Raw genomic sequence first — 230686 nt, 5'->3', positions numbered from 1 at the left:
GTCGCGTAATGCGGCAGGGGAAACTCGTGGCCCAGGCGCCGGTCGAGTATCTTAAGCTGAATCTTTTGCATCGATGCGTATCACCCTGTTGCCCGAATCGTTGTAACGCTCGGTGACGAGCGTCAGCAGCTGCCGCGCCAGCCGGTGCTTGCCGGCGAGGGGCAGTTCGCGTTCGCCGCCGGCCCAGATCACCCGGAGGGCGTTGTCCTCGCAGCCGAAGCCCTGGCCGGGGCCGACCTGGTTCGCCGCGATCATGTCGACGCCCTTGGCCGCGAGTTTGGCATGCGCGTGCGCGGCCAGTGACTCGGTCTCGGCCGCGAACCCCACCGTGAAGGGCGGCTGCGGGAGCGCGGCCACCTCGGCCAGGATGTCGGGATTCCGTACCAGATGCAGCGTCAGCCGCGCAGCGGTCTTCTTGAGCTTGTGCCCAGCTGGCTGCTCCACCCGGTAATCGGCCACCGCCGCGACGGCGATGAAAATATCACAATTCGCCACCTGATCGAGCACGGCACGCTGCATGTCGAGCGCACTGACCACATCGATGCGGCGCACGCGCGCCGGTGTCTCCAGGTTGACCGGCCCGCTCACCAGGGTTACCTCGGCACCGGCCTCGGCGGCGGCCTGCGCCACGGCGTAACCCATACGGCCGGAACTGTGATTGCTGAGGTAACGCACCGGGTCGATACCCTCGCGGGTCGGCCCCGCCGTGACCAGCACACGGCGGCCGGTCAGCGCGCGCGTCTCGAACAGTCCGGCAACCGCCGCGACCAGTGCGGCCGGCTCCAGCAGGCGGCCCGGCCCGGTCTCGCCGCAGGCCTGCTCACCCGGCGCCGGACCGAAGACATGCACACCGCGGCTGCGCAGGGTGTCGACATTGGCGCGGGTGGCCGGATGCTCCCACATGGCGCGGTTCATGGCCGGCGCGACCGCCACCGGTGCCTCGCAGGCCAGCGCCACGGCAGCGAGCAGATCATCCGCCCGGCCCTGGCTCAGCCGGGCGATGCAATCGGCAGTCGCCGGCGCGATCAGCAGGACATCGGCCCAGCGCGCCAGTGCGATGTGACCGATGGTGGATTCCGCTGTGGCATCAAGCAGTTCGGTATGTACCGGCTGCCCGGAGAGGGTCTGCAGCGTCAGCGGGGTGATGAAAGCCTGGGCTCCCGCCGTCATCACCACCCGCACCTCCGCACCTTGCGCACGCAGCTGGCGGACGAGTTCCGCGCTCTTGTAGGCAGCAATCCCGCCGGTCACGCCCAGCAGCAGGCGTTTACCTAATAAGGTATTCATACGACTGGAGTTTAACAGAAGATGGTCAGGCACGAACCCAAAACGCGTCGCGCAACGCCGCCGCATCCTACACCGCATCGTGTGCTTGCCCGATGTCATCACGACGGCGCAGCCCGGATACTGGGACATGCACCGCATTCGGGACTGGCCGGCCCGCGAACGGCCGCGCGAAAGACTGCTCCTGCATGGACCCGGCAACCTCTCGGACGCCGAGCTGCTGGCGATCCTCCTGCAGACCGGACTGCGCGGCAAGACGGCGGTCGACCTGGCGCGCGAGTTGCTCACCGCCTTTGGCGGACTGCGCGCCCTGCTGGATGCCGACCGTACCGCCTTTTGTGCCCATGCCGGGCTCGGCCCTGCCCGGTTCGCCCTGCTGCAGGCTGTGCTGGAAATGGCGCGCCGCCACCTGCAGGAAGCGCTGCAGCGCTCAGACACGCTGGAAAATCCGGAGGCCACACGCCGCTACCTGACCAGCCGGCTGCGCCATCTGCCGTACGAGGTGTTCGCCTGCCTCTTCCTCGACAACCGCCATCGCGTCATCACGTACGAGGAACTCTTCCGCGGCACCATCGACGGCGCCAGCGTGCACCCGCGCGAGGTGGTGCGGCGCGTGCTCGAGATCAATGCCGCCGCCGTGATCCTGGCCCACAACCATCCCTCCGGGGTGGCAGAACCGAGCCGGGCCGATATCGCGCTCACGCGCCGGCTGGTGGATGCACTCGCGCTGATCGATGTGCGTGTGCTGGACCACGTCGTCGTGGGTGAAGGCGGCGGCAGCTCCTTCGCCGAACGCGGGCTCATTTGACAAGCAACTGAAAATAATGGAAATTACCACCAGACGCCGCAATGGACCGGGTTGTATAGCGACATGCTTTCTGGTATAAAATGCGCCCTTCCCGCTGATGGCGGGCTTTTTTTCAGAGGTTCACAGCAATGTCCAGAGTATGCCAGGTCACGGGAAAGCGCCCGATCAGCGGCAACAACGTTTCCCATGCCAACAACAAGACCCGTCGCCGCTTCCTCCCCAACCTGCACGAGCATCGCTTCTGGGTCGAGGGTGAAAAGCGTTTCGTGAAGCTGCGCGTATCCAACAAGGGCATGCGTATCATCGACAAGAAGGGCATCGACAGCGTGCTGGCAGAGATCCGTGCCCGCGGCGAAAAGGTTTAAGGAGTACTTACCATGCGCGACAAGATCAAGCTCGTCTCCAGCGCCGGCACCGGCCACTTCTACACCACCACCAAGAATAAGCGCAACATGCCGGAGAAGATGGAAATCAAGAAATTCGATCCGGTGGTGCGCAAGCACGTGATGTACAAGGAAGCCAAGATCAAGTAATCCCGGTCATCATCATTGCACCGCCAGAAAACCCGGCCCCGCCGGGTTTTTTGTTGCCAGCGGTTCGCTTTACCGGGTCATGCCGCGCACAGCCGCAAGGTCTGTCTTGCCAGCGCAGCAGCGCGCGACGATGTTCACTCCCGTTCGAGCAGCAGGTTGCCGACCGCGTCTACCGTGCACGACCAACCGGCCGGCAGCCAGGTAGTGGCCACCGTCTCGGTGACCAGCGCGGGACCGTCGAGGCACTGCCCGGCGCACAATTCGCCCCGCGCGTAGACCGGCACCGGGCGGCTGTAACCGGCCAGCGCGGTATACCGGGGGCTGGCGGCACGGCCGCGCGCCAGCGCTGGCAGCGGGATGTCCAGTGCCGGCCCGTGCAATCCACAGCGCAACGTGACCAGTTCGACCGGACTGTCCAGGCGATGCCCGTAACGCCTGGCGTGCAGGCTCTCGAACGCAGCGCGGGTCGCCGCGCGCCCCTGCCAGGGCAGATTGAGTGACCAGGACTGGCCCTGGTAGCGCAGATCGAGACTGAATGCAGACGAAATCGCGGTGGCCGGAAGCCCTTCGGCGACGAGTTCGGCGCGCCCCTGCGTGGCCAGGGCCTGCAACCCGTCCTCGATAACGGACTCCTCGATCTCCGCCAGCACCCCGGTCAGCGTACGCGACAGCTGGCGCCCGGGCGGCGCCACCAGCATGCCCAGCGCCGACAGCACGCCGGCATGCACCGGGACCAGCGCACGGGCCATGCCCAGTTCCGCCGCCAGCGCGCAGACATGCAGTCCACCCGCGCCGCCGAACGAAGCCAGCACGAAGTTACGCGGATCGACGCCACGCTGCACCGAGATCACGCGCAGCGCCTGCGCCATGTGCTCGTTGGCGACGGCAATCACACCGGCAGCCGCCTCCGCAACGTCGACCCGCATGCCCGACGCCAGCTGTCCCAGCGCGCGCCGCGCGGCCTCGACATCGAGCCGCAACGCGCCGCCGAGAAAGGCGTCCGGCAGCAGCCGGCCCAGCACCAGGTTGGCGTCGGTCACGGTCGCCTGCAGCCCGCCGCGCCCGTAGCAGGCGGGCCCGGGATCGGCGCCGGCCGACTCCGGGCCGACCGCAAGCAGACCGCCGCTGTCGAGACGCGCGATCGACCCGCCGCCGGCACCGATGGTGTGCAGGTCGACCATGGGCACGGCCACCGGCCACGGCCCGATGCGCCCTTCCGCGGTCAGCCGGATATCACCGTCGATCAGCGCGACATCGGTCGAGGTACCGCCCATGTCGAAGGTGAGCAGCCGCGCATGCCCCGCCTGGCGTCCAACGGCACGCGCGCCCATCAGGCCGCCGGCCGGTCCCGACAGCAGCAGCTGGACCGCCTTGCGTCCCGCCTGTGCCGCACTGACGGTGCCACCGCTGCTCTGCATGACCGCCACCGGGGCCGGGTCCAGCGCGGCATGCAGCCGCCCGAGATAGCCGGCGACACGCGGTCCGACCCAGGCATTCAGCCAGGTCGCGATACCGCGTTCATATTCCCTGCATTCCGGCAGCACCTCTGCGGAACGCGTGACGAACAGCTCCGGCGGCAACCAGGCGGCGATCGCGCGCTCGTCGCTGTCATCAAGAAAGGAAAACAGCAGGTTGATTGCCACCGCCTTGGGTTGGTGCCGCTGCAGCAACTGCTGCAGCGCAGCGCGGTCCGCAGCCGTCAATGCCGCCACGCGAGCGCCATCCGCCCCCAGGCGCGCGTCCACTTCCCAGCACAGCGCGGGCGGCACCGGTGGCGGCTCGGGACGGGGTTGCAGCGCGTACAGTTCGCGACGCGCCTGGCGCCCGATGGTCAGGACATCGGCCAGCCCGCGGTTGGTGATGTAGGCGGTCCGCACGCCCTTGCGTTCCAGCACCGCGTTGGTGGCAACGGTGGATCCGTGCAGCACGCGCAGCCCAAGCATATCCAGTCCGAGCTCGGCTATGCCCTGCAGGATGGCCCGCTCCGGGGCTGCGGGTGTCGACAGCACCTTGTGCACGCGCAACCGTACCCCGTCGAACAGGACGAAATCGGTGAACGTGCCGCCGGTGTCGATGCCGAGCCAGCGACGCGGATGCGTGGAGCCGGAATCCGTCATAGGGAACGTATTGTAGCGTGACGCCAGTGCGGACCGCGCAAAGAATCCGCGCGCAGAGACGCGGCGCAGGTAAAGATAGCGAAGAAAATCATTGACTCGCGCCAAGACATGCCGATGCGGGATATGATCCTAGCGAATAGTCTCTGAAAACCAGCGGTTATCCCTGCCTGGCCTGGACATGCGCCCGCACCGGACCGGCTCAAACCGGAAGAACGGACGTTAGCGGCAGGTCGCGACAGCCGCTGTGACATCCGGATGCTGCAGTAATTTAATTTGCGCCGTTGCGACTTGGCGCGACATGTCGCTGTACAGCGCATGCTGCATCCGTGCGCGCGCAGGGCCGACACGGCACGCCGAACTTGAATTCGGCGAACGGACGGCAATAATAGGCGCCATGTCGAATGATCCCCTGGTGCATGCCGCCAACCTGTACCGCTACTACAGCCAAAGCTGTGCGGTCAGCGACGTCAGCTTCGACCTCGCGCGCGGCGACGTGCTCGGCTTCCTCGGCCCGAACGGTGCCGGCAAGTCCACCACCATGCAGATGCTCACCGGCAACCTGGCCCCCAGCGCCGGCGAGATCGAGATCCTCGGCATCGATCTGCTCGACGCGCCCAAGCGCGCCAAGCGCGAGATCGGGTACCTGCCGGAACAACCGCCGGTATATCGCGAACTGACGGTAGATGAATACCTCGCCTATTGCGCGCGGCTGCACCGTATCGAGCGCAGCCGCCGCCGCAGCGCCATCGGCACCGCCAAGGACCGCTGCGGCCTGACCGCGGTCGGCCGGCGCCTGATCGGCAACCTGTCCAAGGGCTACCAGCAGCGCGTGGGCATCGCCCAGGCGATCATCCATACCCCGGCGGTCGTGATCCTCGACGAGCCCACGGTCGGCCTGGACCCGCTGCAGATCCGCGAGATCCGCACGCTCATACGCGAACTCGGCCGGGAGCACGGCATCATCCTGTCCACGCATATCCTGCCGGAGGTGCAGGCCACGTGTAATCGCGTGCAGATCATCCACCGCGGCCGGCTGGTGTTCTCGGAAAGCATCGCCAGCCTGGATGCACGCCTGCACGCGACGTCGCTGCTGGCACGCTTCAACACGACCCCTGACATCGCCGCCCTGCAACGGCTGCCCGGCGTGACCCGGGTCGATTATCTGGACGACGACCGTGTCCGTATCCAGCATGGCGGTGACGACCCGTCCGAGGCCCTGATCGAACAGTCCGTGGCATCCGGCTGGCGCCTGGCGGAGCTGGCCCCCGAGCGGAGTTCGCTGGAGCAGATATTCATCGACCTGACCACGGCCGATGTCGCGGTGCAGGACAGCGAAGAGGCCGCCTGATGATACTCACCATCGCCGCGCGCGAGCTGCGCAGCCTGTTCCTGTCGCCGCTGGCCTGGGCCATTCTCGCGGTAACCCAGGCGATCCTCGCCTTCCAGTTCCTGTCCTATATCGAGCAGTACGTGCTGATCCAGCCGCAGCTGGCCGCCATCGAGGGCGCCCCCGGAATCGCCGACCTGATCATCGCCCCCCTATATGCCGACGCGGCCATCGTGCTACTGCTGATCACACCGCTGATCACCATGCGCGTATTGAGCGAGGAGCGTCGCAACCGCACGCTCACCCTGCTGTTTTCCGCACCGGTCTCGATGTCCGAGATCGTGCTGGGCAAGTATCTCGGCGTGCTCGGCTTCTTCCTGGTGATGATGGCCATGCTCACGTTCATGCCGCTGTCGCTGCTGGCCGGCACCGACCTGGATCTCGGCAAGCTGGCAGCCTGCATCCTGGCGCTGGCGCTGGTGCTGGCTGCGTTCGCTGCCATCGGGGTGTACATGTCGGCGCTCACCCAGCAGCCCACGGTGGCCGCCGTTACCACCTTCGGCCTGCTGCTGCTGTTGTGGATCATCGACAAAGGCGCCACGACCACCGACAGTGACAGCGGCGTACTGGCCTACCTGTCGATGCTTACGCACTACGACCCGCTGCTCAAGGGCCTGTTCAACAGCATGGACGTCAGCTACTACCTGCTGGTGATCGTCCTGTTCGTCGGCTTCACGATCCGCCGTCTCGACAGTATGCGGCTGCAGAACTAGCCGCTACTGCAGCGGGTGACGGCGGCACGGCTTAACGGGCAGTACACATGAAGGCAATGCGATTGCGAAAACTCCACGCGGGCACTGCGGCAGCGCAGGTGTCGGCATCTGGCACCAGTGGCACATGAAGATCACCCAGCACATCCGCACCCTGATGCGCCTGCAGAGCATGCTGTTCGCGCTGCTGTTTATCGGCGTGATCGGCATGCTCGCCTGGCTCAGCACCCAGTACGTCTACCAGGCGGACTGGACCGCCGGCGCGCGCAACACCGTGTCCGCCGACACCCGCAAGCTGCTCGCCAACCTGGACGCACCGGTCAACATCACCGCCTACGTCGGCCAGGATGCGCTGCTGCGGCAGCAGATCCGCGACCTGGTCGGCAGTTACCAGCGTTTCAAGCCCGGCATCACGCTGGAATTCATCAATCCCGACACCGTGCCGGAACAGGTGCGCGAGCTCGGCATCACCAGCGGAGGCGCCATCGTCGTCAGCTACAAGGGGGCGAGTGAGAACATCAAGACGCTGGGGGAACAGCATCTCAGCAACGCCCTGCTGCGCCTGTCGCGCCAGCAGGAGCGCTGGATCGTATTCGTCACCGGCCATGGCGAACGTCCGCCGAGCGGCGATACCAACTATGGTATGGGGCTGTTCGGCGCGGAACTGGAGCGCAAGGGCCTCAGGGTGGAAACCGTCAACCTCGCCGAACACGCGATCCCGTCCAACACCACCGTGCTGGTGCTGGCCAGCCCGCGCGTGGAACTGCTCCCCGGCGAGGTCGCCGCACTGCAGGACTACGTCACGCGCGGCGGCAACCTGCTGTGGCTGACCGAACCCGACGGTCCGCGCAGCCTGGCGCCGCTGGCGGATACGCTCGGGGTGCTCGCACTGCCCGGGCGCGTGGTGGATGCCACGGGCGCCATGTTCGGGGTGGACAACCCGAGCTTCGTGGTCGTCACCGGTTATCCGAATCATCCGGTCACACGCGAGATGACCATGGTCAGCGTGTACCCGGAAGCGGTAGCACTGGAAATCAACGACACCACGCACTGGCATGCGGTCCCGCTGCTCACGACGCTGGAGCGTTCCTGGACGGAGCTCGGCGCACTGGAGGGCGAGATCAAGTATGACCCGAACACCGATGAACGCGCCGGCCCGCTCGACATCGGCATTGCCCTGGTGCGCAGCCGGCCGGACGGCGGGGATGGCGCGGAACAGCGCGTGGTCGTGGCCGGCGATGGTGATTTCCTGTCCAACACCTATCTGGGCAATGCCGGCAACCTCGATCTCGGTCTCAACCTGATCACCTGGCTGAGCCACGACGATGCCTTCATGGACATCCGCGTGCGCGGAGCGCCCGATACCGCGCTGGTGCTGGACCGCAAGACGACCGCCGCGATCGGTCTCGGTTTCCTCGCCGGCCTGCCGCTGCTGCTGCTGGTGACGGGACTGGCCATCTGGCTGCGCCGGCGGCGCCGTTGATGTCAACCCGCACCCTGCTCAACCTGGCGCTGGCCGCGCTCGCCCTGGGCCTGGGGGCATTGATCTGGTACCGCCCCGGCCTGGAGCAGCATGCGGGCGTGCAAACGGTCACCGGCATCGACCCGCAAACGGTCAGCGCAATCGACCTGAGCCGTAGCGGCGCCGAGCCGCTCCTGTTCCGCAAGCAGGCCGGACACTGGCTGATTCAGGGTGCCACTGCCATCCCGGCCGATGACTTCCAGGTCCATACCGTGCTGGCATTGCTGCAGGCCACTGTCGTGCGCAGCTACCCCGCGCGCACGCTCGCGCTGGCAGGCCTGGGCCTGGATCCGCCGCAGGCGAGTGTGCGTTTCGATGCGACCCAGCTCGATCTCGGCACGACCGAGGCCATCGACGGACTGCGCTACGTCAGGCTTGGCGCGCAAGTCTACCTGGTCGGGGACAGCTACCAGCACCTGCCCAATGCGGGACTGGCCAGCTTTGCCAGTCGCCGGCTGCTGCCGGAAGCCGCCAAGGTCACGGCACTGCAACTGCCCGGGCTGTCGCTGAGCCTTAGCGACGGGGTGCACTGGCGCCTCACCCCGGAACTGCCCGGCGTCTCCGCCGATGCCATCGAGACGCTGGTCCAGGACTGGCAGCACGCCAGCGCCCTGTATGTGCGCCGTTACGAACCCGGTGAATTTCCCGAGACCGTACGCGTGACGCTGCAGGGCGTTACGGACCCGGTCGTGTTTCACATCGCAGCACGCGAACCGGATCTGGTGCTCGCCCGGCCGGACTGGGGTATTCAGTATCATCTGGCGGGAGACGTGGGCACGGGTTTGCTGGCTTTGCCGCAAGCACCAGAGGAACCGTTGCAGGAATAACCCGTCATGCAATCTTTCGCCCTGTCGGGCGCGCCCCTTTTTTTTGCGCCGCCATAGAAAAGGGGCGAAAAGAAAGGCGGCCCCGCAGGCTTGCCCGGTACGTCATCTGCGCTGACGTACCGGGTGCCCTTCTCATTGGGGACTTTCTCTTGCGCACGCAAGAGAAAGTCCCTCGACCGACAGGGTGAAAATTCATTGAACGCATCAGAACGCTGCAAACTTCCTATAGTCGCCCGAACAGAAACATACAATATAGAAGACCTATCATGCCCGAACTACCGGAAGTCGAGACCACCCGCCGCGGTATCGCGCCGCACATCCAGGGCCGGCGCGTTGCGCGTGTCATCGTCCGCAACCGCGACCTGCGCTGGCGGGTGACGCCGAGGCTGGAGGGGGCGCTCGCCGGACTGACCATCCGCCATGTCGATCGCCGCGCCAAGTACCTGCTGCTCGCAACGGACAACGGCACCCTCATCCTGCATCTCGGGATGTCCGGCAGTCTGCGCATCATCGCGGCCGGCACCGCGGCGGGCCGGCATGATCACGTCGACATCGAGTTCGAAAACGGCACGGTGCTGCGCTACACCGACCCGCGCCGCTTCGGCAGCCTGCACTGGACCACGCGCGCGCCGGACAGGCACCGGCTGCTGCGCGATCTCGGCGTCGAACCCCTGGGGGACGAACTGACCGGGGATTATCTCTATCGCGCATCACGCGGACGCAAAGCCGCCATCAAGCAGCTGCTCATGGACAGCCATATCGTGGTCGGTATCGGCAATATCTACGCATCCGAGGCGTTGTACATGGCGGGTATCAACCCGCGTCGCGCCGCCGGCCGCATCAACCGGCAGCAATACGACCTGCTCGCCGAGGTCATCCAGGAAGTGCTCACCGACTCCATCGCCGCCGGCGGCACCACGCTGCGCGACTTCGTCAACGGCGAGGGCAAGCCCGGCTACTTCCGGATGCACCTCAACGTCTACGGCAAGGCCGGCGAACCCTGCATCAGCTGCAGGGTTCCGATTCGCATGATCCGCCAGGGCCAGCGCGCCACGTTCTACTGCCCGCAGTGCCAGAAATAGGCTAGAACCCACCTCATAATCCCATGCGGTCCGCGGGAATACCCTGCTCTCCCGCATGAATTTTCCCGTAACCGGCAGGCACCGCCCGTCTGTGCAAAGCATGTACAATAAGGGCCTGACCTTACGGAGACAGTGCTGATGCGAATGCGAATACTACCGGCCCTGGTGCTGCTCGGCTGCAGCACGAAGTTACCGGCCGTGCAATTTCCGGTCGAAGTGATCGAGTTCATGGACAATGCCCGGGTCGTCGCCTCGATCGAGGCCGTCGACATCGACGCATCCGCGCAATGGCAACCCTTCAGCGGCGCACCGCCGTTGTCACTGACCGCGGCGCTGGATGCAGTGCACAAGCACCTCGCCGCAGACCCGGCGCTGGCGGATGCCACGCTCTCGGGCATCGAGCTGAAACAGATCCCGCACCACGAGAATCACTGGCACTATCTGGTCAAGCTGCAAGCGCACAATGCCGACAATCCGCGCCCGCACTATTTCATCGTACTCATGAACGGCAAGGTCATCGCCGGACTGCGCGAGCCGCAGGCGGTCAAATAGGCTGACAGGCGCAGCCGACTGGACCGGACACGCCACAACAACTAGACTTCATCCAGATGCACGCAGCAGTACCGGGTAGGGGGTGCCGCAGATGAAAAGAATAACGCTTGTCGCGATCGCTGTCGCGTTCACGCTCTGCAGCAGGTTGGCGCCGGCAGCGCTGCTGCAGTACACCTTCGAAGGCTTGGTAACCGGCTTCCAGTCGTATCACCAGGATTACACCCTCACCGACTTTGACATTGTCGTTGGCGAGACACCGCTGACCTACGTCTTCGTCGTGGATTTTGCCGCGAACCAGTCGAGCTTCAGCAATGGTGCCGGCACCTGGAACTATTTCTACACCGACCTGGTATCGGGCTCGATCATCAACGGCGGTCTGAGCATCGGCAATTATTCCGGGTTCAACTGGTACAGCACGACCGTGCCCAATATCGGCGAGATAACCAGCAATATCACAGATGTCAGAATCCTCGCCTCGGCAGCGACCAGTCCGGACTGGCGGGTACAGGACTGGCAGGTTGGCCAGGCCTTCAGCTCGATTGACGGTGCCTGTTACCCGGGCGGTATCGGCGGCTGCGCCGTCTATGCATTCGGCGACGTCACCCTCACCTCGATCGTGCCGGTACCGGTGCCAGGTGCACTGGTACTGCTGCTCTCCGGAATCACCGGCCTGTTGCTGACGGCACGCGTGCAAGCGCCTGCCCGACGCGGCTGACAACTCGCTCGCCGGCACATCCCGCGCCACCGGCGCCATTACTCCGGCACCCCACGCTCTCCTCACGCCGGACGTATTCAAGGTAGAATACGCCGCTACGAACCCAGCCCGCGAGGATCCTGTATGAGCGCCCTGGAGCTTAACCTGCCACCCCACCTGTACGTCGAAACGAAGGATCAGGAAGGCAAGGTAACCGGCCTGGAACTGGACGCGGACAAACTGCTGACCTGGGCCGGGCATGGCCACGGCAACGCCATTGCCAACTACTGCCGCGAACAGCTCGAACGCGAGTACCAGGTTATCGAAAACTGGCAGGAACGGCACCTGCTGCGGCTCGACGAGCAGTGGCTCGAAGCGGAGAACGGCGAGGACGACGACGTGGCCGAGACGCGGTACGCGCTGGCATGCGAGCGTGTACTGGGTGAGGCGGAACGCCGCCGCGAACTGGCGGCCGCGCACCTGGCACAGCGCCAGTCCGCCATCGAGCAGCTGGTGCAGGAAGCGGAGGCGCACCTCGAGGAATTCCGCCCGCAGGAGGACGATAATGCCTCGATGGGATTGATGTTCTTCCTGCTGGCTGCCGGCGCCGCGATCTTCATCCTCTACACCTGAGCCCGGTCGATCGGGTAACGCACGGAAAGCTCGCGTCATGCCCGACCTGACCCTGATCATCGGCAACAAGAATTATTCATCCTGGTCGCTGCGGCCATGGCTGTTCATGCGGCATTTCGGCCTGGACTTCACGGAACGGCGCGTCGCCCTGTTCACCGACACCACTGAGCGGGAATTGGCGCCCTGGTTTTCCGACGGCAAGGTTCCCATCCTGCTCGATGGCGATCTGGTCGTCTGGGATTCCCTGGCGATCCTCGAATATCTCTCCGAACGCCACCTCAACGGGCGGGGCTGGCCGACCGACAGCGGCGCCCGCGCCATGGCGCGCGCGATCAGCGCGGAGATGCATTCCAGCTTCGGGCAGGTGCGCAGCGAACTGCCCATGAACTGCCGCAGGCGTTTCCGCGACGTCCCGCTGTCGGCCGCGGCACTGCGCGAGATCGAGCGGGTCAAGGCAATCTGGTGCCGCTGCCGCACCGACCACGGCCGGGATGGTGACTGGCTGTGCGGGCAATTCTCGATCGCGGATGCCATGTATGCACCGGTCGCACTGCGTTTTTTCGGCTACACTGTGGCACTGGACGGCATTGCAGCAGCGTATGTCGATACCGTGCTCGCGGATCCTCACGTCCGCGCGTGGATGGCCGCAGGCGAAACGGAGGCGGAAGTCATCGCGGAGGACGAGCTCGATCACCCGTCCTACCGGAGCGGCGACTGAGCCGGACCAGGACCGGCAACGGAGCGCATGAAACATGGCACGCGGCAAGTTCAGACCCTACATCACCACCTGGGACCTGTTCGATCTGGACGGCACCGCGACCGACCCGTTCTTCTATGAGAACCTGATTCTTGCCGAGGGTGACTCCTGGTTCACCATCGGCGGCCTGTTCGCGCCGAACCTGCTGATGTCGCTGCGTTTCCACAAGGACACCCTGATACTCAACTGCGCCTCGCCCGGCGATACCATCGTGCACATGTCGGCACTGGCACACAATCACGTCTACAAACAGGCGCTGCAACACGGCTACGCCTGGGATGCCATCCTGCTCAGCGGCGGCGGCAACGACCTCATCGACCGCGCCGACGAGATCATCCTCGACCGTACCCAGCGCCAGGGCACGACCGTTCACGGGCCGGCCGACTACTGCGACGAGCAACAGCTCGACAAGCTGATCGACGACGTGCAGCAGGGTTATCGCGCCCTGGTGGCGGTGCGGGATGCGGCGCCCGCGCCAATTGCCGGCATACCGATCTTCGCCCATACCTATGATTACGCCACCGCACGCGATGCCCCGGCACATTTCATCGTCGCCACCGCCGGCCCCTGGATCTACCGGGCGCTGTCGCGCGCCGAGGTGCCGGAGCACGACTGGCCGGTATTGACCGATTACCTGTTCGACCAGCTCGCGGAGGGCATACTGGAGCTGACCCGGCCGCCGCATACCCTGCCCAATTTCCATGTCATCGACACGCGCAACACCATCATACGCGCCGAACCCGGTGCGGTAGGCAACAGCGGCGACTGGCTCAACGAGATTCATCCGAATGAGGACGGCTACAAGAAACTCGCGAAACGGATAGAGAAAAAGCTCATTCCGTATCTCTAGCGCCCGCACCCATGCCTGCAGCCACCCGCACCCCCGGTATCTCCCGCAGCGAGCGACTCTCGTCCGCGGGCCTGGAACGCCTGGAGCGCCAGCTCGCACGCGGCGGCCAGATCAGCGACGCGGTGCTGTCCCAGTGGATCCGACGCTACGGCGATGCGGCGCGCGCAATCATCGCCCGTTACGGCCGTATGCCCGGGACCGACGGCAACTGAACCGCCGGCTGTACCGGCCCGCCTGGACTCCAGTCATGCCGCGGCCTATACGTTCGGTCCTGCCCGGACGGTAGGCTGGTGCGGGCGGATTGCCTATAATCCGCCTGACCAACCGCGACGGAGCAGGAAAATGCAGGCAGAACTGACCCACGTGAAACTCGGCCTGGCGCTGGTGCTGGCCGGCCTGCTGTTCGGCATTGCCCTGGGTGTTGCATTCGGTATCAACGAAGACAGCTTCAAGGACTACATTGCCGCTCAGGTCGACGCACATCCGGAACTCCACGACGACTGGAGCAAGGAGAAGATCTGGCGTTATGCCCAGCGCGCGCACTTTCATGCCACCGGTATCGCTGCTTTCTCGCTCGGCCTGATCCTGCTGGTCGCCGCCTCCAGCCTGAAGCAGAAGCTGAAAACCATGGCCGCGCTGCTGGTCGGCCTGGGCAGCTGTTATCCGCTGGCCTGGTTCACCATGTACCGGCTGGCACCGGCTATCGGCCGCGGTCCCGCGCACGACCACCTGCTCACCGAGCTGTTCACCTACGTCGGGGTCGGCGGCCTGATCGCGGGCCTGTTCATCCTGATGGCGAACCTGTTTCTCGGCCTGTTCCGCGAATAGTCGGTCACCCGTAAACCAGGCCGCATATGACCGATACCAGCGCGGTCGCGCGCCACTACACGCACGGCAGCCTGCTGGAACAGTTGCAGCGCGCGCTTGCAGCGAGCGGCATATCCCCCGCGGCGGTCAGCATAGAGGACCTTGCACCCGTCGACGAGTTTCACATCGGCGGCCGCGCGGCTTCGCTGGATTTCCTCGAGCGGCTGGCATTGTCCGCGGAGCAGCACGTGCTCGATATCGGTTGCGGTATCGGCGGCACCGCGCGCCTGCTGGCCGCGCACTGTGGCTGCCGTGTCAGCGGGATCGATATCACGCCCGAGTTCGTCGAGACCGGACGCGTGCTGTGCGACTGGGTCGGTCTCGGCACCCGCGTCGAGCTCCACCATGGCAGCGCGCTCGAACTGCCGTTCGACGCCGGCGTCTTCGATGCCGCCATCATGCTGCATGTCGGCATGAACATCGCGGACAAGCGGCGCCTGTGTCGCGAGGCACACCGCGTGCTCCGCCCCGGCGGGGCATTCGGCATCTACGACGTGATGCAGACCGGCAGTGCACCGATCGACTTTCCAGTGCCCTGGTCCGGCAGCCCGGAGACCAGCGCCCTGGCGCCGCCACGGGCCTACCTCGATGCACTCGCGCAGGCCGGCTTTAGCGTACTGGATATTCGTGACCGGCGCGGGTTTGCGCTGGAATTCTTCACCGCGGCTCAGCGCCGCCTGCAGGCCGCCGGCGGCGCGCCCGTCCTGGGCGTGCATATCACCATGGGCAGGGACGCGGCACTCAAGATCGCCAACATGGTCCAGAACATCGCGGCCGGCCGCATCGCGCCGGTGGAGATCATCGCGCGGCGCGACTAGCGGGAACGCTCCGTCGGGAACAGTTTCGCGGACGCGGTCCGCTCCCACAACACCAGCCGGCCGCGACTACCTGCCCGACTTCTCGACCCAGGCTGCGCCGCCCCCGCGCGGGTCGCTGGCCGCCTGGACCCGGTTGATGCGCTTGTCCAGGTAGATCGCCTGCATATTGCCCCACCCGGCCTGCTCTTCCAGTGCGTGACCCTTAGCCTTCAGGGTCTGCAGCATCTTCGCGTCGAAGGCGCCGCGTTCGTACTGCACGACATCGGGAAAGTACTGGTGGTGGAAGCGCGGCAGGCTCACCCAGGACGCCGGCATGTTGCCGTCCGCGAAATCCAGAATGCCGAGCAGCACCATGGTGATGATACGGCTGCCGCCAGGCGTCCCGAGTATACCGATTGCCTGCTCGTTCTCGACGAAGGTCGGCGACATGCTGGAGAGCGGACGCTTGCCGGGCTCGATCGCATTGGCCTCGGCGCCGATCAGACCGTACAGATTGGGTACGCCCGGCTTGATGGAAAAATCGTCCATCTCGTTGTTCAGCAGCACGCCGGTGCCCGGCGGAATCGCGCAGGCGCCGAACGGATAGTTGATGCTGAGCGTGCCTGCCACGCGGTTACCGTCATTGTCCAGCACCGAGAAATGCGTGGTGTCGTCGCCGCCCTGTGCCGCCACCGGGCCGGGCAGTGACGCGCTCGGCGTGGCCGCGTTCATGTTGATGCCGGCCGCCAGCTTGACTGCATGATCCTTGCTGGTGAGCTGCTCGACCGGCACCTCCACGAAGCCCGGATCACCGAGGAATTCCGCGCGATCCCGGTAGGCGCGCCGCATCGCCTCGACGATGACGTGCACGCGGTCCGCAGCGGCCATGCCGGCAAGATCGTAGCCGGAAAGAATATTCAGCATCTCGAGCAGCGCCACACCACCCGATGACGGCGGCGCCACCGCGGTCACGGTGATGCCGCGATACTCGCCCTGCAGCGGTTCGCGCTCCACCACCTTGTAGGTGGCGAGGTCGTCCAGCGACCAGATGCCGCCGGCGGCATTGACGCCATCCACCAGCTGCTCGGCGATCCGGCCGGCGTAGAAGCCGTTGTTGCCGCGTTCCGCGATGGCATGCAGGGTATTGGCCAGATCCAGCTGCACGATGCGCTGCCCGACCTCGGGCACGGCACCATCGACCAGAAACATGCGCGCCGCCTCGGCATTGCCGCGCAAGGCCTCGAGCCGGAATTGCGCCATCCTGCGGTATTGCTCGTCGACGACGAATCCCTCGCGCGCCAGCCGGATCGCGGGCTCCAGCGACTGCTTGAGCGAGAGCCGCCCGTACAGGCGGGCCATGTGCACCAGCGCAGCGGGCGCGCCCGGGATGCCGGCCGCCAGCGGACCGTTGACCGAGGCATCGGGTATGACGTCGCCCTTGCGATCGAGGAACATATCGCGTCGCGCCGCCAGCGGCGCCTTCTCTCGGCCATCGATCATGACCTGGCGCTTGTCCCGCGCCCGGTACAGCAGCCAGAAGCCGCCGCCGCCGAGTCCGGAACTGTACGGCTCGACCACGGCCAGCGCGGCACTCACCGCAACCGCGGCGTCGAAGGCATTGCCACCTGCCGCAAGAATCTCGACACCGGCCTGGGTGGCCAGCGGGTGCGCGCTGACGACGGCGGCACCATGTTGTTTGCCGGGGCTGTTGGGATCGAGGCAGGCGACGCAGATCAGTGACAGCAGCAGCGCCCCGAACAGGGGTCGCACCGCGGCAAAGACCGGACCGAATCTCACCCGGCCTCCTTCTTGGCCATCAACGACTCGTATTTCAGGGTCAGCTCCGCACGGCTTTCCTCGTGCGCCGGGTTCACCACGATGCATTCCACCGGGCAGACCTCGACACACTGCGAGGTGTCGAAGTGGCCGACACACTCGGTACACAGCAACGGGTCGATCTCATAGATCTCGTCGCCCTGATAAATGGCATCGTTGGGGCATTCCGGTTCGCACACGTCGCAGTTGATGCACTCGTCTGTAATCATCAAGGCCATAGGGGGAACCTGCAGGATACACCGGAAATCAGCCGAAAGCGCTGAAATTCTAATAGATACGCGCGCTCAATGCAGCCACCACGTTGCGGTGCACAAAGGGTGTGACATCACCGCCGAGACTGGAGATCTCGCGCACCAGGCTGGACGAGATATAGGCATACTGCTCGGCCGGGGTCAGGAACAGGGTCTCGACCTCAGGCGCCAGGCGCCGGTTCATACTGGCGAGCTGGAATTCGTATTCGAAATCGGACACCGCGCGCAGCCCGCGCAGGATGACCCGGGCCTTGCGCTGGCGCACGAAGTCGGCGAGCAGGATGTCGAAGCTGCACACCTCGACATTGGCGATATGCCCGAGCACCTCGCGGGCGAGCGTAACGCGTGTTTCGACCGGGAATGCCGTGCCCTTGCCCGGATTGACCGCAACCGCGACGATCACCCGCTCGAACAGACGCGCCGCGCGCTCCACCAGGTCGGTATGCCCGTTCGTAATGGGATCGAAGGTGCCGGGATAGACGACGGTTTCCATGCCAGGATTATGGCTGATGTGCGAGCCCCCACACAAATGGCAAATCCCGTGACCGCGGCGCGTTCGCGCCACCAGTGCAGGCCGCGCACAGGCATGCGCCACGGGCTGCGCAGCGCTGCCTGGCAACGCCAATCGCGCCCGGGGCATGCATCCCGGGCGTCCCTTGCTGAATCCGCGCACGGCGGGGAACCCGGCGCCGCGGCGCAGTCCGTGCTGCCGCGACCTGCTATTCGGACAAAAAAAGGCCCCGCTGCTGCCAGCGGGGCCTCGGTTTGACGCCGAACGGCAGCGTGGCTTACATCATGCCGCCCATGCCGCCCATGCCGCCCATGCCGCCCATGTCCGGGGCACCGTGGGCATGCTCTTCCTTCGGCGCTTCGGCGACCATGGCCTCGGTGGTGATGATCAGACCGGCGACGGAGGCCGCGTTCTGCAGCGCGGAGCGCGTGACCTTGGTGGGGTCGAGAATACCCATCTCGATCATGTCACCGTATTCACCGGTACCGGCATTGAAGCCGAAGTTGCCCTTGTTGCTGGCCACGGCATTCAGGACCACCGAGGATTCCTCACCGGCGTTCTTGCAGATCTGGCGCAGCGGTTCTTCCATCGCGCGCATGGCCAGCTGGATGCCGACATCCTGGTCGTGGTTGGCACCCTTGAGTTCGCCTACCACGGCCTTGGCCCGGATCAGGGCGACACCGCCGCCCGGCACCACGCCTTCCTCGACGGCGGCACGGGTCGAATGCAGTGCATCTTCCACGCGCGCCTTCTTCTCCTTCATCTCGACTTCGGTCGCGGCGCCGACCTTGATCACCGCCACGCCGCCGGCCAGCTTGGCCATGCGCTCCTGCAGCTTTTCCTTGTCGTAGTCGGAGGTGGATTCTTCCATCTGGGCGCGGATCTGCGTCACGCGGGCCTCGATGTCCTGCTTGCGGCCGGCACCGTCGATCACGGTGGTGTTTTCCTTGGTTACCACGATGCGCTTGGCGGTACCCATGTCGTCCAGCGTGGCCTTCTCCAGCGCCAGCCCGACCTCCTCGGAGATCACCTGGCCGCCGGTCAGCACGGCCAGATCCTGCAGCATGGCCTTGCGACGGTCACCGAAGCCCGGCGCCTTCACGGCGCAGACCTTGACGATGCCGCGGATGGTATTGACCACCAGCGTCGCCAGCGCCTCGCCTTCCACGTCCTCGGCGACGATCAGCAGCGGCTTGCCGGCCTTGGCCACGCCTTCCAGCACCGGCAGCAACTCGCGGATGTTGGAGATCTTCTTGTCGTGGATCAGGATGTAGGGGTCTTCCAGCTCGGCGGACATGTTCTGCTGGTTGTTGACGAAGTACGGGGACAGGTAGCCACGGTCGAACTGCATACCCTCGACCACGTCCAGCTCGTTCTCCAGCGAGGTGCCTTCCTCGACCGTGATCACGCCTTCCTTGCCGACCTTCTCCATGGCCTCGGCGATGATGTTGCCGACCGACTCGTCGGAGTTCGCCGAAATCGTACCGACCTGGGCGATGGACTTGCTGTCCGAACACGGGGCGGACAGGGTCTGCAGCTTGTCGACCACGGCGGTGACCGCCTTGTCGATGCCGCGCTTCAGGTCCATCGGATTCATACCGGCAGCGACGGCCTTCATGCCCTCGCGCACCATGGCCTGGGCCAGCACGGTCGCGGTCGTGGTACCGTCACCGGCGACGTCTGAGGTCTGGGAGGCGACCTCCTTGACCATTTGGGCGCCCATGTTCTCGAACTTGTCCTCAAGCTCGATCTCCTTGGCTACGGACACGCCGTCCTTGGTTACCGTCGGCGCGCCAAAGGCCTTGTCGAGCACCACGTTACGACCCTTCGGACCCAGGGTAACCTTGACCGCGTTGGCCAGAATGTTCACACCCGCCACGATGCGTGCGCGAGCGTCATCACCGAATTTCACATCTTTTGCCGTCATGACAAATCCTCTATTTAATCAATCAGTTGACTTTATGCAGCGTGGTCTGGGGCCTCAGGCCTCGACCACCCCCATGATGTCTTCCTCGCGCATGACCAGCATGCCCTCACCGAGTTCCTTGACCTCGGTACCCGAGTACTTACCGAACAGGACGGTGTCGCCGACCTTGACGTCAAGAGGGACAATCTCCCCACTCTCAAGTCGCTTTCCCTTTCCTGCAGCGACAATTTCACCACGCATCGGCTTTTCTGCCGCTGATCCCGGGATGACAATACCACCTGCCGAGGTTGTCTCTTCCTCCATGCGCTTCACGAGGACGCGGTCGTACAACGGACGAATGTTCATCAACTCTTCTCCTTTTGAAGGATTACCTGAATTCAATGGTCCGGTAGGGCGAGCGGATACTTGTTAGCACTCGCCTCCAGTGAGTGCTAATAATAGGGGCGAAGCGGGTGAAGTCAAGGTCTCGCAGCACCGCGCGGGGCAGCGCCGATCACCCTGCCGGCACGCGGCGGTTGTGCTGCGGCCGCGGAAACCGATCGCGGCAGATTCCCCGGATGCGCCCTAGCGGCCGCGATCCTCGTTTTCCTCCCGACGGAATTCGCCCTCGATGGTCGTCGGCTGGTGGCTGCCGTCGCGTGCCGGGTTCGGGCCCGCCGGCGTGACCACGGTGATGCGGCGCAGCAGCCACAGCGCGAGCCCACGGCGTACGGCGGGTACGAGGCAGGCAAAGCCGAGGGCATCGGTAAAGAAGCCGGGTGTCAGCAACAGCAGGGCGCCCACCAGCAGCAACACCCCCTCGAGCAGCTCGATGGCCGGTGTCTCACCCCGACCCAGGGCCGCCTGCAGGCGCTGCAGGGTCGCCAGGCCCTGCGCCCGGGCGAGCGCGGCCCCGATCACGGCCGTGAGGACCACCAGTGCCACGGTGGGCAGCGCGCCGATGACGCCGCCGACCTTGATCAGCAGCCAGATCTCGACCAGCGGGACGGCCAGGAACAGCAGGAAGACGAACGGCAGCGGCAGCATGGGCCCAACATACCGGATTCGGCTGCATGACGATACACGCCGGCTTGCCTGCCCACGGCAGGCTCCGGTATGTTCAGCTTGCGGCCATGGGCCGAGACCGTGTCAGCGTCGCCTGCCGTTCCCGCCTGCCGGCGCCACGAACCGCGGGCACGGCCGCCGGCAGGTATATAGAAAAGAGCAAAACTGACGACTCTGACCCCATGGAAGCGCGAGATCAGGCCTGCATCGCACTGTGTACCGTGCCCGATACCGACCATGCCGACCGCATCGCCGGCATCCTGGTGGAGGAGCGGCTGGCGGCCTGTGTCAACATCATCCCCGGTCTGGTCTCGGTGTACCGCTGGCAGGACGGCCTGCAGCGCGATGCCGAGGCGCTGCTGCTGATCAAGACAGTGCCGGACGCGTTTCCCCGGCTCCAGGAGCGGATCCGGGCGCTGCACCCCTACGAACTTCCCGAAATCATCTCGGTCCCAATCCAGACCGGACAGGCGGAGTACCTGCAATGGCTTCAAGACAACGTGGCAATACCGTAACGCTGCATCGCTGGCTGATCGTCCTGCTGCTGCTCGCCGCCCCCCTGGCGACCCGCGCCGTGGACAATCCCGGCATCAGCGACGACGATCTGCTCGATCCGGACCAGGCCTTCGCCATCAGCACAGCGCTCGAAGGCGACAGCGCGCGGGTGACCTGGAAGATAGCGCCCGGTTATTACCTATACCGCGACCGCATCCGGTTCAGCACCGACACCCCCGGGATCGAACTCGGCGATCCGGAACTGCCGGCAGGCACCATCAAGGAAGACGAGTTCTTCGGCAAGCTCGCGATCTTCCGCGACTCGGTCAGCGCCAGCATACCGATCAGGCGCAAGGCCGACGCGCCGGCGCGATTCCAACTCCAGGCCGTCTCCCAGGGCTGCGCCGACATCGGCGTGTGCTATCCGCCGCACACCCAGACCGCCACCCTGACCCTGGCCGGCGTCTCCCCGCCGGCCGCGACAGCGGCCCCGGGCGCGCTGGATTCCCTGGGCAGCAGCCTGGGCCTGCTGCCGGGGGAAGAGGATTTTCTCGATCCCGACCAGGCCTTCCAGATCGACGTCTACGCGGAAAATCCCGAACGCGTGCGCCTGCACTGGGTCATTGCGGACGGCTACTACCTGTATCGCGACAAGCTCAGCATCGCCCTGGCCGCAGGCGACGGCGTGACACTGGGCAGCGTCGACATCCCGGCCGGGGAAACCAAACACGACGAATTTTTCGGCGACGTGCAGGTTTTCCACCACGAGATCGTCGCCACAGCGACGCTCGTGCGCGACCGGCCGGAGGCCACCGACATCACCCTGGCCATCGGCTATCAGGGCTGTGCCGAGGCCGGGGTGTGCTATCCGCCGATCAAGAAGGAACTGCCCGTTGCGCTAGCCGCGGTCGACGCGGACGCAGTGGCCGCTGCCGTGACGACGGATGATAGTGAAGGTTCGGAACCGGCAACAAAAGCGCCTGCAACCACGTCCCCGCAGATCAGCGAACAGGACCGGATCGCCAGCGCGCTCAAGAGCGGTGACACCTGGTTCACTATCGCCGCGTTCTTCGCTGCCGGCCTGCTGCTGGCATTCACGCCCTGCGTTTTCCCCATGATCCCCATCCTTTCCGGCATCATCGTCGGCCAGGGCAAGACCATCACGACGCGCAAGGCACTGGGGCTGTCACTGGTGTACGTACTGTCGATGGCGCTGACCTATACCATCGTCGGCGTGATCGTCGGCCTCTCCGGCGAGAACATCCAGGCGGTGTTCCAGAACGTCTGGATCATCAGTGCCTTCGCGCTCATCTTCGTCGCACTCTCGCTGTCGATGTTCGGCTTCTACGAACTGCAGATGCCCAACTCCATCCAGAGCAGGCTCACGGAGATCAGCAACAGCCAGGAGAGCGGCAACCTCATCGGTGTCGCCATCATGGGTTTCCTGTCGGCACTCATTGTAGGGCCCTGCGTCACGGCACCGCTAATCGGTGCGCTCATCTATATAGCCGACACGGGCGATGCCGTGCTCGGCGGCATGGCGCTGTTCTCGCTGAGCATGGGTATGGGCGCACCGCTGCTGCTCATCGGCGCCTCGGCAGGCAAGCTGCTGCCACGCGCCGGCGCCTGGATGGATACGGTCAAAGCCGTATTCGGTGTGCTGTTGCTGGGTCTCGCCATCTGGCTGCTGGAGCGCGTTGCCCCGGCGACACTGACCATGGCGCTCTGGGGCGCACTGCTGGTGGTGTCCTCGATCTACACCGGCGCGATAGACAGGCTGCCCGATGGCGCCAGCGGCTGGCGCAAGCTGTGGAAAGGTTTCGGCCTGCTGCTACTGGCCTGGGGCCTGGCCATCATCATCGGACTGGCCGCCGGCAACCGCAACGTGTTCCAGCCGCTCGCGGGTATCGGCGGCTTTGGCGCCGCAGGTGTAAGCACGCAACAAGAGCAGAAAGGCCTGGCGTTCCAGCACATCAAGGGCATCGACGGCCTCAACGCCGCGCTGGCCGCAGCGCAGGGCAAGACCGTGATGCTCGACTTCTATGCCGACTGGTGTGTGTCCTGCAAGGAGATGGAGCATTTTACCTTCAGTAACCCGGAGGTTCAGGCCGCACTGGCTGACACGGTATTGCTGCAGGCCGACGTCACTCCCAATGACGACCTGGACAAGGCGCTGTACAAGCACTTCGGCATCTTCGGACCGCCAGCGATCATGTTCTTCGACGACTCGGGCAAGGAAATCGGCAACTCGCGACTGGTGGGCTTCAAGGATGCGGATGCTTTTCTCAAGCACCTGGAGGTGACATTCGGCAAATAAGTCACGCGCCAGGACGCAAGGAAAAGCAACGCCACAGAGAACACAGAGGAAATAAATGGTGCCACAGGGCCACGCACCAGACATGTAGGTCGGAACGCAACGCGGTTCCGTCATTCCCGGCCTGGTCCTAAACGGCTCTTACGCCGGCGCAGTGGATTCATCCCGCCGGTGGAACCCGCTACGCGGCTGCACCCTATGGCACTGGTTATTTCCGGGCGCCTTCACGTCCTGGCGCAATACCGGTTTTATTTCGGCTTGAGGTTGAACTTGCGCAGCAGGTCGTACATGGTCGGCCGGCTGATGCCGAGCAGGTCAGCCGCCTGCGAGACCTTGCCGCCGACGTGATTGAGCGCACGCACGATCGCCTGGCGATCACAGCGGTCGCGGATCTCGCGCAGGTTGAATGTCGCCAGCTCGTCCGGCGAGCCGCCGCCGAGTTCCAGATCCTGCGCCGTGATCTGCTTGTTCTCAGCCATGATCACAGCGCGCTTGACCCGGTTCTCCAGCTCCCGGACATTACCGGGCCAGCCGTAGTTCTCGATCGCGGCCATGGCGTCGGGGCTGAACCGGTAGCCCTTCTTGCCCTGCTGCCTGCTGATGCGCTCGAGAAACACCCGTGCCAGCAGCAGCGCATCCCCCTCGCGGTCCTTCAGCGAGGGTATGGAGATAGTGACCTCGCTGATCCGGTAGTACAGGTCTTCGCGAAACTGGTTGGCGCGAATCAGCTCGTGCAGGTCCTTGTGCGTTGCGCAGATGACGCGCACGTCGACCGGTATCTCCTTGCGGCCGCCGACCCGTTCGATCACGCGCTCCTGCAGGAAGCGTAGCAGCTTGGCCTGCAGCGGCGGCGGCATGTCGCCGATCTCGTCGAGGAACAGGGTACCGCCGGATGCCGTCTCGATCTTGCCCGGCGTCTGCTTGGCGGCGCCGGTGAAGGCGCCTTTCTCGTAACCGAACAACTCGCTTTCCAGCAGATTTTCGGGGATTGCAGCGCAGTTGATCGCGACAAAGCGGTTCTCGTGCCGCGCGCTCAGGCCGTGCAGGGAACGCGCCAGGAGTTCCTTGCCGGTGCCGGATTCGCCGAGGATCAACACCGTGGTATCGGTCGGTGCGACCTTCTCGACGGTGCGGCAGGCCTGCAGCATGCTGTCGCTGCCCGTGATCACGCCTTCCAGCGGCGATTCGGCGTGCCGGGTACTCAGGCGGCGGTTCTCCTCCTCGAGCTCGAAGACCCGGTAGGCACGGTTGACGATCAACTCCAGCATGTCAGCATCGATGGGCTTATAGAAGAAGTCGTACGCACCCATCGCCACCGAACGGGTGGCGTGTTCACGATCATTGTTGCCCGTCACCACGATGATCTTGGAATGCGGCGCCTTGAGCAGGATGTCGCCGAGCAGGGCAAATCCCTCGGCGGTGCCCTCCGCATCCGGCGGCAGACCGAGGTCGAGCGTGATGACCGGGGGCTGGTGCTGCTGCAACGCCGTGAGCGCGCTGTCGCGGTCTCCGGCGATGACCACGTCAAAATTCTCGAAACACCAGCGCAGCTGCGTCTGCAGCCCCGGATCGTCCTCGATTACCAGCAGTTTTCGGGCAGGTGCGTCCATCGTGGATATATCGTCTTGTAATCACACCACTTTACGATATTTCAGCCAGCTTCGCTAATGGGCAGCCGAATCCTGAACGTGGAGCCCTCGCCGACACGGCTGAGCACCTCGAGATCCCCCCCCATCTTGTGGATGTAGTCGCGCGCCTCGTAGACGCCTATCCCCATCCCGGCCTTTCCCTTCGTACTCTCGAAGGGACGGAACAGACGTTCCTTGATGAAGCTTTCGTCCATCCCGGTTCCCGTATCCTGCACCTCTATGATGGCGCGATCGGCGCGTTTGAACAACCGCACGATGACCTGTCCGTCTTCCGGGGTCGCATCCTGGGCATTTCTGATGAGGTGTCCGATGATAGCCGCGCAACGATCCTGGTTGGCAATGATATGGATGCCGGTGGCCTGGCAATCGAGGCTGGGGACAGGGCGGTTTGCGGACATGGTCTTCACGACCTCGCCCAGCAGGGCGCAGACCTCGACCAGAGCGGATTCCTGGGCCTGGATCGCGTCGCTGCGTAAATGTTCCAGCAGGCGGTTCATCTTCTGCACCGAGTTGTTCACCGTGGTGATGGCGTCCTCCATGAACAGGGGATTGCCCTTGTGCTTGGCGGCATTGGTAACCACCAGCGAGAGCTGGGCGATCAGGTTCTTCAGATCATGCATGACGTAGGAGGTCAGCCGGTTGCAGGCCTCGAATTGCTTGGCCTCGGCCAGGGCCTGGGACGCCTCGAGCTGGGCGAGGTGCACGGCGACCTGGCGGCCGGCCGTCTTGACCAGATCGGAGTCCTCCCAGTTGAAGTGATGCTGGGCGGGCGAGCGCGCCAGCACGATGAAGCCGAGCATCCTGTCATGCACGATCAGCGGCACGACCAGCCAGGCGCCCGGCATCGACTGCAGCCATCCGGGCAGGGCCAGCCCGGCATACAGTTCCGGATCGCGTTCGAATTCGTCGATGTCGATGAGCCACTCACGCGCCAGCATGAACTTGATCAGAGGATGATCGGCATCGACCGTATCGCCGGAGGAAACCTTCATCTGCCAGTTCGCCACCGGTTCGAAACGGTTCATCTGGCGCATCCAGAGCACGCCGCCCGGGCTTTCGATGATCTCGGCGATCGAGTGGATGGCGCGCTCCCGCAACCGGTCGTCCGGCTGGCCCGATGACAGGGTCCGGATGAAGCGCAACCATTCATCGCGGTAATCGTACTTGTAATGGAAGAAGTGCTTGTTGATCAGCACCCGCATGCTGGCCCGCACCCGCCCCGAGAAGACCAGCACCAGCAGAATGAGCCCGGCGCCCGACAGGAACAGTATCTGTAATACCGTCCCCCACTCCCCGCCGTGGTTGCGGATATAGTAGCCGCCACCGCCCATCGCCAGCAGGTAGATACCCGTGGCCAGCAGCGCCGTGGTGTGAAAGACCATGCGGCGCGAAACGAAGATATCGAGCGACAGCCGCGGATCGCGCGCGATGGCGACCGCGAGCACCGGCACGGCCATGCCGTTGACGAAGCCGCGCACCTCCCAGACCGCGAGATCCAGGCCCTGGAACATCAGCGCGGTGGAATACAGGTAGAAATCGAAGATGAAAATGAGACCCAGGCCGATGCAGAGATACTTTACAGCGCGGCGCGATTCCACATGGGCATTGCGCATGATCTGCTCGACCAGCACGAGACCGCCGACAGCCATGAGCAGCAGGCAGGCGTAGAGTATGTCGAAGCCCAGCAGACTGGTTGGGACCGGCCAGGCGAACAGGCGGTACAGCACGATACCGAGCACCAGCAAGGTGTAGCCTGCAGCCAGCGCGGTCATGTTACGGAAGCGCCGGTGCGCGAGCCTGGTATCGGTGACGGATGACATCAGGATATGCCCGAGGAACAACAGCAGCGAGAAACTGCGCACGGGCTCGACCAGGTAGGAAACGAATGCCGCCTGCTGCTGTATGGCCAGGGCGGTGAATCCCAGCCAGACCGTGGTGGCGACCGCGGCAAACTTGAAGGCGTTCTTGTGCGACCTGCCCTGTTGCCCGGTAAGTAGCACCAGGGTCAGCACCAGAAACAGCACCGCCCCGCTGCCATAGCTGATCACGCCGAGATTATTCACGCATTGACACCTGCTGCACCTGTCGAAAGGGACTGGAGTTGCCTGGCACCTATCTCACACTCCCGCGCGAGCCGCGGCCACGGGGGAATATGCGATAGGCTCTAGTGACAATCATACTTGGTGCGAACCGGGACAAGCCAGATGCCGGGTCGTGCGCGGCGGGCGGGTATGCCGGTCCTGCGGCAATGCCGCAGGACCGGCGGGGGTCAGGTCTTGTTGCGGATCTCCGCGTACACCCGGCGTGCCTCCTCTACGCCGTCATAGCGCTCGTCTTGCCCAACGGCCTTGGAGAGGATCTCACGCGCCGCGCGCAGGTCACCCTGGCGGTAGTAGGTCATACCCAGGTGGTAACGGAAAATGGCCACGTCGGGGGCCTGTTCGACCACGCTGGCCAGCACCTCGGCCGCCTTGTCGTAATTACCCACGCGGTAATAGATCCAGCCCAGCGTATCCAGCAGCGTCGGCTGCTTGCTCTCCGCCAGTCGCTGCGCCAGTTCCAGCGCACGCCGGTTGCTCGCCTCGTCCGTCCTGCGTTCGGACAACAGCACCGCCAGGTTGTTTATCGTGATCAGGTTATCCGGGGCCTGCTGGAGTATCTCCTCGTAGAGTGCAATCGCATCCTCGAATTTCCCTTGGCGTTCATAGATCGTGGCCAGACCGAGCTGGAAGCGGATGTCCTTCGGCGCCGCACTGATGCCCTCCTTGTAGACATTTGCAGCCGCGTCGAGATCCCCGCTCTCGGAGTAGACGGAGACGAGGTTCAGCAGCAGGCCAACGTCAGCGGGCACTTCCCGCAATCCCTCGCGCAGGACCGAGATCGCGCCGGCCCGATCACCCCGGCCCAGACGGGCGGCCGCGATCTGACGATACACCATGGCGCTGGCGCGGTTCTGCTCAAGCTGCAGGCCGAATTCCTTTTCCGCGGCGGTAAAATCCCGTTGTGCGAGATAGGCGTTTCCCAGCAGGTAGTGCACCACAGGATGGTCGGGTTTCGCGGCCAGGATGGCCTGGAGTCGCTGGACCGCCTCCTCGACCTTGCCGGTCTCGATCTCGGTACTGACCAGCTCCGTCAGCGCCAGCACGGAATCGGGCTCGCGCGCCAGGGCGTCCTCGTAGGCTGCCAGGGCCTCCGGGTATTTCTTCTGCTGCTTGTACAGGCGCGCTTTACCGATGGCGCCCAGACCGCTCTCCGGCGAGGCCTGCTCCAGCTTGGTGAGGGTCTCTTCCACCTCCCCGATACGCCCGAGCCGCGCCAGCAGCTCGGCCTTGCCTTTCAGGGCCATGGTATTGTCGGGCTGCACCTTCAACGCGGTGTTGATATGCTCCAGCGCCCGTTCCAGGTCGCCGCTGTCGGCCACGAACTTGGCCAGTCGCAGCCAGGCATCGACGTTCTGGGGGTGAACTTCGACGGCACGGGACAGGTTTTCCAGCGCCAGCCCGTCCTCGCCATTGGCCTTGTGGGCCGTGGCCAGCAAGGTCAGCGCGTCCACGGAATCGGGCTGATCCTTCAGTACGGAACGGAAGGTGACGATCGCGTCGGCGTACTGCTCGTCCTGCAGCTGCATGCGGCCTTTCAGCATGAGCGCCCCGCTGTCCTGCGGATTCTCGGTGAGTACCTGTTCGAGCAGGGTCCTGGCCTCGTCGTTCCTGCCCGCCTGCACCCGTAATACCGCCAGTGCCAAGCGCGCCTTGAGCCCCTGCGGCTCGGTCCCGTACTTGTCGATCAGTGCCCGGTAGACCGCTTCCGTCTCTTCGGTGCGGCCGGCAGCCGCATACAACCCAGCCAGGGCGAACTGCAGTTGCGCCATGTCGGGTTTCGACTTGACCAGTGACTCGAGCTCCGTGATGGCCCGGTCCTGGCCCTGGGTGTTCTTGAGGAAGTCGACCAGCAGCAGGTAGTTCTGCGGATCCTCCGGCTTGTCCGCGATCGCCTTGCGCAGGATGGCCTCCGCTTTGTCGTTCTGGTTGTTCTTGGTATAGAAGGACGCGAGGTTCACTATGTACTGTAATTCGCCGGGATGTTCTTTTGCGAGGGCCAGCATCAACGCCTCCGCCTTGTCATTCTCTTCCCGCTTGATATAGACCTTGATCAGATTCATGCGCAGCACGACGCTGGACGGGTTGCTCCCGACCGCGGTTTCCAGGATGCCGGTGGCCTCGTCTTCCTTGCCCTGCCTGTCGTAGATACCGGATAGCAGCCCGGCCGCACCCTCGTCGCCCGGGGCCCGGGCCAGAATCTGCTGCAATAACGCCACAGCCTCCTCAACCTGGTCGTGCCGGTAGAGGATGGAGGCGCGCAGCGTCAAGGCGTCCGTGTTGCCCGCGTCCTGCGCGATGACCTCGTCAGCCTGCGCCCCGGCCTCATCCAGTTCGCCAGCCAGCAGGTAAAAGCGGCCGAGACGAATGCGCGCATCGAGCAATTCGGGGCCGAGATTGACGGCCTTGCTGTAGTACTCATAAGCCTTGCGCCACTCCTGCTCCTGTTCGGCCATGCGTCCCAGGTAGTAGTAGGGCGCTGCGGTCTTCGGATCGATCTGCAGGACATTCTTGAATTCCACGCCGGCCTTGTCGTAGTTCTGCTGCTCGAAATAGACCTTGCCGCGCTCGAGGTACTTCGCCTTGCGTTCTTCGGCGCCGCCACAGCCGGCGAGGACTGCCGCGACCAACAGCATCGCAACCAGTCCGTTGCGCTTGTTCAGGAATAACATGCGTGCCTCCATGGGAATGCGTTTCGGGATGCCGATCATTCTGCGCGCCCGGCGCCGGCCGGGGGCTGTCACATCAGCGGACAGTTTTCAACTCGTTGATTATTTTTGATTATATTCAAGTCTACCGTCAGACGGATAGTCAAACCAGCCGGCAAATTTGTAGGATTCCGTATCCTACCAATCTTGCCGACACTTGAAAGCAGTATTTCCCGCAGCCGCCGCCCAGTGCGGGTCTGCGTACGGGCACGGCGGCGGCGCTGCGCTTCAGTGCCCGGCGACGTGATCCAGAAACCACTGATACGTGGAGGCGACGCCTGCGGCCAGCGGAATGCGCGCGTGCCAGCCAAGCGCGTTGAGACGGCTGACGTCCACGAGCTTGCGCGGCGTCCCGTCAGGCTTGTCGGTGTCGTAATGGATCTCGCCCGGATACCCGACCACCCGCCGCAGCAGGTCCGCCAGTTCGGCGATGGACAGGTCGGAACCGACGCCGATATTGACGATCTCCTCGCCGTCATAATGCTGCATGAGGAACAGACAGGCATCCGCGCAATCGTCGACATGCAGGAACTCGCGCCTGGGCCTGCCGCTGCCCCAGACCGTCACCGCAGGCATGTTGCCGACCCTGGCCTCGTGGAATTTCCGGATCAGCGCCGGCATGACGTGGGACGTCTCGAGGTTGAAGTTGTCCTCCGGGCCGTACAGATTGGTCGGCATGGCCGAGATAAAACTGCATCCATACTGACGCTGGTAGGCCTGGCACAGCTTGATGCCGGCGATCTTGGCGACGGCATACCACTCGTTGGTCGTCTCGAGCGGCCCGGTCAGCAGGTACTCCTCCTTCAGGGGCTGCGGCGCCATACGCGGGTAGATGCAGGTGCTGCCCAGACAGAGCAGCTTGCGCACACCGTTGACCCGGGACGCCTCGATGACATTCGCCTCGATCATGAGATTCTGGTAGATGAAATCCGCGGGGTAAGTGTCATTGGCCAGGATGCCGCCGACCTTTGCCGCGGCAAGAACCACGTAGTCCGGCCTTTCGGCGGCAAAGAATTCGCGCACCGCCGCCTGTTCGCGCAGGTCCAGTTCCCTGCTGGTTCGCACTACCAGGTTATCGTAGCCGTGGCTGCGCAGACAGCGCACGATGGCGGATCCCACCAGCCCGCGATGCCCGGCGACATAGATCTTTGCGTTCTTCTCCATAGCTCACCCGGTAGCCGACAGCTCAATATCCGCGCGCAGCAGGCCGGAGGTCAGTGTCCTGGAGACGCGCGGACCGCGCGCGCGTCCATGCACATCCCGCCGCACCCTGCGCGCAGGTACGGATGTCATTCATGATAATCGAAGGTCTGGAAACCTTCCCGCTTGCACAACTCATCCCGCTCGGCGATCTTCAGATCCTCGCGCACCATCTCGGCAACCATCTCGTCCAGGGTGATCTCCGGCACCCAGCCCAAGCGCTCGCGCGCCTTGGTGGAATCGCCCAGCAGCGTCTCGACCTCGGTCGGGCGGAAGTAGCGCGGGTCGACCTCGACCAGCACCCGGCCGCTGTGCACATCGATTCCCTGCTCCTCCACACCACGCCCTTCCCAGCGCAGCTCGATGCCGACCTCCCGGCACGCCGCGTTGACGAAGTCACGCACCGAATATTGCACCCCGGTCGATATGCAGTAATCGTCCGGCTCGTCCTGTTGCAGCATCAGCCACTGCATCCTGACGTAATCCTTGGCATGCCCCCAGTCGCGCAACGAATCCAGATTACCCAGGAAGAGCTTGTCCTGCAGGCCGAGCTTGATGCGTGCGATCGCGCGTGTGATCTTGCGCGTGACGAAGGTCTCGCCGCGTACCGGCGACTCGTGGTTGAAGAGGATGCCGTTGCAGGCATAGATGCCGTAGGCCTCGCGGTAGTTCACGCAGATCCAGTAGGAATACAGCTTGGCCACGGCATACGGACTGCGCGGATAGAAGGGAGTGGTTTCCTTCTGCGGAATCTCCTGCACCTTGCCGAACAGCTCGCTGGTGGATGCCTGGTAGAAGCGCGTCTTGCGCTCGAGCCCGAGTATCCTGATCGCCTCGAGCAGACGCAGGGTTCCGAGTGCATCCGCATTGGCCGTGTATTCCGGCGTCTCGAACGAAACCGCGACGTGACTCTGTGCCGCCAGATTGTAGATCTCGTCCGGCTGCACCTCCTGGATGATCCGGATCAGGTTGGTCGAATCGGTCAGGTCCCCGTAGTGCAGGACGAACCGGACATTCTTCTCGTGCAGATCACGGTAGAGATGATCGATGCGATCGGTATTGAACGACGACGCCCGGCGCTTGATGCCGTGTACCAAATACCCTTTTTCCAGGAGGAATTCCGCCAGATAGGAGCCGTCTTGTCCGGTGATGCCGGTGATCAGCGCTACTTTTGACTTGTTCATAAGATGCCCGTTGACAGCCATTAGATGTGTAGAGACAGCAAACCCATGCCACGCAGGCTGATCACGACCAACGCCAGCAGGGCGGAGATGGTGAAGACATTCCAGCGGTAGCGGATCCTGTTCAGTACCAGTTCACAGCCATAGAACAGGATAATGGACTTCAGTGTGATGGCGGTGATGGCACTGTCGACGATACCCCGACCGGACAGGATCGCGAGCGAGGCGATCGCGATGATGACCAGGAAATCCGTCGGCGTGAGCCTGAAGCTCCCCCGTTCCACGAAGCGTATCGAGAATGCGATCGCCGCCACCATGAGACCGAAGAAGATATAGGTGACGGGATCCGCGCCCGACAGGTATGGCGGCTGGTACGTATTGACCAGGTAGACGACGAAGGCGATCGCCATATAGCAGATTGCGCGCAACGGCAAAAACCTCGCCATGCTGGCGACACTCAGCCGCACCAGCATCAAGCCGGTCATGACCATGGCCAGCAGGGTGAAATCGGGCGGAATCTCTGTCGCGATCAGCGCACCGGATACCAGGAACAGCGACAGGCCGAGCACGAGTGTCCAGTAGGATACCCTGGCAGGCAGCGAACCCAGCCAGCCGGACTGCAGCGGTTCAGTGGCCGCCAGCCCCCCCGCCATCCTGTGGACACGCCAGCCACCGCGCTCCGCCAGCACCAGCAACACAAAAATCATTGCCACAATGCCCAGATACAAGCCGAGCACCACGCTATCGGCCTCGTACGGCAGCAGCACGGCACAGACAACCAGCAGCGTCTGGATGGAATAAATGATGACCACGGACTCGTAGTGGTAAAAGCCGAGATCCAGCAGGCGGTGGTGTATGTGGTTCCTGGTCGCCCGGAACCAGTTCATCTTCTGGTAGATACGCTGGGCGAACACGGCGATGATGTCGGCGATCGGCAGGCCGAGTATCAGTGCCGGCAAGGCCGGGCTCAGTGCCGGGTTGACCTGCTGGGTCAGCAGCACGGCCAGAAATCCCAGTGTGAAACCCAGGTACTGGCTCCCGCTGTCGCCCATGAAGATGATCGCCGGATAGGTGTTGTAGCGCATGAAGCCGAGCACGCCACCGACCAGCGCCAGGGCAATCAGCGCAACGGAGGCGCCATCCGCAAGGTAGGACAGCCAGGCGATGCAGCAGAGGCTGAGCAGCGCCTCGCCACCGGCAAGACCATCCAGACCGTCAGAGTGGTTGATCGCATTGATCATGCCGACCATCGCGAAGACGGTGAACAGCCTGCCCGCGGTTTCACCGAGCAGTTCATTCTGCAGGAAGGGCAGCCGGGTGACGTAGGCATCGCCCCAATACACCACGATGATCACCGCCAGAAACTGCCCGATGAACTTGACGTAATGTCCGAGCTCCAGGCTGTCATCCATCACCCCGAACATGAACAGGATGATGGAACCGGTGATGTAGGCAGCCAGCGTCTGGTCGATCGGGAGCAACAGCACGACGGGCAGGATCGATCCCAGGAAGATGCCGAAACCGCCGACCCTGGGTACCGGCTGCACGTGCACCTTGCGCGGGTCCGGCTCGTCGATCAGCCCCAGCCTGGGCGCCAGGCGCACCATGACCGGTATCACGACCATGCTGATGACCAGCGCCGCGATCATGGGCAGAATCAGGGTGATCGGATTGACCAGCACGGCGGATTCGGCCAGCGCCGTGATATCGCCGTAGAAATCGACCACCGGGTGGCTTGCAGTTTCAAACAGCATCGTGATTCGGCTTCAGCTTGGCTGTCCTACCCATGACACGCAGCGATCCTGCCTGCTTCCCCTGTTACAGATTGTCCGAGCCAACGGTTGTCGCTGCCTGTCGCCATGGGCCGTCAATCCGGAATATATTCCGCCAGTTGCGGAACCACCGCAGCGGCAAACGTGACCAGCCGCTGGTCCGCCCGGGCCAGGTCCTCGCCGGGTGCGACCAGTGCCGTCAACCGCACCAGCGCACCATCGGTCCGGTTGCGGGTAAGCGCGTCCCAGAACAGAAACCATTTCACCATCCACTCGTTGGTGATATCGCGCCCGCGCTGCTGGAACCAGTAATAGACGAGCTGGGTGTAATCGCCTTTCTTGATGACCAGGCGGTTCACCCGGAGCGGACGGCCGTTCACGCGTACGCTGTCGACAGTGCGCTGCGAGAGATCCTTGATCAGCCACCCGCCCCCGGGTATGCAGGCGCGCGGCGAATGCGCGGCGGAACCCGCGGCCTGATCGGCATAGTAGGCGATCCACAGGTTGATGTTCTCGTTGCGATCATTGCGGTAATCCGACATCAGCTGGTCTTCGGTCTTCAGGGACGCCAGGATATTTTCCTCGACCTGCGAGGTGGTGCCGGACCACTCTGCGATACGCAAGGGGAATTCGGCGAAGATCCGACGCTCGGGGATGATATTCACACGCCCCTGCACATAGAAACTGGCTGCCGCAATCACTGCAACCAGCACCGGCACGAACCAGGAAGACCGCGTAATGCCGCGCACCTGTTTCCCGACTGCCGCCGGCAACGGCTCGGGAAAGTCTATGGCAAAGGTCTCCGCGAGGCTCTGCCGCTGCGAACCGACCTTGGCCAGCAAGGCCATTTCAAGGATCAGGATCGCGATGCATGCCATGAAGACGATCCAGCCCTCGAAGTCATGCAGAAAGCCTTCCGCCTGCTCCGGCCCGCCATATTCGACCAGGACGCCGATGACCCCGATGCGGAAACTGTTCATCAGCACGGTTATCGGGATGCTGGACAGGAAGATAACCGCCTTCTTCCAGAACGCCCCCCTGTAGATGTACGCCGTGATGAAGGACAGCGAGACCAGGGGAAACAGGTAGCGCAGGCCGCTGCAGGCCTCGACCACCTGCAGCTTGTAGGACCCGAGATCGATGACGTTACCCTCGAGGTAGACGCTGATACCGAACAGCCGTATCACGGCAACACCGATCTCGGACGAGAGCAACTGCAGCTTGGTCGACAGCGTGTTGTAGATGAACGGCGGCAGCGGCACCATGAAAAACAGCAACGCCAGCGGCACCATGACGATCTTGAACGCTTCCCAGCCGAGCAGCGCCAGTGCCGCGCCGAGCACCGTCACCACCAGGCCGTATTGCGACAGGGTATGCGTGGTGGCGACCGCACCCAGGAAAAACAGCACCCCGCCAAGCGCGACCAGCACCAGCCCTGCCCACGACGCGGAAAACCGCATGGCAGCAAGCTGGTTCTTGCGCTGCCAGATGAGAAACAGCGTGATCACCGGAATCAGATAGCCGTAGCCGTATTCTTCCTTGGTATTCCAGCGGTAGACCATGTCCGCGATGGTGTCGTAGAAGGCATAGCCACCCAAAGCGACGACGACACCGAGCAACAGCCAGAAGGTTGCCGGGGATTTCCATAACGTTTGCTGTTGTGCGTGTTGTTCCATCGCCACTTACCTCGCATCAGCCGGCGAACAGGGCCGCGTAAGCCGCCAGCAGCTTGGGCTCCTCGTGTCGCCATTCCAGCACGTCTTCCACGCGCTGCTTGCCATACCTGCCCATCCGCTCGCGGTCTTCCGGCCGGTCCAGCAGATACAGGATCTTGTCGGCCAGATCGACGACATCGTTCCTGCGGGCATACAGCGATGCCTCCTGCGCCGAAAAGCGCCCTTCGGTCAGGTCGAACTGCACGATGGGCTTGCCGAGGGCCATGTATTCCATGATCTTGTTCATCGTGGATTTGTCGTTCATCTCGTTGGCGACATCCGGGTTGACGCAGACATCCGCGGTATTCAGCATGGCCAGCATCTCCGCGTCGGGGACACGCCCCGTGAACGTCACGTAATCGTCGACTCCCAGTTCTGCAGCCAGCGCCTTCATTTCCTCCAGTGACGTGCCACCCCCCACCAGGCCCAGGTGCACATCCGTGCGCTTGCGGTCTTGGACGATGACCCGCAAGGCCTGCAGCAGGTAGTCGATACCTTCCTGCCGGCCCATCACGCCGACGTAGCCGACCAGGTATTTCCTGCCCCGCTTCAGTTCCGGCGATGGCGGCAGTATGCGCAGGCGTTCCAGTTTCGGCCCGCTACGCACCACGAAAACCCGCTCCGGGTCCATGCGGCCGCGCTCGATCGCGATCTTCCTATAGGACTCGTTGGTCGCGATGGAAACATCCGCAAGGCGGAATGTCCAGCGTTCCCAGGCCAGCATCACCCGGTAGAAGAAGTCGCGGCGACCGAACTTCGCCTCGTACAGCTCGGGATTGATGTCATGGTGGTCGAACAGGAACTTCTTGCCGAGCAGCTTGAAGAAACCGCCGATGAGAAAGATGTTGTCGGGCGGATTACAGGCGTGAATGGCATCGAAACCATGCCGCAAGAGCACTTTCCACGCCAGCACGAACTCCCAGAACAACGCCGTCGAGTACTCCAGCAGATAGCCCAGGGCGCCCTCGGCTTCCAGCGGCAGGCCGTGCCGATAGATGTGGATGCCGTCGATTTCCTCATATTTCTTCTCATAACCCTTGCCGACCGGGCAGATGATGGCGACACCGTAGCCATGCTGCCGCAGGGTGGTCGCCTCCTGCCACACGCGCCGGTCGAACGGGGATGGCAGATTTTCGACGATAATCAGGACACGTCGCTGCCTGTTGCTGCCTGCTGCCATGGCGATACCCGCGACTACCAGCAGATTCCGTCGTAACCTTCCTCGGACGAGGAGCGCCGGCCGGTTATCCTGACCAGATCGACAATGCTCTTGCCGGCAGGCACCTGCTCCGCCACGGCGCGAAATTCATCCGCGCCGTTGCCGATCACGATGGTGTCGGCATGCGCCAGCACCTCATCGATACTGTCGACCATCAGCTTCGAGATGTGCGGTATGTGATTCAGGATGTAATCCCGGTTGGCGCCAACCAGGCTCGCGATCCTGACATTCCGGTCGTACAGCCGGATGTCATAGCCCTTGCCGATCAGCCGCTCGATCACCTCGACCAGCGGACTCTCGCGCAGGTCGTCGGTCCCCGCCTTGAAACTGAATCCCAGGATGCCGACCTTCCGGCTGTTCCTGGCGGTGATCATGGCCAGGCCCTTCTCGATCTGCTTCTGGTTGCTGGGAAGTATGGCATTGAGGATCGGCACATCGAGATCGCTCGCCCGCGCCTTGTAGGTCAGGGCGCGCACGTCCTTGGGCAGACAGGAACCGCCGAATGCGAAACCCGGCTTCATATAATAAGGTGACAGGTTGAGCTTGGTGTCCTTGCAGAAGATCTCCATGACCTCATGCCCGTCGATCCCCACCGCCTTGCAGATATTGCCGATCTCGTTGGCAAAGCCGACCTTGAGGGCGTGCCAGACGTTGTCGGTGTACTTCACCATCTCGGCCGTCTCCACCGACGTGCGCACCAGCGGCGCATCAAGTCCGGCGTAGATGCTCGCCAGCCGGTCACCGGCTGCCGTGTCGGTTTCCCCGATCACGGTCTTGGGTGGGTTGTAGTAATCGAAGACCGCCGTGCTCTCGCGCAGGAACTCCGGGTTGTTACAGACTCCGAAGTCCGTGCCGGCGCGTTTGCCCGAGGCCTCTTCCAGCGCGGGTATGACGACCGAGCGCATGCTGCCGGGCAGCATGGTGCTGCGCGCCACGACGACATGGAACTCCGGCTTCGCGCGCAGCGCGGCACCGATCTCCGCGCAGACCTTGCGCACGTACTTGAGGTCGAGGCTGCCATTGGCCTGACTCGGCGTACCGACGCAGATCAGTGATATGTCCGATTCCAGTACCGCCCGGTGCACGTCCTGCGTGGCGCTGAGCAGGCCGTCGGCCACGGCGCGCTCGATGATTTCACCGATGTCGCGTTCGATCACCGGGGTCTTGCCGGCGTTGATCAGGTCTACCTTGGGCTGGTAGGGATCGACACCGATGACCGTATGTCCGTCCCGCGCCAGGCAACCGGCCGAGACCGCGCCCACGTAGCCCAGCCCGAAGATACTGATTCTCATAATATTTCCTTGATTATTTCCACTATTTGAAAGACCTGCGCCACATTCAGCCGCGGATGGTCATGCGCGTCACGCAGCGGCGCGCCGACGCGCCCGCAGCCTGCCCCCGCAGTGTCGTGGCCGGCACTTTTTCCTCCAGCGCCGGAGAATACCATCCCGATATCGGGTCTGTACTGCCGCGCAAGCCCGCGAACTGCCATGCGGGATCAGTGTACAGCACCAGTTCCCGCGCGCCGCCTTCCCGCCTGGCTGTCCAGGCATTGTCGGCAGATCCACGCTGTACGTGAACGTCCGGGGCGAAATGGAAGTAGATCTCGGCCACCTCCGGCAGCGCGCCCGCAAGGGTATCGATCACCTCGATCTCACCCGTTGCGGGCTGGCAGACCAGTTCGCGCACATGGGTGATACCGATTGCACCATAGCCGTCGTGGCTCGCCTTAACATACTGTTTATCATTTACTTTACTGCAATCCAGCAGGGTGGCCTCCGCCTTCTGCAACCACAGGAAGGCGCCGCCGATGCGTGACTGGTCGGCACCATTGACCCGCACGGTGTTATGCGCCGCCGTACCGCGGAAATAACTGCGCCAGGCTGGCGCGCTGTGATAGGCGTAGGTACCCGGATCGACCAGCCACCAGGCGCCGTCGAGGGCGAGACAGAAACTCAGCGCATCGGCATGGCCATGCGCCGCGATCCCGAGATAGCCGAGCGGACCGGCATCGAATACCAGATGCATACCCGACCCGCCCAGGATGACATAGCCGCCCTGCGGGTAAACCACCGGGTAGCTGCGCGTCCGCGTCGGCGCCGCGATTGCCGGCGCGCCGGCCGGCAGCATGGCCCGGTACCAGAACGCCTTCGCGCAGCCGGCCGTCGGCGCGCCGCCGAAGACCGCGTGCTGCGCCGCGAGCATCTCCCGGTACGGCTGCGCGCTCCACGCCGGCACGAACCGCGCCACGCTGCCGTCATCGGCATCGCCCAGCTGCGGCGGGGCGGCGCCGTCCGGACTGATATCCTCGAGAAACCGCGCCATCGCCTGCACGGTCGCGGCGAAATCGGCCGAGAACGCCTGCCCGCTGCGCTGGCCCACGAGCCAGCAGAACAGCAGGTATTCCAGGACCCAGAGGTGGTAGTAGCTGGCCTGTTCCCGATCGACCCCGTCCGGATGCACCTGCGCGCGCGCCTCGCGCTCCAGTTCCCGCTGCGCCAGGCTGCCCCAGTCCGCGCCGGCCGCACCCAGATCGAAGGTCCGGCACGCCACCCACAGCCCGCACAGTTCCCCGATCAGGTGATTGTTGGCGGAAGAATGGCGCGACAGGAAATGCCGGACGAAATAGGCCTGCTGGTAGAGCGCCACCCCCAGCCGGTGCGGATCGGACACCGCCCCGAAGAGGCCGGCCGTGCCGTCGCGCAGCGCCAGCAGGCTGTGCACCAGCGCCCAGGACACCAGCCGCAGCGACACCTCCAGCGCACTGCACCAGTGGATGCCGATCGCATAGGGATTGTCCGCGATCCAGCCTTCGATCTGGCCGACGAGCGCGGCGCGGTAACGCGCATCGCCGCTGACGGCATAGGCCACCGCCAGCGGTACCAGGTGCTGATGGCGTCCGAGCTCCCAGGTGAACTTGATATTGCCCACCAAGCGGTCGTCACGGTAGTTGATCGACTTGCCGAAACTGCGCGGCGCCTCGATACGCGTGACGGGATCGCGCTGCCATGCCACGGGCGTGCCGATGTCCAGCGGGGCGTGGCCGAAGAAACCTATCCGGCCGTCCAGGTAATCCTGCAGCCCGTCCGCATCGAGACGGAACGCCGCACGCCACTGCTGCAGCAGGGCGGCATCTTCCCCGAACAGCGCCAGCCGCGGTGCGACGGCGGCTGCCGGCAGCGGCTGCCATCCGGTTCCGACCCGGTAACGTTCCAGCGTCTGCAGCACGGCCCGTTGCAGGCGAAACAGCACCTCGCGCAGCGACATCACGCGCAGGCGGTTGACCAGCCAGCCGAGCCGGTTCACGCGTCGATCCGGTATTCGCGGTGCCAGAGTTCGAGGTTCAGCAGGCACCACAGCAGCTTCTCGTGATTCTGGCGTCCGCCGACATGCTCGGAGAGGATGCGCTCGAGTTCGGTACGGTGGTAATAGCCCGCCGTCCGGGAATCGGTCCCGGTGAGATGATCGTAGAGATAATGCTTCATGGGACCGCGCAACCATTCATTCACCGGTACGCGGAAACCGACCTTGGGGCGCTCGAGTATCTGCGCCGGCAGCAACCGCTTCATGGCCTCGCGCAGCAGCCACTTGGTCGTGCGGCCGCGTACGCGCATGCGATCCGGCAGTGCCGAGACAAAGGTGGCCAGCTCGTGATCCATGAACGGCATGCGTGCCTCCAGCGAGGCGGCCATGGTCATGCGGTCGCCGCGCTCGAGCAGGTTGTCCGGCAGCCAGCTGCACTGGTCGAAGCAGAGGATCCGGCGCAGGGCCGTGTTGCCGGCGTCCGGCGCTGGCAGGGCGCGGCCGACAGCGGCATCCGGACCGGGACGCAGCGCCACCAGTGCCGCCCGCTCCCGCGGCGAAAGCGCACCGAACCAGCGCGCCATACGCGCATGCCAGTCCTGCAGGCCGAGGTTGACGATCGCCGTTTTCGCCCGCCGGAAGCGGTAGGGCAGGTTTCGTACCAGCGGCTCCAGCAGGCCGCCGCGCACGACGGCGGGCAGCAGCTGGTAGGCGGCCGCATAGCGCTCGAAGACGTGCTTGGGATAGCCGCCGAGAAACTCGTCGCTGCCCTCGCCGGTCAGCACCATCTTGACCGTCCTGCGCGCCTCCCGGGCAAGCAGATAGATCGGGATATCGGATGGCTCCGCCACCGGCGCATCGCGGTAGCGCACCAGCGCCGGCAGCTCGTCCATCAGGTGGTCCTGGGAGACGACCAGCTCATGGTGGTCGGTGTGGAACTGATCGGCGATCGTACGGGCATAGCGCAGCTCGCTGTATTCCGATTCCGCGAAACCGACCGAGAAGGTCTTTACCGGGTGGTCGCTGTGACGGCTCATCAGCCCGACCACGGCCGAGGAATCGATACCGCCCGACAGGAACGCGCCGAAGGGCACGTCGCTGATCATGCGGATGCTGACCGCCTCCTCGAGCTGTTCCAGGAAGCTGCCCACCGGATCGGACGGCAGCAGCGCCGCCACGCGCGGCGTGCAGTCGGGCGGCCGGTACCAGCTCCATTCCCTGACCTCGCCCCGCTCCCACACGGCGCAAGCGCCGGGCGCGAGCTTGCGGACATTGCGGAACAGGGTGCGGGGTCCCGGCACGTATCGGTAGGCGAGATAGTCCCATACCGCAGCGGTATCCACCTGCGGCACGCAGGCCGGATAGCGCAGTAGCGACTTGATCTCGGAGGCGAACAGCAGCGTGTCGCCATCCTGGTACAGGTACAGCGGCTTTTTGCCGAAACGGTCGCGCGCCAACAGCAGGCGTTCACGCCCGGCGTCCCAGATCGCGAAGGCGAACATGCCGCGAAAATGCGCAACGCAGTCGTCGCCGTATTCCTCGTAGGCATGCACGATGGTCTCGGTATCTGACGCCGTCCGGAAGCGGTGTCCGCGTGCCAGCAGTTCCTGGCGCAGCTGCTGGAAGTTGTAGATCTCGCCGTTGAACACGATCTGCACGCTGCCGTCTTCGTTGCCGAGCGGCTGGTGGCCGCTGCCCAGGTCGATGATCGACAGGCGTCGGTGCGCCAGCCCGACCCGGCGGGTGCCGGTCGATGTCTGGGTCTCGAAAAATCCCTCGTCATCGGGTCCGCGATGCGCGATGGCAGCCGCCATGCCGCGCAACAGGCCCGCACTGTCGCCCGCTGCACTGGTCACGAATCCGGCGATGCCGCACATGCCTAGGACTGCCTATTGCCGGAGGTGCGATACAGGCTGAGGACCAGCATGACACCCTGCAACAGGCCCCGCTCGTGCACGTGAAAGCGGAACAGATTGAGGGCATCCGCCGCCTGGTAGGCGCCCATCTGCAGTTTGCCGATGCGCCGGACCGGCCCCTGGTACTCGCATGCGTAACCGAATTGCTCCAGCAGCGGCCGGCAGATCGATTCGATCCGCTGGCGCGTGGCCGGGCTCATATCCTGCAGGTATTTGAACTTGTTGCCCTGCTTGATGCCGCTGGCATTCCGCGCGGCGCCGAGATTCTCGACCGAGCCCTGCAATTCGCTCATGTTCTCGGCATACTCGGTGCCGAGAAAGCGGCAGACACGCCGCAATTCCCGCTCCGCGTCATCCAGCAGATCCTCGTAGCGCAAGGTCATGAAGGCAGCGCCCAGCTCGGCACCGGCGGCAACCGCGCAGCCCACGCCGTCGGACCAGCGCTGGGCTGCGCGCAGCATGTTCTTGCCCCAGGCCTGGCGCATGGACAGGCAGTAATCGCGCACGTCGCGCACGATATGGATGAAACGGGCCTGCGGGAAATGCGACTTCAGCAGGGCGACATGGCCGATATAGGACGGGCTCTTGTCGCCCCAGATGCGCCCGCTGCCCGGCGCCACCGCGGTGTCGTACCGCAACAGTGTCTCGAACAGATCCGCCGGTGTGAAGGTGCTGCAGGAGCGGTACCACGCCTCCTCGGGAATGCCGCCGCCGAGTTCGCGCATGCGCTGGAAATAGTGGATGTCGCCCATTTCGACATAGAAACGGTGGAAGGCATCCTGCCCGCCGAGATCGCCGAAACGCGCCCGCTGGCTGACGAGCCACGGGAAAAACTCGGTCTCCGACGGCGGGATCCCGATCTGCGGGTGCTGGTTCAGCAGCCCCCGCAGCAGCTTGGTCCCGGAGCGGGGCATCCCGATGATGAACAAAGGCCCCTGGAAATTCATGGCATTCATGCGCTGCAGACGGATGTCGCGGTTGCCAGCATGGCCCGGTACTGCTGACGCAGCATAGCAGCCGCACCGGAGGCGAGAAAATGCGCCCGTGCATAATTGTGATTGTAGCGGGACATATCCGCCAGCCGGGAGCGGTCGGCGATGACCGCTGCAATCGCGCGTGCAACCGTAGCCGGACGGTTACCGTCCAGTAACGCGCCCATGCGCCCGTCCTCGAAAAAATCACTGATGCCGCCGACCGGACAGGTAATGACCGGCATGCCGAATGCCATTGCCTCCAGCACCGAATTTGGCATGCCCTCGCCGTATTGCGTGGGAAAGCAGTAGACATGATGCGAGCGCAGCACTTCCGCCTTCTGTTCACCGCGCACGTACCCGGCGATCCGCAGCCGGTCGTGAAAGCGGTCGTGCGCCGCGACACGCGCCCGCACCTGCTCCATCGCGGCGCCGTCGCCCGCGATCGTCAACGTGATATCAGCCCCGCCCTGCAGCAGGGAGACGACAGCATCGATCAGCTCGAGCACACCCTTGTCAGGCTCGAGCCGCGCCAGGTACAGCAATCGCACCGGTCCCGCCGCGAGCAACTGCTCCGCCTTGGCCGCCGCTGACAGGTCCTGCAGCATATCGTCCGCCACCGCGGTCGTTCCCAGCACGATAGGCGCGGCCACTCCCCAGTCGCGCAGTTTGCGCGCGAATGCCGAAGCCAGCACGATAAAGCGATCGGCCCGCAGGTAGGTGATGCGGAAGAAACGGCGGAAGCGCCCCTCCACCTGGCGTTCGAACGGCTCCTGCCAGCCACGGAAGAACACCAGCACGGGCTTCCGGCGCAGTTTCGCGAGCAGGACAAACAGGCCGTCACGCAGAAAGCTCTTGAGATCCAGCGAGGGATTCAGGTGCACGATATCAGGACGGAAACTGCCCAGCTTGCGCCAGAACCGGTACTGGTCGGCGAGCACGTGGAAGCCGCTCCGCCGCCCGTGTGTGCTGCCGATCTGCAGGTAGTCGATATCCAGCCCCGGCATCCCGAGCCGGGGATAGACGGCGTTGTAGTAGTTCGCGACGCCGCCCTGGTCCTGCAGGGAGGGCCCTACCAGCAGAATCCTGCCAGTGATCGTATCTGCAACCGCCGCACCGTCTGCCACGCGCTTACCCCATGCCCTCGAGCCACTGCCCGAGCAGCAGCAGCATCCAGATAAAATTACCGTTGTCGCGTCTGCCAAGCCTGTTTTCGGTGACGATATCCCTGACCACATCCGTCCGCAGTCCAGACCCTCCCTGCTCCAGCCGGGCCAGGCGGAGATCGAACTCGCCCGCCTTGAACCATTCGCGCAATGGCGCGACAAAGCCCTTTTTCGGCGCCTTGGTCAGGCTGTCCGGCAAGCCCTTCGCCACCGTCTGTTTCAGTACGTGCTTGCGGTCGTACCCGGGCATCTTGACGTTTTTGTCGACGCCGGCCATGAACTCGATGAGACGGTGATCGAGAAACGGCACCCGTGTCTCCAGCGAGTAGGCCATACTCATCCTGTCCACCTTGGTCAGCATCCGGTCCGGCAGCGATACCATGAAATGAAAATACATCAACCGGTAAAACGGGTCATCGTAGCTGCAGCCACGCATCACCTCAGCCAGGAAATCCCGCGCCCGCCAGGCGTCGCCCGGCCGCTCGAGCAAGCGTCCGATCGTTGCCGGCGCGACATAGGCGAGCTTGCTCTCCAGGCGTTCGAGGAACCCCATGCCTGCCGTACTGCAGACACCACCGATGCGGTTCAGCCGGTAGCGCAGCCGGCCCGAAAACGGCCGTGCGAACAGGTTGATCGCGCCGGGCAGCAGCGCCTGCAGCGTGGCCGGTATGCGCCGGTAGCGTGCCGCAAGTTTCTCGCTCTGGTAGGCGGGATAGCCGGACAGCACCTCGTCCCCCCCGTCGCCGGTCAGCACCATCTTCACATGCTGCGCTGCCAGCCGGCAAACATAGCTCGTCGGCAAGGCCGAGGAATCGCCGAAGGGTTCGTCATAGCAGCGCAGGGTGTTGTTGAGCGACTCGTCGAACTCGTCCGGGTTTACCACGTATTCGTGGTGCGAGGTATGGAACGCAGCCGCGACATCGCGGGCCAGCGCCCGCTCGTCGAAGGCCGGGTCGTCAAAGCCGATGGTGAATGTCTCGACCGGGTATTCCGTGTGGTCGGCCATCAGTGACACGACGCTGGCGGAGTCGAGACCGCCGCTGAGAAAGGCCCCGAACGGCACGTCACAGCGCATGCGCAGCCGGACCGAGTCATCCAGCAATGCCGCGAACTCCTCATATACTTCGCGGCTGGACGTACGCATGCCATGCTCGTCCGGCTGCGGCAACGTCCAGTAGCTGTGCTCGGTCAGCCTGCCATCCCTGGCCAGCAGGTAATGCCCCGGCCGCAGCCTGACGATGTCCTGGTAGAAGGTATGCGGCGCGGGTATGTAGCCCAGCGTCAGGTAGATCTCGAACAGCTCCGCCCGCGGCCGTGCCGGGATACCGTATTCCAGCAGGCTCTTTATCTCCGAGGCGAACACGAAGGCCCCGCCATGCACGGCATAGTGCAGCGGTTTCTCGCCGACCCGGTCCCGTGACACGAACAGCTGGCGTTCCCGCCGGTCCCAGATGGCGAAGGCCCACATGCCGTTGAACCGTTGCTGGCAGGCGATGCCCCATGCCGCATAAGCCTGCAGGATGACCTCGGTATCCGAATCCGTGACAAATTCCGCACCGGCCTGCTCCAGCTCGGCGCGCAGCTCGCGGTAGTTGTAGATCTCGCCGTTGAACGAGATCACCAGCGTGCCGTCGCCGCTCTGCATCGGCTGCTGGCCGGTGGAGAGGTCGATAATCGACAGGCGCCGGTGCCCCAGGCCGACATTGCCGTCGACATACACGCCCTCCGCGTCGGGGCCGCGATGCCGGACGACACGCGCCATCGACTGCAGGACCTGCCGGTCGACAGGCCGGTCATCGAAATGCAGGATTCCGGCTATCCCGCACACGGGCACACTCCCGCTTCCGCAGCGCCTGCGCGGCTGCGTGTCCACAGGGCCGGCACGGCTGCAGCGCAGCTTCCGGTCTCAGACATCATGGCGTATCCGGCGCCTGACAAAATCGGCCACCGCCTCCACGTGGCTGGCATAATCGAAATGCTGCCGCGCCACCTCCCGCCCCCGGTTACCGACCGCTCCCGCCCTGGCCTTGTCCGAGAGCAGCAGGCGTACGGCGCGGGCGATGCTCTCCACGTTCTCAGGTTCCGCGATGAACGCGGAATTCTCGTCGAGATATTCACGCGTGTCGCCCACGTCGGTGACGATCACGGGCGTACCCGAGGCAAGGTATTCCGCGAGCTTGGTCGGGAACCCGTAGTTGGCATACGCGCTGTTCGAGCGGCAGCTCAGCAGCCCGGCCGCGTGCTTGTAGCACCAGATGAGCGCTTCGCGCGACAGGAAGCCGGTAAACACAATCCACTGTTCCGCATCCGCCCCGGCATGGGCGTAGACGCTGGCGCGCGCTGCCGGACTTGCCTGGCCGGTAAACACCAGCTTCAGGCCGGGATGGTCCCGGCGCACCTCGCGTAGCGCCCGGATCACGAATTCCAGTCCGTCCTTTTCCTTGAAGGCGCCCGAATTGAGCAGGAACTCGGTCCCCTCCAGCCCGCCGACCGCTTCGGTGCCGCCCGCCTGGTACTGGGCGTAATCGATGAGCACCGGCAGCAACAGCATGTCGGCGGCAGGCATGCCGAGTCGCGCGTAATACTGCCGGATCCGCGTCGAGATCACGACCGCGCCGACGGTGAGCCGGGGCAGCAGCCACTCCATCAGCGACTCGCCGCTGTTGACCCAGCGCCTGAGTCCCCAGCCGCCCGGGGCGCCGGTCGCCTGGCTGTTGATCTCGCAGATCTCCGCGATGACGGGCACCCGGAACAGGCGCGCAGCCAGCAGCGGGAGAATGAACTTGAACAACCGCGGGGTGTACACCACAAGCACGTCGGGGCGCCTGCTGCGGGGCGCCGCAATCGCCCCGATACTCGCCAGGATCCCGGTTGCCGTGTCCACCAGTGCGCCACCGAGTCCCGCCGGCCTCACCGTCCTGCCGCTGAGATAGCGGAATCTGATGTCTGCAGCGACCCCTGCCAGCGCGTGATTATCCGCAATGGGCTGCTTGCTGGTCGGGTGCAGCAGCCACAGCGCTGCCTCGCCCAGCCCCGTGTCGAGTATCCGGGTCAGCAGACGCAGTCGTTGCGACGCCGCGCCGCCTTCCGGAAAGTCACCGACTGCAAGTACCGCGCAGCGCAGCGGCGTGCCGTTCATGGCCTGCGTCCCTGCCGGCTCGCAGCGCCGGACACCGGCAACCGGCGGCCGGGCACGGCAACTCCGGCACTGCCGGTCAGTACATCCCGCAACCGCGCGGGGAAATTGCTCCCGGAATTCATCGCCTGCAACCTATGACATATTGTTGCCGGAACGCGTGCGCAGCCGACTGTATAGCAAGCGGACGAGATCGCTCGGCACCGTACGCCAGGAACCCGGTCCCGCAGCCAGCTGACCGGCCAGTTCCGCCAGGTCGTATCCCATGGTTTGCAGCCGCCGCTCGCCGATCCAGTTCAGATAGCGCCGGCACCAGGCCCTGCGCACCGGCGATGCCAGCGTGGTGAGCCATTTCTCCAGCGGCGCCCGGTCCACTGCATGGTATTCCCCCGCACCGGTCTTATCGCCCAGTCGGCCCTGCAGGGAAACGCTGGTAAACGCTCGGATGTAGTCGGGATCGAAATCGAGCCCGATGTATTCGAACACCTGCCTGAACACCCGCTCCGGCTGCGACACCATGTCCTCGAATCGCATGACGTGCAACCTGTCAGCATACTGCTCCTGTACCCGCACCAGGTTGGCCAGGCCATCGAACAGGTCCACCTCGTAGTTCTGCAGGCGCCACACCCCGCCGAAACTGTGGATGCGCGAGCCCAGTGTGGCCAGCGGGTTGCGCCACAGCAGGATGAAGCGGGCAGCGGGGAAGGCTTCGACCAGATGATGGGCAATCAGGTGATAGCGCGGGGTCTTGTCCAGAAAGTAGCGCGCCCCCTGCTGTTCGGCGAGCCCACCGTAGAGCGCTGCGGCATAGGCGCGCACGGCGGCATGGTAGCCCGCGACCCCGTCCGGCAGGGCCCGGCAGAAATCCGCGACCGCCTGTACCAGCGTATCCTGCGAATAACGCGCCCGGCACAGCCCCGGCTCCAGCGCCGCATACGGCGGCAACAGCACCCAGGGTTCCGACGCCGTGGCGATCTGGGGATGCGCAGCAAGTACCCGCTGCGCCAGCGTCGAGCCCGAACGCGGCAGCGACAGCAGGAACACGGGGGTTACCGCACTCATGCCGCGGGCGCCTCCGCCGCGCGCGTGCGGCGCACCCAGTTGAAACTGAGCAGCGTCCCCAGCATGACCCACATCATGTCGCTCAGCCCCGGGTAGAACTCCACCGCGATGAAAACGGCCGCTGTACTCGCCACCACCAGCGCGGGTTCGACCGGCAGCAGTGGCGGGCGCGCCGGGCGACTGCCGCCACGGTAAGCCGTCCAGAACAGCGCCAGTACGGCAAACATACTGATGATGCCGCCGTTCAGCAGCAACTTCAGCCACATGTTGTGGACGTGGTAGATCAGGCCGCCCCAGACGGCGTACTCCTGGTAACTTACCCCGAACGGATATCTGGCGATCAGGCTGATCGCCTGGGCATAGCTTTCCAGCCGGCCGGTGGCCGTATGCTCGGCCTTGGCACCGCCCAGGGTGCTGACACCCTCCACCAGCGCGCCGCCGAACACCGCCACCATACCCGGCAGGGCGATGATGACTGCCAGAAACACACCGATAAACGCGACACGCTGAGGGCCACGTATGTCCTGCAGCCGGCGCCAGACCCAGTACACGCCGATGGCGAGCAGCGTACCGAACAGCATGTTACGCGATTGCGCCCCGACCAGCCCCAGCAACAGCACCGACCACAGCGCCACCTTGCCGATGGGGGTACCCAAGCCGAAACCGAGTTCGCCGCGATTGTGCGATACCAGCAGCACCGCGACGAAACCGTACAGGATGGACAGGTCGCCGTAATTGCTGAACAGGCCGACCGACTTGGGCAGCCAGTCCACGCCGATCCTGCTCTCGGCGAAGCGCTCCACCTCCAGGTGCACGACGCCGATTGCAACCAGGAAGACCGATACGGCACCCAGCACGGTAATGACCACCAGCAGCCGCTTCATGACACGGAAGGACCACAGGTCGCGGATATACAGGGCCGGCACGAGGAAGTAAAAGCCGTTGCGCAGTACCGCCCAGGCCTCGTGCCAGAACACATCCGGCACCCCCAGGACCGGGATGATCTGCGACACCCCGTGCATGAGATAGACCACCACCACGAACAGCAGCGCCCGGATCCGGTGGATGGCCACCACCCGGTCGCGCAATCGCGGCAGGAAAACCGCCGCCAGGAACAGGAACGGTGCCAACAGGTTGTCGATCGAATAGGTTGCCACGATCGAGAAACGGTGGAACGGCAAGGACAGCACCCAGATCGAGAACAGCAGGAACAGGATTCCATGGCGCTGCCGGTACAGGAGCTGATCGTGCTTCTGAGAAACTGAAACTGTATTGTCCATTTAGCGATCTCGGCATCAACCTGCGCTTGACCCTGCTCGCGGCAGCTGCGCTCAGCACGCGGCCTGCAGGCATGATCCCTGCCATCCTGTCCGGCACCGGGCACAGCGGCGGACGGGAGTCATATCGGGTACGGCCGCAGGCTTATCTATATTCCTTGTGCAGTTTCCTTCTAAGTCTGCCAATCGGCCTCTCGATGGCAAAGTACATCAACGAGGAAAAGACCAGCGTCATTACGAATCCGAGCAACGCCAGCACAATCCCCCGGGCATTCAGGTACTGGCTCGCAAGGTTCAGCATCGTGACATGTGAAAGATAAAAAGTATACGAAACCGTCCCCAGGAACCGTATCGGGGACCAGTTCAGCCAGCGGAACACCCACCATTCGGGATAGCGCACGGCGAGCCAGAACAGGGGAAAGAGCGCAATACCCTGGATCGAGTAGCGCAGCGTCTCCCTGAACACCTCCTCCCGGTACAGCAGGGTAAACAGGAACGCACCGAGCGCCGTGCACAAGATCAGCCATTTGCGTCGTGTGGACAGCCGCCAGTCCGGATCCAGGACCGGATTCTGCCACACACCCAGGATGCAGCCATACATAAGGGAATCGAAGCGGGAATCGGTCGCCCGATAGGTGTAGATCTCTGTTGCATCGAGTCCGAGTACGAGCCAGTAACGCCAGGCCAGTCCGGCCAGGCAGATCAATCCGAAGATCATGGCAGCGCCGCGCAACGAGCGATGACGGACGGCTGCCAGAAAGAGCATCGGGAAGACGAAATAGAAATGTTCCTCGACAGCCAGGGACCAGTACATGCTGGTGTGCGGCACGAAGTAGGCGTTGCCATAGGCAGCGAAATAGTAATTCGTCCAGTACAGCACCTGCGCCAGCACCGCACCCGGACGCATGTCATGCTCGAAGACACCGGTGGTCGCCAGCACGAACCCGATCAGAAGCACGATGTAGAGAGGCGGAAAGATTCGGTATACGCGACGCAGATAAAAATTCTTGAAATTCACGTCCCCGGTGAGCTCGTACTCGCGACGCAGCAGGGTGGTAATGAGATAACCGCTCAGAAAGAAAAACACCGTAACACCGAAACCACCCGGAACGATCTCGTGCCAGCCGGCATGCGCCACGAAGACCAGCATGGCCGCTACAGCCCTGATCCCGTCGAGCGAAGGAATATAGAAACCGCTACTGGCTTTCATCACCGATCGACCGTGCATGTTCCGGGACATGCCTGAACCCGGCAATCGTTTCCGCACCCCGCCCGAGGTACGTGACCGCTGCTTCCCGCATCCGTCCCGTGGACATCGGACTACACCCGCAACATCCCGGCAAACGGTGTACCACGCAGGGTGGCCTGCACCTCCTCCAGGTTCCCGATCAGGTCGGCATGACTCCTCGGGTTGAGCTTGGTCAGCCCGGAACCCAGCGGCGCGGGCGCGCAGCCCAGGAACCGCACACAGTCATCGAGCCGAGCCGGTTCAGCCACGATGTCCTCGTAGACCAGTTCTGCACAGGGCACACCGAGACGGGGCAGCAGCCGCCCGAACCAGCGCTGGTCGCGCCAGCGCCTGGACAGCTGGCGCAGCAGCCAGGCGGTGTCCACCTGCAGCCGCACCTGTTCGACACTGGCACCGGCCTGCGCATGCGCGACCTTGCGGGAGCTTTTCGCCAAGCCGGACAGCACGACATCCAGCACGTTGCGCCGCACCAGGTGAATGATCCGTACCTGCCGTCGCCGCAGGTAGAGCAGCGTTTCCGGAAAGTGGACGATCTGGCTGTACATCAGCTTCAGACCCACCGCCTGCCGGTCGGCATGGCGCGACAGGGCCTCGTCCAGATAGCGGAACAACCCGAGCGGGCGCACGTACCGCGCCGTACCGCGCAGATCCTCACGCCAGGTCTGCCAATAGGTCATATCCTTGTAGCGGCCCCAGTCGGGAATGCCGCGGCCCTGGAGCAGCAGCAGTTCAGTGTAGCTGGCGATGTCGGGGTGACTGTTCAGGAGATCCGTCAGCCAGGTGGACCCGCTGCGCTGCGTGGAAACGGTGACGAACCGCACCGGCTGCTGCTCCGCCTGCCTCATGTCGCACTCCCCTTGGGACGGTTGGCGCCGTGCAGCCAGTCGCGGAACCCGCCACCCTCGAGCAGCTCGCACAGCGCGAGACATAATGCTTCATAATCAACAACTTCTTCAGCCCCCGCGGCATGGCCGGCGGTGCCGTTGGGGGCATTCGCCCGCTCGGCCAGGCTCGCATCCAGGTCGATCAGGTAGACACCGTTGTGCGCTGCCCATTGACGCAGCGTATCGTTGCCAAGGCCGCCCGACACACAGCCTGCCGGCGCGAGGGCACGCCCGGCGGATCGCTCCGGCAAGGTCATCAGCGCCATAGTGTAACCCCTGGCAAGCAGTGATTTCAGGAAGGCAAGGTAGCCGCTTGCTAGCTCATCGTCCGCAGGCGCCGCTGACTGTACCGCCCCCGCGGCTGTTGGCACGAACAACAGGGCGCGGTCCGGCGGAATCCGGTCCGGCACGCCGGTGCAGCGCGCGAGTGTTGCACCGGTGGTGTCCGGCCCCGGCGCTACCAGCGTAGCGCGGAAATAGACGCCCCGGAGACAGCCGCGGCGGTTGAGTGCGCAGAGCAGCCGCAGCACACCGACGTCGCCGAAGCCCTCGACGATCCGGGTCCGCGCCAGGGCACAGAACAGGTTCTCCAGCGGGCGCAGCAGCCGTTCGGCGGCAGCGGGCGGACCGCCCCGGACCGCACGGCGCGCGAGCTCGCCGCGCAGCCAGTACCAGGCATCCCGCAGGTGTCCGGGTCCGGCATAGGTCCGGATACCCAGCCGGCGCCGGGCAATCCATGCCATCGCGACATTCTGCAGCGCCAGTCCGCCGGCATAGCCGATCGCCACGCCGGTCGCGCCGAAGTCCCGTGCCAGCGCCAGTGTGATGACCAGCCCGACCATGCCGCCGCCGACGCTGGCCCGCATCAGCATGCCCTGCTGATCCGACATGGAGAGCAGCACACCCGGTGATCCTGTCCACACATTGATGGCCTGGCCGACGGCCAGTATCGCCAGCACCGGTGCCGCGGCGCGATAGAAATCACCGTATACGAGCGTCAGGATGCCGCCCGCGAACACGAGCAGCAGCGCCAGCAGCAGCAACGCAGGCAGGGCGATCATCGATGCCGTGGTACGCATCAACCGCTCGAGCTCGTTGCGGCGCTGCGTGGTAAACAACTCCGCGACCATGGGCGGGATGACGTTGTTGACCAGCGTCAGCGGCAGGCTCACCAGCAACACCAGCCGGTAGCCGGCGCCGTAGAGTGCTACCTGGTCCGGCGCCGAGCGCGCACCCAGGATCCACAGATGCATCTCACCCAGCGCCAGCAGCGCGGCGCTGGACACGAACAGCGGCGCGCTCAGGCGCAGGGCCGGACCCAGCGCGAGGCCCTGGGCGGGTGCGAGCCGGGACCAGTGCCGGCGCCACAACAGCCAGGCCCCGCTCAGCAGCGTGATCAGTAGGGCGGCAAGCGTGGCCTGCACCGCGCGCGCCAGCGTGGTGGTGTCCAAAGCCAGCCAGAGCGCGAGCAGCGCGAGCACGGTCAGGAGCTGCGTTTGCGCGCCTTCGTACATCGCCGCATGTCGCAGGTCGTGGAAACCGCGGAACACCTTCGACAGCAGCATCTGTCCGGTGCGCAGCACGATCCATACGGCCGTCAGGCCGGTCAGCAACGCGACGCTGTCCGACCTGAAAACGTGCACGGCGAGCCAGCGCCCCGCCCCGGCGAGATAGCCGCCGGCGATGATCGCGCAACCGCAGATTACGATCAGCAGAACGGAACGCAATGCCCGCCGCACGCCCGCCTCATCACCCTGCGCCAGGCCGCCGGCCACGAGCTTGACGACGGAATGGTGCGTACCGAACTGCGCCAGCGTCGACCCGAGCAGCGCGATACTGGCGAGGATGAAATAGGTACCGAGATCCGCCGGCGTCAGCAGCCGCGCCAGCAGCATCGACACCAGCATGCCGCATGTGGCCTGGATGCCGCGACTTCCCAGCATCCAGATTCCGCCGGACAGCACCCGCACCCCCAGCGAACCGCGCGTGCCGCTGCCGCCGTTGCGGTTCTCTGGATGCTGGCGGGGGGATTCGCTATTCATCGGCCAGGGTCCGGCAATCGGACCAGGCAGCTTGTGCGCGTCCGCAGCAACACCGGCAGGTTCGGTTACCAGAAGACATACAGCGGATCGGTATATCCCGCGCCGATATCAGACCGGCGCAGCAGCTTACCCTCGATGTCGCGCAGCTCGCGCGCACCATCGAGCATGCCATCCAGCTCCCCGAATTCGCTCCACAGCAGCGAGACGTCGGTCGGGCCGGTGAAGCGGAATTCCCGCAGCCCGGCCCGGGCGGGGACACGGGCAGGCGCCGGGTGCGCGCCGCCCAGCGTGCGGCTGAGCATGCGAAAGGCGCGGTTGACCCGGTTGGCTTCGAACCGCTGCGGATCCGTCGTCGCCGGAAACAGCCGCACCACAGTGCCATTGTCGTCCACATCGCGCATGTTCCAGTACAGCGCCCGCTCCACGCCGTTGCCCAGCAGGGTCGCGAACACCCGCACCATGTCATTGGCGTGATCCTGCTCGGAATAGTAGCGCCAGTCGATGAACTTCCTGGTCTTGCCGTCGCTGTCGCGCCGGCTGAGTGGCCGCACATGGTAGCCTACCTCCGCGGCGATGATGGGACGCAGCACACCGGCACTGCGCATCTCGTCCCGGAGCCAGTCCAGCATCGGCTGCAGCCCCTGCCAGTTGCGGTAATAATGCAGCTGAAACAGGTCACTGCCCTCCGGTTCGCGCAGGGCGCGGCGCACGAACTCGATCTTGCGCCGGGTCTCCGGTTGCCGCAGCAAGCGGTACAGACCGACCCAGCCCTCGGCCCTGACCCCGGCCCGATCCTTCCATGACTCCCAGTACGACTGCGCCGGCACCAGGCCCGCACGGTCGTAGAGATCCTGCACCATGGCAAGCGCGACCGAGTTGTCGCTGAAGCCTGAATTGGCCACCTGCAGGCCGGGATCAAGCGCCTTGATCGCCTTGACCGCTGTGCGCAGCAGCCGGGCGTACTGGTCATAGTCCACCAGCATGGGCCAGGACAGATCCGGCGCGCCGCCGTGGCTCCGGGTCAGATCGACGTCCGCCTCGTTGCCGATGAGAAAGTCGCGCACCTTGCCGTCACAGGCGCGGACCACGGACTGCACCCACTGGTAATAGGCCTGGTCGTGGCCGTACTCGGCGGATTGGGTTGCCTGCATGCGTCCGTAGACGGACGGCTCCTCCAGCAGCCGCAGCACGACCTGCACGCCACGCCTTTCGTGTTCGGCGAGGATGCGGCGCAGCCTGGCGAAGCCATCCGGGCCGTCGCGCCACTGCCGCGCGATGACGATATTCCACTCGCCGCCCCAGGCCCGCATCTGGTCCAGGTTGGCCGCCTGGAACTGCCATACCAGGCGCTGCTTGTCATCCAGCTTCATCTCGCCGGCAGACTTGCCATCCTGCCACATGAACTCCCGCATGGGTACACGCATGCCGAGACTGATGGACTGCGCGTGCACGAATGACAGCGGCGCCAGCAACAGCAGAACCAGGCAGACAGCACGGACATGTGTAGATGGCATATGCTCTCGCTTCCTCGGCAGCATCGCGGCGGCTCGCTGCACCCGCAGCACGAACCTCGCGCCCGACGCGCGCAATGCGCTGGCTAGCGTGACCCGGCCGCCGTCAGAACAGGGTGTAGATGAACGGCGCCACCGCAGATCCCTGCGACAGCACGATCAGCGCACCGAGCAGCAGCAGCACGATCACGATCGGTGCCAGCCAGAATTTCTTCCGCACCTTGAGGAAGTCCCACAGATCTTTCAGCAAATCCAACATCAGAACGGTTTCTCCATGCGGTCAGGCGGCAGCTGCTCGCTGGGCTGGCGATAGCTAGCTGCGGCGGGGTCCAGCCGGCGCTCCATCGGATCACGGCCGGTCAGCCTGAACAGCAGCGCAACCGGCATGAACACCAGGAAAAATATGATGCCAAGGATGATGCGGGTGTTGATCCAGCCCAGGACATGGCCGAGTTTCATCCAGAACAGATAGACCGGCTTCAGCAATCTCGGCTGGACTATCCCGACGCCGGCAAAGACCGCGGCGGCGACCCAGGGCCAGCGTGCCCCGCCGGTCTGCCACACCCAGGGCCGGTCGAGCAGCCAGGGTATCAGCAGCCCGAAGCACACGATCAGGCCGCCGGCGAAGACGAGGCCGAATTCGCGCAAGGTCCTGCTGTCCGCTGTCAGGGGGGGATGGTCCATGCTCAGTCCAGCGCGAACTCCTGGCGCCAGGATTCATCCCGCTCGACCACCGGCTGGTCCGGCTTGGCGAGCAAAAAATCCTCGACCGCCAGATAGTCCATCCCGGTGCGCATGAAGCAGCGGTAGGCGTCTTCCGGCGTGCACACGATCGGTTCGCCGCGCACGTTGAACGAGGTGTTCACCAGCACTGCGCAACCGGTTTGCGCCCGAAACCGTTCCAGCAAGGCGTGGAATCCCGGGTTGGTGTCGGCGTGCACGGTCTGCACCCGGGCCGAATAATCGACATGGGTGATGGCCGGCAGCTCGGAACGTTTCACGTTGAGCTTCTCGATACCGAACAGGCCCTGCTGCTCGGCGGTCATTGGAATGCGCAGGCGCTCGCGCACCGGCGCCACGATCAGCATGTAGGGGCTGGGTCGGTCCAACTCGAAATACTTGTCGACATCCTCTGCCAGCACCGCCGGCGCGAACGGACGGAACGACTCGCGGTACTTGATCTTCAGATTCATCACCGACTGCATCTTTTCGCTGCGCGGGTCGCCGATGATGGAGCGCCCGCCGAGCGCGCGCGGCCCGAATTCCATGCGACCCCGGAACCAGCCCACCACTTTTCCGTCAGCCAGGATGGTGCTGAGACGGTCGGTCAGCTGTTCCTCGTCGAGTTCCTCATACACCGCGCCCTGGTCATCGAGCTGCGCCTTGATCTGGGCGCGGCTGTATCGCGGCCCCAGGTAGGAACCGGCCATCGTGTCGCACCCGTTCACGCTGCGCGGCTTGTCGTGGTATTCGTGCCAGGCAACCAGCGCGGCGCCCAGGGCGCCGCCGGCGTCGCCCGCGGCCGGCTGGATCCAGATATCCCGGAACGGCCCCTCGCGCAGGATGCGGCCGTTGGCCACGCAGTTGAGCGCCACGCCACCGGCCATGCACAGGTAATCGGCCTGCAACTCGCGCTGCACGGTGTGGGCCAGGCGCAGCACCACCTCCTCGGTCACCGCCTGGATGGACCTTGCGATATCCATCTCCCGCTGCGTGATCCCCGTCTCCGGCGTGCGTGCCGGCGCACCGAACAGCGCGGCGAAGCGCCGGTTGGTCATGGTCAGGCCGGTGGCGTAGTTGAAGTAGTCCATGTTGAGGCGGAACGTCCCGTCCGCCTTCAGGTCGATCAGGTGCTCGAGGATGAGATCCACGTACTTCGGCTCGCCGTAAGGCGCCAGTCCCATCAGCTTGTACTCACCGGAATTGACCTTGAAGCCGGTGTAATAGGTGAAGGCCGAATACAGCATGCCCAGCGAATGCGGGAAATCGAGCTCCCACTGCGGCGTCAGCCTGTTGCCCTCGCCCAGCCACACCGAGGTGGTCGCCCATTCACCCACCCCGTCCAGGCACAGCACGGCCGCGCGCTCGAACGGACCCGGATAGAATGCCGAGGCCGCGTGCGACTGGTGATGTCCGGCGAACAGCAACTTCGGCAGCGCCTTTTCCCTGAGCCCGCCCAGCGTGGCGAGTTCCTTCTTGAGCGTGGACTTGAGATAAAGCTTTTCCTTCATCCACACCGGCATCGCCGCGACGAACGAGCGAAAGCCCCGCGGCGCGTAGGTGAGATAGGTTTCGAGCAGACGCTCGAATTTCACCAACGGCTTGTCATAGAACACAACCTCGTCGACATCCCCGAGCGTGATGCCCCCCTGGGCGAGACAGTCCGCGATCGCGCCGGCGGGAAAGCGCGCATCGTGCTTCCTGCGCGAGTAGCGTTCCTCCTGGGATGCCGCGACGATCGTGCCGTCACGCACCAGCGCCGCGGCACTGTCATGGTAATACGCCGAGATGCCGAGTATGTTCAACCCCGGCCGCTCCTGCCGACGCAGGTGTATTCGAAGCCGTACTCCTGCATGGTCTCTTGTTCGTAGACGTTGCGCAGATCGACAAACACGTTGCCTCTCATCAAGGACTTGACGCGCTCGATATCGAGCCCGCGGTATTCGTTCCACTCGGTCATCAGCACACAGGCATCCGCACCCTCGACCATGGCATAGACATCCTCGAAATACCGCACCTTCTCCGGCAGCAGTTTCTTCGCCTCCGTCACGCCCTGCGGATCGTGGGCGCGCACCTCGGCACCCTTGTCGATCAGGTTCGGAATGATCGCCAGCGCGGGGGCATCGCGCATGTCATCGGTCTCGGGCTTGAAGGTCAGGCCGAGCACGGCGATGGTCTTGCCGGCCTCGCTGCCGCCAAACGCCTCGCGGATCTTCTTCACCATGCGCGCCTTCTGCGCCGCGTTCACTTCCACTGCGGCCTCGACGATGCGGCAGGAGGCGCCATGCTCCTGGGCGATCCGGATCAGGGCCGTGGTGTCCTTGGGGAAACAGGAACCGCCGTAGCCGGGACCGGGATGGAGGAATTTGCCGCCGATGCGCTTGTCCATACCCATGCCCTTCGCCACCGCATGCACATCGGCACCGACCTGTTCGCAGAGCGTGGAGATCTCGTTGATGAAACTGATCTTGGTCGCAAGGAAGGCATTGGAAGCATACTTTACCAGCTCGGCGCTCTCGCGGTTCGTCACCATGATCGGCGCCTCGATCAGGTTGATCGGGCGGTACAGCTCGCGCAGCAATTTCTCGGCGCGCGCGCTTTCCACGCCCAGCACCACCCGGTCCGGACGCATGAAGTCACCAATCGCCGCACCCTCGCGCAGGAATTCCGGGTTCGAGGCCACGTCGAAATCGGCCGTCGGATTCTCCTCGCGGACGATGCGCTCGACCTGGCGCGCGGTGCCGACCGGCACGGTCGACTTGTCGACGATGACGGTATAACCGGACAGGTGCGTGGCGATCTGGCGGGCCGCGTCATAGACATACACCAGGTCGGCATGGCCGTCGCCGCGCCGGGTCGGGGTGCCCACGGCAATGAAGACCAGATCGGCCTCGCTCACGGCCGGCGTGTAGCTGGTGGTGAATTTCAGGCGCCCGGCGGCGACGTTGCGCGCCACCAGGTCATCCAGCCCGGGCTCATAGATCGGCATGATGCCCTGATTCAGGCGGTCGATCTTGCCCTGGTCGACGTCGATGCAGGTGACATCGGCGCCGAACTCGGCGAAACAGGCGCCGGACACCAGGCCGACGTATCCGGAACCAATCATGACAACATTCATAGTTTGCTCGCAGTATTTCCAGTTTGTAGATGGCCACGGAAACCGTGGCCGTTGCAGAAGTCTTCAATAACCAGCGGCGCGCGGCCGCGCCGGATCCGCGTCCGGTCGTGCACGCGGCACCGCATGCATGATTCGGTGTAACTGACTAGCGCTCGTCGTCGCACGGGTTGTCCGAGCTGTCGATATAGCCCTCGCGCAGCAGGTAGAGCATGATCTCCTGGGCTGCCTGCATCGGGGTCTTGCCGGTGGTGTCGATCCTCAACTCCGGACGCTCGGGCACCTCGTACGGATCGCTGATGCCGGTAAATTCCGGAATTATGCCCTGCCGCGCCTTGGCATATAAGCCCTTCCGGTCACGTGCCTCGCATTCTGCCAGCGGCGTCGCCACGTGGATCTCGATGAAGGCGCCGTACTGCTCGATGGTATCGCGCACGTCGCGCCGCATCGCGGTGTAGGGTGCGATCGGCGCGCAGATCGCGATGCCGCCGTTCTTGGTGATCTCACTGGCAACAAAACCGATACGGCGCACGTTGATATTGCGATGTTCGCGCGAAAAGCCCAGTTCGCTGGACAGGTTGAGCCGCACCACGTCGCCGTCGAGCAGGGTCACCGGACGCCGGCCGTCCTCGATGAATTTCGCATACAGGATCTTCGCCAGCGTCGATTTGCCGGAACCCGACAGGCCGGTGAAGAACAGCGTGATGCCCCGGCGGCTGCGCGGCGGGTATACCTTGCGCAGCGCCGCCAGTACGTCCGGATAGGAGAACCAGGTCGGCACATCCTGGCCACGTTCCAGGTGCACCCGCAGGTCGGTGTCGGTGAAGCGCACACACTCCCGGCCCTGTTCGGCATGCGCGTCCTGCTCGACGAACCGATCCAGGTCCGGCGCATAGCAAAGCTCTTGCACCGGCACCATGCGGATGGCCAGTTCGTCCTGGTACTGCTCCATCGTCTGCTGAGCGGCGTAGCGCGGATAGTAGCGCGGGGCATCGTCGCGGACGCCCGGTGGCGCGGCGTGCTCGGGTCCGACGATCATGTGGGTGCAGCCGTAGTTCTGGCGGATGATGGCATTGTGCAGCACCTCGCGCGGCCCGGCCATGCGCACGGCCGACGGCAACAGCGACAGTACCGCCATATTGTGCGGATAGTGCCGGCGCAGCGCCTGGTAGCAGTGTACCCGTGCGTAATAGTGCAGATCGCCCGGCTTGGTCAGGCCGACAGAGGGATGCAGCAGGATATTCGCCTGTGCCTGGCGTGCGGCCTGCAGGGTGATCTCGCGGTGCAGGCGGTGCATCGGCTTACAGGTATGAAACGCCACCACATTGCGCCAGCCCAGCTTGACGAACAGGTGGCGCAATTCCTCCGGGGTGTCGCGCAGGGTCTCGAAATCGTAGTGGATCGGCAGCTGCACCCCTTCGACCCTGCCGCCGAGGCAGGTCGGATGCATGCGTTCCAGCAGGTAGCGCACGCCCGGATGCTCGTTGGAGGTCGTGCCGTACACCCGTTCGGCCTCGTGCCGGCGATCCGGCTGCCACTTGTCGCTGACATGCAGTACTGCCAGCATGAAGCCTTCATTGTCACGCAGCGCCACCTGCTGGCCGGGCTCGATCTTCTGCGCCAGCCGGTCGGGCACATCCAGCGTCACCGGCAACGACCAGAGCGTCCCGTCCGGCAGGCGCATGTCTGCGACCACCGCCGCGTAGGTCGCCTGATCCATGAAGCCCTGCAGCGGCGAGAAGCCACCGTTCATCAGCAGCTCGATATCGCAGATCTGGCGTTCGCTCAGCGTGATGGAAGCGGCGTCGCCGGATCCGGTCTTGAGTGCCTCGGCACGAGTTTCGTCTACGATCAGGTTACACAGCTTACCGCCGTGCGGCGTAATCAGGTGGTCCATGACGCGCTGGGTTCCTTAATAATGGCATGCAACAAGGCTGAGATAATCTACGTGTATTTCAGTCGCTTATAAATAGCACCACTCTCAATAGCGGCGGCCGGACGATTGAGTTGAGGGGCAGCGACCACGCGCGAGGCTAGTCCTGTGGCTATTCCCCGCTGGGCGGCGGTGGGCGGTACGACCGTACCGGGGGTGCGTGGCCGGGTCGAGCCTGCGCCACGGTCCGGCGGGGCGCAGGCACCCCGGCGTTCAGCGATGGAACTCGTACACCCTTTGTCCCTGATCCTGCATGGGCGGCACGTAATTCGCCGGGTTGCCGGCGGGTGAGAAATTGGTGTCCGAATTTGCATCCGGCTGCTGCTGCACAGGAGCCGGACTGCCTGCCGGCGCTGCCGCCTGCCGCTGCGGGACAGCGGGCGCGGCCAGGGGCGCGCCTTCCACGGCACTGACTTCCTCATCCGGCCGCATGGGCGGGAATTCCGGTGTCGGTCCGTACGGTGAATAGACCGGATAATCGTGCCTGCCCGACGGCGCAGGCGGCGGCGCTGCAGCAGCCGGGGCCGCCGCCCCCGTGTCGGGGAAGCGATATTCCTTGTCATAGGGATGCGGCGCCGGTGCCGCGCTGGAGCCGGTCGATGCCTCGAGTTCGCTGAGGCGACGCTTGAGACGGGCGATCTCATCGGTCTCCTTGGCGGCAGGCGCCGGCTTGCTGGCCGCGGGTGCAGCCGGGGCGGGCGCCGCCGCGGGAGCGGGCGCCGGTGCCTGCGGGGCATATCCGTAGGCGGGTGCGGCATAGCCGCCGGGAACCGCGTAACCCGGGGCGGCATACCCCGGGGCGCCGTATCCGGGGGCGGCATAGCCCGGTGCAGGATAGTAGCCGTAGGGTGGCGCGCCGTAGTAATCATCATCGTAGCGGTCGCGGTCACGGTCGCCGCCCCACCAGCGGGAAGGATTCATCATGTTGCCGAAATTGAATGCCTGGGCCGCATCGATCACGAGCACGCCCAGGGCGAGGCCCAGCAGGATTCTGGTAAACAGCGGGTTCTGCATGCTTCACTCCTCAGCCGGCAGCACGGTCACGGGCTGCCGGTTACCTAATTATTGTGTCCATATCCGGCAATTATAGACATGCCTGCACCGCCCCCGTCCACAGCACCGCCGTTCAAGCCCCTGCCCGGATCCGGTCGGCTGCGCGCAGGCCCAGCGCCGCGATGGTCAGCGAAGGCGACTCGCCGCCGCCCGAACTGGGAAACACGCTGCCGTCGACGACGTAGAGGTTGCGCCAGCGGTGACTGCGACAGCCGGCGTCGACCACGGACTGTTCCGGGTCACGCCCCATGCGGCAGGTACCGAACACATGCGTCGCGCTGAACAGGTCATAACTGCCGAATTCCTCGATCAGCGTATCCACTCCGCTGGCGATGAGCAACTCGCGGCAGCGACCTGCCATGAAATCGAGGCGGTGTACCGCCATGTCACCGAGATGGCTGTGGATACGCGCCAGCGGCATCCCGGCGGCGTCCTGCCGATAGGGATCGAGATCAACGTAACTACCTGTATCCGGTAAACATTCCCCGATCGCGCCCACCCCGAGCGCGCGCCCGAAGCAGGCACGCATCCGCTGCCTGTGGCGCAGCCCCCAGCCGCCGGCAACGCGCGTGGCATAGTTGAGCGGCCCCGCCAGGTCGGCCTCCCCGACAGCAGGTGTCAGGCGCAGGCCGCCGACTACCCCGGGTATGGCATCCGGCGCATTGAAATCCCAGCAGATGCTGTCCGCGGGCAGGCCACGGTGGCTGCCGAGCGCCTCCGGGTGCAGACCGATGCTGGTCCAGCTCAGGGTTTCCAGGAAGTTGCGACCGACCTGCCCGCTGTCGTTGCCGAGACCGTCGGAGGCCAGCAGCAGGCGCGGGCTTTCGACACTGCCGGCGCTCAGGACGATCACCGGGGTGTCGATGCGCCGTTCACTCCCCTCCTCAACGCATACCAGCCCGTTCACCCGGTCATCGGCGCCAGCGAGCAGGCGGGTGACCTGCACCCCGGGACGGATCGTGCAACGCCCGGTGGCCACGGCAGCGCGCAGGAAGGTGACATCCGCGCTGCCCTTGTCGCCGCGCGGACAGCCGCGATTGCATTGCAGGCAGTAATTGCAGGCGGGCCGTCCCGCGTGCGGACGCGGCAGCACCGCCAGCGTGTTCGGTTCCCAGTTCCAGCCCAGCGCCGCTGCGCCGGCTGCCAGCTTGCGGCTGGCATACGACGCGGGATGCGCCGGGAACGGACAGGGCGTGCGGCGCGGCCGCTGCGCGGTACGCTCGGGACCGGCGACGCCGGCGACCTGCTCCGCCAGCTCGTACCAGGGCTCGAGTTCGGCATATTCCAGCGGCCAGTCGGCACCGACGCCGTAGTCGCTGTACAACTGCATGGCGCGGGGATTCAGGCGGTGCGCCTCGCCGGTGAAGTGCAGGGTACTGCCGCCGACACCGCGCACATGGTGATAGCCATAGGCATGACGCCGTTCACCCGGCACCATGCGGCCGTTGTGAATGTTGTAGGAGCGCAGGTGCTGACGCTGCGGATCCAGCGGCTGCAGCTCGGCGTAACTGTAGCTGCCGCGCGAATCCGGCCGGTGCGGGAAACGCTGCAGCTCCCAGTCCGGCAGATCGAGACGGAAGTCGCTGGCCGGATCGAACCGCGGCCCGGCCTCGAGCACCAGCACCCGCACGCCGGCCCGCGCCAAACCATAGGCGACACTGCCGCCGCCGGCACCGGCACCCACGATCACCACCTCATGCGCGCGCTCAACCATGCACGACGGGTGGCTGCGTGTAATCCATGAAGCCGGCCGGCTGCGGCGCGCCGTCCAGGCCGAGCGCCTGCCAGGACGCCGGATTGCTGTAGTAGAACATCATGGCGTGATGCAGACTCTTGTGGAAAAAACGCGCCAGCACTGCGTCCTGATCCAGACTGAGCCGCTGCACCAGCGCATCGCGCGCGTCCAGCGCAAGCGCCGGGAAATGCCGGCCGTGCCGGACCCGGGCCTGTTCTGCGAGCCACGCCAGCCCGTGGTTGTAGACCGGCACCAGGGCGCGCTTGGAGCGAATCAGGAAGCGGACCTGTGCCGGCACGCCGAGCGCCAGCGCCCCGGGCGCGCTGTCCGCCGGCAGCAGGGTGTCGAGATAGCTGTCCAGCACCCCGGCCGTCGGCCCGGCTTCCAGCAGCTGCGGTCCGGCACAGCCCAGCGGTGCTGCGGCCAGGCCGGCAGCGGTCAGCTCGAGGAAGCGGCGGCGGGAAAACTTCATGGTCGGCAGCTCGGCGGATCCCGGACCGAAATGTTAGCACGCCCCCGCTGGCGCCTGATACGCGCGCACTGCCGCCGCTTGCAAGCCCATGGGCAGCGGCATATCTTGTCGCCTCACAACAAGGAGGTCTGACGCAGGTGAGCGAAAAGAACGAAACCCGCAACATGGCGCTGTTCTGTGATTTCGAGAACGTGGCACTGGGCGTGCGTGATGCCAAGTATGCTGCCTTCGATATCCAGAAGGTGCTGGAACGGCTGCTGCTGAAAGGCAGCATCGTCGTGAAGAAGGCCTATTGCGACTGGGACCGCTACAAGGAATTCAAGGCGGCCATGCACGAGGCTGCCTTCGAGTTGATCGAGATACCGCATGTGCGCCAGTCGGGCAAGAACTCCGCCGATATCCGCATGGTCGTCGACGCCCTCGACCTGTGCTACACCAAGTCGCACGTGGACACCTTCGTCATCCTCAGCGGCGATTCCGACTTCTCGCCTCTGGTCAGCAAGCTGCGCGAGAACGACAAGGTGGTGATCGGGGTCGGGGTGAAGAACGCCACGTCCGACCTGCTGATCGCCAACTGCGACGAGTTCATCTTCTACGACGACCTGGTGCGCGAATCCGAAAAGCCGCGCCGCGGACGCCGCAAGGCGGCCGCGAAGAAAGCCGGCAAGCACGGTGCGCACAAGACCGAGGCCGACAAGCAGCAGGAGGCGCTCGACCTGGTGCTGGAAACGGTCGAGGCGCTGTTCAAGGAACGCGGCGAACAGGAAAAGGTCTGGGGCTCGATGGTCAAACAGACACTGAAGCGCCGCAAGCCCGGCTTCGACGAGACCTACCACGGCTTCCGCACCTTCGGACAGCTGCTGGAAGAGGCCCAGGAACGCAAGCTGCTCAATCTGCAGCTGGACGAGAAATCGGGCGGCTATATCATCACCCTGCCCAGCCGCGAGGAATAGCACGCGAGCCCGGCCGTACGCGCTGACAGCCCGGTGCCGGCACCCCGCGGCGCATGGCGATGCGATGCCGCTGGCGGTCGTGCTGACGCCGGACCTCAGCCGTGCGGCGGCGCGACCGGGTGCGGATACAGCGGCGCCAGGACGGTGTCGTCCCGGCCGCTGCGCGCCGGCGGCACCGGCAGCTGCTGCAGGCGTGCCGCCAGCCGCGCACCATCCCAGGCGGTGCCGGCTCGATAGACGGCACGATCGAGTTCAGCCAGCGCACTCCGCGTAGCGGGATCGTCCAGTCGCTCCGCCAGCGCCTGCAAGCCGGATGGCGGGTCGTCCCGCCAGTGCGCGGCCGCCCAGTCGAGCAGGTTGCGGCGCGCCGCGGCCGCGTCACCCGCGGCACAGGCGGCCCGGAAACGCCGACGCAGCGTCGTCACCCGGTCGTGGCCGCCCGGCGCCGGCCGTGGTGGCGCCGCCGTGCGGCGGCGCCGTGCCTGCCAGCCCCAGACCAGCAGGGTCAGCAGCCAGCCACCGGCGAGCAGCGCACTCACCCATGGCCACGGTCCGGCCGCGACCGGTACCGGTGCGGTGGCGGCCAGTGCCGGGATGGGCGCGGCAGCGGCAATCTCCTGCGCAGACATCGGCGGTGGCTGTGCCGCCGGCTGCGCTCCCGGGAGTATCTGCACTACCCGCTCCGGGAGGGTGGCAACCCGCTCGCGATCCGCCCCGGTATCCCACCAGTGCAGCGTCAGCGCCGGCAGGGTGAAGGTGCCGGCCCGGCGCGGGATGAAGGCGATCTTCTGTTGCAGGTGACCGGTCACGCCGCTCTCCTGCGCGTCGGTTTCACGCTGGGCCTGGTCGGGATAAATATCGAAACCCGCCACGGCCGCCGGCGCGAGCCCCGGCAGCTGCCCGCCGGTCAGTCCCTGCGCGGTAACCTCGAGCTGCAGGGTGAGCGGCTCGCCGACCCGGGCGTCACCGGCGGCAGGTTCCCAGTGGCCGGTGAGTTGCAGCTGCCTTGCCGGCAGCCAGTCGCTGCCGGTCGCTGCATCCGGTCGTGGCTGCACGTCGAGCCGGACGGCATCGCCGCGCACGCGCACCCGGCGCGTCGGTGTCAGCAGGTCATCGAAGGGGGCGCGGCCGAAGAAGGGATCGTTGCCGAAGAACTTCGACAGCGGACTCGCCCGGCGCCGCCCGGTGTCGGGCACCTCGCCGTCGAATACCGGTGCCGGCAGATCGAGCCCGCCGCTTGCCTGCGGGAACAGGGCGTAGCGTCGCTCGATCACCTCGTAGCGCCGGCCGTTGCGCGTCGTGGCGTAGCTGCGGTCCTCGCCCAGCCGCTGCACCAGCACCGTGTCCGCGGCGGGTTCACTGAGCTGACCGGAGCGCAGGGGGACGGCGTGCAGCAGGCGTACCGTGTAGTGCACCTCGCCCTGCACGTAAGGACGCGCCGGTGCCTGCTCGGTCTCGATGAAGATGTCGGCGTCGGTGTCAGTTCCGGTGCCGGTGCCGGCGGTCGCCGGGGCGGCATCCACCAGCAGTGTCAGTGCCGCGCTCTGGGCAGCGCCGACCCGCAGGGCAGGCACGGTCAGCGTGCCCGTATGACGCGGACTCAGGGTGATCGTCCAGCTGGTACGCGCGTCGCTGCGGCCGTTGATGATGGTCACGCGGCTGCCACTGGAAACACCGAGCACGTCGAAGTCGTGTTCCAGCGGCGCGGTGTCGGGCCGGTCATTGACCTGCCCCGGCAGCTCCAGCGTGAGCTGCACCGACTCGCCCGCGGCGATGCGGGTACGGTCGAGCCACGCATCCATCCCTGCCGCTGCGGCCAGGGCGCAGTGCAGGATCAGCCAGGTCAACAACAAATGTGTCAGTCCAGTCTTCATGGTGTGCTTTGTCCCTGTTGTCGGAGCAGGTGCTCGACCATGAACTTGCGCCGCAACAGCCCGGCTGGATCGTCCGGGATCTGGCGCAGCCATTGTTCCATGGCAATGTCCTGTTCGGTGTCGGGCGTCTCCGTTGCGGCACCCGCCGCACGGCCCGGTGCTGCACCCGCCCCGCTCACATCCGCGCGGGCACGCTGTGCCGAATCCGGGGGTCGCTCCGCCGGCGGGGTCGACGCGGCGGGCTGTTCCGGTTGGCCGGTTGGTGCGCCGGAGCCGGCCGGCTCCGGCGCGGCCGCCTCGTGGGCATCATCCCCACCGGCACGGTCCGGCGCCGTGTTGTCATGCGCCTGCGCCGTGGCCTGCGGTTCACCCCCGTCCTTGCCGGCGTTCTGCTGCTCGTCCGCCCCGGGCGCGCCGCCGGTCTGTGGTACAGCGGCGGCGTCCTGACCCTGCGCCCCCGGTTGCGCTGACGGTTGCTGCGACGCTGATTCGCTCTGCGGTTCCGGCGGACCGGTCTGCGCCGCGGACGCCTGCCGCTCCTGCGCGCCGGCGCCGCCCGCCTGCCGGTCTGCGCCTGACTGAGTCGCAACCTGGGATCCGGACGTGCCCGTATTGTCCGATTGTCCCGACTGACCTGACTGCTGCCCCTGACCGGAATCCGGTTGATCCTGGCCGCTCCCATGCTGCTGACCGGCTGACTGCTGCTGATCTTGCAGCAAGCGGGCTACCAGTTCGCGGTTGTGGCGCGCATCCGTGTGTCCGGCATCGCGCTGCAGCACCGTGTCGTAGGCCGTCAGCGCCTCCTGCAGGCGGCCGGCGCGGGCGAGCGCGGTCGCACGGTTGTAGAGACTGTCCGGTGCAGTGCCGGTGAAGCCGTCGGCCGCGGCCGCGTAGTCACCGGCCCGGTATCTGGCCATGGCGCGCCAGTCCGGATTCTCGAACCGCGCGGCGGCCGCACCCGCGTCGCCCCGGGCCAGCAGGCGTGCGGCCTGCTGATCGGGCCGCAGCCACAGGTCCTGCCAGCCGAAGGCCTGGGCCGGCGGCGGCGGCAACACCAGGATCAGCAGCAGACCCAGCCAGCCGCGACGATAGCCGGCCGCGGCCAGCAGCAGCAGCGGCAGCAACAGCCAGGGTCCGCGCTCCACCCAGCGTTCCACGCCCTGCGCAGTCCCCGCAGCCTGCGCGGGATCGCGTGCAACTGCCGTGGCGAGCAGGGTCACGGGCATGCCGTCGCCGAGGCGCTGATAGTGTCCGCCGCCGGCGGACGCCAGTGCCGCGAGACCGGTCTCGTCGAGCCGCGCGAGTTCCAGGCCGCCATCAGCAGCCGTGGCAAAACCGCCGGCTGCCGGAACCGGCGCGCCGTTCGTGGTGCCGATGCCCAGCACCGATACCCGCACACCGGCGCGGCGCAGATCCCGCACGGCCTGCAGGCTGTCGGCGGTGTCCGCCACGCCGTCGCTCACCAGCAGCACGGTGCCCTGGGTACTGTGCACGCGCTGCAGCAGGGCGCCGGCCAGCCGCAGTGCCGGGCCAGCCTGATCGCCGGCGACCGGCAGGATGTCGACGGACAGTGCCGGCAGCAGGGCTTCGATCGTGGCCACGTCGTCGGTCAGCGGCGCCACCACGTGCGGTTCGGCGCCGAACACCACCAGTGCGGTGCGTCCTTCCCGCAGTTGCGACAACAGGCCGCGCAGCGCCAGGCGTGCACGCGACAACCGGTCGGGCTGCAGGTCAGCGCTCGCCATGGACGGCGACATGTCGAGCACGATGACGCGGTCCGCCGGTGCCCGGTAGAGCGTTGCCGGCTGACGCTCCCAGACCGGCCCGGCCAGGGCGACCACGGCCAGCAGCCAGCCCGCGCCGAGCAGCAGCAGCGGCAACCGGTGCAGCGGGCGGTCCGCATCCAGCAGCAGGTGCGCCAGCAGCGCGGGTGCGACGCAAGTCCGCCAGCCGGCGCCGTCAGCGCGGCGCCGCCACAGCAGCGTCAACAGCACCACAGCCGGGACGAGCGCGAGCAGCCAGGCGGGGCGCAGGAAGTGGAATTCACTCATGCAGCCGGCCTCCGCCAGAGCGCCGCCGTGGCCAGGGCGAGACTGAGCAGCAGCGCCAGACCCAGCGGCCAGGGATAGAGCGCGGTGACCGGACGCACCTGGCGGTCGGTGCCCGCAACCGGCTCGAGTTGGTCGAGCGTTGCATACACCGATGCGAGCTCGGCACGGTCACGGGCACGAAAATAGCGACCGCCGGTTGTCGCAGCGATGGCCTTGAGCGTGGCCTCGTCGAGATCGGCGGACGGATTCACCACCTGGGTCCCGAACAGTCCCTGCACCCGCACCCGGTCCGCGCCTACCCCGATGGTGTAGATGCGCAGCCCGTTCTGCGCCGCGAGCTGCGCGGCCTGGCGCGGCGCCACCGCACCTGCGGTGTTCTGGCCATCGGTCAGCAGCACCAGCACGGCCGCTCCGCCTGGCGCGGCACGCAGGCGCTTGACGGCGAGCCCGATGGCATCGCCGATGGCGGTCTCGCGCCCTGCGACACCGATCACCGCTTCGTCCAGGAAATGGCGCACCGTAACATGGTCGAAGGTCAGCGGCGATTGCAGGTAGGCCTGGCTGCCGAACAGGATCAGCCCGACACGATCGCCGCTGCGGCGCGCGATGAACTCGCCGGCCACCTGCTTGACGACATCGAGGCGGGTGGCCTGGCTGCCATCGGCCCCGAGGTCCGGGGTCTCCATGCTGCCGGATACATCGATCGCCAGCAGCAGATTGCGCCCGCTCTGCGGCAGGCTCAGGGGCGCGCCGAGCCACTCGGGGCGTGCCGCGGCAAGTAACAGCCCGAGCCACGCGAGCACGACCAGCCAACGCCGCCACTGCCGGCGCGTGTGCACGCGCTGCGCGGCAGCGTCGCCACCGAGCCCGAGCGCGAACGGCGCGAACAGCGCGCCACCCTGCGCCAGCGCCGGCGGCAGCCAGCGCTGCAGCAGCCACGGCAGGGGCAGCAGCGCCAGCACCCACGGCCAGGCCAGGTGGATCATGGCCGCCCTCCACAGGCCGTGCGTATCCACTGCCGTGCCAGACCCACCAGCGCCGCACGCTCGAGCGCGCACTCGGGGGCATATGGCGCAACGCCCAGCACCCGGCCCGGACCGCTGGCAAAACCGCTGACCCGGCTGTCGAGAAAGCGCAGCCAGTCATCGCCGGCGAGCGCCGCCACGCGGGTGCGCGGAAAGCGGGCCAGTGCCACACGCCGCAACAGCCGGTTCAGCGCGATGGCGAGCTGGGTGTCATCCGTTGCGGTGCGTTCCAGCTGCCGCAGTTCCGCCAGGGCCGCGCGTCGCAGACGCGTACGCCGGTGCCGCCACCACAGCAGTACCACGCCCAGCAAGGCCAGTCCCGCCAGCAGCCACCATCCGGGCGCCGGCGGCCACCAGTCGATGGCCGCCGGCGGGTGCGGCGGACGCAGGGCAGCCAGCGGATCCTGGCCGACCGCGTTCATGCCGCCCTGCCGCGCCGCTGCAGCCCCCGGGTCAGCACCTGCACGGGGTTTGCCGCCGAGGACAGCACGAGCAGCGGGCTGCCGAGGCGATGGGCCAGCCGCTGCAGCCGTTGCTGCCGGTCACTGAAGCGCGCGCGCCAGTTCGCGGCGGCGCTGGCACTGTCCAGCTCGACCAGCCGCCCGGGCAGGCCCAGCCGGTACCGGCCCGGCGGCGGCGGCTCGGCTTCGAGCGGATCGAATATCCAGATCAGGACGACGTCGTTGTGACGGCACAGCCGGCCCAGTGCGCGCTCTCCCGCCTCTGTCAGATCTGCGAAATCGCTCAGCACGGGCAACAGACTGCCCGGATGCGCGATATGCTCCAGCCGTGCCAGAGCGTTATCCAGCAGACTCGGCGACAGCGGGCCGGGCCGGCGCGGCTGCAGCTCCACCAGTGTCCGGAGCAGCCGCAGCACGGCCTCACGCCGCGGCTGTGGCGGCTGCACCGCCGCGCCCGCAACCGCCGCCACGACCGCACCGACCCGATCGCCTGCCCGTTCCGCGGCCCATGCCAGTATGGCGCCGGTGTGCAGCACCTGCGCCGATTTCAGGCGCCGGCTGCCAAACAGCATCCCGGGACCGAGATCGGCGAGCAGCAGCACCGGACGCTCGCGTTCCTCGCGGTATAGCCGCGTGTGCACGCGGCCCCGGCGCGCGGTCACACGCCAGTCGATGGCGCGGACCTCGTCACCGGGCTGATACGTGCGCACCTCGTCGAATTCGAGACCGCGGCCGCGGTAGACCGAGCGGTAGCCACCGGCCTGTGCCGACAGGCTGAGGCGGCGCGCGCCGAGTTCCAGCGTCCGCGCCGCAGCCCGTAGCGTGATCAGCTCGGCCAGCGCGGGAAAGACGCTCGCGTGTTCAGGGCGCGGGGACACGGGCGAGGAGCTCCTCGACGAAGCGCTGGGGCGTGATGCCCTCCGCCTCGGCCTCGTATTCGAGCAGGATCCGGTGGCGCAGGATATCCGGGGCGATGACCTGCACGTCCTCGGGCGTCACGAAATCGCGCCCAGCAAGCCAGGCATGCGCACGAGCCGCGCTTTCCAGGCCGATGGCACCGCGCGGACTGGCGCCCCAGCGCACCCAGTCGGCGAGCTCCGCGCCATAGGCGGCGGGCGCCCGGCTGGCCTCGACCAGCGCCACGATATAGTCCTCGACCGGCTCGGCCAGGTGCAGGCGCAGCACCGCGTCACGCGCGGCGAATACCTGTGCCTGCGCCAGCAGCGTCGCGCCGGCGCTGCGCGCCGACGTCGGCGCGAGAGCCTCGGCGCGCACCAGCCGCAGGATCTCGCGGCTGGCAGCCGGCGCGGGATAATCCACCCGTACGTGGAACAGGAAACGGTCGAGCTGCGCCTCGGGCAGCGGGTAGGTTCCCTCCTGCTCGATCGGATTCTGGGTCGCCATCACCAGGAACAGGCGCGGCAGGGCGTAGCTCTTCGCACCGACGGTGACCTGTCCCTCGCCCATCGCCTCCAGCAGCGCCGACTGCACCTTGGCCGGCGCACGGTTGATCTCGTCGGCCAGCAGCAGGTTGTGAAAAATCGGTCCCGCCTGAAAGCGGAAGCTGCCGTCCTCGGGACGGAACACATCCGAACCGGTGAGATCCGCGGGCAGCAGGTCGGGCGTGAACTGGACGCGGTGGAAGTCGGCCTCCAGCCCGGCGGCCAGCGCCTTGATGGCACGGGTCTTGGCCAATCCCGGCGCGCCTTCCACCAGGACATGTCCGCCGGCGAGCAGGGCGATCAGCAGGCGCTCGACCAGGGTCTGCTGCCCGATCACCAGCGTTTCGAGTTGTGCACGCAGATCACGGAACGCCTGCAGCGCGCCGGCCGCTGCCGCCACCTCCCCACCGCTCGGAAGCGCGCGCGTCATGCAGCTGTCCCCCACTTGCGTAACCGTTGCCGTAGCGCCGCCACAGGCCGTGGCTCTGTCTCGTACATCACTGCCTCCTGTCTGGAATTGAAACCGCAAGAACCGGTACCTGCTCGGCAATACTGCACGGCAGCGTCCGCGCGCCACGCCGTCAACAGACCAGGCACGCGCGGGCCTGCGAGTGCAGATCGCCCGTAAGCAGCGGGATGTGCGCAATAGATTGCACTGCCGGTGGAAAAGTTCCCGGACGGCGTACCGGGTACCGGCTGTTACACGATTGCAACAGCCCGTTCACACCCGGCCGCTGCAGGCACGGGGTTCAGCGCTGCGCGAACCGGGGAAACGGCCCGGCGCAGTTCACGCCGGGCCGCGCGAAGTTTATGAAATCGCCGCTAGTCCGCGCGCACCTCGATCTTGCGGGGACGCACCTCGGCGCGCTTGGGAATGTGCACGGTGAGCACGCCGTCCCGCAGGCTCGCCTGGATGGCGTCGGCATCCAGTTCGCTGCTCAGCACGAAACTGCGCCGGTATCGCCGTGCCCGCACGTCCGCGTACAGCGCCTCCATTCCAGCGGGCATCTCGATTTGCGCCTCGCCCTCGATGGTCAGCGCATCATTGTCCACATGCAGATTGAGACGCTCCCGATCCACGCCGGGCATGTCCGCCAGCAGGGTAATCCCCGCGGCCGTCTCGTGGATGTCGACCGCCGGGCGCAGCACGTGCTCGGTCGTCTGCTGGCCGCCGGCCGCGGCGGTCCTGCCTTCGGTTGCGGATTTCGTCATCTGTCACCTCCGATTCGCCGGCTGGGGAAGCCCGCCGACACTGGGTTCGTCTATTTCACCTCGATCTGCCGCGGCCGCGCCGCCGCACGCCGCCGCACCTGGATCTGCAGCACACCGTCGCGGTAACGCGCCTCCACCTGCTCGGGATCGACATCGTCCGGCAGCGTGATCACGCGGCGAAAGGCGCCGTCGTAGCGCTCCTTGCGGTAATAGCTGGCATCCTGCTCGGCCGGCGCCTTGCGTTCACCGGCCACCGTCAGCAGGTTCTGCTGTATGGAGATATCGAGCGTCTGCGGATCCATACCGGCTGCGAACAGGTACACGTCCACCTGCTCGGGCGTGGCGCCCACGTTGATGGGCGGATAGCTGCCGCGCGACACGGAACGGATCCCGGCCGGCCACGGCGCACGGCCGAACAGCTCGCTCATCTCGTCCTGCATACGCCGGAACTCGTCGAACAGGCTGTCACCGTAATTGGTCAGACTGCCAAACATGTCAGCACCTCCTGTGAAGTCGATGGGTGTCGCCTAACCATCGATATAGGGCCGCGCGCGGCGGTTTCAACCGCCGTCCGGGCAGTGGCAACACCTATTTTTCACCCCGGGGGTAACCGGACCGCCCGGGTCAGCCGTGCCCGGTCCCGGCGAGATAGCGGTCTGCCGCAAGCGCCGCTTTGGCCCCGGCACCGGCGGCGATGACGATCTGTTTGTCCGGCTCGTCGGTCACGTCACCCGCGGCGAACAGCCCCGCCACGGCGGTTCCCTGGTCGCGATCCACCGGGACCTCGCCTCGCGCGTTGAGTGCCACTAGCGTCGCCAGCGGGGCGCTGTTGGGTTCCAGGCCGATCTCGAGAAACACGCCGTCCACTGCGAGATCATGGTCCGCCTTGCCGTCGGCAGCGGCCAGGCGGATGCCCTCCAGGTGATCGCGTCCGAGATACTCGCGCACCTGGCTGTTGAGATGGAATGACACCCGCCCGGCCGCCTGCGCCTGGCTGATCTCGTCGATGAGCACGGGATCGGCATTGAAGCTATCGTGGACATGTACGAGGTGCACCTCGCTGGCGTAACGCAGCAGGTCGCGCACTGCCGTGAAGGCCGAGTTGCCGCCGCCGATCACGGCCACGCGCTGGTCGCGGAACAGCGGCGCGTCGCAGGTGGCGCACCAGGCCACGCCGCGACCGATGAAGCGCTCCTCGCCGGGAACGTTCAGCCGGCGGTAGCGCTTGCCGGCACAGTAGATCAGGCTGCGGCCGCGATAGCGCTGGCCATCCTCGGTGCGGACTGAGAACAGCGCGTCCTCCCGCTCGATCTGCTCGACCTGCGTATGGCAGCGTTCGGCGACCGGATAGGCCTCGACGTGCTGGCGCAGCAGTTGCGCCAGATCGGACCCGCCGATCTGCACCAGGCCCGGGTAGTTCTCCACCGTGGCCGTGTCATTGATCTGGCCGCCAGCCTGCTTGCCGATCAGTGCCGTCGTGCGGCCCTTGCGCTGTGCATACAGGGCCGCGGTCAGCCCGGCCGGTCCCGCACCCACCACGATGACGTCGTAGATCTCGGCGCTCTCGGCCTGGCGCGCCTTGCGCAGGCCGCGCGCCTCCCGCAACTGCGCCTCGATCTGCTCATAGGCCCCGGGATCGGCCACCTTGAGGATCTCCAGCATGGCCTGCTCGGCCGGCAGTGCGCCCTCGAAGCCGCGCCGGCCGTTGACCACCGTGAGCGGCACGCCATGCACGTCATAGCGGTTGACCAGTTGCGGGAACTCGGCGGCATCCACCATGTCCGCGCGCACCTGCGCGCTGGCCACGGCCAGCTGGTGCGCGAGATGCACCATCTTCGGACAGTAGGGACATGCCAGGGTGACGAGGATCTCGAGATGGATCGGTGTCTGGATGGCGGCAGCCAGCTTCGCGACGGCCGGGTCGAGCGCTGCCGTCCCGAGCGAGACCAGCCGGATCGCCTCGAGCAGCGAGCCGAATTCATAACCGCCGGTCAGACCGTAGAAGCGGATGCCGGGGTCGCGCGCGCCGCGCACCACCGTCGCCGGCGCCTTGTCGATACCGTGGCCGGTGGCGGCCGCGCTGTCGAGCGGATGCACCTCGAGCGACAACTGTACGCTCAGCGCGGTCAGCGCTTCCAGCAGCTCGCGTTGCTCGGCGCAGGCGCCGCAGGCGTGCGGCTGGGTGAAGAACAGCAGGCGTACCGGTTCCCGCAGCTGCGCGAACAGCTCGCGGGCCTGCTGCGTAACTGCAGCGGTCATCAGTTGGCTCATGGTCTACCTCTGGCCGGGTGCTGTCCCCCAAAGGGGTCGGATACATTTTTCCGTGAAAAATGTATCCGACCCCGATCTGTCTTTTTATTCAAACCGGCGCAGACGCGCGCGCATGGCCTGGAGTTCCTCGAGCAGATCCAGCACCAGGGCGGCACCGGCGGCATTCACCCCGAGGTCGTGTTCCAGGCGCAGCGCGCAACGTACCCGCTGTACGCTGACCCCGTGAAAACGCCATTGCGCCGGCTCGCGCCCGCGCGGTTCGATAACGCCCTCCTCGACCAGCATGATCACGCGCTCGGCCGGCAACCGGCAGCTGCGGCACAACTGGGCCAGGGTCAGCTCCACGTCATCTTCCAGGATCTCGCCGCTCAGCAGTGACATCAGCTCGTCGCCCATGATCGATCACACCCCCAGCCGTGCCCGTGGATTGAACTGTAACTGCCGCTCCAGTGCGCGCCAGGCGGCGCGTGCGGCATCCGACTCTGCGGGCGGCAGGGCGATCTGCAACACCACGTACAGGTCGCCAGGCGGCTGCCCGGGTATGCCGCGCCCCTTGAGGCGCAGCCTGCGGCCGCCCGCGGAACCGGCCGGAATTTTCAGGTCCACCGCGCCCGTGGGCGTCGGGGCCTTGACCGTGGCGCCCAGTGCCGCCTCCCAGGGCGCCACCGGCAGATCCAGATACACGTCCCGGCCCTCGACATGAAAGTAGGCATGCGGCCGGAATTCGACCTCGAGATAGAGATCGCCCGCCTCGCCCTTGCCGATACCTGCCCCGCCCTGGCCGGCCAGGCGGATATGCTGGTGCTGAGCGACGCCTTTCGGTATGCGTACGTTGAGCATCCGCTCCCGCAGTCGCGGCCGGCCGTCGCCGCCGAGCTCGGTATGTTTCAGGGTCAGGGTGCGGGTCGCACCGTGGTAGGCATCCTCCAGGTCGATCAGCACCCGGGCGTGGGTATCCTCGCCGCGCGCATGGAAGCCCGCGTGGGCCCTTCCGCCGGGTGTGAAACCGTGGCCGAACAGGCTCTCGAAGAAATCGCTGAAGCCGGCGGCATCGGCGCCGGTGAAGCCACCGCCATGGAATTCGAAGCCCTGGTCCCAACCCGGCGGCGGCCGGAATTCCTCGCCGGCCTTCCAGTTGGCGCCCAGCTGGTCATAGGCGGCGCGCTTCTCCGGGTCCTTGAGCACCTCGTACGCCTCGCCGACCTCCTTGAAGCGCGCCTCCGCATCCACTTCCTTGCTGACGTCCGGATGGTACTTGCGGGCCAGCTTGCGATAGGCGCGCTTGATCTCGTCCTGGGTGGCGTCACGCGCGACGCCCATGATCTGGTAGTAATCCCTGAATTCCATTCCCGTATCGTTTACCCGTTCCGCCGTTACCAGCGCAGTGCGACATAGCGCTGCATGTCCCCCTTGCGCACCAGGAACAGGACACGCCGCGCGGCTTCGCTCTCCCGCAGTGCCGCGCTGAATTCGTCGACACTGTGCACGTCCGCGCGGTTCACGCGCAGGATCACACTGCCGGCCTCGATGCCGACCCGGGCCGCCAGCGAACCGGATTGTACCTCCGTCACCAGCACGCCTTCACCTGGTTCTGCACCGACCTGGCCGGCCAGCTGCGGCGTCAGGGTCTGCACGCTGAGGCCGAGCCGCTGCGCGGTCTGCACGGCCGGTTCCGCGGTTGCAGCCGCCTGCTGCTCCGTCAGCGTGCCGATGGTCACCGCGAGTGTCTCCTGCCTGCCGTTGCGCAGCACGGTCAGCTCCCCGCGGCTGCCCGGTGGCGTGAGCGAGATGCGGTTACGGAAGCTGCCCACATCGTTCACCGGCGCGGCATTATAGGCCACGATCACGTCACCCTGGCGCAGCCCGGCCCTGCCTGCCGGCGCATCCGCGGTCACCTCGGCCACCAGCACGCCCTTGCCGGGCGCGATGCCGAAGGACTCGGCCAGGTCGGGTGTCAATTGCTGGATCGCGACACCCAGGTAACCGCGCGTCACCGCGCCAGTGTCGATGAGCTGGTTCGCGATCGCGCCGGCCAGGTTGGCCGGGATGGCGAAGCCCACGCCCATGTAGCCCCCGCTGCGGCTGAAGATGGCGGTATTCATGCCCACCACCTCGCCATCGAGGTTGACCAACGGTCCGCCCGAGTTGCCCGGATTGATGGCGGCGTCGGTCTGGATGAAATCCTCGTAGTCGCTGATGCCCACGCTGGTACGGCCGGTGGCACTGACGACGCCGACCGTCAGGGTATTGCTCAGGCCGAACGGATTGCCGATGGCGAGCACCCATTCGCCGACCTCCAGGCGGGAGGAATCGCCCAGCTTCAGCGCCGGGACGCCGCCGGCCCTGATCGCGATCACGGCCACGTCGGACTGCGGGTCGCGCCCCTTGACCGTGGCGTCGAATTCACGCCCGTCCAGCAGTTTCACGCGGATGCTGTCGGTGTCGTCGACCACGTGGTTGTTGGTCATGATGTAGGTGGTGTCGCCGCCCGCATCACGTCCGGTGGCGAACACGAAGCCGGAACCCTGGCCGATGGTGTGCTGTTCCGCACGCGGCTGGCCGGAGCGGGGTACGCCGTGGTATTGGTCGCCGAAGAAATGCTGGAACAGATCATCGCCGAAGGGCCACTGCTCGCCGCCGAACGGCGTCGCGCCCGCGCTGGACTGCGTCTGCTTCTCGACCTGGATGAAGACCACCGACGGCGCGACCTCGCGCGCAACCGCGGCAAAGGCCTTGCTCGTTTCGCGCAGGTGCTCGACCGAACCGTCCAGGGCCAGCACCGGCGCCTGCCAGCTGCACAGCAACGCCAGTGACAGCAATACACGCATTAGCGGACTTCTCATGACAGCTCACTCCTTCTCTTCAGGTTCTGCCTGGCCGGTACAGTGCCGGCCGGGCGCTTCGACATGCAGGCGGTGGCGCGAACGCCGTGCTGCGTCCTGCCGCCAGCGGGCGCAATGACCTGCCCCAGCGCACGTATGCGTGCACCCATGCCTGCTGCTTTCCATTGATCGCGGAAACCGCCAACAGTTCAATCGCGGCGGCAGATCGGTAGCAACGCAGCGAACAGCGGTGCGTTCGGGGCCGGGCGCGGCAGGCCCGCACGCCATCCCGCGGCGCGCACCTTTGCGTGCTGCCGCGGCCCGTGACGACCATGCTCAGCAGCATCCAGAACAACCACATAGCGGCCCCTTCGGCTCCTCCGGGTGCGCCGCCGCCAGAGCATCAGGACTCGATGCGCGACCGGTACAGGCGCAGTGCATTGCTGATGACCGAGACCGAACTGAAACTCATCGCGGCGGCGGCGATCATCGGGGAGAGCAGCACACCGCAGGCGGGGTAGAGCACGCCCGCCGCTAGCGGGACACCCAGCGCGTTGTACACGAAGGCGAAGAACAGGTTCTGGCGGATGTTACGCATGACCTGCCGGGAGAGCCGGCGCGCCCGCACGATGCCGCGCAGGTCGCCCCTGACCAGCGTGATAGCGGCGCTTTCCATGGCGACGTCCGTGCCCGTGCCCATCGCGATGCCCACTTGCGCACGCGCCAGCGCCGGCGCGTCGTTGATGCCGTCGCCCGCCATGGCCACGATCCGGCCCTCGGCCTGCAGCCGCGCGACGACCGCCGCCTTCTGGTCCGGGAGCACCTCGGCCTCGAAACGGTCGATGCCGAGTGCACGCGCCACCGCCGCGGCGGTGACACGGCTGTCTCCCGTGAGCATGACCACGTCCACGCCGTCGTCGTGCAGCTGACGGATCGCTGCGGGTGCGGATGCCTTCACGGGATCGGCCACACCGATAAGACCGGCGGCCCGGCCGTCGATGGTCACGTAGAGCACGGTCCGGCCCTGGGCGCGTTCCGCCTCGGCGCACTCGGGCAATTCGCCCGCATCGATGCCCAGGGCCGCGAGCAGCGCGGCATTGCCCAGCGCGACATCACGCCCGTCGACGGTGCCGGTCACACCCTGGCCGGTGACCGAATTGAAGTCACCGGCCCGGTGCAGGTGAACGGACTGCGCCAGCGCGCCGCGCACGATTGCCGCGGCCAGCGGGTGCTCACTCGCGCGTTCCAGGCTGGCAGCCATGCTCAGCACCTCTGTCTCCTCGTAGCCGTTCGCGGTCGTCACGTCGACCAGCTGCGGCCGGCCCACGGTGAGCGTGCCGGTCTTGTCGACAACGAGGGTATCCACGCGCTCCATGAGCTCCAGCGCCTCGGCGTGTTTTACCAGGACGCCAAGCGTCGCGCCCCGCCCGGTGCCGACCATGATGGACACGGGTGTGGCCAGACCCAGCGCGCAGGGGCAGGCGATGATCAGCACCGCCACGGCATTGACCACCGCGTGCGCCAGGCGCGGCTCTGGCCCCCAGCCTGCCCAGACGGCGAAGGTGAGCAGCGCAACCAGTACCACGGCCGGTACGAACCAGCCCGCGACGACGTCCGCCAGCCGCTGGATCGGGGCGCGCGAACGCTGCGCCACACCCACCATCCGCACGATCTGCGCGAGCAGCGTGTCCTGGCCCACCCGTTCCGCGCGCATGAGCAGGCTCCCGGTGCCGTTCACGGTCGCGCCGATCAGATGCGCGCCGGTGCGCTTCTCGACCGGCACCGGCTCGCCGCTCACCATGGATTCGTCGACCGCGCTGCTGCCCTCGATTACCACGCCATCGACGGGCACCTTCTCGCCCGGACGCACACGCAGCACGTCACCGGGCGTTAGCGCTGCGAGCGGGACATCCTGCTCGCTGCCGTCGGCGTGCACGCGGCGGGCGGTGTTCGGCGCCAGCCCCAGCAGCTGCCTGATGGCCGCGCCGGTGCGGCTGCGGGCGCGCAGCTCAAGCACCTGGCCGAGCAGCACCAAAGCGGTGATGACGGCAGCCGCCTCGAAATAGACAGGCACCCGGCCCGCGGCCGTCTGCATGGCGGGAGGGAAGAGACCGGGGAACAGCAGCGCCACCGTGCTGTAACCCCAGGCCACCGCCACGCCGAGGCCGATCAGGGTAAACATGTTGAGGTTCAGGGTCGTCAGCGAGCGCCAGCCGCGCAGCAGGAGCGGCCAGCCGCACCACCACACCACCGGGGTCGCGAGCAGGAACTCGATCCATTGGAGCCGGGGCAAGGTCAGCAGCTGCGGCAGCCGGCCGGGGACAAGGTCGGCCGTCATGGCCAGCAGGAGGACCGGCAGGGCCAGCACCACGCTGACACCGAAGCGCCGCGTCATGTCATCCCGCTCGCTGGTATCCTCCGGCGTCGTAACGGTGCGCGGCTCCAGCGCCATACCACACTTCGGGCACGACCCGGGGCGGTCGCGGACGATCTCCGGGTGCATCGGACAGGTGTACTCGGTGCGCTGGCCCGTGCCTGCCGCAACCAAGGGTTCGAGCGCCATGCCGCATTTCGGGCAGTCGCCGGGACCGGCCTGCCGCACCTCCGGGTGCATGGGGCAGGTATAGGTCAGGATATCGAGGCGGCAACTGTCATCGGCGCAGGTACCGGCGGCGACTGGCGCCGCCGTGGGCGGCTGGAGGTAACGGTCGGGATCGGCCCGGAAGCGGTCCCGGCAACCCGCGCTGCAAAATAGATATTCCCTGCCGTCATGCGTGTGCCGGTGCGGGCTGTCCGCAGCAACCGTCATGCCGCAGACGGGGTCGGTCGCAACGACACCCGGGCTCGCCTGCAGATACCGCGCAGGGTCTGCGCTGAATTGCTCGCGGCAGCCGGCGCTGCAGAACAGATACTCCGTGCCGTCATGCCTGTGCCGGTGCGGACTGTCCGTACCGACCCGCATACCGCAGACGGGATCGATTGCTGTCGTCACTGGCATCCCCCGCATCTACGACGCGCCTGCAGGAGCGGACCGTGTCCGCGAATCCTTACAGGCTGTACGATCGATCGCGGACACGGCCTGCTCCTACAACTATAGTCGCTCAGGCGGACATCGTATCCGGTGGCGGATCAGGCGCGTTCCCGCCACTGCAGCACCAGGGCATACACCACCGGCAGCACCAGCAGGCTAAGGATGGTCACCGTCACCATGCCGCCCACCATGGGCGCGGCAATGCGCCGCATCACCTCAGAACCGGTACCGCTGCCCCACATGATCGGGAGCAGGCCACCGATGATCGCCGTCGCGGTCATGGCGATGGGGCGCACCCGCTCCGCGGTGCCGCGGTGCACGGCCTCCATGATGTCGGCCGGCACAAGTGCCGCACCGTCGCGTGCCGCGCGCAGCCGCGCGACCTCGTGATCGATGAAGGTCAGCACGAGCACGCCGATCTCGGCGGCGACGCCGGCCAACGCGATGAAACCCACCGCCACCGCCACCGAAAGGTTGTAGCCGAGCCAGTAGACCAACCAGAAGCCGCCGATCAGGCCGAGCGGGATCGACAGCATCACCACCAGCGGCGCAGTCACGTTGCGGAAGTTGAAATACAGCAGCAGGAAGATGATCAGCAGCGTCACCGGCACGACGAGCTGCAGGCGCTGCATGGCCCGCGCCATGTACTCGTACTGGCCGGACCAGGCCAGGGTGTAGCCTGGCGGCAACGCCACATGGGCGGCGACCGCCTGCCGGGCACGCGCCACGTAACCCCCGATGTCCCCGCCGGTGATATCGACGTAGACCCAGGCATTGGGCCTGGCATTCTCGGTCTTGATGGCGGGCGGCCCGCGGCGCAGGTGCAGATCGGCCACCAGTGACAGCGGGATCTGGGTGCCGGTCGGCGTGCTGATCAGCGCGCGCCTGAGCTCGTCGAGACTGTCGCGCAGGTCGCGCGGGTAGCGCAGATTCACCGGATAACGTTCCAGTCCTTCCACCGTCCAGGTGATGTTCATGCCGCCGATCGCGGTCTGGATGACATCCTGGACGTCGCCGATCGTCAGGCCGTAGCGCGCCGCGTCCTCGCGCCGGATGTCGAAATCGAGGTAATACCCGCCGGCAGCCTTGTCGCCGAAGGCCGAGAGCGTATCGGGCAGCTGCTGCAAGGTGCGCTCGATGTCACCGGCAATGCGTTCCAGCTCCTTGAGATCAGGCCCGCTCACCTTGATGCCCACCGGGGTCTTGATCCCCGTCGACAGCATGTCGATGCGGGTCTTGATCGGCATGGTCCAGGCATTGGCCAACCCCGGGAACCGGATTGCCCGATCCATCTCGGACATGAGTTCGCGCGTGGTCTTGCCCGGATCGGGCCACTCCGGTTTCGGTTTCAGCCGGATCGTGGTCTCCAGCATGGACAGCGGCGCCGGATCGGTGGCCGTCTCGGCACGGCCGACCTTGCCGAACACGGAGCTGACCTCGGGAAAGGTCCGCAGGATCCGGTCGGTCTGCTGCAACAGCTCGCGCGCCTTGGTAATCGACAGCCCCGGATAGGTGGTAGGCATGTACAGGATGTCGCCCTCGTCCAGCGGGGGCATGAATTCGCTGCCCAGCCGCAGCACGGGGTAAACGCTCGCCGCCAGCAGCAGCAGCGCAAACGACAGCATGAACCCGCGCCGGCGCAGGGCGAGATCCAGCAGCGGTGCATGCAGGCAGTGCAGCAGGCGGTTCACGGGGTTGCTGGCCTCGGGCCGGATCCTACCGCGGATGAAATATCCCATCAGCACCGGCACCAGCGTGATCGCCAGCAGCGCGGCGCCGGCCATCGCCCAGGTCTTGGTGAAGGCCAGCGGGGTGAACAGGCGCCCTTCCTGCGCCTGCAGGGTGAACACGGGCAGGAAGGACACGGTGATGATCAGCAGCGAGAAGAACAGGGCCGGCCCGACCTCCCGCGCGGCCGCACCGACCGCCGCCCAGCGCTCGCCCGGTGCGAGCATGCCGCCCGCGGACTGTGCATACCGCTCGAGCTGCTTGTGGGCATTCTCGATCATGACGATCGCGCCGTCGACCATGGCACCGATGGCGATGGCGATCCCGCCCAGGGACATGATGTTGGCGTTGATGCCCTGCCAGTACATGATGACGAACGCGACGAGGATGCCGACCGGCAGTGACACGATCGCCACCAGCGCGGAACGCACGTGTAGCAGAAACAGCATGGTGATCAGACTCACCACGACGGATTCCTCGATCAGCTTGTGCCTGAGGTTGTGCACTGCGCGCTCGATGAGATGGCCGCGGTCATAGACCGTGACGATCTCCACGCCCGCCGGCAGGCCCTGCGCCAGTTGCGCGAGTTTCGCACGCACGCCCGCGATGGTCGCGAGCGCGTTTTCACCGTAGCGCATGACCACCACGCCGCCGGCCACCTCGCCCTCACCGTCGAGTTCCACCACACCGCGCCGCAGCTCCGGCCCGAGGTGAACGTTGGCGACGTCCACCAGCCGGACCGGCGTGCCCCTGGCATCCACGCCGACCGGCACCTGCTTGAGATCCTCGATGCCCTGGATATAGCCCAGGCCGCGCACCATGTACTCGGTCTCGGCCATTTCCACCAGGCGGCCGCCGACGTCCTGGTTGGAGCGCTGGATGGCCTGCTTCACCTTCGCGAGCGGAATGTCGTAGGCCAGCAGCACGTTCGGATCCACCTCGACCTGGTACTGCTTGACGAACCCGCCCACGGAGGCGACCTCGGCCACGCCCGGCACGGTCTGCAGCGGATAGCGCAGGTACCAGTCCTGGAGTGAACGCAGCTCGGCCAGGTCATGCCGGCCGGAACGGTCGACCAGGGCATATTCGTAGATCCAGCCCACGCCGGTGGCATCCGGTCCGAGCGTCGGCATCACGCCCGCCGGCAGGCGACTGCGTACGTAGTTGAGATATTCGAGCACGCGTGAACGCGCCCAGTACATATCGGTGCCATCCTCGAAAATGATGTAGACGAAGGAGAAGCCGAAGAAGGAATAGCCGCGCACGACCTTGGCGCCCGGCACCGCCAGCATGGCGGTGGTCAGCGGATAGGTCACCTGGTCCTCTACCACCTGCGGCGCCTGACCGGCATACTCGGTAAAGACGATCACCTGCACGTCCGACAGGTCCGGGATGGCATCGAGCGGAATGTGCCGGAGCGCCCAGACCCCTGCCCCCACGATGATCAGCGTGGCGAGGATGACCTGGAAGCGGTCACGCAGCGACGCGTCAATGATGCGCGTGATCATGCTCGCCGCCTTTCTGCACACCTGCCGGTTCCAGCATTTTCGCCGCCGCCTCGCGCAGCGAGGATTCGGAATCGATCAGGAACTGGCTGGAAGTCACCACCTGTTCGCCATCCTCCAGCCCCTCCAGCACCTGCACCAGCCCCCGCGAGCTCACGCCCGTGTGCACGGCGCGCGGCTCGAACTTGCCGGGCGCCCGCACCACGAAGACCTGTTCGCGCTCACCGGAACGCACCACGGCCTCCACCGGTATAACCAGGGCGTCGACCGTGCGCTGCGCGTGGATGGTGACGTCGGCGAACATGTCGGGCTTGAGCAACAGGTCCGGGTTGTCGAATTCCACGCGGACCTTGATGGTGCGCGTCTTCACCTCGGCATAGGGGTAGATGTAGCCCACGCGTCCGCTGAAGACCTTGCCGGGTATGGCGGCGAGCTTCATGTCGGCCGGATCCCCGACCCGGATCCACGGCACCTCGTTTTCGTAGACGTCCGCGATGACCCAGATCCGGGACAGGTCGGCGATCTTGTAGAGCTCGGTCGACGGGGTCACGTACTGACCTTCGCGTGCACCGATGTTCATGATCACCCCGTCGAAGGGCGAGTGGATGTGCAGACTCTTCTTCGCCGCGCGCGTCTGCTCCAGCTCGCGGATCTGATGTTCCGGCACGTCGAGCAACTCGAGCCGCTCGCGTGCACTGGCAACCAGCTGTTCCGCGCCATGGCGGATCTCGTCGTAGGGGCTCTCGCCCAGCGCATGGAGACTGTCCAGTGCCAGCAGGTATTCCTGCTGGCTGGTGACGAGCTGCGGCGAATAGATGCTGAGCAGGATGGCATCCCTGCCGATCTGTTCGCCGGTCTTGTCGATGTAGAGTTCCTCGATCCAGCCTTCGGTCTTGGGATGCAGGCTGGAGAGGCGCTCCTCGTCGAAGTCGACGCGACCCACACTGCGGATGCGCCGGCTGAGCGACTGCCGCTCGACCGTTGCCGTGCGCACCCCGATGTTCTGCTCGACGACCGGGTCGATCGTGACCGTGCCAGCCGGTTCCGCACCGGCGCCAGCACTGTCCGCGTAGACCGGAATGTAGTCCATGCCCATCTCGTCCTGCGCCGGCACTGGCGAGGTGATTGCCGGGTTCATCGGATTGCGGTAGAACAGCACCGCGCGCGGCTGTTTGGCCCCGTCCGCGGTGCCGCTGTCCCGGTCACCGGAATGCAATGCGAACCAATAACCGCCGGCAGCGCCCAGGACCAGCGCGAGCAGTACCCCTGCCACCCCCTGCGTGTTCATAGGGTCACCTCCCCGCCGACGGCGGCAGCCAGGCGCACCAGCGCCTGCCTGGCTTCCATGAACGACTTCCAGTACTGGATCTCGTAGTCGTACAGCGTGATCTGGGCACGCACGAGATTAAGGAAGTCGACCTTGTTCACCTGATAGCCGGCGAGCATCGATGCCACCGACTGGCGGGCCTGGGGAATGATGCCGGTGCGAAACAGCTGCACCTGCTCGCTGGCGCGCCGGTAATCGGCCAGGGCGGCGGCGATATCCGCCCGCACCTTGAGCCGTTCATCCTGCAACGCATACTGCTGCTGCAGGAACTCGCTGGCACGCTGCTCGACCGCCCGGTCCTGTTTGCTGCCGGCATAGAGCGGCAGGCTCATGCCCAGCATGATTGAGGCGAAATCGGGGCGCGCGCTGCCATCGGGATTGGTGCCGTTCCTGAATCCGTAGGCCGCACCCAGCTTGAAATCGGGATAGCGGTCGCGCCGGGCCAGATCCTGGCGCGTGCGCGCCTCCTCGACCTCCTCGCGCCGCTGCGCCAGCAGTGGCCGGGCGGACTCCATGCGGGTGTAGAGTTCCTGCTCCGGCAGGACCGCGGGCAGGCTCTCCTCCACCGCCGCCGGCAGCAGCACCGGGGCGTCCATGTCGCGATCCAGCAGGGCGTTGAGGCGAGCGGCCTGCCGCGCCCGCTCCCCTGCCAGCGCGATGCGACGATCCAGCAGCCTGGACAGTTCCACCTGTGCCAGCAGCACCTCCTGCTGCAGACCCTCGCCCACGCTGTACTTGGTCTGCGCGATCTCCACGAACTGGCGCAGGAGTTCGCGGTTGCGCGCCACGATCTCCAGCGCCCGGTCCTGGTAGAACAGTTCCCACCAGATCTCGCGCACCTTGCGGTCCAGATTCAGGCTTGCCTCCTCGGCGCTGCTGGCAGCCGCATCGGCAGCGAATGTCGCGGCACGCTGGCGCAGCTCGCGTTTGCCGGGATACGGCAGTGCCTGCTCGATCCCGACCTGCAGCTGGGTCATCGGTTCCTGGTCACGCGCAAAGGTATCCGTGGGCAGGTTCATGGCATTCAGGTTGAGCATGGGATCGGGCAGCGACCCGGCTTGCGCGGGAATGGCGGCCATCGCCGCTGCACGCGCCTGCATGGCGGCGAGACCGGGGTTGCCGGCGACCGCCTGCGCGATTGCGGCTTCCAGCGTCAATTCCGGCACCGCCGCGTCGGCCGCCGGCGCCGGTAGTGGCGTGGCGATCAGCAACAGGCCGGCGATGACCGTAGTACAGCAGATATGCCGCTTACGGCACCCGCTGTTCCCAGCAACGTGCCGGCTGCCCGGCGGCAGTGCAGGTATGCGCATGCATGGCATGAGGTATCTCCCGATGAGACTGACGTACAGACACGGCACGCATAACTGACAGAGCAGCAGCGTGCCGGGTGGTCGCTCGACTCAGGAGAGATTGATGGGAGGTCGGAACGGCGGATTGACCGTACGCCCGCTACAGACCAACGTCGGCTGAGGCGGCGGCGGCATCACGGCGGGGATCGTGGCAATCGTAGCGGCCGCGGGCAAGGCGAGCACGACATGCGCGCAGGCCGGGCAGGCACCGTGGCAGCAGCCACCCCCACAGCCGCCTTTGCAGCCACGTGCCGGCACGCCGCCGTCGCTGTCCAGCGCGGCCTGCTGTTCGTCAGCACGCGGCAGGTTGACTTGCATGTGCGGACAATGCTGCAGCGCTGACGCGGCGGCAGGCTGCAAGCGGGCGAATGTGGGCTGCAGCGGCGCCACTGCGAGCGCGCAGCAGACCAGGATCAGCAGATATCGTTCCAGTCGTGTACGCATTCTTCTGTCAGCATAGACCCTGCAGCGCCGGTCCAGCAAGGTGGCGATGCCCAGCGCAAGCGGTGGCGCGGCATGCCTGGCTCCGCCCTTGGGTCGACTGCGCGCGCCGCCTGCGGGAACCATGACCCATGACAGGTCATTGGAATTGCTCGAGATAATCGCCGCCGTGCGGACAGTGTAGGCTCAGGTGGAGAGGAACGATACCGCTCCCGCCCCGTAGCCGGGAATGGACACGCTGAAATCACCGCGGCCCTTGCTGGCACCGAGCATGGTACGGACCGCCTCGGGTACGGTATCCGGGCTGGCGTAGACCTGATCGAGCCGGAGATGCGGACTGGTGTTGTACATGAACAGTCGCGAGCAGATGTTCATGACCTCGCGCAGGTTGCCCAGCATCATGTCCGAGAAATCACCTGTCTTGGCGGCGTCCTCCGCCCCGCCCCGCGGAATCTTGGTCAGGGCGGAACCGGCGAATGCCGCGAAGCTGTGATCGCAGACGCAGGCCGTCACCGGGGCGTCTTCGTCGTTGACGTAGACGGCAACCACGCTCTTGCTGCCGTTGTCGGCGGCCACCGGCTTGCCGGCATCCAGCTCCAGCTGATCACCGTACAGCATGGTCAGCATCTGCCGCAGCTCGCCCTTGGTGGGTATGTGATGAATGGTTGTCATGCCTGGCTCCTGTAAGCTGATAATCCTTATGCGCGCTCACCGCCCCGCGTTACGCAATCGCCGTGTTGCGGCAACTACTTGATGAAGGGTGTAAGCGTTTCCTTGAACGAATCCGGCGTAAAGGGCTTGGCGATGAGAAACCGGGCGCCCATCTCGGTTGCCCTGTTCTTCATCTCGGGCGTTGCCTCGGTGGTGACGAAGCCGAACTTGACCTTGATACCTTCGTCGTTCAGTGCCTGCAGCAGTTCCGGACCGGTCATGTTCGGCATGTTCCAGTCGCACAGCACCAGGTCAGGCTCGCTCGACTTGATCGCCGCCAGCGCCTTCGCGCCGTCCTCCGCCTGAGTGAAGTCGTGACCGTTGAAGCCGGCCTCGCGCAGTGTCTTCATTACGATCAGCCGCATCGCCAGACTGTCGTCAACGACCATGATGTTCATTCCGCTCTCCTTGCGTCAGCTCCAGATCCATTGGTTCGGCGGCATTCAGCGGGCCTGCAGGTCAGCGCACAAGCCGTGCCGGTGCCCGGAGGCACTGCGCTGGTGATCCGTCCGCCCGGAGCATATCGGCCGCTGCGCGGGATACTGCAGTGACGGGCAACCACGCATCGGTTGGGCGCCTTAGAAGAGGTCGATATCGCCGACGACCGGCCGTTCCTCGAGCGAATGCATGTATTCGTACTCCTGCCTGGCCAGTTCGGTGGTGTGGTTGTTCTGCATGCGTTTCATCAGTACACGACCACTGAGCGGGAAGTAATTCACCTTCCGGGGCCAGGGCCCGCCCAGGTCCTCGGCAACCACCCGCAGCATTTCTGTATGCAGGAACTCCTTCACGAAAGCGATATTCCTGCTCCCGACATCGGTCATCGCCGCCAGCACCTTGCCCCCGCCGAACAGCTTGATTTCCAACCGCCCACGGCGGCCGCCGTGCTTGAGGATATCGTTGATGAGATGCTCCATGGCGAAGACCCCATAGCGGGTCGCCGCATTGTTACCCTCGGTCGCGCCGACACCGGTTCCGCTGGGCAACATGAAATGATTCATGCCGCCGACGGCGGCGACCGGGTCACGAATGCAGGCGGACACGCACGAGCCAAGGACAGTACTGATCATCTCGTCGTGGGTGCTAACGTAATACTCACCGGGCAGGACGCGGGCCGTCAGTTGGTTGGTAGCCTTGTCCCAGTAGCGCTTGATATGCCCGAAGCCGGGCAGCGTGGCTGGCATACGCTGACCGGCACCCGGCCGTATGGATCCGGATCCCCGCATTATGCGCGCTCCCCGCGGACAGCCGCGCCATCGTGACAGCGGCCTGCATCACCCCGCGATCTGTCGGTCATTCTGGTCGTCATTGGTTTCTTCCACTGCCTATGCATCGTTTTCAGAACAGTTCGATATCGGACTTGATGTCCTGGCCGCCGCCAGTATCGGTCTCGATGACATCGGCAGCCGAGAGCCCGCTGATTAGTGCGTTGTACATCTGCCTTTCCTGCTCCAGGCTATAGACGGAACGGGCGCGCTGCTGCAGCTGCTCCCACAGCTTCGGGTGTTCCGGTGACGGCGACCGGATCACCTTGACCAGCGATTCGAGGTTCTCGCGCACGTGCGAGATACGCTGCGTCAGGCGGTCATAGAACTGGAAGGCCACCACCGCTTTTTGCATGTTCTGCTCCGCCTGCTGGCAGGCTTCCCTGAGATACGGCCCGGCGGGGCATGTCACGCCCCGGTGTTCGTCCTGGTCCAGCTGCTGCGTCATACCCTTGATGCCGGCAACCATCGCCGTGATCGCGCCGATCATCTCCTCGATCGCCATATCGGATTCTCGCAACGTCGTTTCTATCTGGACTGCCGCGATCTCCAGCACCCGTGCCGTCTCACGCGTGTCATCGGCTGGCATCGTGGTGCCGGATGCTGCCGGTCTGCCGCTCTCGGTCATCATCTGCCCCGTATCGTTACCTGCGCCAGTGGCACTCAGCCGGCGACCTCAAGCCCGAGCAACGCCGACAGTCCGGTCAAGCGCGCCGTGTTGACGAGAACGCTGGAGGGCGAAACCCATACCAGCCTGTGACCCTGCTCACGCACCTGCCGCGACAATGCCGCCAACAGTTGCAGGCCGGAGGTATCGATCAGCGTCACCCTGGACCCGTCCAGGGTGACGTCCCGTCCGCTACTGATCGCACGCAGCCGCGCATGGAACTTGCCCGCCTCGTCAACGCACAGACTCTCGTCCAGCACGATAGTACCGCTGCCTGTATCCGGTTCATGTTGCATGGCTGTCTCCAGTTCGTCCTTGAATGTCCTATCCGGCGGCCTGCCGCCAGCCGCTCGCAGCGGCGGCACCGGCCACCCCGTGATCTTCCGGCGTCTGCGACCCGGATCCTTCCCGTGACGACGGCGCGGCCTGCCCTGCGGTCGTGAAGTAATCGACCAGCAGATTCAGATTCTGCGCCTGCTCGTCCATGACCTCGCTGGCCGCGGCCGCCTGTTCCACCAACGCGGCATTCTGCTGCGTCATCTCGCCCATCTGGACGACCATCCGGCCGATACTGGCGATGCTTTCGGCCTGCTCGCCGCTGCCTGCGGCGATATCGTCGATGATGTCACCGACCTGCTTCACCGCGCCGATGATCCTGTCGAGCGCGGCGCCGGCCTCGCCCACCAGCCTGGCGCCCTCGTCTACCCGGCGCACGCTGTCCTCGATTAGTTCCTTTATTTCACGTGCCGCGCTCGCACTGCGGCCCGCCAGGTTGCGTACCTCGCTGGCGACCACGGCAAAGCCGCGGCCCTGGTCACCGGCACGCGCCGCCTCCACCGCCGCATTGAGGGCCAACAGGTTCGTCTGGAAAGCGATATCGTCGATGACACCGACGATGGCGGCCATTTCCTGGCTCGAAGCGCTGATGTCGGACATGGCGCCGATTGCCCGCGCCGAGACGGCACCGCTGGCTTCGGCCTGGGTACGGACCTCGCTGGATACCAGGCTGGCCTGCTGGGCGCTGGCCGTATTCCGGTTCACCGTCCGGGTGATGACATCCATGCTTGCCGTCGTCTGCTGCAGGGTGGCGGCCTGCTCCTCGGTACGGTGCGACAGGTTGTTGTTACCATGCGCAATTTCCCTGGAAGCCCGTGATACCAGCTGCGCACTGTCCTTAATCCTGCCTAATATATCGGTAATCCTGTCGATACTTGTATTGGTATTGTCCCGCAGCTCGCCGAAGGTACCCCGGCAATCGGACTCGATCCGGACAGACAGGTCCCCGCGCGACATGGCGCCGATCGCACGGACGGTATCCTGAATGACGCATTCGCTGACCGTGACCAGACTGTTGACCGTGGCGCTCAGACTCGCGAAGAAACCGTCCTTGCCTGCAAGCGATATGCGACGGCCGAGATCACCCGCCATCGCCGCGGCGACCACGGCCTGCACCTCCTCCTCCGTGGCGACCGACTGGGTACGATCCACGATTTCTATCGCGGTACCCATGCGCCCACCGTGTTCGTCGCGCACCGGATTGTAGGTAAGGCGTAACGACATTCCGCCAACGGCGATATCCTCCGTATGGCTGGTGGTCAGTCCATCGATCAGGCGGCGATAGGAGGCACCGTCAGCATTCAGCAGATCGCTGCGGTTACCGACCAGGTTGGCGGCGCGGAATTCCGGGAATTCGCGGCGGATGGCGGCCTCGGCACCCCGCAGCAGCGCCGCGGCAGCTGCATTCATATAGATCACCCGATGCTCGGGATTCACGATGATCACATTGCCGCTGACGTTGTCGAGCGCCGCACGGATGCGGGCATTGACTGCCGCCGCTTCGCGCTCCGATGCGAGCATCCCGCGCAGGTTGTCCTGCATGAGCCGGATACTGGAATAGACCCCCGTTACTGTTTTGCCGGCATGCTCCCTGTCATTGTCCAGATTGCCGCTCGCGATACCCTCGGCAATGGCTTCAAGCCGACTGGGATCCGCTCCCAGCTGCCGCAGTACATTCCTGATCAGTGCCCAGCCCAGCAGGCAAGAGACTCCAAGGGCGGCGAAGCTGCTGAGCAAGACAACGTTGCGCTCGCTGTGATAGATGGCCTGCACTTCCCGGTTGGACTGCCGTCCGGCCGCTTCCAGCTGCTCCACCAGTGCATCGACCCGGCCGCTGATCGCATCCAGGATCGGGTTGATCTGGTTGCGGATCATCCATGCATCCATGCGCCATTTGTCGCTCTCATGCAGTCCGATGAGCGCATCCAGATGTTTGTCGAAGTCGGCGAATCTTGCCTCGACCTGCGCGAGCGCATCTGCCTGCTCGAATGACAGCGCCTCCCCCCATGCCTGCACCTTGATCAGCTGACCCTGCACGCTGCCCTGGTACAACGCCATGTTCTCCCGCGCCGCAGGCGCACGGAATGCCAGGAACAACCGCATCTCGTTCATGAGATTCGACCATGCATAGCGCAGATTGTTGAGATCCGCCAGGATCCGCTTGCGCTCGACGGTGGCCGCCTGATCCTCTTCATCGAGGATCATCTGGGTCAACAGCTGCGAAATCTCCCTGGCCAGCGGATTGACGTTGCGACTGGCGTATTCCATGGCCGGTATATTCCTGCCTTCCACCTCGACCAGTTCCACCAGCCGCTCACGGTAACTGGCGAAGCGTTCCAGCTCGGCGCCGATTTCGTGCAACAGCTGCATACTGTCTTGCCGGGCGCGCATGACCGGCAGCCGTTCGAGACTCGCAACCGTACCCGCGATTTTCTGCAACCCGGCCTGGTAGGCATCTTTGTGCATGTCCTCCTTGCTCAACAGATAGAAACCGAGCGCTGCCGAAGCCTGCTTCAGCTCCTCCGACAGCTTGCGCGCGGTCAGCAGCGCGGGTTGCAACTCACCCACGACACTCTCGATCTTGCCGTTGATCACGGCGAGCTTGCCCAGCGAATTGATGCCCTGCGCGACCATCAGCAGCACGACAAAGGCAAAGCTGCCCAGCAGCTTGCTGCGCAGGGACATACCCGCAAGCAGATTGCCCGGCCTCCGCATCACCGTCCCCCACTCCATACACTCCCGCAGCCGCATGCACCGCGACACCGGTTCACGCACCAAGCCGTGGCATGCCCGGCACTGCTCATGTCACAGGCTCCCCGCCATTCCGGCCAGCAGTTCAACCAGTGTCGCTGCGACTGCCGGTACGGTCTGTGCTTCATCAAGACGCGTCAGCACCGCAGCGTCGTCCGCACCGCTGTGCGCCGCGACCGGATCCCTAGCCGCGTTGTCCACGGGTGGATCCTGCCTTAGAATTCCTGCCATTCGTCACCCTCCGCACCGACTGCCCCATGGGTCCCGGTCGCCTGACGCGGCAGCGGCCGCCGCACTGCCGGCGCTGCCTGCGGCCGGCTCCACGGCCGGTCCGCAGCACGACGCTCACTCGCCACGGCGCCTGCAGCGCCGGTCTGGAAGAAACCCACCAGCTTGTTCAGGCTCTCCGCCTGTTCACCCATCGCCTCGCTGGCGGCCGCCGCCTCCTCGACCAGTGCCGCATTCTGCTGCGTCATCTCGTCCATTTGCGCGATCGCCTTGTTCACCTGCTCGATGCCATCCGACTGCTCCTCGCTTGCCGCCGCTATTTCGGCGATGATGTCACTCACTTCCTTCACCGAGCGCACGATCTCGCCCAGCATCTCGCCCGAGGCGTTCACGAGCTGCGAACCCTCGTCGACCTTGACCACGCTGTCCTCGATCAGCTCCTTGATCTCCTTCGCTGCCGTCGCACTGCGGCCCGCCAGGTTACGCACCTCGCTCGCCACCACGGCGAAACCGCGGCCCTGGTCGCCCGCACGCGCCGCCTCCACCGCCGCGTTCAGTGCCAGCAGGTTGGTCTGGAAGGCGATCTCGTCGATCACGCCGATGATGTCCGCGATCTTGCGCGACGCGCCGGTGATTTCACCCATTGCCGTGACGGCATTGCCGACCACGCCGCCACCCTGCTCGGCCTGATCGCGGGCGCCACTTGCCAATTGGCTGGCCCGCCGCGCGTTTTCCGCGTTCTGCCGCACCGTGGAGGTCATCTCTTCCATGCTCGATGCGGTCTGCTCGAGGCTCGAGGCCTGCGCCTCGGTGCGCTGACTCAGATTGCTGTTGCCCTGCGCAATCTCGTGTGACACATGCAGCACCGTGTCCGCGCTTGCACGGATCTCGCCGAGCACCTCGGTCAGCTTGGAGATCGTCGCGTTCGCATCGTCCTTCAACTGGCCGAACGTACCCTGGTATCCCGTGGTAATGGTGTGCGTCAGATCGCCGCGCGACATTGCGCCGAGCACACCGACAGTGTCGTTGATGACCTGCTCGCTGACCTGCAGCAGGTTATTGATGCCTTCACTCAGCCCCAGGATGAAGCCGTCCTTGCCGGCGACGTCGATACGCTGACTGAGGTCGCCGCGCTGCGCGGCCTGCACGATACCCTGCATCTCGTTACCGACGACCACCTCCTGGTAACGGTCACGCCATTCGGCCACGGTGCCGACGCGCCTGCCGCTGCCGTCGACGATCGGGTTGGCGGATATTTGCATGTGACAATCACCAATCTCGACCTCCGCCTCGACGGTAGCCGTCATGCCGTCGAGCAGCGCACGCTGGTGCGCCGGATCCTTGTGGAAAATATCCATGCTGCTGCCCTGGATCGAATCGACGCTGAACTCCGGCAGCACCGTGCGGATATCTGCTTCATAGTGACGCAACAGTTTGGTGAGCGAATCGTTGATGTAGATGATGTTGTAATCCTGGTCCGCTATCATCACGTTCGCGCCCGCGGTATCGAGCGCCCGCTTGATGCGGCCGACCTCGGTGGCCACGATATGCGTCTCGTTCACGTTGCAGCCCAGCCGTATCTGTGCGGACTTGAGGTTCTGCAGCATGAGACCTGCCTCATCATCCCGCCCGGTCGCCACCCAGTCGGAAAAGTGACTTTCCGCCATCTGGCCGAGTGCGCGGCTGGCTGTCCGGATCGGTCGCACCAGGTGTCGCCCCAGCAGGTGGGCACCGACGACCACCGAGCATGCCGCTGCGGCAAAGGCCATGGCCATCAGCTCGAAGCGGGTCTGCGCCCAGGCCAGGTACAGGCCGGAGCCCATCATCGCCAGCGCCAGGCCGGCAAAGCCGTACATCCAGTTCATGATGCCGAAGTTGTTCAGGAAACCGACGACCCTGGCAGCCGGAGATGGCGCCAGCTTTGCCTTCCCGGTATTGATCTGCCGGTAGAGCGCCGCGGCGGCCTCGATCTCCTCGCGCGCGGGCCGGGTTCGCACCGACATGTAGCCGGTCGTCCGCCCACCCTCGCGGATCGGCGTCACATTGGCGTTGACCCAGTAGAAATCACCGTTCTTACAGCGATTCTTAACGTATCCCGACCAGGGCTTGTCCGCCTTGACCGTATCCCACAGGTTCTGGAACGCCGCCGCCGGCATATCCGGATGCCTGACGATGTTGTGGTTCCTGCCCAGCAGCTCAGCCTCGGTGAATCCGCTGATCTCGACGAAGGTTCGATTGACGCTGGTTATGATGCCTTTGAGATCCGTCGTCGAGACAATGAACTCGCCGTCCTTCATGTGAACTTCATTGTCCGTAACCGGTAGATTTCTCTTCATCGCTGTTCCTCCTGAACAGTACTGCACTTCCCTGTCTGTACGCGCCGTCCGGGCCCGCGTTTCACTCGCAGCTAGAATTCCGCCCACATCTCGCCGTTACCGCCGGAATCCGTGTGCGCACCTGTGGACTTTGGCTGGTTCGATTCGCCTTCCACATGGTCCTCGACCCGGTGCAACAGGTCGACGATCCGCCCCGAGAGCTGTTCCAGGCGGGTGTACTCTTGCTCTGCCGCAGCGAGCTTGCCGGCCTGTTTCAGCCTGATCGCGTTCTTGACCGTGGCATGCAGGGCGCAGTGTTCCGCCTCCAGCGCACTCATCTCCGGCAAATGGCCGTAGTGACCCAGCCCGGACGAGTACAGCCATTTGCCCAGGTCACAGTCACGCTCGGACACCGCCTCAGCCACGGTCATGGATTTCTTGCCGTCGAGGAAGGATCTGAGCTGGGATTTCCAGTTCAGGTGCTTGAGCCTGGCCGCTGAAAAATCCATCTTTTCATCGAGCGCGGACAGCCTGTTGCCTGACTGGGCCCAGGGGCGCGTGCCCGAACGCCGTTCAGCAACGTCCTTGCCACCGGCCGAATCATCCGTGACGAAGAAGCTGACCAGCTGGTGCAATCCTTCGGCTTCTTCACCCATCACACCGCTCGCGTTCGCGGCCTCCTCGACCAGTGCTGCGCTCTGCTGGGTCATCTGGTCCATCTGGGTCACGGCCCGATTGACCTGCTCTATGCCGATGGACTGTTCCGCGCTGGCTGCGGCGATTTCCGCGATAATGTCGCTGACCTTTTTTACCGCCACCACGATCTCGCCCAGGGTCTTCCCGGACGCGTTCACCAGTTGCGATCCTTCATCGACCTTGGCCACGCTGTCCTCGATCAGCGCCTTGATCTCCTGTGCCGCCGTCGCGCTGCGGCCCGCCAGGTTGCGCACCTCGCTCGCCACCACGGCGAAACCACGCCCCTGGTCGCCAGCCCGCGCCGCCTCCACCGCCGCGTTCAGCGCCAGTAGGTTGGTCTGGAAGGCGATCTCGTCGATCACGCCGATGATGTCCGCAATCTTGCGAGAGGCGGTCGTAATCTCGCCCATTGCCGTGACGGCATTGCCGACCACGTCACCGCCCTGCTCGGCCTGGTCGCGCGCGCTGGCCGCGAGCTCGTTCGCACACTGAGCGTTGTGTGCGTTCTGACGCACGGTGGTCGTCATCGTCTCCATGCTCGCTGCCGTCTCGCGCAGGCTTGCGGTCTGCTCCTGGCTGCGCGACAGCAGGTTGTTGTTACCGCGCGCGATCTCCTGGGATCCGCTCTTGACCGTGTCGGCACTGATCCTGATCTTGCCGAGCACCTCCGTCAGCTTGACGATGGTTGCATTGGCATTGTCCTTTAGTTGTCCGAAGGTACCTTGATAGTCGCCCTGGATGGAGCGGGTCAGGTCGCCGCGCGCCATGGCGCCGAGTACCGCGACGGTTGCATTGATAACATTCTCGCTGATCCGCACGAGGTTGTTGATGCCGTCGCTGAGTGTCGCGAAAAAGCCTTCCTTGTCCTCCATCCTGATGCGCCGGCTCAGGTCGCCGGACATGGCACAGGCAACGATGTCCCCGATTTCCTGGCGAATGGCATTCTCCTGCGTCTGGTCGAGCAATTCAGCCATGGCGCCGATACGCCTGCCCTGGTCATCGAACACCGGCGTTGCAATCACGCGGATATGGCGGCCTCCCACCCTGAACTCTGCGGTGACCGCGTCGTTCACGCTCGACAGCAGCTTGCGTACGTGCGCCGGATTGCGGTGGAAGGCGTCGATGCTGGCGCCCAGCAGACGGTCCGCCCTGAAGTCGCGGATACTCGAACGGAAGTCCTGCTCTGCAGTCCGCGCGAATTCGCGCATCGCGTTGTTCACATATATGATGTCGTAGTTCTCGTCCACCAGCAGGATGTTGTTGGTGGCATTGTCCAGCGCCTGCCTGATCCGGTTGCTTGCAGCGGCGGTTGTACGTTCGTTCTCGAGGCTCTCCCGCAGCCTCGTCTGCATGGTGTCGAGCGACTGCAGGAGCATGCCCGCCTCGTCCCGCCGCCCGGTCCCGATCCGGCCGGACAGGTTGCCGCCGGCGATCGCGTCCGCTGCCCGTACCGCCCGCATGAGCGAGCCCGACAGGTTGCGCGCCAGAATCCAACCCACGGCGATCATGACCAGCAGGGTGACCAGCGTACTGTGCAGAATCGCCCGCTGCCCGGTGAAGTGAGCCTGACTGACGCTGGCAGCCGAATGCTCGATCAGGTGTTCCAAATCCTGCACGAGCGCGCTGATCTCGTGAGTGAGCAACTGCAGCAACGGCGCCAGCTCGGTCCTTATCATCACCGCCCCGACACGCCACCGCTCGTCCGCGTGAATGGTTACGAGTTCCGCCAGGTAATCCCTGTAGACCGGGAGCTTCTCCCGGATTTGTTCCAGCGTGTGCTGCTCCTCGAAGGTGAGCAACCGCTGCTGCGCGGCGACCCGCTCGAATGCGGCATCGAGCGCCTCCCGATACAGCACCATGTTTTCCCTGGCCTCCGACGCCTGGAACGCCAGGAACAGGCGCAGCTCGTTATTAAGGCTCGTCCAGGCATGGCGCAGTCCGCCGAAATCGGCCAGCAACTGCTTGCGCTCCGGACCGGCGGACTGTTCCGCGGCCTCGTCGAACACCAGCTGGCTCATGAGCTCCGATATTTCCCGTACCAGGGGATTCATGCTGTCCGTGGCGTACTGCTGCGAGGTCTTGCCGCTATCCCTGGCCATACCGGCCACCTCGGATTCGTAGGCTGCGAAACGGGCCAGATTGCTGGCCACATCTTCCAGCTGCCTGCGCCGCTCAGGGTCGGCAACCAGCGCCCGCGAACCGCGCAGGTTCTCGAGTATGGATAGACTCGTGCGCACGTCATCCCGGTAGGTCTTTAGATAGCCCTCGTCCCGGCTCATCAGGTAGTAGCCCAGCGCCATCGCGCCCTGATTGAGCTTCTCGCTGAGACTGCTGGCATAGAGCAGCGCCGGCTGCAGCTCCGTCACTATCACGGACGAATGCCGGTTGACACCGGCCAGCCTGTGCTGAAACTGATAGCCCTGTATGCAGATGACAACCGCGCAGATCCCGATGCCTATGAAGATCTTCGCGCCCAGCTTCAGGTCGCACAGCGCCGACATGATTTTGCGTAGCGGACTAATCATGGTGCCGCACCCCTATTTCGCGCCCAGACGGGGCGCCCGCCCGCATCGATGTCGCAGCCGCAGCGGCGGCCCGCAGCGAGCAATGCATTGCGCAGCCTGACAGCTTGATTCCGACCACACGCATCAGGCGCTCGCCTCGCTCAGGATTTTCAGTACATGGTTGTTCATGAGGTGATCGATATCCAGCAGGATGATCATCCGCTCATTCACGGTCGCGAGCCCCCGGATCGAGTCGGTGCTGATACTGCCGCCGAAATCCGGGGCCGGCTTGAGCTCGGAGTCCGAGATGTTGTGGACCTCGGAGACGGCATCCACCACCATGCCCATGGTGCGCTCGCCCTGCTCGGCAGCCCTGATCCTGACCACGATCACGACCGTGGTCTTGCCATAGGGCACTGGCTCCAGCCCGAAGTGCCTGCGCAGGTCGACGATCGGCACGACCGTGCCGCGCAGGTTGATCACGCCGAGAATGAATTCCGGCATGTTCGGCAGCGGCGTCACGCCATCCCAGCCCTTGATCTCTTGCACCCGCAGGATATCCACGCCGTATTCCTCGCCGTCGAGCATGAAGGTGAGATACTGGTCCATGTCATCCTCGACCTGGATGGTGGAATCTGCCGCCTGTGTATGAGCTGAACTCATTTACTGTTCTCCCGCTTAGGCAACGTCTGCAATTGCAGTGCTGGTTTGCCTGCACATTGTGTAAAAGCGCTGGATCAGCCCCGGCACATCCAGGATCAGGGCAACCGTACCGTCACCGAGAATGGTGGCGCCCGCCACGCCCTGTATCTGCCGGAAATTGGTCTCGAGGCTCTTGATGACGACCTGCTGCTGTCCCATGAGATCATCCACGAACAGGCCGACTCGCTGACCATCGGCCTCGACTACGACCAGCAGACCCTGCTGCAGATCGTCGGTGCCGGACCGCATACCGAACAGACGGTTGAGCCTGACAATGGGTATGTATTCGTCACGCAATTTGTAGAGTTCCGCCTGCCCGGTGATGCTGTTGAGGTTTTCCGGATGGACCTGGATGGACTCCACGATACTGATCAATGACAGGATGTAGGTTTCGTGCCCGACGGTCATGAGCTGGCCGTCGAGGATCGCTAGCGTGAGTGGCAACCGGATCGTAACGGTGCTGCCGCACCCGGATGCCGAATTGATGGTGACATTGCCACCGAGATCCCGAATGTTACGGCGCACGACATCCATGCCGACCCCGCGCCCGGAAACATCGCTGACCTGCTCGGCCGTGGAGAAGCCAGGCTGGAATATCAGGTTGTAGATGCGCTCATCCGACAATTCGTCATCTCTGGATATCAGACCGCGCTCGAGCGCCTTGGCACGGATCCTGTCGCGATCGAGGCCGGCGCCGTCGTCGATCACCTTTATGATGATGTCGCCGCTTTCATGATACGCACACAGTTCCAGCCGCCCGGTCGCCGGCTTGCCGGCCGACCGGCGCACGGCCGGGGTCTCCAGTCCGTGATCGAGCGCGTTGCGCACCAGGTGCACCAGCGGATCGCCGATCTTTTCCAGCACCGTCTTGTCGACCTCGGTCTTTTCACCGACCAGCACCAGCTCGACCTGCTTGCCGAGTTTGCCGCTGAGATCCCGCACCAGACGCGGGAAACGGCTGAAGGTGAAGCTGATCGGGAGCATGCGGATCTGCAGCACGTTCTGCTGCAGTTCGCGGGTATTGCGTTCCAGCTGCGAGAGACCGTCCCGCAACTTGTCCAGCATGCCGTTGTCCTTGCATTGCATATTGCCGCCGATCTGGCTGAGCATGGACTGGGTAATGACAAGCTCACCGACCAGATTGATGAGGTCGTCGACCTTGTCGATGGCGACCCGAATAGAACCGTTGTCCTTGCCGGCGGCTGCGGGCTTCTGCGCGGTTTTGCCTGCCGCGGCAGGCGCGGTATCCGGCACCCCGTCGGATTGCGGCGACTCCGCCTGATCGGGTTCCGCCACTGCCGGCTCCGGCTGTGGCGGCACTGCCGACGCGGCTGGCTGCTCCAGCGGCGCGAGCTCCAGCTCGCATTCGTCGACGATCCAGCTGAACAGCTCCTCGATATCCGCGCGCTCCACCGCACCGTACAGCGTGAGATTCCAGCCTAGGTAGCACTGTTCCGGCTTGATCCCGTCCAGCCCGGGCAGCGCGGCCAGGTCCGCCTCGATGTCGAGCTCGCCCAACGCCTGCAATTCGCGGAAGATGCGTGCCGGCTCATTGCCGCCCTTGAGAACATCGACATGGGGGCGGAACCTGATCTGCCATACGGCTGCTCCGGCAGGCGTGGCAACGGCACCAGCACTGTCAGTTGCCGGCACCACCACAGCCCCCGCTGCCGACCCCGGCACCATCGGGCTCGTGCCTGCCACCGCCGCGGCGTCGGCCGCTGCGGTGCCGGTGTCGGCGAGCATGGCCTCGAGTTTGCGCTGCACCTCGCCAGCACGCGCCGCATCGGATGCCGTGCCATCGCGCACGGCATCGACCATGCCGCGCAAAACATCCACCGACTCCAGTAACAGATCCACCGCCGCCCGCACCACGGGTCTGCGGCCGTCCCGCATCTCGTCGAGCAGGGTTTCCATGACATGGGTAAAGGCGGAGATATCCATGAATCCGAACGTGGCGCTGCCGCCCTTGATGGAATGGGCGGCGCGGAAAATCGAATTGATTTCCTCGATATCCGTACCCTGGTCCAGATTGAGCAGACCGGACTCCATGACGTTCAGTCCCTCGAGGCATTCCTCGAAGAACACGCCATGAATTTCGGACAGGTCTATGCTCATTATCCCTCCCTGGAAATGAACGGTTTTTACTGCACGCGGAGCGCTAGTCCATCAGTCGAGCACCCGGCGCAGGGTATTCAGCAGTTGGGTCGGATCGAAGGGCTTGACGATCCAGCCCGTGGCCCCTGCCGCCTTGCCCTGCATCTTCTTGTCGATGCCCGATTCGGTGGTAAGAATCAGGATAGGCTTGTAACGGTAGGTACCCAGCTTGCGCAGCTCCCTGACCAGGGTGATTCCGTCCATGTTGGGCATGTTCACATCGGTGAGCACCAGGTTGACCTCGGTTTCAGTTGCGATCCTGAGCGCCTCGACACCATCGTCGGCCAGCAGCACGTCATAGCCGGCGCTTTGCAGCGTGTAGGACACCATTTGTCGCATGGACGGGGAATCGTCGACTGCGAGAATGCTTGCCATCCTTGTCACTCCTTTGCTTGTGTCCCGCCAGCGTCAGGACATGTGAACCCTGTACGCAGACAGGACCTTTATTACGTACGACACGCAATGTCCGTCGGCATCTGATGACGCATGGGTAGAGACGATGCCACCGACCCGAACCGGTCCTGATTCACCCGTCGCTATTCGCGCAGACGCCAGGAACTCGCGACACCATCTGTCGCCCGGCCCCCTTCCGATTGCGCGAACCGGACGGCAACCCGGCACCAGTTCTTTCGGCAAGCACGCCGGCGGGTTTACCGCAGCGCACTGTGGTGGCGCACAGACACTGTGCCGACCCGCTGCCTGTCCCCGCACACGCAGCCCCGTGGGAAAACATATCGGATCAGCCAGATATCCTATGAATAGCTCTTATGTACTAACACTTATCACCTAAGGAACCACTGATGAATTGTCATTGCGAGGAACGTAGCGACGCAGCAATCTCCAACCGGCCAATTCCATCGGGAGCGATCGCTTCGCTCCGCTCGCAGTGCCGGAAGTGACCCAATTTTCAGTTGTTCCCCCGGCACCATGCCCACTGCTGCAATACAGCGCCCCCGCACCGGCTACCGGGCATGCGCACCAGCACCCGGGTCGTGTACTTGCGCCAGCACACAGGCGCGCAGCGAGCGGCAACGGCGGGCCGCACCGCGGGACCTGACGGTGCGGATTGGTGCAGAGCAGCACCCGCGCCCCTCGCTCAATCCTGTCCCGAGAGTCTGCTTTGCAGGCGGTTGGCCGGAGCTAGACCGCAAAAAATCCGGCGGCGCCCGTGGGCGCCGCCGCGACCTGCCTAGTTTTCCAACTCCGCCTCATCCGCGATGCCGTTACCAGGCTGGTCATCCCGCACCTTCACGTACAGGCTGCTGCCGTTGACTGCAGCGCAGAATGCCGCCGCGTTGGCAATCGGGCTGTTATTCTGGTCCTGGTAGGATGTCGTCCCATCCAGCAGTGAGAAACCGACACCGAGCACCGTCACGTCCGTCCCGGTACAGTTGTCCGCCGGGCCCTGCAGGATATCGTCACCGACATTGGCAGCACGGCGTACTTCATCGGCCGTGATGATGCTGTTGCCATTGATGGAAGCACGTATCTCGAGGTAATCGGGCGCGGTGATATCGCCAAGTCCGATGCTGCCGGTGTCATCCCGCAGGCTGGTCTGGCTGTCGACCGTGACCTCCACGGTACCGCCATTGAACTGCAGGCTCAGGGAATTCGCACCCACGCCCTGGACGCGCGCTGCGAGCTTGATGTTTCCGCCACGCGCCTCGACCTTGCTGGCGACCAGCACACCGTTGACGACCGGGCCCTCGACTTCGATCTCGACCCCGTTTGCCAGCACCAGGTTCTGCGGCGAGAAGGTGGCGTTCGCGGCATTGATCTGCTGGCCTGAGATACTGAAGTCAGCGTCGCTGACGTAATTGGTACAGGCCCTCAGACTCGCCTTGTCGACGTTGCTGCCGAACAGATCGTCATCCTGGCTGACGCGGGTTGCCGCGATCTGGTTACCGGTCAGTGTGCCTTTCACCTCGACCTCCATGCCGTTGGTCACCACGCCACCCGGGACACCGGAGAGGTCGGCGCCCGCGGTTTCGATCGTGAAGCCACCGAGATCGAAGACCGTGCCGGCGACATTGCCGGCAACGCCCTTGAGTTCGATCTCGCTCACCCCCTGGGTAAAGGCACCCTTGCCCTGGATACGGGTGGCGTTCAGCACGCCGCCCTGACCGACGAAGCCGCTGACCTCGATGTAGTCGTTCAGCGCCAGCGTGTCGAAACTCACCCCGTCGTCGAATACCGTCGCGGTACGGTCGGCCACCACCGTGATACCCAGCACCGTGAACTGTTGCTGCAGGCCATCGCCGGTCGGATCCACCGGGGTCGTTGCCACCGGTCCCTGCACCTCGTCATCGAACGCCACAGCCTGGGCCGTACCGGTCCGGCCGTCGGCGTTTACGGTACCGCTGACCCTCACCACCATGCCGAGGCGCAGATCGCTCTCGATACCGGGATTGTCATCGAGCGTGATACTGGAAGAACCAGTTTCGAATTCGATGCCATTGACGAAGATGCTGCCGAATCCCGTGATCGTTCCGGCGGCCGTAATCGAGGAGGCGCTGGTCGCGCCACCCCCGCCGCCGCCACCACAGGCCACCAGCATCGTGACAACCGCGGCTAACATGGTATTTCTCAGTAATTTCATAAACATAGTCTTTCTCCGATCGTGTGAGTTACTGCGCCATCCACCTTGGCAGGCCCCTGGCCTGCCCCCCGCCGCGCGTCGCGCCGGCCCCGTCCGCACCGAATGACAGAATTTAATGATCAGATACAGATACTTAACAACTTCGCACTGATCAGCCGGGTAAAGCCTTTGGCGTTGTAACGCCGCGTCGTATTTGGGACAGTAGTACCAAATTCTAGGAATTGCAATGCCGCAGCTGTAATTTCGTGACCTTGCCGGCAGTAGGTTGGGCGCGGCCAGCCTGCAGCACCGCGTCCCGGCGTCACAGCAACCATATGATTCAAAATGAAATAAGTCAGACGCCAGGAAAGACGCCAGACACCGGGTTCGGGAGGGGGCTGCGGCAACTGCGTGTGACAGAGCGGGTGTGGAGGCTGCCGCCCCGATCAGCAGCAGCCCCGGACGGTTAGCGGTGACGCCACCGCGCAGGCCAGCGCTGCAGGCACCCACTTGCGGGCGGCCTTACCTGGGGCGATAACTGTCGTGTTGTGGGGGTTCCCGGATGACCGCGCTACCGCCCCAAAGTCGGGAGCGGCCGGTTACAGTTCGAGTGCCGCTTTGTCAGCCCCGCTGCGCAACGACCGGGCCAAGGCCTCGAGTAGATCGGCGATATGGTCATGCTCATGCGCGAGCAGTGTGCGGATCGCCTGCTCCAGGTCGGCCAGGTGGGCGGGCGCGATCTGCGCACGTACCGCCGGGCCGAGCGCTTGCGTGAACTGCTCCACGACCTGCCGCGCCAGTGCCTCGTGATGATTTGACATAGCCGCCCCCCCCCCCGCGCTGCTACCGACCTGCCACGAGGATGATAGCAGCTCACCGCGGCTGCAGACAGGAACCCATACCCCGGCCGGAACACCGTCCCGCCAGAAGTCACGGTAGCGGGTGCACGGGATTATGAGATAGGTTCTAATACAGGCACTGGTACGCCTCGGTGCCGTTGTTCGGATAAACTCAGGCGTTACTGCCGTAGCCGCCAATAACGAACCATGACCGGACAGACAGAAAACAGCGTCGGCCTTGACGACCGCCAGGCCATACTCGACGAAATCGATTCCCTGCTGGCGTCCCGGCAGTACATCGACGAAACCCGCGCCAAGCGGGTACGCAAGGCGGTGGATGCCCTGCGCGGCGCCGGCGCAGAAGTTGACCCCGCTGCCGAGGCACCCGCGCACGATCCGCAGCTCGACCGGCAGATCGTCAACCGCCTGGAAAAACTGCGCACGCGCATCCACCGGCAGGTGGAACGCCGCAAACGCAACCATGACCGGGCACGCGCCCTGATGGAAGAGCTGGAACACGCACTCGGAACCAACGAACTGCAGAAGGCGGTGCAGGCCGAGAAAACGCTGCAGTCCATCATGGGAAACATGCAGGGTCAGCCTGAGGAACGCTGGTCGGATATCGAAAGCCGGTTGCAACAGGCCCGTCCGCAGCTGCGCAAGCTGGAGTCCTGGCGCCACTGGGGCACGACCCAGGCCCGGGAGGAACTCATCGAACAGGTGCGGCAGCTGATCGGTTCGGACCAGCCGCCGAACGTGATCGCCCGCACCATCCAGACGGCACGTGAGCAATGGCAGTCCTGGGACCAGGCCGGCGACCAGCCCGGCAAGGAGCTCTGGAACAAGTTCGACCAGGTCTGCGAGCAGGCCTACAAACCCTGCATCGCGCACTTCGAACAGCTCAGGGCACAGCGCTCGGACAATCTGAAGCGGCGCCAGGCAATCATCGACCGGCTACAAGAACGCTACGCCGCGACCGACTGGAAGCATCCCGACTGGCGCGAGCTCGACCGCTTCGTCAGCCAGGCTCACCGCGACTTCCGCCGCATCGGAAATGTTGATTTCAAACAGCGCAAGCCGATCCAGAAGTCGCTGGAAACGGTACTGGAGCAGTTCGAAAACCATCTCGCCCGCGAGCGTACCCGTTCCTACCACATGCGCGAGAAACTCGTCACCGAGATCGAGGCGTTGGGAAGCGTAGAGAATCTGCGCGACGCCCTGGATACACTCGACCGACTGAAAGCACAGTGGGTGATCACCGTGGTCGAGGCGCGCAAGCTCGAAAACAGGCTGTGGAAGCGTTTCCAGGCGGCTTGCGACGGCGTGTACCGGCGCCGTGACGCCGCGCGCCAGGAACAGCAGGCCGGGCGCAACGAGAACCTGCAGCAGAAACAGGCGCTCATCGCGGAGCTTACCGGGCTTGCCGACGCGACCGATGCGCAATTGCTGGAACACGGTGCGCGGCTCACCCAGTTGCAGGAACGCTGGCAGGGCATCGGTCAGGTCCCGCGCGAACAGGACAAGAAGCTCGAGAACGGATGGCGCGAGGCGCAGCGCAAGTACCAGGCCGCACTCGCCGCAGCGCGGTCCCGCGCCCGAACCATGGAACTCGAACGACTCGCACAGCGGGCCGCCCTGTGCAGCCGCTGGGAACAGGCCGCGCTGGCCGGTACGGTCATCGATACGGCTGCGGCCACGTCGGAATGGCAGGCGCTGCCGGCCCTCTCCGGCCCGGCCGCCGAGGCCATGGAGCAGCGCTTTCACCAGGCACACGGCCGCGCGGATGACGCCACCCTGGCGGACAATCTCGCCGTCAAGCAGCAGGCCTGCCTCAAGCTCGAGGTCCTGCTCGAACTGGCATCGCCGGCGGAATGCCAGGCCGAACGCATGGCCTACCAGGTTGCCCGACTCAACGCGACGCTGCAGAAAGACACCGGCGCGCTGGAAGCGCCCGTGGACCTGATAACGGCCCTGCTGACGACGGGTGCAATCGACCCCGTGGCCGCCGCCTCGCTCGAACAGCGTATCGCGGCCTGTATCGCCGGCTATATCGCGCGTAACTGACGCACCGCCCCGTTCCCGCCGCTGGCTACAGCCGGCCGGTCGGGTGCTGACCCCGGCTCGACCCGCCCGCGCTCCGGAACGGCGGGCTGCGCACGGCCACGGCGGCAAAGCTGCCGCACCTGTACATCCAAGCGCCATCCCGCCACGCTGCGCATGCATCCGCGGCGCGGAAATATTTCACGCGCGCAGTAACTTTCCCCCGGCCGCCCGGTCGAAATGCCCGCACCGATCTCCCGGCCGGCATGACCGCGACGGCAGGGGGTGCCAGTCCGGCACAACCTGCGGTGCGGTTGTGCGACTGGCAGCGCCGGAAGCTTCCGCCGCTGCGCCGCCGCCACGTCAGGCGGCCAATGCAAACTGCGAGCATACATATGGAATTCTTCAAAACCGGAACGCAAATCGATTTCATGGGCAGGCGCAGGCTGATGGCCGCGCTGCTGGTGGTAATGATCGCCGTCAGCCTTGGTTCGCTGCTGACCCAGGGGCTGGCGCTCGGGCTGGATTTCAGCGGCGGCACCATCATCGAAGTCAGCTACGCGACACCCGTCAAGCTGGCGGACGTGCGCAGCGCGCTGGGCAAGGGCGGATTTGCCGATGCCGTGGTGCAGGAATACGGATCCGCACGCGACATCATGGTGCGGATCGCCCCACGCGCAGGCGAGGACAGCGCCGGCCTGAGCACGCACGTACTGGAAGCGTTGCAGCAGGCCGGCACCGGCAAGGTCGAGATGCGCAAGGTCGAATACGTGGGTGCGCAGATCGGCAGTGAGCTCACCGAACAGGGCGGACTGGCAATGCTGTTCGCGCTGATCGGCATCTTCATCTACGTGATGCTGCGTTTCGAATGGCGTTTTTCCCTGGGTGCCGTGCTTGCCACCGTGCATGACACGATCTTCACGCTGGGTATTTTCTCGCTGTTCCGGATCGAGTTCGATCTCACCGTGCTGGCCGCGGTGCTCGCCGTCATCGGCTATTCGCTGAACGACACCATCGTGGTATTCGACCGTATCCGCGAGAACTTCCGGCGCATGCGCACCGGCGGCGTGATCGAGGTAATGAACGCCTCGATCAACCAGACCCTATCCAGGACCATCATGACCAGCGGCACGACCCTGCTCGTGGTGCTGGCGCTGTATTTCTTTGGCGGTCCCGTCATCCACGGCTTCGCGCTGGCGCTGATCGTCGGCATCCTGATCGGCACCGTGTCCTCGATCTACGTCGCCAGCCCGCTGGCGTTGTGGCTGGGCGTTACGCGCGCCAACCTGATGCCGGTAAAGCGTCCGGACGTGCAGGATGCGCAGGAACCCTGAACCGGCCCTTCGGAACTATCACATAGTTATCGTCGGCCAGGCGTCGCCGTCTGGATATGCTGGGCATTAGCGCCGCGCCTGTCCCGTTTTGCTGCACGCGACGAGAAAATCCACGAGCAGCCGCACGCGCTCAGGCAGCAGTCTGCGTTCCGGATATAGCAGGTAGAACTGCGCCGCTGGACCGCGCCAGTCGGGCAACACCCGCTCCAGCTCCCCGGCCTGCAATGCCTCGTGACAGACGAAACCCGGAATCAGCGCGATACCGGCGCCGCCGCGACATACCTGCAGGATGGTGGCCATGTCATCGCAACGCAGTATGGGCTGGAAACGCACCTGCCGCACCCGCCGCCCCCGCTGCAACGACCAGGTTCCGATACCGCTGTTCTGTTCCCCAAAGCCGATGCAGGGCAGGCCTTCCAGCTGCGCCGGTGCTGCGGGCCGATCATGGCGCGCGAATACATCTGGAGCCGCTACCAGCATTCTTTCGCTGCTGCCCAGCGACCTGGCGACGAGCGTGGAGTCCGCCAGCGGTCCGACCCGCAGCGCCAAGTCGTAACCCTGTTCGTGCAGGCTGACCACACGATCGTTCAGATCCAGCTCGATGCGGATATCAGGATACTCCGCCAGGAAATGCGCCAACCAGGCACCCAGAAAGCGCCCGCCCGGCGTCTTGGGCGCGGTCATCCGGATCGTGCCACCTGCACGCCCCGTACCCACCGCCAGGCGCTCGCGCGCGCCTGCCACCTGCTCGGACAGCCGCTGCGACTCCGCATAAAGCAGACGTCCGGCAGCGGTCAGCTCGAATGTGCGGCCGCGACGGTTGATGAGCCGGGCGCCGAATTGCTGTTCCAGTCGGGCCAGCCGTCGGCTCAGGGTGGACTTGGGCAGGCCCATGCGTCGGCTGGCTGCGCTCAGGCCGCCGGAATCCGCGATCCGGGTGAATAGCAGCCAGTCGTTCAAATCCAGATTTGACATTTGTTTCGTTCCATTAATGGAACTCATTGTTCGACTATACCCCGTTTTCACGGCCCGACAACGTCCCTAATATGTCCGTGCAGTCGGTGCGTGCTGCAGGCCCGGCCGGTTGCCGAACCGGCGGTGCTGCAGCCCGGCCATGTTTGAACCACCTGCGCAAACGGCAAGGAGAAGATAAGCATGTGCAGAATATGCTGGATACTCGTGCTGCTGCTGGTCTTGCTGGCGGGCGGCGTGATCTACCGCTTCGTGATTCAGGGCAGCGTGGAATCAGCCGGCGACGGCCGCACCGCCATCCTGCTGGATCCGGCCGAACGCGATCTGGTACTGGCCGAGATGCGCGTCTTCCTCGAAAGCGTGCAGCAGGTCACTGCCGCCATTGCGGCGAACGACCCCGCGCGCGCGGCGGCGCCCGCCCGCCGCGCCGGTCGCGCGGCCCAGCAGGCAGTGCCCGGCGCGCTGATGGGCAAGCTGCCGCTGCCCTTCAAGCAGTTGGGATACGACACCCATAGCCGCTTCGACGAACTCGCGTTGGATGCCGAACAGCTGGGTGATCGCGAGCACACGCTGGGCCAACTCGAAATCCTGCTGCAGAACTGCACGGGGTGTCATGCGACGTATCGCATCGCACCGCCACGCTAGGGGCCGGTGCGGGATAACGGTCTAGCGGATCTCGACCAGGAACCGCAGCTGGAAGGATGGATCCCCGCCGCCACTGTTACCCGCCATGCCGCCCCGCGGCCGGATCCTGATATAACGGACGCCCGCATCCACCCCGCCGGCATCGGCGGTCGGGACGTAGCTCCAGTCCGCGCCATCCACGGAGAACTCCAGGTCATCCGTCGGGCTGGCCAGTGCGCTGTAGGTATAACCCAGACCGCTCGCCGGACTGCCGTCGAGGAACAGCACCGGCCCGGAACCGGGCACGCCGAGGTCGCCGACCAGCAGCGCGGTGCCGGGCGGGATCAGGTCGCTGACCACCACCGTGTCGGTATCCGTGCCGCCAGCGCCGCTGTTGCTGACCTGGATGGTGTAGAGCAGCCGCGCGCCGGGTATGTTGTACGGGTCGAACGTGCCGTGCAGCGGATCGGACAATGTCTGCACGGACTTGACCAGGGTAAGCTCGGCCACCCCGGCAGTCACAGTGAATGTGGCCGTACGCTGGTGCGCGATCGTGCCCTCGCTGCCCTCGTGCGCCGTCACCCGCGCGGACCAGGTCCCGCCGCCCGCGGCGGCGGGCAGGGTGTAGGCGTACTCGTAGACCTTCGTCGCGGCGCCGGAGTCCGCCACCTGGGTCATGGGCACCGCGGCGAGGAGCAAGGCACCGGCGGGATCGGCGAGGTCGAGCACGGCCGAGGTGATGTCGAAACTCCCGAAGGGATCGCTCACCACTGCCCGGATATACACCGTCGCACCCGGCTGTAGGTTAGTGAGCGCGGCACCGCCGGGATAGGCTGCGTCATGGAGCTGCACGCTGTCGACGTTGATCACCGTTTTCGACGGCAGGCTCACGGAGGAACCGTTCGGCTCGACGCGGATCGCCCGGTTGCCGTTACCGGTCGTGCGATTCTCCACGGTCAGGGTGAGACTGGAACCTGCCGGCAGCACCCGGTCGCCGGGACTCGTCAGCACCAGGTTGTAGGTGGCGGTGACCGCAGGGTTCAGGTCCACGTTCGCGAGCGCCAGGGTTGCCAGCGGACCCAGCGCCGATGAGGACAGCGTGATGACATAGTCACGCGCCTGCCCCGGACCGGTCTCGTCCAGCACCAGTGTCACCGGGATCACGCCGCTACTGCCATCGATGGTGAGCGCCGTGGCCAGGGCCGGATCCAGGGTCCAGCTGGCCGTGTCGCCCTTGCTGATCCGGATGCTGCCGAGTGCACCGGGCAGCCTGCGCGACAGGGTCGTTTGCTGCAGATACAGCGCCTTGTCGCCGCTGGCGGCGAGCTGCGATGCCGACACCGTCAGGGTCGGCGCAGCCGGGCTGGCACCGGGACCGGCCGGATTGGCGACCGACGCGGTATTGGCGATGCTGTCACCGGCGCTGGCGCCGCCGCTGACGGTCACCTCGAACACGATGCTGTCGGTCGCGCCCGGCGGCAGCGTGATACCGGCGATGTCCAGCAGCGTGGCGGTCGAATCGTTGCCGGCACCGTTCGGCCAGGACACCACCGTCAGATTCGTGGTGTGCGCGGGCAACGGATCGGTGACGCGCACCCCGGACACCGCCGTGCCGTTGCGTTCGATCAGCGTGATCGTATAGCGCAAGATGTCACCCAGCTCCACGTCTCCACCGTTGACATCGATGACCGTCTTGGTCGAGTCGGACAGATCCGGCTGCAGGACGTCGGCGCTGTCGCTGGCACTGTTGTTCCCTGGCTGATTGTCGTAACGGGTACCGGTGACCGTCGCCGTATTGGTGACAGCGGGCACCGCCGCAGCGCCCACGTCCACCGTCAGGGTGATGCCCGGCAGGCTCGCACCGCCGGCCAGCGGCCCGGGATGGACACAGCTCACGTCCTGCCCCGATGCCGTACAGTTCCAACCCGTACCGGTCGCGGCCGCGAATCCCAGCCCGGCCGGCAGGGTGTCGTGCACGGTCACGGGACCAGGCTCGTCAGCCGGACCGTTGTTGCTGACAGCGAGGTTATAGACGCCCGGCTGCCCGACCGCGAAATCGCCCGCGTGGGTCTTGCTGATGGCGAGATCCGCTGCCAGCGCATGCGTGACGCTCAGCACCTCCATGCTCAGCAGCACCAGGTCGGCGCCGGAGCTGTAGACCGACGTGGCCGATGTGGCGCCGGGTACGAGCAGGCTGCTGATATCGTAGTTATCGAGATCCACGCCATAACTGGTGTTGCTGCCGAGGACGTTGATAGTCGAGTTGAACTGGTTGCTCGGCGGGTTGAGGCCGTCGGTCAGGGCCGTGCCGTTGAACGTCAGCGCCTCGGTGTAGCCGCCCATGGCGCTCGAGTTCTCGACATCACCCTCCCAGGTCAGTACGCCGTGCTTGCCGTCGATGCCCGTTGCGGGGATGACGAAATTGCCTGCGGTCAGCGACAGGGTGCCGCCGCGGAAATACTGGAAACCATCGTACACGTTGACGGCGCGCAACGGCTCGGATGCGTGCTCGTAAACGACCAGCAGGCTCCAGCCGGCCATGACCGCGGACACGTTGCAGTACGGCGCACCGTTGTCGACGCGCAGGCCGGCGAAGGTATAGGTGCCGTTGCCCTTGGCGGCGACGTGGGCGGTGACGTCCTCGAAGCCGCTGAAATAGTCGTAGTCCGTGCCGCCGGTGCGGAAGGTCTCGGTGAAGGTGCGGTCGGCACTGACCTGCATGCCGTCGAGTGTGACGTTGTAATCCGGCGCCGCACCGGAGCCGGCCCAGTACAGATAGGCCGCGGTGACCGTGGCACCGGCCGGGATGCCGCCGAGCACGGCACTGCTGCGGCCGTTGGCGACGAGCGCGCAGGGATTGACGCTGTTCGACGCGGCACGCAGGGAACCGCCGGTGGCGGTGTAGTCCATGTTGCCGACGAAACTGCGATACAAGGTGACGGGAACCCCGGCCACGGCCGCCTGCCAGGGCGCCAGTACGCAGCAGGCCAGCAGGCTCCCTACCAGCAGCAGGCGCCGGAACGCGGCGCTGGCGCCGCCGTCGGCACGCCCCGTGCGCGGCCTGATCGCAGTGTCTGACGTGTGCCGTACCTGTCCCATCCGCAGCCTCAGTCCCGGTTGAACCAGTCGGCGGTTGCGCGCACCGACTCCTGGTCGAACTTGAAGCGCAGGCTCAGATACGGCCCGCTTGCCGTGTAGCCGGCCAGCGCAAAATCATCGTCGCGGTAACCGCGCCAGTTGTAACCGGCGCTCACCCAGACGTTGGTCGCGGGGTTGTAGCCGACGGACACGCCGTAGGAATAGTGCTGTTGATCCGCATGCCAGCTGCGCAGCGTGCTGGCGCGCGCGCCCACGTCCCAGCGCCGGCCGAGATCGCGCCGCGCCTCGAGCCCGATGGCGTCGGTGTAGCCGTCATAACCGATGCCGTCGATCGTGTCACGACCATACTTGGCGCCGTAGAAGGTGCTCAGCTGGTTTCCGGCGCTGCGGTAGTTCGCCAGCGTGTTGTTGACCGCCTTCCAGCCATGCAGCGTCCCGGCATCCCCGTCCCGGCTGTCCACGGTCAGGTCGGTCCGGTTCAGCAGCGTCCAGCGCCGCCCGAACGGACGGCGCACGATGCCGAGCCGCAACTCGCCCTGCCGGCTGTCGGCACCGCTCGCGCTGTCCGTCGCGAACAGCTGCAGGCGCGCCGACAGCCCCAGACCCGCGCGCGGCGTGCCGGCCGCGCCGCTGGTGAAGCTCCACTTGTCCTCCGTCTCGGCGCTGCGGCGCTCGATGCGCGAGGTCCACGACCAGTCCTCGTCCTGGCGGGTGGCACCAAGCGACACGGCGGTGAAATCCTCGGTCGCGCCGAATGCCGGCGGCAGCGCCGCGCTGAGCGGCTGCGCGCCCGGCTCGCGCAGGGTCGTGCTGCTGTCCAGCCCGGCATCCACGCTCCAGTGCGCGTCGACCTGCCAGGTCTGCTGCACACCGGCATTGGCCAGCAGGCGCGGCCCGTAATCGCTCGCGCGCTGCTCCAGCGAGGTGTGCACGGTCGTACCCGCCCAGGGCCGGGTCTGCATGCCGACGCGGGTACCGCGGGTGTCCTGCTGCGCGCCGAAACTCAGTTCCTGCTCCACGAACAGGGCGGTCGAGGGATTGAGCAGGTAGTCTGCGCCCAGCAGGGTGCGAGTCGGGTAGTCGGGGTTGCTGTTGTCCTGCAGCGACTGGTCGTGGTCGATGCGCAGGTTCAGCCGGCTGTCGAGCAGGCTGCGGTGCGCGCCGAGCGTGAGCTGGCGCGAGATATCGTCGGGTCCCGTGGCACGGCGGTCACGGGCCTGGCGCAGACCCGCATGCATGCCCTGGTCGGTGGTGTCGTACACCATGCCGGCTTCGAGCACGTCGCGCTGGGCGGCGGTTTCCAGGTCGTGCTGACGGAAGGCCTGTGCCGTGAAATCGAAGCGATCGGTCAGCCGGTAGCGGCCGTCGAAACCGTAGCTGCGGATACCGTCGCCGCTGCGGCTTTGCTGGCCCAGACCGAACCCGGTTTCCTGCTCGCGGTAATAGATGCTGCCGTCGGCCCTGCCCGCACTCTGGCGCAGCTCCGCGAAGTAGGCGTCGCGGTCGCTGCCGGTATGTTCCCGGCTGTTCGCGTATTCCAGCTTCATCTGCAGGCTGGCGGTGATATCGACGGTCGCATCGACGCCCCGCAGCCGGTCGTCGCCGCCGCTGCCGCCCTGGCTGATATAGGTGGCACCGAGCTCGACCTGCTCCCCTGCCAGCGTCACGGCACCGCGCCCGCCATAGGTCAGGTGTTCCGTGCTGCCGGCCCCGCTCTCGTAGTCGATGACGATGAATACCGGATCCAGGCTGCCGTCCTGGCTCGGCACCGGTTGCCGGAAGAACAGGGTACCGGCGGCATAATCGATGTTGTAATCGATATTGCGCGTCAGCGGCCGGGAGGAGAGCACGTGCTGCGGGCGGAACCGGTCACGCGTCTCCAGCCGCACCTGCTCGGACCCGTACACCAGGTCTGGCTGGCTCAGCCGGTACAACCCCGACGTGCCTTCCCCGCGCAACTCGTCGCGCACGAAGTCCTGGGCGGTGTCGCTGGCAAACGCATTCAGGTTGTAGCGTCCGCTGCGCAGCTCGGACTTGAACCCGGTCAGGGAGCGGTCGTAGCGGGCCAGCTCGGTCACGGTCAGCCCGGTCTGGTAATCGCCGAACAGGGCGTAGTACTGGCGGCGTTCGAGCCGGACGTAGAGCTTGTCCCGGCTGGAGGCATCATAGCCCTGAACCATGCGATCGCCGTACACGGGATAGTAGGCGTCGGGATCGATTTCCTGGAACAGGGTGTCGCGCTCCTGCCGGTCCTTGGCCGAATCGTAGGCCAGTGTCAGCAGCCACTCGCCCTTGATGCCGCCGCGGGCGAAGAACGACAGCTTGCCATCGGTGTAGGTATCCGCCTCGAGGCCGGCGTCCGCGAGCGATGTCAGGTTGCCGCTGACGGTGCCATGCGCGACGCTCCCCTCTGCCAGCCCCACGAGGATCCAGTCGCGTGGCGCCGGCTGCAGCCAGGGTCGCAGCGTGGCGGCACGGTTCGCCAGCGGGATCACCAGTGTGGCCACGCCGCTCCGGGTCGTCGGCTCGAGCTCGATCAGTGCGATCCCGTCCGCGCCGACGCGATAGCGCGGGCGGCCGCGATCCAGCCCCGCCAGCGGCTGGCGCTGCAGGTCATCGATGTTCTGCTGCGCCACGTGCGGGGGCTCGACGCTGAATTCACCGATCAGGCCGGCGCGGATGGGTCGGTCGTCGCGATCGTACAGACGTACCGCGATCACCGGTGTCTGCCTGCCGTCGGCGACCAGGCGAGACTGCGCCTCGACCAGTTCCGCGCGCACCGGCAGGGTCGACATGCGCACGGCGCGCTCGATGCGCTCCAGTAGCCGGCCGTCGGCCGCGCGCGTTTCCACCACCAGGGTATTGTTGCCCTGTTCGATATCGACGCCGGCCCACTGGCTGACCGCGACCGTGCCGGCACCGTTGCTGACACGGCTGTCGAAGTTCAGCGCGCCGAGCGGCCGGCCATTGAGCAGCACCGTCAATTCCTGCGCGGGATCGTGCTTGACCGCGATGCGGATACTGGGGATCGGCGGGTTGTGGTCCTCCGGCGGCCACAGCAGTTGCAGTCCGGGCTGCGCCGACTCCACCCAGGCCCGGTCGTAGACCGGCATGGTGAGCTGGCGCACCTCCGCGGATGAGGTCTTGCGGTCCGGGATCAGCGGACCCTGCCAGGCACCTGCCACCTCGACCGTGATATTGCCCGGCCGCCCGAGTTCACCCAACCGGGCGGCATCCAGCATGGTCTCGGTCACGATATGCAATTCGACGCGGCGGTTGCTGGCCCGCCCGTGGTCCGAACTGTTCAGCTGGTACGGCCGGGTCGCCCCCTGTCCCCGGATCACCAGCGCACCGTCCGGCAGCCCGAGCAGCCCGGCCAGGTAATCGCCCACCGCCTGCGCGCGGGCGATCGACAGCGCCAGGTTGTCGGCGAACTGATCGCGCGCGCGCGGATTGATGCGGACATTGTCGGTATGGCCGATCGCCTCGATGTGCAGCACGCGGTGGCCGCGCAGCTCCGCCGCGATGCGATCCAGCACGGCCTTGTCGGGATCGCTCAGCTGGGCGCTGAAGGTGGCGAAATGGGTGCCGGCCTCGCCCTCGAGACGATGCTCGTGCAACACGCGCTGCAACACGGTCTCGACCACCGGTGTCCGTTGTCCGGCCTGGCCGGGACCGTCGAACATCAGGAAGGCCCGGGCGGGCAGCGTGGCGGTCTCGCCGTTCGCATCCACCGCGGCCAGGAAATTGAGTTCGCGGGTCCAGGCGCCCGTTGCCTCACCCAGCGGATAGATCAGGACCGAGCCGCGGCTTTCCGGATCGGCAACACTGGCATTGTCGAGCACACTGCTGCCGGACAGGTAGTGCACGCTGGCAGGCAGGTTGATCATGAGGCGCAGGTTTCCGAGCGGCAGGTCACCGCCCTGCAGCGCCAGGTGATAGGTGGCGACATGATCGTCCACGCTGCTTGCGAACGTCAGCCCGACTTCCGCATGCGGCGGTGGCAGTGCGCGCACGTGGAAGTCGGTCCGCCACAGGGTCCCGCCCTGGAGGTCCACGAAGCGCGAGAAGGCGCGCCCGGCGAACTGCGTGTGCTCGTCGCAGATCACCGGTTCATAGCCCGGCCCGAGGGTATCGAGGTCCAGTTGCACGACATGGCTGCCGGGCCGCACGCCCTCGACGTGGAACATGCCCTGGGCATCGGTCACTGCATAGGTGCCGTTTTCCAGGTAGACGCGCACGCCGGCCACGGCGCCGGACGCCGGACTGTCCGGCGCATCGCAGTCACCCGCGATGACCCGCCCCATGAGGACGTTGCGGTCACGCAGCAGGTCCTGCCGGATCTCCACGCTGGCCACGGCCTGGTTCGATACCAGCGTGCCGTTGCCGGCACTGGCGGTGGCACGGTTGACCGCGACACCGGCCGGTGCGCCGGCGGCGACCTCCACCACGTAACGCAGCTCGACGACCGCGCCGTCGGCCAGATCGCCCAGGTTGAAATTCAGCAGCCGGCCGTCCGCACTGATGGCCGGCTCCGCGAGCGGGCTGTCGCCACGGCTGGCCGAGCCGTGCCGGTAGCGTAGCCCGGGCGGCAGGGTATCGGTGATCTGCGCGGCCGATGCGGCGACACCGGTTTCGTTGCTCAGCCGCAGCCGGTACTGCAGGAAGTCGCCGGCCGCCGCCACCCGTTCGCTGGCCGCCTTGCTCAGGAAAAAGCCGGTCGTGCCGGGATCCAGCGGGATATCCACCTGGATCGCCGGACCGAGCGCAACGCTGAAGGGCGCACCGCGCGATCCCTGCTCATCGAGTGCGAACGGCGCCCCTGGCAGGGCCTGGAGTACGGCGGTCGGCACGACGCTGGGTGCGATATAGCCCGGGGGCGGCGTCACCACGATGCGGTAACTGCCCGGCGCGACGAAGGGGAAGCGGTAGGTGCCCGGTGCGAAGGCGTACACCGTGCCGCTGCTGTCGGTGGCACTGCCGCCACTGGTGAGCGTGGACGGAAATGCGCTCACACCGTCGTCACCGAACACCGCCGCCGGCGCCCCGGTGGCGGCATCGACGAGCGTGAGCGTGACACCGTCGACGAGCTGCCCGGTACTGCTCGCGAACACACGCCCGTACGGATCGACGAACGTGGATGTGATCGACGTATCCGTGTTGTCGGAGACATCGACATAACTGGCCACGATCTCCGCCGCATCGCGCAGGCCGAGCTGGCCGTTGGCCGCGGTCGCGGCAGCCGGTGCCAGGGCGGCGACGTAGGACTGGATGTAGCCGGTGAAGATGCCGGTATCCGGACCGGTCTCGGTCAGACGCAGCAACTCGGTGTCGCCGGTCGCGCCCACGCCGATGCTGACCGTAACGGTCTCGGCCCGCGCCGGATCGGTATTCTGGTCGAGGTCGGTCAGGCGCACGAAGACCGGCTCCCCCTGGTGAAACATTGTGGCCGGCGCCAGCGGCACGGGGCTGCCGAGGTCGATCGGCGTGGCGCTAGCCGCCGGGAGCGGCGCCGGCAGCGGCAGAAACGGTCCCGTCACCGTCCCGCCGCTGCTGTAGTCGGTAACCGCGACCGGTACCGGTAGCGCCGCTGCGCTGCCGGGCGCGTATTTCAGGAACTCGAGCGAGGACGGCACCCGCGGCCACGTCGTTACCGTCGTGACGGTGTTGGAAACACTGGCAAGGCCGCCGTTGAAGGTTGCCAGCGCGGTGTTGTGGATGAGCGTGCCTGCCGGCACCGCGGCGGCGACGCCCGGCAACAGCAGCAGGCCGGCCAGCAGCCACCCGCAACAGGCAGGCAGGCCGTGGTACCGCCGGGTGCTGGCCACGCGCATCCGCACCTAGGCGTCACGCGTTACGGACCCGCAAACGCGACAGTGCCGCAGGTCGCGAGACCTGCGGCACTGGCGCCATGCAGTACCTGTCGTGGAGATCAATAACGGTGCTCCGGCAACCCGGGTTACTGGATACCGACCGTGATCCGGACATCGAAGAAACCGCCGGAGCCGCTCATGCTGCCCGTCGGTCGCTGCCGTACACAGGTAACGGTCGCGTCGTAGCCGTCCGCATCCGCCGTCGGTGTCGACCCCGTGAAGCTGGCGTTGTCGCATGCCGTGGGACCGCTGACGAAGGAGTACTCGAACGCCGCCACGCTGAGACCGCTGCTGGGCGTGCCGTCGACGAACGCCGGCGCCGTGCAGTTGCCCACGGTCGCAACGCACAGCCGCGTGCTGGCCGGGATCTGGTCCATCACCGCAACGGTATTGGCATCCACGGTGGCCGCGCCGCCATTGGTCACGCGGATCTGGTAGACCACGTTGGCGCCCGGAATCGCGAAGCCGCTGCCGAACTCGTCCGTGGTGGACAGCACGGTCTTGGCCGCCGTGAGCGCGGCGCTCAGCACGGTGTAACTCGCCGCCGCCGAGTGCTGGCCGTCACGGTTGGCGTCGCTGGTCGTGCCCGCCGCATCGGCGAACACCACGTCCACACCGGCCGTCGGTGTCACGGCCGCCGTCGTCGCGGTCGCGGTACCGGCGTTGGTGGCCTGCGCCACCAGGCGCACATCGTCCACGGCCGCATCGAGCGCACCGGCCGGGGTGTCGGCCACGACCAGCACCTGCATGACATCGTCGGTGCCGAGCACGCCGTTCGGGTTCAGGTCGCCCGCGTTGGTGCCGGCAGTGTACAGCTCGCCGGCATCGGGTATGCCGTCATTGTTGGCATCCACGTAGATGCGGATGTTGCCCATGGGAATGGCGGCACTCGGCACGTCCACCGACAGCAGATAGCCCTGGGTGGTGTTACCGGTGTTGGTCACGGTAAAGGTCAGCACCCGGTCGACCTGCCCGGGATTGACGTTTACGTTGTTGCCGGCATCGGTGTTGGTCACCGTCATGTCGACGCGGTTGTCCACCAGGATGTCCGGCGCCGCACCGGTGGCACTGCGCGGATCGGTCCCGACCTGGTAGTCGACCGTGGCCGTGTTGCTGATGGTGGCGCCGGATTGCGTTCCGACCGCGAACGTGCTCTGCGCGCCAGCGCTGAGTAACGCCAGTGCCAGCAGGCGACTGACGGGCTTGCGTATGAACAAGTGCTGCATGCTACATCTCCTGGGGTTGGTATTGCCTGACGAAATCCCGCGGCACCGCCGCGGTTAGATAAACCGTGCATCCCGTACGCGCCCGTCGCCGCCGCGCGCCAGTGACGGCCTGCGGGACGGCAAGGCGGGACGCCTCACTTGACCCGTGCGCGGTACCACACCGGCGCCTCCTGGACGGGGCCGAGGCTGGACTGGAAGGTCCAGCGCACGTGGGTATAGTCCGCTGCCGTGGCGGGCCGGGTCTTGCCCGCGGCGTCGACGACGCTCAGCTTCGTCGCGGTGGCGTAGGTCTTGCCGCCATCGACCGAGAAGGTGATGGCGACGCCGGGACCCGCCGCACTGCCGGCGACGTAGACGGTCTGTTCCGGCACGCGGTTGGTGACCACGACACGGTCGGCCGGCTCGGTGCCGGTATTCTTGGCGGTGATGGTGTAGATCACCTCGGTGCCTGGGACCACGGTGGTGGCCGGGACGCGCCGGACGATCTGCTCACCCTGCGCGTTGACCTCCTTCACCTCGATCTCGGCACTGGTGGAGACCTCGATGTGGGCCAGGAGCCGGGCACTGAACAGCGCGAAGCACAGGCCAAACATGACTTTCAGTAATGTGTTCATACGTTTCCTCCAGTGGATTAGTTGATGGTCACTTCGAACGAGATGGTCTGGACGGGCGTTGCCTGCGACAGGTCGCCCAGGTACACGGCAACGGTCGCGGGCGCGGTAGCACCCACGTCGCCGGTATCGGTATCCGCGGCATCGGTAAGCGGTGCCGCATTGAGCGTCAGCGTGCCCGGCCGGTAGGTGGTATTCGCCGGCAGCGGATCGGTCACCAGCACGCCGGCGGCGGCGCCGGTCGCGCTGACGTCGATGCTGTAGGTCAGCGTGGCACCGGTGACCGGCTGGCTGCCGCCTTGCGGATCCCTGACTGTCACCGACTTGAGCAGCACCACGGTCACGTTGCTGACCTCGTAGACACCGGTGGCCGCGTCGATGCCACCGGAGCTGCCGACGACCGCCGCGGTGTTGTTGTCGCCCGCGTTCACGATGGCGGTCCCGGGCCGGCCGGCGCCGGTCGCGGACGTCGCGACCAGGCGGTTGCTGCCGAGGTCGCCGCTCTCGAGGCTGCCGGGAATATCGCAGCGCACGAACACCACCTGCGCGGCGTCCGCGGCGAGCACGGGATCGTTCACGCCGGCGACGTAGAGCACATCCACGCCGGGACTGAAGACACCGTCGCCGTTGGCGTCCAGGTAGATGTCCGCCAAGACCGGATCGAACTGGTCGGTTCCGGCGCTGTTCTGCACGCTGAGACTGTAGCTGTCCGTGCCATTGCCGGTGTTGGTCAGCAGATAGGTGAGCACCCGCGCGGTGTCCGGCGTGGCGACAGCGACATTGCCGGCGTCCTGCCAGGTGAGATCCAGATCGAGTATCTCGTCCACGCGCAGCGTGACCGTGTTGCTGACGGCCCTGGCAAGGGCGCCCGCGATCTCGTAATCCATGGTGGCACTGTTGCTGATCAGCGTACCCGCGCCGGCACCGAGCGCGTGGACAGGGCCGTGCAGCAGCAGGCCGAGCAGCAGCGTCAGCGCCTGCCACAGCCGGCGCGGCGGCTGGCATGCAGCGATATCAGGAGGTAGGCGCAGGCGCAGCGGCGGCCGGCACCGCGTCGGGCCGGCGGGTGGGGATGCAGCTGCTGTCGTGTGGACGCACCAGTCTGTCGCCATGCGCATCAGGGTTCTCGCACCACCGGGCCATGGACCGACCGCTGTCTGCGTCAGTCCAAACATCCCTGTGGAGCACTTGCAACCTGTGCGTGCGCAACCTGCTGCGCGAGTGACTACTTGACCCGGTGCGGTTAATCAGCACCAAAACAAGTATCCTTACTTGCAGGCATGTCTATCGACCAAGTGACTGTTTTCCTTACAAGTACCCGAACAGGGATGGCACGGCAAAAGAAATTCCATTAGAAAATAACGAGATACAGCCCCACCGCCGGGCGGCACGGCGGCGGGCCGCGGCGTACAGCGCCACGGTCACGGCCGCGGGGAAGTATGAGATAGGTACTCGCCATGACCCTGCCAGGCAGGGTTCCATGCCCTACTATGTAGAGACCGAGGCGAGCAACGCGCACATAACGGGGGATGCAACGACCGTGTCTATCAGCAGCTACTTCATGGCGCGGTTCTACGATGCCACCATGCAGCAGATGGAGGCGGCCACGCTGGCCGCCTGGCGCGCGGAGTTGCTCGGTCGGATCAGCGGCGATGTGATCGAGATCGGCAGCGGCACCGGTGCCAACCTCGCTTATTACTCCGACCGGGTTGCCTCACTGACGCTCACCGAGCCGGACCGGCACATGTGCACCATGCTCGGGAATCGCCTGCGCGCGGCACCAGACTGCTGGCACACGCTGGTGCAGGCGGCTGCCGCCGACCTGCCATTCGGGGACAACCGCTTCGATGCCGCGGTCATCACGCTGGTGCTCTGCAGCGTGGACGACCAACGCAGGACGCTGGCGGAGATCAGGCGCGTGCTGAAACCGGGTGGGCGCATCTATTTCATCGAACACGTACTGGCCAGGCAGGAACCGCGGTTGATCAAATGGCAGCGCCTGCTGCAGCCCGTCTGGGTATGTGCGTGCGGCAACTGCCATCTCACCCGCGACACCGAGCGCAGCCTGGTCGAGGCGGGATTCGATTTCGAATCGATCACCCGGCAGACAGCCGCCGGCTGCCCCGCCGTCGTCGCGCATTGCATCCGCGGTGTCGCGGTCGCCGCAGCATGAAGTGAACGGACGGATCGACCGCTCCCGGGCGGCCGGCGCCGCTCTCACTGCGATGCGGTCAGCGCCCTGACGAAGGCATCATCGGCAGTGCCGAGCAGTCCCAGGTACTTGTCTTCCCACACCACACCGTAACACTGGCTGAAGCGTTGCCTGAATGTCTCGGCGAAGAGCTGACCGTCGGATTGCACGATTTGTGCGTGCAGTGCCTGGTTCGTGGCATCGGCATCCGGCTTCCTGGCGAGGAGATCCTCGCTCCTTCTGAACCGGCGCTCCCGGGTCATCCAGCTGAGACCGGTCAGGCGCCGGAAATCCTCGCAGCTGAGCCAGGGTTCCTCGATGGTGACGCGCCGGCAGACCTGGGCATTGTCATAGGGCATTACGCACTTGTCGACATAGGCAGACTGGCGTCCGACGCCGCCGGTGAGATAGGCCGGCAACCGGATGATGTACCGACCGCGTGCCGCCTCGTCGAACAGTGCCGGATTCTCGAGGGTTGGAATCGTCTTGGCACCCGGGAGATTTAGCGTTGCCCCCTGCACCGTGATGCGGTGCGCGGCCAGGAAGCGCGCGGTTTCCTGGTCCGACCGATCGATGATGACGGGCTGGGACGGCGTTCTGCAGACCAGCCCGGCGGGCCGCGTACCGGCTTCGAAATAGCGGAACGGATCGCTGCTGAAATAGACGCCGAGGCCGCCCTTGATCGACGACTCGCGCAAGCTGCCTGCGGCGGCACCGGATCCCTCGATCATCCGCACGGCGGCCAGCCTGCCCGCTGCGGCCGATTTGTTCGGACCGGGATTACGCGCCTCCAGCTGCTGCGCCTGGCGCTCGATCTCGCGGTATCTTTGCGCTTGCGGCATGCCCAGGTCGCGCAGGCCGGCGAGCGCGAACTGCACCGAACGTCCCTTGAGTTCCGCCTGCGGTAGCGGCGGCTCGGCTTCCCAGCGTTCGGCATCTGCCCAGAGGCCGGCATCCGGCGCCGTCTCGACCGGCTCGTCGAGGTAAGGTCCGCTGGCAGCGGGTGCAGGTTCCGGCGGCGCCCCGTCTTCCCAGAGACCGGCATCCGGCGCCTGCTCCACCGCTTCCTCGCGGTACGGCTCCGGGAACAGTGGCGCCGTGTCATTGGCGGCATTCGCCAGGGCTGCGAGCTGCGACATGGAGCGCAACCAGGGACGGTCGCCCCAGTACGGCATACTGGTCGGGAGCTCGAGGTATTGCCGGTATTCGAACTCGACCTGGCGCGCGTATTCGTAATCGCAGAAGTACGGATCATCCAGCATGCGCCGGATCTTGATCTCCGGCCCCCAGGTATACAGCAGGCGCTCCGCATGCCCGCCCGGCACCGGGACCTCGACCGGCCGCGCGGCGATCTCATGCAGGCAGTCCCGGATCCGGTTCACCTCGCGCGTCATCGCGTCGGCGATGTCAACGTCGCACGCCGCCGGCGCCGGTGCGACGAGCACGCCCCATAACACCGCCGCGTGCAAGGCGGCGCGCACCACCGGCAGCGCGGGTGTCGTGTTCATCCTGGCGTGCCGGGCCGCTTGCGCCGGTAGCGTAGCGAAATCACTGTCCCGGTGTCGCGGCAAGCGTGGCCGTGACGGCCTGTTCCTGCGCCGCCGTGAGCCACGCGGCACCGGTCTTGGCGTCGATGCCGGCACCGGCTAGTGTGACCGCGGCGCGTTCCTGGTCCGTACGGACCAGCCGCAGGCGCTTGCCGACCTGGGACTGCCAGTGACGCACCTCGGCATTGGTCAGGCAGCCCAAATCGAGCAGATCGAAGCGGCAGCGGCCCTGGGATTTCGGGATGATCCATTGCTCTGCGGCCAGGCGGTCCAGCGGTCTCGGCAGTGTCGACAGCCGCTTCGTCACCGCCTCGGCATACGCCTTGAGGCAGTCGCTACGCGCAGGCTCACTGGTGAGAGCGTCAGGACATTTTTCCGGTGTCTTCAAGGTAGTGTCGCGCGCATCGACCGGCAGCTGCGACCAGAAGGCATAGCTGCTCAGATAACGCGTCTCGTCGAAACTGCAATCGCCGCCCTCGTCGATCTGCGTCTCCTCCGTGCTCACGCAGACGCGCGCCACGTCCTCGAGCTCGCGCAAGGACTGGTGGACATAATCCTGCAACCGTTCCAGGTACTCGATCCGGTCCTTGCCCGCATCCGTGTTCGGACGCAGCAGTTCCAGGGCGTAGCCACCGTCCGCCTGCAGGGTGACCGCGGCATATAAAGCCGGGTTGTCGAGGATGTATTCGATTTCGTCGTATACCGTGTTGTAGTCGCCCCACAGTCCGGCGAGCTGCTCGAACTCGGTGACCTCGCCGCGCAGTTGCTGCGTCTGCGGCCAGTTCGGCAGGATCTCGTAGGGTGTTACCGCCATGCGGAAGTCCTTGGGTGCCTCGTAGGCCGCATACGACAGGGTCTCCAGCCGCGCCTCGAGTTGTGCCTGGTCCTTGGGTATCGCGTCGCCGCGCCCGCCCACCAGGAACACCGACATCGACTTGTCGGCGCTGGACGCCGTGGTGGAGGTGCCTTCATGCATGCTGCCGGACACCGTCGCGCCGAATCCCTTCGCCGACACCTCGGCCCTGACATCCTGCTTCTCGCTCTGGTTGCGCGTGTGTATCGTGATCACCGCCGTCAGGCGGGCACCCGAGTAGATCGCGGAGACGAAGCCGTTTCCGCACTCGCGCAGGAACTCCTCGGGCCGCGCCGCCAGCCGTTCCGCGGCGGCTGTCAGACGGATAGCGGGCTGTGGCCGGTTACGGGCATTCTTCGCCTCCTCGGGCGGATCGTAGGGCCCCGCGTAACGCACGCCGTTGTCGACGCTGGCATCGAGGACGAAGCTGGTGCTGGTCCCGCTGAGGTTCAGGCTCTTCGCAAAACTCGCCTTGCCGCTCCCCTCGTAGCCCATCACGCTGACGCTGGCCTCGGCGGTCATGCCCATACTGCGCATCACCTCGTAGGTGTCGTTGACCTCCCGCATCGACATGGTGCGGGTCTGCGCCGGCTCCTCGGCCGGCGTGAACTCGATGCACTTGTTCGGCAGCGGTGTCGAGTCGTAGAGATTGTAGCCCCAGCCGAGGTTGATCCCCGTCTCCGGCACGTCGATGATCTCGGTCTTGGTCTGATGCGTGCTGACCTGCAGACCGGCCGTATCCTTGCGGCCGTCAGCACCCGTGCCGTTGCCGCCGCTGCCTGCCGGCGGCGGCTGGCATGCCGCGAGCAGCAGCGTGAACAGGACGGTGGTGGCGAACAGTCGGCTCTGGCGCATGACGCATCCTTGAGGTTGTGAAGTGAGGGCGTTCAGGTTAGTGGCTTGCTACCGGCACGGCAAGCAAAAACGCCCGCCTGCAGACACACGTGAACGGATTCGTCGCGGCAGCGGGGAATGATGAGACGGGTTCCGGCAACGCGCGCAATCGACACCGCCGAGTCGCACGCTGCGCGCAAGGGCGACGTGTTCGCACCGGTCAACACGCGGTTCGACGCCGGCGCTGCAGGCTAGACACAATCGCGCCGGACCAGCCTGCGTGGCGAGCGTGTTCAGCGCGAGCCGGTCATTTCACGGTCGAGGGAAGACGGCCGTAGTCACCTGCGCGACCGCACGCACGTGCGGGACGGCCCGTGCAGGCGCCGCCCCGCCGTCGGCATCAGGACGCCGGCGCGGCCGTTTCGGTTTGATCGGCGGGTTCGGCGGGCGCCGGTTCGGCCGGCGCGGCGGCCTCCTCGGTCCGGTGCTGCAGCGCATCCCACCACTGGGTGATATAGCCCTTCTGCCACAGCACGCCGCCGGCGGCCAGCAGCACCAGCAGGAAGAGGTAGAACTTCCACGGCCGCTTCTTCTCGGCGAACGGATCCCGCAGCGAGCGTTGCGCGCCGCGCGGCAGCTCCGCGGTACCGGTGAGGGTGGCGCCGAACGGGATGTTGATCTTCGCCTGGGTGTTCACCGCCCAGCCGTTGGCGTCCAGCATCGGACCGAGGTTGCGCTGGCGCAGCTTCATATAGGCCATGAGCATCGAGGGCCCCGAGATCACGAGGACCAGGCCGACGAGCGCCAGCGGCATCTGCCACCAGGTGAGACCGAGGAACCCGGTCAGCACCGACGCCAGCGCGGTGCCGATGGCGCCGACGGCCAGACCGATGGCGGCGAAGATACCGGCGAACTTGCCGATGTCGAACGGCGCCGCCGGTCCCTTGCCCGCCTGGGCCGACGCCGAGGCATCCGCCACGCCCTTCGCGGTGCCTGCCTCGACCGCCTTGTCGCGCTCGCCGGCGAACTTCTCGATCTGCTCGGAGATCATGCGGGCGATGCGCTTGTAGGGTGACCAGAACGCCTGCGACACACTGATCGGGTGCTCGATGATCTTGACGATGGAGGCATCCCAGTCGTCACCGTGGCGGTCGTAGAACACACCGTTGCGGCCGACACGCAGGTTGTCGGCATCACCGCCGGTGAAGGCCGCGGCAATGGTCATCTTCTCGTCGCCGCCGCGGCGGCGGCATTCGCAGTACGCCAGGAAGGTCCGGCTCAGGGTGGCAAGGTTGCTGTGCGCCGCGATGTCGTTGACGTTGATGCACAGCTCGCAGCTGCGGCCGTCGAGATACAGCGTGCCGGCCTGGAAGATCGCCTTCTTGCCGGGCGTGTAGAAATCACGCAATGACACGAAGTTGTGCAGCAGCTGGTCGAGGTGCTGGTAGTAATGCACCAGGCGGTCGACCGATGCGATGGCGTTGGCCTCCGCTTCCAGCTCCTTGTCCTGCGCGATCAATGTATCGATCGCGGCCTTGGTCCCGCCATCGAGCAGTTCCTGTACGCGTGCCACACCCAGCGGTGCGACCACGCTGCCGCGCATGGCGGCATGCCAGGCGGAGTGCGCGGCGAAACGGGCGCTGATGTCCGACCACTGCGACTCGGTGAGTTTGCTGACCTCGCCCAGCAGCGGCTGCACCACCTGCTCGCGCAACGCCGCCAGCGCACCCGACCAGCCGGGGTTCACACCCTGGTCCAGCGGCAGGGGACGGTCCGCTTCCACGCGTGCCACCGGGAAGTCCGCCAGTTCCGCCGTCGTGGCCGACGGGGTCTTCAGCGCCAGTGCCGTGTAGTCGGCCTCCGCGGGGTTGAGCGGTGCGGCGGCACGCGCGTCGAAGCCGGCCAGCCGCGTGCGGGTGAAATAATCGTCGACCTTGGCCTTGACCGCCTCGAACACCGCTGCCGCCTGCTCGGTATCCGCGCCCAGCGGCAGCAGGTTGGCGGCATCGGCCTCGCCTTCCTTCCACCAGGCCAGGTGTTCCGCCGCCGCGGCGAAGAACGCATCGCTCAGTTCCTGGTTGATGCCCTCGGCACCGCTGCGGTCCGGTACCGCGCCCATGCAGGCCATGATGTCGGTGATGGCCTGTGACACCGGCGCGGCGTCGGCCGCAGCGGGCGGCACCACGCCGTCGCCGTTGAAGCGCGTCTCGGCGAAGATCTTGCTGGTATCGGCCGTTTCCGCCGGCGTGATCACGCTGGCGTCCGCCTTGTCGAGATTCGCCAGGATGCGCCTGGCCGATGCCAGCACCTGGCGGCCCTCTTCCGTGCTGTCATCGATCGCGGCCAGCGGCAGCCCCGCGGACGACTGCAACAGTTCGCCCGGTTCCTTCAGGATGCCGCACGCCCAGGTGACCGCCGCCAGGACCTCGGGCACCCGGATCCGGCCGTCGCCGTCGCCGTCCAGCAGGTTGAGCGTGTGCTGATCGAACTCGACACCCCGCGTCGGACAGCTGAGCGCCGCCCACAATTTCTGATCCAGCCCCGGAAGATGACAGATGTCGTCGCTTTCGATCACGACCTGATCGAAACCGCCGAGCCGGTTGAACCGCCAACGGTGTTCCTGGTTCCCTGAAGCACGCGTCATTGCCAAGACCTCCGAATGATTTGTTGGTTGATTGTTCGTCGGGGACGCGCTTGCGCCGCTGCGGCACCGGCAGGGTGCGGAAACAGAATGCCCGCCTGTATGCCGCCGGCCCCTTGGAGCGCTGTGGATTATCGCTTGAATGGAGACGCCAAACCAGCCTCGCGGGCAAGCCAGAAACTGACCGGATGCAGCGGACCGCGATAATGGTAAACAGTGTCCGCCGTTCCCGTGCTGCCGCCGGGCGCGCCTCGCCAAGGACACGCACCATGCGCGTTACCGCCGCGCCGTGGTGCCCGATGCATGCTGAAATTGCAAGTGAAATGCCCCATTAACAATTGTTAATCCGGCATCCATCTCGGCGTTAGCCGCTCGAGCGGATCATGTTACCCAGGCTCGGGCTTGTGCCAATGTGACAGGCCCGGCCGGTTAACCGAATCACTCGACAAGGAGTATGACCATGAACAAGAAATATCTTCTGACGGCCATCAGCGCCGCCCTGCTGTCCACCGGCATGATCACAACGAACCTGAGCCCGGCCTTCGCGGCGAGCGAGAGCGCGGGCACACCGGCGCCGGCCGCGGCCCAGGTCAGTAACGAGCGGCAGGACAAGCAGGCGCAGACAGCCGAGCGCGACCTGTTCAAGGTATCGGACGACGCGCTGCTCAGCATGCGCGACATGCACAGCGCCCGGCTTGCCATCTTCAACGGCGATACGGCACAGGCCCGGACCTACGTGGATGCGGCCGTGACCCGGATCGATGCCGCGATCAAGGATGCGGACAAGTACGCGCTTGATATCAAGGCGCCGAAGGCGGAGGATACGTATATCCCCTTCAACGCCAGTCTAACGGTGCTCGACACCTTGGAACCGAACGATGCCAAGGCCAAGCATATCGCCAAGGCCAACGAGCACCTGCACCGGGGCGAGCAGAAGCAGGCCCTGGAGACGTTGAAGCTCGGCGAGGTCGATGTCGCCGTCACGACCGAGCTGCTGCCGGTCAAGTTCGCCAGGACGCAGATCGCGCAGGCGGCGAGTCTGATCGGCGCGGGCAAGTACTATGAGGCCAACCTGGCGCTGAAGGCGGTCGACGATGCCGCACTGGTTCAGACCTATGCGGTCGACGCCACACCCAAGGCAAAGCACGACAGCGCGCCATCGGCGCAGGAGTGAGCGGCGGATGTCGACGGCAGCACAGCGGCACCCGGCTGCACGACGCCTGTCCTGCACAGTGTGAGCGTCCGGATCCCTGCCCATGCGTGCACTCCTGATCGAAGACGATGACCAGCTCGCCGGCTACCTGCAAAAGGCCCTGAACGAGGTGGGAATGGTCGTCGATCGGTCCGCGGACGGCAGGGACGGCCTCTTCCTGGCTGCCGGGGAGCCCTATGATGTGCTGATCGTCGACCGCATGCTGCCCAGCCTCGACGGCCTGTCCATCCTGCGCACCCTGCGGGCCTCCGGCAACCACACACCGGTGCTGATCCTGAGCGCCATGGGCGAGGTGGACGACCGCGTCCAGGGGCTGCGCGCCGGCGGCGACGACTATCTCGTCAAGCCCTTCGCCTTCGCCGAACTCCATGCCCGGCTGGAGGCGCTGCTGCGCCGCGGCAGCATCGAGGCACCGCAGACCCGGCTGCACGTCTGCGACCTGGAAATGGACCTGCTGACGCACGCGGTAACCCGCGCCGGCAAAACGATCGAACTGCAGCCGCGCGAGTTCCGTCTCCTGGAATACCTGCTGCGGCATGCGGGACAGGTCGTCACCCGCACGATGCTGCTGGAACACGTGTGGGATTATCATTTCGATCCCCAGACCAACGTGATCGACGTCCACATCAGCCGCCTGCGCGCGAAGATCGACCGGGACTTCGACCCGCCGCTCCTGCACACCGTCCGCGGCGCCGGATACATGCTCCGTGATACCCGCTAGGCTGCTGCGCAGCTTTACCTTCCGCCTGGCGCTGCTCTACACGACCCTGACCCTGGGGTCCATGGTGGCCCTGCTCGGATTCATCTACTGGGCGACCGCGGGATACATGGACCGCCAACTCGATGCGACCATCGAGGAAGAGATCCTCGGCCTGACCGAGCAATACGAGAGCCGCGGCCTGGCGGGGCTGTCCGAGGTTCTCGGCGAGCGGGTGGCGCACGATCCGCAGCGGGCCGCGGTCTACCTGCTGGCCGACGCGGGCCACAGACCGTTGATCGGCAATCTCGCCGCCTGGCCGGGCACACCGATCGACGCCGAGGGCTGGACCCGCTTCCGACTGCAGGACTGGGGCAGCGATCGGTCACAGGAGCACGAGGCACGCGCCCGCACCTTTCACCTGCACGACAACCTGCACCTGCTGGTGGGGCGCGATGTCCGCGACCTCCAGGCCACGCGCCAGCTCATCCTCGATGCCCTGGCCTGGGGACTGGCCATCACCGTCGCGCTCGCGCTCGGCGTCGGACTGCTCATGAGCTGGCGGGTCATGCGCCGCATCGAAGCCATCAACCAGACCAGCCGCGAGATCATGGAAGGCGATCTGTCGCGGCGGGTACCCACCGTGGGCAGCGGCGACGACTTCGACCAGCTGGCCGGGAATCTCAACCGCATGCTCGAGCGCATCGAGGCGCTGATGGCCGCCGTGCGCCAGGTGTCGGACAACATCGCGCATGACCTGCGCACGCCCCTGACCCGCCTGCGCACGCGTCTGGAGCAGGCCCGCGGCGGGGCGGCGGCCAACATTCCGTACGTGATCGACCAGGCCATAGACGATACCGACGAGCTGCTCGTCACCTTCAATGCGCTGTTACGCATCGCCCGCATCGAATCCGGCAGCAGCGCACCCGCCTTTACCGCCCTGGACCTTGCCGGCCTGGTCCGGGACATCGCCGAACTCTACGAGCCGGTCGCCGCAGAACAGGGACAGACGCTGCGCGTGGAGGGGCAAGGCCCCGTGCGCACGCTGGGCGACCGGGACCTCCTGTTTCAGGCGCTCGCGAACCTGGTGGACAATGCCATCAAGTACACGCCACAGGGCAGCACCATAACGCTCGCGGCCATGGCGACACCCGCCGGCGCCGAATTGCGGGTGGCCGATACGGGTCCCGGCATCCCGTCCGAGCTGCACGAGAAGGTGTTCCAGCGTTTCTACCGCCACGATGCCAGCCGCACCACGCCGGGCAGCGGTCTCGGGCTGAGCCTGGTCCGCGCCGTGGCCGACATGCACCACGCGCGCATCGTGCTCGCGGACAACGCCCCGGGATTGCGGGTGACCCTGGTGTTCAGAAATGTCGCGCCATGACCGCCGGAGCACAGATCACGCCGGGAGATCCGGCATCGGCCGCAACGGTGTACAGGCCGGCAGACACGGGCCTTCCATAAGATGACGTTGCGGTGATGAACCAGCGGGATGAACGTCATCCTGCCAGCAGCCTGCCGCCAGCATGGCCCGGTGATGCGGTCGGCTCACGCCTGAGCTCCCGCTCCGCCACGACCCTGCGCCTTGCAGGGTCATAGCGGAGCGCACCGCTGCTGTGCGGATCATGCCCGATTCCGGGTCATGACCAACCACTGAAACGCGCTCCTCCGCCCCCCCAGCGGGTGGAAATCGCCCGTTCCTGCCCTTACGAGCGCATCCGCCGGCAAGTGGTACGGTTTTTGCTGATATTCTAATACTGTGATATTCCCAGCCTGACCTGCCGGTGCCCGCCCGCTATGACTGCACAATCGATCATGGATCCGGATCCGACGGTCCTGCGGCCGTCGGATACGATCGATACCGCAATGTGCTACATCATGAAACACCGTTACCGCAACCTGCCGGTTGTCGATGACGATTTCCACTTCCTCGGCGTGGTCGGCATCAACTGCATCCTGCGCCTCGCACTGCCCAAAGCGGTGATCATGGAATTCGGGTTGAACAATGCGGCGTTCATCCGCGAGACGCTGGAGGACCTGCACCGGCGCTTCAATGCCGTCAGGGAACAGACCATCGATCTCTGCACCTACGGCGAGGTCAGCGTGGTGCGGCCCGATACGCCGCTGGTCGAAACGCTCATGATCCTGTACCGCACCCAGTCCAGCCTGCCGGTGGTCCACCCGGACAGCCATCGCCTGGTCGGGGTGATTTCGTACTGGGATGCATGCAGCCGGATCCTGTCCACAGAGGTCTGAATGGACGCTGCTGCCGTACTCTACCCCATCGTGTGGGGCATCGATGCCCGCTGGTTTGTCGGCACGGTGTTCGTCGCCACGTACCTGCTGATCATGAGCGAACGCGTGAACCGCGTAGTTGTCGCGACCATTGCCGGTGGACTGATGGTCCTGGGCGGTGTGCTTGACCAGCAAAGCGCCGTCCAGGGCGTGGACTTCAACACGATCGGCCTGCTGATCGGCATGATGATCATCGTCGGCGTGGTCAAGCAGTCCGGCGTCTTCCAGTATCTCGCGGTCGGTTCGGCGAAGCTTGTCCGCGCGAACCCCTGGGGCATACTCGTCATGCTCACGCTGGTCACGGCAGTGTTGTCGGCATTCCTGAACAACGTGACCACGGTTCTGCTCATCGTCCCGGTGACGCTCCTGATCACCGACGCGCTGAAGATCAGCGCCTACCCGTACCTGTTCGCCGAGATCTTCGCGACCAACATCGGCGGCACCGCCACGCTGATCGGCGATCCACCGAACATCATGATCAGTTCCGCCATCGGCTTCACGTTCAACCAATTCCTGAGCAACCTGGGCCCGATTGCAGTGATCCTGCTGGCGCTGACGCTGATCCCGATCATGCTGATCTGGAAGCGGGATATGCAGACGACGCCAGAGCGGCGCCAGCGCATCATGGCTTACGTGGAACGGGAGGCCATCACCGATCGTTACCTGCTGTGGATGTCGGTGTCGGTTCTGCTGTGTGTCATCCTCGGCTTTGTCATCTCCGCGCACATCCATCGTCAGCCTGCCACCATCGCGCTGTTCGGTGCCGCGGTGATGCTGCTGCTGTACACCCTGAATTCCCCGTCCAGCGAACAGTCGCGCCGCATAACCGCGGTACTCGCGGATATCGAATGGACGACGATCTTTTTCTTCATCGGGCTGTTCATCCTGGTTTACGGGGTCGAATCCACCGGCCTCCTGGAAGTACTGGCCCGGCAGGCCGTGAAACTGACGGCCGGCGATACCACCGCGACCGCCATGGCCGTGTTGTGGATATCGGCAGTGACTTCGGCGATGGTCGACAACATCCCGTTCGTTGCAGCGATGATCCCGCTGCTGCAGAAAATGGGGACACTCGCGGATGGCAACGCGATGAATGCGATCTGGTGGTCGCTGGCACTCGGTTCCTGCCTGGGCGGGAGCGGCACACTGGTTGGCGCCAGTTCGAACCTGATAATCGCCGGCTTTGCCGAAAGCTCAGGGCAGCCGATACGCTTCCTGCGGTTCATGCTGCTGGCCTTCCCGCTGATGCTGGGATCGATCGCGGTCAGTACCGTGTATGTGTACCTGCGCTATCTATGACAGGTGCCGGGTCACTATCACGCAGGCGGTGGTGTTCGCACGGCATCGGGAGGCCGCTACTGACGACGCCCGGCATGGCGCCAGTCATTCCGGACATACGCGGATGGAGATTCGGGTAATCCTGCAACGCATGGCAGCTGGCGTCAAAGCTGCAAGCGCAAGACCCCAGGATGATTTTTAATTGGTGGCCAGGGACAGAATCGAACTGCCGACACGGGGATTTTCAGTCCCCTGCTCTACCAACTGAGCTACCTGGCCGTGCGTGAGGCGAGCGGCGTATTAAAGCCGCTCGCCCGTCCGGAGTCAAGCCATCCCTCGCCAAGCCCCTGTTTACCGGGGAAATGCTGTACGCCGGACCGGTTCAGCCGGTGCCGTACTGGCGGTCGTAATACTCGCGGTAGGCGCCGCTGCGTACCCGGCCGCACCAGTCGCGGTGCGCCAGGTACCAGCGGATGGTGGCCTCGATACCCGACTCGAAATCGTGCGCCGGCGCCCAGCCCAGCCGCGTGCGCATGCGCGTGGCGTCGATGGCGTAGCGGCGGTCGTGTCCCGGGCGGTCCTGCACGAAGGCGATCTGCTCACGGTAGGGCCGCTGGCCCGGGGCGAGCACGTCGAGCCGGTCGCAGATGAGCCGCACGATGTCGATGTTGCGCCACTCGTTGATGCCGCCGATGTTGAACACCTCGCCCGGCGCGGCGCCGTCCAGCACCGCCTCGATGCCGCTGCAGTGGTCCTCGACATAGAGCCAGTCGCGCACGTTCTTGCCGTCGCCGTACACCGGGATGGGCTTGCCTTCGAGCGCGTTGAGAATGACGAGCGGGATGAGCTTCTCGGGGAACTGGTACGGCCCGTAGTTGTTGGAGCAGTTGGTGATCAGCACCGGCAGGCCGTAGGTCTTGTGGTAGGCGCGCACCAGGTGGTCGGACGCGGCCTTCGAGGCGGAATACGGGCTGTTCGGCGCGTAGCGGTGGCGCTCGTCGAATGGCGCCTCGTCCGGACCGAGACTGCCGTAGACCTCGTCGGTCGAGACATGCAGGAAGCGCCGCCGCGCGGTGTCGTCGCCCCACACCCGCTTCGCCGCCTCCAGCAGCGCGAAGGTGCCGACGATGTTGGTCGCGATGAAGGCATCCGGGCCGAGGATGGAACGGTCGACATGCGATTCGGCGGCGAAGTTGACCAGGGTGTCGATGCGCTCCTCGGCCAGCAGCGACTCGACCAGCGTCTGGTCGCCGATGTCGCCCTGCACGAAGCGGTAGTCCGGCCTCGCCTCGACATCCGCCAGGTTTTCCGGGTTGCCGGCATAGGTGAGCAGGTCCAGGTTGACGACGCGGTCGCCCGCGTGCCGCGCCAGCCAGTAGCGGATGAAGTTCGAGCCGATGAATCCCGCACCACCGGTTACCAGCAGTCTGCGCATGTCCTGAGCTCCTTCAGCATGTTCTCGAGGCTGTCCTGCCATGCCGGCACGACCACCCCGGGGATGCCTGCAATCTTACCCGTATCGAGCACGGAATAGGCGGGGCGCACCGCCGCGGTCGGATAATCCGCGGTCGTTATCGGTTCGACCGTCCGCGTCGCGAGATCGAACCCGCAGGCGACGGCACGGTCGAGGATGGCTTGCGCGAAACCGTGCCAGGAGGTCTGGCCGGCACCGGCGAAGTGATAGACGCCGTGCGCCTGCGCCGCCAGCAGCCGCAACAGCGCGGCGGCGATGTCCGCGGCCCAGGTGGGTGAACCGATCTGGTCGGCGACCACACGCAGCGGCTTGCCCTGGCCGGCCACGCGCAGCATGGTCTTGACGAAATTGTGCCCGTGCACGCCATAGACCCAGGCTGTGCGCACGATCGCCGCATCCGGCAGCGCGGCGACCACGGCCGCCTCGCCCTCGAGCTTGCTGCGCCCGTACACGCCGAGCGGGTCCGGCGCATCGGTCTCGCGGTAGGGCCGCGTCTGCCGCCCGTTGAAGACGAAATCCGTCGAGACGTGCAGCAGGCGCGCGCCGCGCGCCACAGCCGCCTGCGCCAGCCGGCCGGCCGCATCCCGGTTCACCGCGAACGCGGTCTCCGGCTCGGACTCGGCGCGGTCGACCTGGGTGTAGGCGGCGCAATTGACGATCCAGTCCGGGCGCAGTCGCGCGATGCACGTGGCGATGCTGTCCGGCAGCAGGAAATCCAGTTCGTCGCGGGCCGGGGCCAGCGCCGTCATGCCCGCGTCCTGCAGGCTGCGCACGACCTCGCTGCCGAGCTGCCCGCGGGCGCCTGTCACCAGCACCCGCATGGTCAGCCGGGATACACGGGCAGGTGCGCGCTCTCGCGCAGGCACGGGTAGTGCCGGTCCTTGTCGGACAGCAGCACGTCGGTGCAGGGCCAGGCGATGGCCAGCTCCGGGTCGTCCCAGGCGATGCCGTACTCGTCGCCAGGCGTGTAGAAGTCCGTGCACTTGTAGAGGAAATCGGTGCGCTCGCTCAGCACGCAGAAGCCGTGCGCGAAGCCGGGCGGGATATAGAGCTGGCGCTGGTTCGCGGCGGACAGTTCCACGCCCACCCACTGGCCGAAGCGCGGCGAGCCCCTGCGGATGTCGACCGCGACATCGAACACGCTGCCGCTCGCGACGCGCAACAGCTTGCCCTGCGGATGCTCGAGCTGATAGTGCAGCCCGCGCAGCACACCGGCGACCGAGTGCGAGTGATTGTCCTGCACGAAGTGCTCCGGCAGCCCGGCCGCCGCGTAGCGGGTCGCGTTGAAGGTTTCCAGAAAGAAGCCGCGCGCGTCGCGGAAGACATCCGGCTCGACGAGCAGCACCTCGGGATGTGCGGTGGGCGTGACCTTCATGACAGCGACTGCTCCCTGAGTATCTCGAGCAGGTACTGGCCGTAACCGTTGACCGCCAGCGGCTGCGCCAGCGCCTCCAGCGCGGCCGCGGAGATGTAACCCATGCGGTAGGCGATCTCCTCGACGCACGCGACCTTGAGGCCCTGGCGCTGCTCGATCGCCTCGATGTAGGTGGCAGCCTGCAGCAGGGCCTCGTGCGTACCGGTATCCAGCCAGGCCGTACCGCGCCCGAGCCGCTCCACGTCGAGCCGCCCCTGTGCCAGGTACGCACGGTTGACGTCGGTGATCTCGAGTTCGCCGCGCGGCGAGGGCGCCAGTCCCGCGGCGATGTCGACCACCTGCGCATCGTAGAAATAGAGCCCGGTGACCGCGTAGCGCGAGCGCGGCCGCACCGGCTTCTCCTCGATCCCCAGCACCTTGCCCGCACGGTCGAACTCGACCACGCCGTAGCGCTCGGGATCGCGCACCTGGTAGGCGAACACGGTCGCGCCCTGCCTGCGCATGGCTGCCTGCTGCAGCGTCTTGCCCAGGCCGTGACCGTAGAAGATGTTGTCGCCCAGGATCAGGCAGACCGGTGCGGCGTTGATGAACTCGCGCCCGATCAGGAACGCCTCGGCCAGCCCGCCGGGACGCGGCTGCTCGGCGTAGCTGAACTGCAGCCCGAGCTGGCTGCCGTCGCCGAGCAGTTGCCGGAACATCGGCAGGTCGTGCGGCGTGGAGATCACCAGGATCTCGCGGATCCCGGCCAGCATCAGCGTGGACAGCGGATAGTAGATCAGGGGCTTGTCGTACACCGGCATGAGCTGCTTGCTGACCGCGCGGGTCAGGGGATAGAGGCGCGAGCCGCTGCCACCGGCGAGGATGATGCCTTTCATCGGCTGTGGTTCCGGGCCGGCACGGCGGTCAGTGTTTGTCCGGCATGACGAAGCCGCCCGGCAGCGTGGAGCCGCCGCCGAAGAAGAACTTTTCCATCTCCTGCTCGAGAAACTTGCGTGCCGCGGGATCGATGGGCGAGATACGGTGTTCGTTGATCAGGATGGTCTGCTGGCGCAGCCACAGCTGCCAGGCCTCCTTGGAGACGTTGTCGTAGATGCGCTGCCCGAGCGCGCCCGGGTAGGGGGGACGGTCCAGCCCCTCGGCATCCTTATTCAGTTTCACGCAGTGCACGGTGCGTGTCATCGGCAGTTCTCCCGTGTTCGCCCTCGAAATAGCGCGCGACCAGCCGGCCGACCGGCGCGGCCAGCCCGCGCTCGTCCGCCAGCCCCGGTTTATACCAGACCCGCCGGTCATCATCCACGCGCACGGCGGCCCGCCCCGTCACCGGCACCAGCAGCGGCGTGATATCGAGATGGAAATGGGTGAAGGTGTGGCGCAGCACCGGCCAGCGCACGGGACGCCCGATCCGCAGGCCGAGTTTGCGCGCGCACCAGGGGCCGGCCTCGGCTTCCGCCGCCAGCTCGGGAAAGCTCCACAGCCCGCCCCAGATACCGGCAGGCGGACGCCGCTCCAGCAGCAGGCCGCCCTCCCGGTCGCCAAGCAGCAGCATGGTGACCGCGCGCACCGGCAGCGCACGCGCCGGACGCGCGGCGGGAAAGTCCGCCTGCCGCCCGCTGCGGCAGGCGGCGCAGGCCGCCTGCAGCGGGCACTGCGTACACGCGGGCCGACCGCGCGTGCACAGCGTGGCGCCGAGGTCCATGATCGCCTGCGTGTAGTGCGCCACGCGTGCATGCGGCGTGTAGCGTTCCGCCAGCGCCCAGAGCTGCTGCTGCACCGCGGCCTGCCCCGGCCAGCCCGCAACGGCATGGAATCGCGCCAGCACGCGCTTGACGTTGCCGTCGAGGATCGGCTGGCGCTGCCCGCAGGCCAGCGCCAGGATCGCGCCGGCCGTGGAACGGCCCACGCCGGGCAGGGCCAGCGCCGCCTCCAGCGTGTCCGGGAAGCGGCCGTCGCGCTGCTCCACCAGCATGCGCGCGGCGGCGTGCAGGTGCCGCGCCCGGGCGTAATAGCCCAGCCCGGACCAGTGATGCAGCACCTGGTCCGGGTCCGCCGCCGCCAGCGCCGCGACATCCGGGAAGCGCTGCAGGAAGCGCTCATAGTAGGGTATGACGGTGGCCACCTGGGTCTGCTGCAGCATGATCTCCGAGACCCACACCCGGTAGGGCGTGGGGTCGCGCTGCCAGGGCAGGTCCTTGCGGCCGGCGCGGTCGTACCAAGCCAGCAGCGCCGCACCGAACTGCCGCGGCGTCACGGGGTAAGCCCCGCGCGCCAGTCGCGCTCGATCACCGCGGCACTCTCCAGCAGCTCGCTGACGATCTTGCGCTCGAACAGCCAGGGGCCGATCAGGGGCGGCACCCAGAACGCCGGCTCCAGCTGTGCGCGGAAATGCATCAGCGTATCCGTGCCCGCGGGTTCCAGACGCCAGAGTGCATGGCCGGCATGGAAATCACTCTGCTGCGGCAGGATATGGGCCTCGATCCGCGAGCCCTCGTCCTGGGTCATGTCCTGGACCTGGTGCACGCGCCGGCAGAAGAACAGGACGCAGGCCTTGATCACGGACCTGACGCGATGGCGGGTCGGACTGTCCGTGCGCAGCACATGGCTGGTCTCGATCGCATGGTTGATGCGGGAGAGGTGATCGTAATCGGTGATTCGCGCATACACCGTCGCCACCGGGGCAGCGATGCGTGCGTCCACCGCGATGCGGTAGACGCCTTGCGCCAGGGTGACAGACGAGTCCAGGATCGCGCCGGCCCGGGCGCCGCCGGCGGCCAGCATGCAGCACAGCATCAAACCCGCCGCCGCGGTGCGCAATTACTTGAACAGGCCCTTGAGCAGCTTGTCGCCGAGCTTGTCCTGGATCTTCTCCTGGAGCTTCTGCTTCTGCTCGTCGACCTTCTCGTCAACCTTTTCCTTGACCTTCGCCTTGGCGGACTCGCTGAGCGCGGCCGCGACATCCGGGGCATAGGTCGGCTTGCTCCAGCTGCCCCCCACTTTCACCGGGATCGAGACCCCCTTGAGGTCCTCCAGGCCCTTGCCGCCCTGCCCTTCGAGCGAGCCGACCAGCTTGGCGGTCAGGGTATAGTCGATGGACTCGTCGACGAGGCTGGTCTGCCCGGCGCCGGCGATGCGCAGCAGCGGCGACTGCAGCAGCAGGTCGTCGTTGCGCGCCAGCCCGTCGGTCACGTTCACCGTGCCGGTCAGTTCGGTGAAATCGGTCTGGTTCGGGCCGCTTTCCGCCGGGATGGCCTGACCCTTGAGCCGCGCCCGCGCCGCGCGGATGAGCGCGGCGACGTTGACGCCCTTCACGGCGCCGTTGGTGAACGCGAAGGAGGCATTGCCGTTCACGTTGCGCCGCAGCGCCTCCGGCGTCATGCCGCTGCCGGTGAATTTCGCCGTCATGCTGGCCGTTCCCAGCACCCGCTCCTCGCCCAGCAGGTCCTTGAGCAGCGGCCCGGCCTGCACGCCGTTGATGTTTTCATTCACCGAGATGCGCGGGGTCTTCTTGCTCGCATCGAGCGTGATATCGCCCTGGTAACTGCCACCGTAGAGCTTCGCACCGAGCGGATGCAGGCGCAGGACACCGTCACGCGACTTCACCTGCAGCTCGGCGTCGCGGTATTCCAGATTGAAGGCGCGCATCTCGGCCACCGTGATCTTGCCGTTGAGGTTGAGCTGGCGCAGCCCCTCCAGCGGCGGCGGACCGGCAGCCGCGCCGCTGTCCGGCGCGGCCGGGGCGGCGTCCGCCGCTGGCGGCGGAGGCAGGTAGCGGTCGAGGTCGAAGGTGTCGACGGCCAGCGTGAAGGCAATGGCCGGCGCCGCGAAGGAGTCGATGCGCGCGTTGCCGGTCACGGTGGTGTCGTCCAGGTGCAGCGTGAGCGCCTTGACCGCGAAATGCTTCGTGGAGGCATCCCAGTCGAGCGCCGCATCGGCCCTGCCGAGCGCCGACTGATCCGTGGTGACCGGCACCGGCTGGCCCAGGTTGCGGATCAGGTCACGCGGCCTGAAGCCCGCGATCTTGAGGCCGCCGTCGAACTGGGGTGCCGCACCGCCGATCCCGCTGCCGTCGATGTCGCCGGTGATATTCAGACCCAGGGCCTCGAGCGCCAGGTTGGGTACGCGCAGGGTCTGTGCGGTCAGGTCCATGGCCAGGTCTGTCTTCAGCGAGACGCGGGCCTGCCCGCCGGGTACCGCGTCGCCCTGGGCGTGGAGATTGAGCATGACCTGCTTGATATCGACCGCCTTCAGGTTCGGCGCGACGAACACGTTGCCGGTGAGCTCGACCTGGCTCGCCAGCGCCGGCGCCTTCGACACCACCTTGAAACGCAGGTCGAGGTCGAAGGACTGACCCGCGGCGATCGCGCCGGTCGTGAACGAGAGGTCATCGATCACGTAACGGGCGCCGCTGGCGCGGTCCTCCCAGGTGATGCTCGCGTCGGTCACCTCGACGCCGCCGACCGCCAGGCTGCCGAGCCCGGCCGGCTCATGCGCGCCGGCTGTCGTCTCGGGCGCGGCCTCGGGGGCGGTTTCGGTGTGCAGGTCCGCCCAGTTGGTGCGGCCCTGCTCGTCCTGTTCCAGGCTGAGCCGGAGCCCGGCCAGCTTCACGGTATCCACCTCGAGCTGCTTCTTCAGCAACGGCAGCAGCTTCACCCTGATCTGCGCCGCGGTCATGCTGACCATGTAGGGGTCGCTGAACCCCTGCGCATTGCCAAGCCGCACGGCCCCGAGTTCCAGACCGAGCCACGGAAACACCGACAGTCCGATGTCGCCGTCGATTTCCAGCTTGCGCCCGGTCTTGTCTTCAGCCGCCTTGATGATCTGCGGCTTGTAATCGTTCGGGTCGATGACCATGGGCAGCACAATGGCTGCGACCACGATCAGGGCGACCAGGAGCGCTGCGACCGAGAGAAGGATTTTCAGAATCTTGCCCATGCATCCATCCTGAACGTCATGTGGTTACGGGGAGTTGACAGCCGGGGCTACAGTATAGTGATTCAGCATCGCCTGTACACGCCGCGGATCCGGAATGCAGGTCGCAAAAACAAAACGGGGTGTGTGGAATCCACACACCCCGCAGTGTCCGACCGGCGGCAACCCGCCGGCGCGGTGCGAGTCGCGCTCAGGCGCCCTGCTTGGCCTCGACCCGGTTGGCGCGCTCCTGCAGGCGTGCCTTGTAGGCTTCCTCGGCGGCCTTGCGACGCTCTTCGGAGGCCTTGCGGAACTCTTCCATGCGCGCGTCCATTTCCTTCACCCGGGCATCGCGCTCGGCGTCGAGCTGGGCACGGTAGTCGTCACGCGGGAAGGCCTGGTCGGCGAAGGCGTCAGCAGCCTTGCGCATTTCCTCCATCTGGGCGTCCATCGCCTTGATGCGTGCATCGTGCTCGGCGTCCATCTGGGCGCGGATCGCATCACCCTGGGCAAAGATGGCATCGCCCGGGTTCGGCTGGCTGGCGTAGTACTCGGCGGCCTGCTGCTGGGCCTTCTGGTAGTACTCGGCCGCCTGCTGCTGGGCCTGCTGCATGTCTGCCATCATCTTCGCCTGCTGATCGGCGAACGCCTGCTTCTGCTCCTCGGTCGGCGCTACCGCCGGCTGCACGGGGTAACCATAGCCGTACGGGGCATAGCCATACGGACCGTAACCATCATAGAAGCGGTTATAGCCGCGCCCATAGCCATGACCGTGACCGCTCGCGCTCATGTTGAAGCTGAAACCGCCGTCGGCCCAGCCATCGCCCCAGCCGTCGCCCCAGCCATTGTCACCCCAACCCCAGGCCGAAGCGGAGGCGGAAGCTACCGCCAGCGAGGCGGCGGAAATCATCATAGCAATCGTTTTCATGGTACAAATCTCCAGAGTAAGGATAAAAAATTCTGTATTCTTTTCAGGACTCTTCCCGAAGCGCACAATTAGTATATAACTATTTTCTTATATTACAACCGGAATTGACAAATATTAGTATTAATTAATTTTATGGTTCTCTGGATGAGGATGAGAGGTTGGAGCGGGTGATGGGAATCGAACCCACGTTTGAAGCTTGGGAAGCTCCAGTTCTACCATTGAACTACACCCGCCTGCCCATGCCCCGCGCGTGGCAGCGGCAACCCTGGGCGTGCGCCGCCGGGGACAGGGTAGCGGCATTGTACTGTCGTCCCGCCCCGGGTGCCATCACCCGGCGTTCGACGGCGCGGGCGCTGCCGGCAGAACCAAGCTGCCGTTACCCCGTCATACTTGAGACATGGTTTGGAACCGGCCAGAGGAGCAGTCCATGAAACGAGCCACACCCGTCAGCCGTGCACGCCGCCTGGTGCTGAAGACACTGGGCCTGTTCGGCGGCTTGCTCGCTGCCGGCAAGTCGCAGGCGCATCACACCGACACCCATTTCGAGGACAGCTCCGCGCACAATATCGTCTACCAGTGCAACAAGGCGGATACCGAGTACCTGCAGCATATCCTGTTTTCCGCGGGGGAACTGCTGCGCCGCTACGAGGACGACGTGCAGATCGTGATCGTGGCGTTCGGCCCGGGACTGCACCTGCTGGGCAAGCGCCCCGAGCGCCCGATCCCGCAGGAACTCCAGCAGAAGGCCAGCTCGCTGGCCCAGTACGGCGTGGCCTTCCATGCCTGCGGCAATACCATGCTCACGCTCAACTGGACCGACGACGACCTGCTGCCGTTCGCGAAAATGGTACCGATCGGCGCCGAGGACATCATGCTGCTGCAGGAACAGGGGTTCGCCTATATCAGCTGGTAGCGCGGCCGGTCCGGGCATCGCCGGCGCGGTCCGCGGGGACACCGCGCCGGGCGCTCAGTAGACCCCGGAAAGCGTGGCAACGAGGTTGATCGCCAGCAGCACCAGGGACAGCAGCATCAGCAGGCGCAGCCTGCTCCTGAAAGACGAATCCATCGCACCGACCTCCTGTGGGACGCCGTACAGGCTAGCAAGCCCGCGTGACAGGGATATGAAGCGCTGCGGTGGTGACGCGCCGGCATCGGCGCCCGTCCGGCGCCGTCATAAAAATTTCATATCGCCGTCACATTCGCGACACGGGGTACGGCGAGCATGGGTGTGTCAACAAGGGTGGGAATCAGGAGACAACCATGCAGGTCATCATCAAGGAATGGCCGAACAAGACCGCATCGCTGATCAGCGAGAGCGGCCAGCTCATCTGGACCTTTTCGACTGTACAGGAAGCGCGCCAGGCCTGCAGCGACTGGCACAACCTGGTCGACTGCGAGCCGGTGTTCGTACACGAAGCGCCGGGCAACGACCCCGACCCGCTGCCGAGCGCCGCGTAAGCGGCGGTTCAGAGCCGCTCGCTGTAGAGCGCCGCGATCTCCGCGGCAAAGCGCTCCAGCACCCTGGCGCGCTTTACCTTCAGTGTCGGTGTGATCAGGCCGTTGTCCACCGTCCACGGCGCGCGCGTCAGGATGACGCGACGAATCTTCGCGTAGCCGGGAAAATCCTTCAGCGTCCCCTTGATGCCCTTCAGCAGCTCGTTGTGCACCTTCTGGTCCTGCAGGCTGGCGGCGGCGTCCGGATCCAGCCCCAGGCGCTTCGCGAGCCGCGGCCATTCCTCCGGGTTCAGCACCAGGATGGCGGAGAGATAGGACTCGCCCTCGCCGATTACCAGCGCCTGGTCCACCACCGGCAGCAGGCAGATGGCCAGTTCCATGTCCATGGGCGGGATCTTCTCGCCGTTGGACATCACCAGGATGTCCTTGATGCGCCCGGTGATGTAGATATGCCCGTGCTCGATGCGCGCCTGATCCCCGGTGTGCAGCCAGCCGTCGTTGTCGATGATCTCCGCGGTCGCCACGTGGTTGTTCCAGTAGCCCAGCATCCGCCCCGGCGATTTCACCAGCAGTTCGTCGCTCTCGCCGATCCGCACCGTGACACCGTTGAGCGGGATTCCGACGCTCGCCGGCTCGTTGTCCTCGGGCACGTTCACGCTGATCACCGGGCTGGTCTCGGTCAGCCCGTAACCCTGCAGGATGGGCACACCCAGCCCGATGAAGGTCTTCGCCACCGCGACGGACAGCGGCGCGCCGCCGCTGACCGCCAGGCGCAGGCGCCCGCCGAGCTTTGCCGTGACCTTGCCCGCGACCAGGCGGTTGAGCAGCGGCCACACCAGCAGCGCGGGATGCCAGTGCGCGCGCCGCTGCAGACGCTCGAAGCGCCGCCACCCGACCTCGGTGGTCAGCTGGAACAGGTTGCGCTTGAGCGGATGCTGCTTCTCCAGCTGGCCCTGGATGCGCGCGAACACGCGCTCGAAGATGCGCGGCACGGCGATCAGCACGGTGGGACGGATGTTTTTCAGGTCCTCGGCCAGCTGCATGATGGAGCGCGCATAGGCCACGCCGGAACCGGACATCACCGGCAGGTAGTAGCCACCGGTGCGCTCGAGCGTATGTGACAGTGGCAGGAACGACAGGAACAGGTCTTCCTGGTAGACATCGATCATGGTCAGCGCGGCGTGCGCGATCGACATCATGTTGTAATGCGACAGCATCACGCCCTTGGGTCGCCCGGTGGTGCCGGAGGTGTAAACGATCGAAGCCAGCGCATGCGGATCGCCGTCGCGCTGCGTGAGGGACGGGGCTGACCGCGGCAGCCAGTCCGGAACGTAGCGCACGCGCGGGTCCGCGAGCAGGGTTTCCGGCCGGTCGCTGCGCGATGGCGTCAGCAGCAGTACCCGCAGCAGGTGCTCCTGTCCGGCCAGCGCGGGTGCCAGCCGGTTCCAGGTGGCGGCATCCTGCACCAGCAGCACCCGGACGGCCGAATCCTCCATGATGTAGGCGATGTTGTCCGGACGATCATCGGTGTACAGCGGTACCACCACCAGCCCGCAGGCGAGTGCCGCCTGGTCGAAGTAGACCCATTCCTTGCTGTTGCGCAGATGCACCGCAACCCGCTCGCCGGGCTCGAGATTTTCCGCTGCGAGCGCAGAGCGCCAGCGCGCGATGTGCGCGCCCACCTCGCGCCAGCTGGTGTCGTGCCAGTGCTTCGCCTCGCTGTCGTAGCTGCGATAGGCCAGGGCGTCCGGCGTGCGTCGGACGCGCTGGAACATCAGGCCATCGAGCGTACCCGCCGCCTCGATGGAGATGATGTCTTCCGTCATCAGCGTCATACGCTATTATGTCTCCTGCAGCCGGCAGCCAGCGGCCCGGGGCCGGCGGAATGCGGTAGAATGCCCACTCGGAACCTGCACTCACGAACCATGGAAATCATACTCAACGGTACCACGCGGGATATTCCGGACCAGACCAGTGCCGCGGAACTGCTGCTGTGGCTGGGCCTGGCCGGCAAGCGCCTGGCACTGGAAGTCAACCGGGAAATCGTCCCGCGCAGCCGCTTCGAACGGCACGTGATCCGGCCGGGTGACCGGATCGAGATCGTCCACGCCATCGGCGGCGGCTGAAAAACCCCTGAACCGTTATTGTCTTTCGTTACAAGTATTCAAGAGTTAACCGCCCATGTCCACTGTCCTGCAATCACGTCCCGCCGGCGCCGTTGACGATCCACTGATCATCGCCGGCACCAGCTACCGCTCGCGCCTGCTGGTCGGCAGCGGTAAGTACCGCGATCTGGCGGAAACCCGGGCCGCCACCGAGGCCAGCGGCGCGGAGATCGTGACGGTAGCCATCCGCCGCACCAACATCGGCCAGGATCCCAACGAGCCCAACCTGCTGGACGTGCTGCCCCCGGACCGCTACACCCTGCTGCCGAACACCGCCGGCTGCTATACCGCGGAGGATGCCGTGCGCACCTGCCGGCTGGCACGCGAACTGCTCGACGGGCACGACCTCGTCAAGCTCGAGGTGCTGGGCGACGAAAAGACCCTGTTTCCAGACATCGTGCAGACCCTGGCCGCGACCGAAATCCTGATCAAGGACGGCTTCAAGGTCATGGTCTATACCAACGACGATCCGATCGTCGCGAAGCGCTTCGAGGAAATGGGCTGCGTCGCGGTGATGCCGCTGGCGGCGCCGATCGGCTCGGGCCTGGGTATCCGCAATCCGTACAACATCCTCACCATCGTGGAGAATGCCACGGTACCGATCCTGGTCGATGCCGGCGTCGGCACGGCCTCGGATGCCGCGCTGGCCATGGAGCTCGGCTGCGACGGCGTGCTCATGAACACTGCCATCGCCGGTGCCAGGGATCCGGTGCTCATGGCTTCCGCCATGAAAAAGGGCATCGAGGCCGGCCGCGAGGCCTACCGCGCCGGCCGTATTCCGCGCAAGCGCTTCGCCAGCGCATCCTCGCCGATAGACGGGACCTTTTTCTGAACGTCCTGTCTCGCGCACGTTCGCGCGGGACAGGCCCATTCGGTCCTAGTGGCACTCCTGGAAGATCTGCGACGGGCAGGTCTTGCAGATCTCGCGGTCGAGACGCTGGTAGATGCTGTGGATGGCATCGGTCTTGCCGTCGAAGAAACGGTCCTTGCCGACGCGCTTGATGAAACCGGAGCGCGCCGCGAATTCGTAGACCGACGACTTCAGCCCCACGAAATACAGGCCACCGCCCATCTTCGCGAGCTTGGTGTTTTCCGCCACCAGGCCTTCCGCGCCGGCCAGATCGATGAAATTCACCCCGGTGCCCACGATCAGGATGTGGTAGATGCGTTCGTTATCCATGATCTGGCTGATACGGTTCTGGATGTGGTTGATGGAACCGAAATAGATCGACATGTCGACGCGGATGATCTTCAGCTGCGGACACTGCTTCAGTGGTTTCGTCTGGATGTTGACCAGCTTGCGCTGCGGCGAGTCGTCCACGGTGAGGGTGGGGATCTGCGGCGTGGACGTCTTGGCCAGGAAAAAGATCAACGAGAGCAGCACGCCGATGTAGATGGCGAATTCCAGCTCCAGGAACAGGGTGGCGATGAAGGTGATCAGCAGGATGCTCGTCTCCGACTTGCTCAGCGTCACGATACTCTTGATGTGATGGAAATCGATCAGGTTCCAGGCCACCAGCAGGATGACACCGCCCATGGCCGCCACCGGCAGATAGGCGGTCAGCGGTGCGATCAGGAGCACGATCACCATCAGGATCAGCGCGGCGAAGATGGCGGACAGCGGTGTCCGCGCGCCGGCCTCGTAGTTGATGCCCGACCGCGTGAACGATCCCGAACCGGCGTAGCTGGAAAAGAAGCTGCCCAACACGTTCGACAGGCCCTGGCCGATGAACTCCTGGTTGGCGTTGATGCGCTGGCTCGACTTGGTCGCGACGGCCCGGCTGATCGACACCGCCTCGATCAGTCCGAGCAGCGCCACCGCGAAGGCGTCAGGCGCCAGGGTCTTGATGGTGGACGAGGTGAACTGCGGATGCGACAGCGGCGGCAGGTGGGCTGGCAGTTCGCCGACCAGCGTGATGCTGTCGGTGAAGTGCTTGAAGACCAGCGCGATCACGCTGCCGACGACCATGCCGACCAGCAGGTTCGGCAGCTTGCGCGAATAGCGCCGGACCAGGACGGAAACCAGCAGCGTGACCAGCGCGATCACGACCAGGTAGTAGTTGACCTGACCCAGTTCCCGAAAGATATCCACCCAGGTATGCAGGAACGATTCGCCCTTGGGAATCGGCACGCCCAGGATGTGTTTCATCTGGCTGGTCGCGATCAGGATGGCCGCACCCGCGGTGAAACCGATGACCACCGTGTGCGAAACGAAGTTGACCAGCACGCCCAGCCTGGCCAGGCCGAAGGCGAGCTGATAGACACCGGCCAGGAAGGTGAGCGTCAGCGCCAGCGCGACGAATTCCGGCGATCCGGGTGTGGCGTGATGGCTCACGGCCGAGAATACGACGATGGAGATCGCCGTAGTCGGTCCGGAAACCAGGTGATGGGACGAACCGAACAGGGCGGCGATGATCGGCGTCACCATCGCGGTATACAGGCCGTACTCCGGCGGCAGCCCCGCGATGGTCGCGAAGGCGACACCCTGGGGCAGCACGATCACCGCACCGGTGAGCCCGGCCATCAGGTCGGCCTTCAGCGATTCTTTCGATACCAGCCGGAGCCAGTTGAGGAAGGGGAAGATTACACGTGCATTCATCGGTCGTCCTGTGTGAATACTGCTGCATGCGCACTAGCGTGCAATAGACCGCGCAGGGCACACCCTGTACCGGCTGCCCGGCGCACGGCCCGCGCACGCGCACGCGCTGCCTGAAACCGGAGAAAGCGGCCTGCCAGGTTTCACCTGAGCGGTTACAGCGGCTGGATAGATGCTGGATGCCGCCAGGTGCGCGAACATCCGGGGAGGAAGTCTGCTGCTGCTAGACGCCTTCTGGAATATGCGTTCATTAAACGACAACACCCGGATGGAGGCAAGGGGAAAACACGCGTCGGCTGCATCGATCGCATGTTGGCGCTGACAGCCGCGCACGCAGCTAAATAAATCATTTAGCCCGGCATTAAAACGTTTTATCGAATGCGCCCAGGTTGCGCAGTGCCAATGTCGGCGGCAAGCAGCACCGGCGCGGAAGCGTTAGGCGTCCACGGTATTAGCACCTAGAATAATTCCACCCTGGCCGACCGGTACCCGCGCAACCGTGGACAACGCTTCGACACACCGCACCATACGCTCCTTCATCAGGCGCGAGGGCCGCATGACGGCCGGGCAACGGCGCGCACTGCGGGACCTGTGGCCGCGATACGGTCTCGACCCCGCGCTCCCGCTGCAGCCGGCTGCGCTGTTCGGACGAGACGCACCGCTCACGCTCGAAATCGGCTTCGGCAACGGCGAGGCCCTGCTCGCCATGGCGCGCGCGACACCGCAGGAGGATTTCATCGGTATCGAGGTGCACCGTCCGGGCGTCGGGCACCTGCTGCTGGAACTGGAACGGTATGACCTGCATAACGTCAGGATCTACAACGTGGACGCGACGGCGGTCTTGCAGTCGGCACTGCCGGATGCCTGCCTCGACCGGGTGCTGCTGTTCTATCCCGACCCCTGGCACAAGCAACGCCATCACAAACGCCGCCTGGTGCAGCCCGCCTTCGTGGAACTGCTGGCGCACAAATTGCGGCCCGGCGGCATCCTCCACATGGCGACGGACTGGGCGGATTACGCCCAGCAGATGCTGGCCACGGTGGAAGCCTCGGGGCTGTTTTCGAACCGCGCGGGCCAGGGACACTACGCCGCACGACCCGGGTACCGGCCGGCAACTCGGTTCGAGCGGCGCGGGCAGCGCCTGGGGCACACGTCACAGGACCTGGTATTCGAACGGCGCTGACCGGCGGGGCCGACCGGGTTCACGCCCCCGGATCGGTCCGATAGGCACACAGGCCGGGGCACAGCCCTCCGCCTCCGCCAAACCATTGAGATATATAAGGGAATACATTGCCACCGGCAGGCACCTTGAGTTGCAGCCGGGAAAAATGGTTCAATACGCGGCTCTGCGGATCACGCGCGCCTGCCATAATGCAGGCGGATTTCGACGGCTTGCCTTGTCCGCCCGCGCCGCCGCGAACCAATAATCAGCCATGCACAGGGCCAGGAGCCACCATGTCCAAGAAACATCCGATCATCGCCGTCACCGGTTCATCCGGCGCCGGCACGACGACCGTAAAAGTCGCCTTTGAGCACATCTTCCTGCGCGAGGGTGTCAATCCGGTGGTCATCGAGGGCGACAGCTATCACCGTTACGACCGTGCCGCGATGAAAGAGGCCATGAAGACCGCCGAGGCCAGCGGTAACAACCACTTCAGCCATTTCGGACCCGAGGCGAATGTGTTCGACAAGCTCGAGGAGACCTTTCGCAGCTACGGCGATACCGGCTCCTGCGAGCGCCGCTACTACCTGCACAGCGAAGAGGAAGCCAAGCCGTTCGGGCAGAAGCCCGGCGAGTTCACGCCCTGGGAAACGGTTGGTTCAGGTACCGACCTGCTGTTCTATGAAGGTCTGCACGGCGGCGTGGTCACCGACAACGTCGACGTCGCGCGCCACGTCGACCTGCTGATCGGCGTGGTGCCGATCGTCAACCTCGAATGGATCCAGAAGATCTTCCGCGACTGCGAGCAGCGCGGTTACTCGGCGGAAGCCGTCACCGATACCATCCTGCGCCGCATGCATGACTACGTGCACTACATCACGCCGCAGTTCTCGCGCACTGACATCAACTTCCAGCGTGTCCCGACCGTGGACACCTCGAACCCGTTCATCGCACGCGACATCCCGACGCCTGACGAGAGCTTCGTCGTCATCCGCTTCAAGGATCCGCGTGCCCTGGATATCGATTTCAATTATCTGCTTGCGATGATGAAGGATTCCTTCATGTCACGGCGCAACACCATCGTGGTGCCGGCCGGCAAGATGGGTTTCGCCATGGAGATCATCCTGGCGCCGATCATCGAACGCATCCTGAGCAGGCGCAACGCGTAAGACCCCGTGCCGGGGCGGACCGGCCGGTCCGCCCCGGCACGTCTCCCCGCAGGTGATCACTGCGCGCCTTGCGCGGTGACCAGAACCCCGCCCTAGAAGTAGACGTAACCTTCGCGCTGCAGCCGCTCGATCTCGGCACCCCCGTCCGGGACCTGGTCGATGAAGGCGGGTATGTCATCACGGGCCACGCCCCTGACATTCATCATGCCCTGGCAGATCTTCACGTCCACGATATCGAAGGCATCCAGACGCGCCGCCTGATCCACGATATCGCGGTAGCGCGCGTAATTCTTGGTGGAAAAGAACTCGACCTCGGGTCCGTGCAGGACGAGCACCACGCTGGCACCGGTCCGTCCCTGGTCCAGCAGCCGGTTGGACAGCTGCTCGGCCCGATCCAGCAATACACGCAGTTCATCCAGCGTGTGCACCGAGATATCCAGCACGGCCTGTTCCGGCAGCAGCTCGTCGGCAGTCACCGCACCGGGTACGGATGTCGGGTCCCGTTTCACGGGCAGGTTGGCATCCACCGCGGCGTGTTGTGTCGACAGCGCCAGATAGAGGCCAGCTGCCGCCACGGCCACCACTGCCAGTATGCTGAACGGCTGCTTCATACGCTCCCCCGGAGCGGCACCGGCCTGCCACCAGGCACCCGGACGCATCCCGAATCCGCGGCAGGCCGGGCTTTTCGGTTACAATGCCCTGCCCGATCCTGATCCTACTCTAGCCACTGGCCGCCAGAAACACCATGCCCGAAACCAGCCCGCGCGCCGCCGCGCTGAACCGAGACCGACCCGTTGCCGTCTGGCTGCTGGTTTGTTGCCTGATGATCTATGCCATGGTCGTCCTTGGCGGCGTCACACGGCTGACCGGCTCCGGCCTGTCCATGGTGGAATGGGACCCGATTTTCGGGATCGTACCGCCGCTGGACCAGGCCAGCTGGGAGGAAACCTTTGCGCTGTATCGCCAGTCGCCCGAATATCGCCATATCAATGCCGGCATGGATCTGGCGGGATTCAAGCGCATCTACTGGTTCGAGTTTTCGCACCGCCTGCTCGGGCGCACCATCGGTACGGTGTTCCTGCTGCCGTTTCTGTATTTCCTGGTACGCGGCCGGTTAGGTCGTCCACTGGCGCCCCGCCTCGCCGCGCTGTTCGTACTGGGCGGCCTGCAGGGCCTGCTGGGCTGGTACATGGTCAAGAGTGGACTGGTCGACGATCCGCATGTCAGCCAGTACCGGCTGAGCGCGCATCTGGGACTGGCGCTCCTGATCTACGCTTGGATGCTGCACGTCGCCCTGGGGTTATGGCACGGAGCGGAACAAGCCTTGCCCGCGGGTGCCCGCCTGCGCAGGGCCGTGCGCAGTCTGCTCGCCCTGGTATTCATCACTATCCTGTCGGGCGGATTCGTCGCCGGCCTCAAGGCCGGCCATGCCTACAACACCTTTCCGCTGATGGACGGCCACTGGATACCACAGGTGATATTCATGCTGGAACCGTGGTGGCACAATTTCTTTGAAAACATCGCCACCGTGCAGTTCGATCATCGCCTGCTGGCGACGCTGGTATTCTGCAGCGTCTGCCTGCTCTGGTTCTTCGGTCTGCGCGGCACCACCGCGCCGCCGCTGCGCCGCGGCCTGCACCTGCTGCTGGCTGCCGTCCTGCTGCAGGTCGCCCTCGGCATCTCGACCCTGCTGCTGTACGTACCGGTGCCGCTGGCTGCCACGCATCAGGCCGGTGCCGTACTGCTGCTCAGCGTACTGGTCTATCTCAACCAGCGCATGACGGGGAGCGGGGATCGGCCGGCAGTCGTTGCATGATATCGCGCGGGTTACAGAATTCGCCCTGCGCAGAGTCTGCGGGCAGACCGCTGCGGTCTGCCCGCGCCAGCGCTCAGAGACTGCTGAAGTACGCCGCGAGGTTATCGATATCCTCGTCCGAGAGCGGCTTGGCCATGGGGGACATCATGGGATCGGTGCGGGTGCCGTCACGGAAGGCCTTCAACTGCTTCACCAGGTAGCCCTCTTTTTGCCCGGCGAGGTTCGGCCACATGGGATTGCTGCTGACCCCCTCGGGGCCGTGGCAACCGGCGCAGGCTGCAGCCTTGGTCTTGCCGGCCTCGGCATCACCGGCCAACGCAGCACCCTGTATACCCAGCAAAACACCCGCGATCACCACGCTTGCTACTTTATTCATTGGATAACACTCCGTTGACTATTCATCCGTTGCTCAACCGCTGCCGCACCGTCCGACTTGGCTGGCAGGTTTCACCCCAGCCCGTATGATACAGCATGCCGTGATTTAAACCCCATTGATTAACATCAACTTATAATCAGTGATGCAGAAAACGCTGCCACCAGCGCCGGCGGTTGCCCGGCAGCACCACCGTCTGACTCATGTCGGCCGGCGGAAGTTTCGAGAGAATCCAGCCGGGCAAGGGGGGATTGTCGCTGTAGCCGCAGGAAACACCCAGATTGTGCGGATCGAAGATCTTCACGAAGGTCGGGGCATCCCGCGAATCGGTAAAGACGATCCCGCAATAATCCTCGTCATGCTCGAGCCGCAGTAACTGGAAGATTTCGGACAGAAATCTCCTGAACTGCGCATCACTGGCGGGCGCCGACGGCGGCGGCTCTCCGACGGCGTAGATATACCAGCCCCCGTCGGCATCCGCCCCCAGCGTGTCCCACAGCAGATCCAGCTGTTCCCAGCGCAGGATGTTCTCGAATCGCCCCCTGAATGCGATCCGGAAGGGATCGGGAATCTGTTCTGCCATTACCGCCTCGACCGTCAAGCAGACATACATACACTATATACTAGCGTCACTAGCGCGAGATACCGCCTTCGCCAACCGGAACTGACCGCACATGGACCCTGAATTCTGGCACGCACGCTGGACGGCCAACCAGATCGGCTTCCACCAGCAGACCGTCAATGCGCACCTCCAGCTGCACTGGCATGGACTCAGCCTGCGCCCGGGAAGCCGCGTCCTGGTACCACTTTGCGGCAAGAGTCTCGACATGATCTGGCTCAGGGAACAGGGCCACAGGGTCATCGGCATCGAGATCAGTCCATTGGCCGTGTCCGCCTTTTTCAGCGAAAACAGCCTGCCCGCCCAGGTCAGGGAGGATGCCGGATACCCGGTCTGGTCGTGTGACGGCATCGAGATTCACTGCAGCGACTTCTTCACCCTGACTACAGGACAGCTTGGCATCCTCGATGGCTGCTATGACCGGGCCGCGCTGATCGCGTTGCCAGAGGATTTGCGACAGCGTTATGCCGACCATCTCGCGCGCTTGCTACCGCCTGACAGCCGCAGCTTGCTGGTGACGATGGAATACCCGCAGCAGGAGATGAACGGCCCGCCGTTTGCGGTCGCGGCTCTGGAGGTGACCCGCCTGTTCAGCACGCACTTCGCGCTGCAACACCTGGAAGCATTCGATGCGCTGGCGGCCAACCCGGAGCTTGCAACGCGCGGCGCCAGCCAGCTGGTCGAGCACATCTGGCGGCTGCAGCGCAGCTGACCGCGGCCGGCAGGCATCAGTTACCGAGCTCAACCTCGTCGGCGACACCGTCGACCGGCAGCCCGTCTTCCAGCTCGACCATGGCACCGGGTAAAACCGTCGCGTAGAAATCATCACCGCCGCCCTGGAACTGCCCGTCGTCGCCGTCCTCAAACTCCGTGTTACGATCGGTCAACATGGTCACGCCCAGAATGGTGATGCTGCCGCCGGCAGCAGTGCCGGTTGCCGCGGTCACCGGCCCGGCCAGGACATGGCCTTCCAGCGACCTGCGCCTGATCCTCGCTGCGACGACACCGCCCGCAGCGTCCAGGAATCCCTGCACCGTTACCGGATCGCCGGGACTGAGCTGAGCCAGCGTGAATGGCGCGACCTGCGCCAGCTCGTCCTCCAACTGTGTCTGCAGATCAACCGTCACGGCGACGGACTCCTGCCCCGGGACGACATCCACACTCAACATGCCGCGCGCCGCATCGCTGCCAGCGACCACGCCGGCAAGCTTGACATCCCCGCCACGCTGCTCGATCCGTATGGCCGTGATCCTGCCGGCCGCGATCAGGCCGTCCACCTCGATCAATTGGTTGTCGCCCAGCGTCGCCGCCAGACCTGCCGGACTGTATGTCGCGCCTGTGGCATCCACGGGTACGCCGTTGACTGAAAAATTTCCGGGATCGGCGTAGCCACTCACCAGTCCCTCGATGCTGATCGCACCGCTGTAATATTCAACCTCGCTGTCATCATGCTGGATCCGGGTTGCGACGAGAACAGCAGCGCCCTGCAACAGCCCGTTGACTTCCACATACTGGCCGTTCGCGACGCTGCCCGGCAAGCCCTCGAACACGGTCGCCCCGTCGAAGGTGACGGCAAGAGTTCCGATGGTGAACGTAGCGATTCCGTCGAAATCCTCTACCTCACCCCTGACTTCCACGATCGTATCCCGGTCGTATGTACCGGCACCGACGATGCGCGTAGCCTGCAGAATACCGGCGGTATCGTAATAGCCGCTGACTTCGACGACGTCTTGCATCTGCAGGGACTGATAATCGGTAGCGACGAATACGGTGGCATTCCTGTCAACCCGTACTGCGGTACCGAGCACGTCGAAGACCTTGAACACCGCGTCGGCATCCTCCACCGGCGGCGTGGCGATCGGCCCACGGATGGCAACGTCGTAGCTGATTTCGGTTGCCACGCCGCTCACCCCGTCCGGGTTGACGGTGCCGCGCACCGTCACCACCATGCCGGCATCCAGGTATGCGGCATCGTCCGTCCCGCTGCTTTGAGTTTGCACGTCGTCGACCACGCGGATGGCTCCTGCGGTTTCGAACTCGATGCCGTTGACGAACACGCTGCCGAATCCGGTGATCGTGCCGGAGGTGATGCCAGTGCCACCGATACCACCACCCGCCATCTGCCCGGGGTCCGGGTAGCACGAAGCCAGGGTGACACATAGCGCGGCCACCGGTAACGGCAGCCATCTCTTGATGTAACCCAGTAAATGCATGATCCCGGTCTTCAGGAATCCTGCTCGTAGAAGTAGATGCCGAGACTGATGTATCTGCCGTCTGACCCGCCGTCTTCGACCTCGTGGCTGGCGAACTCGCGATCGAGCTGTTCCAGCAGCGTCTGCGCCATGCTCGCCGACATCCTGCGCAATCCGTCGACGGCCTCGGGTGCGATATCGTCGTAGGCGACCTTGCGCTGGAAACGCAGGTCATCGAATTCCGATACCAGGTTATGGTCGATCGTGGCGATCAGTTCATGCACGTCGACACCTAGGATCTCGATCTTGTCGGTTGCATCCTTGGCTGGCACATAGGCATTGCGCACCAGCTTGACCTGCTGCCCGGACACACTCACGCTGCCCGCTTCCTGCAGCATGGTGAGCATCGCCATGGTCGGGATATCGCCGCTGTAGTTCTTGACCAGACTGGCAAAGGACGTTCCGTCCCCTTCCAGCGGCAAAATGGCCGGCTTGCCGGATGCATCCAGGTAGGCAGCATCGTTTCGCCAGCCGCTGATGACCCTGATGGCACGGTTATAGCGCGCCTGCTCGAGCTTGATGTCTGCCGCACCGGATTCCTGCAGACGCCTGACTTCCTTGCGGGTGAGCCCGGTCAGCACAGAGACGCGTGACACCGTCTGCTTCTTGCCGCGCGGGGCGAAGTCACGATACGCGACGTCGACATAGGTCTTGCGCACCAGCTCTGCGAACGTGCCATAGGCCACGCCGTTGCGCAGCAGTATGCGAACCAGCGGCTGCAGCAGCTTCTGCACCGCCAGGGACATCGTCTTGTCAAAACTCTTGCTCATTCCCGGCACACGCCCATGCACTGCATCAAACCAACCACACCGGGCCGGGCACTAACGCGCAGCGACTGCCGCTGTCTGATCGGCCACCTGACCCGCATCCTTCCTCGCACGCGACGGTGGTCAGAAGTCTGCCCGATAGCCGAGATTGACGAACCAGCTCTTCGATTTGGACGATCCCGCCACGATCTCGCGGTCTGACCATTCGCCGCCCAGCTCGCCTTCCAGCCTGAAACGGCGCTTGATGCTGTAGGTGAGCCGTGCCGAGGGGCGATAGATGAACTGCTCCGTGTTGTCATCGTTCTTGCGGAAGTCGACCCTGAAGCGCGGGTTGACCCGGAAGTCGCGGGTCACGGGATAGCGAGTATTGAGAGACAGCGAGGTGGTATCCGAGGTGGTCGCATCGATAAAGCGCAGCCCGATGATCGTGACATCGCCTTCCTTCAGCAGGTTGCTGCCGATCAGCTGCAGGTTGTAATAGAACTCGTTGTCGGTGCCGGGCACAACCGCGACACCGCCCGATGACACGGTATCGGATAGCTTGGACAGCGTGACATCGCCGCTGACCTGCAGTTTCTCGGTTATCGGCCTGGAGACACCCAGCGTTCCGAGCCTGGCGGTGGCTGTCCGATCCTGGGCGAACTGGAACAGTTCATCCTGGGTGAAGAACACCAGCATTTCCTCGATGGTGGTGAGCGGCGTGATGTTGTCGTTCGGATTCAGCGCGCCCTGCAGAGCGTTACTGGTCGTCAGGATCGGGCTGTTGCGGTAATCGAGCACGATGTTGAATGTGGTCTTGCTTGCGGTGGTCCAGTTACCGAGCAGCTGGGCCGTGTTCACGATCTGATAGAAGATATCGTAGTCGACCAGGGTGAAGAACGAGCGATTGACATCGAAGTAGCGCAGTTCACCGCCGACGGCGCGCCGGTCGAGTATGGTGTCCGCCTTCTGCTCGATATAGAACGCGCTGGCGTCCCAGCCCTCCAGGAAATCCTCAAGTTCGAAGTTGACGCCGTAGAAGTACTGACTGCTGTCGAACCCGTCACGCGAGGAGTCGACCGGAAAACCGGTCGTGGCAGCCATGCTCAGCTTGCGGGTCAGCGGCACATCCAGCAGCAGACCATCGAAGCGCCCGAGCACGCCACCGGTGCTGCGCGACTGGCGGCCAAGCCGCATGGCCAGCCGGTTGTTTCTGTTGGTCGCATCGAAGTATAGCGAGCTCACCGTTGTCTCGCTGTCTTCGCCGCTATTTAGAAAATCGTACAGATAACCGCCGGCGAAACGGGTGCGCAGCTCGTAATCGCCGGTTTTCAGACGCCCGGTAATATCGAGATCGGACGACAGCGACGATTGGGTCACGGTCGTCAGTTTTTCGTCTTCATTGAGCTGCGAGGTGTTCTCGTCGCGACGATAGAACTGCGAAAAGCCGCCGAACACATCCCATTCGGCGCCTGTCGTCTCGCGGCCCTTGGCCGCCTGCAGCTTGCCTTTCGGTGCCTTGGTCGCCGTCACCAGTCCGGCCAGTCGCTGCTTGACGCGGTCAGCCCCCTCGCCTTCAGGATAGCGCTCCAGATAACTGTCGTACGCCGCCTTGGCCTGTGCCAGCTGTCCCTTGCGCTCACGCGCAAGTCCGAGATATTCAAGCGCATCGCGGCTCGAGGCGTTCTCCGGATAATCGAGCACCTTGGTATAGAGGCGAATCGCGCCGTCATAATCCTTGTCCGTCATCAGCCGTTCCGCCTCGGCCATGACCTCGCCCATCTTTTCCAGTTCCGAAGCAGTGACGCGCCCGCCAACCCGGGCGGCCGGACTCGGCTCTGGCGGTGGTGCCGGCTCGGCCCTGCGCGCTGACACACGGGCAGTACTACCGTCCATCGCGGTAGCGGCGGATTCCTCCCTTTCCTCGGGAGAGACACGGGTGAGCCAGGCACCCGGGAAATAAGGACCGATTTGCTGCAATACCTGCTCGGCCTCCTCCTTGCTGGAGAAAAAGCCAAGCCGCAACCGGCTCCAGGGCTTGCCGTCCTTCTGGAATTCCGTGGTATAGACCCGGTAGACCTGGAGTATGTCGAGTTCGGGCAGCTCGGCTGCGGTGAAAGGCTGCATCGAGGACGCCAGGTTAATGGCATAGGAGAAGGTTCTGGCGGCGGCACCTGCCTCACCGCCACGCATGACCGGCTCACGGACATCCGGCACCGCAGCGCCCTTGTGACGCACCGTTATCGCGATCTGACGCAGATCCGGGCTGGGCGGGATTTCGAACTCGACCTCCTCCTCGAACTGGAGATTGACGATGGCGGTCGCAAAGCCGGAACTCTCATAGCTGATTTCCGTCAGCGGCACCTCCTCATCCGCGCTCCACTGGATGGTTTCGTCGCCGAACAGCACATCCGCCTCGGCACCCAGCGTTGCCACCGGCTCGACGAAAATGCGGATGAAATCCCCGGATCGTTCGGGCGCGAATCGCTTGACCTGCATGGGGACGTTCATGTAGAGCCGCACCGTCGAATAACCCTCGGCGTGCGTCACGTCCACGTGATCCAGCACACTGATGCGTGCCTGAGCCGCCGCCGCACACAGCATCAGTATGAATCCTGCCAGTTGCCTGGCCAGGCCTGGCCGTAGTCTCCTCGCGCTTGTCATGTTTTTTCTCTTAGATCTGGTTGATGTAAACACTTCACCCGACATCATCCGGGAATCGTGCCGGTTCCGCAGGTTCACGCCACCCGCGCCGTGACTGGACTGCCTGCCGGCCGCAACGCGTGCGCCCATCTTGATGCCGCGGGATTCCATCCGCCGGCCCTCGCATCCGGCTGCGTTACGTGACTTGTCCGCACCGCCCGGTAACCAACCGGCGCCTGCAGAGTATATCCCGTATTGGTACAAGGCCAGCATCCGCGCACATGCCGTTACGCCGCATGCCCCGCGCCACTATGTCACAGCCGCCATATGGTGCGGGCGGAAGCCATTGCCGCAGCCGTCTAAGGCCAACCATCGCACTGCCTCACCCACGGTGCCTAGAAGCTGCTGGCACTGACCCGGTGACAGCCGCTGGCGCCACAATCGCGGTCGACACTGACCGAGCGGTTACGGTGATCACCAGCATTGTATTGGTTGGCATGGCAACCCGCACAATCCGGCTGGTAAGCCGGGAACTGCCAGGGGATGACCTGGCTGTTGCTGGTATGGCAGGCGCTGCAGGGCGGGTTGCCGCGGTGATCGCCCGGATAGTTGCCGCCGCTGTGCACGAAGATCAGCGGTGTCCAGTTGTTGGTGCTGTGGCACTCGTCGCACTGCAGCGTGGTCGTGAAATGGTTCGACGCCTTGCCGGTCGCCGAGGTGCCGTTGTGACAGCTCGAGCACGAACCCGTGACCAGACTGTGGTCGAAACTCGCAGGAATCCAGGCAATGGTGGTATGGCAGTCGTCGCACTGGCCAGAGGTCTGGATATGCGTCGGCGACTTGCCGGTCGCGGTGGTGCCGTTGTGGCAGGTCGAGCAGGGGGATGTCACGCCGCTGTGATCGAACACCGCAGGTGTCCACGCATTCGTGGTATGGCAATCGTCGCAGGTATTGCTCGTGGCCAGGTGATTGGCGGACTTGCCGGGCGCGGTGGTGCCGTTGTGGCAGCTGAAGCAGGTACCGAGCACGTCGGCATGGTCGACCCGCAGCGCCGGCGCGAAGGTCGTCGTGCTGTGACAGTCCTCGCAGGTGTTGGTGGTCTGGATGTGCGTGCTGTTCTTGCCGGTCGCGGTAGTCCCGTTGTGGCAGGAGAAACAGCTGCCGGTCACACTGCTGTGATCGAACACCGCCGAGGTCCAGGAGGTGGTGTTGTGGCAGTCGTCGCAGGTGTTGCCGCTGGCGATGTGCGTCGAAGACTTGCCGATTGCCGTGGTGCCGTTGGGCTGCTGAAGCAGGTACCGAGCACGTCGGCATGGTCGACCCGCAGCGCCGGCGCGAAGGTCGTCGTGCTGTGACAGTCCTCGCAGGTGTTGGTGCTGGATGTGCGTGCTGTTCTTGCCGGTCGCGGAGCTGCCGTTATGGCAGGAGAAACAGCTGCCGGTCACACCGCTGTGATCGAACACCACCGAGGTCCAGGACGTGGTGTTGTGGCAGTCGTCGCAGGTGTTGCTGCTGGCAATGTGCGTCGAAGACTTGCCGATTGCCGTGGTGCCGTTGTGGCAACTGAAGCAGGTCGAGCACGTCGGCATGGTCGACCCGCAGCGCCGGCGCGAAGGTCGTCGTGCTGTGGCAATCCTCGCAGGCACTCGTGGTCTGGATGTGCGTGCTGTTCTTGCCGGTCGCGGAGCTGCCGTTATGGCAGGACGCGCAGTTGCCGGTCACGCCACTGTGGTCGAACACCACCAGGTCAGGACGTGGTGTTGTGGCGGTCGTCGCAGGTGCTGCTGGCAATGTGCGTCGAACTTGCCGATTGCCGTGGTGCCGTTGTGGCAACTGAAGCAGGTCCCGAGCACGTCGGCATGGTCGACCCGCAGCGCCGGCGCGAAGGTCGTCGTGCTGTGGCAATCCTCGCAGGCACTCGTGGTCTGGATGTGCGTGCTGTTCTTGCCGGTCGCGGAGCTGCCGTTATGGCAGGACGCGCAGTTGCCGGTCACGCCACTGTGGTCGAGCCACCGAGGTCCAGGACGTGGTGTTGTGGCAGTCGTCACAGGTGTTGCTGCTGGCAATGTGCGTCGGGAACTTGCCGATTGCCATGGTGCCGTTGTGGCAACTGAAGCAGGTCCCGAGCACGTCGGCATGGTCGACCCGCAGCGCCGGGGCGAAGGCTGTCGTGTTGTGGCAGGATTCACAACTGTTCGTGGTCTGGATGTGCGAGCTATTCTTGCCGGTCGCGGAAGTCCCGTTATGGCAAGACGAACAACTGCCGGTTACGCCGCTGTGGTCGAACACCGCCGAGGTCCAGGTATTGGTATTGTGGCAGTCGTCGCAGGTATTGCTGCTGGCTATATGATTACTCGACTTGCCCGAGGCGACCGAGCCGTTGTGACAGCTGAAGCAGGTGCCCAGGACCTGACTGTGATCCGGATGCTGCACCCCCGTCCAAGCCGTCGTGCCATGGCAGGATTCACAACTGTTCGTGGTATTGATATGCGCACTGTTCTTGCCGGTCGCGGAAGTCCCGTTATGGCATGTCGAGCAATTTCCCGTCACACCAGAATGGTCAAACGTGACTGCGGCCCAAGATGAGGTGTTGTGGCAGTCGTCGCAGGTATTGCTACTGGCAATGTGATTCGTGGTCTTGCCACCCGCCGTGCTGCCGTTGTGACAGCTGAAGCAGGTACCGACAACCTCGGCATGATCTGGATGCACGACCGGCTTCCAGACGTTTGTGGCATGACAGGCTTCGCAGTTATTGCTCGTGTTGATATGCGCGACGTTCTTGCCGGTAGCGGTACTGCCGTTGTGACAGGTTGAACAACTGCCCGTGATACCGGCATGGTCGAACAGCGCCGGAATCCAGGCACTGGTGCTGTGGCACTCGTCGCAGGTGTTGGAACTGGTCACATGCGTCGCTTTCTTACCTGTAGCGCGCGAACCGTTGTGACAGCTGAAACAGCTGCCTGGCTGGACGCCACTGTGGTCAAATACGGCAGTGGTCCAGCTGAACGGCGTATGACAGGTCTCGCAGTCCTGTGTGGTGCTGATGTGACCTGGCGATTTTCCGGTCGCCTTCTTGCCGTCATGGCAGCTCGCGCAACTCCCGGTCACAACATCGTGATTCATCCTCGAAAGCGGCACCCACTGCTGACTTGTGTGACATTCCTCGCAGATAGGCATGGTCTTTATATGGTCTGCCGACATGCTCTGTCCGGACATGCGACTGCCTGCCGAATGACACGCAACGCACTGCGTTGGCGTGCCACGGAACACACCCTGCAAGTGGCAACTGGAGCAATCCGCAATTGCATGCGCCCCTTCCAGCACGAATCCCGTGGTCGCATGATCGAAACCACCCGACTGGGTACTTGCAGCAGCTGCAGTCGTTGCCGCAACCTTCACCAGACCACCGCCGCTGGCCGCTGTCGCGGTGGCTGTCTTGGTATCGCTTGAAAACCAGTTCAACGGTGATAATTGTTTCAGGCTGCCGAAAAATGACTTCTCCTGCGCCGGTGCAACCGCCACAGGTGCCGTAGCCGTACTGCCTGCAGTCACGCCGGGCTCGGCAGCGGCAACCTTGGTGACACTACCGGACCCGGTATCTGCATGCATCACCGCGGGCAACGCCCTTCCCGCGGTCGCCGGCAACGGCCTTGTCGCTGGCGCAGGCACTGCAACGGCCCCGACTGCGCCTGTTGCAACGGCGGCGCGCCCGTTAGCGGAAGCCATCGGTGGTTTAGTGTTTGAATTCGCCTGCCGTACAGAAGGCGCTTTGCCTGGCGTTACAGGCGCCGGTGCCGATACTGTGGATTTTTCCGATCGTGCACCTTGCTTCTTACCACCAAACCAGTTGGCTGGCGAGAGCTTGCTGAAGAAGCCGCTTACACTTTCACGCAGACCGCCGGTGGCGGGAGGCGCTTTCTCCATGGCCGGTGCCGCCACCTGCGCGACAGCGGCCGGCGGCATGGCCGGCACCGCGGCCTTGCTCGACAATGCCCGGGTCACAGCGGACTTCCGGTCGAGCGAGGAGACGGTGGTGACCTGCGCACCAGGGAAACGGTCCGCCAGCGACCGGGCAGCCGCCAGGGCCTCAGCCTTGGTGCTGAAAAATCCGAGCCGCAGCTGCTGCCATTCCTGGCCATCCTTACTGAAGGTGGTCGTGTAGGCGCGCTGTACATTGGGAAGATCGAGGTCGCCGACAACATCGTCATCGAAGCCGCGGCTGGTTGACGCGAGCCTGATAACATATCCTTCTGCAACAACCTCGTCACGGGCGTATCCGGCACCCGCATACAGTGTGGCGACGATGATCCCCAGCAAGACTGCAACAGTCAGCCTCGACCAAGTCCTGCGTGAGGACGATGACAGATCTTCGATTCGATTTTTCGCGGGCACGCAAATCATACTTTACCCCCCTGGAGTCTGGTTGCCGCTGCTCCGGGCTCTATCTCATTTGTACTGTCTCAAATGACTCGGTGTTGTGGCAGCGCTCGCAGAAGCGCCCGAATCTGCCTTCATGCACATCATCGTCGCGATGGCAGGAATTGCAGGACGAACTCTGCCTGACCTTGTTCTTGGCAGGCTGTGTATGGCACGACTCGCAAACAAGCCCTTTGTGACCGCCATCGAGCTTGAATTCCGTCTGCCTGTCATGATCGAATTCCCAGAGCGCCCAGGCATTCGGGTTGTGACACAGTGCACAGGCTATTCCCAGTTTACGCTCGTGGACATCGTCATCGCCGTGACAATCATTGCAGTCCGCACTCGTATCCTTGTACACGGCAGACAGGTGGCATTCCTCGCAAGGCGCTACCGCATGCAGGCCGATCAGCGGGAATCGCGTCATGTCATGGTCAAAGCGTATCTTTTCCGACCAGCTCTTCTCGTTATGGCATTTCGCGCATTCCTTGCCCTGCTTTCCCGCATGCACATCGTTGTCCTTGTGACAGTCCACACACTCTACGCCCAGCGTCTCGTCCTCGAGCTCACCTCTGTGGCAGGCGCTGCACAGCAGGTCGACATGCTTCCCGCGCAATGGAAAATCAGTTTCCCTGTCATGATCGAACTTGACCTTGCCCCAGCCATCCGTGCGATGGCATGAGTCGCACTTCTCACCGTACTGCCCCCTGTGCTCATCGTCATTGCGATGGCAGGAAATGCAGTCTGTTCCGATATCCTCGTCGAACAGATTGCCACCATGGCATGTATCACAGGCGACATTTTCATGCTTTCCGGTCAGGGGATAATCGGTGTTTTTGTCATGGTCAAACACGATCTTTTTCCAGCCTGACTCCCGATGACAGTCATCGCACTTCTTGCCGTATCTACCGGCATGCACATCACTCAACAAATGGCATTCCACGCAGGTATCCGGCGTGCCCTCGTAGCGCTGCCCTGCGTGACAACTGTTGCATGCAACGTCCTCGTGCTTCCCGCGCAGCTTGAAATCCGTCTCATCGTGATTGAAATCCTGCTTTTTCCAGCTTTTCACATCATGGCAATCTTCACACTTCTCTCCCAGATTGCCCTTGTGTGAATCGTCGTCCTTATGGCAACTGATGCACGTCTGCGGCGCCTCGCGGTATTTCTTCTCCTGCTCGTGACAATCATCGCATTCAGCGCTGACATGCATGCCCTTGAGCGGATAGTCGGTCTCGTCATGATCGAATGTTTCCTTGCTGAATTTCATGACATTCGCGTCGCGCCCCAGGTGATCCTCATGGCAGGTACTGCACTTGGCATCGCCGGCACCACTCAGGCCGTGAAAGCCACGCTTCGCCTTGACGTCATCAGCCACCTCCTCATGACAGTCGAGACACAGAGTGCTCTGACTTTCCTTGCTGAAAGGACGATGGCACTTCTTGCATTCCTTCTCGTACTTGGCATGACCTTCTATCAGTTCGCCCGGCATCACCAGCGATTCGATATCGATGGCGTGCGCCTGCCGCATCGCACACATCAACACCAGCGACAGGCATACCAGGACGAGCGCGAGCGCTTTTTTTGCCAATGCATCGGTCACGGATATCAGTAAAAATGGACTGCGTATACATGAATGACACCCGCAACCAGCATCATCAGGAACAGCGGCAGATGCAAAACATGCCAGAAGCCGAACAGGCGCTCAAAGAATGTGAAGCCGGCAACGCGGCGGATTGATTCCATATACAGACGCAGGTAGTAGCTGCTCGAAATCCGCAGCCTGCGAATCTCTTCTGGATTGAGCCTGTCACGCAGGATGATGGCATTCTGCGCATTCCGCAGCCGCATTCTGGCCAGCAGCGCATACCAGCGGGAAAGCACCGAAATATGCGCAATATGCCAGATACCGCCAACCAGACTATGGGGCTGCCGCAGTGTCTTTTGCTCCAGGATTGTCAATCGGTCCTGCAGACCGGGATCCGCAGCAAAAACCCTGTGCATGTAGGCCTTGATCACGATCGCGTCACTGTTAAGACGCTCCAGGTCCGCTTTTCGCCCATAAAGTCCGTAGTGAATCCTGGTGTAGAAATAGCGACCCAGGAGGCCACTCGAGGCAACCAGCAGCATACTGAACAGGGCTATTGTCCCGTTCATCGAACCAAGCTGGAAATTGCAGTGATAGAGAATGAGTACAGGAGCCAATACACCGATGATCATGTGCATCCGGAACCAGTGCTTGACTTTACCTACCCTTCTCATCCAGCTGACGTGTTTGCGCAATGGATAGAGCAGCAACAACACCATCAGGCTGCCGCCGATGATTCCCAGCGCATAACCGACACCATCTTCCGGAGAAAGATACACATCGCCGCGCCGTAACCAGCCGTAGGCAATCACAGCAATGACCAGCACGTAGTACATCAGGGTGTGCCAGCGGTCGCCCAGGAGCGAGCGCAGTCTTGCATCACGCTCCGTGTTACGCTGCTTGCCTGCGGCACGTTTCGCAGTATTATCGCGCGTTGCCACCCGTCCCTGGATGGTGGTCGTCATAGTTGCTGACATATCAACCCTCTCCTGCAGGGCCATTTACCTGCATCAAAACAGACTGATCTATCGTTACTTCCACTGCTTCCTCGCTACCAACATTCACCAGCGCACTGAAGCCCTCCAGGTCCCCTTCGTGCGCCACAGCATCACCCGTGGCTGTCAGCCTCGCCCCCACGATCACCTGGCCGTAACTGGATAGCTTAATTTCTGGATTCATCGCAGCCGAATCATCCAATACAAACTCAAACGGCAATTCACTCGCAGGTTTGCGCAGGACGGCGACAGGCATGCGCGGCCCTGAAACCGCACGCGCGAAAACAAAAACTGTCTCGTTGCCCACCACCTTGCCAGATAGCGCCGGGTCAAGCCTTACAACACCGCGTATCACTGCCTCTGCTACAGGCGCGTTGGCAGACTGCTGGTAACCCAGCGCCGCTGCCTTTTCGAAAGCCGCGCCAGCCTCCTCGTGTCGACCGAGAAATTCATAGGAACGGCCAAGCAGATTCCAACCTGCCGCATCATCCGGTTCCCGCTCGAGCCGCTGCTCCAGCTTCTGGAGCATATCCGCCACGGATGGCAGGCTGTTGGCTCCTGGTGACGTTGCTGACTTATCGACGGACTGCAACTGTACAGGCGACTCGTGTTCATCCGAGCCGGCACCGCCGGCTGCCAGATACATACCCAGGGCGGCGAACACCAAAGCGATTGTTCCAAGCAAGGCTTTCTTCATATTCGTTCTCGCCAGCAGCGCGTACCTCGATACGCGACATTCTCAACTTCATGCAGCCGTCCGCCGTCAGTGGCAGCGTGATGTCGTCCAATCAATCGCCAGCCTTATGGCCTCCGGTCAGGCTGCATCCTCGCCTGGCGGATGTTGCGCCCAGCTGCATAACTCTGGACTTGATCCACACCAGACCGCTGCACGACGACCATTTCCTAGCGTCCGCATACACATTTCCTGAAGTCATCAGCAGTCTCACCCAGCAGACCAAAACACCATCAGGGCAACTGTGACGGACTTCACGTTTTGGGAATATATTCCCATATATTGAAGATTGCAAATTTTCTCCCGATAATACCCAGCCAAGCGGTTCGAAATAAAAAACCCTTTTAAACGACTGGGTTTAGCAGAGACTAGAATTGATATGTTTGATAGCTCGACAGTTTTCTACCTCAGCATCATGCTCGGCATTTGGTCGACTTATTTGTATATGCGCCAGCGCAAGCAGCGCCTGGCCCTGCGTGAACTGCAGGAAGCCCAGGAAGCCGGACTGCTGCAACCAGCCTCCCTGCATCCGCTCATCGACAAGAATCTCTGCATCGGCTGTCGCTCATGCATCAGCGCCTGCCCGGAGCACAATGTACTCGGGCTGATCCGCAACAAGGCCGAACTGATCAACCCGGCACACTGTATCGGTCATGGCGCCTGCAAGACCGCCTGCCCCATGGGGGCCATCAAGCTGGTATTCGGAACGTCAGAACGCGGTGTTGATATCCCGCTGGTTGCGCCCGACTTTCAGACCAACGTTCCCGGCATATACATTGCCGGCGAACTGGGCGGAATGGGGCTGATTCGCAACGCCATCGAGCAGGGTCGGCAGGCCATGGAGTCCATAGTCAAATCCGGCCGCAAGGGGGCGCCAAAGCAGCTCGATGTTCTCATTGTCGGCGCCGGACCGGCCGGCATCTCCGCAACACTGGGTGCGAAGGAAAGCAAACTGAACTACAAGACCATCGAACAGGATTCACTGGGAGGCACAGTCGCGCATTTCCCGCGCGGTAAGATCGTCATGACCGCCCCGGTCAAACTCCCCCTGGTCGGAATGATGGATTTTCGCGAGGTGACCAAGGAAAAACTGCTCAAATTCTGGACCGAAGTCATAAGCAAGACCGGTATCGAGATCAGTTTCGGTGAACGTGTGGAATCTATAGAGCGGAGTGACAACGGCTTCATCGTTACTACCTCGAATGGCGACTACAGCACGTCTTGCGTGCTGCTTGCCATCGGCAGACGCGGTACGCCACGCAAGCTCGGCGTACCCGGGGAGGAATCAACCAAGGTTGTCTACAGGCTCATCGATCCGGAGCAGTACCGCAAACACAATGTCCTGGTAGTTGGCGGGGGTGATAGTGCGCTGGACGCAGCAGCGAGCATTGCCGAGCAGCCAGACACCAAGGTCTCTATATCTTACCGCAGCGACTCCTTCTCCCGCGCCAAGCAGAAGAACCGCAACAGGGTTTCCAGCCTGCAAGCCGCCGGAAAACTCGATGTACTCATGTCTTCCAATGTCAAGCAAATCGGGGCGAAGAACGTCGAAATCGAACACCAAGGCAATATCGTCACCATCGATAATGATGCAGTCATCATCTGCGCCGGCGGTGTCCTACCGACACCGTTCCTGAAGAAGACCGGTATCGAGGTTGAGACTAAATATGGGACTGAATGACACAGCACCATCCACCATGGCAAACCGGTGGGTCCGCCGGCTCGCTACCATACTGCTGCTGAGCTGCGCCTGCATCCAGGTGCCGGCACTGGCCGATCCAGCGCTTGATCAGTTTTATGCCGCCGTGCGTACGCGGGATATGGACAAGGCGGTTGCGATCATCAAACCGCTGGCAAGCCAGGGCAACGCCGAGGCCCAGTACCAGCTCGCAGCGCTCTATCGCGCTGGTACAGGCGTCCCGAAAGACCACGAAGCCGCGTTCCACTGGCTGCAGAAGGCTGCTGACCAGGGACATGCCCAGGCGCAGTACAACCTTGGCGTCATGTATGAAAATGGCTGGGGCACGGCCACCGACCCAGCAACAGCCATGCAGTGGTACCGGAGCGCGGCGGACAACGGTCATTCCATGGCGCAACGCAAGCTTGCGGCGTCCGCACCGGAAACAGCGGACACGCCGGCACGTGCGTCCGACCCCGAATCCCTGCGCCGCGCCGTCATCAAGGCCGACACATACACCGTCAAACGTGCCCTGGCAGCCGGCGCCCGTGTCGACGAACAGGATGAATACGGCAATACCGTACTCATGGATGCCGCCGAACGCGGGAATGCCACGGTATTCAAGCTGCTTGTAGCCGCCTGCAAGCAGCCAAACCTGAAAAACAAGGGTGGTGAAACCGCATTGCAGATCGCAGCCCGCAATGATCATGCCGACATCGTCAGGATGTTGCTCGACGCGGGCGCTGACATCAATATGACAGATGCGGAAGGCAATTCCGCGCTCATGATCGCCGCGGGCAAGGATCATGCTGCCGTAGCAAAAACGCTGATCGGGAAGAACGCCAGACTCGATGTAAAAAACCGTGACGGCCTGACTGCAGCCGATATCGCCGATCGCAAGCAGCATAAAGCGATACTGGACCTGTTGGCCGCTCGTGGAGCAGTGCCGGAAAATCGTGTACCCCAATCACGGGCATCGGCCGCGGCCCTGCTGGAACTGCAGAAAAAGCGGGCACAATCCGGGAGCGCGGATGCCGGTCAGATGCCGGCACTGATTGAGGCAGCCTGGCGCGGCAAGACGGATATCGTACGCGAACTCATCAGGCAGGGCGCTGATATCAATGCGCGGGACAAGGAAGGCTACAGCGCACTCTCCCGCGCCGCCTGGAAAGGTAATCACGATGTGGTATCGATACTGCTCGAATTCGGCGCAGGGATCGACAACAGACTCGGTGACGGTACCACCACCCTCATGCTCGGTGTCCTTTCCGGCGACAGCAAGACCGTGCTGCAGCTGCTTGATCGGGGTGGCGACATCAATGCCGTGCGCACGGACAACTGCAGCGCCCTGTACCTCGCGGCGCGGAACGGCGACGCCGAACTGGTGCGGACCCTGCTCGCCCGCAAAGCCAACCCCGACATTGCCGACAATGACGGCAAAACAGCGTTGATGCAGGCAGCCCGCAACGGCGACAGTGCAAGCGTGCAATCCCTGTTGCAAGTCCGCGCTGACATCGACCGGACGGACAAACAGGGACGATCAGCCCTCTGGCACGCCATCGACAGTAGGCAAACCGGGGTCGCTCGCCTGCTCACCGGCAAAGGCGCCAACACAGAACTCAAGGACAGCAAGGGTAATTCCCTGCTCGCCATTGCGGCCGCACGCGCCGATGCCGAGACCGTGGAATTGCTGCTGGCCCGCAAGACCGATGTGCACTACCGTACCAGCGACGGCAACACCGCCTTGATCCTTGCTGCTGAAGCAGGCGACGACCGGGCCGTCAGCGCACTGATCAAGGCCGGTGCGAAACTCGATGTCAGGAACAATATCGGCGAAACTGCGCTGATGCTTGCAGCATCACGTGGCCATGCCGCCGTCGTAAAGACACTGCTGGCCGCAGGTGCCGATCTGCGCATCCGCAACAACAATCGCGAACATGCGCGCGACCTTGCCACCAAGGCAGGTCGCGACGAGATCGTCGCAATCATTGACCAGTACAAGGCCGGCAAAAAATCGTTATCTGATTGGTTTTAGTTGATCTGAATCAACGTCTAGAAAAACGGCGTTGTGCAACATATATCCATGTTGTGGCCAAGTGCCGGCAACATCTCCCACACACTCCGCGGACCTCTGGTCCGCGTTTTTTTATCCACACCCTGTCAATCTGTCAGCAGGGTAACGGCTTCATTCGGCACTGCTGACATCATGGAAGATGGATTCCAGATCGCTTTCCCAGCGTTGGAAGAACACTGGATCAATTGCGTCACCGGCGATCCCGGCGTAGACGCCCGGGTGGATTGTCACCAGGACTGTCTGCTCACCTTCGGCGAAGATTGAAATCTTGGGCGGCAGATAGGGTATCAGCTGCGGCGCCTTTTCGGTCAGCATTCTGATCTCGTCGGGCTTACCGGCGAAGACGATCCGGTATTTATCCGTCTGGTAACCCATACCGGTCAGCCCGATATCGATACGCTGAACGCGCGACACCGTGTAACCGTGCGCCCTGATCGACTCCTGCAGCACCAGCATGGTCTCAGGAAAGGGTTGCTGGGATCGCGTCATGATGATCTCCTGGGCAGCGACCTGCTGTGTCAGCACAAGCAGCGCCCATGCCAGTAACATGTTCAAACGGTACATATTCATAACGTCGCCTCTTCAAGGATTGCCTCGTAAACACCACGCATGCGCTTGCAATAGTCATCGAGCTCATCATTGTTGAACAGGTGACTGAGATATTCCGGATTGGTGGCGCTGACAATGACCCGGCCGTCAGTCTCCGTAACCGTGACCAGGCAGGGAAGAAACATCCCCACCCGCGGATCCACCGCCAGTGCATCGAACAGGAACTTGAAATTGCAGAAATGCAGGATCATCTGCCGGGGGTTCTCCTCACCCTCCGGCACCAGACCGTGTTCGAGCGTATCGGTCCTGATGAGGATGAAGTTCTGACTGGTTATGGCCTGCTTGACGTTTTCCACTGTGTCCTCGAGCGAATAGGGTGATTCCGCCGTCAGTACCGGTGATTCGCCGGCACGAAACTCGTGCTTACCCGTGGCGCCGCCATCGAACGTACGAATAAAATTTACCAGATCGCCGATATCCTGCTCGGAAAGCCCCTGCGCCAGGAACGAACGCATGGGTGTGCCCTCCCGCCCGTACTGCAGGGTGTGCCTGATCATTTCATCCGATGCCGCGGCCAGGAAGCCGCTATTGTTGAGCGCCGGCGCAATGATGGGCAGGTCACGGTGACGCGAGAACGTGACCCCGGTGCCCTTGCCGCCTTCGCCCTCGGCACCGTGGCAGGCAGCGCAATAGGTCGCGAACAATGACTTACCGTGCACCGCATCACCCTTGACCGCCCCTGCCGGATACACCGGCGCAGGCTTGTCGGACCATTGCCGGATAAAGCGGATAATTGCCTCGACCTGGGCATCACTCAGCGCGGCAAATGCCGGCATGACCCGCCCCGGCCTGCCATGCCGTATGGTCTGGTGCAGAAAATTGTCATCAATGCTCTCGAGAAACGAGGGCAGCGAGAGCGGAACCCCGACTCCACCACCGCCTTTGTCGCCATGGCAGGCTGCACAGTTGGCAGCATAAAGCGCGGAACCATCGGGCGCCGCCATGAGCGTCGCACTTGATGCCAACATTAATACTATAAGAATCATTCGCATACCGTGCCCTCGTGGTAAATCCGGACATGCTGTTACCGGAAAATCAGTTATTCGGCATCTGGCTATTGACTTATAAGTTGTTTGCTGAATAATAATATAGTGATAAAGATACTTTCTTCTTGACACAGGTCAATATATATATTTGCACCATGCGTCAGAATATCGTTGCCTAATATCACTAGAGCATTTGTCTTCACAGGAGGTTACACAATGAACAGCGTTAAAACAGTTCTGGCCGCAGCTGCAATCGCCGGCCTGTCCGCTCTGCCGATGACTTCAGCCAACGCCTGGTGGGGCGGTGGTCCTTGGGATGACGGCTGGGGCAGTGACTGGGGTCCGTTCGACGGTGATGGTTTCGGCGACTTCGACATGAGCTTCAGCGGTGGTGGTCGTGGTCACGGTTATGGCCGTGGTTATGGCTATGGCCGCGGTTATGGCTATGGTGGCCCATACGGTTGGGGTGGTTACGGCCCCTACGGCTACGGTGGTTACCCGGGTTACGGCTACGGCTATGCGCCCTACGGCTACGCCCCGGTTGCTCCGGCTCCCGCCGCTCCGGCTGCAGAAAGCAAGTAAGCACACCTGACACCGGCATGCACATGGATGTGCATGCAGCGGTGGAAACACAAGTGTGTCTGATGTATAAACAGGCCTGGTTTCCAGGCCTGTTTTCTTTCCATCACCCGGCGTACACGCAGAGGTATCAATGAAAGTACATCGACTGGCTTTGTTTCTCGTCCTGTTCTCCCTGTCAGCAGTCACCACCGCAGCACCCTTCCCGCCGGGCTATCCCGGCAGCTTTCCCAGACACAACGCCGACAAGCTCGCCTCCAGCAGCCCCGACGCCATCGTCAAAGCCGGCGTCAACAAGCTGACTAAGTTTATCCGCAGCGGGCGCGCTGAAGACCGGGAACAAGCGCTTGCCTTCATGACAACCGAGGTCGAACCCTATTTCGATTTCGAATACATGACCCGCTGGGCCGCCGGACCAGCTTGGCAACAGATGTCACCGCAGCAACGCGCCTTTATGCAGGACCAGCTGAAAAAATCCTTCATGAACACGCTGGCATCAAAACTTGTGACCTACACCGACCAGCCCATCCGCTACTTCACCCCACGCGGTCAGGACGGCAATGATGTACGTGTCAGTGCCTGGATCATGCAGCCGACCGGCATACCGACCAAGCTGGAGTTCCGCTTCTATAAAAACGGAGACCAGTGGAAGATCTTCGACGTCAAGGCGGAAGGCACCAGCGCCGTGGTCTATTATCGCAAGCAGTTCCGTCATCTGATGCAGCCTGAACTGGCACGCAGCTACTAGCCTCAGCGGCACCGCCCGCCGGCTTCCGGCGGGTGGACAGCCGCGCCCCTCCTGCCACTCTCCCCCGACCCGCCGTCCGCGCCCTCCAGGCGCCGCAAGCATGCCGTTCACCTACGAAGGCCTTGGCGCAGGTGTCGCCCCAGCCCGCACCGACGCGGAAGCGACAGCTCGGTCATGCCGGGCGCTAAGTTGCCGTCACCTGATCGCTGCACTCCACACCCGGCAGGTCCCGCCAGGAAGCCCCTGACCAATATCACCTAAACCGCCCGGGAAGCAGCCGCTTGGTGGCGCCCCGACGCCGGGTTCACCCCGATCCACCGGGACGCGCCACGTAAAGCCCCTGCGGCGACACCCTGCGTGGCACAGGCACTCAATAACGACGGCCGGCATGCCGCTATATGCTAGAGTAAACCCCGCATCCGACCTACCGGCAGTGGCAAGACCGGCCGGATGCGTGCGGGTTCCTGAACCGGCATAGCGCAGAGCAGGCGCTGCCCATTACCGATTTCTCAGGAAGGTAACCGGCAATGACACCGTACACTAAGACACTGATTGGCCATCTCACACGTGTTGAGGCCGGCTCGCTGACCGCAAGACTGCTGGACGCCAGCGAGGGGCGCCTGCCACGCATATCCATCAAGGGTGAACTGGATCTCAGCGGTCAGCCCGGCTCCTATGTCTCGATCGTCCAGGGCGATATCAAGCTCCTGGCCGTTGTCACCTCGATCAGTGAAGCGCCCGCGGCAAACGGCTCCGGCACCAGCAAGAACATCAACCTCATACCGCTGGGCGAGATCAACACCGGCGGCGTGTTCCAGAACGGCATCAAGAATTACCCCGTAACCGGCGCGGAAGTGCACAACATCACGCGGGACGAGATGGAGTCCATTTTCGTCAAATTCCGCGCCCAAGGTTATGCCGTCGGCGTTTCATCCGCCGACAACTCGATCGATGTGTGTCTGGATCCGGCCGCCCTGTTCGGACGTCACATGGCCATTCTCGGCCAATCCGGCGCCGGCAAGTCATGGACAGTCGCCAACCTGCTGCAACGCGCGGTCAGGCGCATGCCCAAGGCTCACATCATTCTGCTAGACCTGCACGGCGAGTACAGCTGGGAGGATGAGAGCGGCGTCCGGCAGTGCTCCTTCGATGAACAGACCACGCGATATATCGACGCTCGCGACCTCGAGATACCCTACTGGCTCATGACCTTCTCCGAGCTGGTCGACCTGCTGATCGACCGCCAGGACGATTCCGCCTCATCGCAGATAGCCTTCCTGCGCGACTGCGTGCAGGATTTGCGCAACAAGTCCAACAAGGATCTCGGCATCGGTCACATATCGATCGATTCGCCGGTCTATTTCTCGCTCAAGGAACTATATGGCTATTTCGAGACGGCGAACAAAACCACCTCGAATTTCGGCAAGGAGAAGGGCCCTCTAGCAGGGCTGTTCGACCAGTTCCTCATGCGCCTGCAGAGCCGCATGAACGACATGCGCTATGACTTCCTGCTGAATCCGAGACACCGCGTCTCGTCGGATACCCTCGGCGGTTTGCTGCGCGATTTCGTCGGCCTCGGTGAGCCCAAGGCACAACTCACCATCATCGATATGAGCTCGGTACCATTCGATGTGCGGCCGGTGGTGACAGCACAGATCGGTCGACTTGCCTTCGAGTTTAACTACTGGAACCCGCGCTACAAGGAGTTTCCCCTGCTGCTTGTCTGCGAGGAGGCGCACGCCTACATACCGCGCGAGGGCAACGTCCAGTACCGGGGCACACTGCGCACCATGCAGCGTATCGCGAAGGAAGGACGCAAGTACGGCGTCGGCATGGCGGTGGTTACCCAGCGCCCGCATGATCTTTCCGAAACTGTGCTGGCACAATGCAGCACTTTCGTTTGCCTGCGCCTGACGAACCCGGATGACCAGGAATACGTCCGCGACCTGGTCCCAGAGGCCGAACGCGACCTGATCGACATCCTGTCTTCGCTCGGCCAGGGCGAGGCCATGATCATGGGGCTCGCGGTGCCACTGCCGACCCGTGTCCAGCTGTTCAAACCCGATCCGCCGCCCAACAGCTCCAGCGTCGATTTCTTCCGGCACTGGTGTACCGGCCCCATGGACCTGGATGTTGACGATATTGTGGATCGCTGGCGCCGCCAGGACCGGTTACATCGCTAGTCGCGGCTAGCCGGTCGCCTCTTCTTCCCCGATCAGGTCCTCGTATCCGATCAGGCGCAGGATCTGCTCCCTGGCCGCCATGCCGTCCTGATAGCCGAGATCGAGCAGTTCCTTGCAGAACGGAGCATCGAACATCAGGTAGCTCATCAGCGGCCGGCCCTCGCGTGTCAGCGCACCGATGCCCTTGAGCAGAATACGCACGGAGCGGGGAAAATTGCTGATGTACTTGGCTACGATATCGCGCACGTCCCGGCTCGGCGATATGACCAGATAATCGATCTGGCGCAGCTGGGTCCCGCCGTAGACAACGCGCTTTTCCTTGGTTTCTGTAATGGTGTGGTTAATGCGGCGCATGCGCTCGATATCCGCATCCAGGCTGTCCATGAACAGGCTGTCGAAAATGTAACCCGAAATCTGCCCGAAGGTGGGGTAGCGGATGTCGCGTTCATCGTCCGGCGGCAGATCCTGCCGGGTATTCTTGACACCGATAATCAGCAGGCGATTCGCGCCGAGGTGCAATGCCGGGCTCAGCGGCGCAGTCTGCCGTATGGAACCATCGCCGAAATACTCGTTACGCAGCTTGACCGCGGGAAACAGGACAGGTATCGCCGATGACGCCATCAGGTGATTGAGCGTGAGTTCGGTCGGCTGGCCGCGCCGGCGGGTGCGCTTCCAGGGCACCAGGTCGGCGACACCCTGGAAAAAGCTGACCGAGAGACCGCTGGTATAACCGGACGCCGTCACCGATATCGCCCGCAGCGCACCGCTGTCAATCGCCTGTTGAATACGGGCGAAGCGGATATGCCGTTCCAGCAATTCGCGCAATGGCGTGTTGTCGAGTACCGACGCTGGCTGCTGCTTGACCAAACCGCCAAGCAGAAAGGTCGTTGCCCAGCGCCAGGCACTGACCAGTGCGGTCCAGCCATCCACCCTGAAAACCTTGCCGACGTGAAAATTGGACCAGATGCCCCAGAGCCGGTCCACGCCTTCGCGAAAGCGAGTGGCACTGCTCGCCAGCAGGACTGCGTTCAGCGCGCCCGACGAAGTTCCGCAAATGACCGGAAACGGATTCTCCACGTCCTCCGGCAGCATGTCGGCAATGGCCTTGAGCACGCCCGCCTGATAGGCATTACGCGCCCCGCCACCAGGCAGAATCAAGCCAGTGACCTGTTTTTCCTGCTTCTTTTTGAAGGAAAGCCAGTACATGCCGTGGACAGCGCATCCCCCCACACATTACGAGCATATCGGCCTGCCAGGCCATTTTATAATGAAAAATCCGGCAAATAGCGATCCACAAAGCGGCACGACCGCAGTCTAGGTGACGGTGATTTCCCGCCCCGACACCAGCACGGACGACACGGTCAGAGCGCGCCACCTGTCGCAACACATTCAAGATGCAGATCGATCCCGCGCGCGTTCGACCGGCACCGGCAGTTGACCTGGATCAAAACCAGGCCGTGTGCGCAGACAATATACTTTTCCGCCCACAGCCAAGCCCATCTGCCTGCGCGCGCGAGGATTTCATCATGAAGGCCGGAGAACTCTGCAACCGTGACGTCGTCACGGCAACACGAGACATGTCCATGCTGGAAGCCGCCCGGCTGATGCGCGAACATCACGTCGGCTGCCTCGTCGTCGTCGAGGAAGCTGCCGGACATACCAGACCGACGGGCATCCTGACCGACCGGGATATCGTGATAGAGGTGATCGCCAAGGATGTCCCGACCACGAGCGTCATGGTGGGCGATGTCATGACCTACACCCTACTGAAGGTAACCGAGGACGAAAACGTCTTTGACGTTGCCCAGCGCATGCGCTGCCGCGGGGTGCGGCGCGTACCGGTTATCAGCAATAACGGTGATCTCGCCGGCATCATCGCGCTGGATGATCTGCTTGGCCTGCTCAGCCAGGAACTCTCACTGCTGGCCACGATCACCACACGCGAGACAGAACAGGAAATTTCCAAACGCTCGCAGCCCTGCTGAGTGCAAGCTCCGGGACGCCGGTTCGTCGCCGGCGCGCATATGCTGACCCGCCCGGCCGTCCCACTGACGGCCGGGCCGATCGGATACAGCTTACTGCGGCGCCCGGTAGGGACCCGGTGCCGACCCCATGGGCAGCAGGTAGGGATTGGGTATTCGCGGCGGTGCCATCGGCGACACGTGATACGGCGCCGGGGACGGCGTATCGTCCGCGCTGCCGAACAACTCGGCGCGATGCTCTTCCATGTAGGCACGACGCTCTTCCGGCGTCATGTCTTTCATGCCGGCCCGGAAGGAAGTGAGCTTCTTGCGGCGTTCCGCAGCTTCCTTGCGCTTTTCCTCGTACCGGTTCGCTGTATCGATTTGCTGCTGAAGTGCCTTCTCGAGCAATTCTTCGTTGTGCTGAACCAGATAGTTGTGCTGTTCTTCAGCTCGGTCACGCATGGATTCCAGGCGCGTGATCTCACGTGACTGACGGTCTTCCTGTTCTTTCAGGTACGCGTCCATCTGTGTATCCAGGTAGCGCTGTTTGGCCTCGCGCCGCTGCCGGGCCTGCTCCTGGCGTGCCTCGCGCTGCTGCTGCATGGCCTCGCGGCGAGCTGCCAGGCGTGCGCGCATCTCCTCCTGGTGCTGCAGCAATTCCGGGTCGAGCTGGTTCTCCGCCGGAGCCGGCTCACCGTCTCCTGCCGTCATGCCGGCATCGGTCGCGTCCGACTCGACGGCTGTCTCGGCAGCTGCAGCGGCAGCTTCGCCCGGCTGGGAATCCGCTCCGGCGGCTGTCGCAGCCGGCTCGGCCGGAACGGCTGCCGCTGGCACCTCTGCTGCAGCGGGTGCCGCGGCCGGTTCGGCCGGAGCGGCAGGAGCGGCAGGAGCGGCAGGAGCGGCAGGAGCGGCAGGAGCGGCAGGAGCGGCAGGAGCGGCAACCTGCACAGCATCCTCGGCATAGACCGGCGCCAATGCAAGTATTCCTGACAAAGCAATTATTAAGGGCTTCAGCGACATAAACTTCTCCTCGTGTTCTTATTTGACTGTCATGTTAGATCCGGCAGCACAGCGGCAACCACAGACTGGTCCCGAACCTGCACCACCGGATATTCCTTATGTGCAGCAGTGCTGCTGCACGCTGCCGGCTACCACGGCATGAAATTGTTCATGAAGTCCATCGGACGACCCATGTTGTTCATTTCACGACGCATGATGTCACCGGTAACATTCATGAGCTGCATATTGCGGTTTACCTCGGCCATGGACGCATTCATGCCACGCATATTGACCAGCATGGGCTCCAGGTGTTCCAGTGCATCCATCTTCTTCGACATGTATTCAACGGACTCCGACATGTTGTGTACACGTCGCGTCATGGTACGGATGTTTTCCGACAGGTAGATGACGCTCTCCGATATATGCGTAAGGTTCTTGCCCATATCGGGATCCATGCCCTGCGCCAGGACATGGATATCCTTGCTCAAGGTATAGATCAGGAAAAAGCCGTAGGCAGCGAGCACCACGAATGCCAGCATAGCGGGGTAGACGATCAGTTCCCATCGACGTGCACTGGCTTCGAACGCATTCGCAAAACGGTCCATGGCATCGCCATCGATCACGACGTCGCGGCTCTTGCTGTCATCATTCTGCTTGTCGATATTTATTATCTTGTCACTCATACCCATGCACCATAAGAGGCAATGTATGCGCCCGCAACCATCAGGAATGGCCGGCTCACGACACAGCAGGATAATTAATATGCCTTATTTCCGGCCCAGTCAAATAACAGTCAGGTAACAATCTGTTTACCAAAGGTTTAGACGACAATATCCGGATCACGACGCAGCGTTCCCGCCTTACCCTGTAACGGCATGATTTAGAAGATTTTCAGTAAAAATCCCGTTACAGCGACGCGGAGGAGGCGCCGGCCTCGCGTCCTTGGATGCGCGGCGCATGCGGTAACGACGGCCGCCCGGACCGGCGCGCACGGCCGGCGTTGGATATATCCGCAGCCATGCAAGTCATCGCTGCGCCACGCGCAGGCTGCTCCTGCGCACCATATCCTACGGCTGTCACACCCCGTCTATCGAGCATTCTATATCTGCTGAACAAAGGTCTTGATTTGCATCAACAGGCATGGAATTGGCTGGCGCGTGACCTTGCGCACGCACCTCCCGGGAGCATGCACACCGCGACCAAGATATGCATTTATATTTATATCATGCGGTTAGAAACCGCCCTTGGGCCAGACATGCGGCGCCAGCACGGGACAGGCACCACAGCGACAAGCTTGATTTGGGTCAAGGACTGCCGTCCGACCCGCTTTAAACTAGGGATGGTTTGGTGCCGACAGTGTCAACGGCAGCAGGTTCGCCGCAGCATAGGGCGAACACGGCCAGGACGGGTAACACAGGGGAGTATAGGCTATGACCTCGGCTGTCAGTCTGATATCGGCTGCATTGCTGCTGCTGGCGCTCGCGCTATTCACCTTCCTGCTCATGGCCGCGATCGTCTTCAACTTCAAGGCCGGCATACGCTACCGCAAGGCGTTGGCACGGCAACTCGAGAATTTCCGCCTGTCGAAGATGCTGACCGCGTTGGGGATCGATATTGACGAATACCTCAGCACCGAACGGGTGGTCGATATCCATACTCACATGCAGCGCTGCGGCGCCTGTGAGAATGTCGGTGAATGCGACGAAAGACTGGCCGGCGGCAAGCTGACCGACGACGACATCGGCTTCTGCAATAACGAGGAGTCACTCCAGCAGATCGCCCGGGCACGTGCAACGGGCAAGCCTACCGGCGGCTGACGCCCTGGCTCAGGCGACACCGGGCAAACTGGCGCGCTCGGCCCGATGGGAAGGGTCCTGCAGCGCCGGCGCTGCCTCGGGGCCCAGCCGCGACACCTCCGGATGGGCCAGCCTGCTTGCCGGGATGATGACCACGCGAAACCCCAGCCTGATCGTCTGAGCGGGCTCGAACAGGCCGGGAAACTCCCGGTACAGCGCCTGGAAGTGCAGCGGATTGATGTACACCACGTTTGGCGCAACACCATGAATACGCTCGAATTCATACGCCTGCCCCAGGATATGGCTCAGCATGATCACCTCCTTTGTCCAGCCCGCTGCACTCTGGCAGCGGCAGCCTGCAACGAGGTTACAGCCAGATGAATCTTTGGTTACGGCCAGCATCGGCGATCACACCGCCATGCTCACGGGCTTACAAATCAAGGCCGTCAGGATAGACTCTTTGTTCAACAGACTAATGTACGGGAGATGAACATGCAGCACATTATCGAAGTCGAGAACATCAAGTGCGGCGGCTGTGCCAATACCATCAAGACCAAGCTGGGCGCACTACCCGGCGTCAGCGCTGTCCAGGTCGATATCGAACACGGCCGCATCACCCTGGAAGCCCCCGCGGAAAGTCGTGCCAGTCTTGTCGAGACGCTGCTGGCCAGCGGCTATCCGGAGCAGGGTTCGGTCGAGGGTATCAAGGCGGCGAAGGCGAAGGCGAAATCCTTCGTCAGCTGCGCCATCGGACGGATGGGTTCCTGAATCATGCACCACGATCCCGTGTGATGGGGACGCTAGAGCTCGAATGACTGATGTAATTCGGGTGTTTCTACCCGTGCAGCGCCAAGCAAGCGGCCGAATGCCGACATGCTGTCCTTTTCCCCGTGCACCAGAAAGGTCACATCCGGGTTGCCGGTTGCGCGATGCCATCTCAGCAGCTCCTGCTGCCCGGCATGGGCGGAGAAGCCGCCGATGGTGAAGATCTCCGCACGCACGGCATAATCCTCGCCGAAGATTGTCACGTTCGCCGCGCCATCGATAATCTGCCGTGCCAGCGTGCCACGCGCGGCATAGCCCACGAATACGATGCTGCTGCGCTCGCGCCCGAGATTGTGCTTGAGGTGATGGCGCACACGCCCGCCGGTACACATACCGGATCCGGCCATGATCACGGCTCCGCCGTTGATCTGGTTGATCGCCATCGATTCGGCCGTCTCGCGGGTGAAATGCAGACCGGTAAAATCGAACGGGTCCCCGCCGCTGCTGAAGAGAGCGCTGGTCTGGCTGTCGTAACATTCCGGGTGGCGGCGGAAGATCTGCGTCGCCGAGATCGCCATCGGTGAATCGAGAAACACCTGCAGGAATTCCGGGAGCTTGCCCTGCTCCTTGCCGGCGTGCAGGTAATACAGGATCTCCTGGGCTCGCTCCAGCGCAAACGTCGGTATCACGACATTGCCACCGCGCCGCGTAGTGGTGTTGATGGCGTCGTACAGCTCCGCCACGGACGGCTCCAGCTCCTTGTGCGGACGGTCGCCGTAGGTCGTTTCCATGACCACGACATCGGCCGGCGGCGGCTGTGCCGGGTCGCGCAGAATCGGTCGCCCCTGCATCCCCAGATCGCCGGAAAACAGGATCCGGCGCCGGTGGCCGTGCTCATCCGCTTCCAGGAGGATGCAGGCGGAACCGAGGATATGGCCCGCGTCGATGAACGTTGCCCGTAGCTCCGGCGTTAGCTGCAGTGTCTGTCCGTACACCGCCGTCCGGCCGAAATTCTCCAGCGCGTTGAGCGCATCCAGCACGGTGTAGAGCGGGACGGTCTCCTCGCCCCGCCTGCCGCGGCGGTGCGCCCGGCGATTGCGGTAACGCGCCTCTTCCTCCTGCAGGCCCGCCGCGTCCATCATCACCAGACGGGCCAGTTCGCGGCTGGCGGCCGTGGTGATGATCTCGCCGCGGAAGCCGCGGTTCACCAGCAGCGGGATGCGGCCACAGTGGTCGAGATGGGCGTGGGTGAGCAGCAGGTAATCCACCTCCGCCGGATCGAAGCCGAAGTCGTTGGCGTTTTCCTCGACCAGCTCCCGGCTGCCCTGATACAGCCCGCAGTCCACCAGGATGCTTTTACCGGCGCATTGCAGCAGATGGCAGGAACCCGTCACGCCCTGTGCGGCGCCGTGGAATGAGAGCTTCATTTGTCCGTCTCCGGCGGCAGCAGCGGTTCGCCGCAACGTTCGTACCAGTCGGTGATGCCCTGCCAGGCCTCCTCTGCGGTCTCCGCGAACCAGAAGATGTCGCGGTCCTCGCCGTCGATGACCCCTTCATCAGTCAGGAACTCGAAATCGACCACGCGCTGCCAGTAATCGCGACCGACCAGCACCACCGGCAGCGGCCGGATGGTGCGGGTCTGGATCAGCGTCAGCGCCTCGAACAGTTCGTCCAGCGTGCCAAAACCGCCCGGAAAGGCCACCAGGGCGCAGGCACGGCGCATGAAATGCAGCTTGCGCAGGGCAAAGTAACGGAAACGGAAGCACAGTTCGGGGGTGATATAGGGGTTCGGGTACTGCTCGTGCGGCAAATCGATGTTCAGACCCACGGTCTTGGCGCCCTGCTCGAACGCGCCCCGGCACGCCGCCTCCATGATACCCGGCCCACCCCCGGTCATGACCACCAGACCGTTGCCGTTCTGTTGCGCGCCGGAGCGCGCAACCAGGTTGCCGAATTCGCGCGCGAGATCGTAGTAACGGCTGTTGTCCAAGACACGCTGGGCGACTTTCAGCCGCTGGCGCAGCTCCGGATCATGTGGTCGCGCAGCGAGCGCCTGCTCCAGCCGCTCGACCCGACGCCGCGCCGCGGCAGGCTCGGGAATGCGGGTACTGCCAAAAACCACAACCGTATACCGTATCGCATGCTCGGCCAGCAGGAGTTCCGGCTTCAGGTAATCCAGGTGCAGACGCAGCCCGCGCGCCTCATCCCGTTCGAGGAAATCCACATCCTGGTCCGCGCGCCGGTAGCTTGGCGACGCGAGCAGCGCCCGGATACGCTCCGGTGCATGCGGATCCTCCTCGCCGGTCTTGGGATGGCATTCCGGCAGGGGCTCGCGCCGGTAATGCGGATCGGGCGGTAACGGTATATCCGGTACGCGCTTGTTCGAATCACTCATTTCTGGTCCTGTATCCACCGCAAGCTGTGTGACCCGGCCGCGTCGCCGGTCCGGGTCCGCCGTGATCACCGGAAGCCGCTGTCAGCATACCCCATCCGGGTTGCCTGTGGTTGACATGCATCAACGCAGCGCAGTCGCCCGGGCGGTCGCTGCTGCCCAACCATGTGACTACGGATTAATCCGGCCGGGTCAGTCGGGCAGGCCACAGTGGTGCAGATGCGCGGTGACTCCCGCTTCGCCCTTGAGGAACAGCCGGAATTCCAGACCGCAGTGATAGATATCGTCGTGCACGTGGACGACATAGACGGCCCTGGCCTGCACCATTACCGCCACGTCGCTAGCGCTGTCCGCAGGTATGGTGAAACACACCTGCACCGTCCCGGGCTGTCCGTCTGCGCCCCTGCGTCGCTGCGAGGCAAGCAGCAGCTCAGCCAGGGTGCGGTCACCCTCGATACAGGCACCGGTACGCGACAGGTCGGCAATACGGCCCTTCACCTCGGCGCTGCCGACATGCAGGGTCGCCGCAAGCCCGCCCGGCAGCCGCCGGGCAGCGCGCCGCTCGGCACGGCCGCCTGAACCGTCACGGGACTCCGTCATGCCACCCCCCTGTCGCGCCGGCCACCTTCCACGATGCCGGCACAGCCTCTATCGACTTCCAATCTCACAAGCTGAACCGCTCGGCCTGCGCCTGCCGCTCTGCGCGCGGACGAACTCCAATCAGTGTGGCGGGAACTTGCGCAGAATCCGGTCCACCAGGTCGTTGATCATGTCGGTCAGGCTGTCCGGCGTGGCGCCGTCAGCCAGGCGCCGGCTGTCCGAACCGCGCCAGAGCAGGGTGTCATCGCCCGTGCGCAGCATGTCTATGGTCAACACGCCTTCATCGTAGCTGTTCACGTCATAACCGGGAAAGCCGTAGCCGAAACCGAGCATCGAGTGCCGGCTGAAGGTTCCGATCCCGACCGAGAAACCGGTATCGGCGGATTCCAGTCCGGCGTGCGTAGTCAGCTGCCAGGTCAGATTCGCGTCCGCGTCACCGTCGGTGACGGTGTATCCCTGCGCCGCCAGGTGATCACGGATGGCGTGTGCAATCCGTGCCTCGACCAGCGGACTGTTGATGCGGGTATCACTGCTGCCCGGCGTAGCCGGCGGCACGAGCCGGAACGAATGCAGTGTCGAGAAATCGTAATCCGAACGATAATCCACATTCGTGGTCGTGGCGCAGGCGCCCAGCAGGGCTGCCATGACGGCACCGGCGGTCATTTGCAGCAAGCGTGTCAACCACATGCCAGCCTCCTGTTCACGAAATGTCGAATGTTGAAACACCCTGGCCATGACCGCCTGCTGCGGCGCCCACACGCGCAGGCATCACGGCAGCCCGCATTTCCTACTCTGCCTTAACGCGTACACCGTCCCCGATCCGGTCGTCGGGATGCAGGATAACCGCTGCTCCTGCCTCCAGCCCTGCCAGGATCTGGGTCGCCAGACCGTTGCTGCGCCCGGTATCGACCTTACGCAGGCGGGCCCTGCCGTGATCTATCACATACACCGACCAGTCCGCGCCGACCCGGAACAGCGCGCTGGCCGGGAGCTGCAATACGTCCTGCTCCTGCCAGAGCTGGAACGTCGCCTCGACCCGGTAGCCGTCACCGAGCTGCGCCCACTCGGTGCGCGGGGAACCCAGATCTGCAATCACCCAGACCCGCTGCTCCTCGACCCCGAGCGCGGAGATCTTGGTGAAACCCGTGGGCTCGACCGTACGGACCACGGCAACCAGCGGCGCCGGGCCGCCCCAGCGCAGGAGCTCCACCCGTGTGCCCGTGCGGATGCGCACCGCGTCCGCCGACAGCACGTCTACCGCCACCTCCAGGGCCGCCGGATCGCCGATCTCCATGAGCGGCTCACCGGTCGCGACCACGCCCTCGCTTTCGTGATGGACTGCGAGCACCCGGCTGTCGACCGGGGCCTTGATCGCCACCGCCTCGTGCGCATCGGCCGCCGTGTCGGAGACCGTGTAGCGCAGCGCGGTCTCCGCCGCCTCGAGTTCGTAGCGCGCGACCTCGACTGCGAATTCCGCGGAACGCAGCGCCGCCGCGGCCTGGCGCGAGCGGGTCTCGGCCTGGTCCAGTTCCTCGCGTGAAACCAGCGCCTGCGCCTGCAGCTGCTGCTTGCGGGCATGGTCACTGCGCGCGAACTCGGCCTCGGCACGCGCCGCGGCAGCCTGCTGCCGGGCAGCGTCGACGCTGGCGCGCGCGGCTGCCACCTTGGCGTCGGCCAGCGCGCGGCTGCGCACGTCGAGCACGTCCGGGCGCAGCGGCTCCAGGACCGCGACGGTTTGACCCTGTTGCACCGCGTCGCCGACCTTGAGGCCGATGCGCTGCAGGTAGCCTGCCACCGGCGCAGACATCACGAAGCGATCCTTGACCCGCGTCATGCCCTCTTCCTCGACGGTCACGGTCAGCGGCGCCCGCTGCACGCTCGCACGCTCGACCAGCAGCGGCGCAGGCCAGAAACCCCACGCCAGCGCAGCGGCGATGGCTACGGCCAGCAGGATAAACCCGGTTGTTCTCGTCACTAAGACCATATGACAGCAGCCCGTTCACTCGCGTGTCTTCAGCACACCGATCAGGTCCAGACGGTTGAGTTTACGCCAAAGCAGCAGCCCGGACACGAGCGCCGAGCCCAGCACCACGCTGGCGGCGAAGGCAAACGTGTCCGCCTCCAGTACCAGCGGGACACGGTACAGATCCGAACGGAACGCGCTCGACAGGTAGGCACACAGCGCGCGGCCGAAGAGATAGCCGAGCGGCAGGGCCAGCAGGGTGGCCAGGGTCAGTTCGCCGAGCAGGATATAGGCGACCTCGCCACGGGTGAAACCGAGCACCCGCAGACTGGCCAGTTCGCGGTCGCGTTCCGACAGCGCGATGCGCGCACTGTTATAGACCACCCCGAAGGCGATGGCGCCACCCAGCACGGCCGCGACGAAGGAGAAGAACAGGATGGTCTCCTCCATCGTTTTATGAAAACTGCGGATCGCGTTTTCGCGCACGACCAGGCCGGCCACGCGCGGCATGGCGTCGAGCACGCGGTAGATGCGGGCGCTGTGCAGTTCATCGATATCCAGAAAGACGGCGTTGATCGCGTTGCCCTCCTGCAACAGGCGGTTCAGCGTCGACCGCTGCATATACGCCGCAACGCCAAGGTATTCGCTGGTCAGCCCGGCAACCGGCACCTCGAATACCGGCCGGCCGCCTTCCAGCACCTCAACCGTCAGCAGGTCGCCGATCTGTATCGCCAGCAGTTCGGCGAGGAAGTCGGTCAGCACCACGCCCGCCGCCGGCAGCGCGACGCGCCGCAGGTCGGCATCGAGAATCCGGCGCAGCTTCCCGTCCGGCTCCATCCCCTGGACGCTGCCCCGGTAACTGCGCTGACCGTGACGCAGTCGCGCCGGCACCACCCGCATGCCCTCCGCGTACTGCACGCCCTCGATGCCGGTGAGCGAGTACAGCGCGTGCTGCGAGCTCGGCTCGGTCAAGGTCACCAGGAGGTCCTGGGTCTGGCTCATGGCGTACTGCACGTCCACCATGTAGGTCACGGCATCGCGCTGGAAATTCGCCACCATGACGATGCCGCAGGCGGCGGCAATACCGCCAACGGACAGCAGCGTCTTGAACGGCCGACGCTCGATATGACGTGCGATCATGCGCGTCGGCTGCGACAGCAGGTGCTGCAGGCCCAGCCGCTCAACGAGCGTACGGCGGTAAACGGTCGGCGTCTCCGGTCGCATGGCCTCCGCCGGCGGCAGCCGCACGGCCCGATATACCGCCAGCACCGTGCCGGACATCCCGGCGGCAAGACTCACCAGTGCCGCCATCCCGACGATGTAGCCATGCAGGTGATACTCGGTAAACGGGAAGCGGTAGAATTCCATATACAGCGAACTCAGCCCGCGCCCCATCCAGATACCGACAGCGACACCACCGGCCAGTCCCAGCAGGATGATCAATACCACCAGCGCCGCGTAATGCATGCCCACGGCCAGGTTGCTGTAGCCGAAGGCCTTGAGAATCGCGATCTGGTTGCGCTGTGTCGTTACCAGCCGGGTGATGACCACGTTAAGCAGAAACGCGGCCACACCCATGAAGATCACCGGAAACACCGCCGCCATGGTCTCCAGCCCCTTCAGTTCCTCGGAGAGAAAGCGATGCGAGGTCTGGTCGCCGCGGCCAAAGGCGCCCTGACCGCCGTAGCGCGCCAGCACGCGATCGATGCGCTCGATGACATCAGCGGCAGGGGTTCCCGCCGTCAGCCTGAAACTGGCGTCGTTGAAGGCCCCTTCCATGTTGTACGCGGCCGCCAGCGCGGTGCGCCCCATCCACAAGATGCCATAGCGCTCGAAATCGGGAAACACCGCACCCGGCGCAATCGCATACATGTACTCGGGTGACATGGCTATGCCGACGATGGTCAGCTGCTTGCGCCGGCCGTTGATGGTCGCCGTCAGGACGTCGCCCGGCCCGATGCCATGCGCCTCAGCAAAGGAATCGTTGACCAGCACCTCGTCGTCCCTGCCTGCCTCTACCAGGCGGCCGCGACGCAGATGCAGGCCATTGAGTTCCGGCTCGCGCCCTTCGGGCACCGACACCAGGGTACCGACCACCGGGTCCCCGAAACCCGGCACCGCCAGGCGTGCGGCGGCGACCACGCGGGTCTGCACGCGTTCCACCCCGGGTATGTCCTGCAGGCGGCCGCTGACCGCTGCGGGTGCCCGCTTCAGCGTCGCGAACACATCCGCGAAACGCTCCTCGCGATAGTACCCGTCACGCGCGATCAGCAGCGTGTCGTAGGTCGACAGCGACATGACGAAGGTCGCAACCCCGCCGATCTGCACCAGCGCGATCGCCAGTACCATGCCGCGCATTCCCCACAGGTCGCGCCACAACTTGCGGTTCAGAGCGCGCACGCTACCAGCTCAGCCCGGCTGCCGACCTGCGCGTCGCATTGCGCTCCACGGCGCTGATACGGCCATCCATGATATGTACGACCCGATCGGCCATCTCGGCGATCCCGGCGTTGTGCGTGATCAGTGCCGTGGTGGTGCCGAGTTCACGGTTCGCACGCTCCAGCGCCTCCAGCACCAGGACGCCGGTCTCCGAATCGAGCGCGCCGGTGGGCTCGTCGCACAGCAGGACGGCGGGATTCTTGGCGATAGCGCGCGCGATGGCGATGCGCTGCTGTTCGCCGCCGGAGAGCTGGGCCGGGAAATGATCCATGCGATGCTGCAGCTTGACCAGTGCGAGCGCATCCTCGGGCGTCATCGGGTGCGGCACGATCTCGGTGACCGCTGCCACGTTCTCCCGCGCCGTAAGGCTCGGCATCAGATTGTAGAACTGGAACACGAATCCCACGTGATAACGGCGGTACTCGGTCAGGCGCCGCTCATCGGCATGGGTAAGATCCTGATCGCGATAGAACACCTCGCCAGCCGTGGCCGTATCGAGCCCGCCGAGGATGTTCAGCAGCGTGGACTTGCCGCTGCCGGAGGGACCGAGCAGCACCATCAGCTCGCCGGCGAAAAGATCGAGGTCGACGCCGCGCAGGGCGTGCACCTCGACCTCGCCCATGTGGTAGACCTTGGTGAGGCGGCGCACCCGGAACACGCTCTCGGCGGTCGTGCCGGCACCAGGCTCGTTCCCGACGTTCATCCGCCGACTCTTATCCAGGTATGGCCCCCAGTCAACCGCCGCAGCACCGAAATTGATGCAGCTCAGCTCCCGCCGGCGCGGCCTGTCGGCGCCGGTTAGGCGGGCATTTCCCGCCGGAAGGCCCTAAAATGGACTCAACAGCGGCCAATGGCGCAGAATAGCCGGCCAGGGTCCGGCCAACGGCCCGCCGGTGCCGACCATGTTATTGATATCGGTCAGAATTACATGCGACTATCAGATACAGAACGCAGACATAACCGTCCGGGCACGGGAAATTACATGCAGAAACGCAGCTATTGCACCGATGCAAACTGGGTGGGGCGCGCCGATTGCGCCCGCTGCGGCATCCGCGACCTCATGCTGTTTTCCGGGCTGCCGACCACGGCGTTCACCGACGACCTGGAACCCGTCGATCACTTCATCTTCCCGGCCGGCAAAACCCTCTACCAGGAGGGCGACGACGATGGCGCGGTCTTCACGGTGCGCAAGGGACTGATCAAGCTGCTGTCGATCAACGAGCAGGGCGAACAGCGCATCGTCCGGTTGGTGGGGCCCAAGGCCGCCATCGGCCTGGAGCTGCTCGATGCCGGCAGTACCTACCGCCACACCGCGATCGCCGCCGGCGACAGCGACATCTGCCGGATTCCGGTACACACCATCGAGCAGCTCAACACCCGCTTCCCCGCGCTGTGCGACCAGATCCGCCAGCGGCTGCAGGACCAGCTCGACCGCGCGGATGAGTGGATCGTGAACCTCGCCACCGGGCCGGCCAAGAAGCGCATCGCCAATCTGCTGCTGTTCATGCTGCGGCATTCAGCCAGCCAGAGTGGCGTGTTTCCGATGCTCGGCGGCAATGACATGGCGGCGATCATCGGCACCTCGCCGGAAACCGTCAGCCGCAACATCGCGGACCTGAAACGGCAGGGTGTACTGGAAAAGGTCGCTCCCGGTCATTACCGGGGCAACCATGACGAGCTGGAAGCCCTGCTCCGCTAGGATCACACCTTGCCGGCACTCTGCCCCCGGCGCCGCCTGAACGGAAATGCAGCACAATTTCAGGTACAGCGCGGCGGGCGCGCTGGCCGTCATCGGCCTGCTCTGGCTGCTCGCCCTGCTCGACCAGGGCCTCGATCTGCGGTTGTACCGGCTCGGGATCTACCCGCGTGCCCTGATCGGCCTGCCCGGCATCCTGTTCGCGCCGCTGATCCACGGCTCCTGGGGCCATCTGATCTCCAACAGCTTCGCGCTGCTGGTACTGCTGACGACCCTGCTGTACGGCTATCCGCGTTCGGCGCGCGCGGCGCTGGCGCTGATCTGGCTCGGCTCGAACCTGTGTGTCTGGCTGTTCGCCCGCGCCAGCTGGCATTTCGGCGCGAGTGGCCTCACCCACGGCATCATGTTCTACATCTTCACCAGCGGCATCCTGCGGCGGGACCGGCCGTCGATCGCACTGGCGCTGATCGTGTTCCTGCTCTACGGCGGCATGATCTGGACCATCTTCCCGCAGCAACCCGACATCTCTTACGAGAGCCATTTCTTCGGTGCCGCGGCCGGCGTGCTGGCCGCACTGCTGTTCGCCCACCGCGATCCGCGGCCACCGGGGCGCCACTACGACTGGGAGGACGCGGAGAACGACACGACGTTGCCGGTCGAGCCCGGCGACAGACCCGTCAACCCGGCTGACCGTCGACACGCGGCCGCAGCCACAGCGGCAGACAACAGGCCAGCACCAGACTGAACGCCGCCAGCCAGCACAGCTGCGACAGCCCGATCCACCACGGGTAGTGCGCTGCGGCCACGAGTGGCAGCAGCACACGCAGCACGGCACCGGCCAGCAGGATGTACAGGGCCGGCGCGAACAGCGCAGGCGGCCGCTGCACGCTGCGTCCGGTGTGTCCGAGCGTCACGCGCACCATCATTCCCAGCGTGAACAGGCCGATGCCGCCGTAGGTATAGGCATGCAGGGCCAGGGTCGGCGCGATGCCGGTCAGCGGCGCCAGGGCGCGCAGCGCGAACCCGATGACGAGCCAGGCATAGCCCAGCCAGAGCACCGCCAGCAGCGGCCGGGCGAGCAGGCCCCGGGCATACCAGCCGGCGAGCCGCAAGGCATGCAACAGGCACAACACGGCCGCAAGCCCGGCCACGGCAGGTTGCTCCGGCCACAGGACATCGACCAGCCAGAACACCAGGAACAGGACGAGGCTGCTACGATCCAGCCAGCGGCGGTTGCTGACCTGGACCGGTCGGTCCAGCGCGCGCTCGATGAAAAACGGCAGCACCCGGCGTGCCATCACGAAGATCAGCGCCATCACCAGGTACACACCCGAATACAGTCCGGCCCGGGTGGCGCCGGGATACATCCCGAGCAGGCCCGCGTAGGAGAGCAGATTGGCGCAAGCCAGCAGCAGCAACTTGGACAGGATGCCCAGCTGCCGCCACTGCCGGACCCGGAACACCGGCCAGGCCACAGCCGTGACCAGTCCCAGATCGAACAGGACATCGGCCAGCATCGCCCAGTGCAGTGGCAGTCCGCCCCCCGCGAGCGGCACGCAGCGCGCGGCCAGCCAGGCGAGACACAGCAGCAGCAGCGGTACGCCGCGCAGGGTCTGCACCCCGGTCCAGTTGCGGACTGCGGTCAGCAGAAAGCCGGCAATCACGGCCAGGGTGTACCCGAAGACCATCTCGTGGGCGTGCCAGTCGAGTGCACTGATATCCGCACGCGGCCACGGCCAGCCCAGCGTATAGAACCCCAGCCAGGCGAGTACCGCCGCCAGCCCATACAGGCAGGCAAGCAGGAAAAACGGCCGGAATCCCAGGTTGAAGAGTGCGCAACCAGCAGACATGGCAGTCCTCCCGGCGCCGGCGTCCGGCCACCGGTGTAATCAGACAGCGCTGGGCTGCGACCGCGTCATCATATCAGGCATTGCATGCCTGCGGACCGAGTTCGCACAGGTGCTTGCGGCCCAGGGTGAAGCCGAAGCGCGAACCGGCACCCGGGGTGCTGGCGATGTCCAGCTGGGTGCCGTATTGCTCCAGGATGTGCTTGACGATGGACAGGCCGAGCCCGGTACCGCCCGATTCGCGCGAGCGTCCCACGTCCACCCGGTAGAAACGCTCGGTCAGGCGCTGCAGGTGCTGGGGTGAGATCCCTACCCCGGTATCGACGACCTCGAAGCGCACGCCGTTATCAACCGGAGCGAGCGTAACACTGATCACGCCGCCGGGCGGTGTGTAGCGCACGGCGTTCATGACCAGGTTGGAGACGGCCGCATGCAGATCCTGCGGGTTGCCGACAAGGCCAATATCCGGTGCGATGTCGGCCCGGACATCGTGTCCGCCTTGCAACTTGGTCGCCAGGCGCGCCTCCTCCACCACCTCGCCGACCAGACTGGAGAGGTTGACCGCATGCTTGCCCTCGGGCTGCCTGCGGCTCTCGAGGCGGGCCAGCGTGAGCAGATCCTGCAGGATACGCATCATGCGCTCGCTCTGGCGTTTCATCCGTGCCACAGGACGGGCCAGTACAGGATTGCTGTCCACCTCGCTTTCCAGCTGCTCGAGCGAACCCTGCAGGACCGCCAACGGGGTGCGCAATTCATGCGAGGCATTGGAAACGAAATCGCGGCGCATATTCTCCAGCAGGTGCTGCTGGGTCACGTCGCGCGCCAGCAGCAGGAACTGCTTGCGCTCGAACGGCACGATCCGGATGAAAATGCGCATGCGCTTGTCGCGCGGCGACTCGAGATTGAGCGTGTTATCGAATCGGCCTTGCTGCAGGTATTCCATAAACTTGGGATCCCTGAGCAGGTTTGACACCGGCTGCCCGGTGTCGGAACGTTGGATCCCGAGGATGTTCGTGGTGGCGTCATTCAGCCACTGAATGCGGAAGTTCTTGTCGAGCACGACCGTGGCATCCGGCAGGGCCTGGGTCGAGGCCTGGAACTGCTTGAGCAGCTTGCCAATCTGCTTCTTGCGCTTGGCCGCCTTGCGACGCTTTACTTCGAGACGGTAATAGACGTATCCCCACACCCCGCGCGCGGCAGGGGGTAACTGGTTGGCGCTGTCTTCGAGCCAGCGCACCAGCCGCCACAGGTGGTATAGATGCCAGACCATGTAGCCGAGGAGAATGACCGCCAACAGCCACTTGCTGATATCGGTCAGTTCACAGAGGGACCAGCCAGCCAGCAACAGCAATCCGAGCGCCAGCAGCTCCCGGTATAGCGAAACAGGCTGGTACAATCAGGAACCCCGCAGGCTGAACCGGTAACCCGCACCGCGTACGGTCTGAATCAGGCCGGCCTTGCCCACCGGCTCCAGTGCCTTGCGCAGACGGCGGATATGCACGTCCACGGTACGCTCCTCGATGAAGACCTGGTGCCCCCACACGCTGTCGAGCAGCTGGCTGCGCGAATACACCCGGTCGGAGTTCGACATGAAGTGTTTCAGCAGGCGGAATTCGGTGGGGCCCAGGTTGACTTCCGTGGTGTCGGCCAGCACCCGGTGGGTACTGGTATCGAGTGTCAGACCGCCCAGTTCGAGCCGTTCGTGATCCGCGGGTGGTTGCGTATTGCGTAGCTGGGAACGTATGCGGGCCTGCAGCTCCTTGAGCGAGAACGGCTTGACGATGTAGTCGTCCGCCCCGCTGTCCAGGCCGGCCACACGGTCACCGACCTCGCCGCGGGCGGTCAGCATGATGACGGGCAGCGCCCGGAAACGGTCGATGCGGCGGATCTGGCGCAGCCAGTTTAGGCCGGTGGTATCCGGCAACATCCAGTCGAGCAGCACCAGGTCGGGCATGTGCTGCTCCAGCAGTTTGCGCGCCTCGCTGACGGTGCCGGCGCTGTGGATCGTGTATCCCGATTGTTCGAGTGTTTCGGCCAGCATCTCACGCAGATCGGCCTCGTCCTCCACAATCAGGATCGTCGACATCCCAACATCGCCTTCGGCAGTCGTCTCGCGCAGCGGCTCATAATCCGATTTGCTGCTCGAGCTCATCGATGGTCGTATGCCGTACATCCTTGCCTCTCACCAGGTAAACGACGTATTCACAAATGTTCTTGGCATGATCGCCGATGCGTTCCAGCGCCCGGATTACCCAGATCAGGGCCTGGAACATCTCGATATCCGCGGGCACGGTCTTCATGTGATCGATGATCTCGGACAGCAGCTCGAAGTAGCGCTGGTCCACCTCCTTGTCCCTCTGGGCCGCCTTCACGGCCGCGCCCAGGTCCATGCGGACGAAGGCATCCAGCGCCTCGCGCAACATCCCGACGACCATCTGCCCGAGTTGATCGATCTGCGGCATGAGCACGTCCATATTCGCGAAGCTGCTGGAATCGATGTCGATCGTGACCTGGGCGATCTTTTCGGATTCGTCGCCAATGCGCTCGATATCCGTGATGGTCTTGATGATGGCCATCACCATGCGCAGGTCGCCGGCCGCCGGCTGGCGGCGCGCGAGGATGTAGGTGCAATCCTCGTCGATGCAGACTTCCTGGGCATTGACGCGGTGATCGGTGCGGATGACGTACTCGGCCAGCTCGAAGTTGCGCTCGCGCAGCGCGGTCAGGGCACTGGTGACCTGACTCTCGACCAGCCCCCCCATCGCCACCACCCGGTTGCGCAGGCTGTCCAGCTCACGGTCATAGCGGTGGTGGATATGCTCACCCAGACCTACATTGCTCATAGTGTGTATACCTGCCAGATTGCTGAAAACGCCCGGGTGAACAGGAACTTCACTGTCTGCCGCGAGCAAGAGTGTATGCCTGGATTATGACATATTTGTGACACCCCCTCACTCCGCTAGTTATCGGCCGAGCAAGCGGAAATTCAGCGGATGTAATAATACTGTCACATGGGACCGCTAGAGTTTCGCCAAATTTACCATCCCGTGACGGGTCATATCAGGAGATACCATGCACAACCCCATCATTAAAACCTCACTCATCGCCGGCCTGCTGGGCCTGGGTCTTTCGACGGCATATGCCGCTCGCGATACCATCATGATCGTAGGCTCCAGCACCGTGTATCCGTTTGCCACGGTGGTAGCGGAGCACTTCGGCAAGAGCACCCAGTTCAAGACCCCCAAGATCGAGTCCACCGGCTCCGGCGGCGGCCTGAAACTGTTCTGCGCGGGCGCCGGCGTCGACACCCCGGACATCACCAATGCCTCGCGCAAGATCAAGACCTCCGAGATCGAGACCTGCAAGCAGAACGGCGTCAGCGAGATCGTCGAGATCAAGATCGGTTATGACGGCATCGCCATCGCCAACTCCAAGCAGGCCCCGCAGCTGTCGCTGACCCTGCGCGATCTGTTCCTGGCCCTGGCCAAGGATGTCCCTGCCACCGACGGCAGCGAGAAGCTGGTAGCCAATCCCTACAAGACCTGGAAGGATGTCAATCCCACCCTGCCGGATACCGCCATCGAGGTGCTCGGCCCGCCGCCGACTTCCGGCACCCGCGATGCCTTCGTAGAACTGGCGATGGAAGGCGGCTGCGACAGCTTCGACTGGATCAAGGCCATGAAGAAGACGGACAAGGACGCCTACCAGGCAGCCTGCCAGACCATCCGCGAGGACGGCGCCTACATCGAGGCCGGCGAGAACGACAACCTGATCGTGCAGAAACTGGAGGCCAATCCGAAGGCGGTCGGCATCTTCGGCTTCAGCTTCCTGGATCAGAACAGCGACAAGATCCAGGGTTCGAAGGTCGATGGCGTGGCACCCGAATTTGAGTCCATCGCCAGCGGCGAGTACGCTGTATCGCGCCCGCTGTTCATGTACGTCAAAAAGGCGCATGTGGGTTCCATCCCGGGTATCGAGGAATACCTGGCAGAGTTCACCAGCGAAAAGGCCTGGGGTCAGAACGGCTACCTCGCCGACAAGGGGCTGATCCCCATGCCTGACGCAGAGCGTGGTCAGATGGCGCAAACAGCCAAGAACCTGAGCGCTATGTAAAATCGGGTCGCTGCCGCAGCGCACGACCGGGGGTGGATGTGCAGTAAACACATCCACCCTTTTTTTCCTGGGTATACAAGAACGTGGATGCAAATAGATTACTGATCCTGGTCTGCCTGCTGGCCTGCGGGGCCTACCTGCTGGGTCGTCACCGCGCCTACAGCGTCAGTGGCGGAGCCATACGCAAGCTACGTTCGCTGCCCGGCCATTACGGTTTCTACAGCCTGATCCTCACCGCCGTACCGGCCCTGGCCCTGCTACTGTGCTGGTCGATGCTGGCACAGCCCGTGATCGACAGCATGGTGCTGGCGGAACTGCCGGCAGACATGCAGGGTCGGCCTGCAGCAGAACTTGAACTGCTGCTCAACGATGTCAAGAATAGCCTCCAGGGTGTCGGCAGCGGCACCGGTTCGGCCCTGGTCGGAACACTGGCTGAACGCTACACCGAATTACTCAAGAACTCTAATCTGCTGCTCTGGATCCTGACCCTGGCCCTGACCGTCGCCGGCATGGGCTGGGCTTGGAAACACATCCGTCTCGATTATCCAGCCCAGCATCGCGTAGAGCGCGCCATCGTCTATGGACTGATCGGCTGCTCCCTGCTTGCCATATTCACCACCATCGGCATCGTGCTGTCAGTGCTGTTCGAATCGCTGCGCTTCTTCCACGCCGTACCGATCACCGATTTCCTGTTCGGCCTGGAATGGAGCCCGCAGACGGCGATCCGCAGCGACCAGGTCGGCTCCTCCGGTGCCTTCGGCGCCATCCCGCTCTTTACCGGCACCTTGCTCATATCCACCATCGCCATGCTGGTGGCCTTCCCCATCGGCCTGATGTCGTCGATCTACCTCGCCGAATATGCGGATCAGCGCGCCCGCGCCGTGCTCAAGCCGGTGCTGGAAATCCTGGCCGGCATACCCACTGTGGTATACGGCTTTTTCGCCGCCCTGTTCGTGGCGCCGATGCTGCGCGGTTTCGGCCACGCGCTGGGGTTGACCGTCGCCTCGGAAAGCGCGCTCGCCGCCGGCCTGGTCATGGGCATCATGATCGTACCGTTCGTGTCATCGATCTCCGATGACGTTATTACCGCCGTACCCAATGCGATGCGCGAGGGTTCCTATGGCCTGGGCGCGACCAAGTCGGAGACCATCCGCAAGGTGATAATCCCGGCGGCACTGCCCGGCATCGTCGGCGGCGTGCTGCTGGCGGTTTCGCGCGCGATCGGCGAAACCATGATCGTGGTCATGGCGGCCGGCCTGGCTGCCAACCTCACCGCCAACCCGCTCGAAGCCGTCACGACCGTGACCGTACAGATCGTGACCCTGCTGGTCGGAGACCAGGAATTCGACAGTCCCAAGACCCTGGCAGCGTTTGCACTGGGTCTGGTGCTGTTCGTGGTGACCCTGGTCCTCAACATCATCGCGCTGCACGTGGTGCGGCGCTATCGTGAACAGTATGAATAAGCAGAGTAATTCCGAAATGGATGCGGCAAGCACCGTTGCCAAGATGCAACGTAATCTGAAGCGGCGCTATGCGGCGGAAAGGCGCTTCAGACTGTATGGTCTGACCTCCATTCTGCTGGCGCTGGCCTTCATGCTGCTGCTGTTCGCCGGCATCTTCGGCAAGGGCTGGGGCGCCTTCCAACAGACGCAGATCAGGCTGGCGATCGATCTGGGCAGCGTGGAATTTCCGGCCTCGGTGGCAGATGTCGAGGGCTTCTATGCCGTCGACTATGCCGGCCTGATCAAGCAGGCGCTGTATACCGATTTCCCTGAGGTCACCGAACGACGCGAGCGACGCGACCTCTACCACATCATCAGTCCCGGTGCCGTCTACGTATTGCGCGACCGGATCATGGCGGCGCCGGAACAGATCGGGGGCACCGTGGATTTCTGGCTGCCCGCGGACGACGACGTGGACATGTACATAAAGAGCAATTACGATGCCGATGAAAGCGCGGGTGGCCGCCTCAGCCCGCAACAGACAGGCTGGGTAGAAACCCTGCGCAAACAGGGCCGCCTGGAGACGCATTTCAACACTACCTTCTTCACCGCCGGCGATTCGCGCGAGCCCGAGCTGGCCGGTATCCGCGGCGCCCTGACGGGCAGCTTCCTCACCCTGCTGGTCACGTTGCTGCTTTCCTTTCCGATCGGTGTCGGTGCAGCGATCTATCTCGAGGAATTCGCCCCGAAGAACCGCTGGACCGACCTGATCGAGGTCAACGTCAACAACCTTGCCGCGGTGCCGTCGATCGTGTTCGGTCTGCTCGGCCTGGCCGTGTTCATCAACTTCTTCGGTGTGCCGCGCTCGGCACCCGTGGCGGGCGGCATGGTGCTGACGCTCATGACCCTGCCGACCATCATCATATCGAGCCGCGCAGTGCTCAAGGCCGTACCGCCGTCGATCCGCGAGGCCGCGCTCGGCGTCGGTGCCTCGAAGGTACAGACGGTCTTCCACCATGTGGTTCCCATGGCCATGCCGGGCATGCTGACCGGTACGATCATCGGCATGGCGCAGGCGCTGGGGGAAACCGCACCGCTGCTGATGATCGGTATGGTCGCCTTTATCGTGGATGTCCCGGGCGGCATATTCGACCCGTCGACGGTGCTGCCGGTGCAGATCTACCTGTGGGCGGACAGCCCGGAACGCGCATTCATGGAGCGGACCGCGGCTGCCATCATGGTGCTATTGGCCTTTCTGGTGGTCATGAATGCCGCCGCCGTGATTTTACGTAAACGCTATGAGAAAAAGTGGTAGTCTGGCAGGAGATAAATCATGACCGAAACCATCATGGAACAGGACTCTTTCACAGGCACCCGGCCTGCCATCGACCTTACCAATCTGGACCAGATCAGGGACCGCGAAGAGGACCAGGCGCATGAGACCGTGGGTGACATCACGGTTGCAGACCCGCGCTTCGTGTGCCGCAACGTCGACGTTTACTACGGCGAGAAACATGCGATCCGCAATGTGTCGATCGATATCGGCAAGAACGAGGTCATCGCCATGATCGGTCCGTCGGGCTGCGGCAAGTCCACCTTCCTGCGCTGCCTCAACCGCATGAACGACGTGGTCGAAAGCTGCCGCGTAGCCGGCAACATCACGCTGGACAGCGAGGACATCTACAGCAAGTCGACCGATGTGGTCACCCTGCGTGCGCGCGTCGGCATGGTATTCCAGCGCCCGAATCCCTTTCCCAAGTCGATCTACGAGAACGTCGCCTACGGGCCGCGCATCCACGGCCTGGTCGACAGCAAGATCGATCTGGACGAGGTCGTGGAGACGAGCCTGCGCAAGGCGGGACTGTGGGGCGAGGTCAAGGACCAGCTGCACCATCCAGGCACCGGCCTGTCCGGGGGCCAGCAGCAGCGCCTCTGTATCGCTCGCACCATCGCCGTCAAGCCCGAGGTCATCCTCATGGACGAACCCTGCTCCGCGCTCGATCCGATCGCCACGGCACGGATCGAGGAACTGATGGACGAGCTGAGCGAACACTACTCCATCGTGATCGTGACCCACTCCATGCAGCAAGCCGCGCGCGTATCACGGCGCACCGCCTATTTCCATCTGGGGGAACTGATCGAGGTCGGCGACACCAACCAGATCTTCACCAATCCCGTGCACCGCCTGACCGAGGGTTACATCACCGGTCGTTTCGGCTGAGCGCAGGACTCCCGGCGCATGCCGGCCTGCCGCGGGCGCGCTACAGCGGCACCAACTCGGGGATCGGCGATGCATTCTTGGCATCGACCTTGGCGTAAAGGTCATAGAGGGCGGCCTGCAGGGCCTCTTCCATGACCGGGTGGTAGAACGGCATCTGCAACGTCTCACCGACCGTCATACCTTGCTGGATACACCATGCCAGCAGGTGTCCCAGGTTCTCGCCCTTTGCACAGGCCATCTCGGCCCCCAGCAGGCGGCCGCTGGCCCGGTCGGCATAAACCCGGATCACGCCGCGATTCTTGGCCATGATCAGCGCACGTCCGACCGGTGCCAAGCCGACCTGCCCAATAGCCGCGGTCTCCGGATCGAGGTCGACGTAGCGGGTGCCGACCACGACGAGATTGGGATCGCAGAAGGTGATACTGAGCGGCGTCTTGCGCCGAAAGGCCGCCGGCTCGGCGGCGATCGCGTTGTGACCGGCGATGCGGCCCTCGTCGCCGGCCTCGTGCAGCAGCGGCCGCTCGCCGGTGACATCGCCGGCGATGAAGATGGGGGTATCGCCGATGCGCATGGTCGCCGGGTCGAACACCGGGACGCCGCGTTCGTCCAGCGCAACGCCGATATCCGCCAGCCCGAGTTTGCCTAGATTGGGAATGCGCCCCATGCTGGCGAATACCCGCTCCACCTCGATGGCCCGCGCGCCAGCCTGCACCCGCAACTGTCCGCTGTCCGTTGCGGTGACTTCCGCCGGCCGTCCCAACCACAGCGGCAGTTCCTTGCCGATGGCGTCGATGGCGGCGTTGGCGGTCTCCGGGTCACTCAGGCCGCCGATCGTGTCCAGCTGGTCGATGCCCGTGACCGTGAGCCCCATGCGCGCGAGCGACTGGCCGATCTCGAGCCCGATCACGCCGAGCCCGATCACGGCGACCGACTGCGGCAGATCCTCCAGGTCGAAGAATTCATCGGTCGTGATGATCCGGTCGCGGAAGGGTTCCCACGCTGCCGGCACGAGCGGGCGCGAACCGGTGGCGATGATGATACGCCGCGCCCGGACGCGTTCGCCCGTGTCGATTTCCAGCAGATCCGGCGCGAGGAAACGGGCATAGCCCTGGATGAAATTCTCCGCGGGCAGTTTGTCGGTACTCCCGGACAGCACGCGCTCGACGAAAATGTCGCGCAGGTCCTGCACATACTCCATCGCCTCCGGGATGGCCAGGCGCATGTCCTCGTGACCTTCGATCCCGTAGCGGTTGAATACGTTGCGCCGGTAGTAGTCCTCGGCCACCTGGATCACGGCCTTCGAGGGCATGCAGCCCACCCGCGCGCAGGTCGTGCCCAGCGCACCGCCATTGATGAGCACGAATGACTTGCCGGAGGAACGTACCTTCCCCAGCGCATACAATCCGGCGCTGCCGGAACCGATGATCGCAACGTCGACCTTGCGTTCTGTCATCTCGACCTCTCGCCTGGACACGGCCAGTGTCTGCACCCGGCGGCCGCATCGCCGCCCCGGAGCGGCAAGGATAAACACAAGCACTCGGCGTATCCAGCCGCGCGGACCTAGCGACGCAGCTACGGTGTGCTTGACAGCCTGCCGTGTCACCGGAACACTGCGCTCAATGCAACCGGCAAGAGGACAGGCATGAAACGCATCACCGTGGTGGGAACCGGCTTCGGCGGATTGACCGCCGTGCGCACGCTGCGCCGGCTCATGCCCGCGGCGGAGCTCACCGTCATCGGCAAGCGGGCCGAATTTTTCTACTATCCCAGCCTCATCTGGATCCCGGCCGGCATCCGCAGCGGGGATGATCTCGAGATCGGCCTGGACAACTTTTTCCGCCGCATGCGCGTAACGTTCCACCACGGCGCAGCGGTCGGCATCCGTGACGGCGGCCGGGTGGTCGAGACCGAGACCGGCGCGGTGGGAAACGACGGCCTGATCATCGCCACCGGCGGGCGCTATCTCACCAAGCTGCCCGGCATCGAGCACGCCGCCATTCCCTGCCGCGGCCGCGCCGATGCCGAGCGCATCCGCGACCGCCTCGCCGAGCTGGATGGCGGCACGCTCGCCTTCGGCTTCGGCGGCAATCCGCAGGAACCGTCCGCCATGCGCGGCGGCCCGATCTTCGAATTCCTGTTCGGCACCGACACCCTGCTCCGGCGGCAGGGCCGGCGCGACCGCTTCCGGCTCGTCTTCTTCGCGCCATCCGAACGGCCCGGCCAGCGCCTCGGCGAAAAGGCGGTGGATGCCCTGCTGCGGCGCATGCAAGGCTGCGCCATAGAGACCCACCTGGGCCACAAGCTCAAGGGCTTCGAGGCTGGACGCGTCATCACCGAGGGCGGCGAGTTCGCCGCCGACCTGATCGTGTTCATGCCCGGGATGAGCGGCAGCCCGTGGCTGGACAACACGCCCCTGCCCAGATCCGCGGGTGGCCTGCTCGCTGCGGATGCCCATTGCCGCGTGCCGGGCTGGGAGCGGGTCTACGTGGCCGGCGACGCCGGCAGCTTCCCCGGCCCGGACTGGCAGCCCAAGCAGGCGCACATGGCCGACCTGCAGGCCGTCGCCGCGGCCAGGAACCTGGTGAGCGAACTCAACGGCGGGACCGCGACCGCGGGTTTCAAGGTGGAACTCGCCTGTATCATCGACTCCCTGGACGCGGGCACCCTCGTGACCCGCAGCGGCAGCCGTACGCTGCTGTTGCCGTCGACACGCCTGCTGCACTGGACCAAGCGGCTGTTCGAGTGGTGGTACCTGCGTCGCTACCGCTAGCGAGTGCACGGGGTTGTGCTAACACGCAGACGCTCGCATCCGGCCAGCCGCATGCACCTGGTCGGAATCAATTTCGGTTCGGCCTGATGCCGGACACACCGACCGCAACCGGCAATCAGTACCAGAGCTGGAGGTTCGCCGGCGACAGTGCAGCACTGATGAGTACCCGCAGTCTTCCCGGTCATACCCGGGCACCGCGTTACTTGAAGAGCTTGAGCACGGCCTCTACGGCAAGCGCAAGTATGCCAAGGGACGCGACATTCTTGACACTTAGCGTAATGTGACTTTCCTCCTCGTCGAGGAGCTTTGATGGCTTGCGCGGCTTGTTCCGCCGCGGCGCTTGCAGCAGACTTTCGGCCCGGGCGAATGCCCCGGTGAGTCGCTCAATCACGGCTTGCTCGTTTCCTTGCGGTGCATCGATGTCGTATCGCACCGTGATACTGCCGTTCGTCGGATTTATTTCAACGTGTTTGACACCGAGCTCAAATTCATCGCCCAGGGTGCGTAGGATGATACGAACACGATGTTCATGCAGTCGTTCTTCAGTGACAGTGGGTGACACATTCAGGCGTAGCCATGGGCACTTCATCCGGATACGACCCGGGGTGCACGACCTGATTTGGCAAGTACTCATCGCGTCTTCCATAGCTGTGATGCGCAGCCTCTATCCCGCAACCCCGCGCGCACCAGGAACCGAATGCGCCACGGCCGCACGGGATGATGAGATAAGCTCTAATACTATTGTGCGAGGAACAGATTTGATGTCAACGGCCGGCGCCGGCATCTGCAGCAGGCAGGCGTCCGGGCCGGAACATATTGCCGGTGCGGACCCGGGGTCCGGGACCGGGTTCATTTACCATGATGCAGTCCAGATCGCCCCACCGTCTGCAGCGCTTGGCAGCACCTTTTAGATTTCAGCCGGAATATCATGCATATCGCGCACATATGACGCGTGCCCGGTGGCAATATGCAAATCCCAGGCTTGGCGGGTGCTTCCTGGTCATGCGGCAAGTCGCCGTCAGGCGGCTCGGCTGCTCCAGCGTGAGAGTCGCACCGCGCAACGCTCCGGATGGCACAAGCGCTATACGCGATGCACGGAGGCCATGCAACACCGCAGCCGCGCCGTCAAGGCGCAACTCCCTGGGTGCGCGCCGTCCCGGAGCAACGAGACTGGCGCTACTGATTCGGGCAGCCGGTCTCCGGCTCGAGCAACAGGCTCACGCGCCCGTCCTGCACCCGCACCGGAAACCGGGCGGCGCAACCCTCGTCGGGTGCAGCGGCCAGCCCCGTGTCCAGGGCAATCTTCCAGTCGTGCAGCGGACAGGCGACCTGTCTGCCGGAAACGATCCCCTGCGACAGCGGACCGCCCTTGTGCGGACAGCGGTCACGCAGCGCGAAGACCTCGTCATCCAGGGTTCGGAAGACGGCGATCGGACCGTCGGCCGTGGCAATGACGCGCGCACCCTGGCGGGGAATCTCGTCCACCCGCCCGATCTCGATCCATGCGTCCTTCAGATTCAGCGACAGCGTGCTCATTGCGATGTTCTCCGGTTCAGGCCAGTCTGGCCAGGGGTGTGTATTCATGCTGCTGCGCGCCTTCCGCGCGCGCCTTCCAGGGGTCGATCTGGGCAGGCTGCTGCGAGACCCGGAAGCGTTCCGCCAGGGCCTCACGGCTGGCGGCATCCTCCACCACCCGCTGCTTGATGTGGGCCAGCCCCACCCGCTCCACCCACGGGGCGGTGCGCTCCAGGTAGTGGGCCTCCTCGCGGTAGAGCTGCGTGAATGCGGCACAGTATTCCAGCACCTGCGCCTCGGTCTCCACCTTGCACAGCAGGTCGGTGACCCGCACCTTGATACCGCCGTTGCCGCCGACGTGCAGTTCGTAGCCGGAATCCACGCACACCACGCCGAAATCCTTGATGGTCGCCTCGGCGCAGTTGCGCGGACAGCCCGAGACCGCGAGCTTGAACTTGTGCGGCATCCACGAACCCCAGGTCAGCTGTTCCAGCTGCACGCCCAGCCCGGTGGAATCCTGGGTGCCGAAACGGCACCACTGGCTGCCCACGCAGGTCTTCACCGTACGCAGGGCCTTGCCGTAGGCATGGCCGGAGACGAAACCGGCGGCGGACAGGTCGGCCCACAGCGCGGGCAGGTCTTCCTTTCTCACCCCGAACAGGTCGATACGCTGGCCGCCGGTGACCTTCATCTCCGGCACGCTGAACTTGTCGGCCACGTCGGCGATCGCGCGCAGGTCGCTCGGGGTACACAAGCCGCCGAACATGCGCGGTACGACGGAAAACGTGCCGTCCTTCTGGATGTTGCCATGCGCGCGCTCGTTGATGTAACGGGACTGGGCGTCGTCGGCGTATTCCGTGGGCCAGGCGCAGAGCAGGTAATAGTTCAGTGCCGGGCGGCACTTGTTGCAGCCGTCGGGCGTCTTCCACTCCAGGAAGCGCATGGTATCCGGCATGGTTTTCAGCCCCTGCGCGACGATCGCGGCGCGCACCTCGTCGTGCGTGTGTTCGGTGCAGGCGCACAGGGGCTTCCGCGATGGCGCCGTGGAATAGTCGCCGCCTGCGGTGGCGGTCAGCAGCGTCTCCACCAGACCGGTGCAGGAGCCGCAGGAGGCGGAGGCCTTGGTGTGGGCACGCACCTCGTCCAGGGTGAACAGCTTCTTGTCCCGGATCGCCTTGACGATGTCGCCCTTGCACACGCCGTTGCAGCCGCAGATCTCCGCCGTATCGGGCAGTGTCATCAGACGGGTCTGTTCGTCACCGCCCCCGGCGCCGGAATCACCGATGTGATGCCGGCCGAACAGCAGTCTGTCTCGGTAGTCTGAAACATCGGTTCCGTCGCGCATCAGTTCGAAATACCAGGCCCCGTCCAGGGTGTCGCCGTACAGACAGGCGCCCGCCACCCGGTTGTCCCTGAGCACCAGCTTCTTGTAGGCGCCACGCCCGGGGTCCTGGAACACGATCTCTTCGCAGTCCTCGCCGCCGGTGAAATTACCGGCCGAGAACAGGTCGATGCCGGTAACCTTCAGCTTGGTCGAGGTCATCGAGCCCTGATAGCGTGCCACGCCGTGCTCGGCCAGGTGGTTGGCGCAGACCTTCGCCTGCTCGAACAGCGGCGCCACCAGGCCGTAGGCGATACCGCGGTGGTTGACGCATTCCCCCACGGCGTAGATGGCCGGATCGTAGGTCTGCATAGTGTCGTTGACCACGATACCCCGCTGGCAGTGCAGCCCGGCCGCCTCCGCCAGCGCCGTGTTGGGGCGTATACCCACCGCCATCACCACGAGATCGGCCGGCACCGCGGATCCATCCGTGAATTTCACGGCGCACACCCGACCCGATTCGCCGCGCACGAGTTCCTGCGTCTGCTGCTCCAGCAGGAAGCGCAGCCCTTTCGCCTCCAGGCTCTGCTGCAGCAGGTTCGCCGCCGGCTTGTCCAGCTGGCGCTCCAGCAGCCAGGGCGCGAGGTGCACGACGGTGACCTCCATGCCGCGCGCCTTGAGGCCGTTCGCCGCTTCCAGGCCCAGCAGGCCGCCGCCGATGACCACCGCGCAGCTGAACCGGGACGCGGCCTCGATCATGCGATCGACGTCGGCGATGTCGCGGAACCCGACCACGCCATCCAGGTCGGTGCCGGGCACGGGCAGTACGAAGGGCCTGGAACCGGTGGCCAGCAGCAGCCGGTCGTACTCCGCCCGGCTGCCATCGTCGGCCTGGACGCAACGGCGCCTGCGGTCGATCTGCACCACCCGCCTGCCGCTGTGCAGCGTGATTCCGTGCGCCGCGTACCAGTCGCGGTCGTTCAGCACGATCTGTTCCAGCGTCTGCTCCCCGGCCAGCAGCGGCGAGAGCATGATGCGGTTGTAATTGGGATGCGGTTCGTCGCCGAACACCGTGATGTCGTACATGTCGGGAGCGGATTTCAGCAGTTCCTCCAGCGTGCGGATACCTGCCATGCCGTTGCCCACCAGAACCAGTTTCATGCGTGCCATAACTAAACCCTTGCTTGCGTCATTCGGATGGATACGTCTCACCAGCAGCCACGGACGCGTAGCGCCGCTGCATGTCTCAATACATCTTGTACGGCAGAAACTTCCCGCTCATCACGATGTGCACCCGGTCCCCCTTGGGATCCGGTTCGCGCGTGATATCCATGGAAAAGTCGATCGCGCTCATGATGCCGTCGCCGAACTCCTCGTGGATGAGCGCCTTGATGGTGGCGCCGTAGACATTCACCAGCTCGTAGAAGCGATAGATGAGCGGATCCGTGGGTACCGCGGTCGGCAGTGAGCCCTTGTAAGGCACCTCCTGCAACAGCTCGATTGCCTCCGTGGGCAGCTCCAGCAACGCGCCGACCTTACCGGCCTGTTCCGGTGTCAGCGTCATCTGGCCCAGCAGTGCCGCAGTCGACCATTCCTTGCTCTGACCGATGGCGGCGGCCAGTTGCGTCCACGACAGCCGCTTGCGGCGTTTGCCATCGAGGACGAGTCGGGTAACATCTTCACGGTTCATGACTACCTCCTTGCACGGTGGAACGTGTTACGACAAAACCACGGTTCGCGGCGGTCATCGCACTCATGCCGCCGCCGGATGCCGGCACAGCGCCACGACGAGCGCCACCGCCAGACACAGGGTCAGTGTTTTCCAGAACAGCACCGGGTCCCGCTCGATCAGGGGCGGCCGCGACTTGCGCAGGAAGGCCGGGTTCGGCTGCTGCAGGTCGTGCACGAACTCGGACAGTTCCCCGTAGCGCCGCCAGGGATCGGGATGCACCGCCTTGCGGATGGTCTCGTCGACCCAGACGGGCAGCGGACGCCGGGCACTGCGCGCGCTCGCATACACGAGCTTGCGCTGCGCGGCCCGGGTGCGGCAGCGCGGCACGCGCGTGCCGTAGGGCAGGCTGCCGGTGAGCATCTGGTAGGCGATCACGCCGAGGGAGAAGATGTCGGAACGCGTGGTGCCGTTCTCGCCGAGGAAATATTCGGGCGCCGAATACTGCTCGGTGCCCAGGATGGGCGCCGCACCGTCCGTTGCATCCATTTCCGCCAGGCCCGCCACCCGGGTGGAACCGAAGTCGATGATCTTCACCGTACCAGTGGTGTCGATCATGATGTTTTCCGGCCGCAGGTCCTGGTGCAGCATCTCCAGGCGATGAAAGGCCTGCAGACCCCGCGCGATCTGCACGACGATGTCGCGGACCGTCTCCAGCGCCGGCTGCGGATTGTCGCGCAGCCACTGCGCCAGGGTCTGGCCCTCGATATACTCCATGGCGATATACTGATAGTTGCGTTTGCGGGTCAGGGCACAGGGCTTGAGCACGTGGGCATTGCTGATGCGCCGGGCGATCCATTCCTCCATGAGAAAGCGCTCCAGGTAGGCCGGGTCCCCGCGCTGGTCGATGGACGGGATCTTGATGACGACCTGTTCACCGCTGGCATCGTCCACAGCAAGAAAGGCATGACTGCGACTGCTGGCATGGAGCTGACGCACGATCCGGTAACCGTCGAATGCCATCCGCGCATCCAGTTGCGGCGGCAACGGCAATGCGGTCAGCTGCCGGCAAATCTCGCCGGCCGCCGGTTCCGGCAGGGTGTCGATGCGCAGCAACTGCAAGGTCAGGTTGTCCGCACTGCCCTGTGCGAGAGCGGCCGCGACGATGGTCTGTGCGGCCGCGTCCAGATCCTGTCCATGCCCGGCGACGGCCTCGACGACCTCGTTGCCGGTCACGTGTTCGTACACACCGTCGGACATCAGTACGAAGATGTCACCCGGCTCCAGCACCAGGACCCGGTGATCGATATCCAGGTGTTCATTGATACCCAGGGCGCGGCCCAGGTAGCTGGTCTCGCGGGACACCCAGTAACGATGGTCTTCGGTGAGTTGTTCCAGGGCTGCACCGCGCAGGCGGTAGATGCGGGTATCGCCGACGTGGAACAGGTATGCCGTGGCGGACTTGAGGATCAGCGCACTGAAGGTACAGACGTAACCCTTGTCCCGGTCATAGCGGTAACGGCTCTGCCGGGTCTGGGCATGTAGCCAGGAATTGGTCGCGCGCAGCACACGTTGCGCGGACTGCTTCACCGACCAGGCCTCGGAGGTGCAGAAGTAGTCTGCCAGGAAGCCGTTCACGGCCGTCTGGCTGGCGATCTGGCTGACCTCGCTGCTGCTGATGCCGTCGGCCAGCGCCACGGCGATCCCTTTGGTTCCCAGCAGCGGTTCCGGCGGGATGTGGATGCCATGATAATCCTGGTTCACCGCCTTGCGACCGCGGTCGGAATACTGGCCTACGCTGACTGTCAGTGTGCTGGACATGGTCACCGGCCGGGCGCCGGCCCTAGAGGGGCCGGCGCCCACCCTCAGGCACCGCTCAGGCGGCGTGACGCTCCGGCGCGGTACGCACCTGCGCGAGTTCGCGCTTCGGCGCAGTCCTGACATGGGTGCTGTACAGCGTCAGCCCGGTGAAGGCGAGGCCGCCGACCAGGTTGCCCAGCGCCGTGGGTATCTCGTTCCAGATGAAATACTGCGCGATCGAGAAATCACCGCCCATGATCATCGCGGACGGGAACAGGAACATGTTCACCACCGAGTGCTCGAAGGTCATGAAGAAGAACAGCATGATCGGCATCCACATGGCGATGACCTTGCCGCTGACCGTGGTGGAGATCATGGCGCCGACCACGCCCATGGACACCATCCAGTTGCAGAGCATGCCGCGCAGGAAGATGGTGAGCCAGCCGGCCAGGCCGTACTTCGCATAACCGAGGGTGCGCGCCTCGCCGATACCGGCGATCTTGGTACCGACCGGCCCCGGATCCGTGGAGAACCCGTAGGTGAACACGAACGCCATCATCACGGCGACCGTGAGCGCCCCCGCGAAGTTGCCCACGAAAACCAGTCCCCAGTTCCGCAACACGCCGCTGACGGTCACGCCGGGGCGCCGGTCCAGCAGGGCCAGCGGGGTGAGCACGAACACGCCGGTCAGCAGGTCAAATCCCATGAGGTAGAGCATGGAGAAGCCGACCGGGAACAGGATCGCCCCGATCAGCGGCGAGCCGGTCTGCACGGTGATGGTGATAGCGAAGACGGCCGCCAGCGCGAGGATCGCCCCGGCCATGTAGGCCCGGATCAACGTATCGCGCGTCGACATGTAGATTTTGGATTCACCCGCATCCACCATCTTGGTGGCAAATTCAGAAGGCAGCAAATAGGCCATGATCATTCCCCTCGGTTCGAGACTGCGCAAAAAAAACAGGCGTCCATGTCCGCACCCCAAACCGAGGACACGGAGATGGACGCCTTTATCCATTCACCAGTGCGGCGCATACACACCGCGCTTGCGCCGGGCCGCCGTTGGCCTGACAAGAGTGAATTTGCAGGATCCATGCCAGGATGGAAAATGCCTGCCGGGCCTCTGCTTACGCATTGCCGCAACGGGGCGGGTCGGGAGTCGCGCCCTGCAATGGTGCGCGACAGCGGCGGCGCGAACCGGCCTGGTGCAGTTTCAGGTGAACGCGACGAGCGCCAGGGCCGCCTCGGCGACCTCCACGAGGCGCCGGTTCTGCTGCATGGATGCGGTACGCAGCTTCTTGTAGGCGGCGTCCTCGGTGAGATTGAAACGCGCCATCAGGATACCCTTGGCGCGCTCGATGGTCTTGCGCTCGTTGAGTGCGCGCCGCGCCGTGGCCAGCTCGTCCTCCATGCTGGCCAGACGCCGGGACTGTGCCTGGAGCACGTCGATGAGTGACTGACCGTGATGATCCACGCCGTTGTCGCTGGGCATGAAACTCAGCGCCTGCTCGACCGGCACCTGCGAATCGAAGAAGCGCTCGACCAGCCCGGCGCGGGCCGGCGGGTTCGCGCGTAGTTCCTTGAGCATGCCCTCGGAGTCCTCCAGTTCGCGCTGCGCCCCAGCGATGAGTGTCGCGCAGCGTGCCTGCAGCCGGTCCACGAGTGCGCGTTGCAACGTCCAGGCTCCGGCCAGACGCTCGCTGCAGCACTCGAACCAGGCGTTGCTGAGATTGGCGTCGAGCGCCGCCCCGGGGCGCGTGCTGCAGAGGATCCGGCGCAGCCGTTCCAGCTGGGCGACATACGGGGCGTGCTGCTGCTCGTGCCACTGCGCCACCACCGTGTCGCCGGCAAACTCGCAGAAAACCTGGAAATTCCGCTCCTGGGCGTCGATGAGGTGCAGGATTCTCTGCTGGTGCGCCCCGTCACAGATGCCGGAGGCGAAGGACAGCGCGCCGACGGCGCGTTCCTGGCCTGCCAGCTCCTTGCCCTGTACCAGGTTGAAGAGCGCCACCAGCAGCACCGAGATCTCGGGATCGATGGCGGTATCCGCCACCTCGAAGATCAGGGAGATGAGGCCTGCGATCAGGCGGCTGTAGGCGGCCACCGAGGCATCCGCCGGCAGCTGCCGTGCCGCCGCGCGTTGCCGGAGCTCGGGCAGGGCATCCAGCCCGAGCAACACCCAGGCCATCAGGTAGAGCAGCCTGGCACCGGCGCCGGCGGTCTGCTCCAGCTGCGCTGCGAAGACGGTGCGCAGCTCGCGTTCGACGGCCTCTGATTCCTCTACGAGCGCCAGACGCTCGGAGGCAAAGCGATTGCCCGCCGAGGCCAGGAAGATGCTCGTGGCGCCTCGCTCGCTCTGCAGCGTATGGATCATGTGCCCGATGACGCCGACCAGCCGCGCATTCGAGGCCAGGCGCTCCAGCGCGTCGATTTCGTGCTGTTTGGCCAGCAGTACGATATTGGGTACCGATAACACCATGGGCGCGGGAATACGGCTGCAATCCGGTTGATCCTGACGCTATCCTTGCAACAACCGGGCCAGCCGCGCCGCCGTCCTGCCGCCAGGGGCCATAGCGGGCCGTCAAGTTCTGCCGTGTATGACCGCGACAAGCGCGGGGCAGATGGCGGCACGCCCGGGGTTTGCGGGCTGCCGCTGCGCCTGATCTATGCAGCCATGCCGCGCTGCATCCGGGTATGCTCCGTGTCCCTGCAGGCACGGGATGGTGGCGAGCATGACCCGCTGCCGCAGCGGTCTGCGGCAGCGGGTTGACAACTAGAATACGAACTGGCCCTGCAGGAAGATCTCGTTCGCGTCGGCGCCCGTGACGCCGTTAAGATTCTCACCCATCTGGTAGGTCAGCTGGACCTTGGCGTCATCCTTGTGGAAGAACCAGTTGGCGCCGATGGAGGTACGGTTCCATTTGTCGGCATAGCCGTCCGCATCCTGTGACTGGTAACCGGCAACCAGCTCCAGCTTTGCCGGGATGACCATGTACCCCCCCTCGACCGACCAGTTATCCAGGTCGGTGGTACCGTTGACGAACACGCCGCCGGTAAAGGCCGGATCAACCGTATCGGCGGTAAACTTGTTGTACTCGGCATCCACCGAAAACCCGGCGACACGGACGGCGCCGCTGATCTCGTAGCCGGTGACGGTATCGAGATCGGCCTTGGTGGCGCTGGTCGAAACGCCACCGGTGGTATAGGTGTTGTTGTCGTCGTCGTTGTTCCAGCCGAAGGCGGCCACACCGACGGCCACCTTGAGTTCGCTGTTGTCGAAATCACCCTGCTTCATCTCGAAGTAGCCCAGCGGGTAGTAGTCGAGGCGGCCACCGTAGATCCAGCCTTCATTGAAATCGCTGTTGGTGTTGACCGGGGTATCGAAGTCGATCTTCGTGGCATCCGGGTCGATCGAGGCCGAGGCGAAGGAGGCGCCCCAGCCGATCATCTTGCCGCCGCTGTGACCGGTCAGGTGGATGCCGGCGTTGCGCTCGGGCGAACCGTAGTTGTGGTCACCGACAAAGGTGCGTTCCACCAGCTGCTGGTGCTTGGACGAGGTCATATCCTCGCGCGAGAACGGGAAGTAGGCGTTGCCGACCGTGACCTCCATGTTTTCGAAGCCCTTGTACTCGAAGTAGGCATCCTTGATGGCTACCTCGTTCTCGTCCTCGGCATCGCCCAGATCGAACTGGAACTTGGCCTTCCAGTCCTTGTGCAGGCTGCCCTCGATAAAGGGACGCAGGCGGCGGAAAAACACCTTGTCGGTTTTCTGCCCGCCGTCCGGATCGACCGAGTGGTACTGCAGCTGGATGCGGCCACCCATCTTTACGTACTCCCCGTTGTCGCCCTTGTAGACGGTGATGCCGGATGCGTGCGATGTCATGCCGGTGGCGGATAAGGCCAGTGCCAGCGGCAGCAGCGCGGTTTGTCTTTTGCTCATGACGGTCACTCCTGTTGCGGTTGGGAAACGGTAGCACGCACCGTGTGGCGCAACCCGGAAGTGGATTACGCAGCCATTGCACGGCAGGCGAAAAGAGGAACGTGCGAACCGACGCGCACGCCCCAACGTGCGCGCCATCCTAGGCGGCGATTGTGACAGCGCCGTTACAGGCGTATGACTTGTGTATTACACGTGAAGTACGCATGGCCGTAGCCCGGCCATGATGTTACCGCTCGAGAACGGGAATCAGGCGTGGCCGTGCGGCCGGCGCGTGACGATCACCCCGCGCACGATCAGGCCCAGCGTCAACAGCACGCTGGTGGAGAGCAGCAGGCCGATGGCAAAGCCGGCCTGCGCCGACTGCGCCGGCATCTCCAGCATGTGCACCATGCCGTGCCAGAGCGCGAAGCTGCCGAAGATGGCGTGCAGGAAGCAGTGGGGACAGGCGATCGCCACCGCAATGACGGTCACGATCAGCAGGAACAGCAGCGGCGTGGCGACCTCCAACTGCGGCCAGGCCTGGCTCGCCGCGCCCAGCAGCAGCCCGGTGGCGAACAGTATCAGGAAGAAGGACATGTCGCGGATGCCGTGGCTGCCCGCGCGCGCCGCCCAGAAACCGGCCGTGATGGCGACCAGCAGGTGATCGATGCCGCTGACCGGATGCATGAAGCCGTCCACCAGCCCGTCGCTGACGTGGACACCGGTATGCGCCGCCGCGAACGGCGAGAACAGCAGGGAGACGAGGGTCACAACCACGGAAACAATGACTTTCTGATGCATCGCAGACTCCGGTTTCTCTGGGTACAGGCTGCCGGGCGGCAGGGGAATGATAACGCCCTTCCCCCGGCCGGGTACAGCACAGAACTAGCGTACTTTGACCTTGATCAACTCCTCGCCATTCGGATCGGTCACGTGCACCGCACAGGCGATGCAGGGATCGAAACTGTGAATGGTGCGCAGGATCTCTACCGGCTGGGTCGGATCGTGCAGGGTGTGATTGTCCTGCAACGCCGCCTCGTAGGCGCCCGGCTGCCCGCTCGCGTCACGCGGCCCCGCGTTCCAGGTGCTGGGCACCACCGCCTGGTAATTCTTGATGATCTCGTCCTCGATCACGATCCAGTGCGCGAGCCCGCCGCGCGGCGCCTCCATGAAACCGACACCGCGCGCCTGCCGCGGCCAGGTGGAGGGATCCCACAGTTGTTCGTTGAAGGTCTTGGTGTCGCCCGCCTTGATGTTGGCGATCAGGTTGTTGTACCAGGTCTGCATCATGTCGCCGATGACCTTGGTCTCCAGGCCGCGCGCCGCGGTCCGGCCGAGCGTGGAAAACAGCGCAGTGACCGGAACGTCCAGCCGGTTCAGCGTCATATTGACCAGTTCGCGGGTCTGGTCATGGCCCTTGGCATACAGCATCAGGACGCGCGCCAGGGGACCGACCTCCATGGCATGCCCCTTCCAGCGCGGCGACTTGAGCCAGGAATAGGAATGCTCCACGTCGAGCTGGTCGTAGGGCGGCTTCGGCCCGGAATAATTCAGGCTGGTCTCGCCGTCGTAGGGATGCAGCGCCGATTCCTTGCCCTGGCTGTAGTCGTAATACGAATGCGCCACGTATTCCTGGATCTCCTCCGCGGCATTCATGTCGACCTCGTGCACGGTCGTGATGTCGCGGTTCAGGATCGCGCCGCCCGGGATCAGGAAACTGGCGGGGTCGTCCATGCCCTTTTCCGGGAAATCACCGTAGGTCAGGAAGTTGCCCAGGCCTTCGCCGCGCGCGCCCCAATCCTTGTAGAAACCGGCGATCGCGAGCAGGTCGGGAATGTAGACCTGCGCGACGAAGCTGTTCATCTGGTTGATGATGTCCTGCACCTGCGCCAGCTTTTTGGCATTGATCGCGGAATCGGAATTGAGATCGATCGGGCAGGCGACGCCGCCGACCAGGAAGTTCGGGTGCGGATTCTTGCCACCGAAAATGGTATGCAGCTTGGCCACGTCGCGCTGCCAGGCCAGCGCTTCCAGGTAGTGCGCCACCGCCATCAGGTTCGCCTCCGGCGGCAGTTTGTAGGCAGGGTGGCCCCAGTAGCCCTGGGCGAAGATGCCGAGCTGACCGGCCTCGACGAAATCCTTCAGCTTCTTCTTCATGTCGGCGAAGTAGCCGGGCGAGGACTTGGGATAATCGCTGAGCGACTGCGCCAGCTCCGAGGTCGCCTTCGGATCGGCATTGAGCGCGGACACCACGTCCACCCAGTCCAGCGCATGCAGGTGATAGAAGTGCATGACGTGGTCGTGAACGTACTGCGCGCCGTTCATCAGGTTGCGGATCAGCTGCGCATTCGGCGGGATGGAATAGTTCAACGCGTTCTCGACGGCGCGAATCGAGGCCAGCCCGTGTACCAGTGTGCACACGCCGCAGATGCGCTGTGCGAAGGCCCACGCATCGCGCGGGTCGCGCCCCTGCAGGATGATTTCGATGCCGCGCACCATGGTACCGGCCGAATAGGCCTGGGCAATGCGATCGCCGTCCATTTGCGCCTCGATGCGCAGGTGGCCCTCGATGCGGGTAATCGGATCAACAACAACTCGCTCGCTCATAGTCGTAGTCTCTGGTTATGTATTCATGTAGGCGGAAAGGATGGCGTACTGCTGCGCGCTCTCCGGTTCGCTGCCGGTTTCGCCGGTAACGATCGCTTTCGAGGTCCGCGCCATCCGCGCACTCATCGCCGCCTGCCAGGCGGTACCCGCCGGCAGCTGGCCGTGGGGCGTGAGCGCGGCCGCAGCCGCCCGCGCCACGAAATAGCCGGCCTGCGCCTCCCAGTCGCCTTCGGAACCGCAGCGGGCATGACAATCGATGGTGGCCGCCTTGACCGCCCTGAGCGCCTCGGCCAGCGCCGCGGCCGAAGCGGAGGCATCGGCGGCCACCGCCAGCGCGCGCCCGATGCGCTCGTCCGTACACAGCGGCAGGACGTGCTCCACGAAGCGCGCCGCCAGCACGCGCTGCCGCGTCGCATCGAGCCTGTCCAGCGCCGCCCTGAATTCCCTGTCGTTGCTTATCGTCGTCATGCTTGCACCTGTCGCATCAGTCTTCCGCCAGGTGCTCGGCGATGGTTTCCGTCAGGCTGAGCACCGGGATGTCCATGTTGTTCTCCTCCAGGCCGTCCTCAAGCTGGATGCGGCAATTGGAGCAGGCCGACACCAGCGCATCTGGACGCACCGCTTCGAGCTGCTTCTTCTTGCGTCCGAACGCCGCCAGGCGCAGCGCGTCGGCGCGCTCGTTGGCGCTGACGCCGCCGCCGGCGCCGCAGCACCAGTTCATGCTGCCCGTCTCCGGCATTTCCACGAAGTTTTCTGCCACCATCTCGAGCAGGTTGCGCGGCTGCTCGATCACACCGCCGCGCCGCGCGATCTGGCAGGGGTCGTGGAAGGTCAGGCGCTGGCTCTCCTTGCCGACGGTCTTGAGGCGACCCTGCCTGCGCAGGTCGTCGAGCAGCTCCAGCACGTGCACCACCTTGAAGCTGTAGGGTTTGCCGATCAGGTTCGGACCTTCCCAGCGGATCGCCATGTAGGCGTGGCCGCATTCCGGACTGATGACGTGCTTGACCTTGAGCTTCTCCGCGGCATCGACGATACGCTGCACCAGCTGGGCCGCGATTTCCGAGACGCCGATCTGGATTCCGCTGTTGGTGGCCTCGAACGCCTCCGACGAGAGGGTCCAGCTCACCTTGGCCTGGTGGAAGATCTTGGCGATCGCCCCGATGAATTCCGGAAAGTTCATGATCTCCATCGATGACAACAGCAGCATGTAGTCTGCACCGGCTACGTCGACCGGGATCTGCAACCCGGTCTCCTGCTCGGTATGTGCGATCTGTGCCTGCAACGCCGGCAGCTTGACGCCCATCGGGCTGCCGATGGTCACGGCCCGCGTGGTGGCGCCGATCAGGCCCTCCGGCGCATGCCCGGCCGCCGCCATGCCCTCGCGCATGCGCCGGATCATGTAGGCGATGTCGTTGCCGACCGGACATACCATGGAGCAGCGCCCGCACAGGGTGCAGCTGTCGTAGACCAGGGTCTCCCACTCGGTGAGATCCGCATCGGTCACCGGCTTGCTCAGTCCCACCGCCTTCGCCAACCGCCCCCAGAAGGTGTATTCCTGCTGCCAGACCCGACGCAGTGGCTCCAGCTTGTGAATCGGCGTGTATTTCGGTTCCCCGGTTTCGCCGTAGAACAGGCAGGCCTCGGCGCACAGGCCGCAGCGGACGCAGCTGCTGAAGAACGCCGCCACCGGGGCGTCGATCTGCTCGCGGAAGGCGTGGATACCGCGTTCCAGACTCGCCGTCATGAGTTGACCCCCTTGTACCCGGCCATGGCGCCGTTGTAGTAGCGTGCGATGAACAGCGTGAAGGCATGCATCAGCTTGGTGAACGGAAACAGCACCATCAGCACCTCGACACTGGCGATGTGGAGGGTGATCAGGTGCTGCGGCTCCATGCCGATGCGATGGAAGGCCAGGTAGCCGGTCGCCACCGGCAGCGTCGTCACCAGCCAGACCAGGTAATCCTGGAAGCGCGACAGGTAGCGCATCACCGGGTGCATCAGGCGGTGGAGCAGCACGGCCAGCAGCGCGATGACCGTCACGACCGTCGTCGCGTCGACGATCTGCGTGGGCAGTGACGGCCAGCTCAGGCCAAGGGCCTCATGGAATACCAGGATATGCGGGGCAAAGAAAAACAGCACCAGGAAGATGCCGATGTGGAAGACGTAGCCGACCACCACGTTGAAGGTGGAGCGTTGCAGCGTGCCGCGATCCGGTACCGAGCGGCTCAGCACGGTGCGCAACCCGCCCGCCAGCGCCGAGCCGCGCGGTTCGGCCAGGTTGGGTTTGCGCCCGAGCACGAGGATTTCCAGGATGCGCACCATCACCCCCAGCAGGAAGATCACCGTGGCGATCTGCAGGGCCGGTCCGCGGATCCAGATCAGGAGTTCGGCTTCGGACATGGTCACTCACCCTTCGTCAGGTCTTCGATGCCGACCTTCCGGTGTTCCTGCTCCATGCGCCGCTTCTTGCTGCGGTTGAGTCCGCCCAGCGCCACGCCGACCGCGGCACCGGCGCCGACCGCGTAGACGGCGGTGCGCGAGATATCGCCGGTCGGCGTCGAGATGGCCTTGTAGAACCCGCCGCCGTCCCAGAAATCGGGCTGCGAACAGCCCAGGCAGGGATGGCCGGACTCGATCGGGAAGCTGGTGCCCTCATTCCACTTGGCGGTGGCGCAGGCGTTGTAGGTGGTCGGACCCTTGCACCCCAGCTTGTACAGGCACCAGCCCTTCTTCGCGCCCTCGTCGTCGAAGGTCTCGGCAAACAGCCCCTTGTCGTAGAAGGGCCGGCGGTAGCAGCGGTCGTGGATGCTCTGGCCGTAGAACGAGAGCGGCCGGCCCAGCTCGTCGAGCTCGGGCAGCGTGCCGAAGGTCAGGAACTGCGCCAGTACACCGGTGATCACCACCGGGATGGGCGGACAGCCCGGCACGTTGATGATGGGCTTGTCCTTGACGATTGCGGACACGGGTACCGCCCCGGTCGGATTCGGGTGGGCATAGGGGATGCCGCCGAAGGAGGCACAGCTGCCAATCGCCACGACCGCCGCCGCCCCCGCGGCGACCTCTTCCAGCATGTCGAGGTTGCTGACGCCGGCGATGGTGGAGAAGGCGGGATCCTTGGTGGGAATGGAACCGTCCACGATCAGGATGTAGTTGCCCGCGTTTTCCTTCATGGCGGCCTCGCGCGCCGCCTCGGCCGCGGAACCTGCGGCCGCCTGCAGGGTATGGTGGTAATCGAGCGAGATGGTGTCGAAGATCAGCCCCTCCACCGTCGGTGCATGCGAGCGGGTCAGCGATTCGGTACAGCCGGTGCATTCCTGGAACGACAGCCAGATGACCGACGGCCGGCGCGCCTGCTCCAGCGCCGCGGCGATACGCGGCACCATGCTCGGCGGCAGTGCCATCAGCGAGGCCGTAGCCGCGCAGAATTTCAGGAAACCGCGCCGGGAAATGCCCCGGGCCCGCAGCGCCTCGCCTATGGTTTGGTCTTTCGACATGGTGTGCTCCTGTTAGCTTGCGGCTGACCCCGCCTGTTCAGTTGAGCCGTGCGTTCAGTTCCGCCAGGCCGGCATGGATATCAGCCGTCTGCGCGGCGACCAGCTGCGGCACCAGGCAGATTTCGATGAACCTGCCGATGACGGCGCCGTCGGTGTTATGGTGCGTAACGATCCATACGCCTGGATAGCGCGTTTCCACGATCTCGCTCGGGCCCAGGGCGGACAGCTCCACCCGCACTTCCCCGCAGCCGAGCAGCTGTTCGATCTCGTCTTCCTCGCCGGGCCCCAGCGGCAGGCTGCGCAGGTCGATGGTCGTCTCCCGCCCCTCCTCGAGCAGCGCGCTCAGGGCGTGCCGGATTTCGTGCAGCAGCGGGATCACGTTACCGGTTACCGCAGCGGCGTGCTGCGGGTCGCAACCGGGGGTGCCTGGATGCTGCATCGCGTTGCCACTCACCCGGCAGGCGCCGGTTCCGACAGCGGGATGCCGGTAATCGCGACCGGGCCGATCACACCCCACTGGTGCAGCAGCGTGAGCACCCGGCGCGCGGCCAGGGGCAGGGCGCGCTTGACCGGGTTGCTGAGATCGTGTCCCCACTCGACCTGGGCGGGTTGTATCGCCACCAGCGCGCGCTGCGGGGGCATACTGTCGGTGAGGTGCGCGATCGCCAGCAGGTCGCCCAGGCTGACCTCGTGTACGCTGCGCTTGGTGCGACCGGCAAATCGGTCCATCTCCGCTCCGGTGAAGACTTCAACGGAACCCGCTGGCGCCAATAATTCGGCGGCATCGATGACGATCAGGTAGCCGGCGGATTCGATGTACGGTGCGAGGGTGAAGCTAAGGGTCCCGCCGTCGAGCATCTGGACATCGGCAAGTTCCGGATGATGGCGGCGCAGGTAGGCGAGCATGTGCACGCCAACCCCCTCGTCGGAGAGCAGGGTGTTGCCTATCCCGAGAATCAGAGTCTTGGCAGCAGACAAGTTGTTCTCTCCTCCCCCTGATGGGCTTTGTACCGTAACGATAACCACGCTTTATTGACGGGTATCAATTCCCACCCTGTTGTTTCGTGTTTAATTGTCTATTACTTATTAGACCCATCAGCTGAATGTGACAAGCCCGGGGGGCAAACATGTGTCTGGGTATCCCGATGCAGATCCGATCGATTGACGGCTATACCGCGCGCTGCGAGGCCAAGGGCGTGGAACGCGACGTCAGCCTGTTCATGCTGCAGGAAGAAGGCGTTGCCGTCGATGACTTCGTCGTCGTCCACGTCGGCTATGCCATCCAGAAGATCACCCCCCAGGAAGCGCGCAGCGCATGGGAAATCTACGATCGTATGCTGGAGGTGTCCGATGCATGAGCTCTCCGTCTGTCAGGCGCTGATCGACCAGGTCGAAGCAATCGCTGCCGAACACCGTGCACGCGAGATCAACGAGATCTTCATCGAAATCGGCCCGCTGTCGGGCGTGGAACCGCCGCTCCTGGAACAGGCCTTCGATATCGCCAGCGCCGGGACCGTGGCCGATGGCGCCAAGCTGATCGTCCGCACCATGCCGGTGCGCGTCAGCTGCCGGGAATGCGGGGCCATCACCGACGCCCTACCCTCGCGCCTGGTCTGCGGAGTCTGCGGCGACTGGCGCACCCAGCTGGTCAGCGGCGACGAACTCCTGTTGACCTCGCTCGAATTTACCCGCGACGACGACGACCAGACCTGCTCGCGCGGCATCGCGCGGGAGATCGACGCGGAACGCTAGGCTGGCCGACTCCTTCGCGTCAGCGCATCCACCCATCACGACCCGGAGCGGTTATGTGCAACACCTGCGGCTGTAACGTCACCCATGGCAATGCCCACCTGCTGGCGCCGGGTGGCAAATTCGAGAAGACCCCGGCAGGCCACGAATCGGTGACGGTATTGCGCAACCTGCTGAGCGCCAACGACCAAACGGCCGCGCACAACCGCCAGCACTTCGAGCGCCACGGCGTGCTGGCCGTCAACCTGATGTCCTCGCCCGGCGCGGGCAAGACCGCGCTGCTGGAAGCGACCATCGACGCCCTCGCCGGGGAACTCGCCATCGCCGTCATCGAGGGTGACCTGGAGACCGAGAACGACGCCGAGCGGATCCGCCGCCATGGCGTTACGGCCATCCAGATCACGACCGGCAGCGCCTGCCATCTGGATGCCCATATGGTGCACGACGCCCTGCACCGGCTGGACCTGACGCAGACCGATATCGTGTTCATCGAGAATGTCGGCAACCTGGTCTGTCCCGCCAGTTTCGACCTCGGCCAGCACCACAACGTCACGCTGTTGTCGGTGCCGGAGGGCGACGACAAGCCGGCCAAGTATCCGGTCATGTTTCGCGCCGCCGACCTGGTGTTGCTGAGCAAATGCGACCTGCTGCCCGTACTGGATGATTTCAGCCCCGACAACGCGCGGCGCCATCTGCGCGAGCTCGCCAGCGCCGCGCCCGTCATCGAGTTGTCGGCCCGCCGCGGAACCGGCATGAATGCCTGGCTGGAGTGGTTGCTGGCAAGTACCGCAGCCCTGGAACACCGCAGCGGCCGGCTGGATGCAGCACAGAGCGGGGCCGGCGCCGGCGCGCCATGACCACCACCGCGGCCGCCTGGCTCGAGCGCATCCGCGCGCTGCCGCTGCCCGAGCGGGTACGGATCATGAACGTGTGCGGCGGTCACGAACGCGCCATCACCGCAGCCGGCCTGCGCCATGCGCTGCCGCCGAACATCGAGCTGATCCCCGGCCCCGGCTGCCCGGTATGCATCTGTCCGGAGGAAGATATCTACGAGGCGATCCAGTTGGCGCTGCACGAGGACGTCATCCTGCTCGCCTACGGCGACATGCTGCGCGTACCGGTCAACGTACCGCGCGCGCAGGCGCGCTCACTGGAAGCGGCACGGGCGCAGGGCGCCGACATCCGCCCGGTCGCCTCGCCGCTGGAAGCCGCCGGCATCGCCCGCGCCCACCCCGGCAGGGCCGTGGTATTCTTTGCCGCCGGTTTCGAGACCACCACGGCGCCAACTGCGAGCCTGCTGGTGGAGGGCGTTCCGGACAACCTGTTCATCCTGCTGTCGGGCCGGTTAACGTGGCCGGCCGTCGCCATGCTGCTCAACTCCGGCTCCCGGGGCTTCGACGCGCTGGTGGCGCCCGGCCACGTCGCAACCGTCATGGGACCGGAGGAGTGGTCATTCGTGGTCGAGGACCACGGGGTGCCCGCCGCCGTGGCGGGATTCACCACGGAAAGCCTGCTCGCCGCCATGTACTCCACGCTGCGCCAGTTGGTCGAGGGCAGGTGCTTCCTCGACAACTGCTACCCTGAGGTCGTACGCCCGGGCGGCAACCGGCTGGCCCGGCGGCACCTGCAACAGGCCATGGACGTGGCTGACGCCAACTGGCGCGGCATCGGCAGCATCCCGGGTTCCGGTTTTGTGCTGAACAGCGCCACTCGTGCGCACGATGCGCGCGCGCAGTTCCGTTCCCGCGCCGATGCGGCCCGGCGCCGGGCCGGTGCGATGCCACCCGGCTGCGACTGCGCGCAGGTGGTGCTGGGCCGCATTTATCCCAACGAGTGTCGCCTGTTCGGCGCCGCCTGCCAGCCGCGCCATCCCATCGGTCCCTGCATGGTGTCCGACGAGGGTGCGTGCCGCATCTGGTGGTCCGGCGGCATGCGCACGCCAGCCCGGCCCGCGGGGCGCGCGAGTTCCGTCTCGTAACGCCCGGGGTGCCGAGGCACCCCGCCGATCCGGCGCTCATGCGGCAACAGGCACCCCATGTGCAGGACAGCGGCGGTACGGCGGCGCTGTATCTGGTGCTGGAAGGCCGCGTCCAGGGCGTGGGCTTCCGTCCCTTCGTCCACCGCCTCGCCACGGGACTGGCACTGACCGGCTGGGTGCGCAACCGCACCGGCACGGTCGAACTGCACGTGCAGGGCGCGCGCAGTGCGTTGCAGACCTTCATGCGCCGCCTGTTCCAGGAGGCGCCGCCGTTGGCGCGTCCCGTGCTGGCCAGTTGCGTCCCCGCCGCGCCGCTCGCGATCGCCACCTTCTCCATCCGGGCCAGCGCGGCGGGCGACAACCCCCGGATCTGCATTCCACCCGACCTGTATACCTGCGACGCTTGCCTGACCGAACTGTTCGACCCCGCCGACCGCCGCTACCGCTACCCGTTTATCAACTGCACCCAGTGCGGCCCCCGTTTCACGCTGATCCGAGACATGCCCTACGATCGTCCGGCCACGACCATGGCCGGCTTCGGCATGTGCACCGCGTGTGCCGCCGAGTACCAGGATCCCGCGGACCGGCGCTTCCACGCCGAACCGGTGGCGTGCCCGGCGTGCGGACCGCGGCTCGTCTTCAAGGGCGCCACAGGACCGGCCGTCAGCGACAACGCCGCGGCGCTGGCAGCCGCGGTCGCCGCCCTGCGCAGGGGGGAGATCCTGGCCGTCAAGGGCATCGGCGGCTATCACCTGATGTGCGACGCGGGCAACGCGGCGGCGCTCCGGCAACTGCGCGCGACCAAGCCGCGCCCGCACAAACCGCTGGCGGTCATGTTCCCGGCACCCGCCGGCGCGCCGCTGCAGCATGTCAGCGCAGCCGTCCGGCTGGCGGACGACGAGGCCGAACTGCTGCGCTCGGCACAACGTCCGCTCGTCATCGCCCGCAGGCGCCCCGATGCCGCGCTCCCGGACCTGATTGCACCCGGTCTCGCCGAAATCGGTGTCATGCTGCCCTACAGCCCGCTGCACCATCTGCTGCTCAACGATTTCGGCGCGGCGCTGGTGGCCACCTCCGCCAACATCAGCGGCGAACCGGTGCTGACCGATAATGCCGCGGTCGAGGACCGACTCGGCCATGTCGCCAGCGCCTTCCTGCACCACGACCGGCCGATCGCCCGGCCCGCCGATGATCCGGTCTACCGAGTCATTGCGGGGCGGCCCCGGCTGCTGCGCCCAGGACGCGGCTGCGCGCCGCTGGAGCTCGCGTTGCCGTTCACCCTCGCGCACCCGGTGCTGGCGGTGGGCGGCCACATGAAAAACACCATCGCGCTGGCCTGGGAGGACCACATCGTGATCTCGCCGCACATCGGCGACCTGGACAACGCCCGCAGCCTGACGGTATTCGAGCAGACCGTTGCCGACCTGCAGGCACTCTACCGGGTCGAGGCCGCGCATATCGTGTGCGACGCCCATGCCGGCTATGCCAGCACCCGCTGGGCCGCGCGCCAGGCGCGCCCGCACACGCGGATCCACCATCACCACGCCCATGCCGCCACGGCCTGCCCGGCAGCCGCGGGCGACGACCCGGCGCTGGTGTTTACCTGGGACGGTGTCGGCCTCGGCCCGGACGGCAGCCTGTGGGGCGGCGAGGCACTGCTCGGGCACCCCGGTCACTGGCGCCGATTCGCCAGCCTGCGGCCGTTCCGCCTGCCGGGCGGCGAACGCGCCGGCCGCGAACCCTGGCGCAGCGCCGCAGCCTTGTGCTGGGAATGCGACCGGGAGTGGCCGGGACTGCCGGCGGGCGCCGACCTGCTGCACGCGGCCTGGCAGCAAGGCAGCAATGCGCCGCAGACCAGCGCGGCCGGACGCCTGTTCGATGCGGCGGCCGCGCTGACCGGCGTGTGCATGACCGCCAGCTTCGAGGGCCAGGGCCCGATGCTGCTGGAAGCCGTGTGCAGCGATACCGCGGAGCCGCTGGAACTGCCGCTGGCAGCGGATGCGCAGGGCACCTGGATCACCGACTGGGCGCCGTTGCTGCCGGTGCTGCTCGACACCGGCCGCACGGCCGCCGCCCGGGCCGCGATTTTTCATGCCAGCCTCGGCGCTGCTATCATCCGCCAGGCGCGCCAGGCCCGCCTGCAGCACGGCGTTCGCGCGATCGGTCTGTGCGGTGGCGTTTTCCAGAACCGGGTGCTCGCCGACCAGGTGTGGCGGCAGCTCGCGGCGGATGGCTTCGCGCCCGCCATGCCCGACACGGTCCCGCTCAACGACGCCGGGCTGTGCTTCGGGCAGGTGATCGAATACGGCGCGACGCTGGCAGACTGAAGCGCTGCGGCGCGCATCCGACCAGGGTGCAACGGGAGACAGGCGTGCAGGAGACCCACATTTCGCTGGCGCACGGCAACGGGGGCCGCCTGATGCGCGAACTCATCGACGAGATCTTCGCCCGGCACCTGTCCAACCCGGGGCTCGACGTCCAGGCCGACGCCGTGCCACTGGCGCTGGACGGCGGCGAGCTCCTGTTCACCACCGACGGTTTCACCGTGCAGCCACTGGAGTTTCCCGGCGGCAACATCGGCACCCTGGCCGTGCACGGCACCACCAACGACCTCGCCGTCGCCGGCGCCACGCCGCGCTACCTGAGCCTGAACGCCTTCATCGAGGAAGGCCTGGAGATCGCCACCCTGGAACGGATCATCGCCAGCCTGGCGCGAGCCGCGCGGGAGACCGGCGTCGCGGTGGTCGCCGGCGACACCAAGGTCGTGCGGCGCGGCGAGGGTGGCGGGCTGTATCTCGCCACTACCGGTATCGGCATCCGCCATCCGCACCGGCTCGGGCTCGACCGGATCCGCGACGGTGACCTGCTCCTGGTCAGTGGACCGGTCGGCGACCATGGCATCGCGGTCATGCTCGCGCGCGAGGCGTTCGGCCTGCACGGCACGCTGGAGTCGGACGCGGCCAGCGTGCTGCCGCTCACCACGGCCGCGCTCGACTTTCCCGGCCTGCGCTTCATGCGCGACCCGACGCGCGGCGGGCTCGCGACCGTGTGCCACGAACTCCAGCGCGCCACCGGCCTCGGCGTGACGCTGCACCAGCCCGACATCCCGGTGCGCGATCCCGTGCAGTCGGTCTGCGACATGCTCGGCTACGACCCGCTCTACCTCGCCTGCGAGGGCCGCGTACTCGCGGTGGTCAGCGCGGCGGATGCCGCCGCCGTGCTGGCGCGCTGGCGCGCGCTGCCGCAGGGCGGCGGTGCCGCCCTGATCGGTCGCATGCAGTCCACGCACCGGCACGTGCTCATGCGGACCGCGATCGGCGGCGAGCGCATACTCGAGGAGCTGGAAGACGATCCGCTGCCGCGGATCTGCTGAAGCGGGCGCCAAGCCCAAGGTATTCACTATGACAGGGATTTGCTGATGAAACATGCACCGCAACTGAAGCTGCTGATGACCCCGTTCCCCTATTCCATCGACCTGACGGCGGATGCCGAGGCCGCGCTCGCACTGATGCAGGAACATGCCGTACGCCACCTGCCGGTCACGGACAATCACCTGCTGGTGGGCGTGATAACGGATCGCGACATCAAATCAGCGCGCGCGGGCCGGCAACCCGGCGATCCCGGCTACACTCCCGGGGTGCGCGACATGTACATCCACGACGCCTACGTCGTGGACATCAACGAGCCGCTGGACAATGTCCTGCTGACGATGGCGGAGCGGCACATCGGTTCGGTGCTGGTCACCCGCAAGGGCAAACTCGCCGGCGTTTTCACCAGCACCGATGCCTGCCGCGGCTTCGGCGAATACCTGCGCGAACTGTTTCCCCGCGACGACGGCGGTGACGAGGCTGCCTGAGCGATCAGTACCCGCAGCATCCGCACCCCAACACCCGCGCACACGCATCCGGCATCGACTACCGGCGTGCCGGCCCGGGCCGCTGGCACCGGCAGCGCACGGTGCGGAATGCGGCCGCCGCCACAGATGGCGGGCGGGGAGATGGTGTTTTCACATTCCAGTTGACCGGGGTCAATGCTTCAGCACGACGGATCGTGGCTAGACGAAATCTCCATATAGCGGGGAATTCCGGCCAGCAGCCACTTGCGCCGCCGCGGCCAGCTGCGCCGTTCTGTCATCCTGTCACACTCGCACGGCGGGAACCGCTGCACGCATGCGCGCCGGAGCGCGGTCGCGCCATAACTTGTTTACGAGTTGATGCATATCAAGATGAGCGGTGCGGCTTGGACGGAGAATCTTTCATCACAAGGAAGGAAGTCATGTTGTATACCGGTGATGAGTCAGCAGATATTATTCGATGCCGCACTGATCAGGCGCTATGACCAGAACGGGCCGCGCTACACCTTCTACCCGACCGTGGCCCAGTTTCATGCGGATATCTCGGAAGCCGACTACCGGGGCTGGGCGGGCTATAGCAATGAAGACCCGATCCCGCGCCCGCTGTCGCTGTATGTGCACACCCCGTTCTGCGACACGCCATGCTTCTACTGCCCCGGCGGCAGTGCGCTGACGCAGGGCCGTGTACGCGCAGCGGACTATCTGCACAACCTCTGCCGCGAGCTAGCCCTGCAGGCACCGCTGTTCGATCGCGATCGCGTCGTAGAGCAGTTGCACTGGGGCGGCGGCACAGCGGCATTCCTGACCGCAGCGCAATGCCGCGAACTGATGCAGACCACGCGCAGGCATTTTGCACTGCGCTACGACGACGGCGGTGAGTATTGCATCGACGTAGATGCGCACGCGGTGGAGCACGACAAACTGACCGTGCTGCGCAACATCGGTTTCAACCATGTCAGCATCGGGCTGCAGGTTAGCGAGCCCGGCCTGCTGCAGGCAGTCAGCAGCAGCCAGTGCATGGAACTCGCCCGCGCCACGTTCAGGCATGCCCGCGCGCTGGGTTACAGGTCGATCAACATCGACCTGATGTACGGGCTGCCGCAGCAGACAGCCGCCAGCTTCGCGCAAACCCTGCACCAGGTCATCGAACTGCAGCCGGACCGTATCGCCGTCTACGACTGTGCGCACCTGCCCGACCGTTTCAGGCCGCAGCAGGGCAGCGGCCGGGACGCGCTGGAATCCAGCGACATCAGGCTGGATATCCTGCAGCGGAGTATCGCTGATCTGACCGAGGCGGGCTTTGTCTATATCGGCATGGACCACTTCGCCAGGCCGGAAGACGAACTGGCAGTGGCGCAGCGCAACGGTACCCTGCACCGGAATTTCCAGGGCTACTCGACCCGCGTCGATTGCGACCTGATCGGGCTGGGCGTAGCCGCCATCGGACGCGTCTGCGACAACTACATCCAGAACACCCGCGACCTGGACCGCTACAGTGAACTGCTGGCGGCAGGACGGCTGCCGCTGGAACGCGGCCTGGAACTGGAGCCGGACGATCTGCTGCGACGTGAAATCATCTCGCGGCTGCTGTGCGACTTCCGGCTTGATATCACGGCGCTGGAAGCAAGCTGGCGGTTCGATTTCGCGCGCTACTTCAGGCATGAATACATCGAGCTGAGACGCATGCAAGAGGACGGTCTGCTCAGTATCGACGGCAAACGCCTGGTGGTGCTGCCGGCAGGCCGGCTGCTGGTGCGCAACATCTGCATGGTGTTCGACCGCTACCTGCATGGCGGCGGCAGCCACACCACCTTTTCCAAGGTGATCTGAGTCACCGACGGGCAGAGGTAACGCCGCGCGGGCTCTGGCGCGCCAGAGCCAGGCCCATGTTCTCGCCGGGTTTAGGAGACGGGAGCCAGGCTGATCGCCGCCATGTTGGTCTGCACGCACGGCTCCACCATGGCCTTGATCCGGTCGAGATCGGTGATGATCACGCGCCGGCGATTGACCTGCACGATGCCCTTCTCCTGGAAATGGGCAAACAAGCGGCTGACG

196 protein-coding genes and 2 tRNA genes (2 of these 198 running past the window's edge) are annotated in these 230686 nt (G+C 64.8%); 60 read left to right on the top strand and 138 right to left on the bottom strand.

Annotated features, from left to right (window positions below; genetic code table 11):
* Both dut and coaBC read right to left on the bottom strand, forming a co-directional pair.
* Positions 1-71 carry the beginning of a dUTP diphosphatase gene (gene dut / locus R3F42_05590; protein MEZ5541500.1) on the bottom strand. Its footprint begins 385 nt before the window's first position, so only the first 71 of its 456 coding nucleotides appear in the window; its start codon is at positions 69-71; its stop codon lies beyond the left edge, outside the window.
* Positions 52-1287 carry a bifunctional phosphopantothenoylcysteine decarboxylase/phosphopantothenate--cysteine ligase CoaBC gene (coaBC, locus tag R3F42_05585; protein MEZ5541499.1) on the bottom strand — a complete coding sequence of 412 codons (1236 nt, stop codon included), beginning with the start codon at positions 1285-1287 and terminating at the stop codon, positions 52-54. The genes dut and coaBC overlap by 20 nt, the downstream gene beginning before the upstream one ends.
* A gap of 127 nt (positions 1288-1414) precedes the next feature.
* Here coaBC and radC point away from each other — a divergent pair, with 127 nt between their 5' ends.
* The 3 genes from radC to rpmG all read left to right on the top strand — a co-directional run bounded on the left by radC (position 1415) and on the right by rpmG (position 2625).
* On the top strand, positions 1415-2092 hold the full coding sequence (gene radC, locus R3F42_05580) for a DNA repair protein RadC (GenBank protein MEZ5541498.1): 678 nt from the start codon (positions 1415-1417) through the stop codon (positions 2090-2092).
* Between the two features lie 128 nt (positions 2093-2220).
* Positions 2221-2457: a 50S ribosomal protein L28 gene (gene rpmB, locus R3F42_05575; GenBank protein MEZ5541497.1), complete on the top strand. Its 237-nt coding sequence runs from the start codon at positions 2221-2223 to the stop codon at positions 2455-2457.
* Positions 2458-2469: 12 nt separating this feature from the next.
* Positions 2470-2625 (top strand): 50S ribosomal protein L33, encoded by a 156-nt coding sequence (gene rpmG / locus R3F42_05570; protein ID MEZ5541496.1) that lies wholly within the window; start codon positions 2470-2472, stop codon positions 2623-2625.
* Positions 2626-2759: 134 nt separating this feature from the next.
* Here rpmG and R3F42_05565 read toward each other — a convergent pair whose 3' ends face one another.
* Entirely contained in the window at positions 2760-4742 is a 1983-nt protein-coding gene (locus R3F42_05565) for a hydantoinase/oxoprolinase family protein (GenBank protein MEZ5541495.1), read from the bottom strand.
* 394 nt (positions 4743-5136) lie between these two features.
* Between R3F42_05565 and R3F42_05560 the strand changes: the two genes are divergently transcribed.
* From R3F42_05560 to R3F42_05500, 13 genes are all read left to right on the top strand, one after another.
* Positions 5137-6090, top strand: coding sequence for an ATP-binding cassette domain-containing protein (locus R3F42_05560; protein MEZ5541494.1), 954 nt, complete (start codon positions 5137-5139; stop codon positions 6088-6090).
* Positions 6087-6842 carry an ABC transporter permease subunit gene (locus R3F42_05555; GenBank protein ID MEZ5541493.1) on the top strand — a complete coding sequence of 252 codons (756 nt, stop codon included), beginning with the start codon at positions 6087-6089 and terminating at the stop codon, positions 6840-6842. The genes R3F42_05560 and R3F42_05555 overlap by 4 nt, the downstream gene beginning before the upstream one ends.
* A gap of 124 nt (positions 6843-6966) precedes the next feature.
* The gene (locus tag R3F42_05550; protein ID MEZ5541492.1) at positions 6967-8322 is read left to right on the top strand and encodes a Gldg family protein; all 1356 of its coding nucleotides are present in this window, start codon (positions 6967-6969) and stop codon (positions 8320-8322) included.
* Positions 8322-9188, top strand: a complete 867-nt coding sequence (locus R3F42_05545; protein ID MEZ5541491.1) for a DUF4340 domain-containing protein — start codon at positions 8322-8324, stop codon at positions 9186-9188. The genes R3F42_05550 and R3F42_05545 overlap by 1 nt, the downstream gene beginning before the upstream one ends.
* 266 nt (positions 9189-9454) lie before the next feature.
* Entirely contained in the window at positions 9455-10270 is an 816-nt protein-coding gene (mutM, locus tag R3F42_05540; GenBank protein ID MEZ5541490.1) for a bifunctional DNA-formamidopyrimidine glycosylase/DNA-(apurinic or apyrimidinic site) lyase, read from the top strand.
* Between the two features lie 138 nt (positions 10271-10408).
* Positions 10409-10822 carry a hypothetical protein gene (locus tag R3F42_05535; GenBank protein ID MEZ5541489.1) on the top strand — a complete coding sequence of 138 codons (414 nt, stop codon included), beginning with the start codon at positions 10409-10411 and terminating at the stop codon, positions 10820-10822.
* Between the two features lie 91 nt (positions 10823-10913).
* Positions 10914-11537 (top strand): hypothetical protein, encoded by a 624-nt coding sequence (locus R3F42_05530; protein MEZ5541488.1) that lies wholly within the window; start codon positions 10914-10916, stop codon positions 11535-11537.
* Positions 11538-11660: 123 nt separating this feature from the next.
* Positions 11661-12149, top strand: coding sequence for a hypothetical protein (locus R3F42_05525; GenBank protein MEZ5541487.1), 489 nt, complete (start codon positions 11661-11663; stop codon positions 12147-12149).
* 37 nt (positions 12150-12186) lie between these two features.
* Entirely contained in the window at positions 12187-12867 is a 681-nt protein-coding gene (locus R3F42_05520; protein MEZ5541486.1) for a glutathione S-transferase family protein, read from the top strand.
* A 34-nt stretch (positions 12868-12901) separates the two neighbouring features.
* Complete coding sequence (locus R3F42_05515) at positions 12902-13756, top strand: hypothetical protein (GenBank protein ID MEZ5541485.1); 855 nt, start codon at positions 12902-12904, stop codon at positions 13754-13756.
* An 11-nt stretch (positions 13757-13767) separates the two neighbouring features.
* A complete protein-coding gene (locus R3F42_05510; protein ID MEZ5541484.1) occupies positions 13768-13968 on the top strand; it encodes a hypothetical protein in 201 nt (66 codons plus the stop codon).
* 130 nt (positions 13969-14098) lie between these two features.
* Complete coding sequence (locus R3F42_05505) at positions 14099-14584, top strand: hypothetical protein (protein ID MEZ5541483.1); 486 nt, start codon at positions 14099-14101, stop codon at positions 14582-14584.
* A gap of 26 nt (positions 14585-14610) precedes the next feature.
* Positions 14611-15441 (top strand): class I SAM-dependent methyltransferase, encoded by an 831-nt coding sequence (locus R3F42_05500; protein MEZ5541482.1) that lies wholly within the window; start codon positions 14611-14613, stop codon positions 15439-15441.
* A 66-nt stretch (positions 15442-15507) separates the two neighbouring features.
* Here R3F42_05500 and ggt read toward each other — a convergent pair whose 3' ends face one another.
* The 6 genes from ggt to R3F42_05470 form a co-directional block, all read right to left on the bottom strand.
* On the bottom strand, positions 15508-17154 hold the full coding sequence (gene ggt, locus R3F42_05495) for a gamma-glutamyltransferase (protein MEZ5541481.1): 1647 nt from the start codon (positions 17152-17154) through the stop codon (positions 15508-15510).
* Between the two features lie 59 nt (positions 17155-17213).
* Complete coding sequence (locus R3F42_05490) at positions 17214-17474, bottom strand: YfhL family 4Fe-4S dicluster ferredoxin (GenBank protein ID MEZ5541480.1); 261 nt, start codon at positions 17472-17474, stop codon at positions 17214-17216.
* 49 nt (positions 17475-17523) lie between these two features.
* Positions 17524-18000: a pantetheine-phosphate adenylyltransferase gene (gene coaD / locus R3F42_05485; protein ID MEZ5541479.1), complete on the bottom strand. Its 477-nt coding sequence runs from the start codon at positions 17998-18000 to the stop codon at positions 17524-17526.
* A 295-nt stretch (positions 18001-18295) separates the two neighbouring features.
* Complete coding sequence (gene groL, locus R3F42_05480; GenBank protein MEZ5541478.1) at positions 18296-19945, bottom strand: chaperonin GroEL; 1650 nt, start codon at positions 19943-19945, stop codon at positions 18296-18298.
* 54 nt (positions 19946-19999) lie between these two features.
* Positions 20000-20290: a co-chaperone GroES gene (locus R3F42_05475; protein MEZ5541477.1), complete on the bottom strand. Its 291-nt coding sequence runs from the start codon at positions 20288-20290 to the stop codon at positions 20000-20002.
* A 219-nt stretch (positions 20291-20509) separates the two neighbouring features.
* Positions 20510-20971, bottom strand: a complete 462-nt coding sequence (locus R3F42_05470; protein ID MEZ5541476.1) for an FxsA family protein — start codon at positions 20969-20971, stop codon at positions 20510-20512.
* A gap of 200 nt (positions 20972-21171) precedes the next feature.
* Here R3F42_05470 and cutA point away from each other — a divergent pair, with 200 nt between their 5' ends.
* The gene (gene cutA, locus R3F42_05465) at positions 21172-21504 is read left to right on the top strand and encodes a divalent-cation tolerance protein CutA (protein MEZ5541475.1); all 333 of its coding nucleotides are present in this window, start codon (positions 21172-21174) and stop codon (positions 21502-21504) included.
* A complete protein-coding gene (locus R3F42_05460) occupies positions 21474-23801 on the top strand; it encodes a protein-disulfide reductase DsbD (protein ID MEZ5541474.1) in 2328 nt (775 codons plus the stop codon). Before cutA ends, R3F42_05460 begins: the two co-directional genes overlap by 31 nt.
* 245 nt (positions 23802-24046) lie before the next feature.
* On the opposite strand, the gene prsR is transcribed toward R3F42_05460, so the two are convergent.
* The 29 genes from prsR to R3F42_05315 all read right to left on the bottom strand — a co-directional run bounded on the left by prsR (position 24047) and on the right by R3F42_05315 (position 64886).
* Complete coding sequence (prsR, locus tag R3F42_05455; protein MEZ5541473.1) at positions 24047-25408, bottom strand: PEP-CTERM-box response regulator transcription factor; 1362 nt, start codon at positions 25406-25408, stop codon at positions 24047-24049.
* A 41-nt stretch (positions 25409-25449) separates the two neighbouring features.
* On the bottom strand, positions 25450-27510 hold the full coding sequence (prsK, locus tag R3F42_05450; GenBank protein MEZ5541472.1) for a PEP-CTERM system histidine kinase PrsK: 2061 nt from the start codon (positions 27508-27510) through the stop codon (positions 25450-25452).
* A 206-nt stretch (positions 27511-27716) separates the two neighbouring features.
* Positions 27717-30257, bottom strand: coding sequence for a tetratricopeptide repeat protein (locus tag R3F42_05445; GenBank protein MEZ5541471.1), 2541 nt, complete (start codon positions 30255-30257; stop codon positions 27717-27719).
* A 225-nt stretch (positions 30258-30482) separates the two neighbouring features.
* Entirely contained in the window at positions 30483-31418 is a 936-nt protein-coding gene (locus R3F42_05440) for a GDP-L-fucose synthase (GenBank protein ID MEZ5541470.1), read from the bottom strand.
* 125 nt (positions 31419-31543) lie between these two features.
* Entirely contained in the window at positions 31544-32638 is a 1095-nt protein-coding gene (gmd, locus tag R3F42_05435) for a GDP-mannose 4,6-dehydratase (protein ID MEZ5541469.1), read from the bottom strand.
* A gap of 20 nt (positions 32639-32658) precedes the next feature.
* Positions 32659-34389, bottom strand: coding sequence for an MraY family glycosyltransferase (locus R3F42_05430; GenBank protein ID MEZ5541468.1), 1731 nt, complete (start codon positions 34387-34389; stop codon positions 32659-32661).
* A gap of 113 nt (positions 34390-34502) precedes the next feature.
* The gene (gene xrtD / locus R3F42_05425; GenBank protein MEZ5541467.1) at positions 34503-36083 is read right to left on the bottom strand and encodes a VPLPA-CTERM-specific exosortase XrtD; all 1581 of its coding nucleotides are present in this window, start codon (positions 36081-36083) and stop codon (positions 34503-34505) included.
* Between the two features lie 16 nt (positions 36084-36099).
* Entirely contained in the window at positions 36100-37302 is a 1203-nt protein-coding gene (locus R3F42_05420; GenBank protein ID MEZ5541466.1) for a glycosyltransferase family 4 protein, read from the bottom strand.
* 14 nt (positions 37303-37316) lie between these two features.
* The gene (locus R3F42_05415) at positions 37317-38633 is read right to left on the bottom strand and encodes a UDP-glucose/GDP-mannose dehydrogenase family protein (GenBank protein MEZ5541465.1); all 1317 of its coding nucleotides are present in this window, start codon (positions 38631-38633) and stop codon (positions 37317-37319) included.
* 46 nt (positions 38634-38679) lie between these two features.
* Entirely contained in the window at positions 38680-40647 is a 1968-nt protein-coding gene (locus R3F42_05410; GenBank protein MEZ5541464.1) for an alginate lyase family protein, read from the bottom strand.
* Entirely contained in the window at positions 40644-42521 is a 1878-nt protein-coding gene (gene asnB / locus R3F42_05405; protein ID MEZ5541463.1) for an asparagine synthase (glutamine-hydrolyzing), read from the bottom strand. The genes R3F42_05410 and asnB (R3F42_05405) overlap by 4 nt, the downstream gene beginning before the upstream one ends.
* A gap of 2 nt (positions 42522-42523) precedes the next feature.
* Positions 42524-43516: a sulfotransferase gene (locus R3F42_05400; GenBank protein ID MEZ5541462.1), complete on the bottom strand. Its 993-nt coding sequence runs from the start codon at positions 43514-43516 to the stop codon at positions 42524-42526.
* Complete coding sequence (locus R3F42_05395; GenBank protein ID MEZ5541461.1) at positions 43513-44658, bottom strand: glycosyltransferase family 4 protein; 1146 nt, start codon at positions 44656-44658, stop codon at positions 43513-43515. Before R3F42_05395 ends, R3F42_05400 begins: the two co-directional genes overlap by 4 nt.
* Before the next feature lie 4 nt (positions 44659-44662).
* The gene (asnB, locus tag R3F42_05390; GenBank protein ID MEZ5541460.1) at positions 44663-46525 is read right to left on the bottom strand and encodes an asparagine synthase (glutamine-hydrolyzing); all 1863 of its coding nucleotides are present in this window, start codon (positions 46523-46525) and stop codon (positions 44663-44665) included.
* Positions 46526-46603: 78 nt separating this feature from the next.
* Positions 46604-47836 (bottom strand): glycosyltransferase, encoded by a 1233-nt coding sequence (locus R3F42_05385; protein MEZ5541459.1) that lies wholly within the window; start codon positions 47834-47836, stop codon positions 46604-46606.
* 132 nt (positions 47837-47968) lie between these two features.
* On the bottom strand, positions 47969-48895 hold the full coding sequence (locus tag R3F42_05380; protein ID MEZ5541458.1) for a sulfotransferase: 927 nt from the start codon (positions 48893-48895) through the stop codon (positions 47969-47971).
* Positions 48892-50175 (bottom strand): O-antigen ligase family protein, encoded by a 1284-nt coding sequence (locus R3F42_05375; GenBank protein ID MEZ5541457.1) that lies wholly within the window; start codon positions 50173-50175, stop codon positions 48892-48894. The genes R3F42_05380 and R3F42_05375 overlap by 4 nt, the downstream gene beginning before the upstream one ends.
* A 142-nt stretch (positions 50176-50317) precedes the next feature.
* The gene (locus tag R3F42_05370; GenBank protein ID MEZ5541456.1) at positions 50318-51382 is read right to left on the bottom strand and encodes an acyltransferase; all 1065 of its coding nucleotides are present in this window, start codon (positions 51380-51382) and stop codon (positions 50318-50320) included.
* Positions 51383-51492: 110 nt separating this feature from the next.
* Entirely contained in the window at positions 51493-52266 is a 774-nt protein-coding gene (locus tag R3F42_05365; protein MEZ5541455.1) for a sulfotransferase, read from the bottom strand.
* Entirely contained in the window at positions 52263-54347 is a 2085-nt protein-coding gene (locus R3F42_05360) for an oligosaccharide flippase family protein (GenBank protein MEZ5541454.1), read from the bottom strand. The genes R3F42_05365 and R3F42_05360 overlap by 4 nt, the downstream gene beginning before the upstream one ends.
* A 65-nt stretch (positions 54348-54412) precedes the next feature.
* Positions 54413-55861, bottom strand: coding sequence for a hypothetical protein (locus R3F42_05355; protein ID MEZ5541453.1), 1449 nt, complete (start codon positions 55859-55861; stop codon positions 54413-54415).
* 103 nt (positions 55862-55964) lie between these two features.
* Entirely contained in the window at positions 55965-56117 is a 153-nt protein-coding gene (locus tag R3F42_05350; protein ID MEZ5541452.1) for a DUF5989 family protein, read from the bottom strand.
* A complete protein-coding gene (locus R3F42_05345; protein MEZ5541451.1) occupies positions 56117-56542 on the bottom strand; it encodes an SxtJ family membrane protein in 426 nt (141 codons plus the stop codon). Before R3F42_05345 ends, R3F42_05350 begins: the two co-directional genes overlap by 1 nt.
* A 2-nt stretch (positions 56543-56544) precedes the next feature.
* The gene (locus tag R3F42_05340; GenBank protein ID MEZ5541450.1) at positions 56545-58383 is read right to left on the bottom strand and encodes a carbamoyltransferase; all 1839 of its coding nucleotides are present in this window, start codon (positions 58381-58383) and stop codon (positions 56545-56547) included.
* The gene (locus R3F42_05335) at positions 58380-59696 is read right to left on the bottom strand and encodes a UDP-glucose/GDP-mannose dehydrogenase family protein (GenBank protein ID MEZ5541449.1); all 1317 of its coding nucleotides are present in this window, start codon (positions 59694-59696) and stop codon (positions 58380-58382) included. The genes R3F42_05340 and R3F42_05335 overlap by 4 nt, the downstream gene beginning before the upstream one ends.
* Positions 59697-59841: 145 nt before the next feature.
* Complete coding sequence (locus R3F42_05330) at positions 59842-61590, bottom strand: bifunctional sulfate adenylyltransferase/adenylylsulfate kinase (GenBank protein ID MEZ5541448.1); 1749 nt, start codon at positions 61588-61590, stop codon at positions 59842-59844.
* 249 nt (positions 61591-61839) lie between these two features.
* Positions 61840-62640, bottom strand: coding sequence for a hypothetical protein (locus tag R3F42_05325; protein ID MEZ5541447.1), 801 nt, complete (start codon positions 62638-62640; stop codon positions 61840-61842).
* A 112-nt stretch (positions 62641-62752) separates the two neighbouring features.
* The gene (locus R3F42_05320; protein ID MEZ5541446.1) at positions 62753-64393 is read right to left on the bottom strand and encodes a GMC family oxidoreductase; all 1641 of its coding nucleotides are present in this window, start codon (positions 64391-64393) and stop codon (positions 62753-62755) included.
* Positions 64386-64886, bottom strand: a complete 501-nt coding sequence (locus R3F42_05315) for a gluconate 2-dehydrogenase subunit 3 family protein (GenBank protein ID MEZ5541445.1) — start codon at positions 64884-64886, stop codon at positions 64386-64388. Before R3F42_05315 ends, R3F42_05320 begins: the two co-directional genes overlap by 8 nt.
* A 137-nt stretch (positions 64887-65023) precedes the next feature.
* Between R3F42_05315 and R3F42_05310 the strand changes: the two genes are divergently transcribed.
* Positions 65024-65839, top strand: a complete 816-nt coding sequence (locus R3F42_05310) for an NYN domain-containing protein (protein MEZ5541444.1) — start codon at positions 65024-65026, stop codon at positions 65837-65839.
* Between the two features lie 95 nt (positions 65840-65934).
* Here the strand turns inward: R3F42_05310 and R3F42_05305 are convergent, their stop codons facing one another.
* From R3F42_05305 to R3F42_05155, 31 genes are all read right to left on the bottom strand, one after another.
* A complete protein-coding gene (locus tag R3F42_05305; GenBank protein MEZ5541443.1) occupies positions 65935-67713 on the bottom strand; it encodes a BatD family protein in 1779 nt (592 codons plus the stop codon).
* Positions 67710-69764 (bottom strand): VWA domain-containing protein, encoded by a 2055-nt coding sequence (locus R3F42_05300; protein ID MEZ5541442.1) that lies wholly within the window; start codon positions 69762-69764, stop codon positions 67710-67712. Before R3F42_05300 ends, R3F42_05305 begins: the two co-directional genes overlap by 4 nt.
* The gene (locus R3F42_05295; GenBank protein MEZ5541441.1) at positions 69761-70750 is read right to left on the bottom strand and encodes a VWA domain-containing protein; all 990 of its coding nucleotides are present in this window, start codon (positions 70748-70750) and stop codon (positions 69761-69763) included. Before R3F42_05295 ends, R3F42_05300 begins: the two co-directional genes overlap by 4 nt.
* Positions 70747-71211, bottom strand: coding sequence for a DUF4381 domain-containing protein (locus R3F42_05290; protein ID MEZ5541440.1), 465 nt, complete (start codon positions 71209-71211; stop codon positions 70747-70749). Before R3F42_05290 ends, R3F42_05295 begins: the two co-directional genes overlap by 4 nt.
* Positions 71208-72128, bottom strand: coding sequence for a DUF58 domain-containing protein (locus R3F42_05285; GenBank protein MEZ5541439.1), 921 nt, complete (start codon positions 72126-72128; stop codon positions 71208-71210). Before R3F42_05285 ends, R3F42_05290 begins: the two co-directional genes overlap by 4 nt.
* Positions 72112-73122, bottom strand: a complete 1011-nt coding sequence (locus R3F42_05280; protein MEZ5541438.1) for a MoxR family ATPase — start codon at positions 73120-73122, stop codon at positions 72112-72114. The genes R3F42_05285 and R3F42_05280 overlap by 17 nt, the downstream gene beginning before the upstream one ends.
* Before the next feature lie 392 nt (positions 73123-73514).
* A complete protein-coding gene (locus R3F42_05275; GenBank protein ID MEZ5541437.1) occupies positions 73515-73904 on the bottom strand; it encodes an Hsp20/alpha crystallin family protein in 390 nt (129 codons plus the stop codon).
* Between the two features lie 50 nt (positions 73905-73954).
* The gene (locus R3F42_05270; GenBank protein MEZ5541436.1) at positions 73955-74398 is read right to left on the bottom strand and encodes an Hsp20/alpha crystallin family protein; all 444 of its coding nucleotides are present in this window, start codon (positions 74396-74398) and stop codon (positions 73955-73957) included.
* Between the two features lie 130 nt (positions 74399-74528).
* Complete coding sequence (locus R3F42_05265; protein ID MEZ5541435.1) at positions 74529-76163, bottom strand: FAD-dependent oxidoreductase; 1635 nt, start codon at positions 76161-76163, stop codon at positions 74529-74531.
* A 96-nt stretch (positions 76164-76259) separates the two neighbouring features.
* Positions 76260-76571: a chaperone modulator CbpM gene (locus tag R3F42_05260; protein ID MEZ5541434.1), complete on the bottom strand. Its 312-nt coding sequence runs from the start codon at positions 76569-76571 to the stop codon at positions 76260-76262.
* Between the two features lie 6 nt (positions 76572-76577).
* Positions 76578-77522, bottom strand: coding sequence for a DnaJ C-terminal domain-containing protein (locus tag R3F42_05255; protein ID MEZ5541433.1), 945 nt, complete (start codon positions 77520-77522; stop codon positions 76578-76580).
* 26 nt (positions 77523-77548) lie between these two features.
* A complete protein-coding gene (locus R3F42_05250; GenBank protein ID MEZ5541432.1) occupies positions 77549-79018 on the bottom strand; it encodes a DegQ family serine endoprotease in 1470 nt (489 codons plus the stop codon).
* A gap of 382 nt (positions 79019-79400) precedes the next feature.
* Positions 79401-81989 carry a heavy metal translocating P-type ATPase gene (locus R3F42_05245; GenBank protein MEZ5541431.1) on the bottom strand — a complete coding sequence of 863 codons (2589 nt, stop codon included), beginning with the start codon at positions 81987-81989 and terminating at the stop codon, positions 79401-79403.
* A gap of 137 nt (positions 81990-82126) precedes the next feature.
* The gene (locus tag R3F42_05240; GenBank protein MEZ5541430.1) at positions 82127-85264 is read right to left on the bottom strand and encodes a CusA/CzcA family heavy metal efflux RND transporter; all 3138 of its coding nucleotides are present in this window, start codon (positions 85262-85264) and stop codon (positions 82127-82129) included.
* The gene (locus R3F42_05235) at positions 85245-86549 is read right to left on the bottom strand and encodes an efflux RND transporter periplasmic adaptor subunit (protein MEZ5541429.1); all 1305 of its coding nucleotides are present in this window, start codon (positions 86547-86549) and stop codon (positions 85245-85247) included. The genes R3F42_05240 and R3F42_05235 overlap by 20 nt, the downstream gene beginning before the upstream one ends.
* Complete coding sequence (locus R3F42_05230) at positions 86546-87907, bottom strand: TolC family protein (protein ID MEZ5541428.1); 1362 nt, start codon at positions 87905-87907, stop codon at positions 86546-86548. The genes R3F42_05235 and R3F42_05230 overlap by 4 nt, the downstream gene beginning before the upstream one ends.
* An 81-nt stretch (positions 87908-87988) precedes the next feature.
* Complete coding sequence (locus R3F42_05225; GenBank protein ID MEZ5541427.1) at positions 87989-88381, bottom strand: hypothetical protein; 393 nt, start codon at positions 88379-88381, stop codon at positions 87989-87991.
* A 183-nt stretch (positions 88382-88564) separates the two neighbouring features.
* The gene (locus R3F42_05220; protein MEZ5541426.1) at positions 88565-89050 is read right to left on the bottom strand and encodes a hypothetical protein; all 486 of its coding nucleotides are present in this window, start codon (positions 89048-89050) and stop codon (positions 88565-88567) included.
* Between the two features lie 74 nt (positions 89051-89124).
* A complete protein-coding gene (locus R3F42_05215) occupies positions 89125-89487 on the bottom strand; it encodes a response regulator (protein ID MEZ5541425.1) in 363 nt (120 codons plus the stop codon).
* A 180-nt stretch (positions 89488-89667) separates the two neighbouring features.
* Positions 89668-90273: a chemoreceptor glutamine deamidase CheD gene (cheD, locus tag R3F42_05210; protein ID MEZ5541424.1), complete on the bottom strand. Its 606-nt coding sequence runs from the start codon at positions 90271-90273 to the stop codon at positions 89668-89670.
* Between the two features lie 154 nt (positions 90274-90427).
* Complete coding sequence (locus R3F42_05205) at positions 90428-90985, bottom strand: hypothetical protein (GenBank protein MEZ5541423.1); 558 nt, start codon at positions 90983-90985, stop codon at positions 90428-90430.
* A 32-nt stretch (positions 90986-91017) separates the two neighbouring features.
* Complete coding sequence (locus R3F42_05200; protein ID MEZ5541422.1) at positions 91018-91317, bottom strand: STAS domain-containing protein; 300 nt, start codon at positions 91315-91317, stop codon at positions 91018-91020.
* Between the two features lie 28 nt (positions 91318-91345).
* A complete protein-coding gene (locus R3F42_05195; protein ID MEZ5541421.1) occupies positions 91346-94042 on the bottom strand; it encodes a methyl-accepting chemotaxis protein in 2697 nt (898 codons plus the stop codon).
* A 120-nt stretch (positions 94043-94162) separates the two neighbouring features.
* Entirely contained in the window at positions 94163-94309 is a 147-nt protein-coding gene (locus R3F42_05190; GenBank protein ID MEZ5541420.1) for a hypothetical protein, read from the bottom strand.
* Positions 94310-94323: 14 nt separating this feature from the next.
* A complete protein-coding gene (locus tag R3F42_05185) occupies positions 94324-96672 on the bottom strand; it encodes a methyl-accepting chemotaxis protein (protein ID MEZ5541419.1) in 2349 nt (782 codons plus the stop codon).
* Positions 96673-96743: 71 nt separating this feature from the next.
* Positions 96744-99872 (bottom strand): methyl-accepting chemotaxis protein, encoded by a 3129-nt coding sequence (locus tag R3F42_05180; GenBank protein MEZ5541418.1) that lies wholly within the window; start codon positions 99870-99872, stop codon positions 96744-96746.
* Between the two features lie 123 nt (positions 99873-99995).
* Complete coding sequence (locus R3F42_05175) at positions 99996-100514, bottom strand: chemotaxis protein CheW (protein MEZ5541417.1); 519 nt, start codon at positions 100512-100514, stop codon at positions 99996-99998.
* Positions 100515-100529: 15 nt separating this feature from the next.
* Complete coding sequence (locus R3F42_05170; GenBank protein MEZ5541416.1) at positions 100530-102671, bottom strand: chemotaxis protein CheA; 2142 nt, start codon at positions 102669-102671, stop codon at positions 100530-100532.
* Between the two features lie 51 nt (positions 102672-102722).
* Positions 102723-103085 carry a response regulator gene (locus R3F42_05165; GenBank protein MEZ5541415.1) on the bottom strand — a complete coding sequence of 121 codons (363 nt, stop codon included), beginning with the start codon at positions 103083-103085 and terminating at the stop codon, positions 102723-102725.
* A gap of 814 nt (positions 103086-103899) precedes the next feature.
* Entirely contained in the window at positions 103900-105309 is a 1410-nt protein-coding gene (locus tag R3F42_05160; protein ID MEZ5541414.1) for a DUF5666 domain-containing protein, read from the bottom strand.
* 578 nt (positions 105310-105887) lie between these two features.
* Complete coding sequence (locus R3F42_05155; protein ID MEZ5541413.1) at positions 105888-106109, bottom strand: hypothetical protein; 222 nt, start codon at positions 106107-106109, stop codon at positions 105888-105890.
* Between the two features lie 225 nt (positions 106110-106334).
* Here R3F42_05155 and R3F42_05150 point away from each other — a divergent pair, with 225 nt between their 5' ends.
* Both R3F42_05150 and secF read left to right on the top strand, forming a co-directional pair.
* Positions 106335-108191, top strand: coding sequence for a DUF349 domain-containing protein (locus tag R3F42_05150; GenBank protein ID MEZ5541412.1), 1857 nt, complete (start codon positions 106335-106337; stop codon positions 108189-108191).
* A gap of 371 nt (positions 108192-108562) precedes the next feature.
* Complete coding sequence (secF, locus tag R3F42_05145) at positions 108563-109501, top strand: protein translocase subunit SecF (protein ID MEZ5541411.1); 939 nt, start codon at positions 108563-108565, stop codon at positions 109499-109501.
* Between the two features lie 66 nt (positions 109502-109567).
* Here secF and R3F42_05140 read toward each other — a convergent pair whose 3' ends face one another.
* A complete protein-coding gene (locus R3F42_05140; GenBank protein MEZ5541410.1) occupies positions 109568-110476 on the bottom strand; it encodes a LysR family transcriptional regulator in 909 nt (302 codons plus the stop codon).
* A 180-nt stretch (positions 110477-110656) separates the two neighbouring features.
* Between R3F42_05140 and R3F42_05135 the strand changes: the two genes are divergently transcribed.
* The gene (locus R3F42_05135) at positions 110657-111118 is read left to right on the top strand and encodes a hypothetical protein (protein ID MEZ5541409.1); all 462 of its coding nucleotides are present in this window, start codon (positions 110657-110659) and stop codon (positions 111116-111118) included.
* A 21-nt stretch (positions 111119-111139) separates the two neighbouring features.
* Here the strand turns inward: R3F42_05135 and R3F42_05130 are convergent, their stop codons facing one another.
* The 5 genes from R3F42_05130 to R3F42_05110 all read right to left on the bottom strand — a co-directional run bounded on the left by R3F42_05130 (position 111140) and on the right by R3F42_05110 (position 123018).
* The gene (locus R3F42_05130) at positions 111140-114196 is read right to left on the bottom strand and encodes a hypothetical protein (protein MEZ5541408.1); all 3057 of its coding nucleotides are present in this window, start codon (positions 114194-114196) and stop codon (positions 111140-111142) included.
* 8 nt (positions 114197-114204) lie between these two features.
* Positions 114205-120024, bottom strand: coding sequence for an OmpA family protein (locus R3F42_05125; GenBank protein ID MEZ5541407.1), 5820 nt, complete (start codon positions 120022-120024; stop codon positions 114205-114207).
* 131 nt (positions 120025-120155) lie between these two features.
* Positions 120156-121295 (bottom strand): hypothetical protein, encoded by a 1140-nt coding sequence (locus tag R3F42_05120; protein ID MEZ5541406.1) that lies wholly within the window; start codon positions 121293-121295, stop codon positions 120156-120158.
* A gap of 134 nt (positions 121296-121429) precedes the next feature.
* The gene (locus R3F42_05115; protein MEZ5541405.1) at positions 121430-121909 is read right to left on the bottom strand and encodes a hypothetical protein; all 480 of its coding nucleotides are present in this window, start codon (positions 121907-121909) and stop codon (positions 121430-121432) included.
* A 17-nt stretch (positions 121910-121926) separates the two neighbouring features.
* Entirely contained in the window at positions 121927-123018 is a 1092-nt protein-coding gene (locus R3F42_05110; GenBank protein MEZ5541404.1) for a hypothetical protein, read from the bottom strand.
* 368 nt (positions 123019-123386) lie between these two features.
* Between R3F42_05110 and R3F42_05105 the strand changes: the two genes are divergently transcribed.
* Positions 123387-124079 (top strand): methyltransferase domain-containing protein, encoded by a 693-nt coding sequence (locus R3F42_05105; GenBank protein MEZ5541403.1) that lies wholly within the window; start codon positions 123387-123389, stop codon positions 124077-124079.
* Positions 124080-124123: 44 nt separating this feature from the next.
* Here R3F42_05105 and R3F42_05100 read toward each other — a convergent pair whose 3' ends face one another.
* The 3 genes from R3F42_05100 to R3F42_05090 all read right to left on the bottom strand — a co-directional run bounded on the left by R3F42_05100 (position 124124) and on the right by R3F42_05090 (position 129975).
* Positions 124124-125605 (bottom strand): hypothetical protein, encoded by a 1482-nt coding sequence (locus R3F42_05100; GenBank protein ID MEZ5541402.1) that lies wholly within the window; start codon positions 125603-125605, stop codon positions 124124-124126.
* 40 nt (positions 125606-125645) lie between these two features.
* Complete coding sequence (locus tag R3F42_05095) at positions 125646-127352, bottom strand: hypothetical protein (protein MEZ5541401.1); 1707 nt, start codon at positions 127350-127352, stop codon at positions 125646-125648.
* Positions 127353-127731: 379 nt separating this feature from the next.
* A complete protein-coding gene (locus tag R3F42_05090) occupies positions 127732-129975 on the bottom strand; it encodes a hypothetical protein (protein MEZ5541400.1) in 2244 nt (747 codons plus the stop codon).
* Positions 129976-130432: 457 nt separating this feature from the next.
* Between R3F42_05090 and R3F42_05085 the strand changes: the two genes are divergently transcribed.
* The 5 genes from R3F42_05085 to R3F42_05065 all read left to right on the top strand — a co-directional run bounded on the left by R3F42_05085 (position 130433) and on the right by R3F42_05065 (position 135476).
* Complete coding sequence (locus tag R3F42_05085; GenBank protein MEZ5541399.1) at positions 130433-131146, top strand: YfdX family protein; 714 nt, start codon at positions 130433-130435, stop codon at positions 131144-131146.
* A gap of 82 nt (positions 131147-131228) precedes the next feature.
* Entirely contained in the window at positions 131229-131906 is a 678-nt protein-coding gene (locus tag R3F42_05080) for a response regulator transcription factor (GenBank protein MEZ5541398.1), read from the top strand.
* A complete protein-coding gene (locus R3F42_05075) occupies positions 131893-133266 on the top strand; it encodes an ATP-binding protein (GenBank protein MEZ5541397.1) in 1374 nt (457 codons plus the stop codon). The genes R3F42_05080 and R3F42_05075 overlap by 14 nt, the downstream gene beginning before the upstream one ends.
* 413 nt (positions 133267-133679) lie before the next feature.
* Positions 133680-134138, top strand: coding sequence for a CBS domain-containing protein (locus tag R3F42_05070; protein ID MEZ5541396.1), 459 nt, complete (start codon positions 133680-133682; stop codon positions 134136-134138).
* Positions 134139-135476 carry an ArsB/NhaD family transporter gene (locus tag R3F42_05065; GenBank protein ID MEZ5541395.1) on the top strand — a complete coding sequence of 446 codons (1338 nt, stop codon included), beginning with the start codon at positions 134139-134141 and terminating at the stop codon, positions 135474-135476.
* A 182-nt stretch (positions 135477-135658) separates the two neighbouring features.
* On the opposite strand, the gene R3F42_05060 is transcribed toward R3F42_05065, so the two are convergent.
* From R3F42_05060 to R3F42_05010, 11 genes are all read right to left on the bottom strand, one after another.
* Positions 135659-135734: transfer RNA gene (locus R3F42_05060), tRNA-Phe, on the bottom strand.
* A 103-nt stretch (positions 135735-135837) separates the two neighbouring features.
* On the bottom strand, positions 135838-136890 hold the full coding sequence (gene rfbB, locus R3F42_05055; GenBank protein ID MEZ5541394.1) for a dTDP-glucose 4,6-dehydratase: 1053 nt from the start codon (positions 136888-136890) through the stop codon (positions 135838-135840).
* Positions 136872-137738, bottom strand: a complete 867-nt coding sequence (rfbD, locus tag R3F42_05050) for a dTDP-4-dehydrorhamnose reductase (GenBank protein MEZ5541393.1) — start codon at positions 137736-137738, stop codon at positions 136872-136874. The genes rfbB and rfbD overlap by 19 nt, the downstream gene beginning before the upstream one ends.
* Before the next feature lie 14 nt (positions 137739-137752).
* Entirely contained in the window at positions 137753-138304 is a 552-nt protein-coding gene (gene rfbC, locus R3F42_05045) for a dTDP-4-dehydrorhamnose 3,5-epimerase (protein ID MEZ5541392.1), read from the bottom strand.
* Positions 138301-139179, bottom strand: coding sequence for a glucose-1-phosphate thymidylyltransferase RfbA (gene rfbA, locus R3F42_05040; GenBank protein ID MEZ5541391.1), 879 nt, complete (start codon positions 139177-139179; stop codon positions 138301-138303). The genes rfbC and rfbA overlap by 4 nt, the downstream gene beginning before the upstream one ends.
* Before the next feature lie 28 nt (positions 139180-139207).
* Complete coding sequence (locus tag R3F42_05035) at positions 139208-139483, bottom strand: oxidative damage protection protein (protein MEZ5541390.1); 276 nt, start codon at positions 139481-139483, stop codon at positions 139208-139210.
* Positions 139449-140552: an A/G-specific adenine glycosylase gene (gene mutY, locus R3F42_05030; protein MEZ5541389.1), complete on the bottom strand. Its 1104-nt coding sequence runs from the start codon at positions 140550-140552 to the stop codon at positions 139449-139451. Before mutY ends, R3F42_05035 begins: the two co-directional genes overlap by 35 nt.
* Positions 140549-141091: an SRPBCC family protein gene (locus tag R3F42_05025; protein ID MEZ5541388.1), complete on the bottom strand. Its 543-nt coding sequence runs from the start codon at positions 141089-141091 to the stop codon at positions 140549-140551. The genes mutY and R3F42_05025 overlap by 4 nt, the downstream gene beginning before the upstream one ends.
* A gap of 24 nt (positions 141092-141115) precedes the next feature.
* The gene (locus R3F42_05020; GenBank protein ID MEZ5541387.1) at positions 141116-143233 is read right to left on the bottom strand and encodes an AsmA family protein; all 2118 of its coding nucleotides are present in this window, start codon (positions 143231-143233) and stop codon (positions 141116-141118) included.
* Between the two features lie 187 nt (positions 143234-143420).
* Positions 143421-144137: a sulfur globule family protein gene (locus tag R3F42_05015; protein ID MEZ5541386.1), complete on the bottom strand. Its 717-nt coding sequence runs from the start codon at positions 144135-144137 to the stop codon at positions 143421-143423.
* Between the two features lie 159 nt (positions 144138-144296).
* Positions 144297-144370: transfer RNA gene (locus R3F42_05010), tRNA-Gly, on the bottom strand.
* Between the two features lie 194 nt (positions 144371-144564).
* Between R3F42_05010 and R3F42_05005 the strand changes: the two genes are divergently transcribed.
* Positions 144565-145050 carry a DsrE family protein gene (locus tag R3F42_05005; GenBank protein MEZ5541385.1) on the top strand — a complete coding sequence of 162 codons (486 nt, stop codon included), beginning with the start codon at positions 144565-144567 and terminating at the stop codon, positions 145048-145050.
* Positions 145051-145397: 347 nt separating this feature from the next.
* The gene (locus R3F42_05000; protein ID MEZ5541384.1) at positions 145398-145595 is read left to right on the top strand and encodes a hypothetical protein; all 198 of its coding nucleotides are present in this window, start codon (positions 145398-145400) and stop codon (positions 145593-145595) included.
* 8 nt (positions 145596-145603) lie between these two features.
* On the opposite strand, the gene R3F42_04995 is transcribed toward R3F42_05000, so the two are convergent.
* Positions 145604-147427, bottom strand: a complete 1824-nt coding sequence (locus R3F42_04995; protein ID MEZ5541383.1) for a long-chain fatty acid--CoA ligase — start codon at positions 147425-147427, stop codon at positions 145604-145606.
* Positions 147428-147517: 90 nt separating this feature from the next.
* Between R3F42_04995 and thiS the strand changes: the two genes are divergently transcribed.
* Both thiS and R3F42_04985 read left to right on the top strand, forming a co-directional pair.
* Positions 147518-147718 carry a sulfur carrier protein ThiS gene (gene thiS, locus R3F42_04990; GenBank protein MEZ5541382.1) on the top strand — a complete coding sequence of 67 codons (201 nt, stop codon included), beginning with the start codon at positions 147518-147520 and terminating at the stop codon, positions 147716-147718.
* 55 nt (positions 147719-147773) lie between these two features.
* A complete protein-coding gene (locus tag R3F42_04985) occupies positions 147774-148589 on the top strand; it encodes a thiazole synthase (GenBank protein ID MEZ5541381.1) in 816 nt (271 codons plus the stop codon).
* Positions 148590-148634: 45 nt separating this feature from the next.
* Here the strand turns inward: R3F42_04985 and R3F42_04980 are convergent, their stop codons facing one another.
* Positions 148635-150356, bottom strand: a complete 1722-nt coding sequence (locus R3F42_04980) for a SulP family inorganic anion transporter (GenBank protein ID MEZ5541380.1) — start codon at positions 150354-150356, stop codon at positions 148635-148637.
* Positions 150357-150909: 553 nt separating this feature from the next.
* Here R3F42_04980 and trmB point away from each other — a divergent pair.
* Together trmB and R3F42_04970 are read left to right on the top strand one after the other, a co-directional pair.
* The gene (gene trmB, locus R3F42_04975) at positions 150910-151536 is read left to right on the top strand and encodes a tRNA (guanosine(46)-N7)-methyltransferase TrmB (protein ID MEZ5541379.1); all 627 of its coding nucleotides are present in this window, start codon (positions 150910-150912) and stop codon (positions 151534-151536) included.
* Between the two features lie 272 nt (positions 151537-151808).
* Positions 151809-152684, top strand: coding sequence for a phosphoribulokinase (locus tag R3F42_04970; GenBank protein MEZ5541378.1), 876 nt, complete (start codon positions 151809-151811; stop codon positions 152682-152684).
* A 92-nt stretch (positions 152685-152776) separates the two neighbouring features.
* On the opposite strand, the gene R3F42_04965 is transcribed toward R3F42_04970, so the two are convergent.
* The gene (locus tag R3F42_04965; GenBank protein MEZ5541377.1) at positions 152777-153295 is read right to left on the bottom strand and encodes a DsrE family protein; all 519 of its coding nucleotides are present in this window, start codon (positions 153293-153295) and stop codon (positions 152777-152779) included.
* A 134-nt stretch (positions 153296-153429) separates the two neighbouring features.
* Here R3F42_04965 and R3F42_04960 point away from each other — a divergent pair, with 134 nt between their 5' ends.
* Positions 153430-154500, top strand: coding sequence for a COX15/CtaA family protein (locus R3F42_04960; protein ID MEZ5541376.1), 1071 nt, complete (start codon positions 153430-153432; stop codon positions 154498-154500).
* Between the two features lie 73 nt (positions 154501-154573).
* Here R3F42_04960 and R3F42_04955 read toward each other — a convergent pair whose 3' ends face one another.
* Positions 154574-154876, bottom strand: coding sequence for a cytochrome c (locus R3F42_04955; protein ID MEZ5541375.1), 303 nt, complete (start codon positions 154874-154876; stop codon positions 154574-154576).
* A gap of 136 nt (positions 154877-155012) precedes the next feature.
* Positions 155013-155456: a hypothetical protein gene (locus R3F42_04950; protein MEZ5541374.1), complete on the bottom strand. Its 444-nt coding sequence runs from the start codon at positions 155454-155456 to the stop codon at positions 155013-155015.
* A 91-nt stretch (positions 155457-155547) separates the two neighbouring features.
* Here R3F42_04950 and R3F42_04945 point away from each other — a divergent pair, with 91 nt between their 5' ends.
* Entirely contained in the window at positions 155548-156204 is a 657-nt protein-coding gene (locus tag R3F42_04945) for a thiopurine S-methyltransferase (protein MEZ5541373.1), read from the top strand.
* A 16-nt stretch (positions 156205-156220) separates the two neighbouring features.
* On the opposite strand, the gene R3F42_04940 is transcribed toward R3F42_04945, so the two are convergent.
* The 6 genes from R3F42_04940 to R3F42_04915 form a co-directional block, all read right to left on the bottom strand.
* Positions 156221-157705, bottom strand: a complete 1485-nt coding sequence (locus tag R3F42_04940) for a DUF5666 domain-containing protein (GenBank protein ID MEZ5541372.1) — start codon at positions 157703-157705, stop codon at positions 156221-156223.
* A gap of 11 nt (positions 157706-157716) precedes the next feature.
* Positions 157717-158514, bottom strand: coding sequence for a DUF6502 family protein (locus R3F42_04935; protein ID MEZ5541371.1), 798 nt, complete (start codon positions 158512-158514; stop codon positions 157717-157719).
* A gap of 120 nt (positions 158515-158634) precedes the next feature.
* Positions 158635-161094 carry a tetratricopeptide repeat protein gene (locus tag R3F42_04930; protein MEZ5541370.1) on the bottom strand — a complete coding sequence of 820 codons (2460 nt, stop codon included), beginning with the start codon at positions 161092-161094 and terminating at the stop codon, positions 158635-158637.
* A gap of 434 nt (positions 161095-161528) precedes the next feature.
* Positions 161529-162722 (bottom strand): cytochrome c3 family protein, encoded by a 1194-nt coding sequence (locus R3F42_04925; protein ID MEZ5541369.1) that lies wholly within the window; start codon positions 162720-162722, stop codon positions 161529-161531.
* Between the two features lie 129 nt (positions 162723-162851).
* Positions 162852-163127, bottom strand: coding sequence for a hypothetical protein (locus R3F42_04920; protein MEZ5541368.1), 276 nt, complete (start codon positions 163125-163127; stop codon positions 162852-162854).
* On the bottom strand, positions 163099-164334 hold the full coding sequence (locus R3F42_04915) for a cytochrome c3 family protein (GenBank protein ID MEZ5541367.1): 1236 nt from the start codon (positions 164332-164334) through the stop codon (positions 163099-163101). Before R3F42_04915 ends, R3F42_04920 begins: the two co-directional genes overlap by 29 nt.
* A gap of 235 nt (positions 164335-164569) precedes the next feature.
* Here R3F42_04915 and R3F42_04910 point away from each other — a divergent pair, with 235 nt between their 5' ends.
* Positions 164570-165295: a hypothetical protein gene (locus R3F42_04910; protein MEZ5541366.1), complete on the top strand. Its 726-nt coding sequence runs from the start codon at positions 164570-164572 to the stop codon at positions 165293-165295.
* A 279-nt stretch (positions 165296-165574) separates the two neighbouring features.
* Here R3F42_04910 and R3F42_04905 read toward each other — a convergent pair whose 3' ends face one another.
* The 3 genes from R3F42_04905 to R3F42_04895 are packed head-to-tail and all read right to left on the bottom strand — an operon-like array spanning position 165575 to position 168829.
* Positions 165575-167152, bottom strand: coding sequence for a cytochrome C (locus R3F42_04905; GenBank protein ID MEZ5541365.1), 1578 nt, complete (start codon positions 167150-167152; stop codon positions 165575-165577).
* A 5-nt stretch (positions 167153-167157) separates the two neighbouring features.
* Entirely contained in the window at positions 167158-168102 is a 945-nt protein-coding gene (locus R3F42_04900; GenBank protein ID MEZ5541364.1) for a hypothetical protein, read from the bottom strand.
* A gap of 13 nt (positions 168103-168115) precedes the next feature.
* Positions 168116-168829, bottom strand: a complete 714-nt coding sequence (locus R3F42_04895) for a hypothetical protein (GenBank protein MEZ5541363.1) — start codon at positions 168827-168829, stop codon at positions 168116-168118.
* A gap of 415 nt (positions 168830-169244) precedes the next feature.
* On the opposite strand from R3F42_04895, the gene R3F42_04890 reads away from it, so the two are divergent.
* On the top strand, positions 169245-170546 hold the full coding sequence (locus R3F42_04890; GenBank protein MEZ5541362.1) for an NAD(P)-binding domain-containing protein: 1302 nt from the start codon (positions 169245-169247) through the stop codon (positions 170544-170546).
* A gap of 16 nt (positions 170547-170562) precedes the next feature.
* Positions 170563-172578, top strand: a complete 2016-nt coding sequence (locus R3F42_04885; GenBank protein MEZ5541361.1) for an ankyrin repeat domain-containing protein — start codon at positions 170563-170565, stop codon at positions 172576-172578.
* Between the two features lie 150 nt (positions 172579-172728).
* On the opposite strand, the gene R3F42_04880 is transcribed toward R3F42_04885, so the two are convergent.
* Both R3F42_04880 and R3F42_04875 read right to left on the bottom strand, forming a co-directional pair.
* Complete coding sequence (locus R3F42_04880; GenBank protein MEZ5541360.1) at positions 172729-173106, bottom strand: DUF302 domain-containing protein; 378 nt, start codon at positions 173104-173106, stop codon at positions 172729-172731.
* A 77-nt stretch (positions 173107-173183) separates the two neighbouring features.
* Positions 173184-174344 carry a c-type cytochrome gene (locus R3F42_04875; GenBank protein MEZ5541359.1) on the bottom strand — a complete coding sequence of 387 codons (1161 nt, stop codon included), beginning with the start codon at positions 174342-174344 and terminating at the stop codon, positions 173184-173186.
* A gap of 84 nt (positions 174345-174428) precedes the next feature.
* Between R3F42_04875 and R3F42_04870 the strand changes: the two genes are divergently transcribed.
* The 3 genes from R3F42_04870 (at position 174429) to R3F42_04860 (ending at position 177722) form a co-directional block, all read left to right on the top strand.
* Complete coding sequence (locus R3F42_04870) at positions 174429-174794, top strand: sulfur globule family protein (GenBank protein MEZ5541358.1); 366 nt, start codon at positions 174429-174431, stop codon at positions 174792-174794.
* Positions 174795-174924: 130 nt separating this feature from the next.
* Positions 174925-175539 (top strand): ABC transporter substrate-binding protein, encoded by a 615-nt coding sequence (locus R3F42_04865; GenBank protein MEZ5541357.1) that lies wholly within the window; start codon positions 174925-174927, stop codon positions 175537-175539.
* A 527-nt stretch (positions 175540-176066) separates the two neighbouring features.
* Positions 176067-177722 carry a helicase HerA-like domain-containing protein gene (locus R3F42_04860; GenBank protein MEZ5541356.1) on the top strand — a complete coding sequence of 552 codons (1656 nt, stop codon included), beginning with the start codon at positions 176067-176069 and terminating at the stop codon, positions 177720-177722.
* 6 nt (positions 177723-177728) lie between these two features.
* Here R3F42_04860 and R3F42_04855 read toward each other — a convergent pair whose 3' ends face one another.
* A complete protein-coding gene (locus R3F42_04855; GenBank protein ID MEZ5541355.1) occupies positions 177729-178928 on the bottom strand; it encodes a patatin-like phospholipase family protein in 1200 nt (399 codons plus the stop codon).
* 320 nt (positions 178929-179248) lie between these two features.
* Between R3F42_04855 and R3F42_04850 the strand changes: the two genes are divergently transcribed.
* On the top strand, positions 179249-179707 hold the full coding sequence (locus R3F42_04850) for a CBS domain-containing protein (protein MEZ5541354.1): 459 nt from the start codon (positions 179249-179251) through the stop codon (positions 179705-179707).
* Between the two features lie 90 nt (positions 179708-179797).
* Here the strand turns inward: R3F42_04850 and R3F42_04845 are convergent, their stop codons facing one another.
* Both R3F42_04845 and R3F42_04840 read right to left on the bottom strand, forming a co-directional pair.
* Complete coding sequence (locus tag R3F42_04845) at positions 179798-180397, bottom strand: hypothetical protein (protein MEZ5541353.1); 600 nt, start codon at positions 180395-180397, stop codon at positions 179798-179800.
* 437 nt (positions 180398-180834) lie between these two features.
* Complete coding sequence (locus R3F42_04840) at positions 180835-181368, bottom strand: hypothetical protein (protein MEZ5541352.1); 534 nt, start codon at positions 181366-181368, stop codon at positions 180835-180837.
* 747 nt (positions 181369-182115) lie between these two features.
* Between R3F42_04840 and R3F42_04835 the strand changes: the two genes are divergently transcribed.
* Positions 182116-182502 (top strand): DUF6455 family protein, encoded by a 387-nt coding sequence (locus R3F42_04835; protein ID MEZ5541351.1) that lies wholly within the window; start codon positions 182116-182118, stop codon positions 182500-182502.
* A 9-nt stretch (positions 182503-182511) separates the two neighbouring features.
* On the opposite strand, the gene R3F42_04830 is transcribed toward R3F42_04835, so the two are convergent.
* Positions 182512-182793: a hypothetical protein gene (locus R3F42_04830; protein MEZ5541350.1), complete on the bottom strand. Its 282-nt coding sequence runs from the start codon at positions 182791-182793 to the stop codon at positions 182512-182514.
* Between the two features lie 180 nt (positions 182794-182973).
* Here R3F42_04830 and R3F42_04825 point away from each other — a divergent pair, with 180 nt between their 5' ends.
* Entirely contained in the window at positions 182974-183249 is a 276-nt protein-coding gene (locus R3F42_04825; protein ID MEZ5541349.1) for a heavy-metal-associated domain-containing protein, read from the top strand.
* 32 nt (positions 183250-183281) lie between these two features.
* Here the strand turns inward: R3F42_04825 and R3F42_04820 are convergent, their stop codons facing one another.
* The 7 genes from R3F42_04820 to R3F42_04790 all read right to left on the bottom strand — a co-directional run bounded on the left by R3F42_04820 (position 183282) and on the right by R3F42_04790 (position 191262).
* Positions 183282-184673, bottom strand: a complete 1392-nt coding sequence (locus tag R3F42_04820) for an MBL fold metallo-hydrolase (protein MEZ5541348.1) — start codon at positions 184671-184673, stop codon at positions 183282-183284.
* Positions 184670-185641, bottom strand: a complete 972-nt coding sequence (locus R3F42_04815; protein ID MEZ5541347.1) for an LOG family protein — start codon at positions 185639-185641, stop codon at positions 184670-184672. Before R3F42_04815 ends, R3F42_04820 begins: the two co-directional genes overlap by 4 nt.
* Before the next feature lie 189 nt (positions 185642-185830).
* On the bottom strand, positions 185831-186238 hold the full coding sequence (locus R3F42_04810) for a PilZ domain-containing protein (GenBank protein MEZ5541346.1): 408 nt from the start codon (positions 186236-186238) through the stop codon (positions 185831-185833).
* Between the two features lie 120 nt (positions 186239-186358).
* Complete coding sequence (locus R3F42_04805) at positions 186359-186925, bottom strand: DUF4136 domain-containing protein (GenBank protein ID MEZ5541345.1); 567 nt, start codon at positions 186923-186925, stop codon at positions 186359-186361.
* A gap of 100 nt (positions 186926-187025) precedes the next feature.
* Complete coding sequence (locus R3F42_04800; protein MEZ5541344.1) at positions 187026-188213, bottom strand: HlyD family efflux transporter periplasmic adaptor subunit; 1188 nt, start codon at positions 188211-188213, stop codon at positions 187026-187028.
* Positions 188214-188237: 24 nt separating this feature from the next.
* Positions 188238-190601, bottom strand: a complete 2364-nt coding sequence (locus R3F42_04795; GenBank protein MEZ5541343.1) for an FtsX-like permease family protein — start codon at positions 190599-190601, stop codon at positions 188238-188240.
* Between the two features lies 1 nt (position 190602).
* The gene (locus R3F42_04790; GenBank protein MEZ5541342.1) at positions 190603-191262 is read right to left on the bottom strand and encodes an ABC transporter ATP-binding protein; all 660 of its coding nucleotides are present in this window, start codon (positions 191260-191262) and stop codon (positions 190603-190605) included.
* A gap of 360 nt (positions 191263-191622) precedes the next feature.
* Here R3F42_04790 and R3F42_04785 point away from each other — a divergent pair, with 360 nt between their 5' ends.
* Both R3F42_04785 and R3F42_04780 read left to right on the top strand, forming a co-directional pair.
* Entirely contained in the window at positions 191623-192339 is a 717-nt protein-coding gene (locus R3F42_04785; protein MEZ5541341.1) for a Crp/Fnr family transcriptional regulator, read from the top strand.
* A gap of 46 nt (positions 192340-192385) precedes the next feature.
* Positions 192386-193081 (top strand): rhomboid family intramembrane serine protease, encoded by a 696-nt coding sequence (locus R3F42_04780; GenBank protein MEZ5541340.1) that lies wholly within the window; start codon positions 192386-192388, stop codon positions 193079-193081.
* Here R3F42_04780 and R3F42_04775 read toward each other — a convergent pair.
* The 4 genes from R3F42_04775 to phoU all read right to left on the bottom strand — a co-directional run bounded on the left by R3F42_04775 (position 193014) and on the right by phoU (position 197026).
* On the bottom strand, positions 193014-194186 hold the full coding sequence (locus tag R3F42_04775) for an NnrS family protein (protein ID MEZ5541339.1): 1173 nt from the start codon (positions 194184-194186) through the stop codon (positions 193014-193016). The genes R3F42_04780 and R3F42_04775 overlap by 68 nt on opposite strands.
* A 73-nt stretch (positions 194187-194259) precedes the next feature.
* Positions 194260-195579 carry a phosphate regulon sensor histidine kinase PhoR gene (phoR, locus tag R3F42_04770; GenBank protein ID MEZ5541338.1) on the bottom strand — a complete coding sequence of 440 codons (1320 nt, stop codon included), beginning with the start codon at positions 195577-195579 and terminating at the stop codon, positions 194260-194262.
* The gene (phoB, locus tag R3F42_04765) at positions 195580-196269 is read right to left on the bottom strand and encodes a phosphate regulon transcriptional regulator PhoB (protein ID MEZ5541337.1); all 690 of its coding nucleotides are present in this window, start codon (positions 196267-196269) and stop codon (positions 195580-195582) included.
* A gap of 37 nt (positions 196270-196306) precedes the next feature.
* Positions 196307-197026 (bottom strand): phosphate signaling complex protein PhoU, encoded by a 720-nt coding sequence (phoU, locus tag R3F42_04760; GenBank protein ID MEZ5541336.1) that lies wholly within the window; start codon positions 197024-197026, stop codon positions 196307-196309.
* Positions 197027-197255: 229 nt separating this feature from the next.
* Between phoU and R3F42_04755 the strand changes: the two genes are divergently transcribed.
* The 4 genes from R3F42_04755 to pstB all read left to right on the top strand — a co-directional run bounded on the left by R3F42_04755 (position 197256) and on the right by pstB (position 201959).
* Entirely contained in the window at positions 197256-198296 is a 1041-nt protein-coding gene (locus R3F42_04755) for a PstS family phosphate ABC transporter substrate-binding protein (GenBank protein MEZ5541335.1), read from the top strand.
* Positions 198297-198379: 83 nt separating this feature from the next.
* Positions 198380-199759 (top strand): phosphate ABC transporter permease subunit PstC, encoded by a 1380-nt coding sequence (gene pstC / locus R3F42_04750; GenBank protein MEZ5541334.1) that lies wholly within the window; start codon positions 198380-198382, stop codon positions 199757-199759.
* A complete protein-coding gene (gene pstA / locus R3F42_04745) occupies positions 199752-201053 on the top strand; it encodes a phosphate ABC transporter permease PstA (GenBank protein ID MEZ5541333.1) in 1302 nt (433 codons plus the stop codon). Before pstC ends, pstA begins: the two co-directional genes overlap by 8 nt.
* Positions 201054-201086: 33 nt before the next feature.
* Positions 201087-201959, top strand: coding sequence for a phosphate ABC transporter ATP-binding protein PstB (pstB, locus tag R3F42_04740; GenBank protein MEZ5541332.1), 873 nt, complete (start codon positions 201087-201089; stop codon positions 201957-201959).
* 40 nt (positions 201960-201999) lie between these two features.
* Here pstB and R3F42_04735 read toward each other — a convergent pair whose 3' ends face one another.
* Entirely contained in the window at positions 202000-203412 is a 1413-nt protein-coding gene (locus tag R3F42_04735; GenBank protein MEZ5541331.1) for a dihydrolipoyl dehydrogenase, read from the bottom strand.
* 189 nt (positions 203413-203601) lie between these two features.
* Between R3F42_04735 and R3F42_04730 the strand changes: the two genes are divergently transcribed.
* On the top strand, positions 203602-204729 hold the full coding sequence (locus tag R3F42_04730; GenBank protein ID MEZ5541330.1) for an FAD-dependent oxidoreductase: 1128 nt from the start codon (positions 203602-203604) through the stop codon (positions 204727-204729).
* A gap of 199 nt (positions 204730-204928) precedes the next feature.
* On the opposite strand, the gene R3F42_04725 is transcribed toward R3F42_04730, so the two are convergent.
* The 16 genes from R3F42_04725 to R3F42_04650 all read right to left on the bottom strand — a co-directional run bounded on the left by R3F42_04725 (position 204929) and on the right by R3F42_04650 (position 222029).
* Positions 204929-205318, bottom strand: coding sequence for a hypothetical protein (locus R3F42_04725; GenBank protein ID MEZ5541329.1), 390 nt, complete (start codon positions 205316-205318; stop codon positions 204929-204931).
* Between the two features lie 587 nt (positions 205319-205905).
* Positions 205906-206265 (bottom strand): nitrite reductase small subunit NirD, encoded by a 360-nt coding sequence (gene nirD, locus R3F42_04720; GenBank protein MEZ5541328.1) that lies wholly within the window; start codon positions 206263-206265, stop codon positions 205906-205908.
* Positions 206266-206281: 16 nt separating this feature from the next.
* The gene (gene nirB / locus R3F42_04715) at positions 206282-208735 is read right to left on the bottom strand and encodes a nitrite reductase large subunit NirB (GenBank protein MEZ5541327.1); all 2454 of its coding nucleotides are present in this window, start codon (positions 208733-208735) and stop codon (positions 206282-206284) included.
* Positions 208736-208811: 76 nt separating this feature from the next.
* Positions 208812-209255: a cyanase gene (gene cynS / locus R3F42_04710; GenBank protein ID MEZ5541326.1), complete on the bottom strand. Its 444-nt coding sequence runs from the start codon at positions 209253-209255 to the stop codon at positions 208812-208814.
* Between the two features lie 63 nt (positions 209256-209318).
* A complete protein-coding gene (locus R3F42_04705; GenBank protein MEZ5541325.1) occupies positions 209319-211055 on the bottom strand; it encodes a bifunctional protein-serine/threonine kinase/phosphatase in 1737 nt (578 codons plus the stop codon).
* 55 nt (positions 211056-211110) lie between these two features.
* Positions 211111-211956, bottom strand: a complete 846-nt coding sequence (locus R3F42_04700) for a formate/nitrite transporter family protein (protein ID MEZ5541324.1) — start codon at positions 211954-211956, stop codon at positions 211111-211113.
* Positions 211957-212244: 288 nt separating this feature from the next.
* On the bottom strand, positions 212245-213510 hold the full coding sequence (locus R3F42_04695) for a nitrate- and nitrite sensing domain-containing protein (protein MEZ5541323.1): 1266 nt from the start codon (positions 213508-213510) through the stop codon (positions 212245-212247).
* Between the two features lie 294 nt (positions 213511-213804).
* On the bottom strand, positions 213805-214971 hold the full coding sequence (locus R3F42_04690; GenBank protein ID MEZ5541322.1) for a porin: 1167 nt from the start codon (positions 214969-214971) through the stop codon (positions 213805-213807).
* Between the two features lie 246 nt (positions 214972-215217).
* Entirely contained in the window at positions 215218-215751 is a 534-nt protein-coding gene (locus tag R3F42_04685) for a HupE/UreJ family protein (GenBank protein MEZ5541321.1), read from the bottom strand.
* A gap of 84 nt (positions 215752-215835) precedes the next feature.
* Complete coding sequence (locus R3F42_04680; GenBank protein MEZ5541320.1) at positions 215836-217557, bottom strand: nickel-dependent hydrogenase large subunit; 1722 nt, start codon at positions 217555-217557, stop codon at positions 215836-215838.
* Positions 217558-217572: 15 nt separating this feature from the next.
* Positions 217573-218025 carry a hypothetical protein gene (locus R3F42_04675; GenBank protein MEZ5541319.1) on the bottom strand — a complete coding sequence of 151 codons (453 nt, stop codon included), beginning with the start codon at positions 218023-218025 and terminating at the stop codon, positions 217573-217575.
* A 16-nt stretch (positions 218026-218041) separates the two neighbouring features.
* Entirely contained in the window at positions 218042-219301 is a 1260-nt protein-coding gene (locus R3F42_04670; protein ID MEZ5541318.1) for a (Fe-S)-binding protein, read from the bottom strand.
* Positions 219298-219957, bottom strand: a complete 660-nt coding sequence (locus R3F42_04665) for a hypothetical protein (GenBank protein ID MEZ5541317.1) — start codon at positions 219955-219957, stop codon at positions 219298-219300. The genes R3F42_04670 and R3F42_04665 overlap by 4 nt, the downstream gene beginning before the upstream one ends.
* A gap of 2 nt (positions 219958-219959) precedes the next feature.
* Entirely contained in the window at positions 219960-221051 is a 1092-nt protein-coding gene (locus R3F42_04660) for a hydrogenase small subunit (protein ID MEZ5541316.1), read from the bottom strand.
* Positions 221052-221088: 37 nt separating this feature from the next.
* Complete coding sequence (locus R3F42_04655) at positions 221089-221490, bottom strand: hydrogenase expression/formation C-terminal domain-containing protein (protein MEZ5541315.1); 402 nt, start codon at positions 221488-221490, stop codon at positions 221089-221091.
* 11 nt (positions 221491-221501) lie between these two features.
* On the bottom strand, positions 221502-222029 hold the full coding sequence (locus R3F42_04650) for a HyaD/HybD family hydrogenase maturation endopeptidase (protein ID MEZ5541314.1): 528 nt from the start codon (positions 222027-222029) through the stop codon (positions 221502-221504).
* 149 nt (positions 222030-222178) lie between these two features.
* Here R3F42_04650 and R3F42_04645 point away from each other — a divergent pair, with 149 nt between their 5' ends.
* The 8 genes from R3F42_04645 (at position 222179) to hemN (ending at position 230461) form a co-directional block, all read left to right on the top strand.
* Positions 222179-222409 carry a HypC/HybG/HupF family hydrogenase formation chaperone gene (locus R3F42_04645; protein ID MEZ5541313.1) on the top strand — a complete coding sequence of 77 codons (231 nt, stop codon included), beginning with the start codon at positions 222179-222181 and terminating at the stop codon, positions 222407-222409.
* Complete coding sequence (locus R3F42_04640; protein MEZ5541312.1) at positions 222402-222803, top strand: hydrogenase maturation nickel metallochaperone HypA; 402 nt, start codon at positions 222402-222404, stop codon at positions 222801-222803. The genes R3F42_04645 and R3F42_04640 overlap by 8 nt, the downstream gene beginning before the upstream one ends.
* 53 nt (positions 222804-222856) lie before the next feature.
* Positions 222857-223657, top strand: a complete 801-nt coding sequence (gene hypB / locus R3F42_04635) for a hydrogenase nickel incorporation protein HypB (protein MEZ5541311.1) — start codon at positions 222857-222859, stop codon at positions 223655-223657.
* The gene (gene hypD, locus R3F42_04630) at positions 223654-224778 is read left to right on the top strand and encodes a hydrogenase formation protein HypD (GenBank protein MEZ5541310.1); all 1125 of its coding nucleotides are present in this window, start codon (positions 223654-223656) and stop codon (positions 224776-224778) included. Before hypB ends, hypD begins: the two co-directional genes overlap by 4 nt.
* Positions 224706-227105, top strand: coding sequence for a carbamoyltransferase HypF (hypF, locus tag R3F42_04625; GenBank protein MEZ5541309.1), 2400 nt, complete (start codon positions 224706-224708; stop codon positions 227103-227105). The genes hypD and hypF overlap by 73 nt, the downstream gene beginning before the upstream one ends.
* A gap of 44 nt (positions 227106-227149) precedes the next feature.
* Entirely contained in the window at positions 227150-228151 is a 1002-nt protein-coding gene (gene hypE, locus R3F42_04620; protein MEZ5541308.1) for a hydrogenase expression/formation protein HypE, read from the top strand.
* 45 nt (positions 228152-228196) lie between these two features.
* Positions 228197-228634: a CBS domain-containing protein gene (locus R3F42_04615; GenBank protein ID MEZ5541307.1), complete on the top strand. Its 438-nt coding sequence runs from the start codon at positions 228197-228199 to the stop codon at positions 228632-228634.
* Positions 228635-229069: 435 nt separating this feature from the next.
* Complete coding sequence (hemN, locus tag R3F42_04610; protein ID MEZ5541306.1) at positions 229070-230461, top strand: oxygen-independent coproporphyrinogen III oxidase; 1392 nt, start codon at positions 229070-229072, stop codon at positions 230459-230461.
* A gap of 71 nt (positions 230462-230532) precedes the next feature.
* On the opposite strand, the gene fnr is transcribed toward hemN, so the two are convergent.
* Positions 230533-230686 carry the end of a fumarate/nitrate reduction transcriptional regulator Fnr gene (fnr, locus tag R3F42_04605; GenBank protein MEZ5541305.1) on the bottom strand. The gene runs 620 nt beyond the window's last position, so only the last 154 of its 774 coding nucleotides appear in the window; its start codon lies off the right edge, out of view — the gene reads right to left on this strand; its stop codon occupies positions 230533-230535.

The sequence above is a fragment of the Pseudomonadota bacterium genome (genome assembly GCA_041395565.1).
In the GTDB taxonomy this organism is placed as follows: domain Bacteria; phylum Pseudomonadota; class Gammaproteobacteria; order UBA9214; family UBA9214; genus UBA9214.
This window is presented reverse-complemented; position numbering and strand designations above follow the sequence as displayed.

Bases quoted from the DNA above. Each gene is read 5' to 3' on its own strand.
- R3F42_05240 (MEZ5541430.1), bottom strand. From the start codon at position 85,264: ATGATCACGCGCATCATTGACGCGTCGCTGCGTGACCGCTTCCAGGTC.
- R3F42_05420 (MEZ5541466.1), bottom strand. From the start codon at position 37,302: ATGGCAGCAGGCAGCAACAGGCAGCGACGTGTCCTGATTATCGTCGAA.
- pstB (MEZ5541332.1), top strand. From the start codon at position 201,087: ATGGAACAGGACTCTTTCACAGGCACCCGGCCTGCCATCGACCTTACC.
- R3F42_05130 (MEZ5541408.1), bottom strand. From the start codon at position 114,196: ATGGGACAGGTACGGCACACGTCAGACACTGCGATCAGGCCGCGCACG.
- R3F42_05105 (MEZ5541403.1), top strand. From the start codon at position 123,387: ATGCCCTACTATGTAGAGACCGAGGCGAGCAACGCGCACATAACGGGG.
- coaD (MEZ5541479.1), bottom strand. From the start codon at position 18,000: ATGGAAACCGTCGTCTATCCCGGCACCTTCGATCCCATTACGAACGGG.
- R3F42_04685 (MEZ5541321.1), bottom strand. From the start codon at position 215,751: ATGCATCAGAAAGTCATTGTTTCCGTGGTTGTGACCCTCGTCTCCCTG.
- R3F42_05220 (MEZ5541426.1), bottom strand. From the start codon at position 89,050: ATGACAACCATTCATCACATACCCACCAAGGGCGAGCTGCGGCAGATG.
- R3F42_05070 (MEZ5541396.1), top strand. From the start codon at position 133,680: ATGACTGCACAATCGATCATGGATCCGGATCCGACGGTCCTGCGGCCG.
- R3F42_05205 (MEZ5541423.1), bottom strand. From the start codon at position 90,985: ATGATGACCGAGAGCGGCAGACCGGCAGCATCCGGCACCACGATGCCA.
- asnB (MEZ5541463.1), bottom strand. From the start codon at position 42,521: ATGTGCGGCATCGCCGGATTCGTGACCAGTGCAGCGGGCGACAGTGCG.
- R3F42_05185 (MEZ5541419.1), bottom strand. From the start codon at position 96,672: ATGAAGAGAAATCTACCGGTTACGGACAATGAAGTTCACATGAAGGAC.
- R3F42_04790 (MEZ5541342.1), bottom strand. From the start codon at position 191,262: ATGGGCGAGGTCGAGGTGCACGCCCTGCGCGGCGTCGACCTCGATCTT.
- R3F42_04955 (MEZ5541375.1), bottom strand. From the start codon at position 154,876: ATGAATAAAGTAGCAAGCGTGGTGATCGCGGGTGTTTTGCTGGGTATA.
- R3F42_05430 (MEZ5541468.1), bottom strand. From the start codon at position 34,389: ATGCTGTTTGAAACTGCAAGCCACCCGGTGGTCGATTTCTACGGCGAT.
- R3F42_05225 (MEZ5541427.1), bottom strand. From the start codon at position 88,381: ATGCGTACACGACTGGAACGATATCTGCTGATCCTGGTCTGCTGCGCG.
- R3F42_04980 (MEZ5541380.1), bottom strand. From the start codon at position 150,356: ATGAATGCACGTGTAATCTTCCCCTTCCTCAACTGGCTCCGGCTGGTA.
- R3F42_05015 (MEZ5541386.1), bottom strand. From the start codon at position 144,137: ATGAAAACGATTGCTATGATGATTTCCGCCGCCTCGCTGGCGGTAGCT.
- R3F42_05215 (MEZ5541425.1), bottom strand. From the start codon at position 89,487: ATGAACATCATGGTCGTTGACGACAGTCTGGCGATGCGGCTGATCGTA.
- R3F42_05400 (MEZ5541462.1), bottom strand. From the start codon at position 43,516: ATGAATGCCATGAATTTCCAGGGGCCTTTGTTCATCATCGGGATGCCC.
- R3F42_05415 (MEZ5541465.1), bottom strand. From the start codon at position 38,633: ATGAGAATCAGTATCTTCGGGCTGGGCTACGTGGGCGCGGTCTCGGCC.
- R3F42_05175 (MEZ5541417.1), bottom strand. From the start codon at position 100,514: ATGAGTTCAGCTCATACACAGGCGGCAGATTCCACCATCCAGGTCGAG.
- R3F42_04705 (MEZ5541325.1), bottom strand. From the start codon at position 211,055: ATGTCCAGCACACTGACAGTCAGCGTAGGCCAGTATTCCGACCGCGGT.
- R3F42_04615 (MEZ5541307.1), top strand. From the start codon at position 228,197: ATGAAACATGCACCGCAACTGAAGCTGCTGATGACCCCGTTCCCCTAT.
- hemN (MEZ5541306.1), top strand. From the start codon at position 229,070: ATGAGTCAGCAGATATTATTCGATGCCGCACTGATCAGGCGCTATGAC.
- R3F42_05520 (MEZ5541486.1), top strand. From the start codon at position 12,187: ATGCCCGACCTGACCCTGATCATCGGCAACAAGAATTATTCATCCTGG.
- R3F42_05005 (MEZ5541385.1), top strand. From the start codon at position 144,565: ATGAAACGAGCCACACCCGTCAGCCGTGCACGCCGCCTGGTGCTGAAG.
- R3F42_05065 (MEZ5541395.1), top strand. From the start codon at position 134,139: ATGGACGCTGCTGCCGTACTCTACCCCATCGTGTGGGGCATCGATGCC.
- R3F42_05295 (MEZ5541441.1), bottom strand. From the start codon at position 70,750: ATGATCCACCTGGCCTGGCCGTGGGTGCTGGCGCTGCTGCCCCTGCCG.
- R3F42_04915 (MEZ5541367.1), bottom strand. From the start codon at position 164,334: ATGTCGGCAGACCATATAAAGACCATGCCTATCTGCGAGGAATGTCAC.
- R3F42_04880 (MEZ5541360.1), bottom strand. From the start codon at position 173,106: ATGACGCGATCCCAGCAACCCTTTCCTGAGACCATGCTGGTGCTGCAG.
- R3F42_04845 (MEZ5541353.1), bottom strand. From the start codon at position 180,397: ATGACGGCAGGAGACGGTGAGCCGGCTCCGGCGGAGAACCAGCTCGAC.
- R3F42_04840 (MEZ5541352.1), bottom strand. From the start codon at position 181,368: ATGAGTGACAAGATAATAAATATCGACAAGCAGAATGATGACAGCAAG.
- prsR (MEZ5541473.1), bottom strand. From the start codon at position 25,408: ATGGACGCACCTGCCCGAAAACTGCTGGTAATCGAGGACGATCCGGGG.
- R3F42_05490 (MEZ5541480.1), bottom strand. From the start codon at position 17,474: ATGGCCTTGATGATTACAGACGAGTGCATCAACTGCGACGTGTGCGAA.
- R3F42_05550 (MEZ5541492.1), top strand. From the start codon at position 6,967: ATGAAGATCACCCAGCACATCCGCACCCTGATGCGCCTGCAGAGCATG.
- R3F42_04935 (MEZ5541371.1), bottom strand. From the start codon at position 158,514: ATGAGCAAGAGTTTTGACAAGACGATGTCCCTGGCGGTGCAGAAGCTG.
- R3F42_04805 (MEZ5541345.1), bottom strand. From the start codon at position 186,925: ATGTGGTTGACACGCTTGCTGCAAATGACCGCCGGTGCCGTCATGGCA.
- R3F42_05180 (MEZ5541418.1), bottom strand. From the start codon at position 99,872: ATGATTAGTCCGCTACGCAAAATCATGTCGGCGCTGTGCGACCTGAAG.
- R3F42_05475 (MEZ5541477.1), bottom strand. From the start codon at position 20,290: ATGAACATTCGTCCGTTGTACGACCGCGTCCTCGTGAAGCGCATGGAG.
- R3F42_04965 (MEZ5541377.1), bottom strand. From the start codon at position 153,295: ATGAAGCAGCCGTTCAGCATACTGGCAGTGGTGGCCGTGGCGGCAGCT.
- radC (MEZ5541498.1), top strand. From the start codon at position 1,415: ATGCACCGCATTCGGGACTGGCCGGCCCGCGAACGGCCGCGCGAAAGA.
- R3F42_04885 (MEZ5541361.1), top strand. From the start codon at position 170,563: ATGGCAAACCGGTGGGTCCGCCGGCTCGCTACCATACTGCTGCTGAGC.
- R3F42_05250 (MEZ5541432.1), bottom strand. From the start codon at position 79,018: ATGAGAAGTCCGCTAATGCGTGTATTGCTGTCACTGGCGTTGCTGTGC.
- R3F42_04890 (MEZ5541362.1), top strand. From the start codon at position 169,245: ATGTTTGATAGCTCGACAGTTTTCTACCTCAGCATCATGCTCGGCATT.
- R3F42_05370 (MEZ5541456.1), bottom strand. From the start codon at position 51,382: ATGAAAGCCAGTAGCGGTTTCTATATTCCTTCGCTCGACGGGATCAGG.
- R3F42_05500 (MEZ5541482.1), top strand. From the start codon at position 14,611: ATGACCGATACCAGCGCGGTCGCGCGCCACTACACGCACGGCAGCCTG.
- secF (MEZ5541411.1), top strand. From the start codon at position 108,563: ATGGAATTCTTCAAAACCGGAACGCAAATCGATTTCATGGGCAGGCGC.
- R3F42_05195 (MEZ5541421.1), bottom strand. From the start codon at position 94,042: ATGTCCCTGCGCAGCAAGCTGCTGGGCAGCTTTGCCTTTGTCGTGCTG.
- R3F42_05470 (MEZ5541476.1), bottom strand. From the start codon at position 20,971: ATGCTGCCGCTGCCGTTCGTCTTCCTGCTGTTCCTGGCCGTCCCGCTG.
- R3F42_05320 (MEZ5541446.1), bottom strand. From the start codon at position 64,393: ATGGTTGAGCGCGCGCATGAGGTGGTGATCGTGGGTGCCGGTGCCGGC.
- R3F42_05315 (MEZ5541445.1), bottom strand. From the start codon at position 64,886: ATGAAGTTTTCCCGCCGCCGCTTCCTCGAGCTGACCGCTGCCGGCCTG.
- R3F42_04945 (MEZ5541373.1), top strand. From the start codon at position 155,548: ATGGACCCTGAATTCTGGCACGCACGCTGGACGGCCAACCAGATCGGC.
- R3F42_05230 (MEZ5541428.1), bottom strand. From the start codon at position 87,907: ATGCCATGCATGCGCATACCTGCACTGCCGCCGGGCAGCCGGCACGTT.
- R3F42_05535 (MEZ5541489.1), top strand. From the start codon at position 10,409: ATGCGAATGCGAATACTACCGGCCCTGGTGCTGCTCGGCTGCAGCACG.
- thiS (MEZ5541382.1), top strand. From the start codon at position 147,518: ATGGAAATCATACTCAACGGTACCACGCGGGATATTCCGGACCAGACC.
- xrtD (MEZ5541467.1), bottom strand. From the start codon at position 36,083: ATGGAACAACACGCACAACAGCAAACGTTATGGAAATCCCCGGCAACC.
- R3F42_05165 (MEZ5541415.1), bottom strand. From the start codon at position 103,085: ATGGCAAGCATTCTCGCAGTCGACGATTCCCCGTCCATGCGACAAATG.
- R3F42_04755 (MEZ5541335.1), top strand. From the start codon at position 197,256: ATGCACAACCCCATCATTAAAACCTCACTCATCGCCGGCCTGCTGGGC.
- R3F42_05160 (MEZ5541414.1), bottom strand. From the start codon at position 105,309: ATGAAATTACTGAGAAATACCATGTTAGCCGCGGTTGTCACGATGCTG.
- R3F42_04830 (MEZ5541350.1), bottom strand. From the start codon at position 182,793: ATGCTGAGCCATATCCTGGGGCAGGCGTATGAATTCGAGCGTATTCAT.
- R3F42_05445 (MEZ5541471.1), bottom strand. From the start codon at position 30,257: ATGATCGGCATCCCGAAACGCATTCCCATGGAGGCACGCATGTTATTC.
- cutA (MEZ5541475.1), top strand. From the start codon at position 21,172: ATGGAAGCGCGAGATCAGGCCTGCATCGCACTGTGTACCGTGCCCGAT.
- R3F42_05545 (MEZ5541491.1), top strand. From the start codon at position 8,322: ATGTCAACCCGCACCCTGCTCAACCTGGCGCTGGCCGCGCTCGCCCTG.
- R3F42_04655 (MEZ5541315.1), bottom strand. From the start codon at position 221,490: ATGCAGCATCCAGGCACCCCCGGTTGCGACCCGCAGCACGCCGCTGCG.
- R3F42_05265 (MEZ5541435.1), bottom strand. From the start codon at position 76,163: ATGACCGCTGCAGTTACGCAGCAGGCCCGCGAGCTGTTCGCGCAGCTG.
- R3F42_04860 (MEZ5541356.1), top strand. From the start codon at position 176,067: ATGACACCGTACACTAAGACACTGATTGGCCATCTCACACGTGTTGAG.
- R3F42_05385 (MEZ5541459.1), bottom strand. From the start codon at position 47,836: ATGAACGGCACGCCGCTGCGCTGCGCGGTACTTGCAGTCGGTGACTTT.
- R3F42_05095 (MEZ5541401.1), bottom strand. From the start codon at position 127,352: ATGCGCCAGAGCCGACTGTTCGCCACCACCGTCCTGTTCACGCTGCTG.
- R3F42_04665 (MEZ5541317.1), bottom strand. From the start codon at position 219,957: ATGTCCGAAGCCGAACTCCTGATCTGGATCCGCGGACCGGCCCTGCAG.
- R3F42_05280 (MEZ5541438.1), bottom strand. From the start codon at position 73,122: ATGACGCGCGCGCTTCCGAGCGGTGGGGAGGTGGCGGCAGCGGCCGGC.
- R3F42_04995 (MEZ5541383.1), bottom strand. From the start codon at position 147,427: ATGACGCTGATGACGGAAGACATCATCTCCATCGAGGCGGCGGGTACG.
- R3F42_04985 (MEZ5541381.1), top strand. From the start codon at position 147,774: ATGTCCACTGTCCTGCAATCACGTCCCGCCGGCGCCGTTGACGATCCA.
- R3F42_05290 (MEZ5541440.1), bottom strand. From the start codon at position 71,211: ATGAACGCGGTCGGCCAGGATCCGCTGGCTGCCCTGCGTCCGCCGCAC.
- R3F42_04930 (MEZ5541370.1), bottom strand. From the start codon at position 161,094: ATGCTGTGTGCGGCGGCGGCTCAGGCACGCATCAGTGTGCTGGATCAC.
- R3F42_05115 (MEZ5541405.1), bottom strand. From the start codon at position 121,909: ATGAACACATTACTGAAAGTCATGTTTGGCCTGTGCTTCGCGCTGTTC.
- R3F42_05140 (MEZ5541410.1), bottom strand. From the start codon at position 110,476: ATGTCAAATCTGGATTTGAACGACTGGCTGCTATTCACCCGGATCGCG.
- R3F42_05000 (MEZ5541384.1), top strand. From the start codon at position 145,398: ATGCAGGTCATCATCAAGGAATGGCCGAACAAGACCGCATCGCTGATC.
- R3F42_04960 (MEZ5541376.1), top strand. From the start codon at position 153,430: ATGCCCGAAACCAGCCCGCGCGCCGCCGCGCTGAACCGAGACCGACCC.
- phoB (MEZ5541337.1), bottom strand. From the start codon at position 196,269: ATGTCGACGATCCTGATTGTGGAGGACGAGGCCGATCTGCGTGAGATG.
- R3F42_04700 (MEZ5541324.1), bottom strand. From the start codon at position 211,956: ATGGCCTATTTGCTGCCTTCTGAATTTGCCACCAAGATGGTGGATGCG.
- R3F42_05135 (MEZ5541409.1), top strand. From the start codon at position 110,657: ATGTGCAGAATATGCTGGATACTCGTGCTGCTGCTGGTCTTGCTGGCG.
- R3F42_05120 (MEZ5541406.1), bottom strand. From the start codon at position 121,295: ATGCAGCACTTGTTCATACGCAAGCCCGTCAGTCGCCTGCTGGCACTG.
- R3F42_05085 (MEZ5541399.1), top strand. From the start codon at position 130,433: ATGAACAAGAAATATCTTCTGACGGCCATCAGCGCCGCCCTGCTGTCC.
- R3F42_05035 (MEZ5541390.1), bottom strand. From the start codon at position 139,483: ATGACACGCACCGTGCACTGCGTGAAACTGAATAAGGATGCCGAGGGG.
- R3F42_04680 (MEZ5541320.1), bottom strand. From the start codon at position 217,557: ATGAGCGAGCGAGTTGTTGTTGATCCGATTACCCGCATCGAGGGCCAC.
- rpmG (MEZ5541496.1), top strand. From the start codon at position 2,470: ATGCGCGACAAGATCAAGCTCGTCTCCAGCGCCGGCACCGGCCACTTC.
- R3F42_05275 (MEZ5541437.1), bottom strand. From the start codon at position 73,904: ATGACGAAATCCGCAACCGAAGGCAGGACCGCCGCGGCCGGCGGCCAG.
- R3F42_05510 (MEZ5541484.1), top strand. From the start codon at position 13,768: ATGCCTGCAGCCACCCGCACCCCCGGTATCTCCCGCAGCGAGCGACTC.
- R3F42_05525 (MEZ5541487.1), top strand. From the start codon at position 11,661: ATGAGCGCCCTGGAGCTTAACCTGCCACCCCACCTGTACGTCGAAACG.
- R3F42_04730 (MEZ5541330.1), top strand. From the start codon at position 203,602: ATGAAACGCATCACCGTGGTGGGAACCGGCTTCGGCGGATTGACCGCC.
- rfbC (MEZ5541392.1), bottom strand. From the start codon at position 138,304: ATGAAGGTCACGCCCACCGCACATCCCGAGGTGCTGCTCGTCGAGCCG.
- hypD (MEZ5541310.1), top strand. From the start codon at position 223,654: ATGACCACCACCGCGGCCGCCTGGCTCGAGCGCATCCGCGCGCTGCCG.
- R3F42_05460 (MEZ5541474.1), top strand. From the start codon at position 21,474: ATGGCTTCAAGACAACGTGGCAATACCGTAACGCTGCATCGCTGGCTG.
- R3F42_05515 (MEZ5541485.1), top strand. From the start codon at position 12,902: ATGGCACGCGGCAAGTTCAGACCCTACATCACCACCTGGGACCTGTTC.
- R3F42_05380 (MEZ5541458.1), bottom strand. From the start codon at position 48,895: ATGAGTGCGGTAACCCCCGTGTTCCTGCTGTCGCTGCCGCGTTCGGGC.
- R3F42_04850 (MEZ5541354.1), top strand. From the start codon at position 179,249: ATGAAGGCCGGAGAACTCTGCAACCGTGACGTCGTCACGGCAACACGA.
- R3F42_04895 (MEZ5541363.1), bottom strand. From the start codon at position 168,829: ATGAAGAAAGCCTTGCTTGGAACAATCGCTTTGGTGTTCGCCGCCCTG.
- nirB (MEZ5541327.1), bottom strand. From the start codon at position 208,735: ATGGCACGCATGAAACTGGTTCTGGTGGGCAACGGCATGGCAGGTATC.
- R3F42_05155 (MEZ5541413.1), bottom strand. From the start codon at position 106,109: ATGTCAAATCATCACGAGGCACTGGCGCGGCAGGTCGTGGAGCAGTTC.
- R3F42_05560 (MEZ5541494.1), top strand. From the start codon at position 5,137: ATGTCGAATGATCCCCTGGTGCATGCCGCCAACCTGTACCGCTACTAC.
- cynS (MEZ5541326.1), bottom strand. From the start codon at position 209,255: ATGAACCGTGAAGATGTTACCCGACTCGTCCTCGATGGCAAACGCCGC.
- R3F42_04735 (MEZ5541331.1), bottom strand. From the start codon at position 203,412: ATGACAGAACGCAAGGTCGACGTTGCGATCATCGGTTCCGGCAGCGCC.
- R3F42_04660 (MEZ5541316.1), bottom strand. From the start codon at position 221,051: ATGTCGAAAGACCAAACCATAGGCGAGGCGCTGCGGGCCCGGGGCATT.
- coaBC (MEZ5541499.1), bottom strand. From the start codon at position 1,287: ATGAATACCTTATTAGGTAAACGCCTGCTGCTGGGCGTGACCGGCGGG.
- R3F42_05325 (MEZ5541447.1), bottom strand. From the start codon at position 62,640: ATGCAGAACCCGCTGTTTACCAGAATCCTGCTGGGCCTCGCCCTGGGC.
- R3F42_04950 (MEZ5541374.1), bottom strand. From the start codon at position 155,456: ATGGCAGAACAGATTCCCGATCCCTTCCGGATCGCATTCAGGGGGCGA.
- R3F42_05200 (MEZ5541422.1), bottom strand. From the start codon at position 91,317: ATGCAACATGAACCGGATACAGGCAGCGGTACTATCGTGCTGGACGAG.
- R3F42_05025 (MEZ5541388.1), bottom strand. From the start codon at position 141,091: ATGCTGTGCTGCATGCTGGCCGCCGGCGGCGCCCGGGCCGGCGCGATC.
- R3F42_04645 (MEZ5541313.1), top strand. From the start codon at position 222,179: ATGTGTCTGGGTATCCCGATGCAGATCCGATCGATTGACGGCTATACC.
- phoU (MEZ5541336.1), bottom strand. From the start codon at position 197,026: ATGAGCAATGTAGGTCTGGGTGAGCATATCCACCACCGCTATGACCGT.
- pstA (MEZ5541333.1), top strand. From the start codon at position 199,752: ATGAATAAGCAGAGTAATTCCGAAATGGATGCGGCAAGCACCGTTGCC.
- R3F42_05080 (MEZ5541398.1), top strand. From the start codon at position 131,229: ATGCGTGCACTCCTGATCGAAGACGATGACCAGCTCGCCGGCTACCTG.
- R3F42_05150 (MEZ5541412.1), top strand. From the start codon at position 106,335: ATGACCGGACAGACAGAAAACAGCGTCGGCCTTGACGACCGCCAGGCC.
- R3F42_05345 (MEZ5541451.1), bottom strand. From the start codon at position 56,542: ATGGACCATCCCCCCCTGACAGCGGACAGCAGGACCTTGCGCGAATTC.
- R3F42_04900 (MEZ5541364.1), bottom strand. From the start codon at position 168,102: ATGACGACCACCATCCAGGGACGGGTGGCAACGCGCGATAATACTGCG.
- R3F42_05565 (MEZ5541495.1), bottom strand. From the start codon at position 4,742: ATGACGGATTCCGGCTCCACGCATCCGCGTCGCTGGCTCGGCATCGAC.
- cheD (MEZ5541424.1), bottom strand. From the start codon at position 90,273: ATGCCAGCCACGCTGCCCGGCTTCGGGCATATCAAGCGCTACTGGGAC.
- R3F42_05170 (MEZ5541416.1), bottom strand. From the start codon at position 102,671: ATGAGCATAGACCTGTCCGAAATTCATGGCGTGTTCTTCGAGGAATGC.
- hypB (MEZ5541311.1), top strand. From the start codon at position 222,857: ATGTGCAACACCTGCGGCTGTAACGTCACCCATGGCAATGCCCACCTG.
- R3F42_05255 (MEZ5541433.1), bottom strand. From the start codon at position 77,522: ATGGAATTCAGGGATTACTACCAGATCATGGGCGTCGCGCGTGACGCC.
- R3F42_04690 (MEZ5541322.1), bottom strand. From the start codon at position 214,971: ATGAGCAAAAGACAAACCGCGCTGCTGCCGCTGGCACTGGCCTTATCC.
- R3F42_05505 (MEZ5541483.1), top strand. From the start codon at position 14,099: ATGCAGGCAGAACTGACCCACGTGAAACTCGGCCTGGCGCTGGTGCTG.
- R3F42_04780 (MEZ5541340.1), top strand. From the start codon at position 192,386: ATGCAGCACAATTTCAGGTACAGCGCGGCGGGCGCGCTGGCCGTCATC.
- R3F42_05020 (MEZ5541387.1), bottom strand. From the start codon at position 143,233: ATGGGCAAGATTCTGAAAATCCTTCTCTCGGTCGCAGCGCTCCTGGTC.
- gmd (MEZ5541469.1), bottom strand. From the start codon at position 32,638: ATGAACAAGTCAAAAGTAGCGCTGATCACCGGCATCACCGGACAAGAC.
- R3F42_05235 (MEZ5541429.1), bottom strand. From the start codon at position 86,549: ATGAACACGCAGGGGGTGGCAGGGGTACTGCTCGCGCTGGTCCTGGGC.
- R3F42_05360 (MEZ5541454.1), bottom strand. From the start codon at position 54,347: ATGAATAGCGAATCCCCCCGCCAGCATCCAGAGAACCGCAACGGCGGC.
- R3F42_04870 (MEZ5541358.1), top strand. From the start codon at position 174,429: ATGAACAGCGTTAAAACAGTTCTGGCCGCAGCTGCAATCGCCGGCCTG.
- R3F42_05300 (MEZ5541442.1), bottom strand. From the start codon at position 69,764: ATGAGTGAATTCCACTTCCTGCGCCCCGCCTGGCTGCTCGCGCTCGTC.
- R3F42_04695 (MEZ5541323.1), bottom strand. From the start codon at position 213,510: ATGGTGTTATCGGTACCCAATATCGTACTGCTGGCCAAACAGCACGAA.
- groL (MEZ5541478.1), bottom strand. From the start codon at position 19,945: ATGACGGCAAAAGATGTGAAATTCGGTGATGACGCTCGCGCACGCATC.
- R3F42_04820 (MEZ5541348.1), bottom strand. From the start codon at position 184,673: ATGAAGCTCTCATTCCACGGCGCCGCACAGGGCGTGACGGGTTCCTGC.
- R3F42_04835 (MEZ5541351.1), top strand. From the start codon at position 182,116: ATGACCTCGGCTGTCAGTCTGATATCGGCTGCATTGCTGCTGCTGGCG.
- R3F42_05110 (MEZ5541404.1), bottom strand. From the start codon at position 123,018: ATGGCGACAGACTGGTGCGTCCACACGACAGCAGCTGCATCCCCACCC.
- rfbB (MEZ5541394.1), bottom strand. From the start codon at position 136,890: ATGCGCAGACTGCTGGTAACCGGTGGTGCGGGATTCATCGGCTCGAAC.
- R3F42_04825 (MEZ5541349.1), top strand. From the start codon at position 182,974: ATGCAGCACATTATCGAAGTCGAGAACATCAAGTGCGGCGGCTGTGCC.
- R3F42_05365 (MEZ5541455.1), bottom strand. From the start codon at position 52,266: ATGAGGCAGGCGGAGCAGCAGCCGGTGCGGTTCGTCACCGTTTCCACG.
- R3F42_05305 (MEZ5541443.1), bottom strand. From the start codon at position 67,713: ATGAAGACTGGACTGACACATTTGTTGTTGACCTGGCTGATCCTGCAC.
- R3F42_05260 (MEZ5541434.1), bottom strand. From the start codon at position 76,571: ATGGGCGACGAGCTGATGTCACTGCTGAGCGGCGAGATCCTGGAAGAT.
- R3F42_04940 (MEZ5541372.1), bottom strand. From the start codon at position 157,705: ATGCATTTACTGGGTTACATCAAGAGATGGCTGCCGTTACCGGTGGCC.
- R3F42_04725 (MEZ5541329.1), bottom strand. From the start codon at position 205,318: ATGAAGTGCCCATGGCTACGCCTGAATGTGTCACCCACTGTCACTGAA.
- R3F42_05335 (MEZ5541449.1), bottom strand. From the start codon at position 59,696: ATGAATGTTGTCATGATTGGTTCCGGATACGTCGGCCTGGTGTCCGGC.
- R3F42_05270 (MEZ5541436.1), bottom strand. From the start codon at position 74,398: ATGTTTGGCAGTCTGACCAATTACGGTGACAGCCTGTTCGACGAGTTC.
- R3F42_04675 (MEZ5541319.1), bottom strand. From the start codon at position 218,025: ATGACGACGATAAGCAACGACAGGGAATTCAGGGCGGCGCTGGACAGG.
- R3F42_05100 (MEZ5541402.1), bottom strand. From the start codon at position 125,605: ATGAACACGACACCCGCGCTGCCGGTGGTGCGCGCCGCCTTGCACGCG.
- R3F42_05440 (MEZ5541470.1), bottom strand. From the start codon at position 31,418: ATGGAGAAGAACGCAAAGATCTATGTCGCCGGGCATCGCGGGCTGGTG.
- R3F42_04785 (MEZ5541341.1), top strand. From the start codon at position 191,623: ATGCAGAAACGCAGCTATTGCACCGATGCAAACTGGGTGGGGCGCGCC.
- R3F42_05090 (MEZ5541400.1), bottom strand. From the start codon at position 129,975: ATGACGCGTGCTTCAGGGAACCAGGAACACCGTTGGCGGTTCAACCGG.
- R3F42_05530 (MEZ5541488.1), top strand. From the start codon at position 10,914: ATGAAAAGAATAACGCTTGTCGCGATCGCTGTCGCGTTCACGCTCTGC.
- R3F42_04855 (MEZ5541355.1), bottom strand. From the start codon at position 178,928: ATGTACTGGCTTTCCTTCAAAAAGAAGCAGGAAAAACAGGTCACTGGC.
- R3F42_04815 (MEZ5541347.1), bottom strand. From the start codon at position 185,641: ATGAGTGATTCGAACAAGCGCGTACCGGATATACCGTTACCGCCCGAT.
- R3F42_05350 (MEZ5541452.1), bottom strand. From the start codon at position 56,117: ATGTTGGATTTGCTGAAAGATCTGTGGGACTTCCTCAAGGTGCGGAAG.
- mutM (MEZ5541490.1), top strand. From the start codon at position 9,455: ATGCCCGAACTACCGGAAGTCGAGACCACCCGCCGCGGTATCGCGCCG.
- R3F42_04775 (MEZ5541339.1), bottom strand. From the start codon at position 194,186: ATGTCTGCTGGTTGCGCACTCTTCAACCTGGGATTCCGGCCGTTTTTC.
- R3F42_05375 (MEZ5541457.1), bottom strand. From the start codon at position 50,175: ATGGACAATACAGTTTCAGTTTCTCAGAAGCACGATCAGCTCCTGTAC.
- trmB (MEZ5541379.1), top strand. From the start codon at position 150,910: ATGACGGCCGGGCAACGGCGCGCACTGCGGGACCTGTGGCCGCGATAC.
- rpmB (MEZ5541497.1), top strand. From the start codon at position 2,221: ATGTCCAGAGTATGCCAGGTCACGGGAAAGCGCCCGATCAGCGGCAAC.
- R3F42_04865 (MEZ5541357.1), top strand. From the start codon at position 174,925: ATGAAAGTACATCGACTGGCTTTGTTTCTCGTCCTGTTCTCCCTGTCA.
- R3F42_04810 (MEZ5541346.1), bottom strand. From the start codon at position 186,238: ATGACGGAGTCCCGTGACGGTTCAGGCGGCCGTGCCGAGCGGCGCGCT.
- R3F42_05355 (MEZ5541453.1), bottom strand. From the start codon at position 55,861: ATGCCATCTACACATGTCCGTGCTGTCTGCCTGGTTCTGCTGTTGCTG.
- rfbA (MEZ5541391.1), bottom strand. From the start codon at position 139,179: ATGAAAGGCATCATCCTCGCCGGTGGCAGCGGCTCGCGCCTCTATCCC.
- R3F42_04640 (MEZ5541312.1), top strand. From the start codon at position 222,402: ATGCATGAGCTCTCCGTCTGTCAGGCGCTGATCGACCAGGTCGAAGCA.
- nirD (MEZ5541328.1), bottom strand. From the start codon at position 206,265: ATGAGCACGCTGTCGCTGAATCTGAAGGACGCATGGATCGAGATCGGG.
- R3F42_04925 (MEZ5541369.1), bottom strand. From the start codon at position 162,722: ATGCCGACGTGCTCGACCTGCTTCAGTTGCCACAACGGCACCACGGCA.
- R3F42_04970 (MEZ5541378.1), top strand. From the start codon at position 151,809: ATGTCCAAGAAACATCCGATCATCGCCGTCACCGGTTCATCCGGCGCC.
- R3F42_04670 (MEZ5541318.1), bottom strand. From the start codon at position 219,301: ATGACGGCGAGTCTGGAACGCGGTATCCACGCCTTCCGCGAGCAGATC.
- R3F42_05330 (MEZ5541448.1), bottom strand. From the start codon at position 61,590: ATGGACCACCTGATTACGCCGCACGGCGGTAAGCTGTGTAACCTGATC.